General features: G+C 44.7%; 222 protein-coding genes, 5 tRNA genes, 1 pseudogene and 2 other annotated features (2 of these 230 only partly in view). Of the genes and pseudogenes, 69 read left to right on the top strand and 159 right to left on the bottom strand.

From position 1 onward, the window contains the following. The 4 genes from MHI25_RS06445 to MHI25_RS06430 form a co-directional block, all read right to left on the bottom strand. On the bottom strand, positions 1-130 hold the 5' end (the start) of the coding sequence (locus MHI25_RS06445; RefSeq protein ID WP_076272034.1) for an aminotransferase class I/II-fold pyridoxal phosphate-dependent enzyme. It extends 1034 nt beyond the left edge of the window; the window shows 130 of its 1164 coding nt (coding positions 1-130); its start codon is at positions 128-130; its stop codon lies off the left edge, out of view. Then, the gene (locus MHI25_RS06440) at positions 123-1055 is read right to left on the bottom strand and encodes a D-alanine--D-alanine ligase (protein WP_280752596.1); all 933 of its coding nucleotides are present in this window, start codon (positions 1053-1055) and stop codon (positions 123-125) included. Before MHI25_RS06440 ends, MHI25_RS06445 begins: the two co-directional genes overlap by 8 nt. 13 nt (positions 1056-1068) lie before the next feature. Further along, the gene (locus tag MHI25_RS06435) at positions 1069-2520 is read right to left on the bottom strand and encodes a PLP-dependent aminotransferase family protein (RefSeq protein WP_076194758.1); all 1452 of its coding nucleotides are present in this window, start codon (positions 2518-2520) and stop codon (positions 1069-1071) included. 125 nt (positions 2521-2645) lie between these two features. Continuing rightward, complete coding sequence (locus tag MHI25_RS06430; protein ID WP_076194756.1) at positions 2646-3182, bottom strand: ATP-binding protein; 537 nt, start codon at positions 3180-3182, stop codon at positions 2646-2648. 142 nt (positions 3183-3324) lie between these two features. Here MHI25_RS06430 and catA point away from each other — a divergent pair, with 142 nt between their 5' ends. Next, positions 3325-3984: a type A chloramphenicol O-acetyltransferase gene (gene catA, locus MHI25_RS06425; RefSeq protein ID WP_076185747.1), complete on the top strand. Its 660-nt coding sequence runs from the start codon at positions 3325-3327 to the stop codon at positions 3982-3984. Positions 3985-4089: 105 nt separating this feature from the next. On the opposite strand, the gene MHI25_RS06420 is transcribed toward catA, so the two are convergent. From MHI25_RS06420 to MHI25_RS06405, 4 genes are all read right to left on the bottom strand, one after another. Continuing rightward, complete coding sequence (locus MHI25_RS06420) at positions 4090-4770, bottom strand: histidine phosphatase family protein (RefSeq protein WP_340395133.1); 681 nt, start codon at positions 4768-4770, stop codon at positions 4090-4092. 8 nt (positions 4771-4778) lie between these two features. Further along, a complete protein-coding gene (gene cbiB, locus MHI25_RS06415; protein ID WP_339172003.1) occupies positions 4779-5738 on the bottom strand; it encodes an adenosylcobinamide-phosphate synthase CbiB in 960 nt (319 codons plus the stop codon). Between the two features lie 49 nt (positions 5739-5787). Further along, entirely contained in the window at positions 5788-6525 is a 738-nt protein-coding gene (locus tag MHI25_RS06410) for an adenosylcobinamide amidohydrolase (RefSeq protein WP_248547970.1), read from the bottom strand. Between the two features lie 129 nt (positions 6526-6654). Then, positions 6655-7743 carry a threonine-phosphate decarboxylase gene (locus MHI25_RS06405; protein WP_339247015.1) on the bottom strand — a complete coding sequence of 363 codons (1089 nt, stop codon included), beginning with the start codon at positions 7741-7743 and terminating at the stop codon, positions 6655-6657. A gap of 227 nt (positions 7744-7970) precedes the next feature. Between MHI25_RS06405 and MHI25_RS06400 the strand changes: the two genes are divergently transcribed. After that, a complete protein-coding gene (locus MHI25_RS06400; protein ID WP_340395132.1) occupies positions 7971-8972 on the top strand; it encodes a lipoate--protein ligase in 1002 nt (333 codons plus the stop codon). 90 nt (positions 8973-9062) lie between these two features. Here the strand turns inward: MHI25_RS06400 and MHI25_RS06395 are convergent, their stop codons facing one another. The 6 genes from MHI25_RS06395 to MHI25_RS06370 all read right to left on the bottom strand — a co-directional run bounded on the left by MHI25_RS06395 (position 9063) and on the right by MHI25_RS06370 (position 16201). Next, complete coding sequence (locus MHI25_RS06395; RefSeq protein WP_036681776.1) at positions 9063-9890, bottom strand: carbohydrate ABC transporter permease; 828 nt, start codon at positions 9888-9890, stop codon at positions 9063-9065. A gap of 30 nt (positions 9891-9920) precedes the next feature. Continuing rightward, on the bottom strand, positions 9921-10796 hold the full coding sequence (locus MHI25_RS06390) for a sugar ABC transporter permease (protein WP_038569153.1): 876 nt from the start codon (positions 10794-10796) through the stop codon (positions 9921-9923). 107 nt (positions 10797-10903) lie between these two features. Then, positions 10904-12235, bottom strand: a complete 1332-nt coding sequence (locus tag MHI25_RS06385) for an extracellular solute-binding protein (RefSeq protein WP_076128153.1) — start codon at positions 12233-12235, stop codon at positions 10904-10906. A 189-nt stretch (positions 12236-12424) separates the two neighbouring features. Continuing rightward, entirely contained in the window at positions 12425-13624 is a 1200-nt protein-coding gene (locus tag MHI25_RS06380; RefSeq protein ID WP_076308583.1) for a response regulator, read from the bottom strand. Continuing rightward, the gene (locus tag MHI25_RS06375) at positions 13617-15428 is read right to left on the bottom strand and encodes a sensor histidine kinase (RefSeq protein ID WP_340395131.1); all 1812 of its coding nucleotides are present in this window, start codon (positions 15426-15428) and stop codon (positions 13617-13619) included. Before MHI25_RS06375 ends, MHI25_RS06380 begins: the two co-directional genes overlap by 8 nt. A gap of 59 nt (positions 15429-15487) precedes the next feature. Then, positions 15488-16201 carry a metal-dependent hydrolase gene (locus tag MHI25_RS06370; RefSeq protein WP_076308585.1) on the bottom strand — a complete coding sequence of 238 codons (714 nt, stop codon included), beginning with the start codon at positions 16199-16201 and terminating at the stop codon, positions 15488-15490. A gap of 228 nt (positions 16202-16429) precedes the next feature. Between MHI25_RS06370 and MHI25_RS06365 the strand changes: the two genes are divergently transcribed. Next, positions 16430-17377, top strand: coding sequence for a DMT family transporter (locus MHI25_RS06365; protein ID WP_052096830.1), 948 nt, complete (start codon positions 16430-16432; stop codon positions 17375-17377). Between the two features lie 12 nt (positions 17378-17389). Then, entirely contained in the window at positions 17390-18193 is an 804-nt protein-coding gene (locus MHI25_RS06360; RefSeq protein WP_038569149.1) for a Cof-type HAD-IIB family hydrolase, read from the top strand. A 73-nt stretch (positions 18194-18266) separates the two neighbouring features. Here the strand turns inward: MHI25_RS06360 and MHI25_RS06355 are convergent, their stop codons facing one another. The 7 genes from MHI25_RS06355 to cysT all read right to left on the bottom strand — a co-directional run bounded on the left by MHI25_RS06355 (position 18267) and on the right by cysT (position 25948). After that, the gene (locus tag MHI25_RS06355) at positions 18267-20051 is read right to left on the bottom strand and encodes an ABC transporter ATP-binding protein (RefSeq protein ID WP_076128161.1); all 1785 of its coding nucleotides are present in this window, start codon (positions 20049-20051) and stop codon (positions 18267-18269) included. 17 nt (positions 20052-20068) lie between these two features. Further along, positions 20069-20650 carry a GNAT family N-acetyltransferase gene (locus tag MHI25_RS06350; protein ID WP_076277703.1) on the bottom strand — a complete coding sequence of 194 codons (582 nt, stop codon included), beginning with the start codon at positions 20648-20650 and terminating at the stop codon, positions 20069-20071. Positions 20651-20962: 312 nt separating this feature from the next. Beyond that, a complete protein-coding gene (locus tag MHI25_RS06345; protein ID WP_076185771.1) occupies positions 20963-21748 on the bottom strand; it encodes an MBL fold metallo-hydrolase in 786 nt (261 codons plus the stop codon). Positions 21749-21887: 139 nt separating this feature from the next. After that, positions 21888-22955: a sulfate ABC transporter substrate-binding protein gene (locus MHI25_RS06340; protein WP_340395130.1), complete on the bottom strand. Its 1068-nt coding sequence runs from the start codon at positions 22953-22955 to the stop codon at positions 21888-21890. A 317-nt stretch (positions 22956-23272) separates the two neighbouring features. Beyond that, complete coding sequence (gene cysA / locus MHI25_RS06335) at positions 23273-24337, bottom strand: sulfate ABC transporter ATP-binding protein (RefSeq protein WP_076104838.1); 1065 nt, start codon at positions 24335-24337, stop codon at positions 23273-23275. A 1-nt stretch (position 24338) separates the two neighbouring features. After that, a complete protein-coding gene (locus MHI25_RS06330) occupies positions 24339-25136 on the bottom strand; it encodes a sulfate ABC transporter permease subunit (RefSeq protein ID WP_036681745.1) in 798 nt (265 codons plus the stop codon). After that, positions 25133-25948, bottom strand: a complete 816-nt coding sequence (cysT, locus tag MHI25_RS06325) for a sulfate ABC transporter permease subunit CysT (protein ID WP_038569140.1) — start codon at positions 25946-25948, stop codon at positions 25133-25135. The genes MHI25_RS06330 and cysT overlap by 4 nt, the downstream gene beginning before the upstream one ends. Positions 25949-26156: 208 nt before the next feature. Between cysT and MHI25_RS06320 the strand changes: the two genes are divergently transcribed. Continuing rightward, positions 26157-26558, top strand: a complete 402-nt coding sequence (locus tag MHI25_RS06320; protein ID WP_076099035.1) for a secondary thiamine-phosphate synthase enzyme YjbQ — start codon at positions 26157-26159, stop codon at positions 26556-26558. A 146-nt stretch (positions 26559-26704) separates the two neighbouring features. Here the strand turns inward: MHI25_RS06320 and MHI25_RS06315 are convergent, their stop codons facing one another. From MHI25_RS06315 to MHI25_RS06305, 3 genes are all read right to left on the bottom strand, one after another. Continuing rightward, positions 26705-27286, bottom strand: a complete 582-nt coding sequence (locus MHI25_RS06315; protein WP_036681739.1) for a TetR/AcrR family transcriptional regulator — start codon at positions 27284-27286, stop codon at positions 26705-26707. A gap of 3 nt (positions 27287-27289) precedes the next feature. Beyond that, entirely contained in the window at positions 27290-27922 is a 633-nt protein-coding gene (locus MHI25_RS06310; protein WP_076128170.1) for a YigZ family protein, read from the bottom strand. A gap of 146 nt (positions 27923-28068) precedes the next feature. Next, the gene (locus MHI25_RS06305) at positions 28069-29424 is read right to left on the bottom strand and encodes a glucose-6-phosphate isomerase (protein WP_076304504.1); all 1356 of its coding nucleotides are present in this window, start codon (positions 29422-29424) and stop codon (positions 28069-28071) included. 235 nt (positions 29425-29659) lie between these two features. On the opposite strand from MHI25_RS06305, the gene MHI25_RS06300 reads away from it, so the two are divergent. After that, positions 29660-30562, top strand: a complete 903-nt coding sequence (locus tag MHI25_RS06300) for an NAD(P)-dependent oxidoreductase (RefSeq protein ID WP_076206557.1) — start codon at positions 29660-29662, stop codon at positions 30560-30562. A 1823-nt stretch (positions 30563-32385) separates the two neighbouring features. Here MHI25_RS06300 and MHI25_RS06295 read toward each other — a convergent pair. Both MHI25_RS06295 and tkt read right to left on the bottom strand, forming a co-directional pair. After that, positions 32386-32703, bottom strand: a complete 318-nt coding sequence (locus tag MHI25_RS06295; RefSeq protein WP_036681729.1) for a pyrimidine/purine nucleoside phosphorylase — start codon at positions 32701-32703, stop codon at positions 32386-32388. A gap of 33 nt (positions 32704-32736) precedes the next feature. Then, a complete protein-coding gene (gene tkt, locus MHI25_RS06290) occupies positions 32737-34779 on the bottom strand; it encodes a transketolase (RefSeq protein WP_076128175.1) in 2043 nt (680 codons plus the stop codon). Positions 34780-35082: 303 nt separating this feature from the next. On the opposite strand from tkt, the gene MHI25_RS06285 reads away from it, so the two are divergent. Beyond that, on the top strand, positions 35083-35715 hold the full coding sequence (locus MHI25_RS06285) for a hypothetical protein (RefSeq protein WP_036681725.1): 633 nt from the start codon (positions 35083-35085) through the stop codon (positions 35713-35715). A gap of 87 nt (positions 35716-35802) precedes the next feature. Here the strand turns inward: MHI25_RS06285 and MHI25_RS06280 are convergent, their stop codons facing one another. The 14 genes from MHI25_RS06280 to MHI25_RS06215 form a co-directional block, all read right to left on the bottom strand. After that, on the bottom strand, positions 35803-39597 hold the full coding sequence (locus MHI25_RS06280; RefSeq protein WP_076304503.1) for a hypothetical protein: 3795 nt from the start codon (positions 39595-39597) through the stop codon (positions 35803-35805). A gap of 12 nt (positions 39598-39609) precedes the next feature. Further along, complete coding sequence (locus MHI25_RS06275; RefSeq protein ID WP_340395129.1) at positions 39610-41868, bottom strand: PKD domain-containing protein; 2259 nt, start codon at positions 41866-41868, stop codon at positions 39610-39612. Positions 41869-41874: 6 nt separating this feature from the next. Further along, entirely contained in the window at positions 41875-42513 is a 639-nt protein-coding gene (locus MHI25_RS06270; protein ID WP_340395128.1) for a hypothetical protein, read from the bottom strand. Between the two features lie 35 nt (positions 42514-42548). After that, a complete protein-coding gene (locus MHI25_RS06265) occupies positions 42549-43046 on the bottom strand; it encodes a hypothetical protein (protein ID WP_076224687.1) in 498 nt (165 codons plus the stop codon). A 20-nt stretch (positions 43047-43066) separates the two neighbouring features. Beyond that, a complete protein-coding gene (locus MHI25_RS06260; RefSeq protein WP_076308595.1) occupies positions 43067-43447 on the bottom strand; it encodes a hypothetical protein in 381 nt (126 codons plus the stop codon). Positions 43448-43462: 15 nt separating this feature from the next. Next, complete coding sequence (locus MHI25_RS06255) at positions 43463-43606, bottom strand: hypothetical protein (protein WP_339189941.1); 144 nt, start codon at positions 43604-43606, stop codon at positions 43463-43465. Positions 43607-43611: 5 nt separating this feature from the next. Beyond that, positions 43612-43821, bottom strand: a complete 210-nt coding sequence (locus tag MHI25_RS06250; RefSeq protein WP_076137569.1) for a hypothetical protein — start codon at positions 43819-43821, stop codon at positions 43612-43614. Positions 43822-43878: 57 nt separating this feature from the next. After that, the gene (locus tag MHI25_RS06245) at positions 43879-44748 is read right to left on the bottom strand and encodes a hypothetical protein (protein ID WP_076194733.1); all 870 of its coding nucleotides are present in this window, start codon (positions 44746-44748) and stop codon (positions 43879-43881) included. Between the two features lie 11 nt (positions 44749-44759). After that, positions 44760-45809 carry a hypothetical protein gene (locus tag MHI25_RS06240; RefSeq protein ID WP_076128188.1) on the bottom strand — a complete coding sequence of 350 codons (1050 nt, stop codon included), beginning with the start codon at positions 45807-45809 and terminating at the stop codon, positions 44760-44762. Positions 45810-45822: 13 nt separating this feature from the next. Further along, positions 45823-47268, bottom strand: coding sequence for an ATPase, T2SS/T4P/T4SS family (locus tag MHI25_RS06235; RefSeq protein WP_076128190.1), 1446 nt, complete (start codon positions 47266-47268; stop codon positions 45823-45825). Continuing rightward, positions 47265-48329, bottom strand: coding sequence for a hypothetical protein (locus tag MHI25_RS06230; protein WP_076128191.1), 1065 nt, complete (start codon positions 48327-48329; stop codon positions 47265-47267). The genes MHI25_RS06235 and MHI25_RS06230 overlap by 4 nt, the downstream gene beginning before the upstream one ends. Positions 48330-48341: 12 nt before the next feature. After that, on the bottom strand, positions 48342-49091 hold the full coding sequence (locus tag MHI25_RS06225) for an SAF domain-containing protein (RefSeq protein ID WP_076277691.1): 750 nt from the start codon (positions 49089-49091) through the stop codon (positions 48342-48344). A gap of 175 nt (positions 49092-49266) precedes the next feature. Next, positions 49267-50166, bottom strand: a complete 900-nt coding sequence (gene purU / locus MHI25_RS06220; RefSeq protein WP_076219715.1) for a formyltetrahydrofolate deformylase — start codon at positions 50164-50166, stop codon at positions 49267-49269. A gap of 65 nt (positions 50167-50231) precedes the next feature. Then, positions 50232-51341, bottom strand: coding sequence for a deoxyribonuclease IV (locus MHI25_RS06215; protein ID WP_340395127.1), 1110 nt, complete (start codon positions 51339-51341; stop codon positions 50232-50234). A 173-nt stretch (positions 51342-51514) separates the two neighbouring features. Here MHI25_RS06215 and MHI25_RS06210 point away from each other — a divergent pair, with 173 nt between their 5' ends. Both MHI25_RS06210 and MHI25_RS06205 read left to right on the top strand, forming a co-directional pair. Continuing rightward, positions 51515-51976 carry a DUF2621 domain-containing protein gene (locus tag MHI25_RS06210; RefSeq protein ID WP_076128197.1) on the top strand — a complete coding sequence of 154 codons (462 nt, stop codon included), beginning with the start codon at positions 51515-51517 and terminating at the stop codon, positions 51974-51976. A gap of 39 nt (positions 51977-52015) precedes the next feature. Beyond that, positions 52016-52927 (top strand): TIGR01777 family oxidoreductase, encoded by a 912-nt coding sequence (locus MHI25_RS06205; RefSeq protein ID WP_340395126.1) that lies wholly within the window; start codon positions 52016-52018, stop codon positions 52925-52927. A gap of 27 nt (positions 52928-52954) precedes the next feature. Here the strand turns inward: MHI25_RS06205 and MHI25_RS06200 are convergent, their stop codons facing one another. The 15 genes from MHI25_RS06200 to MHI25_RS06130 form a co-directional block, all read right to left on the bottom strand. Then, positions 52955-54529 (bottom strand): DUF6382 domain-containing protein, encoded by a 1575-nt coding sequence (locus MHI25_RS06200; RefSeq protein WP_340395125.1) that lies wholly within the window; start codon positions 54527-54529, stop codon positions 52955-52957. 18 nt (positions 54530-54547) lie between these two features. Beyond that, the gene (locus tag MHI25_RS06195; protein WP_312149731.1) at positions 54548-55057 is read right to left on the bottom strand and encodes a prepilin peptidase; all 510 of its coding nucleotides are present in this window, start codon (positions 55055-55057) and stop codon (positions 54548-54550) included. Positions 55058-55082: 25 nt separating this feature from the next. Continuing rightward, positions 55083-56069, bottom strand: a complete 987-nt coding sequence (locus MHI25_RS06190; protein ID WP_340395124.1) for a pilus assembly protein — start codon at positions 56067-56069, stop codon at positions 55083-55085. Positions 56070-56087: 18 nt separating this feature from the next. Next, positions 56088-58322, bottom strand: coding sequence for a hypothetical protein (locus MHI25_RS06185; protein WP_340395123.1), 2235 nt, complete (start codon positions 58320-58322; stop codon positions 56088-56090). Positions 58323-58349: 27 nt separating this feature from the next. Further along, entirely contained in the window at positions 58350-59021 is a 672-nt protein-coding gene (locus tag MHI25_RS06180) for a TadE family protein (protein WP_340395122.1), read from the bottom strand. Then, entirely contained in the window at positions 59018-59206 is a 189-nt protein-coding gene (locus tag MHI25_RS06175) for a Flp1 family type IVb pilin (RefSeq protein ID WP_036681690.1), read from the bottom strand. Before MHI25_RS06175 ends, MHI25_RS06180 begins: the two co-directional genes overlap by 4 nt. A gap of 13 nt (positions 59207-59219) precedes the next feature. Continuing rightward, positions 59220-60092: a type II secretion system F family protein gene (locus MHI25_RS06170; protein WP_172628783.1), complete on the bottom strand. Its 873-nt coding sequence runs from the start codon at positions 60090-60092 to the stop codon at positions 59220-59222. Positions 60093-60105: 13 nt separating this feature from the next. Continuing rightward, a complete protein-coding gene (locus tag MHI25_RS06165; RefSeq protein WP_076099050.1) occupies positions 60106-60909 on the bottom strand; it encodes a type II secretion system F family protein in 804 nt (267 codons plus the stop codon). 29 nt (positions 60910-60938) lie between these two features. Next, positions 60939-62171: a CpaF family protein gene (locus tag MHI25_RS06160; RefSeq protein WP_076099051.1), complete on the bottom strand. Its 1233-nt coding sequence runs from the start codon at positions 62169-62171 to the stop codon at positions 60939-60941. Next, on the bottom strand, positions 62164-63327 hold the full coding sequence (locus MHI25_RS06155; RefSeq protein WP_076185824.1) for a hypothetical protein: 1164 nt from the start codon (positions 63325-63327) through the stop codon (positions 62164-62166). The genes MHI25_RS06160 and MHI25_RS06155 overlap by 8 nt, the downstream gene beginning before the upstream one ends. 185 nt (positions 63328-63512) lie before the next feature. Then, the gene (locus tag MHI25_RS06150) at positions 63513-63947 is read right to left on the bottom strand and encodes a DUF6526 family protein (RefSeq protein ID WP_076099053.1); all 435 of its coding nucleotides are present in this window, start codon (positions 63945-63947) and stop codon (positions 63513-63515) included. Positions 63948-63982: 35 nt separating this feature from the next. Beyond that, positions 63983-64888 carry a copper amine oxidase N-terminal domain-containing protein gene (locus MHI25_RS06145; RefSeq protein WP_340395121.1) on the bottom strand — a complete coding sequence of 302 codons (906 nt, stop codon included), beginning with the start codon at positions 64886-64888 and terminating at the stop codon, positions 63983-63985. Between the two features lie 79 nt (positions 64889-64967). Then, positions 64968-65387, bottom strand: a complete 420-nt coding sequence (locus MHI25_RS06140; RefSeq protein WP_076185832.1) for a thiol-disulfide oxidoreductase DCC family protein — start codon at positions 65385-65387, stop codon at positions 64968-64970. Positions 65388-65481: 94 nt separating this feature from the next. Then, positions 65482-65760: a hypothetical protein gene (locus MHI25_RS06135; RefSeq protein WP_036681678.1), complete on the bottom strand. Its 279-nt coding sequence runs from the start codon at positions 65758-65760 to the stop codon at positions 65482-65484. Positions 65761-65950: 190 nt separating this feature from the next. Then, a complete protein-coding gene (locus tag MHI25_RS06130; RefSeq protein WP_036681676.1) occupies positions 65951-66373 on the bottom strand; it encodes an organic hydroperoxide resistance protein in 423 nt (140 codons plus the stop codon). Between the two features lie 180 nt (positions 66374-66553). Between MHI25_RS06130 and MHI25_RS06125 the strand changes: the two genes are divergently transcribed. Then, complete coding sequence (locus tag MHI25_RS06125) at positions 66554-67033, top strand: glutathione peroxidase (protein WP_038569095.1); 480 nt, start codon at positions 66554-66556, stop codon at positions 67031-67033. Positions 67034-67202: 169 nt separating this feature from the next. Continuing rightward, on the top strand, positions 67203-67712 hold the full coding sequence (locus tag MHI25_RS06120; RefSeq protein ID WP_340395120.1) for a GyrI-like domain-containing protein: 510 nt from the start codon (positions 67203-67205) through the stop codon (positions 67710-67712). Between the two features lie 66 nt (positions 67713-67778). On the opposite strand, the gene MHI25_RS06115 is transcribed toward MHI25_RS06120, so the two are convergent. Both MHI25_RS06115 and MHI25_RS06110 read right to left on the bottom strand, forming a co-directional pair. Next, positions 67779-67861 (bottom strand) — tRNA-Leu (locus MHI25_RS06115). A gap of 88 nt (positions 67862-67949) precedes the next feature. Then, complete coding sequence (locus MHI25_RS06110; protein ID WP_340395119.1) at positions 67950-68315, bottom strand: helix-turn-helix domain-containing protein; 366 nt, start codon at positions 68313-68315, stop codon at positions 67950-67952. Positions 68316-68541: 226 nt separating this feature from the next. Here MHI25_RS06110 and MHI25_RS06105 point away from each other — a divergent pair, with 226 nt between their 5' ends. After that, a complete protein-coding gene (locus tag MHI25_RS06105) occupies positions 68542-69165 on the top strand; it encodes a hypothetical protein (RefSeq protein WP_076128220.1) in 624 nt (207 codons plus the stop codon). Between the two features lie 87 nt (positions 69166-69252). Here the strand turns inward: MHI25_RS06105 and MHI25_RS06100 are convergent. From MHI25_RS06100 to MHI25_RS06035, 14 genes are all read right to left on the bottom strand, one after another. After that, positions 69253-69335 (bottom strand) — tRNA-Leu (locus MHI25_RS06100). Between the two features lie 6 nt (positions 69336-69341). Further along, a tRNA-Glu gene (locus MHI25_RS06095) sits at positions 69342-69413 on the bottom strand. A gap of 138 nt (positions 69414-69551) precedes the next feature. Then, positions 69552-70742 carry an ABC transporter substrate-binding protein gene (locus MHI25_RS06090; protein WP_340395118.1) on the bottom strand — a complete coding sequence of 397 codons (1191 nt, stop codon included), beginning with the start codon at positions 70740-70742 and terminating at the stop codon, positions 69552-69554. Between the two features lie 71 nt (positions 70743-70813). Further along, on the bottom strand, positions 70814-71515 hold the full coding sequence (locus MHI25_RS06085) for an ABC transporter ATP-binding protein (RefSeq protein ID WP_076304490.1): 702 nt from the start codon (positions 71513-71515) through the stop codon (positions 70814-70816). A 6-nt stretch (positions 71516-71521) separates the two neighbouring features. Beyond that, positions 71522-72304 carry an ABC transporter ATP-binding protein gene (locus MHI25_RS06080; protein WP_076307110.1) on the bottom strand — a complete coding sequence of 261 codons (783 nt, stop codon included), beginning with the start codon at positions 72302-72304 and terminating at the stop codon, positions 71522-71524. Further along, positions 72273-73241, bottom strand: coding sequence for a branched-chain amino acid ABC transporter permease (locus tag MHI25_RS06075; RefSeq protein WP_280752572.1), 969 nt, complete (start codon positions 73239-73241; stop codon positions 72273-72275). Before MHI25_RS06075 ends, MHI25_RS06080 begins: the two co-directional genes overlap by 32 nt. 11 nt (positions 73242-73252) lie before the next feature. Next, entirely contained in the window at positions 73253-74158 is a 906-nt protein-coding gene (locus MHI25_RS06070) for a branched-chain amino acid ABC transporter permease (protein ID WP_340395117.1), read from the bottom strand. Between the two features lie 471 nt (positions 74159-74629). Next, the gene (locus MHI25_RS06065; RefSeq protein WP_340395116.1) at positions 74630-75091 is read right to left on the bottom strand and encodes a DinB family protein; all 462 of its coding nucleotides are present in this window, start codon (positions 75089-75091) and stop codon (positions 74630-74632) included. A gap of 34 nt (positions 75092-75125) precedes the next feature. Next, positions 75126-75671 carry an O-acetyl-ADP-ribose deacetylase gene (locus MHI25_RS06060; protein ID WP_280752571.1) on the bottom strand — a complete coding sequence of 182 codons (546 nt, stop codon included), beginning with the start codon at positions 75669-75671 and terminating at the stop codon, positions 75126-75128. A 242-nt stretch (positions 75672-75913) separates the two neighbouring features. Next, a complete protein-coding gene (locus MHI25_RS06055) occupies positions 75914-76519 on the bottom strand; it encodes a class I SAM-dependent methyltransferase (protein WP_340395115.1) in 606 nt (201 codons plus the stop codon). Positions 76520-76621: 102 nt separating this feature from the next. Then, on the bottom strand, positions 76622-77068 hold the full coding sequence (locus MHI25_RS06050) for a hypothetical protein (protein WP_038574166.1): 447 nt from the start codon (positions 77066-77068) through the stop codon (positions 76622-76624). Positions 77069-77245: 177 nt separating this feature from the next. Beyond that, positions 77246-77334: transfer RNA gene (locus MHI25_RS06045), tRNA-Ser, on the bottom strand. A 7-nt stretch (positions 77335-77341) separates the two neighbouring features. Continuing rightward, a tRNA-Asn gene (locus tag MHI25_RS06040) sits at positions 77342-77417 on the bottom strand. Positions 77418-77560: 143 nt separating this feature from the next. Continuing rightward, on the bottom strand, positions 77561-78313 hold the full coding sequence (locus tag MHI25_RS06035; protein ID WP_340395114.1) for an MBL fold metallo-hydrolase: 753 nt from the start codon (positions 78311-78313) through the stop codon (positions 77561-77563). A gap of 129 nt (positions 78314-78442) precedes the next feature. Between MHI25_RS06035 and MHI25_RS06030 the strand changes: the two genes are divergently transcribed. Then, on the top strand, positions 78443-78871 hold the full coding sequence (locus tag MHI25_RS06030) for an Lrp/AsnC family transcriptional regulator (RefSeq protein WP_038569079.1): 429 nt from the start codon (positions 78443-78445) through the stop codon (positions 78869-78871). Between the two features lie 421 nt (positions 78872-79292). On the opposite strand, the gene MHI25_RS06025 is transcribed toward MHI25_RS06030, so the two are convergent. Further along, positions 79293-86102, bottom strand: coding sequence for an S-layer homology domain-containing protein (locus tag MHI25_RS06025; protein ID WP_340395113.1), 6810 nt, complete (start codon positions 86100-86102; stop codon positions 79293-79295). A gap of 203 nt (positions 86103-86305) precedes the next feature. Between MHI25_RS06025 and MHI25_RS06020 the strand changes: the two genes are divergently transcribed. Then, positions 86306-86944: a pentapeptide repeat-containing protein gene (locus MHI25_RS06020; RefSeq protein WP_076187509.1), complete on the top strand. Its 639-nt coding sequence runs from the start codon at positions 86306-86308 to the stop codon at positions 86942-86944. On the opposite strand, the gene MHI25_RS06015 is transcribed toward MHI25_RS06020, so the two are convergent. Further along, the gene (locus MHI25_RS06015; protein WP_081383508.1) at positions 86934-87395 is read right to left on the bottom strand and encodes a SprT family protein; all 462 of its coding nucleotides are present in this window, start codon (positions 87393-87395) and stop codon (positions 86934-86936) included. The genes MHI25_RS06020 and MHI25_RS06015 overlap by 11 nt on opposite strands. A gap of 120 nt (positions 87396-87515) precedes the next feature. On the opposite strand from MHI25_RS06015, the gene MHI25_RS06010 reads away from it, so the two are divergent. From MHI25_RS06010 to MHI25_RS06000, 3 genes are all read left to right on the top strand, one after another. After that, positions 87516-87878 carry a hypothetical protein gene (locus MHI25_RS06010; RefSeq protein WP_036686808.1) on the top strand — a complete coding sequence of 121 codons (363 nt, stop codon included), beginning with the start codon at positions 87516-87518 and terminating at the stop codon, positions 87876-87878. A gap of 64 nt (positions 87879-87942) precedes the next feature. Beyond that, positions 87943-88074 (top strand): cortex morphogenetic protein CmpA, encoded by a 132-nt coding sequence (gene cmpA / locus MHI25_RS06005; protein ID WP_094903512.1) that lies wholly within the window; start codon positions 87943-87945, stop codon positions 88072-88074. A 96-nt stretch (positions 88075-88170) separates the two neighbouring features. Continuing rightward, entirely contained in the window at positions 88171-88656 is a 486-nt protein-coding gene (locus tag MHI25_RS06000) for a hypothetical protein (protein WP_248547872.1), read from the top strand. A gap of 26 nt (positions 88657-88682) precedes the next feature. Here MHI25_RS06000 and MHI25_RS05995 read toward each other — a convergent pair whose 3' ends face one another. The 7 genes from MHI25_RS05995 to MHI25_RS05965 all read right to left on the bottom strand — a co-directional run bounded on the left by MHI25_RS05995 (position 88683) and on the right by MHI25_RS05965 (position 95660). Further along, positions 88683-88877 carry a hypothetical protein gene (locus MHI25_RS05995; RefSeq protein ID WP_036686806.1) on the bottom strand — a complete coding sequence of 65 codons (195 nt, stop codon included), beginning with the start codon at positions 88875-88877 and terminating at the stop codon, positions 88683-88685. A 121-nt stretch (positions 88878-88998) separates the two neighbouring features. Next, positions 88999-89889, bottom strand: coding sequence for a carbohydrate ABC transporter permease (locus MHI25_RS05990; RefSeq protein ID WP_076187513.1), 891 nt, complete (start codon positions 89887-89889; stop codon positions 88999-89001). Between the two features lie 13 nt (positions 89890-89902). Continuing rightward, a complete protein-coding gene (locus tag MHI25_RS05985) occupies positions 89903-90784 on the bottom strand; it encodes a sugar ABC transporter permease (protein WP_036686803.1) in 882 nt (293 codons plus the stop codon). A gap of 101 nt (positions 90785-90885) precedes the next feature. After that, positions 90886-92208 (bottom strand): extracellular solute-binding protein, encoded by a 1323-nt coding sequence (locus tag MHI25_RS05980; protein ID WP_076100035.1) that lies wholly within the window; start codon positions 92206-92208, stop codon positions 90886-90888. Between the two features lie 111 nt (positions 92209-92319). After that, a complete protein-coding gene (locus MHI25_RS05975) occupies positions 92320-93108 on the bottom strand; it encodes a response regulator (RefSeq protein WP_339246747.1) in 789 nt (262 codons plus the stop codon). Beyond that, positions 93105-94865, bottom strand: a complete 1761-nt coding sequence (locus tag MHI25_RS05970; RefSeq protein ID WP_038569068.1) for a sensor histidine kinase — start codon at positions 94863-94865, stop codon at positions 93105-93107. The genes MHI25_RS05975 and MHI25_RS05970 overlap by 4 nt, the downstream gene beginning before the upstream one ends. A 300-nt stretch (positions 94866-95165) precedes the next feature. Further along, a complete protein-coding gene (locus MHI25_RS05965; RefSeq protein ID WP_036686798.1) occupies positions 95166-95660 on the bottom strand; it encodes a DinB family protein in 495 nt (164 codons plus the stop codon). A 220-nt stretch (positions 95661-95880) separates the two neighbouring features. Between MHI25_RS05965 and MHI25_RS05960 the strand changes: the two genes are divergently transcribed. Then, on the top strand, positions 95881-96444 hold the full coding sequence (locus MHI25_RS05960; protein WP_340395112.1) for a CGNR zinc finger domain-containing protein: 564 nt from the start codon (positions 95881-95883) through the stop codon (positions 96442-96444). A 141-nt stretch (positions 96445-96585) separates the two neighbouring features. On the opposite strand, the gene MHI25_RS05955 is transcribed toward MHI25_RS05960, so the two are convergent. The 4 genes from MHI25_RS05955 to MHI25_RS05940 all read right to left on the bottom strand — a co-directional run bounded on the left by MHI25_RS05955 (position 96586) and on the right by MHI25_RS05940 (position 100492). Continuing rightward, entirely contained in the window at positions 96586-97065 is a 480-nt protein-coding gene (locus tag MHI25_RS05955; RefSeq protein WP_339171874.1) for a hypothetical protein, read from the bottom strand. Between the two features lie 308 nt (positions 97066-97373). Continuing rightward, positions 97374-97901 carry a GNAT family N-acetyltransferase gene (locus tag MHI25_RS05950; RefSeq protein ID WP_340395111.1) on the bottom strand — a complete coding sequence of 176 codons (528 nt, stop codon included), beginning with the start codon at positions 97899-97901 and terminating at the stop codon, positions 97374-97376. A gap of 61 nt (positions 97902-97962) precedes the next feature. After that, the gene (locus tag MHI25_RS05945; protein WP_076282041.1) at positions 97963-98451 is read right to left on the bottom strand and encodes a hypothetical protein; all 489 of its coding nucleotides are present in this window, start codon (positions 98449-98451) and stop codon (positions 97963-97965) included. Positions 98452-98512: 61 nt separating this feature from the next. Continuing rightward, positions 98513-100492 carry a translation factor GTPase family protein gene (locus tag MHI25_RS05940; protein ID WP_340395110.1) on the bottom strand — a complete coding sequence of 660 codons (1980 nt, stop codon included), beginning with the start codon at positions 100490-100492 and terminating at the stop codon, positions 98513-98515. A 186-nt stretch (positions 100493-100678) separates the two neighbouring features. Here MHI25_RS05940 and MHI25_RS05935 point away from each other — a divergent pair, with 186 nt between their 5' ends. Both MHI25_RS05935 and MHI25_RS05930 read left to right on the top strand, forming a co-directional pair. Then, complete coding sequence (locus MHI25_RS05935; protein WP_076129527.1) at positions 100679-101470, top strand: SDR family NAD(P)-dependent oxidoreductase; 792 nt, start codon at positions 100679-100681, stop codon at positions 101468-101470. A gap of 85 nt (positions 101471-101555) precedes the next feature. Beyond that, positions 101556-102527, top strand: coding sequence for an S-layer homology domain-containing protein (locus MHI25_RS05930; protein WP_076129528.1), 972 nt, complete (start codon positions 101556-101558; stop codon positions 102525-102527). Between the two features lie 1560 nt (positions 102528-104087). Here MHI25_RS05930 and MHI25_RS05925 read toward each other — a convergent pair. Further along, entirely contained in the window at positions 104088-104882 is a 795-nt protein-coding gene (locus MHI25_RS05925) for a hypothetical protein (RefSeq protein ID WP_076129529.1), read from the bottom strand. A gap of 169 nt (positions 104883-105051) precedes the next feature. On the opposite strand from MHI25_RS05925, the gene MHI25_RS05920 reads away from it, so the two are divergent. Then, positions 105052-106107, top strand: a complete 1056-nt coding sequence (locus MHI25_RS05920) for a GIY-YIG nuclease family protein (protein ID WP_076129530.1) — start codon at positions 105052-105054, stop codon at positions 106105-106107. Between the two features lie 42 nt (positions 106108-106149). On the opposite strand, the gene MHI25_RS05915 is transcribed toward MHI25_RS05920, so the two are convergent. The 12 genes from MHI25_RS05915 to MHI25_RS05860 all read right to left on the bottom strand — a co-directional run bounded on the left by MHI25_RS05915 (position 106150) and on the right by MHI25_RS05860 (position 118019). Further along, a complete protein-coding gene (locus MHI25_RS05915) occupies positions 106150-106491 on the bottom strand; it encodes a hypothetical protein (protein WP_076129531.1) in 342 nt (113 codons plus the stop codon). 184 nt (positions 106492-106675) lie between these two features. Continuing rightward, positions 106676-108904: a Tex family protein gene (locus MHI25_RS05910; RefSeq protein WP_076129532.1), complete on the bottom strand. Its 2229-nt coding sequence runs from the start codon at positions 108902-108904 to the stop codon at positions 106676-106678. Between the two features lie 172 nt (positions 108905-109076). Further along, positions 109077-110276, bottom strand: a complete 1200-nt coding sequence (locus tag MHI25_RS05905; protein WP_076100052.1) for an MFS transporter — start codon at positions 110274-110276, stop codon at positions 109077-109079. 171 nt (positions 110277-110447) lie between these two features. Continuing rightward, a complete protein-coding gene (locus MHI25_RS05900) occupies positions 110448-111056 on the bottom strand; it encodes a TetR/AcrR family transcriptional regulator (RefSeq protein ID WP_081383506.1) in 609 nt (202 codons plus the stop codon). Between the two features lie 156 nt (positions 111057-111212). Beyond that, positions 111213-111563, bottom strand: coding sequence for a type II toxin-antitoxin system PemK/MazF family toxin (locus tag MHI25_RS05895; protein ID WP_036686777.1), 351 nt, complete (start codon positions 111561-111563; stop codon positions 111213-111215). A 3-nt stretch (positions 111564-111566) separates the two neighbouring features. Beyond that, positions 111567-111848 carry a CopG family ribbon-helix-helix protein gene (locus tag MHI25_RS05890; RefSeq protein ID WP_025698676.1) on the bottom strand — a complete coding sequence of 94 codons (282 nt, stop codon included), beginning with the start codon at positions 111846-111848 and terminating at the stop codon, positions 111567-111569. Positions 111849-112063: 215 nt separating this feature from the next. Then, positions 112064-113245 (bottom strand): alanine racemase, encoded by a 1182-nt coding sequence (gene alr / locus MHI25_RS05885; RefSeq protein ID WP_036686775.1) that lies wholly within the window; start codon positions 113243-113245, stop codon positions 112064-112066. A gap of 188 nt (positions 113246-113433) precedes the next feature. Beyond that, entirely contained in the window at positions 113434-114519 is a 1086-nt protein-coding gene (locus tag MHI25_RS05880) for an outer membrane lipoprotein carrier protein LolA (protein WP_076129533.1), read from the bottom strand. 205 nt (positions 114520-114724) lie between these two features. Then, the gene (locus MHI25_RS05875; protein WP_076129534.1) at positions 114725-114898 is read right to left on the bottom strand and encodes an aspartyl-phosphate phosphatase Spo0E family protein; all 174 of its coding nucleotides are present in this window, start codon (positions 114896-114898) and stop codon (positions 114725-114727) included. A 147-nt stretch (positions 114899-115045) separates the two neighbouring features. Continuing rightward, complete coding sequence (locus tag MHI25_RS05870) at positions 115046-116431, bottom strand: helix-turn-helix transcriptional regulator (RefSeq protein WP_340395109.1); 1386 nt, start codon at positions 116429-116431, stop codon at positions 115046-115048. A 255-nt stretch (positions 116432-116686) separates the two neighbouring features. Further along, complete coding sequence (locus tag MHI25_RS05865) at positions 116687-117445, bottom strand: DUF3600 domain-containing protein (RefSeq protein WP_076129536.1); 759 nt, start codon at positions 117443-117445, stop codon at positions 116687-116689. After that, positions 117432-118019: a sigma-70 family RNA polymerase sigma factor gene (locus MHI25_RS05860; protein ID WP_076303361.1), complete on the bottom strand. Its 588-nt coding sequence runs from the start codon at positions 118017-118019 to the stop codon at positions 117432-117434. The genes MHI25_RS05865 and MHI25_RS05860 overlap by 14 nt, the downstream gene beginning before the upstream one ends. A 181-nt stretch (positions 118020-118200) precedes the next feature. Between MHI25_RS05860 and MHI25_RS05855 the strand changes: the two genes are divergently transcribed. Continuing rightward, the gene (locus tag MHI25_RS05855; RefSeq protein WP_340395108.1) at positions 118201-118422 is read left to right on the top strand and encodes a hypothetical protein; all 222 of its coding nucleotides are present in this window, start codon (positions 118201-118203) and stop codon (positions 118420-118422) included. Positions 118423-118632: 210 nt separating this feature from the next. On the opposite strand, the gene MHI25_RS05850 is transcribed toward MHI25_RS05855, so the two are convergent. Then, complete coding sequence (locus MHI25_RS05850; protein WP_340395107.1) at positions 118633-119595, bottom strand: DUF4367 domain-containing protein; 963 nt, start codon at positions 119593-119595, stop codon at positions 118633-118635. Then, on the bottom strand, positions 119592-120158 hold the full coding sequence (locus MHI25_RS05845; protein ID WP_076129539.1) for a sigma-70 family RNA polymerase sigma factor: 567 nt from the start codon (positions 120156-120158) through the stop codon (positions 119592-119594). The genes MHI25_RS05850 and MHI25_RS05845 overlap by 4 nt, the downstream gene beginning before the upstream one ends. A gap of 218 nt (positions 120159-120376) precedes the next feature. On the opposite strand from MHI25_RS05845, the gene MHI25_RS05840 reads away from it, so the two are divergent. From MHI25_RS05840 to MHI25_RS05820, 5 genes are all read left to right on the top strand, one after another. After that, on the top strand, positions 120377-120796 hold the full coding sequence (locus tag MHI25_RS05840; RefSeq protein WP_076219269.1) for a MarR family transcriptional regulator: 420 nt from the start codon (positions 120377-120379) through the stop codon (positions 120794-120796). Positions 120797-120967: 171 nt separating this feature from the next. Continuing rightward, entirely contained in the window at positions 120968-121615 is a 648-nt protein-coding gene (locus tag MHI25_RS05835) for a hypothetical protein (RefSeq protein WP_076280189.1), read from the top strand. A 12-nt stretch (positions 121616-121627) separates the two neighbouring features. Further along, a complete protein-coding gene (locus tag MHI25_RS05830) occupies positions 121628-121939 on the top strand; it encodes a hypothetical protein (protein WP_076219267.1) in 312 nt (103 codons plus the stop codon). A 103-nt stretch (positions 121940-122042) separates the two neighbouring features. Continuing rightward, positions 122043-123176 carry a copper amine oxidase N-terminal domain-containing protein gene (locus MHI25_RS05825; RefSeq protein WP_076280188.1) on the top strand — a complete coding sequence of 378 codons (1134 nt, stop codon included), beginning with the start codon at positions 122043-122045 and terminating at the stop codon, positions 123174-123176. Then, complete coding sequence (locus MHI25_RS05820) at positions 123173-123955, top strand: TatD family hydrolase (protein WP_076280187.1); 783 nt, start codon at positions 123173-123175, stop codon at positions 123953-123955. The genes MHI25_RS05825 and MHI25_RS05820 overlap by 4 nt, the downstream gene beginning before the upstream one ends. Before the next feature lie 819 nt (positions 123956-124774). Here the strand turns inward: MHI25_RS05820 and MHI25_RS05815 are convergent. From MHI25_RS05815 to MHI25_RS05800, 4 genes are all read right to left on the bottom strand, one after another. Beyond that, positions 124775-125341 (bottom strand): histidine phosphatase family protein, encoded by a 567-nt coding sequence (locus MHI25_RS05815; protein ID WP_076221148.1) that lies wholly within the window; start codon positions 125339-125341, stop codon positions 124775-124777. Between the two features lie 534 nt (positions 125342-125875). Then, positions 125876-127177 carry an MFS transporter gene (locus tag MHI25_RS05810; RefSeq protein ID WP_076280186.1) on the bottom strand — a complete coding sequence of 434 codons (1302 nt, stop codon included), beginning with the start codon at positions 127175-127177 and terminating at the stop codon, positions 125876-125878. Between the two features lie 85 nt (positions 127178-127262). Next, positions 127263-128414 (bottom strand): winged helix-turn-helix domain-containing protein, encoded by a 1152-nt coding sequence (locus tag MHI25_RS05805; RefSeq protein ID WP_340395106.1) that lies wholly within the window; start codon positions 128412-128414, stop codon positions 127263-127265. A gap of 148 nt (positions 128415-128562) precedes the next feature. Next, positions 128563-129267 carry a DUF4309 domain-containing protein gene (locus MHI25_RS05800; RefSeq protein WP_340395105.1) on the bottom strand — a complete coding sequence of 235 codons (705 nt, stop codon included), beginning with the start codon at positions 129265-129267 and terminating at the stop codon, positions 128563-128565. Between the two features lie 447 nt (positions 129268-129714). Between MHI25_RS05800 and MHI25_RS05795 the strand changes: the two genes are divergently transcribed. From MHI25_RS05795 to MHI25_RS05785, 3 genes are read left to right on the top strand one after another with little or no spacing between them, the layout of a single operon-like run. After that, complete coding sequence (locus tag MHI25_RS05795) at positions 129715-130341, top strand: sigma-70 family RNA polymerase sigma factor (protein ID WP_340395104.1); 627 nt, start codon at positions 129715-129717, stop codon at positions 130339-130341. Next, on the top strand, positions 130338-130676 hold the full coding sequence (locus tag MHI25_RS05790) for a hypothetical protein (RefSeq protein ID WP_076307400.1): 339 nt from the start codon (positions 130338-130340) through the stop codon (positions 130674-130676). The genes MHI25_RS05795 and MHI25_RS05790 overlap by 4 nt, the downstream gene beginning before the upstream one ends. Then, positions 130666-132957: a carboxypeptidase-like regulatory domain-containing protein gene (locus tag MHI25_RS05785; RefSeq protein ID WP_340395103.1), complete on the top strand. Its 2292-nt coding sequence runs from the start codon at positions 130666-130668 to the stop codon at positions 132955-132957. Before MHI25_RS05790 ends, MHI25_RS05785 begins: the two co-directional genes overlap by 11 nt. Before the next feature lie 77 nt (positions 132958-133034). Here the strand turns inward: MHI25_RS05785 and MHI25_RS05780 are convergent, their stop codons facing one another. The 12 genes from MHI25_RS05780 to MHI25_RS05725 form a co-directional block, all read right to left on the bottom strand. Beyond that, positions 133035-133844, bottom strand: coding sequence for an SDR family oxidoreductase (locus MHI25_RS05780; RefSeq protein WP_076129551.1), 810 nt, complete (start codon positions 133842-133844; stop codon positions 133035-133037). Positions 133845-133890: 46 nt separating this feature from the next. Next, a complete protein-coding gene (locus MHI25_RS05775) occupies positions 133891-134325 on the bottom strand; it encodes a MarR family transcriptional regulator (protein WP_076129552.1) in 435 nt (144 codons plus the stop codon). 117 nt (positions 134326-134442) lie between these two features. Then, a complete protein-coding gene (locus MHI25_RS05770) occupies positions 134443-134982 on the bottom strand; it encodes an RDD family protein (RefSeq protein WP_076129553.1) in 540 nt (179 codons plus the stop codon). Between the two features lie 35 nt (positions 134983-135017). Continuing rightward, positions 135018-135545 carry a hypothetical protein gene (locus tag MHI25_RS05765; protein WP_076129554.1) on the bottom strand — a complete coding sequence of 176 codons (528 nt, stop codon included), beginning with the start codon at positions 135543-135545 and terminating at the stop codon, positions 135018-135020. A 4-nt stretch (positions 135546-135549) separates the two neighbouring features. Further along, entirely contained in the window at positions 135550-135849 is a 300-nt protein-coding gene (locus tag MHI25_RS05760) for a hypothetical protein (protein ID WP_081386495.1), read from the bottom strand. Between the two features lie 147 nt (positions 135850-135996). After that, on the bottom strand, positions 135997-137847 hold the full coding sequence (locus MHI25_RS05755; protein WP_076307397.1) for an ABC-F family ATP-binding cassette domain-containing protein: 1851 nt from the start codon (positions 137845-137847) through the stop codon (positions 135997-135999). Positions 137848-138225: 378 nt separating this feature from the next. After that, positions 138226-139137 (bottom strand): L,D-transpeptidase family protein, encoded by a 912-nt coding sequence (locus tag MHI25_RS05750; RefSeq protein ID WP_076129557.1) that lies wholly within the window; start codon positions 139135-139137, stop codon positions 138226-138228. Positions 139138-139678: 541 nt separating this feature from the next. Continuing rightward, positions 139679-139846, bottom strand: coding sequence for a hypothetical protein (locus MHI25_RS05745; RefSeq protein ID WP_340395102.1), 168 nt, complete (start codon positions 139844-139846; stop codon positions 139679-139681). Between the two features lie 596 nt (positions 139847-140442). Then, positions 140443-141411, bottom strand: coding sequence for a sugar phosphate isomerase/epimerase (locus tag MHI25_RS05740; RefSeq protein WP_036680409.1), 969 nt, complete (start codon positions 141409-141411; stop codon positions 140443-140445). Next, positions 141412-142143: a ThuA domain-containing protein gene (locus MHI25_RS05735; RefSeq protein ID WP_038569006.1), complete on the bottom strand. Its 732-nt coding sequence runs from the start codon at positions 142141-142143 to the stop codon at positions 141412-141414. A gap of 51 nt (positions 142144-142194) precedes the next feature. Beyond that, entirely contained in the window at positions 142195-143271 is a 1077-nt protein-coding gene (locus tag MHI25_RS05730) for a Gfo/Idh/MocA family oxidoreductase (RefSeq protein WP_076195156.1), read from the bottom strand. Between the two features lie 6 nt (positions 143272-143277). Next, complete coding sequence (locus MHI25_RS05725) at positions 143278-144231, bottom strand: AraC family transcriptional regulator (protein ID WP_340395101.1); 954 nt, start codon at positions 144229-144231, stop codon at positions 143278-143280. A 346-nt stretch (positions 144232-144577) separates the two neighbouring features. Here MHI25_RS05725 and MHI25_RS05720 point away from each other — a divergent pair, with 346 nt between their 5' ends. The 5 genes from MHI25_RS05720 (at position 144578) to MHI25_RS05700 (ending at position 150488) form a co-directional block, all read left to right on the top strand. Continuing rightward, positions 144578-145582, top strand: a complete 1005-nt coding sequence (locus tag MHI25_RS05720) for a substrate-binding domain-containing protein (RefSeq protein WP_036680403.1) — start codon at positions 144578-144580, stop codon at positions 145580-145582. A 155-nt stretch (positions 145583-145737) separates the two neighbouring features. Beyond that, positions 145738-147003, top strand: a complete 1266-nt coding sequence (locus MHI25_RS05715; protein ID WP_076129561.1) for an extracellular solute-binding protein — start codon at positions 145738-145740, stop codon at positions 147001-147003. A gap of 77 nt (positions 147004-147080) precedes the next feature. Then, complete coding sequence (locus MHI25_RS05710) at positions 147081-147947, top strand: sugar ABC transporter permease (protein WP_340395100.1); 867 nt, start codon at positions 147081-147083, stop codon at positions 147945-147947. After that, entirely contained in the window at positions 147947-148765 is an 819-nt protein-coding gene (locus MHI25_RS05705; protein ID WP_038574152.1) for a carbohydrate ABC transporter permease, read from the top strand. Before MHI25_RS05710 ends, MHI25_RS05705 begins: the two co-directional genes overlap by 1 nt. 34 nt (positions 148766-148799) lie before the next feature. Next, on the top strand, positions 148800-150488 hold the full coding sequence (locus tag MHI25_RS05700) for an alpha-glucosidase (protein ID WP_340395099.1): 1689 nt from the start codon (positions 148800-148802) through the stop codon (positions 150486-150488). A 49-nt stretch (positions 150489-150537) separates the two neighbouring features. Here the strand turns inward: MHI25_RS05700 and MHI25_RS05695 are convergent, their stop codons facing one another. Both MHI25_RS05695 and MHI25_RS05690 read right to left on the bottom strand, forming a co-directional pair. Continuing rightward, positions 150538-151068, bottom strand: a complete 531-nt coding sequence (locus MHI25_RS05695) for an NUDIX domain-containing protein (RefSeq protein ID WP_076195176.1) — start codon at positions 151066-151068, stop codon at positions 150538-150540. A 36-nt stretch (positions 151069-151104) separates the two neighbouring features. Continuing rightward, positions 151105-152580: an amidase family protein gene (locus tag MHI25_RS05690; protein WP_076280532.1), complete on the bottom strand. Its 1476-nt coding sequence runs from the start codon at positions 152578-152580 to the stop codon at positions 151105-151107. Between the two features lie 169 nt (positions 152581-152749). Here MHI25_RS05690 and MHI25_RS05685 point away from each other — a divergent pair, with 169 nt between their 5' ends. The 7 genes from MHI25_RS05685 to MHI25_RS05655 all read left to right on the top strand — a co-directional run bounded on the left by MHI25_RS05685 (position 152750) and on the right by MHI25_RS05655 (position 159996). Further along, entirely contained in the window at positions 152750-153595 is an 846-nt protein-coding gene (locus MHI25_RS05685; protein WP_076129565.1) for an STM4015 family protein, read from the top strand. A gap of 7 nt (positions 153596-153602) precedes the next feature. Next, a complete protein-coding gene (locus MHI25_RS05680) occupies positions 153603-154892 on the top strand; it encodes an STM4014 family protein (RefSeq protein ID WP_340395098.1) in 1290 nt (429 codons plus the stop codon). Continuing rightward, positions 154892-155674: an STM4013/SEN3800 family hydrolase gene (locus tag MHI25_RS05675; RefSeq protein WP_340395097.1), complete on the top strand. Its 783-nt coding sequence runs from the start codon at positions 154892-154894 to the stop codon at positions 155672-155674. Before MHI25_RS05680 ends, MHI25_RS05675 begins: the two co-directional genes overlap by 1 nt. Positions 155675-155706: 32 nt before the next feature. Then, the gene (locus tag MHI25_RS05670) at positions 155707-157056 is read left to right on the top strand and encodes an STM4012 family radical SAM protein (RefSeq protein WP_076129568.1); all 1350 of its coding nucleotides are present in this window, start codon (positions 155707-155709) and stop codon (positions 157054-157056) included. Continuing rightward, positions 157053-157919, top strand: coding sequence for an STM4011 family radical SAM protein (locus MHI25_RS05665; RefSeq protein WP_076195184.1), 867 nt, complete (start codon positions 157053-157055; stop codon positions 157917-157919). Before MHI25_RS05670 ends, MHI25_RS05665 begins: the two co-directional genes overlap by 4 nt. Positions 157920-158021: 102 nt before the next feature. Continuing rightward, positions 158022-158759 (top strand): glycerophosphodiester phosphodiesterase, encoded by a 738-nt coding sequence (locus tag MHI25_RS05660; RefSeq protein WP_076195187.1) that lies wholly within the window; start codon positions 158022-158024, stop codon positions 158757-158759. A gap of 4 nt (positions 158760-158763) precedes the next feature. Further along, on the top strand, positions 158764-159996 hold the full coding sequence (locus MHI25_RS05655; protein WP_036680370.1) for an SLC45 family MFS transporter: 1233 nt from the start codon (positions 158764-158766) through the stop codon (positions 159994-159996). A 67-nt stretch (positions 159997-160063) separates the two neighbouring features. Here the strand turns inward: MHI25_RS05655 and MHI25_RS05650 are convergent, their stop codons facing one another. Both MHI25_RS05650 and MHI25_RS05645 read right to left on the bottom strand, forming a co-directional pair. Then, positions 160064-160882: a GGDEF domain-containing protein gene (locus MHI25_RS05650; RefSeq protein WP_081386508.1), complete on the bottom strand. Its 819-nt coding sequence runs from the start codon at positions 160880-160882 to the stop codon at positions 160064-160066. A gap of 77 nt (positions 160883-160959) precedes the next feature. Continuing rightward, positions 160960-161547, bottom strand: coding sequence for a histidine phosphatase family protein (locus tag MHI25_RS05645; RefSeq protein ID WP_038568983.1), 588 nt, complete (start codon positions 161545-161547; stop codon positions 160960-160962). Between the two features lie 246 nt (positions 161548-161793). On the opposite strand from MHI25_RS05645, the gene MHI25_RS05640 reads away from it, so the two are divergent. Together MHI25_RS05640 and MHI25_RS05635 are read left to right on the top strand one after the other, a co-directional pair. After that, positions 161794-162948 carry a phosphodiester glycosidase family protein gene (locus MHI25_RS05640; protein WP_076129576.1) on the top strand — a complete coding sequence of 385 codons (1155 nt, stop codon included), beginning with the start codon at positions 161794-161796 and terminating at the stop codon, positions 162946-162948. Between the two features lie 50 nt (positions 162949-162998). Beyond that, on the top strand, positions 162999-163139 hold the full coding sequence (locus MHI25_RS05635) for a hypothetical protein (protein WP_340395096.1): 141 nt from the start codon (positions 162999-163001) through the stop codon (positions 163137-163139). A gap of 227 nt (positions 163140-163366) precedes the next feature. On the opposite strand, the gene MHI25_RS05630 is transcribed toward MHI25_RS05635, so the two are convergent. Beyond that, on the bottom strand, positions 163367-164272 hold the full coding sequence (locus tag MHI25_RS05630) for a GNAT family N-acetyltransferase (protein ID WP_312148959.1): 906 nt from the start codon (positions 164270-164272) through the stop codon (positions 163367-163369). 1145 nt (positions 164273-165417) lie between these two features. On the opposite strand from MHI25_RS05630, the gene MHI25_RS05625 reads away from it, so the two are divergent. From MHI25_RS05625 to MHI25_RS05585, 9 genes are all read left to right on the top strand, one after another. Continuing rightward, positions 165418-165618 (top strand): hypothetical protein, encoded by a 201-nt coding sequence (locus MHI25_RS05625; RefSeq protein WP_340395095.1) that lies wholly within the window; start codon positions 165418-165420, stop codon positions 165616-165618. A gap of 75 nt (positions 165619-165693) precedes the next feature. Further along, on the top strand, positions 165694-165957 hold the full coding sequence (locus MHI25_RS05620; protein ID WP_340395094.1) for a response regulator: 264 nt from the start codon (positions 165694-165696) through the stop codon (positions 165955-165957). Beyond that, a complete protein-coding gene (locus MHI25_RS05615) occupies positions 165945-166199 on the top strand; it encodes a hypothetical protein (protein WP_340395093.1) in 255 nt (84 codons plus the stop codon). The genes MHI25_RS05620 and MHI25_RS05615 overlap by 13 nt, the downstream gene beginning before the upstream one ends. After that, positions 166169-166954 carry a hypothetical protein gene (locus tag MHI25_RS05610; protein ID WP_340395092.1) on the top strand — a complete coding sequence of 262 codons (786 nt, stop codon included), beginning with the start codon at positions 166169-166171 and terminating at the stop codon, positions 166952-166954. Before MHI25_RS05615 ends, MHI25_RS05610 begins: the two co-directional genes overlap by 31 nt. Positions 166955-167101: 147 nt before the next feature. Next, a complete protein-coding gene (locus tag MHI25_RS05605; protein ID WP_076307418.1) occupies positions 167102-168058 on the top strand; it encodes a YafY family protein in 957 nt (318 codons plus the stop codon). Between the two features lie 105 nt (positions 168059-168163). Then, positions 168164-168622: an SRPBCC domain-containing protein gene (locus MHI25_RS05600; protein ID WP_076307417.1), complete on the top strand. Its 459-nt coding sequence runs from the start codon at positions 168164-168166 to the stop codon at positions 168620-168622. 226 nt (positions 168623-168848) lie between these two features. Next, positions 168849-169103, top strand: a complete 255-nt coding sequence (locus MHI25_RS05595; protein WP_036679839.1) for a FeoA family protein — start codon at positions 168849-168851, stop codon at positions 169101-169103. Beyond that, positions 169100-169831 (top strand): FeoB small GTPase domain-containing protein, encoded by a 732-nt coding sequence (locus MHI25_RS05590; RefSeq protein WP_076130631.1) that lies wholly within the window; start codon positions 169100-169102, stop codon positions 169829-169831. The genes MHI25_RS05595 and MHI25_RS05590 overlap by 4 nt, the downstream gene beginning before the upstream one ends. Next, complete coding sequence (locus MHI25_RS05585; protein ID WP_076220490.1) at positions 169809-171218, top strand: nucleoside recognition domain-containing protein; 1410 nt, start codon at positions 169809-169811, stop codon at positions 171216-171218. Before MHI25_RS05590 ends, MHI25_RS05585 begins: the two co-directional genes overlap by 23 nt. Before the next feature lie 777 nt (positions 171219-171995). On the opposite strand, the gene MHI25_RS05580 is transcribed toward MHI25_RS05585, so the two are convergent. Together MHI25_RS05580 and MHI25_RS05575 are read right to left on the bottom strand one after the other, a co-directional pair. Next, entirely contained in the window at positions 171996-172691 is a 696-nt protein-coding gene (locus MHI25_RS05580; protein WP_340395091.1) for a hypothetical protein, read from the bottom strand. Between the two features lie 179 nt (positions 172692-172870). Next, complete coding sequence (locus MHI25_RS05575; RefSeq protein ID WP_076130628.1) at positions 172871-174280, bottom strand: PLP-dependent aminotransferase family protein; 1410 nt, start codon at positions 174278-174280, stop codon at positions 172871-172873. 169 nt (positions 174281-174449) lie between these two features. Between MHI25_RS05575 and MHI25_RS05570 the strand changes: the two genes are divergently transcribed. The 4 genes from MHI25_RS05570 to glpX all read left to right on the top strand — a co-directional run bounded on the left by MHI25_RS05570 (position 174450) and on the right by glpX (position 178041). Continuing rightward, entirely contained in the window at positions 174450-175382 is a 933-nt protein-coding gene (locus MHI25_RS05570) for an EamA family transporter (protein WP_340395090.1), read from the top strand. Between the two features lie 155 nt (positions 175383-175537). Further along, positions 175538-176182, top strand: coding sequence for a helix-turn-helix transcriptional regulator (locus MHI25_RS05565; protein WP_081383827.1), 645 nt, complete (start codon positions 175538-175540; stop codon positions 176180-176182). Positions 176183-176200: 18 nt separating this feature from the next. Next, positions 176201-177001 carry a pyruvate, water dikinase regulatory protein gene (locus tag MHI25_RS05560; RefSeq protein WP_179086341.1) on the top strand — a complete coding sequence of 267 codons (801 nt, stop codon included), beginning with the start codon at positions 176201-176203 and terminating at the stop codon, positions 176999-177001. Between the two features lie 44 nt (positions 177002-177045). Beyond that, positions 177046-178041, top strand: coding sequence for a class II fructose-bisphosphatase (gene glpX, locus MHI25_RS05555; RefSeq protein WP_076130625.1), 996 nt, complete (start codon positions 177046-177048; stop codon positions 178039-178041). An 89-nt stretch (positions 178042-178130) separates the two neighbouring features. Here the strand turns inward: glpX and MHI25_RS05550 are convergent, their stop codons facing one another. Continuing rightward, a complete protein-coding gene (locus MHI25_RS05550) occupies positions 178131-178682 on the bottom strand; it encodes a general stress protein (RefSeq protein WP_038568969.1) in 552 nt (183 codons plus the stop codon). A 200-nt stretch (positions 178683-178882) separates the two neighbouring features. On the opposite strand from MHI25_RS05550, the gene MHI25_RS05545 reads away from it, so the two are divergent. Beyond that, positions 178883-179731 (top strand): AraC family transcriptional regulator, encoded by an 849-nt coding sequence (locus tag MHI25_RS05545; RefSeq protein WP_076130624.1) that lies wholly within the window; start codon positions 178883-178885, stop codon positions 179729-179731. Between the two features lie 91 nt (positions 179732-179822). Continuing rightward, positions 179823-180815, top strand: a complete 993-nt coding sequence (locus MHI25_RS05540; protein WP_076187312.1) for an aldo/keto reductase — start codon at positions 179823-179825, stop codon at positions 180813-180815. 100 nt (positions 180816-180915) lie between these two features. Here MHI25_RS05540 and MHI25_RS05535 read toward each other — a convergent pair whose 3' ends face one another. The 5 genes from MHI25_RS05535 to MHI25_RS05515 all read right to left on the bottom strand — a co-directional run bounded on the left by MHI25_RS05535 (position 180916) and on the right by MHI25_RS05515 (position 185311). Then, the gene (locus tag MHI25_RS05535) at positions 180916-181647 is read right to left on the bottom strand and encodes a ZIP family metal transporter (protein ID WP_036676473.1); all 732 of its coding nucleotides are present in this window, start codon (positions 181645-181647) and stop codon (positions 180916-180918) included. 181 nt (positions 181648-181828) lie between these two features. Beyond that, complete coding sequence (phnE, locus tag MHI25_RS05530; protein WP_248547903.1) at positions 181829-182632, bottom strand: phosphonate ABC transporter, permease protein PhnE; 804 nt, start codon at positions 182630-182632, stop codon at positions 181829-181831. Continuing rightward, positions 182629-183420 carry a phosphonate ABC transporter, permease protein PhnE gene (phnE, locus tag MHI25_RS05525; RefSeq protein ID WP_340395089.1) on the bottom strand — a complete coding sequence of 264 codons (792 nt, stop codon included), beginning with the start codon at positions 183418-183420 and terminating at the stop codon, positions 182629-182631. Before phnE (MHI25_RS05525) ends, phnE (MHI25_RS05530) begins: the two co-directional genes overlap by 4 nt. 1 nt (position 183421) lies before the next feature. Next, positions 183422-184204 carry a phosphonate ABC transporter ATP-binding protein gene (phnC, locus tag MHI25_RS05520; protein ID WP_038568965.1) on the bottom strand — a complete coding sequence of 261 codons (783 nt, stop codon included), beginning with the start codon at positions 184202-184204 and terminating at the stop codon, positions 183422-183424. A gap of 129 nt (positions 184205-184333) precedes the next feature. Then, positions 184334-185311, bottom strand: a complete 978-nt coding sequence (locus MHI25_RS05515; RefSeq protein WP_038568963.1) for a phosphate/phosphite/phosphonate ABC transporter substrate-binding protein — start codon at positions 185309-185311, stop codon at positions 184334-184336. A gap of 177 nt (positions 185312-185488) precedes the next feature. Between MHI25_RS05515 and MHI25_RS05510 the strand changes: the two genes are divergently transcribed. After that, positions 185489-187066 (top strand): bifunctional UDP-sugar hydrolase/5'-nucleotidase, encoded by a 1578-nt coding sequence (locus tag MHI25_RS05510; RefSeq protein ID WP_339246663.1) that lies wholly within the window; start codon positions 185489-185491, stop codon positions 187064-187066. Here MHI25_RS05510 and MHI25_RS05505 read toward each other — a convergent pair. The 3 genes from MHI25_RS05505 to MHI25_RS05495 form a co-directional block, all read right to left on the bottom strand. After that, entirely contained in the window at positions 187063-188832 is a 1770-nt protein-coding gene (locus MHI25_RS05505) for a M3 family oligoendopeptidase (RefSeq protein WP_340395088.1), read from the bottom strand. The genes MHI25_RS05510 and MHI25_RS05505 overlap by 4 nt on opposite strands. 224 nt (positions 188833-189056) lie before the next feature. Beyond that, a complete protein-coding gene (locus tag MHI25_RS05500; protein WP_076130619.1) occupies positions 189057-190268 on the bottom strand; it encodes an MFS transporter in 1212 nt (403 codons plus the stop codon). An 11-nt stretch (positions 190269-190279) separates the two neighbouring features. Further along, positions 190280-190732 carry a MarR family transcriptional regulator gene (locus MHI25_RS05495; protein ID WP_036676493.1) on the bottom strand — a complete coding sequence of 151 codons (453 nt, stop codon included), beginning with the start codon at positions 190730-190732 and terminating at the stop codon, positions 190280-190282. Between the two features lie 281 nt (positions 190733-191013). Between MHI25_RS05495 and MHI25_RS05490 the strand changes: the two genes are divergently transcribed. Further along, positions 191014-191553 (top strand): NADPH-dependent FMN reductase, encoded by a 540-nt coding sequence (locus tag MHI25_RS05490; protein ID WP_036676495.1) that lies wholly within the window; start codon positions 191014-191016, stop codon positions 191551-191553. 186 nt (positions 191554-191739) lie between these two features. After that, on the top strand, positions 191740-192648 hold the full coding sequence (locus tag MHI25_RS05485; protein WP_340395087.1) for a DMT family transporter: 909 nt from the start codon (positions 191740-191742) through the stop codon (positions 192646-192648). A 67-nt stretch (positions 192649-192715) separates the two neighbouring features. On the opposite strand, the gene MHI25_RS05480 is transcribed toward MHI25_RS05485, so the two are convergent. The 4 genes from MHI25_RS05480 to MHI25_RS05465 all read right to left on the bottom strand — a co-directional run bounded on the left by MHI25_RS05480 (position 192716) and on the right by MHI25_RS05465 (position 198444). Further along, a complete protein-coding gene (locus MHI25_RS05480; RefSeq protein ID WP_038568951.1) occupies positions 192716-193321 on the bottom strand; it encodes a flavin reductase family protein in 606 nt (201 codons plus the stop codon). A 17-nt stretch (positions 193322-193338) separates the two neighbouring features. After that, positions 193339-194316: a ring-cleaving dioxygenase gene (locus MHI25_RS05475; RefSeq protein WP_076187299.1), complete on the bottom strand. Its 978-nt coding sequence runs from the start codon at positions 194314-194316 to the stop codon at positions 193339-193341. Between the two features lie 297 nt (positions 194317-194613). Further along, the gene (locus MHI25_RS05470; protein WP_036676501.1) at positions 194614-195822 is read right to left on the bottom strand and encodes an MFS transporter; all 1209 of its coding nucleotides are present in this window, start codon (positions 195820-195822) and stop codon (positions 194614-194616) included. A 141-nt stretch (positions 195823-195963) separates the two neighbouring features. Beyond that, a complete protein-coding gene (locus MHI25_RS05465; RefSeq protein ID WP_340395657.1) occupies positions 195964-198444 on the bottom strand; it encodes an S-layer homology domain-containing protein in 2481 nt (826 codons plus the stop codon). A gap of 367 nt (positions 198445-198811) precedes the next feature. Between MHI25_RS05465 and MHI25_RS05460 the strand changes: the two genes are divergently transcribed. Beyond that, positions 198812-199789 carry a tRNA-dihydrouridine synthase gene (locus tag MHI25_RS05460; RefSeq protein WP_076129221.1) on the top strand — a complete coding sequence of 326 codons (978 nt, stop codon included), beginning with the start codon at positions 198812-198814 and terminating at the stop codon, positions 199787-199789. Positions 199790-199926: 137 nt separating this feature from the next. Here MHI25_RS05460 and groL read toward each other — a convergent pair whose 3' ends face one another. The 7 genes from groL to MHI25_RS05425 all read right to left on the bottom strand — a co-directional run bounded on the left by groL (position 199927) and on the right by MHI25_RS05425 (position 205404). Further along, positions 199927-201558, bottom strand: coding sequence for a chaperonin GroEL (gene groL / locus MHI25_RS05455; RefSeq protein WP_076129222.1), 1632 nt, complete (start codon positions 201556-201558; stop codon positions 199927-199929). A gap of 78 nt (positions 201559-201636) precedes the next feature. Then, complete coding sequence (groES, locus tag MHI25_RS05450; RefSeq protein WP_036676506.1) at positions 201637-201918, bottom strand: co-chaperone GroES; 282 nt, start codon at positions 201916-201918, stop codon at positions 201637-201639. A 512-nt stretch (positions 201919-202430) separates the two neighbouring features. After that, positions 202431-203198: a twin-arginine translocase subunit TatC gene (gene tatC / locus MHI25_RS05445; protein WP_076129223.1), complete on the bottom strand. Its 768-nt coding sequence runs from the start codon at positions 203196-203198 to the stop codon at positions 202431-202433. Positions 203199-203341: 143 nt separating this feature from the next. After that, a complete protein-coding gene (locus MHI25_RS05440) occupies positions 203342-203584 on the bottom strand; it encodes a twin-arginine translocase TatA/TatE family subunit (protein WP_036676510.1) in 243 nt (80 codons plus the stop codon). 139 nt (positions 203585-203723) lie between these two features. Beyond that, positions 203724-204209, bottom strand: a complete 486-nt coding sequence (locus MHI25_RS05435; RefSeq protein WP_036676512.1) for a MogA/MoaB family molybdenum cofactor biosynthesis protein — start codon at positions 204207-204209, stop codon at positions 203724-203726. A gap of 85 nt (positions 204210-204294) precedes the next feature. Continuing rightward, the gene (gene moaC / locus MHI25_RS05430) at positions 204295-204765 is read right to left on the bottom strand and encodes a cyclic pyranopterin monophosphate synthase MoaC (protein WP_076129224.1); all 471 of its coding nucleotides are present in this window, start codon (positions 204763-204765) and stop codon (positions 204295-204297) included. Positions 204766-204768: 3 nt separating this feature from the next. Further along, the gene (locus tag MHI25_RS05425) at positions 204769-205404 is read right to left on the bottom strand and encodes a 5-formyltetrahydrofolate cyclo-ligase (protein WP_248547908.1); all 636 of its coding nucleotides are present in this window, start codon (positions 205402-205404) and stop codon (positions 204769-204771) included. Positions 205405-205648: 244 nt separating this feature from the next. Between MHI25_RS05425 and MHI25_RS05420 the strand changes: the two genes are divergently transcribed. Then, positions 205649-207589, top strand: a complete 1941-nt coding sequence (locus tag MHI25_RS05420) for an ABC-F family ATP-binding cassette domain-containing protein (protein ID WP_248547909.1) — start codon at positions 205649-205651, stop codon at positions 207587-207589. Positions 207590-207995: 406 nt separating this feature from the next. Here MHI25_RS05420 and MHI25_RS05415 read toward each other — a convergent pair whose 3' ends face one another. The 8 genes and pseudogenes from MHI25_RS05415 to MHI25_RS05380 form a co-directional block, all read right to left on the bottom strand. Then, positions 207996-209531, bottom strand: coding sequence for a 2-isopropylmalate synthase (locus tag MHI25_RS05415; RefSeq protein ID WP_036676518.1), 1536 nt, complete (start codon positions 209529-209531; stop codon positions 207996-207998). A gap of 236 nt (positions 209532-209767) precedes the next feature. Next, positions 209768-210048: a binding site (T-box leader), on the bottom strand. 52 nt (positions 210049-210100) lie between these two features. Beyond that, positions 210101-210395: a binding site (T-box leader), on the bottom strand. Between the two features lie 43 nt (positions 210396-210438). After that, positions 210439-211488: a tRNA (adenosine(37)-N6)-threonylcarbamoyltransferase complex transferase subunit TsaD gene (gene tsaD / locus MHI25_RS05410; protein ID WP_076099403.1), complete on the bottom strand. Its 1050-nt coding sequence runs from the start codon at positions 211486-211488 to the stop codon at positions 210439-210441. Then, complete coding sequence (rimI, locus tag MHI25_RS05405) at positions 211485-212009, bottom strand: ribosomal protein S18-alanine N-acetyltransferase (protein ID WP_036676521.1); 525 nt, start codon at positions 212007-212009, stop codon at positions 211485-211487. The genes tsaD and rimI overlap by 4 nt, the downstream gene beginning before the upstream one ends. After that, positions 212006-212836: a tRNA (adenosine(37)-N6)-threonylcarbamoyltransferase complex dimerization subunit type 1 TsaB gene (tsaB, locus tag MHI25_RS05400; protein WP_076185059.1), complete on the bottom strand. Its 831-nt coding sequence runs from the start codon at positions 212834-212836 to the stop codon at positions 212006-212008. The genes rimI and tsaB overlap by 4 nt, the downstream gene beginning before the upstream one ends. 5 nt (positions 212837-212841) lie before the next feature. Beyond that, positions 212842-213303, bottom strand: a complete 462-nt coding sequence (gene tsaE, locus MHI25_RS05395; RefSeq protein WP_254849004.1) for a tRNA (adenosine(37)-N6)-threonylcarbamoyltransferase complex ATPase subunit type 1 TsaE — start codon at positions 213301-213303, stop codon at positions 212842-212844. A 190-nt stretch (positions 213304-213493) separates the two neighbouring features. Continuing rightward, positions 213494-213621, bottom strand: a pseudogene (locus tag MHI25_RS05390) (multidrug resistance efflux transporter family protein); the annotation flags it as partial. Positions 213622-213770: 149 nt separating this feature from the next. Next, complete coding sequence (locus MHI25_RS05385) at positions 213771-213956, bottom strand: H-type small acid-soluble spore protein (protein WP_036676525.1); 186 nt, start codon at positions 213954-213956, stop codon at positions 213771-213773. 31 nt (positions 213957-213987) lie between these two features. Beyond that, positions 213988-214158: a hypothetical protein gene (locus MHI25_RS05380; protein WP_175617343.1), complete on the bottom strand. Its 171-nt coding sequence runs from the start codon at positions 214156-214158 to the stop codon at positions 213988-213990. Positions 214159-214297: 139 nt separating this feature from the next. On the opposite strand from MHI25_RS05380, the gene MHI25_RS05375 reads away from it, so the two are divergent. Further along, positions 214298-215269 (top strand): Ku protein, encoded by a 972-nt coding sequence (locus MHI25_RS05375; RefSeq protein ID WP_076185058.1) that lies wholly within the window; start codon positions 214298-214300, stop codon positions 215267-215269. Positions 215270-215281: 12 nt separating this feature from the next. Next, the gene (locus MHI25_RS05370; RefSeq protein WP_076185057.1) at positions 215282-216229 is read left to right on the top strand and encodes an RNA ligase family protein; all 948 of its coding nucleotides are present in this window, start codon (positions 215282-215284) and stop codon (positions 216227-216229) included. A 37-nt stretch (positions 216230-216266) separates the two neighbouring features. On the opposite strand, the gene MHI25_RS05365 is transcribed toward MHI25_RS05370, so the two are convergent. From MHI25_RS05365 to MHI25_RS05350, 4 genes are all read right to left on the bottom strand, one after another. Continuing rightward, on the bottom strand, positions 216267-217073 hold the full coding sequence (locus tag MHI25_RS05365; RefSeq protein ID WP_076302848.1) for a hypothetical protein: 807 nt from the start codon (positions 217071-217073) through the stop codon (positions 216267-216269). A 26-nt stretch (positions 217074-217099) separates the two neighbouring features. Beyond that, the gene (locus MHI25_RS05360; protein ID WP_076302847.1) at positions 217100-217915 is read right to left on the bottom strand and encodes a hypothetical protein; all 816 of its coding nucleotides are present in this window, start codon (positions 217913-217915) and stop codon (positions 217100-217102) included. Positions 217916-218630: 715 nt separating this feature from the next. Beyond that, a complete protein-coding gene (locus MHI25_RS05355; protein ID WP_076302846.1) occupies positions 218631-219815 on the bottom strand; it encodes a hypothetical protein in 1185 nt (394 codons plus the stop codon). After that, complete coding sequence (locus MHI25_RS05350; protein ID WP_248547910.1) at positions 219779-220381, bottom strand: sigma-70 family RNA polymerase sigma factor; 603 nt, start codon at positions 220379-220381, stop codon at positions 219779-219781. The genes MHI25_RS05355 and MHI25_RS05350 overlap by 37 nt, the downstream gene beginning before the upstream one ends. A gap of 123 nt (positions 220382-220504) precedes the next feature. Between MHI25_RS05350 and ligD the strand changes: the two genes are divergently transcribed. Beyond that, positions 220505-221389: a non-homologous end-joining DNA ligase gene (ligD, locus tag MHI25_RS05345; RefSeq protein ID WP_076276844.1), complete on the top strand. Its 885-nt coding sequence runs from the start codon at positions 220505-220507 to the stop codon at positions 221387-221389. Between the two features lie 204 nt (positions 221390-221593). Here the strand turns inward: ligD and MHI25_RS05340 are convergent, their stop codons facing one another. Next, positions 221594-222433, bottom strand: coding sequence for a YitT family protein (locus MHI25_RS05340; protein WP_248547977.1), 840 nt, complete (start codon positions 222431-222433; stop codon positions 221594-221596). Between the two features lie 240 nt (positions 222434-222673). Continuing rightward, positions 222674-224104, bottom strand: coding sequence for a cardiolipin synthase (gene cls, locus MHI25_RS05335; protein ID WP_076129238.1), 1431 nt, complete (start codon positions 224102-224104; stop codon positions 222674-222676). A gap of 161 nt (positions 224105-224265) precedes the next feature. Here cls and MHI25_RS05330 point away from each other — a divergent pair, with 161 nt between their 5' ends. Continuing rightward, positions 224266-225546, top strand: coding sequence for a M23 family metallopeptidase (locus tag MHI25_RS05330; RefSeq protein WP_076185051.1), 1281 nt, complete (start codon positions 224266-224268; stop codon positions 225544-225546). 38 nt (positions 225547-225584) lie between these two features. Beyond that, entirely contained in the window at positions 225585-226034 is a 450-nt protein-coding gene (locus tag MHI25_RS05325) for a polymer-forming cytoskeletal protein (RefSeq protein WP_038568928.1), read from the top strand. Between the two features lie 8 nt (positions 226035-226042). Here MHI25_RS05325 and MHI25_RS05320 read toward each other — a convergent pair whose 3' ends face one another. The 3 genes from MHI25_RS05320 to gltB form a co-directional block, all read right to left on the bottom strand. Beyond that, positions 226043-226831 carry an ABC transporter permease gene (locus MHI25_RS05320; RefSeq protein ID WP_076185050.1) on the bottom strand — a complete coding sequence of 263 codons (789 nt, stop codon included), beginning with the start codon at positions 226829-226831 and terminating at the stop codon, positions 226043-226045. Continuing rightward, the gene (locus tag MHI25_RS05315; RefSeq protein WP_232061156.1) at positions 226824-227750 is read right to left on the bottom strand and encodes an ABC transporter ATP-binding protein; all 927 of its coding nucleotides are present in this window, start codon (positions 227748-227750) and stop codon (positions 226824-226826) included. Before MHI25_RS05315 ends, MHI25_RS05320 begins: the two co-directional genes overlap by 8 nt. Positions 227751-227919: 169 nt before the next feature. After that, positions 227920-230686: the 3' portion of a glutamate synthase large subunit gene (gltB, locus tag MHI25_RS05310; protein WP_076302844.1), read on the bottom strand. It continues 1829 nt past the right edge of the window; only the last 2767 of its 4596 coding nucleotides appear in the window; its start codon lies beyond the right edge, outside the window; it ends in the stop codon at positions 227920-227922.

Raw genomic sequence — 230686 nt, 5'->3', positions numbered from 1 at the left:
GTGTAACGAAATCTGGTTCCCCTACACCCAGCGATATAATATCCTGATTTCCCGCACTTAGGTCAAAAAAAGCCCGAATCCCCGAGGGTGCAATCTCCCGCACACGTGGAGCAATCCATTCATTATGCATGGCTGTACACCTCTTCCTTTGCACTCTTTTCCGTTAGGGAAAGGGAGATGATTTCGTCCAGCAGTCCGCTGAAGGTGTAGCCTGCCGCTTGCGCGCTTTTGGGTAAAAGACTGGCCTTCGTCATGCCTGGTAACGTATTCACCTCCAGCACATAAGGAATACCCTCTTTAAGCAGCATATCAACCCGTGCATACACGCTACATTTTAGTGCTTTATAACAGCTCAAGGCAGCCTCGCGTACCCGCTCATGCACCTCAGTAGGCAATTCAATGACCCGTTCATCTGCTCCGCCTTCTTCATACTTAGCACTGTAATCGAACCACTCGGCATTTGCTGAGGTAATTCCCAGAATAGGCAGCAGCTCTCCGTTTAGAATAGAACAGGTGATTTCTTGACCTTGAATGTAGCTTTCAATCAAAATCGACTGATCACAGGCAAAAGCCTTCTGCACTGCGCACAACAGCTCCTCGCTGCTGCTCACTTTTTCCATTCCGATACTCGAGCCGCCTGAACATGGCTTCACCATAACAGGATATCCGAGCCGTTCCACCGCTTCAGCCGAATAATCCTTTATGCTGTCCCAGCATAGCCAATCTGCTGTATTGACGCCTGCGCAGCGTATAAGCTTTTTGGAGAGATCTTTATCCATGCAAATGCTGCTAGACAAAACCCCGCTGCCCGTATACGGAATCCCCATCGTCTCCAGCGTTCCCTGAACCGTACCATCCTCGCCGTAAGCTCCATGAAGTGCAAGCAGTGCGATATCGATCCCTTTTGCCTGCTCAATAAGCTCCTCACGCTTGGTGATCACAATTGGAATAATTTCATATTTATTGGGGTCTAGATTCTTCAATATTTCTCTACCGCTATTCATGGATACCTCATATTCTGAGGATACCCCGCCCATAATTACGCCTACCTTCATCTCAAGCACCTCTTTATCCCATTAGTTGTCGAGCTGTTCTGCCAATAATCTCGATCCCCTTGCGGATATCCTCATCCGTCACTCTGGAGAAACCGATCCGTATCGTATTTTGCCCTTTACCGTCTGTGAAGAATATATCTCCTGCTGTAAAAATAACCCCTTGCTCATGACAGGCCGCCAACAGCGTCCTTGTATTAAAGCCCTCCGCGAAGGTTACAAAAAGATGTAGGCCACCGTCCCCTGACAGCGCCGTATAAGGAATAAAATCCTTGCAGCATTGCAGGGTTAATTCATACTTTCGTTTGTATTCTGCTCTGGCTTTTTTCAAATACTTCTCTAAATGACCACCCAATAAATACTGATACAAAATGGATTGATCCAGCGTCGAGGTGTGAATGGTACGTGCGCGCTTGACGCTTTCGAGGGAATTGATCAACTCCTGATCCGCCAGCACCCAACCTACACGTAGTCCCGGAAATAATACCTTGGAGAAGCTGCCGAGATAAATCACGCTGTTGCCGCTGCCTGCTGCTGCGATAAGTGGAGCCACATGTGAGCCCGAATATCGTAATTCCTCGTTAAAACCATCCTCAATCACCGGGACTTGGTAGCAATTCATCAGCTTCATTAGCCGCTGTCTTTTCTCTGGAGACATTACAATTCCGGTTGGATTATGATAAGAAGGGACGAAGTATGCACAGTCAAAAGCTTGCTGTTGCAATGCTTTCTCCAGCTCCGCCAAATCAATCCCATCACGCTCCATCGAAATCCCGGTGATCTCAAAACCGTTCAGCTTCAAATTTTTGATCGCTGTATGATGCGTCGGATTCTCACAAATGACCGAACCATTTTTTTTACTCAGAGCAGACAATACAATATCGAATCCCTCAGTAAAACCATTGGTGATCAATATATCCTTGCCCTTCATTTCAACGCCCTTGTGCTCCATATACTGCTTCAAATAGTCTATTAAAGGCTTATACCCTTTGGCATAGCCGTAATTTAGCAGAACGTTGCCTTCTACCGACATCCGATCCATAAAGGATCGCTTCACATTATCCAGATCAAAAAGACTCTCATCAGGCGCTATGCTGGTGAAGGAGATCGTCCCCTTCTCCGCTCGAATCCCGCGCTTCATGATATCCAGTTCCTCCGCCAGCACCGCGTGATCATTAAGACGTGACTTCCAGTCCATCGTCCAGGAAGAGATCGTTTCACTGCCGGGCGGCGTAGCTGCAACATAACTTCCTTGCCCTTGCACGGCATAAGCAAAGCCATCGTCCTCAAGCCCTGTATAAGCAGAGATTACGGAGTTGCGGCTAACCTTAAGCAATGTGCTGAGCTCTCGTGTGGAGGGCAGCTTTTGATTGCCTTGCAGACCGCCTTTTATGATTAAGTGCTTCATATAGTCTTTAATTTGTATATACACCGGCCGTCCGGCTATGAGCTTAAAATCCTTAAACATCTCTCAATCGCCCCCATGACTATCATGGCACAATCACTCGCTTAAAAAAAGAACCACAGCCATGGGATTTTAATCCGGCTGTGGTTCTATGAGAGGACAAATGCCCAAAAAATCAAGTTACAGCTCTATGCTTCGATCACAAGCTCCCCTTCTCCAGCAGGAATCTCAAAACCATTTAAAAACCGGGTTAGTATCTCCTCAGTAATCGGAAATGCGGCATTGGCGTCAAAACGTTCACTCCGGATAAGCAGTCTCTGACGCAATTCATCCGGCTGAACCTTTAAGTGAATCAGTTCCCACACGCCACCATAACTCTCAATGAGCTGCTTGTAATCGTTCCGTCTCTGACGTTGCCAGAAGCTGAAATCGATAACAACATGATGTTTTGCCTGAAGCAGATTCACCAGCTCCCCCCGCAGCTTTATCTCCGACTCTTCCTTATAGGACTCATAATTGTCCTCTGGATAATCCACCCCGAAACGGCCGTGCGTGGCCCAAATATCTTCATCTATCGAAAGTCTGGCGAATCCCTCTTTCTCCAGCTTTTTAGCAAAGGTTGTTTTACCCGACCCCGCTACACCGCACATCATCACTACGCTGGAAGCAACACTCGTACGCTTTTGCTGAAGCAATTTTTCAATAACCAACTTTTCGCTCAGCATTATAAATGCATCTCCCTTCCAATTGATGGTATACTCATCGTTACAAAATACTTTCTCAAGGGATTGTGATAAAGATATGGTGAAATCAGTCCAGCAGACCTCCTAAAATGAAAAATGAAATAATTTTAGGAGGTCATAATAAATGATTTTTAACCCGATTGTCATTGATAACTGGAGTAGAAAACCCTATTTTGAACATTATTTAAACAATGTCAGATGCACCTACAGCATGACTGTAAATATTGATATCACCCTTCTACTGTCAGAGCTTAAGCATAAGGGAATTAAGCTGTACCCAGCACTAATCCACATGATAACTACGGTGGTGAACCGTCATAGTGAATTCCGCACATGTTTTGATTCTGAAGGTAGATTAGGTTATTGGGATAGCTTGTCCCCTAGTTTTACAATTTTCCATGATGATGATAAGACTTTCTCAAGCATCTGGACTTCGTACGGTGAACAGTTTAATGATTTCTATAACCGTTATCTCGATGATATGAAAATGTACGGAAGCGTGAAACAATTTATCGCTAAAGCAAACGAACCGCCGAACACCTTCCCTATTTCCAGCATTCCGTGGGTCAGCTTCACAAGCTTTAACCTGAACGTGTATAACGAAGGAACCTACCTACTTCCCATCTTTACGATAGGGAAATATTTTCAGCAAGACAAAAAAATACTATTACCCATCTCGGGGCAATTCCACCATGCCGTGTGCGACGGTTACCATGCCAGCATGCTGTATAATGAATTACAATCACGTGCAGATACCTATAAGGAATGGTTACCTATTACCTAATATCTAATTAACCATGTTATTCTGCTGACAGCAAACGATAGTTCAAACATAAAGGGTTCCACCTATTAGGTTTTCCTAATGACGTGGAAACCTTTTTTCATGTAATCATCCTTTTTCCAAAATATGAGCTTTATCAGCTGACCATTGTCCATGCTGCCAGAGTATTTTTAGTACCATTACATTCCCTGGAGAAGGAGCCACTGCACTGTAGAATGTGAGACCAGGAACTAACTGTGCAAGTAAATTCCTGATAACACCCCCATGCGTCACTACCAATACTCTATTCGATGTAACCTCACTTTTTTTCTCCTTGATAGCACAGCATCCAAATGCAGCCACAGCAGCTTGACCTAGGTCCAACAGGAAACTACGCAACCGAGCATCGAATGCTGTCCACGATTCTCCTTCTGGCGGTGTAACCTTTGAAGGATCATCAATCCAACGTCTATATAGAGAGTTATCTTTCAGTTGCTCATAAGTGCAGCCTTCCCAAGCTCCGAAGTTCATTTCACGAAGCCGCTGATCATAAACAGCGTCCTGCTCTAGTGAAGGTGCTACGAAAGCCAAGGTCTCCCGACACCTTAGCAAATCGGAACAGAACACACGCCAAAAACCACCTGATAACTCAGTCTGCATGCAGATCTGCTGCTGAGGTTGGGATAGCCGCTCACTTGCTTCAGGAAGCAATGGAAGATCCGTATATCCCAGGTAACGATGCTCAACATTCCATTTCGTCTGCCCGTGTCGGATAAGCACTAGCTCAAGCTCTATAGAGGGAATTGCCATACCGACGCTCAGCCTCCAATCCATATCCATGCCACAACCGCGCATAGACCTACAAATATTGAAGAGCAGAGCATCATCATCCGCGAGGTCTGGATGATATCATCCGGTTCCATCGTACGTACCGGATCACCCATATAAGCCCGAAAAGAAGCGACGCCATGATACATATTTTCGCCTCCGAGTCGGATGCCGAGTGCGCCAGCCACAGCTGATTCTGGATAACCGCTGTTAGGGCTTGGATGTAGATGTGCATCCCGCTTCACCATTTGCAGGCATCTGCGCCAATCCAGACGAAGCATCCCTGCACATAGAGCCAAAAGCAATGCCGTAATTCGTGCCGGGATAAAGTTAGCAACATCATCGAGCCGGGCAGAGGCCCAGCCGAGATCACGGTATTTATCGTTCTTATAACCAACCATTGAATCGAGTGTATTGACCGCCCGATAAGCCATAGCAAGCGGTGCACCGCCAATCAGCGCGTAGAAAAGTGGAGAAATAATCGCATCGACGATGTTTTCTGCTACGGTCTCCACCGTTCCACGGACAATTTCCGGGGCGTCTAGCGAAGTCGTATCACGTCCCACGATCATCCCCAACGCCTTGCGGGCAGCAGGGATATCGCCCTTCTGCAATTCCACGTACACCGCCATTCCTGCATCCTTTAGTCCCTTGGAGGCAATCGTGGTTGAAATCAACCAAACCTCGGCTATCCAGACGAGCCACGGTGAGATATATGACAGCAGCCATAGCAGGATGGCTGTCAGTGCCCAAGCACCGCCCGCCACACATAGCGGAAGTAACACCCCTGCTCTGCGCAGGCTTTGCGGGCGGGACCATAAACGACGGATCGCCCGCTCCAGAGCCGTGATTGCTTTGCCCATACCAATTACGGGATGAGGCAGGTTACGCGGATCACCTACGATCCGGTCAATCACATAAGCTGCAAGCAACACCAAAGCGATTGTCACAAGCAATCACCTCTGAACAAGCTTCTACTTCTCCAGCTATCCATTCTCATTAGCTATCCTTCCTTGCCTGCACCGACAGCAGGCTGCCCGTCACAGCGCTATATACAAGCCGGCCGATAGCGCCTCCAAGATCGGTTGCTGTGCCGGCATATACATGCTCGGCGCTGTATCGCCCGCTTTGGCTCACAGCGAGTACAATAGCATCCGTAGTCGTGCCGGTTGCGATCAGGCCATTCTCGGGATCGGTAATCCCGAGATCTGCCAGCGCGGCAGCTTTGGCTTCGACAGCTGTCTGCACAGCATTGACCATGGCCGCCGGTGTCAGGCGGCCATCAATGCAGAGCATGATGTTAATCGTACCCGGCCGATACACAGCCAGCACATTGCGTTCCACACCTGCGCGCGCAGCATTTCCTGCGGCGGCTGTAACGCAAACAAATATTCCCGCTGAACCCGTGTCCTCTTCAGCTACCGCTGCATGCTCTAGCGGCACAGCCGTCATCAGACCAGCACAGCCGGATAAAGGATAACCCCAATCGTGCAGCTTATTCTCCATATCCTGGACAGGATCACTACATTCGTAATTGCGATCTACATATAAATTGACGGCTCGCTGCAGCCGGTTCATTCCTCCGCCGTAGAACGCGCTCGATAAACCATCGGCTTCTGCTGGCAGCTCCAGCAGAAGATGCTTATCCTTCCATTGCAGAGCAAGCCCTGGCCAGACGGCCGGACGATACTCCCTGATTCCCCCTGTAAGATTAAATGGAATCTTCACTTCCACCATAGCCGATCCCGCTCCTTTCACCGCTCATTTCTTTCATTAAATACTTACAACCATCCGCGAAAGGATGCCCCGCCAATCGCACTGTCAGCTCGCTCCGCACATAGAGTCATTAAAGACTACATCCACCTGTCACTTAGTCGCTAGAATCTCCGCCATCTGCAGCAAAAGGCGGGCATTATCCTCATGTCCCTTAACGGCAACTCGAATATGCTCAGCTCCTAACCCTGCATACATAGCGCAGCTGCGCACTAGTATACCTACGCGGCCAAGCCTAGTCTGAAACTCAGCCGCGCTCCACGGTGATGGCAAGCCACAGAGCAGAAAGTTGGCTTCTCCCGGTGGGACATCGCAGCCCAGCTGCATAAGACCCTGCCGCAGTTTTTCGCGTTCTGCTGCAATAAGCTCACGCGTGCGCTGTTCATAGTCACGTCCACTTGTAAGGCAGGCTTCCCCTGCCAGCAGCGCCAAGCCGTTCACACTCCAGGTGACCTGCTTTCCGCTCATCGCCTTCGCCAGCTTCGGATGTGAAATCGCAAACCCGAGACGCAAGCCGGGAATCGCATAAAACTTCGTCATCGACCGCACCAGAACCGTATGCGGAAACCGCTCCAGCTCCGGCAGGAGTGTATTTCGCTCTGACTCCGGGATAAAGTCAATAAAAGCTTCATCCACAGCCAAATAAGTCCCGCAGCATTCAGCCTTCTGCGCTAACAAGCGCAGTTCCTCCACAGCATACTGAACGCCATTGGGATTATTCGGCTGTCCGAGAAATAACAGTTCCACCTGTTCCAACAGCCCGGCAATCTCCTCCACTCCAGCGCGAAAATGCTGTTCCCTTGTCCCCTGAACCGATAATACTTCAGCGCCAAATTGTACGGAAAGCTGCCGATACTCAGAGAAACAAGGCTCCACGATGCCAACCTTTTGTGGAGCTATCGCCAGCAGCAGCAAAGCCATAGATTCCGCTGCTCCGTTGCCCACAGTTAACCAGCTATTATCTACGCCAAGATTTTCCGCCAGTAGGCGTTTAAAGCGTCGGTGTCCAGGGTCCGGATATGCCACCACCGTTGACAGTGCTGTTCTGAGCAGCTCCAAAACTTGCGGTGGAGGACCGAGTGGATTGATGTTGGCACTATAGTCGAGAAATGTGCCCCCAGCTTCTCCATAGAGCTCCGCTGCCGTCAACAAATCACCGCCATGCCCATATTTTTCAAGCATAATTACACTCCCTCTATCTACTTTCTCTAGCACGATATGTATGTCATTGCCACCATTATTGCCTCTTTGCCGGAAGAACGTCAATGCTTTCGCAGAAGGAATCAGCTAAATCCCCCGCTTCCCTCAAACCGACATGAATCTCAACAATGTGATCTCTTTTGTTAAAAAACCGCTTTTGGTTTAAAATGAAGGTTGTAATCAATTTTGCTGCGACGGAGGAATTCACTATGCTTTTTATTGATAACACAGGGATTACTGACGCATCCATCAATTTGGCGATTGAGGAATATGCGCTGAAGCACTTGCCGATGGACGAGAGTTACCTGCTTTTTTATATCAACAGCCCATCCATCATCATAGGGAAACATCAGAATACTATCGAAGAAATTAACCAAGAGTATGTAAAAGATAATAATATTCAGGTCGTACGTCGTCTATCCGGCGGTGGAGCTGTTTATCACGATCTTGGAAATTTGAACTTCAGCTTTATTACCAAGGATGACGGCCAATCCTTTCATAACTTTTTGAAATTCACCCAACCGGTCATCGATTACCTGCAAAGCATGGGTGTTAACGCCGAGCTAAGCGGACGGAATGACCTGCAAGTTGGTGAGCAAAAGATTTCCGGTAACGCTCAGTTCTCCACACGCGGACGTATGTTCAGCCATGGTACCTTGATGTTCAATCTTAATTTAGATGATGTACAAGCCTCTCTAAAAGTGAATCCAGAGAAGTTTAAATCAAAGAGCACCAAATCCGTACGCAGCCGTGTAGCGAATATCAAAGAGCTGCTGGGTACAGATATGACGATCGAGGAGTTCCACGCCGGCCTGCTGCGTTCGATCTTTGGCATGGATTCTTCTGAGGTTCCTCAGTACAAGCTGCAACAAGCCGACTGGGACAAAATTAATGAGATCTCCCAGGAGCACTACCAGAACTGGGACTGGAACTACGGTCTGTCACCAAAAAGCAACGTTAAGCACACGCGCAAATTCCCTGCCGGAATTATTGATATTCGGATGGATATTGAAGATTCCCTCATTAAAGACATCAAAATCTATGGTGACTTCTTCGGAGTCGGTGACGTAGTAGATGTTGAAAATGCACTTCGTGGCAAACGTTATGACGAGGCTGAGGTTAGAGAAGCATTAGCTGATCTCGATTTGAAGCATTATTTCGGTCGTATTGAGCCGGAGGATTTTATCGGATTGGTCTTCCTAGAGGAATAGGATGAATTCACTGGTCATGATTTGAATCAAAAAGAGGACTCCTGCGCATTCGCCAGAAGTCCTCTTTTGCATGAATTATTACTCTTCGCTTTATCCTTTTACAGCAGATCCAACTGTCATTGCCCGTTCTACCTGCTCACTAAAGAACAAATAGACAATAACCATTGGCAGACTCGCCATCGTCATAACCGCCCCCATGCCACCCCAGTCTGTGCTGTATTGGCCTTGGAAGAACAATAGACCCAGCGGCAGTGTTTTCATCCCCTCATCAGAGATCAGAATATAAGCCAGCAAAAATTCATTCCAGTTGTTCAGAAATTGAAAAATGGCTACTGTTGCGACAGCTGGCGTTACAACCGGCACAATAATCTGCAGAAACATCCGGTATACATTCGCGCCGTCCATACAAGCGGATTCCTCCAGCTCCCCAGGAATACCCTTCATAAAGCCGTAGAATACCAGACAAGAGAACGGCAATCCAATGGCGACATAAGGAACAATCAGCCCACCGTAGGTATTAGTCAGATGTAAGTCCCGCACGAGTATAGCAAGTGGAATCATAATTACCTGCAGCGGCATGAACATTCCGATCGTCATATACAATCTGACCCCTTCACGGAATCTCCACCGCAGCCGGGAAATTGCGAATGAGAACATCAGCGATAATATGATAATAAGTAGCGTTGAAATCGTAGAGACTACCAAGCTATTCGTAAAATATCGCGGTATATTGAACTGTGACCAAGCGGCCACATAGTTTTCAATCCGGAAATTAGTCGGAAATCCGAAAGGGTTGGTGACAAAAATCTCATCGTTATTTTTCAGAGAATAAGAAATCATCCATAATAGCGGATAGATGGAAATGATAAAATAAATCCATAAGGGAAGCTGTATGAGCAATGCTCTCACTTTTTTCATAACGTTCCTTTTCCTTTCCGGCGTACTGCCTTATGCTTCATTTCGGTCAAATGTCTTGTTGATAATAATGGTGGCCAGAAGCGACAGAAGGACAAGCACAACCGATACCGCACAAGCATAGCCGTAGTTGCTTTCCAAGAAAGCATAACGATAAATCATAAAGGTAAGCGTATAGTTGCTCGTTCCCGGTCCGCCGTTAGTCATAATCAACATTTGTACAAAAGCACCGATTCCTGAAGTAATGGCAATGATCAGACAGAATTTGAACGTCTCCTTCATCATTGGAATCGTCACCTTACGATGCGCCATCCATTTGGAGCAACCGTCAATCGTGGCAGCTTCCATGTACTGCTCAGGGACAGATTTAACCCCCGCATATAAAAGACTGAACTGGTAACCCATGAACTGCCAGGCATTAACAAAGGCAATCGCAATTATGGATGTGGTTGGAGAAGTGAGCCAGTTTTGTTGATAAGGAATATGCAAAATTTCAAAAAGCCTATTGATCAATCCGTTATTCGGATCGTAGATGGCAATCCATAGCTGACAAACAACCGTAACCGACAGAACTACGGGGATAAAATAAGCTGTTTTCAACAACTTACGCCCTTTGATTCGCGGATCGGCACAGGCAAGCGCAAGAATGGTTCCCAATCCGATCTGAAATACAGCGAGCACCAGTGCAAAAATAAGGCCGTTACGAAGGGATGTCAAAAGCAATGGATCATCAAACATCTCTACATAGTTGGACAATCCGTTAAAAGTAGCCGTACTGAGCCCGTCCCACTCGAAAAAGCTACGATAAAAGGATTGAAGCACCGGATAGATAATCACTACGCTATAAATCAACAGAGCGGGAAGCAGAAACAGCATTATGGCTTTCTTATTACCTAAGTATTTATGCATGCGGTAAGATTCCACTCCTTCCTTACCAAGCTGCTCACCCGATATAAGGGCTCGATCCGGGTGAGCTGCAGGGCATGGACCAATTTTTATTTATTTTATTTCTCTAATTATTTATTTTCTTTGTTCAGCACTCGGTTCATGTTATCCGTGAACTGCTTAGCCGAGAATCCTTCGATCAACATATTTTGTGTATTGTCGTCCAGTGCATTTTTAATTTGAACACTGCTTACCGCATTGGCGTAACCCTTCACGTTTGGCAGCACTTCTTCAGCGATTCTTTTCATCATGGCAGGCACTTCACCGGTCATTTCTTTATCCACTTTAGTCGCTACGATCGGGCTACCCAGCTGTGTATATTTGTATTCGCTATATTTTTGTGCGATAAAACTAGCTACTTTCACTGCAGTCTCAACATTCTTGCTGCTAGGAGAAACGGCAAAACCACCAGGGCCTCCGGCACCGTTAATGTACATTTTGTTGTTCTCATAAGTCGCTTCGTCCTTAGCTGGCCAGTACATCCAATCCACTTTATCCCCAAGCTTCTCAGCACTGCTGTAGATTTCCCACTGACCGTTGACGAACATGCCAGCTTTTCCTTGGTAGAACAAAGATGAAGCTTGATCATAATTGGTATTCGTAGCATTGACGTCGAACAAGCCTGCTTCTTCCAGCTTCTTCATTTGTTCTGCTGCTGTTACATAAGGCGAAGGCAATGTTGTCGTTCCCTTCGTTTCGAGTGGGCCAAACCCTTTCGTCTCCTCACGAGTCACAAGTCCGCTATAAAAAGAAGTAGTGATCCATTTCTCCTTCGCGAAAATTGAGAGCGGTGTATACCCTGCTGTAGAAAGCTTCTTAGCCGCTTCAGCCAGCTGATCGATCGTCTTGATCGGCATCTCGATGCCTACCTCTTTAAAGATATCCTTGTTGTAAAACAACATTTGGAATTCAATTCCCGTATATGGGAATGCGTATACATGACCGTCTGGGGCAATCAGACGGGACTCATTCCCTGTGTTTAGATTCGCTTTGAAATCTTTGGTGGCTTGGTATTCATCAAGCAGCTCGACATTTTTAGATTTGGCAAAGGTTTGCAGTGTAGGCCAGTCTGTTTCATAAATATCCGGCATGTTCCCAGTCGCGGCATATGTTTTCAGCTTCTGGTAGCCATCTTGAACAGCTTCATCCAGTACAATCTCCACCTCCGGCATTTCCTTTTTCAATTCCTCAACGGCATAATCAAATGGCTTTGAAGTATCTTCGTCAAAATGCTGTGCATAAATTTTTATTTGAATTTTCTTATCGGTGTTCCCAGCGGTCGTATTGGAATCTTCAGAGGTTGAACCACCGTTTCCGGCATTGTTACCACCACAGGCTGTAAGTGAGAAAGCTAAGGATAAAACGGTTGCAACCCCCAGTGTTCTGAATAACTTGTTGCTCATAATGAATCCCCTTTCTGATGCTCTATTTAGTGGAGCTAGTTGAATCCGCTATTTGTTAGCGTTTTCATCGTCCTGTTTCTATTATATTTGAGCCTTGAAGACCCAAAAAGAGCCATATCGGGCACAATCGGTAATAAACAGGACAAAATGAAAGCGGCCTCACCAGAGAGCCGCCACCAAATTTGTTTATTAAATTTCATTATTAACGCCAATATGGCGGGAACGGGCAGCCAGCTGCTCAAATTCAGACGGCGGCATGCCATAGTGTTTTTTAAAGCATTTACTGAAATAATTCGGATCATTATAGCCCACTTTACCGGCGATTTCAGACAGTCTCACATTTCCTCCAGCAAGCAGTTCCTTGGCCTGCTTCATACGAGTATAGGTAATGAAATCAAGTACAGAGATTCCACCTTCTTTTCGAAAAACCTTCCGTAAATAGCTGGTATCTACATATACGCCATTCGCCACCTGGTCAACCGTCAGCTCACAATCGGAATAATGCTCCCGGATGTACTCTTTGGCGGCAATGAATAAATTGTACGACTTAGAGGGGCGGTGCTCACGACCTTGATCAATGACTTTACTGTACAAGCCTTTTATCCAGCTTTCGGTCTCATCCCAGTTATCCATCTCCCGTAGCCGCTGCTCTGATGAACCTGCTGGTTTCCAGAGACTTTCCGGATTGATCCCTCTTTCTCCAGCATAGGCAAGGCAAAGGGATACTATACTCATTAAAAGAGTAAAGGAATAGCTGCCTCCCCCTTTCTGGCGTCGTAGAATCTCAATTAATTTGCTTATGTCCTTCGCCGCTGCATCGCCATCCCCCATCTTTAACGCCATCAGCATGGCATCCTGAATTCCAAGATGAGTGATTTCTTTGGATGGAAAGGAGAACTCCTCTATCCCTTCAGAGGAATTCAGCTCGTCCATTTGGAGTGGAAAGAGCTTACTAGAAGCCATCCCTTCTGCAATTATTTCCGGCTTACCAGCTTTGCGTGCATCTATTTTATGTGACTGAAGGCGTTGCTTCACCTTGATCATCATCTCGTTAAACTCTTGCTGGTTAAACGGTTTCAATAAATAATCTTGTACACCTAAGCGAATCGCTTTTTGCGCATAATCAAATTCATTGTGCCCTGTTACAAAAACAATCAGCATATCAGGAGCATTGGCCTGTAACCGGGTAACCAGCTCCATACCGTCCATATAGGGCATGCTAATGTCCACTAAAGCCAAATCAGGTTTCGTCCGTTCCGCTTCTTCCAGCGCTTCTCTGCCATTTGACGCTTCACCACAGACACTGAAATCATATTTACTCCAATCCAGCTTGGTCCGCATATAATAACGAAACAGCGGCTCGTCATCTACAACCATCACTTTATACATCTATGCTGCCCCCCTGCACTTCCGTTCCGGGAATCGTCATTTTCATAACAGTACCCTTTCCCAGTCTACTTTCCACCGATAGGCCATATGGTTCTCCAAAATACAGCTTAATCCGTTCATGAACGCTGTAAATGCCAATGGATGCCGGTTTTCCTTCTCGTGAGCGGTATTCTACAATCCGGGACACCTGCTCCTCGGACATGCCAACACCGTTATCCTCCACGGTAATGATAACTTCTCTTCCGTGTGTATAAGCCTCTATTGAGATAAGCCCCTGACTACCCTTTGTTTTTAATCCATGGTAGATTGCATTCTCTATGAGTGGCTGTAGGGACAATTTGGGTACCTTAACTCCTTCGAGAGATTTCGGGATATTAATCTCGTAACGTAATACGTCGGGGTTGCGAACCTGCATAATAGCCAAATAATCAGCTGCATTTGATACTTCCTCGGACAGTGGAATAACCTCGTTTCCTTTGCTAAGAACAACCCGATAGAAGTCTGCCAGTGCCTTGGTCGTATCCCGAGCTGCTTCATTAAGCTCCAAATCGTTGAGTACATAAATCGTATCCAGTGTGTTGTACAGAAAATGTGGTTTAATCTGGGCATGAATCAGAGCTAGTTCATATTCACGTTTCCGGACTTGTTCGTTCGTAATCGTCCGCATCAGCTCCTGGATACGACCAACCATGGAATTGAATACGGTGGAGATCAACCCCGTCTCATCCTCTGTAGTCACTGGTGAGGTGACATTCAGATCGCCTTCCCTTACTTTACGCATCGCCTTCGTCACCTGAAGAAGCGGATTTACGATAATCTGTGACAGCTTTCCTGCAAGCAGCAGAGACAGTAACAGGCATCCAATTCCCACGAATATAGTTAACGTTATATTACGGTGAATATCAGCGGTTAACTTTTGCAGCGAAATGGTATTCACAAGCTTCCAATTCAGCTTATCATAATACGTCACAGTGACCAGCTCTCGCCCGCTCCCCCTGCCGATAATTTCCGAGACAGAGCTTCCCGTCTTCCTAAGACTATCGTTCAGTCTGTCCTCAGGCTTCAGTAGGAGCTTTGATTTATCAGGTGTAGACACGGTCCTTTGCGTTCCGTCTACTACAAAATATTTCTTGTCCGAAGAGGTTTCTCTAGCGGTTTCCAGAAAAGCAGAGAGAGCATCTTCTTTTACGTTCACAAATAATGTACCTATTAGGTTGCCCGTTTTAAGATTGTACACGACTTTACTTAGTGTGAGCACCGGAACTGCCGGATCACTAACCAGATAATCTCTCTGTTCCATGGGAAGCCAACGGTTAACCCCGTAGCTGCCTTTTTCTTTAGCTTTCTCCAGCATATCGCTGGTGAATACCTTCTGTTCGTTAGGATTACCGTAGGCGTAAGAGGAATAAATCTGGCCTTCCGTATCCACAAACACAGCAGAATCGACATCCGGAAAAATAATCAGATCGATAGAAAGCTGGCTCTGCATTAAATTGCGAAACCGCGTCTGCTCCACTGTCGAGGATAACAACGGACGTTCAGCATACATCCGATGGATGTCGGTAGTTATAATGTTAGCACTACTCTCCGTATTTTTTACAATCGTATCTATTTGCTGCATGATGAGCTTGGATTCATCTTTAAAATTGTACTTAGCCTTTTCGATCATCGAACGGCTGAACATCTGTCCTGAGAGCAAGCCTAAAGCAAGCAATGGAAAAATGATCAACGGTATAAAAATAAGGATAATTTTATTACGAATCTGCAATCTTCCAAACCAATTCACTAAGGAATCCCCCCGCATAACAGCCGCCTCCTGTGTGTTCTAGCGGTAATTCATTATGTGCTTCATATCCGTAAATCTCAAGGAGAAAGTATAAATACATATACAACTAGGGCTAGTGTCAGCAGGATAAAAACATTCTCTACAGCTCCACCTTTTTTCGTGCCTGTACTCATTAGCTTTAGACGCAGCTTAAATGGAATGGGCGGCAGGGGCGTAATTCCCCTTTGGGTGAGAGAGTCGGCTAATAGATGAAGCGCATAAGACATGCCACCTGCTATCCATAGACTGCCACCATCCTGTATACCCGATGAAGCAAAATACAATAAAGTGCTCCAGCCTGCAACAGCATATAAGGTATGAGTCAATCCACGATGCGGGACAAGTGATGTAACTACGAGTATACAAGCTACTATGTAGTTCCAAGGGTCATATGCCCCTCCGTATGCAAATACCGCAGTAGCGATTAGTACCATCACCAGATGCCGCAGCTTTCTTCCCGGCAGGAAAGTCACACTCCCCACAAGTAGGGCCATTACAATATTCCAAGGGCTTTCAACGATTCCTGCAAAATAAAGATAAATCGCTGCTCCTATCAAAGCAACCTGTAGTACCCTGAGCAGAAAGTCAGGAATCGCCTTGCGTACCAGTAACGAATTCGGTTCATCAATGTCTGGCAGGAGCGAGCTTAATGCGGCGACGGCAATAACCGGGATTGTAATCTCATGGGCCATCAAACTCATTACAGATAGGGTAACCCCGGTGCTGATAATTAAATGGGATCTGCCCATCATAGTGAAACCGCTCCTTTCTAAGATGCAAAAACAAGAACAAATGTGCGGTTATCGAAGTATATCAAGACCCGGTTTTTTTGTCTACATAAAACGCTGAAATCGCTTAGTATATAAGCCTTTACGCGATTTCTATCTTGTCCTCCCCATGAATATACGATACAATTTGGACAACTTGACCTTGTCGTCTACATAGAGACGGCAGCTGCTGAAGAAAGGATGACCTAAGTAGTGAAGCGTTCCCGTATAGCCGATTTTAGCCTGCTATTGGTGGCGATGATGTGGGGATGTACCTTTCTGATTGTACAAAATGCTGTCAAGGTGTTGCCACCGCTCGCGTTTAATAGTATCCGCTTTATGGGCGCTGCCCTGTTGCTGGCTCTAATCACAGTTATTTTTTACCGCAAGGATTGGAAACAGCTTAGTTTCCGCATGGTACGCGATTCTCTGCTGCTTGGCCTTTTTTTGTTTATGGGCTATGGCTTTCAGACGATGGGACTTCTATATACAACAACCTCTAATACCGGCTTTATTACCGGGCTATCGGTTGTCCTAGTTCCCTTTCTGTCTCTTGCCCTATTGAAGCATGCGATTTCACGATACACTTGGTTCAGTGCGGCACTCGCCGCAATCGGGCTTTATCTGTTGACCTTCACGGGCTCTGCATTATCCTTGAATAAAGGCGATGCCTTGATTCTTCTGTGTGCCATAGCTTTTGCGTTACAGGTAGCCTATACTGGCGTTTATGCACCTCATTATCCGGCGTTGCCGCTAGCTACTCTGCAGCTTGCTTTCGTTGGGCTGTTCAGTATTGCTGCCTCGCTTATTTTTGAAGGGGCAACACCGCTCGCCCACAGCGGGGAGCTGATTAAGGACCCAGATGTGCTTTGGGCTCTGCTGATCTCCATCGGGCCAACCAGCGCTTTTGCCTTCTGGATTCAAACCGCCTGTCAGAAATATACTACCCCATCACGGGTAGCCATTATTTATGCCACAGAACCGGTATTTGCCGTTCTGACGGGTTTAGCCTTTGGCGGGGAAACACTCGGGTTGTCCGCTCTGCTCGGTTGTGGTTGTATTCTGGGGGCTATGCTTATGGCAGAGCTGAGCCCGGAACCGGGTCAGAATCAACATAAGAAGAGTTATTTTTCCAAATTACATCTATTTAGAAAGAGATAAGGAGAGAGACAAATGTACAAATTGATCGCGATTGATATTGATGACACTCTGATTAATGATGACAAGGAAGTAACACCTGCTACCCAAACTGCGCTTGAAGAGGCTGTTGCCGCAGGTGTTGTTGTAACCCTTGCTACAGGCCGTGCTTACGCTTCCGCTCAAGCCATTGCCCGTCAAACTGGACTAAACGTACCTATCATTACTTACCAGGGTGCACTCGTTAAGAACTTGCTCGATGAAAAAGTACTGTATGAGCGTTACGTCCCGCAAGATGCAGTCCGCAAGCTGTTCACTTACTGCGTGGAGCATAATCTGCATCTGCAAACTTACATTGACGACAAGCTATATGCCCGTGAAGACAACCAAAAGATCAAAGACTATACGGACTTGAATAAAACGCAATATTTTATTGAGCCTGACTGGGAAAAGCTTGTCCCGCAAAAAACACCAAAAATGCTAATTATCGATGATCCTGATTTCTTGGATGAACTGGCTCCAATCCTGCATGAATTGCTTGGTGATTCCGTGCATATTACCAAATCCAAACCACACTTCCTGGAAATCATGCATCATGAAGGAACCAAGGGCATTGCACTTGAATTCCTAGCCAAACATTACGGCTGTGAGCTTTCCGAGACCATCGCTGTAGGTGATTCTTGGAACGACCATGAGATGCTGGAAGCTGCCGGACTTGGCGTCGCTATGGAGAATGCTATTCCTGCTCTGAAAGAAATTGCTGATTTCGTGACCTTAAGCAACAATGACGATGGCGTGAAATATGCGATTGATAAATTCATTCTTAATAAAGTGAACTAAACTTCCTTAAGTAAAAGGGTGCAGCAACGCCATATTTTATGACGTTGCTGCACCCTTTTTTATTTCCAAAAACTCAAACTCCTGTAGAAGCTAATTCCACTTTCTCGGGTCCCATTCCACTCTCTTCTTCCTGCTCTAGCTGAGAATAGTACAGATCATTATATCTTCCTTCAGCAGCAAGCAGTACATCATGCGTTCCGCTCTCCACAATTTCACCATTCTCCATCACGAGAATGATATCAGCGTTCTGAATCGTAGATAAACGGTGCGCGATAACGAGTGTAGTTTTGTCTCCCATTAGTTTACGAATGGCCTGCTGCACCAGTTTTTCTGATTCATTGTCAAGTGCAGCAGTAGCTTCATCCAACAGTAGAATAGGAGCGTTTCTCAGAATTGCTCTTGCAATGGAAAGCCGCTGACGTTGTCCCCCGGACAGTCGTGAGCCTTCCTCACCAATATCAGTATCCAGTCCCTCAGGCAATTCCATTACAAAATCATAGGCATTCGCTTTTCGCAAAGCTTCCAGAATTTCTTGCTCATCCGCCTCTGGATTTCCATTCCGGATATTATCACGAATGCTTCCTGTATAAAGACCTGCCTCTTGCGGCACATAGGAAAAATAACTTCTAAGCTTAGCCAGACTCATCTCGTTGATCCGCTGCCCATTGATTATTACTTCGCCTTCATCGGGTTCATACAATCCCAGCAATAGTTTGAAAAGCGTAGATTTACCTCCACCACTCGGTCCCACAACCGCCATCTGGGTTCCTTTTTGAAGCTCTAAGCTAATCTTGTTTATACTTTGTCTCTCTGCTCCCGGATACGAGAAAGAGATCGACGACATAACCATACTCTCAAATTCTGGTTGCTTAGTCTCCACTTCTGGAAGGGTCTCAACCTCCACCGGGCTATCCAACACCTCAAAGATCCGTCCCGCCGCCCCAAGTGATTGCTGCATCGAATTGATCAGTCCCGGCAATGACGAGAACGGCATCACTAAATAATTCATGAGCTGGATGAAAGCAATCATCGCACCGACCTCAAGTGATCCTTTTGCCACAAAATAACCAGCCACGACCAGCGCCAGAAGAAACGTAAAGTTTCCCAAAAAAGAGGAGAATGAGCCAGTAGCTCCCTCAATTCTTCCCCGCTTCAATTCTTCAGAAGTAATATTCTCACTATGCTCCTGATACTGCTTCATTAGTCTGCGTTCAATGCTAAAGGATTTAAACACCATACTACTGCCTAGAATGTCATGTAAAAAGGAAGTAATCTTGCTCATATTAGTCTGAATCTTCACACTGTTCTCACGCATCGCTGAACCAAAGATTTTTCCCGTAAGGAACATCAAAGGCCCCATTGCAAAACAGATCAATGCCAGTAGCCAGTTAATATAGAGCAAATAACCAAATGCCGCGAGGGCTAGTAAAGGGTTACGGATTAGATCAATCATTACCTCGCCTGTAGCATTACCAACAGATTGATTATCATTAGTAAAGCGGGACAATAAATCCCCGGAATGATTACGGTCAAAATAAGACTGAGGAAGAGCTAAGGCATGCCGCATCATATCCAACCGCAGCTCATTTCTGATCTTAGCTGCGATTTTATTTTTGAGATATCGATCGATGAAACCATTAATTGCACTCACTAATAAGTAGATTAATCCGAAAATAACCAGCCCTTTAAAAGCTTTCACATCGAGTCTAACCGCAGCATCCGTAATTACTGAGAGCAGCCAAGCAATCGTTAAATCCAGAACAATCCCAAATAAAGTCGTAAATAATAAAATCGTATATAAGAGCTTGTGCCTTAACATATATGTACTTAATCTTGAAAATACGCCTTTCTGCTTCAAAGAACCAGCCCTCTCACTTAAAATTCCATACCTCTAACCTTAGCGAACACCTTACTGTCATGCCATTCCCCATCATGACCAAGACTCGTACTGCGCAGGATCCCCTCCAGTGTAAAACCCGCACGTTCGGCTACCGCGGCACTTTTGGTATTTCGTGCACTACAAAAGATTTCGAGACGATTCGCCCCTAATTCCCGTATGGCAAAATTGGTGATTTCATTTACGGCTTCTGTCATATATCCTTTGCCTGCACAGGCGCTCCGGATCCAATAACCAATCTCAAAATTGCGGAGTTCCCAGTTTAGATGATGCAGGCTAATGCAGCCGATAAAACCCTCCGTATCCCTTCTAAAAATACGCATATGTAGCTTATCCCTTTTTAGAAACTCCAGTCTGCCTTCTCTAGTAACTTTCTCTGATTCTTCTAATGTGGGTATTACTTGAGCAAAAGCCATCCAAGGTCTCAATTCATCTATACTTTCACGGATAGCCTCATTCATGCTAACTCCATCTCCCCATAAAGGGGCACGAATGAGCAGCCTCTCTGTTTCAAAACTCTCGGGAAAATCAAGCAGGATTTGATCCTTGGAGTCAGCCACTTCGTACTCCTCCTCTGGCGATGATAATTATTCTAAATATGTAAAAATAATACGATATGCTTTTTGATTATATAGTATATATCGGGATCTGAATACTGAATGCAATAGAAATCACAAAAGGAACATCAACAGGCTGAAGTTGCCCGAATGATGTCCCTTTTTGATTTAGTGAATATCTCAACTAAAGCGGACCACTCCATTTATTGGCTTGAAGAGTTCATTAAACGGATTCAACAAGGCGGAATATAACAGGTTAAATAGGATCAAGAAAACTCCCTTCCAGCGAAAGGGAGTTTTCTTTTTATCTAAATTTCAGCTGATCTCCGAAGATCCTAAGGGTATTCTCATCCCCGTCTCGGCCAGCGTAACATTTTCCGGTAAAATATAGGATTTTCTCATATCCACATCATGCGACATATGGGTATAGATTGCCTTTTGAGGCTTCACAGTTTGCAGCAGCTCCGCTGCTTCCGTCATATCGTATACAGAACGAGTCGATAACTCCGCTGCTTCGTAATAGAAGCTTGTACCTAATACCAGCAAGTCAGCTCCATGCATCAGGCGTGTCTCTTCAGCTCCAAGAGAAATGGAATCTGGACAATACACCCATACATAGCCCTCCTTCTCCAGACGAAAAGCATACGAGTATCCATTCTTGCCATGGTTCACTTTCCAGGTATCAATTGTCCAGCCGTCTAGCTCTATGCCTTCATCACAAGGAATCATCTCGATCTGATTGCGCAGCCATGGATATTGCCGCTCTATTATCGGGATCACTTCTGCTGGGGCATAGAGCTGGCCCTTATATCCCATCCAGCGGCAAGAATCCGCCCATTCCGGCAGCCCACCAATATGATCAAAATGAGCGTGTGTCACCAGCAGTCTGCGCATATTCCGTACTCCCTGCGCCTCCATCTGACGCCGCCAGTCAGGCCCACAATCGATCACTAAAAAGTCACTGCCATTATCTATAAGTACAGAAGAGCGCAGGCGAATATTTTTACCCTGTTCCCTTGCCTCTGTACAGGTCTCACAACTGCAATATACCCGAGGAACCCCCATGGCATCCCCCGTACCCAAAAACACCAACGTATCCATCTGCTATCTCTCCTTCAGGTTCTCTTCAACGAAGTAATAAATCTAAATTACCCTCTCTCTATCTTAAAGAGACCCAGCAAAAAAAGCCATCCCCACCACAGATGAACTGCTGGGACGACTCTTTTGTTATACCTCTACCTTATATTCCGGCAAGTACCTGATACCAAATTCCACGCTTGGAATAAAGTGAGCTTCGCACCTCATCCCAGCCTCCTAAATAGTTAATATCAAAGAGGCCCGCCGGATCAGGGTAATCGCTTTTGTGCTCAGCATAGACTTGTTTATCCACGGGACGAAAGCCATATTTTGCAAAGATCTCTTGTGCCTGTGGAGTTATCAAAAAATCAACCAGTGCTTCTGATGCTATGCGTGTCCCATGCTCATCCGCATATTTCTCTACAACAGCCGCCGGATTCTCAATCAGAATTGTATTTTTAGGAATAATGACTTCGTATTTGACTCCCTGAGCAATCCGGGCCAGCAGTTCATTCTCATAGGTGACAATTACATCCCCCACTCCATACTCGAAGGCTGCCATAGAAGCGCGGCCACTCTTATCCAGAGACTCTACATTGGCATGGATGCTTTCCAAAAAAGCTTTGGCTGCTGCTGGATCCTTTGCCCCCTCCTGCTCCTCTGACAGCTTCAGACCAGCCCCATAGATCGCGTTGATATCCCATTGCGCACCACCAGAGGTCTTCGGGTTTGGATATAACACTTTAATTCCTGGCTTGGCTAAGTCCGCAAAATCGCGAATGCCTTTGGGATTTCCTTCGCGGGTACCAAGAGCTACTACTGAACGTGTTACCATGCCTTGTTCACCCTGCTCTTTCCATGTTGGCGCTACGAGTCCAGCCTTAACTAGCTTCTCGACATCACCTTCCATGGCTAGCAGCGTCACATCCGCTTCAAATCCACCTACAATCGCTCTCGCCTGTGTCCCTGAAGCCTCATAAGACTCCTGAAAATTAATATCCTGACCCGTATCTGCCTTCCACTTGGCAGCAAATAACGGCAAAATATCCTGCATCGCATCCTTAGCCACACTGTATGCGCCAATTACCAGCGTAACATCCCCTTGCTTCGAAGGCTCTGCCATCGTCGTAGCTGCCTTCTCATTCCCGCAACCGACTACTGTCAGCGTGAGTATGGCCAGCATTAGGGCAGCAAAACATCCGTGCAGTTGTCTGCTCCTTTTGACATTCATTGCGGCCCACATCCTTCGAGGTAATGATTTTTAATATTTCCTTGAAAGTAGCTCTATCGCTGAAACTTAAAATTCAAGTATCCAACGTTCGGTATTTGCCGTAATTACGCGGAATGTTTGGACTTTCGGCCGCTGTTGTTCCCAGATTTATTAATTTTATATCCTCAGCGGATTAAATCCGGAAACAAAGGCGGTCGCTCCGCTCCTACAGTTCCAAACTTCCACTTCATTACTTCTGGCCTTCACATCAGTTCCTCTAATCCTAGCGAATCACATTCGCTACTATCAAAAGAAATTGAAAATAATTTTATTTATTTTTAAATAAAAATCGGCATTGGATCTTCTTTCAGGTTGTTCTCCTGGATCCAGCTGCGCTCATCATTAAACAGATAAGCCCGATGTACCAGTACTGAGATTTCCTGACCCGGCTGCAAGGTTTCTTTCTCCAACGAACGGTAGGTGACCAGCTTGTGGCCATTTACTTCAACCTCAACGAGCCATTCGCTGCCGCGGAAATGCAGATGTTTCACAACACCTTTTTCCGTGGCAGAAGCCATCTTGAACTCATGCAGGTTACCCACTTCAATATATTCAGGACGAATCAGCGCTTTGGTAGGTTTTCCGTCCCCCGCACCTGTAAAGCCTTTAACCTCAGAAGCGTTCTCAATCAGCGTAGATTCGCCGATAAATGTTGCCACGAACGGTGTTTTGGGTTCCTTGTAAATATCCCACGGGGTACCCTTTTGTTCCAAACGTCCTTGATTAATGATCATAATTTCATCCGCTACTTCAATCGCTTCATCTTGGTCATGGGTTACAAAAATAGAGGTGATACCTACACGCTCAATCAGTTCACGCAGCCAAGCGCGCAGCTCCTGGCGGATCTTCGCATCAATAGCGGCAAAAGGTTCATCTAAAAGCAGCAGCTGTGGTTCAGGCGCAAGCGCACGTGCAAAAGCCACACGCTGACGTTGTCCCCCTGATAGCTGATGCGGATAACGTTTCTCGAACCCTTTTAACCCTGTAAGCTCTACAAGTTCCATAACACGATCGCGGATAGCTGTTTTGTTAGCCTTTTTAACCTTTAAGCCAAAAGCGATATTATCAAATACAGTCATATGTTTGAAGAGTGCATAGTTCTGGAAGACGAAGCCGATCCCACGTTCTTGAGGAGGAAGATTGTTCACCGTTTGACCATGAAAAATAATCTCTCCGGTATCCGGTGACTCCAGTCCCGCCAGCATACGTAGAATTGAGGTTTTCCCGCCTCCACTTGGGCCGAGCAATCCAATCAGGTGACCTTTTGTAATGGTGAAATTGACGTCCTTGACCGCATGAAAATCTCCAAAATGCTTGTTTAACCCCCGCACTTCTACATGCATATTACTGCACTTCCTTTCTTCTCTTGGTCCATTCCATCAACAGCAGCAGACCTGCGGAAAATGCAGCCAGAACTAGCGCTATTCCTCCAGCAGCCGTCACATTAAAATTCTCAACATCCTGATAGACTAAAGTTGTCGCCGTCTGGGTTTTGTTCATAATATTCCCCGAAACCACGAGCACCGCGCCGAACTCTCCAAGTGAACGTGCCACCGTAAGAATGACACCATACACAACCGCCCAACGAATCGAAGGCCAGGTTACCTTCCAAAAAATAGTCCAGCTACGAGCGCCCAATGTCGAAGCCGCTTCCTCCTGCTGTGAACCAATCTCCTGAAGCACCGGCATAACCTCACGCACCATTAAAGGAAAGGTAACAAATAAAGTGGCAATGATCATCCCGGGAATCGCATAAACGATCTTTAGTCCAATCCCCTCAAAAATCGCTCCCAAGGTACTATCGGGACCCAGCAACAGGACAATCATCAATCCTCCGATTACAGGGGATACCGCGTAAGGCAAATCCACAATACTGTTCAATAATCCTTTTAGACGCTTGCCGATCCAGTTCGCCCGAACAAGATACAGAGCCATCATAATACCGAACAATGTATTTAATAACGTAACTACTATCACAACAAGCCCAGTCATCATGAGCGCATGCAGCGCTTCGGGCCTAGTCAGAGCATTCCAGAAACCACCAAATCCTTCACTAAAAGCACCCATAGCCATTTTTCCTAATGGAGCAGCAATGAGCAGAAAAAACACTAAATAAGTAAGAGCAATCCATAATTTCCTCATGAGCGTCTCCCCCGCATCTGCAGCATATTAATCAGCCAAAGAATGAGAAAGGATAAGGTCAAGAGAATAACAGAAACCGCAGCGGCGGAGACCGGATTATCACTTTCAACTTCACCAAAAATAAAAACAGATGATACAAGCGTACGGCCCGGAATATTACCTGCGACGAGTACCACTGCACCAAATTCCGCAAGCGCTCTTGAAAATGCGAGCATCCCACCACTGATCATCCCAGGCGCCATTGATGGAAGAATAACTTGCCAGAATACCCTTGCCCCCTTGGCACCCATTGTATATGCTGCTTCCTCTTCGGATGGATCCAACTCCTCCAGCAAGGGCTGAACCGCTCGAATCACGAATGGAAACGTCACGAACACCATAGCAATTACGATAGCCGGTTGATGAAAAACAATTTCAAATCCAAGTGCCTCAGCTGCTTTGCCGATAAGGCTCCCTGGTCCAAGCAGCAGTAGAATCATCAAACCTCCGACAGCTGTTGGCAGTGCAAAAGGTAAATCGACCAGACTGTTTAGCAGCGCTTTACCAGCAAATTGATAACGAATAAGGACCCAAGCAATCATAGTTCCTAACAAAACATTAATTAAAGTAGCGATAATCGCCAGCTTTAAGGTTAACAGCACCGACTTCCAAGCAATTGGATCGCTGACGCTTTCCACAAAATTGCCAAAACCAAGAGAAAAAGAGTTGTAATAGACCCCGAGTATGGGCAACACGATCAATACTACAAAATAGAGCAAAATTGTAGTTCGGAAACCCCAAGTCCAGCCTTTGTGTCTAAGCAGCGAATTCAATGATTTTTGCCCTCCCACCTCCGGATAACCGGTCGGTATACTAACCAAAATCCTCATTAATTATTCCTATTTATATACTTGGTTTTATATTATTACTACTTTACCAAATCCTTCTCACCGCCGTCAATTACTTTCAAGTGAATTTGGGTTAAAATATATGTATCAAAGGTACACTAAAAAATGGCACCTCACAGGAAGGGGATTGATTATGTTGCATACTCTGGAGATCACTACTACAAAGCGGGATGAATTACGTGATATTACTCGGGAAGTCATTTCTTATGTGAAAAAAAGTGGAGTTCAAGACGGATTGATTGTAGTTTATTGTCCTCATACCACTGCTGGTATTGCTATTAATGAAAATGCGGATCCTGATGTGAAGCATGATGTTCTGATGCGTTTGGATGAGGTCTACCCTTGGGAGCATCCGAAGTATCGGCATGCGGAAGGCAATACTGCCTCTCATCTTAAATCTATTACTACCGGGCCTTCCCAGACCCTGATCATCCACGAAGGTGAATTAATTCTCGGTCGTTGGCAAGGTATTTATTTCTGTGAGTTCGATGGACCTAGACGCCGTCAATGTTTCTTAAAAATAGTAGAGGGATAATAAACATACAAATGGCCGCTTCCATTATCGCTGCGGAGCGGCCATTTAGACAATAACTAGAGTCTAGCAATACTTTCATCAAGCAGAGAAGCAGTGTTATACCAATGCACAGCTTTAAAGTGAAGATCTATAAAAAAAACAGCATGTTAAAGGCTGCGACATAAAACCTTTATATGAGCTAACGCTGCCTCTTTCACATCGTCAAACGATACTTTATCCTGGATATAATAAGAAATAAATCCGTGTGCAGACAAGAACATTGTCAACGGCACATTCTGCCAGTCCTCAGACACATATCCCTCTTCCTTCATATGACGGCGCACAATACTTGAGAATAAATCAAAACATCGTCCCTGTTCTGCTCTACAATAAGCTAGCAATTCCTCATCGCGAATCATGAACATAATTTCATATTGATAGGGATGATCTATTCCAAATCTAATAAATTCCATAATCAGCTGTTCTACCCTTGTCATTCCTTCTTCAGGCGGTTTATTCATCACTTGACTGAGTAAAGCAGCCACATGATTAAAATCCTCTACAACAATAGCGTAGAACAACTCCGCCTTTTCCTTGAAATGATAATAGAGAGAGCCGTGGCTATATCCCAAATGCTGACCAATACTTCGCATTGAAATTGCCCGATACCCTTTGGTTATAAACAGATGCCTAGCGGCCTCTAGAATCCTTTCCCTCGACAACTCCTGCTCCACTGCTCTCCTTGCCATATACTAATCCCCTTCGCTGTAGTAAATCCGCCGCCCTTCTGTTATCAGAGCTTGCCCTTGGGTTAGATCTGTTATCCATGCCATAAAAGTCTCACCCTCATCATTTCGCGGCAAACATAACAACGTTACTTTGTCGGTGAACAAAGTCTCGCCAGTCTGAATCCCTCTTCCTCGAAGTTCGTTCTCAACCTTGCCCAGCCAAGTGTACTCGATCTCTACGAATACCTCTCGTCTCAGTACACGGGTGATTACTTCTCCTGCTTCAAGCGCAAGCACTGCTCCATCCGTATAAGCTCTAATCAGCCCACCGGCACCCAGCATAATGCCTCCGAAATAACGGGTAACTACGATTGCGACATTTTTAACTCCCTGATTGCGGATTACTTCCAAAATCGGTTTGCCGGCTGTCCCACTCGGCTCCCCGTCGTCCGATTGCCTCTGGATTTCGTCTCTCTCCCCAATCACATAAGCAGAACAGTTATGCGTTGCGTTCCAATGTTTCTTCTTGATGTCCTCGATAAACAACAAAGCTTCTTCTTCATTCTCCACTGGCATAACATGACCAATGAAACGGGATTTACGGATCACAACTTCCTTTGAGCCGGAAGAGCGGACCGTTTGATATTGTTCTAACATAATTATTCCAGTCCTTATTTACATATGATGTCTTCATATAATGTCAGGAGCAGTCCCGGTATTGGATTACCTATGGACTGCTCCTGGTGACTTACATTAGTATGAATGTTCTGTGATTAATAGCCATTGTAAAACCTACTGCAATACTATTCAGTAAGTCTTGCTTCCAGCTCTGCTTTTTCTTTTTCGTAACCTGGTTTGCCAAGCAATGCGAACATGTTTTTCTTGTATGCTTCTACGCCTGGTTGGTCAAATGGGTTAACACCGAGCAAGTATCCGCTGATACCGCAGGCTTTTTCAAAGAAGTACACCAAATATCCAAAGGTGTATGGTGTTTGATCAGGAATAGTAACGATAAGGTTAGGTACTTGACCATCTGTATGTGCAAGCATTGTACCTTGGAAAGCTTTCTTATTCACGAAATCCATAGTCTTTCCTGTTAAGAAGTTCAAGCCGTCCAGATCATCCGGATCATTCTCAATCGTAACATGATGAGCTACTTGATCTACTTGGATAACCGTTTCAAAAATGTTGCGGTTACCTTCTTGGATAAATTGACCCATGGAGTGTAGATCTGTGGAGAAATCAACGGAAGAAGGATAAATTCCTTTGAAGTCCTTACCTTCACTTTCGCCAAACAATTGTTTCCACCACTCAGATACAAAGTGTAAGGAAGGTTCATAGTTGACGAGGATTTCAGTTGTTTTACCTTTACGGTATAGAGCGTTACGAACTGCAGCATATTGATAAGCTTGGTTAGTAGCTACATCTGGATTGTTGAACTCATCCGCAGCGGCAGCAGCACCTTGCATCATTTCTTCAATGTTAATGCCAGCTACAGCAATCGGCAGCAAGCCTACAGGTGTCAATACGGAGTAACGTCCGCCTACATCATCTGGAATGATGAAGGATTCATAACCTTCTTCAGTTGCCAATTTCTTAAGGGCACCTTTTTCCTTGTCTGTAGTAGCGTAAATGCGTTTACGAGCTTCTTCCTTGCCGTATTTCTTCTCCAGAGCAGCGCGGAAAATGCGGAAAGCAATCGCTGGCTCAGTAGTAGTTCCAGATTTGGAGATTACGTTCACGGAGAAGTCTTTACCTTCTACTAGATCAAGCAGATGCGTGATGTATGTAGAGCTAATGTTATTACCAGCGAAATAAACTTCTGGAGTTTTGCGTTTATCTTTAGAAAGGTTATTGTAGAAAGAATGCGATAGCGCCTCAATAGCTGCGCGTGCTCCCAGATAAGAACCTCCGATACCAATTACAATCAGTACCTCGGAATCGCTTTGAATCTTCTTAGCAGCTTGTTGAATGCGAGCGAATTCTTCCTTATCATAAGCTGTCGGCAGATCGATCCATCCAAGGTAGTCAGAGCCTACACCAGTTTTGTTATGCAACTGTTCGTGTGCTAGCTTAACTGGGGCGGAAAGGTTGTCGATTTCTTGTTGGTTAAAAAACGAAAGAGCTTTTGTGTAGTCAAAATTAATCTTCTTAGACATCGGTAATGGTAACCTCCTGTTTTATCTCTTTAAATTTAAAACCGTTTGTTACAACTTTATAATTAGGATACTTTAATTTGCCTTGACTGGCAAGGTCTTAGGGCACATAGAGGGCATTAGAACCAAGTTTTCCAAAGTTCCTTGGAAGCGTTTCCTGTATCAAAAGACATAGGTATGCTGTGGTGCTGGACAAAGTGCCGTGATAGAATAAAGAAAACGGAAGGTGGCTATATAAATGAAACAAATCGGTTTTATCGGACTCGGAACAATGGGTGCGCCTATGGCCTCCAATTTACTACGTGGCGGCTTTCAGGTTACGGTATACAACCGTACGGCAGCCAAGTGTAAACCTCTTGAAGCAGAAGGTGCCCAGACTGCTCTCACGCCCCGCGAAGCGGCTGAGGGTAAGGATGTTATTATTACCATGATCAGCAATGATGATTCGGTTCGTGAAGTGTTTTATGGTCAAGATGGTATACTTGATGCTGTAAAGCCTGGTGGACTAATTATTGATTCCAGCACAATTTCACCAGGACTAGTTCGTGAAATTGCCGCTGCTGTAGAAGCGCGCGGTGGACATTTCCTAGACGCGCCAGTAACTGGAAGCAAACCGGCAGCGATTGAAGGAACCTTAGTGTTCATGGTCGGCGGTAGTGCTGAGGTCATAGAACAACATCGTGATATCTTTGATACTTTGGGTAAGAAGCTGCTACATATGGGTGAGAACGGCAGCGGCGCTGTGGCCAAGCTGGCTCACAATGCTATGGTAGGTATTCATAATGTTGCCCTAGCCGAAGGGTTCGCCATTGCCGTTAAATCAGGCGTACCAGCAGACAAGTTCCTGGAACTAGTACAACTTGGTTCTGCGGGCAGCAAACAAGCTGAGCTTAAAGGCCGTAAAATCATAGAAGATGATTTCAGCAATCAATTCTCCCTCGCTCTAATGCTTAAGGATTTGAAGCTTGCCTCTGCCCATAGCGATTCAACAGGCGTTCCTTCTCCTATGCTGGGCTTGGCTAAAAGCATGTTCCAAGCTGGATTCACCCAAGGTTATGGTGAAGAAGATCTCTCTGCCGTAGTGAAATGTTACGAAGAGTGGATCGGCCAAAAGATGGGTGCAAATGTATCCAATAAATAAATCCAAGAGCTCAAAACCTACTTCATAAGAACATTTACGACCGCCTCGCACATGATATTGCGATGCGGTCTTTTCTTTATGGACAATCCCGTTGTCAAACCAATTATACGAACGTTTGTTTGTATATTTATAATACCAAATTAACAGTTGTAGTGCAAGAAAATATTGGTTGCTGTGGAGTTACTCAGAACGTTGTGGTGGTGTTGGTGGGATAGTTACTAAGAAGGTCGCGAAGTACTAGTTTGTCGCAAAAGTTACTGTATTAGTGATGAAACGGTGGATAGTTCTGGTGGAGTTACTGATGAGTTGCTAAATAGTCGCTTAAAAGTTACTGAGGGAGTGCTGAATTGTTGGGTAAGTGCTGGAGAAGTTACTGGATGAGTTGTTAGATAATTTCAGAAAAGTTACTGAAGGAGCGCTGAATTGTTGGATAGATACTGGAGAAATTGTTGGATAGTCACTGGGTGAGCTGCTGTTTAGTTGCAAATTGGTTACCAAGATGATCGCTTGATGACTACGGTATATCCCGTATTTTCTGGAACCTCTCCCTCGCTCCAAACCTTAAGCTCCTTTAACTAAGTAACCTCTGCGGTACACAGCCATCTCTATTGGACTCAGCTGACCTTATTCGCAGTATAATCTCACATTTGGCATGCTATCGGACTCCATAGTCACTATTAGCATGAAAAACGCCAATTATGAGCCTGTTTCTATGGAATAGTTGCACTGGTGTCCGAAAACCTGCTCAAAAGACTATAAATTTGCTAATAGCGTCAGCTGGGTCCTTAAGCGGTAGAATTGGTGGTGACCCGGTACTACATTGGTGTTGATCTAGTGTTAACGCCATCTGGGTCCGTACGCAGTGGGTTGGCGCTAACCGGGTGCCCAAGTTGGTGATGACACAGCGCCATCGGACTCAGCTGACCTTATTTGCAACATAATCTCATATTTCGCATGCTATCGGACTCCATAGTCGCTATTGGCATAAAAAGCGCCAATTATGAGGCTATTTCCATGGAATAGTTGCACTGGTGTCCGAAAACCTGCTCAAAAGACTATAAATTTGCTAATAGCGTCATCTGGGTCCTTAAGCGGTAGGATTGGTGTTGACCGGGTCCATAGCGGTAGGATTGGTGTTGACCCGGTACTACATTGGTGTTGATCTAATGTTAACGCCATCTGGGTCCGTACGCAGTGGGTTGGCGCTAACCAGGTGCCCAAGTTGGTGATGACACAGCGCCATCGGACTCAGCTGACCTTATTTGCAGCATAATCTCATATTTCGCATGCTATCGGACTCCATAGTCGCTATTGGCATAAGAAGCGCCAATTATGAGGCTATTTCCATGGAATAGTTGCACTGGTGTCCGAAAACCTGCTCAAAAGACTATAAATTTGCTAATAGCGTCATCTGTGTCCTTAAGCGGTAGGATTGGTGTTGACCCGGTACTACAGCAGTAGGATTGGTGGTGACCGGGTGCTTCAGCGGTAGGATTGGTGGTGATCCGGTACTAAATTGGTGTTGCTCCAGCGCTAACGCCATCTGGGTCCGTACGCGGTGGGGATGGTTATGACTCAGTGCTAATTTGGTGATGATCCGATTCAGCCCTAACGTCATTTGAGTCCTTAAGCCTCAAAATAGAATGATGAATACATAATTGAACATCAAGCAATATCACCAACCAACAACACAAAAAGCAGCGATCCTCCAATAACAGGAGAACCGCTGCCTTGCTGACTTTTACGATTTTTAAATTGAATCCGGGTCGTCTCACTCATAGAAAAAAGCTACTTATAGGACAGCCCTTAGAAAAGTCTGCTTTCTATAGAACCGGGTAAGAACAGCAATAATCAGTTACTTCAAATACTTCCAACGCAAATTTAGAGTTGCCAGGAACATTGAACGTTGACGCTCCCTTAATCTCCTGCCATACCTCAGTGCCGGGAAGCAGCACTTTAAGATCGCCGGACAGAATCTCCATAATTTCAGGACCATCTGTACCAAATTCATACACACCCGGCAACATGATGCCCAGTGTCACCTTAGATCCATCTTGCAAAATTACCGTACGGCTGGTTACTTGTCCGCCATAATATACATTGGCTGCTTTTTCGATCGTTGCGTTGTTAAACTGACTCATTACTTGTTCTCCCCCTAATGATTATTCAGTTAATTACAGAAGTGCTTTCACACGGCTAACTACGTTCTCTACAGTAAAGCCGTATTCTTTCATAACTCTATCGCCAGGGGCGGAAGCTCCGAAAGTAGTGATGCCTAGGATATCGCCTTGGTCACCAGTGTAACGTTCCCAGCCGAAGGTTTGTGCCATTTCGATAGCAAGACGAGCTTTGACTCCTGGAAGAATTACGGAATCGCGATATTCTTTGTCTTGTTTTTCGAACAGATCCCAGCTTGGCAAGCTGATTACACGAACATCGATGCCTTCTTCTGCCAAAGCAGCTTGCGCTTTAACTGCCAACTGTACTTCAGAACCAGTTGCGATAAGTTGTGCTTGTGGAGTGCCATTTTTGGAATCAGAGACAACATAACCACCACGTTTGATGTTTTCACGAACGCCATCTACGGTTCCAGCAAGAATTGGCAAGTTTTGACGAGTCAGAACCAAAGCAACCGGATTCTCTTTGTTTTCCATAGCATAAGCCCATGCTGCAGAAGTTTCGTTAGCATCAGCCGGACGAATAACAGTCAGACCTGGGATGATACGCAGGGAAGCCAATTGTTCGATTGGTTCATGCGTAGGACCATCTTCACCAACTGCAATACTGTCATGTGTCAATACATAGGTTACTGGCAATTTCATGATCGAAGCCAAACGAATTGCTGGACGCAGGTAGTCTGTGAATACGAAGAATGTTCCTCCGAATACTTTAAGACCAGTGTGTAGAGCAATACCGTTCATTGCAGCAGCCATACCAAACTCACGTACGCCGAAATAAATGTTGCGGCCATCATAAGATTCTGGTGTGAAAGATGTCAAACCATTCAAATGCGTCATAGTGGAGCTTTCCAAGTCAGCGGAACCACCCACTAGCTGAGGAACGCCAGCAGTCAGACCGTTAAGCGCACTACCGGAAGCGACACGAGTCGATACTGCTTTATCTTCAGTAGTGTAAGTTGGAAGGTTAGCATCCCAGCCTTCTGGAAGATCGCCATTGATTACAGTTTCGAATTGTGCAGCCAGCTCTGGATATGCTTTTTTGTAAGCCGCAAATTTGTCGTCCCAAGCTTTGTTAGCTGCGATTCCGTTTTTCTTCACTTCTGCAAAATGTGCACGAACTTCATCAGGTACATAGAAATCTTCTTCGTATACCCATTTGTAGAAATCTTTGGTCAGCTTAGCTTCTTCTGCTCCAAGTGGGGAGCCGTGAGTACCGCCATGGCCGCCTTTACCTTGTTTGTTAGGGCTACCATAACCAATAACTGTTTTTACTTCGATCAAAGTCGGTTTGCTAGTCTCAGCTTGCGCCTCAGCAATAGCTTTTTCAATAGCCGGAAGGTCATTTCCGTCTTCTACGCGCAGAACTTGCCAACCATAAGCATCAAAACGTTGAGCTACATTTTCGGAGAAAGAAAGATTCAATTTACCATCAAGGGAAATATCATTTGAATCATACAATACAACCAATTTTCCGAGTTTCAAATGACCAGCAAGAGAAGCGGACTCAGAAGAGATCCCTTCCATAAGGTCACCATCACCACAAATAGCATAAGTATAGTGGTCAACTATGTTATGTCCTTCTTTGTTGTAGGTTGCGCCCAATTGAGCTTCGGCCATAGCCATACCAACGGCCATACCAATACCTTGTCCAAGCGGACCTGTAGTTGCATCAACACCAGCTGTGTGACCAACTTCCGGGTGACCAGGAGTCAAGCTACCCCATTGACGGAATTGTTTCAATTCTTCCATAGGAAGATCATAGCCGCTAAGGTGCAGCAAGCTGTACAGAAGCATGGAACCATGTCCAGCGGACAATACAAAACGATCGCGGTTTACCCATGTTGGATGATCAGGGTTATGATTCATTGTTTTTGCAAACAGTTGGTAGCCCATTGGTGCAGAACCCATTGGCATACCTGGATGGCCGGAATTCGCTTTTTCGATAGCATCAATAGCCAAAGTACGAATTGTTGTGATCGACAGGTTATCTACTGTTGAGTTTTCTTCCTTCTGGATCGCTTGTTCTTGTTCACTCATTTAATAGTTCCTCCTCTGAAATCTCAAGAATGTCATTTTGACTCTTATTGTATCACTAGTGTGGAAGCAATTCCAATTGTTTTTAAAAACTCTTTGTTTGACAGCTTATGTTTTGCAATATCTACGCATTTATATACGCAAAAGTAACTATGTCATGAGACGGGTTTTTACTTAGCCTATGGTCTAGTTTTCTATTGCGACTAAAGTTTGTTTTACAATGCTCGAATATAAAGTAAGATGGAGTTACACAAGTAAAATTTTCATTCATTATCCAATATCTCCAAGTGGAAAGGAATTCTGAACATGACTTCGAAAAAGGATGTTTATATTGTGCTTACCGGTACAGGTACAGCCTTCAGTGGTTTCATTAAGTGGTTTACAAAAGCTGATCTGAACCATGCTTCGATCGCCTTTGATAGTGAACTACGTGAGGTGTACAGCTTCGGAAGAAAAAAAATGCACAATCCATTCGTCGCGGGTCTGATTCAAGAAAATTTCATTCACCCTTTCTATAGCAGCGCAAATTGCTCTATTTATCAGTTACGTGTCAGTGCCACGGAATACGATGCCATGTACAATCATGTCCAAGGGATGATGAAAAATCAGGAACGTTATAAATACCATCTTTTAGGCCTGATCGGCGTACTTCTAAATGTTAAAATAGATCGAGAGAACGCTTATTTCTGCTCTCATTTTGTTGCTTCCTTATTTGAAAATACCGCAGTTCAGCCTGTGAATAAGCCTTCATGCTTTGTTACCCCGGAGGATTTCGCTCTTTCACTCTGTTCCCATAAAATATTCAGCGGCAAGTTATCCTATTATGTGCGTAGAGCTCAAAGAGCCTCTGCACGTTCGACGAATATACCTTTACATACCCCTTCCGTTGCGACAAGAATGATGAGAATGAATGAAGAACGGACTGAAGGAGTTATATAAGTTGTTGCTCGTAAAAAAGGGCTATGCGGGTCGTATTTCCGCGTAGCCCTTTTTAGATGGAAAAAGGATAAAGTCGTAGATGTATCATTACTTCACACGATGGTTCCGAAAATATTCGGACCAATCGCCAGCGATCACAACAGTAACTGTATCTATTTTGGTATTGTACTCATTCTTAGCTGTGAAGGTAAATTTCACTGGACCATCGGGAAGTTTCACAAATGCTGGATCATATAATTCGCCTGTCCACAAGGTTTTGTCACTGTTCGTTGGATTTAGTTGCGTAGAATAACCTCCCGTCATCGTTACCTCAACAGTATCAGGTAGACCGGTTGCTATCCCTTGCAAAATAAATCGCTCACCTGCCCAAAACACATTATAGCCTCTTGGACTCTCCTCATTACCGCTCTTGTTCAAATTGTAGCCTTTACGGTTGTTATTCCATTCCTCTGTGTGCTGGACCCCACCTTTAATACTCAGTAGATTAACCATGAAATATTTACGCGCTGAGATATTACTCCAGTTATAACCATCAAAAGCTTCCACTTCCACGGCATATTTTTCGTTCTCAACCAATATTCCCGCGGGCACTTGCCACTGTTTGGCACTTGAATTTTGTTCGCCAGATTGAACCTTAACCATCCCTGTCGCCAAGTTGATAATTTGTACCTTATACCGCTGTTGTTCATCTCCATCCTCATCTTGATAATCCCACTTGATGATTGGTGTAAGCGTACTTGCGATCATAGGCTTACTTGAGTCAGTACTTGTTGGGTACGTTATCGTTACGGTAGGTTTACGGTTGGCTACGGTGATACTCAGAGATAGCTCTCGATACAGTCCTAGAGAATCCATAACGGTTTGTTTCAAGGTAAAGACGCCATTTGAGGTGAATTTCTTCGTAAATTCAGCTTGAGTACTAGCCAATCCTTCCGTCCCGTTAGATGATTTCAAATCATACTTATGGCTGATTGTATCTCCTTTTGGAAGGTCTGGATCCGTCGCTTTGCTCTTGATATTTAGAAGATCCGTGCGATAAATCGGCTCTTTGGCAGCATCTCTGCCTGTATCCGTGATAAGTGTGAATCCGGGCTGCGGCGGATTGTCGATGATAAACGTTTTTTCGTTAGATATTTCTGACCAGCTTAATTTGGAATAAGCCCGCCCATATACGGTGAAGTATTCAAATCGATTAAATGTATGGTTAGGGAGTTGATACTGCCGCAGCTGTCCTGTGGTGTCAAGGTTTTCAACTGTCTTAACTAAGAGTCCGTCTTTTGAAAAAAATTCTAAACGGTACTTCTCCTGCGGATCACTCTCTGGGTCTGTATAATTCCATTTAATTAATGGATCTCCTTGTATTTCGGCATCTATAACGGATGGATTGGTTACGGTTCCCGCCGGGGTTATCAACGTCATTGAGGGCGCTAGATTTTTAGTAACACTCACCTTCAACGTAGCTATATTAGACTTATCACCGATCTGATCGATAACCCAGTGTTCCAATGTATAGATACCGGACTCAGGAAAATTAACATCAATACTAGGAGTTCGAAACCATTGCGTAAGGCCATCACTATCTGTTACTTTCCAGAAGTATTGCAGACTAGCGACGTCGGAGGGATCTCCATCCTCATCAAAAGATGTATATTGTCGGGTATCATATTGGAATACTGCCGATGGACCATTAATAGCAGCTGTTGGAACATGATTTTTAACAGTAAATACACGTGTTGCATTGGAACTTAAAGCTCCAATACTTGAGGGATTAGGTACATCTGTTGCCTTAAGGCGCATTTCCCATCCTTCTGATATAGCCTGCTGCGGTGAAATTCCGTTTCCAGCAATAAGATCTCGTATCGTCAAAGATTGGTTGCGGTTACTGCCAGCATAATAATAAGGACTATTGTTGAGTTTGGCGTACCATAAATAAGCAAGCGAATCTCCATCTTCATCAGGATCTGGTGTTAGATTATCCATTGTAATTACAGTGTCTCGATATACTTCAGCTGGCATGTTAAATGCTGCTGCGGGTGGGTGATTAATCACCTGAACATTTTGACGATACCAATCTGACCATAATCCTCGGTTGTCATGCACTTGTAAACTAATTTGATAATTACCAATTCCAAAAGCTGCGATATTAGGTGGCGTTGTAGCTCCACCCCAATGCTCCCAAACTTTGTTCCAACCGTCTTTGATAACCGTCCAGTAATACACATCTAATGGATCATTATCCGGATCAAACGATTTGTCTGTTATGGTAGTAGCTTTACGATAGGAAACAATATTAGGATCAACACTAAATAACGCTACCGGAGGTAGATTACCTGCAGTCCCCACCGTCCTTACACACCAGTCGCTCCAGACCCCCAACCCATTTTCGCCATCGACATCACGTACTCTAAGGCGTATGTCATATTGTCCAGAACTAGGCAATTGAGCTGGCGGTTGACCATCTGTCCATATTTCAGAATCAGTTTTTTTATACTGCCATTGCCAAGCTATAAGTCCCTTATTAACAGCCGTGATGTGGTCCAAATCGTAGGAACAATCTGTTAGCAGAAGAGATCCCCACGCCAGTTTGGCAGCAAACAATGCAATTGGCTTCCGATGAACATGATAGGTCATTGAAGATAAATTATCTCGGCTCCATAAACGATAGACATCGAATCTGTCATCGTTTTTAGGATTATCTCGTGCTTGAAAGGTTGCGTTATAGAGTCCGCTATATGGAAAGGAGGTATACCTTTCTGAACGCCATAACCCACTATCCGAAATGATACCCATCGAATTATCGAAGAAATACGGGTTATGATCGTATCTATAGCGTTCTTGATATTTAGAATCTCCTTCATAGTCCTTGTATGTGGTTGATACGTCTATAGGAGTGTTAATCAATATAAAGGATTTATTCCTAAGCCTATAGGATACATTAACGACCAACGATTTCTCATCCTTATAATTATAGGGATCCACAACCTTGATAATGATATTGTGTCGTCCGGGAGGAATTCCGTCTGCCAAAACATCTATTGGGATGGAAAACCATTTATTATTTAGTGCCTGTTGGACATTGACTTGTTTATAGAACACATTAGGAATTTCAGCACTAACGACTAGATCATTATTGTCCACATCTCGAACATATCCTTCGATATTCATACCACTGAATCCTGGCTCATTCAGTAGCTGCTGCTCGCTTGGTGTAGTCACTGTGAGCGTAGGTGCTGAATTTATTACTAGAGGTATGTTAACCCAATCATAATATACGTTGTTATGCCAACCATTCATCCATTCGTTAGGTTGGTGTTGCGCATCACTTGCTCTTAGTGCGACTTTAAGGGCTTTTGGAATGCCATACTTCGCTGGATAGGCATAACTTTCATAAAAAGCGGTTGTATTTCTGTCAAGGTTAAACTGAAGACTATCCGAACTTTTCACAGGTGGCATTTCTTCAATTCTCCATGAGGCATCAGTAGCATAATCAGTATTACCACTTCCATCTGTCCTGTACATATAACTGTAAATATTAAGAAATCTAGTACGCTGCGTATCATAGTACCAATTAATGTCCCCTGATGTTAAAACTACAGGCGCATCAGGTACATAATCGTAGCGTAATATTCTTGTTGTTAGATTAAAAGTAATATTGGTTAGGGTCATAGCAGGCATATTCAAATTCAAAGATCCTATATTCCCCATAGTTGGGTCCCAAGAAGATGTTTTGTTAAACCCTTCAAGACGAACATCCATAAAATTGACGATATTTGGGTCACCTGCTGCCTCTACCTTGACACTCCCCGAATAAAATTCAGGGAATGAAAGAAGTAGTAATACAAGGGCCATAAACGTTGAAATTGTTTTTTTTAATTTCTGCATCTCTATTCCTCTCTACCATGACCAGTCGACATCAGGTGCCTGATTTTTAACCGTGAAGATCCGTTCGATCACATTTTGTGTAGCTTCTGAATCTATGGATTGCCGATCAGCCTGCGTCACAAACTCCTCGATGGTCGGCTGGCCAAACTCTTCGAATACAGTCAGTCGCACTTCGTATTTTCCAACTTCCCTTACCTTAAGATTCAAACGATCTAAATTCTCATTGCTAAAAATAACCCATTGCTCACCTGCAAAACTACCGTTGTTATCTGAATCGTAACGGTATTCCCAAAGCCTACGAGCCACCATATCTTGATCTGGAGAGTAAGACATATCATCTATTGATAGGATCGCTTGTTTACCATCTGAAGGATTGCGATACACTGTTCCAGCCATCGTAAAGTATGCAAAAGGCTTCTGGTCTGGTGCTATATCAAAAGTTGTTTCGTTTCTGGCAGTTAGCCCTAATGTATTCTCCACATAAATGGTTGCTTTATATTTCCCTGGCTTCTTGAATAGCACATCTTTGCTATATACTCCGTTCAGCGATCCGCTATATTTAATATCAGAATTCGTTCCACCTGATACGGCTGTGATCGTGAATTTAGTCTTAGCATCTACTAATGGGTAGTGGGTCGGGCTACTAACGTAACTTTGTATGATAACCTTTCGATTTTGCTTTAATGTACCATCTACCCTGATAGATGCATCTGGTTTTGGCTCAATGACATTAACCTCAGTACTAGTACTTCCAGTCATTTTGTCGTCGTCCATTACAGTCAAAGCAAGTGTTTGTTCCCCCAAATGGTCTTTATCATACCAAAGTGTTCCCCTTGGCAGAGTGCTCAATTCTCCCTTAGCATTAGGCGTATCCCAAAAGTAATCCGTAATATAACCATCGGGGTCATACGACCCTGCTGCACTGGCTACAAACTCTTGTCCTGCTTTTACAGTTTTCGGTGCATTTATAAGAGCTACTGGAGGTTTTAACTCTCTCGGTAGTTCTGACGGTGATGTAGGACCTGGAAACCCTCCTCCCGGAGGATCTGAGGTTGTATACACTCCTGCTTTGACTGTAAAAGATTCTTTTAACGAGTCGAACTTACTTCTTTTGGTCACGATTTCATTCTTAAATCTCACTACTATACTTAGTTCGTACTCTTGACTGTAGTTACTTTTACCTGCCACTTTCTCCTTCGGAATTTCAAACTTGAAAGTTTCGTTTGCCGTTAGAGTTTTGGTATACACCTTTTTTGTCTGGAGTGAACTGTCATTACCTTTCTCTTTGGCATAAAAAATCCATTCTGAAATATTCGAAATATCTTTATAGGATAGCAGTTCACCCTTCAAAGCGATTTTAACTGGCACATTCTTATTATCAAACTTAATTGGGTTTGGATTAGGTTGTTCTAGAATTGCAGAACCTGTGAGTGTAGCTTCATCTGGGAGACCATACTCAAAGCTGACTGTTCCCCCGTAGCTGTAGGTGGTGACTTTAGCGTCTGCCGTGTAATAATAGGATGCGAATGCTTTATACTTTCGTCCTTCTGCCTTTCCAGTTAAACCCGTATTATCTTCAGGATCCCAAGGTACTCCTGTAGGAATCGTATAGTTCAAAATAATTCTTCCATTTTTAAACTTTGGATCTTGAGCATAAGAAGATTTCTTAACTACTTGAGGTTTTATAGTAGACTCAATGATATTTTGAGAATCGATAACCTCAGTTTTAGATCCGTTATACCATTTTAGGTAATCTTTATCTTGATAAGGTCCTGCAGTTACTACCGTTATTGGTGGATTCTTAGAAGGATAACTATCAGTTGCACCTTTATCATCTGTCACCAAACTATCTTTTTTTTCATCATACTGATTTATTTGCCATCTTCTTCCGTCAGAGTATAACCATATTGAATTATAAATATCGGTCCTATATAGCAACTCAAAGGATGCTCTATATCCCTGAACCTCTTTTATATATTTCTGATTTGCAACCCCTTGTAATGTCACTTTAATTTTCCCGTTCTCAAGAGAGAGACTAGTTTTTTCGTTAGATCCACTATATTTTAAAGTACCTGTCTTAACTGAAGAACTAGATACTCCACTAGGAAGTTCCAAATAGAAGTCTTTAGCAGTATTGTTTGATCCTTGTAAACCTGTAGTAATTGGGACAGCAACCGAGGTCAATTTCGTCTCGGCTGCTTTTACTGAAATAGCTGTCATAAACTGAATGAGCAATAAAAAACATAGACATGAGATGATTATTTTTTTCATTTATACTTACTCCGGAGAATTAACTATAAATTTTTCGTCGAATCCGCCATCATGGAACAAGCGGATGGCAAAATAGTTGAAATCCTGATCATATAAATATGCTTGATAAGTAGTTAATTGCTCACTTGGCTTAAGAGTGTAATAATAAAACGCTTCTTTATTATTTAATTTTCCCACATTTACTTTTGGCCAAATTTGGTCTAATTGTCCCTTACCTTGTAAACTTAAAATCCATTTTTCTTTTTGATCATTTAAGGATCTTTTAACAATTTTATTGCTGTTATTCTTAATCGTAATCTTAGTCCATATGAAATGTTTAGGTTTGCTAACCATTACTCCAAATGAGTCATATTTAAATTGTCTCACTAAATTTTGTGCATCTTTTGACTTGAAATCATAAATCATAAACTTCTCCAGCGTATAACTAAGCCCACCCGCCGTAACCGTAACCGGCAACTCTAAATCCTTTTTCAAACCATATTTACTTAAGTTATCCCTCATAATGGGTGCTGGTGTAGCAGCAGGTTTTGCTGTAGCTATAGCTGATGGTGTAACCGCTGCTGCGTTAGTAATCACGTTCTGCCCCAATACCATGCTAAGTAACATTGTTGTAGTCAAAGCTGCTCTTAAAATGTTCTTCTTCATCACTGAATCTCTCCCTTTTCTTTAATTGGCTTTTCTTACTTATTGAACTTATACTCCTGAACTGCTGGCACCCTGATGGGCTGTTGTGTTTTGGATCTAGAGATCAGAACCGGGTGTTCCGTCTCAATGACGGCAATAACCGAAGGACCTGCGATGTATTTGGTTATGCCATATTCGCTATCCTCGTATAAAAGTGGAAACGTCACACCATCGGAATCATCAATAATATCGAATTTCACAATCTTTACTTGTGTCTTAAAACGACTGCCCCCTTGGGGGGAAAGGCCGCTATCAAGGCCTAGATTGTTCTGTAGGGTTTGCTGAAAAGTATCGTACGCATCTTCGGGATCTATAATCAGACGACCACGAGTCAATTCGGTCTCATCTAATTCCTGTGCGGCATCGTGAACAGCGATATTATTTGCGTCTTTTAACATGCTGCGCAGCTGGTCCCACTCCTGATTCTGGATCTGAAAGAACCAGGAGTAGATAAAGATCAGTAGGACAAATGCCAGCTTAATAATGTAATCCATAAATTACGTTCATCCCTTAGTCAATCGAGATACTCACTCATAATTGATCCATGCCCATAATATCGAGTCGGCTGCGAAACCGTAGAAAAATTATAAGGAAACAGATTTATCCGCGGCGCGGTTACATACACATCAATTCGTTGCTTTCGCTCTTGAACGGTGTCTGTACTGCTAGTAATTTCTATCGAAGCTTCAGAAAATCCAATCGCCTTCAGATTTGAAACTACTTCATTCCGCATAGAAGCTGTAACCATCCCCTCTGTTGCTGCTTTTTGTGTGATATAGGACGTATTAGCTTTGACCTGTAAATCTAGCAGATAATCTATGTAGGAGAAGATAGGCTGCAGGATAATAAACAGGACTAGCCACATGAACAATGCCCGGAGGACGGTCTCCTTCATTAGACACGCCTCCTTCTAATACTGTTCCACTTGCTTAGTATGTGAGATGATATCGTCCTGACTGCTGCCGATCATATGCGTAGCTACCGTGATAAACATCCCCGCAATTACAAAGCCAATGGCCAAAAACATAGCGACGGAAATAGAGTCTTTTTTCATCTGACTTATACCGAAACGTGAGTCATGGACATAGTTAGTGCAGTCTGGCTGGAATCCAGCGGTTGAGTTAGAGATACCCCCGGGATCGTCGGTCTATTATCATCGGCAGCATTAATCACGTCACGCACCAGAGGAATCAAAATGGCAATTACGATGGCCACACACAAAAAACCGATAGCGATAAACAAACCTGTAGAAATAGCGTCTTTTTTCATTGTTAATTTCTCCCTTTTTATTTTAGGTTTTAAAAATAAGGTTGAATATACAATTTTTCACTGGAACATGCCGACTCCATTAAAATTTCCTTTGATTAGCAAAATGTACTGCATCGCCATGGCAACGATCATCAAAAAAGTAGCAATCGATGGAATAACATTAATAATCGTCGATAGATCACCGATGAAAGACCATTTTTTCAAATACTGATCGCTGGAGATTTTGGAGATAATCTTGCCTTGTTCACGCAAATAGTTTGCAGCTTCCGTGTCATCATCCATGCCTTCTGTCGCCAGTAAAATGGACCGGATGTCATTAATAAAGTGATGGTTATCCGGAAATTTGGCACAAAACCATTCAATCGCCCCCTCCACACCCTCATCTACTGCCCGTTCTGACAGCTCATACAAATCCTGACGTATATATTGAAAATGTCCCGCTGTACTCCCACAAAAAGCACCAAACTGCACATATCCGCGCTTACGTAGGCGATTATTCTCATAGAGACGAATGAAGGAGATCAACTCGCCATCTTTTTGAATATTCGTCTTTTGGTGAAGCCACGCCAACACCCAACCAAGCGGAAGATAACGCATCGGACTGCTGATTACGAGAATAAGTAGAGCAATTAGAGGGTCATAGAATGAAAAAGGAACAGATCGGATGAAATCGCTGACGACTTGGCTAAATAAATAGATGATTGCCGCTGAATAACGAAATAGCGTAACTTTTCGAGCCGAAATTGATAAATTGCATTCATTCAACAATTGCTGAAATCTATCACTCTGCACGTGTTCACCCAGCGAATTCCACCGGATGCCCAGTCGGACAAGATATCGTTCCTGCTTACTGCTGCTGCTCACAAACACAAGTAATGCGACATACACGATCCCGATCACTGTAATTAGTAGTAATAATCTATCCATAGTTCATCACCTTAGTGGTAGTCCAGTTTGGGCCTGGCAAGAATAGTACTGATCACAAAAGAGATAAAAAGGCCGGAGACGATCACCATCAAAAAGGAAAGGCCTACCGTAGTTTCGAACTGCAGTTGGAAATAGACATCGGGCTTCAGCATATACATAAAGGTTCCAACCGTAGATACCAGCACCAGAAGATTCCCATATAAGCCAAGGCTGATCGCATCTCTGCTTCCTGCTTTTACAGTTAAAATCGTCTCTCTCTGCTGCTCCATAGAACGATTCAACAGCATTAGCGAGCTTTTTAAATAACGGGTTCCCTCCTTCTCGGCATAGAGCAAATCTGATATAAACTCTAAAGCGAAGGTGGTGCCAATCGCACTGGAGAATCTCCCTGCCTCCTCAACAAGCTCCTTCTCATTACTGTAATTAGAAAATGCGGCACCAAGCAGCTTCAGAGGACTCTTTAGTACATTTTTATCTGTAAGAAAATCCGCTGTCCGATCAAGGATCGAATCTACCGACAAATGTGTGAATTTAGTGGATATTTTGACTACATCGAGGAGATCGTAGCTTCCATGTACCTTCCGCTGTGCATAGATGTATCTCATACGAAAATAAGGAATCGTCGCAGATATTACAGCTATAAAAAGCGGAAATCTCCACGCCCCCTGAATCGGCTGTCCTTCATTAAAAGTAATCCCCTCCAAAAAAGGATTGTTAAAACTCAACCTTCCAGGGAGCTCACTAAGTGTCAGTAGTCCTGATAAGAAAACCGCAATAAACAAAATGGCTGTACGCATAACAAAACGCATAACGCTAATACCCGGTTCATACTTCCGGTGTACGAAATACAGAAGCTTGTCCAGATGGCGGTAGAGCCACAGCCTTTTTTTAACCGAGCTAACTCTTTTGCCAAAAATACTCATCTTATGTTTAATTCGAAAATCGAATTTCTGGACTACCTGCCGTAAATGCCTTTCGATGAGCAGTTTGGTGAGTAACCACAGTCCCCACACAATCCATAAATGAAGGACAAAACGAAAAATATAAAATAGTAAATCCATAGCTGTACCTCCTTCACTCATTAAGTACTATCTTAGATTTCAAGCTTTCTTTAAGCGGCTGATCCATCGGCTTTGTTGATGCAAGTCGCCCCAGCTCTTTCTGGACAATCTGTGTAGCCTCCGCATTTTTCTTAGTCATTTTCAGCATCAGATTTTTCGTCAGCTTGTCATTATAAGACCAACACATTTCCTCCGGCTCCCAGCGCATAAGATCATTAGCAAACACTGAATTTCTATCCTCTTCGTAAAAGATTTCTGATATTCGCGCCAGCCGCTTCTTCCCGTTCGGGACACTCTCCAAAATAAACACCAGCTCGCATGATTTCAGCGCAGAAATCAAATGCCCCTTTAGACTCCCGCCAATTCTTGTCGACACAGCAAACGCACCTTGATAAGGAATGTCCTCCGAATCCACGGTGTGGAAGGTTCCGGTGATCCCGTCGTATCCTTTTTCCCCACTCCACAAATAAAATTCCCACTCGTTATAACGCATCTCTGTCATATACAAAATATTTGGGTCATGCCGCAGCGACTCTACTCCCACCTCCATCAGTTCCTCATTCGCAGCTTGAATTGGAATAATCCGATGCCCTTTAATTTGATACGGTAAAATGGATTCCGGATGTTTCTCTATCATCACTACTCCCATGCAGGAGGAAGAGCCAAGCAGTTGCTCACCAACGATCGTATTGGCAAAGGTTGTTTTTCCTGACCCTACAGCACCCGCAATAATGGTATTGCGAAACGTGGACGATAACGCCCGAATGAACTCAACCGCCTCGGCAGGAATACATTCCGTACCCGCTTGATCCTCCAAATCCAGAAATTCCACAACCTGTCGCCGCAGTGATATCGTAGTAAAACCCTCCCAGACCCTAGGTGATACCCAAATCGCAAGCCGAATAAATCTACCTGGCCAAAGCGGATCATCCATTTTGAACTCCACCGAAGGATTATCCTTGTTCAGCTTTTTATTGGGATCACTTTTTAGCAAGGAACGCTTCAGCTGCTCCACCCGATCCAGTGAAGGCATCTCATACGGGTAAGCTATAAACTCACCTTTATGGTTATAAAAAATTTGCTTCCCAATCATTTGTAATCCGGTTGACTCGCTGTATGCACGATCAGTAAACCAACGATACGCTGGTCCAAAACCCTTCCACTCGTGATACAGGGCCTCTGCCGCCGTTCGGTACGCTTCTGGAACCTTTCCAGTAAAAGGTGTTTTTCGTAAGTACTTCTCAATCTCATTCATAAAAAAGCTAACTGCCTGCGGATCGCCAATTAATGCCTTTGCATTTAGCTCGAAGTAAGCGTCATCCTCACGTTCTAGCCCTTCGTTCATCTCGGTTTTCATTTTTTGTAAAAAAGCATAAAAATCTTCCTTGCCCGGTTTGCTAGTGCGCAGCACGCTTTGTTTTAGAGAAAAGAGTGGACGACTCGCGAGAGTTTCAATCATAGAAATATCCCTTTCTTTTTGGCCTCTGGCGCTAATCCCATCGACACCAATAGAGAATGTACCTTATCATCCACATGCTGTAGCTCTTTTTTGCCTAGAGGCAAGCTTTCCTGCAAGGGCTGGTAATACGGTAGCTCCAGCAAGATTTCAGTGCCAAATCTAAGGGCCATATTTTTGGACGAAGATATTTCCTCCACATTACTGCGGTTAATGATCAGCTGGAAATCATGCGGACGCAGATCTATATGCCCCGCAAGCTCGAATAGAGGTTCTAATCTATGTTCATGTTTAGGATGAGTGACAATCATGCGTAACGACGACTTTTGCATACCGACATACCACGCAGCACTCTCGGGAATTGAACCGAAATCAGCAATAACCACATCCGCATTTGCTCCAGCTCTAGCCAAGAAATATTCGATCTCTTCCTCCAGATAATCCTGGACACTCAAGTAGTCGTAATTCCCCGGTAGATACAAATAGCCATCCTGCCTAATCAATTGCTCGAAATCTTCATCATGAATCATCTTCCCTGTAAGCTTGGGGCGCAATTTGTCTAGACTTATCGTCGCTTTGCGGTCATACCCGGGGTCATATAAATCCAAACCAAGTACAAGAACACGTAGACCTGCCGCAGCAATTCGTCTTGCGAACAGCTTCGCCACACTCGTGCAGCCAATGCCTGGACCTGAGCCAAAAAAGCCAACCAAATTGCTCCGTTCCTCGCCATCCTCTTCCAGGATAAAACGAATCTTCTCTATCACTGCTGACGAGGTAGAACGAGGAGGAATAAAATATAGACCTAAGCTTTCACATAACATATGCACAGCTTGATAGCCGCGAATTCCCTTTTGCAGATATAAATACAGGATCATAGAGCTTGGATATTTGTATCGCAGCTCGCTAAGCGCTTGAACAGATACCTGGTCACTAGTAACCATTAACATATGACCTTCGGTATGCGCCGGATCGGGATACACGTTTTGTGTAACTACATTAAATCCCGCGTTTTTGATATCATTAATCGTTAACTGATCTATGCCCAGACTAAATATTTTCAAGGCAATCTCCCCCTACTCTACCCGTACGATCCACAGTTTTTTGCCCTGCTCCAAAAATTGCCCTAGCCGTTGACCCTCACTTTTCTTCAGCTTCAATTCTGGTGTCGCCACCTTGCCAGTAGAAGTGAATCGGTTATTGTTGTTGCCTTTCTCAGAATCCTGCACATCATTATTGTCTTCTGTTCGCACATAGTTCACGGTAACTCCAGATAAAAAGATCTCTTTAGCAGGATCGCTAAGCAAGCTTTGTTTTTTCACCTGTTCCTCGTTTTCTTTTTTAACTGTATTTGAACCAAGCGCCTCTCGCTGCTTCTCTCGCTCACCTTCTACAAGATAAATGTCTACCTTATCCCGGCTTCGCAACGAACCATTGATGGCATAAATAGCCTCCTTCGGAATAGGAAATATACCTTCATCCTGCAAAGGCTCTAAATCACTAACATCCACCAGTGATGCTGTCAAAATACTACCGTTAGTCAGATTCACATTCGTAATTTTGTACTCCACTTGTGCGATTTCCGTAATTACACCAGAAGGTATATCCTTGGTCTGAACAGAATCCAGATACAAATCACTTGCTTTCAGCTCATAATTTTTAGGTAGAGATTCCCCAGCTCGCACCTTAACTTTGACCACGGTTTGGGAAAGCACGTAGGGCTTGAAATAGAGATCATAACCTAGCAATCCCCCGAATCCAGTAATCAAAATGAGACTTGCGAAAAAATAATTACGTTTTAACAAACGTCCTCGCTGTAACGCCAAACCTTCCACCTCCTTAACTACATGATTTTTGAGAACGACAAAAAGCACCTTGGCATAAATAGCCAAGCTGCTGGTAAAATGCTTTTTTACCTGATAGAGATTTAGTGAACTATTAAATTAAAGGGTTCCGGTGAAAGCCCTCGGGCATAACCGTTGCTTTCACCGGAGAATACCTTTATTTAAATACTACAGTTTTGTTCTGATGGACGAGAATCCGGTCCTCGATATGCCATTTCACCGCACGAGCCAGAACAACACGTTCAATGGTACGCCCAATCCGTTTCAGCTCAATAACATCATCACTGTGGCTTACCCGCTGCACATCCTGTTCAATAATCGGTCCACCATCTAGTTCTTCAGTAACATAGTGAGCGGTTGCCCCGATAATTTTCACCCCACGTTGGTACGCTTGGGCGTATGGATTGCCGCCAATAAAGGCAGGCAGGAAAGAGTGGTGAATATTAATAATCTGATGGCGATAATGCTCAATAAAGGACGGCGAGATAATCTGCATATACCGTGCCAATATAATAACATCGATATCGTCTCCGATGACCGCTAACTGGCGTTTTTCTGCTTCATCCTTAGTATCCGCTGTGACTGGAATATGATGAAATGGAATGCCAAACGACTCGACATAAGATTTCATATCCAAATGGTTACTAACGACGAGGGCAATATCGGCATCGAGATCGCCCGCTTGCCACTGCCAGAGCAGTTCAACAAGACAATGGTCTTCTTTAGAGACGAATATGGCAAGTTTCTTCTTATGACGAACATTAAAAATCTTCCAGTCCATCTTAAAACGCTCCGCCACTCCGCCAAATTGAGAGCGAATCTCTTCCAGACGATCGCCTAATTCAGGTAGGTCAAACTCGACTCTCATAAAGAACATTCCACCATCTGGATCCATCGTATACTGATCCGACTGCACAATATTTGCGCCATGCTGATACAGAAAGTGTGATACAGCCGCCACAATTCCCGGTCCGTCAGGACAGGAAATGAGCATACGTGCCCGGTTGGAATAATGCTCGACACCTGACGAATTGTTTCTTTTTACGTGTAATTCCATGACCCTCTTCCCATCCTCTCATCTACATACGCAATCTGAAGTATAGCTTAAGCGTTCACGAGCACTTAATTGCCTGCTAACCAAGCAATTAAACGATGATTAATAGCTTCCTCGCTTAGTTGCAGGAACAGCTGGGCAGCGACAACTTCATCGTACAGACGCTCCAGTGGTTCACGTGGATCAGCTTTTTTAGCTTTGGCATCGTTCTTCAGCAGCTCCCAGACATTAAGTACATATTGACGGGAATCAATCTCCTGCTTGGCAAAAAATTCACGTAATGTTTCAACATCCTGCACGAATTCCGGTCCAAAGCGTTCAGCTACGTTACCACGCAGCAAAGCGATCTCCACCTCATACATCGGACGTTGTGTCTTAGCATCTTTACCAATCCATGGGGTCTCCAGAATGAAAGGCAGACCTTCCAGCTTTTCATGGTGTACGATTTTGTTAATCGTATCAAACCCAATCCAACCCGAGCCAATTGGCGTGTGACGGTCTTTGCGAGCGCCACATGGATTTTTACTGTCATTAATGTGGATTACACCAAGACGATTCAACCCGATAGTCTCATCAAATTTGTTGAGAACACCGTCCAAATCATTAACGATATCATAACCAGCATCATGAATGTGGCAAGTATCAAGACAGACCGATAGACGTTCGTTATGTTCGACCTTAGCAATAATAGAAGCGATTTCTTCGAAGCTGCGGCCGATCTCTGTTCCTTTGCCAGCCATAGTTTCTAAAGCGATATGCACTTCCGTTTCATTCGTGCCTCCAAGCACCTCATTCAGGCCATCTGCAATCCGCTGAATACCATATTCAGCATCTTTATCAGTGAACGCACCAGGATGTAATACAATATGCTTGACCTCAAGTGCATGGGTACGGCGTATTTCCTCTTGCAGAAAATCAACAGCCAGTTGGTACGTATTCTCTTTATAGGAAGCGAGATTAATAATGTAAGGTGCATGGACAACAATCTCCTCTACACCATTCTCTTTCATAACTTGCTTCCCTTCGTTGGGATACATGGCATCAATCGGCTTGCGGCGCGTATTCTGCGGCGCTCCTGTATATATCATAAACGAGCTGGAACCATACTCATTTGCTTCATTTGCTGCGGTCAAAAGACCCTTGTCCGAGCAAGACACATGTGAACCTATTTTCAGCATACTTCTTCCCTCTTTCCTTCACGAATTAACCCCTATTCTACCGTGATCGGAAAAATAAATCTAGACGAGGCCAATATGCCGGGTTCTGCTTCGCAAAAAGTTTGGAAATAAGCTATACTTTAATATGAGAATAATTCGTGTGAGAATCCTCATTGCCAAAAGGTGGTGTATGCATGTTTATCCAATCAGGACTTGGTTTATTATCCACACCGAGCAATTGGTTTATGAACTCTATCGCTTTCTGGACATTTATGCTGCTTGGTTCCATGTGTATCGGCGGTTTTTTTATGTTCCGCAAATTCCTAAAGGTCCTGCCCAAAGCTGATGGAAAGTCAAAGCTAGACTGGCAAAATTACTGGGTGGAACGTAGCCGCCCGCTCTGGAGTGACGAAACAAAAGCCTTTTTGGACCAGCTTGTTCAGCCTGTACCTGGTCCATTTCGTGATATTGCGAAGCATTCTATTGCTGCCGAGATCGGAAAAATCGCCGTCGAGAGCAATGCAAAAGAAGTTACTCGCGATCACTGCATTAAAGGTTACATAGTTGCCACACCGCGGCGCGATAACCGTTTTCTTATCAATTTTCTCGAAAAGAATAAAATCGATTACTCTGCTTACCAGCATTTGTTTAAGTAATTTTTAATGAATTGTACGATTTAGAACGGAGGCCCTCCTTTGAAATATGTGATATGTGGCGGCACCGGTTTTATAGGTAGCGAACTAGCAAAATACTGGCTGCAAGCAGGTAATGAAGTTGCTATTGTAGGTCGGAATTTACCAAAAGACGCAACAACAATTCATCCTAAGCTGAGTTACCACACCTGGGACAGTCTAAGTTCTAATCCCGCTCCAGTGGAAAATGCAGCTGCCCTAATTAATCTCGCCGGAGCTTCCCTTAGCCAGCGCTGGAGTCCAAGTGGCAAAAAGGCGATTATGCAGTCCCGACTTGCAACCGTTTCCGCAGCAGCTAAGTTAGTAGATCAAATGAAGCAAAAGCCTTCCGTAATCATTCAGGCTTCCGCCGTGGCGATTTACGGTACCTCTTTAGAGGATACTTTTAGTGAATCCTCACCAGCCCAGGTCATGGATTTCCCTTCAGAAGTAGTTAAGACATGGGAAGAGGCTTCAGATGAAACCTACCATGATATCCGCGTGGTCAAGCTGCGTACCGGAGTTGTGCTCGGCAATGAGAGCGGAGCATTCCCCAAAATGAAGCTGCCTTATTTATTAGGTTGTGGCGGCAACATTGGCTCTGGAAAGCAGTGGCTCTCTTGGATCCATCTGACGGATATTGTGCGTCTAATTGATTTCTGTACGCAAAATCCAACGATTAACGGACCTGTTAATGCGACTGCTCCACATCCGGTAACGAACGAAGAGTTCGGCAGAACGATTGGCAAAGTCTACAAACGGCCGCACTGGTTCCCTTTGCCAGCCTTCCTGTTAAAAACAGCAGTCGGGGAATTATCCGAAATCTTACTCAAAGGTCAGCGCGTCCTGCCCGCAGCGGCATTAAATCATGGCTTTGACTTTACCTTCCCTACACTTCAAGTCGCTTTAGAAGATTTGAAAAAACAAAAATTGTAGAGCCACATTCATCGTTAAAACTCACCTTCATGCTGTATGAAATGTGTAGCTTCCTTTTATAATTTTAAATGTGGTCCCCTCTGTTAGTGGATACTCTTTATACGGGACCATGGCTTCACCTTGAAAAAGCGTTCCATTTCTGGAGTCAAGATCCTTCAGAATATATCCGCTGGTGCTTCTAGATATTTCAGCGTGTACTCTAGAGGCTCCTTCTGATCTTTCCACATATTGAGCCACCTCTGCCGATCGGCCGATAATGAAGCTAGTTCGATTTAACTCGATCATTTCCGCCTCTTCACCCTCCTCACCGCTTCTTTGGAGATAAGGAATACTCCGATCCAGCTTTTCGATTTGTCGTCCTTGCTTAGGCGGTTTCTCCTGTGATAATAAAGTTGTTGGTGCTATGGCTTCTGGTGCTTTAATAGAACAATGTTCCTCTGTTAGTGATTCATGACGGGTTACCGGAACGTTAGCTGCTGAATCTGAGAATTGCGGAGTTACCTTTGGGATTGTTGCTGGAGGACGTGTAGAAGCCACAGGGTTCCTGCCAAAATTCCACTCCAATTCTTTCCGACTCGGATTACAGTTAGTATCTTCAGAATCCTCACTCAGACAATCCTCATCTTCTTTACCAACCTTTAGCCTTCCGCTCCAAACCATCCAGCTTAAAACAGCCAATACAATCGTCACAACTCCACAGACGGCAAGCCATAACGGCTTTGGACTATCCAAATATAGAAACTTCCACAGGAGTGCATCGCCTAATAGACACCCTAGCACTATATAGGTTCTTGAGCTTGAGGCTTGCGGATTCGTTACCTGCTCATCCTCCAAGCTTAGAGACACGCTCTCCTCCTCTTTTATCTTAAGATTAGGATAGCTGCTGATCCAAGGAGTAGCAGTCGGCTGCTCCAATCCCTTATCTTCGCGATGCTCATATATTTTTCTTAATGGTGGAGCTGCTGCCTCTTTCACTAGATATTCTTTTACGCCTTCATGAAGCTGTCTTTCAGGTGTAACGGGCTCTCTTTCTGTCAGCAACTCTGATAAAAGAATCTTTAAGCCAGCTGGAGTAAATCCCTCTTCACTGCAATATTGCAATAGTCTTTGCACACCACTGCCAGTTAGCTCTGTGATAGATGCCATTAACACCATGATTAGTGACTTGAGTGACTCTCCAAGCTTTGAACCAGACTTATTCTCGTGAATGGGTATGTAGGTCAGGTATACTTTACCGTTCTGTAACGACCCTTCAATAAAAATGTAATCTGCATGCAAAGCATACTGTTCCGCCCGCAGCATATATAACCTGCCATCTTCCATGCCTTGGGCAATTTGCAGCAATAACCCGAAAAATGAGCTCATACTTAGCTTCTCTCCTTTGAGTAGATGACTAAGCATTTTTTTGCGTAAAACAGCGTATTCCATAGTAACCTTCATATCTATTTCTCTAAGTAACAGCCTCAAATGATGAGGAATGTCGGTGTTCATCAGCATGCGCGCCTGAATTAAATTAAGCTTCTCCGCAGGTATTTCTTCGGGTTCACCAAGTATCATATATATACCATCCTGTTGTATAAAATCACGGGTTAATCCGAACAACAAACATCACCTCCCGAACTAAAAGTATAGATAAGCGCATATGGAACCAGGAATTACTGCCAGCATGAAGGGAAATTTCAACAGTTCACTATCGTTATTTTTTAATAGAAACGGGCTCTTCCATAAAATAAATCCAGAAATTCTGCTGATGATCTTACGCGAACGACTGACCGCCTCCCGTCTCTTTAAAACAATTAACCAGCCTATTAAAGCACCAAATAGTACGGAGTACATCACGACTTGCAGCGTAAACAACATCCCTGTCCACGCGCCGATTCCAGCAAAAAGCTTAACATCCCCCGCGCCAACCGCCCCTATTAAATGCATGATCAGAAGGACTGTAAATCCTACAGCAGCTCCCCCGAAAGCCCTCAGCAGTCCATGCCAGCTATTGATCACCCCTTGTGCAAGCAGACCGGTGAGCAAGCCTGACAAGGTGATCCAGTTTGGTATTCTCATCGACTTCAAATCTGTAATCAGTGCCGCTGCTAAAAACGGTAGACATCCCCAAAATGTCCACTCTGCCATTTATTACACTCCTTTTTCCACCCTTTCACTTCACTACTGTGAACATAACCTCAACAGATCTACCATCATCCAGTTGTATAACAAACGGCCACGAGCCCGGTGTGGTATTTACACCAATTTTCCATTCCCACTCGATATATCCATCTTCATCCGCTTGTTTCCAGCCTAAATATTTGGCAGTACTGCCCCCGCTCTTATAAAAGACTGACAAGCTGGCAGAAGCATTCGGCGGTATTCTGGCACGAACCTTGCCTTGCTTATTCGCTACAGCCGGGTTCGGCTTTTCTAAGATTTCAATAAATTCATCTGGTTGGCCAGTACCGTTCCCCTCCTTGGCTATGCCTTCTCCCGTATCCCCGATCCAGAGGCGTTCAACAGCACTTGCTTCTAAAACAATACTTTGGTTTAGAAAGGGGACCTTCATCGGCAGCTTATAACTAACCACTAGCCCAAGGTAGGGACGAGTACCCTCTTTTAGCTCCGGCACCATAACATTAGATACATGAATTCGCTCATAATCCAGTAAATCTGATGTCAGGTATGGTTTCAATAAAGGTTTGATCGCAAGATCAAGTACACTTTCACTAGTCTCTGCCTGAAGCTTCTGCAACGGTCCCTCACCACTTTCTAAAGCCGACATAACCCACTCATTTAACGGCTTGGGTAAAGACTCAGCATAACTATCGCCCCAATCAGTAAGTGACAAGCGAGGAATAGTCCAATTCAGGCCAGCAGAATGATCACTGTCATCCCCTCCTGAATCATCACTTACTTCGCTGGATGTTCCCCATTTCTGCACCGCCAAAGCCGCAGGATACATATGAGTTGAGATAGACTTTACAGTGTCTGATGCTGTACTTTGCAAAGCTGTCGAATACAAGGTCATCTGTACGATAGAAATCAGGAACAGGACGAATAGCAGGAAGAACGGAAGAACCATCGACGCTTCTACTACCATGCTACCTTCTTCCTTGTCCTCCCCTCTGATTCCATACCCATACCCATCCCCCATCTCCTTACCAACCTCCCGCTAATAAGAATAATCAGCTTTTACTGCCCTCAGATACTTATTCCCTTGTACCTCTCCCGGAAAACCAGCAGTGTAATTCAACATTTTAACTACACCTGGCAGAAACCATAACTGCATTTGGAGCTTAATGTCCGATGATACATAGGTGTTTCTTTCCGCTGGATTTATTCCTGTGTTCAGTTGAATTAGAGCCAGCATCCGCGATAGCTGCACTTCCCCGCCCCCATGCATTATCATGAACAGTCGCAGATGATCACGGTAAGTCAGCTGCGCCGGCATATATTTGGATAAAGGAATCGCATCCTTCTCACAAAGCTGCAACATATCCTGAATGGCATGCTGGATTCCATACAACAGTGCCGCCGCTAGAACAGCCAGTGGATTTCCCAAGGTTGCCTTTTCTATAAATCCTTCCATTGTGCGAATGGACAACCTCATCGCGAATATTTCGGCATAGGCTGCGGCCACATTCCCTGCGGGATTATGAAATCCGTATAAAATGTATTCCAGCTCCTGAGCGCGAGGATCAAGCTGATCTTTGAGCTCACTAGTGTCTTCCAGAGAATTCAGTGCCAGACTAGCTAACTTTGAAACATCAAAATGCTGAAAATAAAGCGCGGAATACTCTGTTTGAAAAAGCCTGTCTCTAGCGCCCCCCATAATGCCACTCATTGCTGCATAAATCCCGTCAATATCCTTCATCGCCGAGCTTCCAGCAGCATAGGGATCTGAGGATACTGATACTTCAGATTTATCAGAGGATTGAGACTCCAATCCGTTGTTAAATGAAACATTGTCCTCATAAAATTGATGAAGGATTTGATAACGTTCCATTGAAGCTGCCGCTCCGCTACCTAGCATTCTAATTTTGTCCAGCAGTGCTCTAACCTCGCCCAGCTTGGATTTGGCTTCCCACTCTACTTGCTTACGTGCTTTATCCGAGCTGCGATGCTCTTCAAGAAAAGCCAAATCACTAGCGATAACACTTCCCTTCTTACCGTATTTTTTATAATAGTTGTCCACTACATGCGAAGCCCCTAGAACAGAGGAAATCATTTGGTAGGAATCGCCGTTGACTCCCAAAGCTTCATGCAACACTCCTGATAATCCTGTTACCGTCGGTTCAATGGACTCGTACGCACTTTGCTGCATAAATAAACCATTCTCCATACTACTAATGTCAGCCGAAGAGAGGATCAAGGCATCTTCCTGTTCATGCAGCTTTTTAAGTGGCTCAGCGCTTATTTCCCCCGAGTTTCCCGGAATATCCCAGTCCTTAGCAGGATCGTCTGCCAGATTTACGCCACTTATTCGGGAAGCTGCCAAAACATCTCTCATCTCGTCATTCAATTGCTGCGCTTTGTTTAACGCATCCTTCGCTTCCTCCATCGATTGTCCATGTTCTTCATGAAAGGTTGTTAATAAGGATGGGAGCCGCGACAACATCTCTGAAGTTCGGCTCTGATAAAGTGCCAACTGATAAGTGTACTTTGCAGGCTTTTTACTATCACGATATAGATCTTCGTAATATTTCCCAAGATAGTCACTATACTGTGCTGGTATATCCGCGGCTGCTTGCATGCTTCCGAGCAAATGGGCCGAGATAGAATCTCCGGGCGGATTCATAATCCATAGCAGTACTCTTCTTCCACTCTCCGCCGCTTGGCTTCTCCGCTCTAACATTAGATCCAAATTCTCTTCACGTTCATCATATAAAGGTTGCAGCTTACTAAGTAATTCAGTAGCTCTTGAGGCCTCTGCCATTACGCCCGACAGCGGCTTGAATTTACCTGCCAGCTCCAAGGCGAAATCAACCGGAGCCTTATATTTCATCTCTTCCAGTATTTGATGACGAAAAACATCATAACTTCCCAGCGGCCGGCTCCATTCCAAAGAGGAGGATTCCAGTGCAAAGGGTAAGAGATTGAACGTATCCCCCCGCCCACTTTTATGCAAATTTTCATTGAGCACTTTGGACAGCAGCATATCACCATCACTATCACCGAATGCAAATAAACCGTATCTCTCACACAATTCAACATGATATGAAGACATAACAGAGCGGATACTGGCTCTCGCTAATCGTTCCTCCTGAACGTTGAACGCAGCGATTCGCGCATAATCAATCAGCACAGCAGTAAATAGAAAGACGAAAGCCAGCACCATGATTAGAAAAATTGTAACTGAGCCTTCTGTTTTGCCCTTAGCAGGACAACCCGTAATTATACTTTTCATTAAAACCCCCTCCCTTGAACAGAGATTTTACTTATCCTGAAGCTTGGTCAGCATAGCAGAAGCATCCTTCTTATTCATGTAAACTGCAGATCCACTACCCTCAGAGCCCCCTTTAAATTTAGCTCCAAAATAACGCATCAGGTCGACCGTACGAATAAACTCAACAGGCTCGACAATGATAGACTGGGCTTCAACAGTTGGGTTAGCCTCATCCGATAGAACGCTATCAAGCACAGGCAAGCTCAGTAGACGATTTAGCTCGGCCTTTACTCTCCGTCCTGTAAGACTGTGAGCATAACGCATAGTTCCTGGCATATTGTCCGGAATCATAGTAGACGAATGGCCCAGTTTAAGCACTGGCAATTCACTCTTCCCTGATACTTCACCGGGCAACTCTATTGTCACGCCAGCACTGCCAGCTTCTCCACCAAATAATGAGGCTAACAAGGCATCATCCCCAATTCTCCAATAAAGGGAGTCGTACTCACCAGCCATGTAAGAACCAGAGACCTCCTTGTGACTGTTGTCCCAGTTGTAAGCCGCCCGCTCAGTAGCTCCTGAGGCCACTTGCAACAGCATGGACTTCTGATAGCTATACAAGCAAAAAAACAAAAGAAGCATCGTAATAAACATGACGATCGGCAACAGAAGTGACGCTTCAATAGTAAAACTGCCTTGATCACCCTTAAACTTGTTCAATCGAATACTTCCTGACTCTTTTCACCCGCCGTTTTAATTAAGGCTTCTACTACCTCTTGAATTTTGTCCTTAAACAAAAGAACAACTGCAATCAAGACAGCAATAATCAAAATCATCTCCAAAGTTCCTAAACCTTCCTCGTCTTCCCAAAAGTTCTTCATACTATCCAACATTGTTGATACCATCAGCTTCAGCCTCCTACATTTTTAACATCAAAAATGCTGGCGTTCCCACCAGTACAATTACTATTAAAAAGATAACTACCATCGGAAAAACTAATTTAGAGGATGCTTGCTCTCCGCGCGTCCGGCTAAGAGCCTTTCGTTTATCCCACAACATCCGCGACAGATCACGTAGCGATAGCACAAAATCCGCTCCACCTCTGCGATAATTCAGCAAAACTGTCGTTGTGAATACCGATACCTCCTGCACAGCGCATCTCTTGCTGAAATTTTCAAACGCCTGCTGGAAAGAATATCCGCCCTCCCATTCACTAGTCATAGTCATTAGCTCCTTATACAGAGGATGATTCGTATCCCCCCGGTGGCTTTCCACACAGCGAATAATAGCTCGTTGCACGGTCTCTCCTGCGCCAACCAACAACACAATACTGTTCAGCAGCTCTGGCAATTCGAGCATAATATTCTGCTCCCTAACTCTCACCTTTTTGTGCAGATCACTGACCATAGCGGTTGGTAGAGCAATTGCCAAAAACACACCCAATATCATACCTGCCTGTTCGCCACTAAATGCTGTAATCAAGCTTCCACCTACAAGCAACAGCCAGCTGTAACTTAGCATCTCACCCATGAACAGCAGGGTCCGCTCTGCGCTATAACGCATCCCATAACTGCGCTGTAGAGAACGCTGAATTCTGAACAACAGTGAGGGAAACCGACTGGCGATACCACTCTTCTCAATAAGCAGTAATAACGGTTCGCCTAACTTCCGAAGCCGTAATCCTTCCATAGGAAGACTGCGTAACGCGACATATCTGTTGCCGCATTGAATTCGCAGTAGAACCCAGACTATCAGCAAAATAACAGTAACCACCGCACATAGCCAGCGCATGATTTCACCCCCTTCACAGTGGAATGTCCATTATTTTAGTAGTCCAGAGATAACATAGGAATAAAGCAACAAGCGCTAATGTCGATATGGCTATACCCGCTCCTGTATACATTGGCTCCATATATTCTCCAGCCGTCAAACTCATAAACATCACCATGATCAGCGGAGCTATAAGCAGTGCCTTAGCCTCAAATTTCTTCTGAGCAATACTTACAGCAATATCCTGCTGAATATCCAGCTTCTCACCGATAATCGTTGATGTACGGCGCACCACTTCTACAAGATCACCACCAGTACGCTTACAGACCGAGAACACATCCGCGAATCGCTCGATGTCCTCCATTCCCGCTCTTTCACTAAAGTTCCGCAGCGCTTCTTCCACAGGCTGTCCATATTCCATGCGTGCACAGATAATGTTTAACTCGGAGATCATATCACTGCTTCCCTCCGGGTCGAGCATACGTAAATCCTGAACCGCCTCTCGGAATGCATTCTCCACCGAACGCCCAGCTGAAAGGGAGGAAGACAGCGAAAATAACGTCTGCTTAAATTGTAAATTCAGTGCATTTCGACGTCTTTTCAGTAGATAGTTACGCAGCATATGCGGGGCATAAGCTCCGCCAGGCATAAGCAGCAACGACAGCAGCCAATGATGATAAAAAAGATATCCAATTCCATACATCAGCAGTCCACCTGCAGTAAGGGTCAGAATCCTCTGCAGCAAGGTCAATTCGTATACCTTATAATCTGGTAATAACGAAGGACCGTCAGGATCCGCTTCTACAGGCTTTGCAGCAACAAATTTAAACTTAAGCATGACCTCCCCCCTTCTGGAATTTTGAATCTCTATTGAGCCAATGGATAGGAGTTTACACCAGCCATCCTAAGCTTCGTTGTATGCAACAATGGGTTACCACAGGGAAGCAGCCCCCCTTGCACCCTTCCCTCTCGTTCACCAGCTTCTTGAAATTCATATAAGGGATTCAAGATCACTTCCCCGTCTTTCAACCCCGCAACCTCACTGATTTCCATCACCCGCCTGGAACGATCACGGAGACGTGATAAGTGTACGAAGATATCAATTGCGGATGAAATTTGCTGGCGAACAACAGCTACCGGAAGCTCCGCAGCACTTAGCACCATCGTCTCCAGTCGGCTGACCATATCGTGTGCGCTGTTACTATGGCCGGAAGACAAGCTTCCATCGTGTCCGGTGTTCATAGCCTGCAGCATATCGAGACATTCCGCTCCCCGTACCTCCCCCACAACAATCCGGTTAGGGCGCATTCGCAGAGAAGAACGAATCAAATCTCGGATGGAAATCTCCCCTCTACCTTCCGTGTTAGCATTCCTGGTCTCCAGTGAAACAAGGTTCGGCACGGTTACAATCTGCAGTTCAGCGGAATCCTCTATCGTAATGACCCTCTCCTGTGGGGGGATATACTGAGATAATGCATTAAGAAAAGTAGTCTTCCCAGAGCCGGTCCCGCCACTAATAAAAATATTGTATTTAGCAGCCACTAAAATTTGCAGCAACTCTGCGGCTTCCAAGCTTAAGGCTTCACGACGGACTAAATCCTGCATCGTCATCGGTGTTTCAGGAAATTTCCGAATGGTCATCGCCGGGCCTTTCAGAGCTACTGGCGGAAGCACGATATTTACACGCGATCCGTCTTTTAGCCGAGCGTCAACGATAGGAGAAGAATCATTTACAACCCGGTTCACACCGGATACAACCGTTTGGATAATATCCTCCAACCTGCTGCTGGACTCAAATTCCAAATGGAGACGACGAATCTGCCCCTCCTCTTCTACAAAAATCTCAGTATGGCTGTTAATCATAATCTCAGTGATCGCCGGATTATCCACTAAGGGCTGGAGTACATCCAATCCTCGAAAAGAATCGAACAATCTCTTCACGAGCTCATGTTTCTCCTGTGCTGTTAAATAACGCAGATTTTCGCTGTCCAAAATTGTCCTTTCAATATATTGGGTGAGTTCACGATTTCCAACTGCAGAAGTAACATCTAATCCTGCCCGGATGTCACTGCGAAGTGCCTTAAACATTTCCTCATTCATGTAAACCCTTACCAGTGAATACTTGCGGAAGCGACGGTTCTATAATCTGCTTGCACAGCTGTAAGATCTCCTTTTGGAATTGTGGTGAGTTCAGAAAAAGCTCCTCACGGTGCTGCAGCGTCCAAGATGGGATATACGGAAGTACACCTTCAACGGTAATTCCTTCCGGAGGTGCCCACACCTCTAAACCCTCTGCGGCAAAATTCACGGCAAATCTACTTTTGTCCATCACTTGGCTGGGCATACCAGAATTAGGAGCATTGCAATGGGATAGCCATCTCATGGTCTTATGAATGCTTACCTCGTCATTTCTAACTACCCACAATAGAATTCCGCATTTATGTAACACAGCTTTGGCACGTTCTTCTTCAATACTGCCGGTATCTATTATAACTACGTCAAAATTTCTTTCCGCAACCAACAGCGCCAACAAATCTAGCGTATCCTGCGTAGTCATCTGCAGCATTTCTTTTACATTAATAATTGGCCTAAAAGCAGCACTTCGAAGGTGATCATACCTAATCACGTATTGCCCCAAATCAATCGTATCGGCTCCGCCCTTATCCCGGCTGGCTTTGATTTCATAAAGGAGCCGCTCTAGTCCAGGCGTATTTCCTGCAGGGGGCCGTAAAAATAATCCACTGCTGTCCACACTTTCAAGATTCAAATAAAAGACCGAAAGCCCCAATTCACCTAGCTGCTTAGCCATATTCATAGCTACTGTGGTTTTGCCCGTGTTCCCGCTTGAGGAGACGATACCGAGCAGCAGCGTTTCATCTAATACAGAGGAACCTCTAGCTCGTTTCACTTCACATAGTTGAATAAATGCTCCCAGCAGAGAAGGCAGTGCCTGATATTTCGCAATCATGATGCCTCCAGCCAGGCTTTTAGAACTCCTGCTAAGATAAGCTCCCTCCTCACTCAAAACTGCCCAAGGCACCTTAGTTCTTCCCTCCACAAGCCAAGCCTCGATAAAAGTAACGTCACCTACAACAGCATCCGGCATATCCTCTCCCCTCATAAAATCGATAAAAGCATCCAGCCGACTAAAAGCCGTGATTCGCAGCATTTCTCCATACTCACTATGATGAAGATAGTGTAGCAATGGTTCGATATATTGGCTTTCACGCACTGCGAGTACAATCCTTGCCGCCATAAAACCTCTCTCCTTTCGCAAGAAATTTATAAATATTGTCAAAAAAAAGACAGCAAAAAAGCACCGACAATAACCGTGGATACGGTACATTGAACGGTGCTTCCGTTACTATCCCTTTAATTTACAGCTATAGTAGCATATATATAAGAAGGCAGCAATAAGTTTTTTCGCACATCAAGTGGTTTTTAGACTCTCATCGTATCTTCACGCCAATTCTTGATGGCAGACCGGATATCGGCAGGACTAAGCTTTTCCTTCACCGCCCGCTGACATAGTGCCGGAAACTCTTCATCTCCTGCATACCGAAGTGCAATAATCTGAGCTAATTCAAGCTTTGGATTTAATGCTTCGCCTGTCAATCGGAAATACCGGAACTGCTCCTCCACCCTCACTACTCGATCCTGATTTTTTGTGGCATAAATTCGAATTCGAGTAATCGCAAATAACAGGCATAGAGATAAACCAAATAATAGCAAGGGCACTGTTAAAGCACCATCATCACGTAACACCTGAACGACATAAATTCCCGACCACACAAATATAATCAGCGCTAGCGGCATAGTTACAAAATGATAAGGCCAATCAAAACGCATAAAACCTTTAGGCTTCCCCTTGTTCATCATTCATCTCCATATTTATATGACTTGTATATTGCTTAAAGCTTAGTCTCTCCGGGAATAGCTAAGACAAAAGGTTCATTATTCCCCCAGTACAGAGACTGTCCTGAAACTTTAGTAGTTCCATCCGCATTAACCATTCCATAAATAATCTGACTTCCCCAAACACTCGTATAAAAAGAGGCATAGGATGGAGCTAGAACAGGTGCTTTACCATATTCCTTCGCAACTGGGTAACCGAATATCGCGGTAAAATCTTTATTTGTAGCCTCTTTGGACATATCCAGATCAGCTTCCCAAACTACTTTTACAATATTATCCTTGATCTCATAATACTTTACGAAATGTCCATACAATATAAAATAACCATCAGATCTGCCTTCAGGAAAATAATACGTCATTGACAATGCTTCATTATCACCCGTCAATTTGGAGGGTTCTCTTTCTTCAACCGGGAATTGCAGAGCAGCTATGCGGGAAACAACTAAGTCATTACTATTATAATTCTGCACAAGTTTAGCATTGGCCCGTTCCTGAACCCAGACTGTATTCGTAGCAGCATCTACTGTTACTCTCGCTCCAAGAGCCTCCGCGATAAACCGCAGGGGTACCGCTACTCTTCCATCCACTATTTTGGCCGATACATCCAGTTGTACAGCATCCGAGTTCTTCCAAGCCGTCCGTGAGCCAACCGCAAGCTTAATCTTCATAGAATCTCTAGCAATCGTAGCTTGCTTGGTATTGGCATCCCATTGAATAGAAGTATTCTTGAATCTTTCAAAAGCCTTCAGCGGAACCAGCGTCTTCCCCGACACGATTTGCACACCAACATCCACACTTGAATTGTTCACCATAATGCGAAGCTTGGGGGCAGCTGAGGCCGTACCGATCATACTTAAAGATAACAACATGACTATAAAAAGCAGAAGCCCTTTCCGTTTCACTATTCGTTCACCCCTAGTGATAATATGAAAAAACTGTACCCATTTATAGTTTCATTATAACATTCTCCCAGATTATGGTTTACAAAAATCTCCGTTTGATCTCTGGGGTAGGGAGCATACACTGCTCATCACGTCCGAACCAACGATAGCGGTTCTTAGCTACATACCGATAAAGAGCATTGCGCAATGGGCGTGGTACTAAGATGAACACGTATGCGGCAGGCCAAGGAAATCTCAATTTACGGGCAATTCTTAGCACAGCAGCCGACTCTGTATAATACACTCCGTTCTCCAGTAAAATCACCGTGTTTAATTGTCCAGGCTGAAGTCCAGACTCTTTCATTAGCTTTGCCGCAATCTCATTCTGTAATGGTGCGAATAGAAATTTAGCCTCGGGGTCACGCGGGATAATGAAACGAACTACCCCCTGGCAAAGATGACACACTCCGTCTATCAACACAATGGACTTATCTTTCATAAGGTTCAGTTCTTCGTTCATGGCTCCCCCTCCGTCTTAAAGGCGTAAATTTCTGCTTTTTTGGGTAAACAAAAACGCGGGATAACCTCCCGCGCCATCAAGTGCCGTTCTTTAATTATTCTGCGATTGCTTTCTCAATCCATTGATCCCCGATCATTTGCCCTTCGAAATCAGCAGTGAATGCCTCCATGCATTTGCAGATGAAATCTTTGCGGCAAATTGGACATGGAGTTTTAAGCAGGCGGCTGATGTTCGTCATTTTCCATTCCGGAAACCGATGATAAAACGCGCGGCACTCCGTTCCATCAGCAAGCTTGATAATGAACTCGTACAATCCTTCCTTATCGTTGCTGCTGGCTTTGGTCACATTCGTAATATTCGGTCTGTAAGACATCTTCATCACCCATTATTTAAATTTTTGGTTGTAAATTGCACACGCAGGCACATTCTCAGATACTTAGACATATTAAAGAATTTTAAGGGTGATGTCAACCAAAGACGCCTAACACGGCAGCTATTTATTACTCTTTTATGATTTACGTCTCTATTTAGCCATTATTTCCATAAAATATATACAGATACATTTAATCAACAATCTTTAATTCAACCTCGATATTACCTCTGGTTGCTTTGGAGTAAGGACAGAATTCGTGAGCCTTCTTCGCCAGTTCCTCTGCTTTGTCGTGTTCGATCCCTGGCAGCTTCACATCCATTCTCACAGCAAGTCTAAAGCCTCCATCGCTGTCATCCTTCCCAATGGACACATTACAAGTTACCTCCACGTCATGGAGTTTCACGCCCTCTTTACGGGCGATATTCGCTAGTGCACTCTCGTAACACGCTCCATAACCAGCCGAGAATAGTTGCTCTGGATTGGTACCGGAACCTCCCGGCCCTCCAAGCTCTTTAGGCATGCTTAGATTATGCTTTAACACGCCATCCGAGGATTCAATGGAGCCTTCACGACCGCCATGGACTGTTGTAGTTGCTGTGTATAATGCTTTCATGAGTCATCTTCTCCTTCATCAAGCTGTATTGGTCATGCTCATACTTTATACTTTAAACAACAGGTATGATTTGAAACGATGATGAGGAATGATTCATAATACTTTCTTATTTGGCTCCAGATCATAAATAGTGTACAATTAAATTGTTAAAAACTTAAATTAGCTATGGAGGTGTCATCCATGAGTATTTATGATTTTGAGGTCAACACTCTTAAGGGTGAAGAGGAATCATTGTCAAAGTACAAGGGTAAAGTACTCCTGGTTGTGAATACTGCCAGCAAATGTGGATTTACTCCCCAGTATAAAGGTCTTCAGGAAGTGTACGAGAAATTCAAGGACCGCGGGTTCGAAGTTTTAGGATTTCCAAGCAATCAATTTGCTGGACAAGAGCCTGGCGAAAGTGATGAAATTGCGGAATACTGCGAGATTAATTATGGGGTAACCTTCCCTATGTTCGAGAAGATTGACGTAAAAGGCGATGAAGCACATCCATTATTCAAATACTTATCCAAAGAAGCTCCTGGTGTCTTAGGCTCAAAAAGTGTGAAATGGAACTTTACGAAGTTTCTGGTTGACCAAGATGGCCGTGTTCTAAAACGGTTTGCTCCTAAGACCACTCCACAGCAGATCGAATCCGATATTTCCAAGCTTTTAAAATAATTCATTAGAAAAAGGATACTCACCACATCACACAGCCCCCTGTTGTTATGCGGTAAAGTATCCTTTTTAACTAGAAAGAACGTCATAATATCGCTATATATCAGCACCCTTTAATCTCTTGGAATATTTTATAATATTGTTGAAATATTTTTGCTGGGAGGGACAATCGGTGACTGTTCAACTGCTTGATATACCCGAACTAAATGTTATTGGCTGGACAAATGTAAACTCATCCGGGGAGCCATACGCGAATCTTTGGGAATATGTTTTTGGCGAGCTGGATATTGATGCAAAATTTGATGCTATACCCACAAAAGTTCAAAGCAGCGGTTGTTATCTCGGTCTATTTCAGAACCGTACATCCGTGCCTAAACTGTGGGAGCATACCACATGGGATATTGATTTTTTCCTTTGCGTTGAAGTCGAGCAGTTAGATTGTATCCCTGAAGGCCTTGTTCATAAGAAACTTCCTGCGTCTACCTATGCTATATTTACTGCAAAAGGATTCCCTCAGTTGGCTTTTCAACATACCTGGAATTATATACATAATGAATGGCTGCCGGATTCCGGTTATAAGTTCAACCCTGATGGAGTCTTTTACATCCAATACACGGAAAAGTCCGGTCCGGATGATGAAGGATTCGAAGCCAATCTATGCGTGCCGCTTGTAAAGAAGTAGGTTGTGGATTGAGGATTGAACAAAAAAAGAAGCCTTGCATCGCAAGGCCTCTTTCTTCATTCTGTATGCGGTAGAGAGGACTCGAACCTCCACGGGTATACACCCACTACCCCCTCAAGATAGCGTGTCTGCCATTCCACCACTACCGCGCGGTGTGTAAAACATAGAACATAAATTTGTTTGAGGTCAACATTCATTATTATAAATGTACTTTTCTCAAAAGTAAAGATGCAGATTTTAAGATTCTTCGTCGACCATTTTCTGTTTACGATATTCAGCAAAAGCTATATATTCCTTGATAAAATTCTTTTCTGCTGGAAGTAATTCTTCTACTCGGCTTTCCGATAGCTGAACATCACTCAAATCATAGTCTACGCCGCTCTCTCGTACAGTATTCGGTGTATCTTTGCCGAGAATGAGCCAGTCCAGACTAACATGAAAAAAATCACCGATCTCAATCAGCTTATGTGTTCCTGGAGTAGTCTTTCCCCGCTTCCAATCTCCCATATTACCTGTGCTGATATTTAACTGCTCACAGAATGATTTTTTGGTCAAACCTTTCTGCTTAATCAGGTATTCTATACGTTCGTATATGGTCTGCATCGGTGAATCGCCCTCCATCTAAAAATAAATTACTTATTTACGTAATTACCTATTGCAAAATAACGTAAAAAAGTATATAATTAGTATTGTTATGTATTATCCGATTATATCATATGGCTGGAGTGACGATAAGAGGCGACTCAGGTGACAAGTATCTGTAGAATACCGTCTGGCCCCCTTTGTTAACTTATCATCCTGAATGATCTCTAGGAGGGAGCGGTGACTTTTGTCAAAATGCTTATCATCTTCCATTATCCATTCACTTGAAGCTTTACCGCACAATGCGGTGGTAATCAACAGTCATGGGATTATCCAGTTCACCAACAGCAGGTGGAAGGCCTTTAGTCATGAATATGGTCTTTCTACTAATAAGAAATGGATTGGCGCGTATTACTCAGAGCTCATGCAAGATGTGATTGTCGATCCCGATCAATGGGCCAAGCTTTATGAATCAGTGAAATATATACTCCGCAGAGAGCATCAGGTTTATACTTCCGAATTCTCCATACAAACCGCTAATAAAGGGAAACGAATCTTCCGTTTGGAGATCTACCCATTTCTCTCAGATCCGCACCCAGAAGCCACTTTTATAATTTCACTATATGATGTGGGCCCCTATAAAGAAGAACCTCTTCATCCGGAGATCATAAACCTCCGTTCAACCTTACCATCATCTTTTGAGCTAATCCCAATCTGTGCTTCCTGTAAATGTATTCGTAATCCCAAGGATGAATGGATCACCATTGAACATTTCTTAAAGCATCAGCTTTCTTTGCAATTCACTCATGATATCTGCCCAGACTGCATAAGACAGCTCTATCCCCAGTATGCTGGGGCTTTTAAGAGATGACCTGACGTCACTGAATTTCACTTCTAATCTTATAAAAAAAAGTAAGAAATCCTCTGCGAACAAAGGGTTTCTTACTTTTTATTTGTATGCGGTAGAGAGGACTCGAACCTCCACGGGTATACACCCACTACCCCCTCAAGATAGCGTGTCTGCCATTCCACCACTACCGCATAATATGACCCGTATGGGATTCGAACCCATGTTACCTCCGTGAAAGGGAGGTGTCTTAACCCCTTGACCAACGGGCCATGCTTTACAAGTTATTTTCTTGTCACAACAAAAATGAGTATATCAAACCATAAGAATTTTGACAAGTCTTTTTTTTAAAAAAGTTAAAACAAAAAGAAACGCGCACCAATAAAGGTACGCGCCTCTAATCACAACGCTTATGGATTTACTTTTGCCTCAAAGGTTTGTACCCCATCTACAAACTTTAGCACCACAGCTGCTTTTACCGGGTCATGCGTTTCATTCATTGTGATTTTACCCGTGGCCAGTTGTAAATCCTTTGTCCCCGCCAGTGCATCCTTCAGCTTCTCAGGTTCTGTGGAATCCGCACGTGTAATCGCGTCTGCCACTAGTTTCACAGCATCATATCCCAGCGCAGCCATCCCATCTGGAACAAGATCACCGTTAGCAGCCTTGAAGGCATCTACGAACGATTTTACTTCTGGCGAGCTATCTTCAGGTGAATAGTGATTGGACATAAACGTATTGTTTAGGGCATCCGCTCCGGCAATCTCAGCCAGCTGAGGTGAATCCCAGCCATCCCCGCCCATAAACGGAACGGTGATCCCCATTTCGCGAGCTTGCTTTACGATTTTGCCGACCTCCTCATAATAGCCTGGAAGATAAATAACATCGGGATTAGCTTCTTTAATACGTGTTAATACAGCTTTAAAATCAGAATCTTTTTGTTGATAGGATTCTTCGCTTAAGATAGAGCCACCGTTCTTAGTAAACGTTGCTTTAAAGAAGGTCTGCAGCCCTTTGGAATAATCGCTTGAAGCATCCGTATAAATAACAGCCGTCTTCGCTTTAAGTGTATCCTTAGCAAAGTTAGCCATTACTTCACCTTGGAAAGGATCAATAAAGGAGGCCCGGAATACCCATTCGTTCAAATCTCCAGTACGTTCATCAACTGTTACTTTGGGATTGGTGGCTGAGGAGCTAACCAGCGGGATGCCTTTTTCTTGAGCAACGGGAACAATTCCGAGTGTATTCGTAGATGTAGTTGCACCGATAATAGCTACAACTTTATTGGTAGTAATCAGCTTTTGCGCTGCGCGTGTCGCCTCTTCCGACTTGGAAGCATTATCCGCTTCAATCAGTTCAAGTTTTTTGCCGAGTATTCCACCTGCGTCATTAATTTCTTTTACCGCCAGCTTTACCCCTTTGAGTGCAGAATCACCGAAGGAAGCCTGGCCGCCTGTAAGCTCAAGGTCTGCTCCAATCTTGATGGTCCCTCCACCAGCGTTCCCACCTTCAGCGGTAGTGTTGTCTGTCTTGTTCCCACAGCCTGCCAGCAATCCACCAGCCAGCAATGCAGTCAGCAATATGGCCCCGATTTTCTTCATCCTCTTCCAGCCTCCCAAAATAAATATTTTATAGGTTCTTTCTGTGATGCTGTTGTGAACTAGCCGATGAATTAATGTCCCAGATAAGCCATTCTGATCTCTTCCGAATCTGCCAATTCCTTGGCATCTCCCTCAAGCACCACTCTGCCCGTCTCAAGAACGTAAGCCCGATGAGCAATTTTAAGCGCCTGATGGGCATTTTGTTCTACAAGAAGCACGGTTGTTCCAGAGGCATTTACTTCCTGGATGATCCTAAAAATATCCTGAACGAGTAATGGAGCAAGCCCCATCGAGGGTTCATCTAATAATAAAAGCTTGGGATGCCCCATCATCGCACGCCCCATAGCAAGCATCTGCTGCTCCCCGCCGGATAATGTGCCAGCAAGCTGTTTTTTTCTTTCTAAAAGACGCGGGAAGGTGGAGTAGACCTTGGCAAAATCAGCAGCTAAGCTGCCCGAATCTTGTAAAAAAGCTCCTAGCTCCAGATTTTCTTCCACAGACATATTAGCAAATACACGCCTGCCCTCCGGACAATGAATGAGCCCCTGTTTTACGATGGACTGAACACTCTGATTCGTAATAGATTTATCCATGAAATCTATACTGCCTGTTTTGGGTTTCAGCAGTCCCGAAAGCGTCTTAAGCAACGTGGACTTGCCTGCTCCATTTGCGCCGATTAGAGTTACAATCTCGCCTTTTTTTACATTCATACTTAAATCCTTCAAGGCATGAATAGCCCCATAATATACATTGATCCCCTGTACGCTAAGCATGGTCCACTACGCCTCCTGTCCCAAATAGGCTTCTATGACTTTGGGATGATTCCGTATTTCAACGGGCGTACCTTCAGCAATCAACATTCCGCGATCCAGCACATAAATCCGATCACACACCCCCATAACCAGGGACATATCGTGCTCGATAAGCAGGATCGTCAGCTCAAACTCTTCACGGATCCAGGCAATAAGATTCATTAGATCCCGAGTTTCATTCGGGTTCATCCCTGCGGCTGGTTCATCCAATAGCAAAAGCTTAGGTCCTGCTGCAAGCGCGCGCGCAATTTCCAAACGCCTTTGATTTCCATAGCTAAGATTCCCGGCACATTCATCACATTGATCGGCAAGATTAAATATTTTGAGAATATCCATAGCCTTTTGCGTAATTTCGTTTTCTTCTACAAAATGCTTAGGCAGACGAAGCATGGAAGTGAACATCGAATGTCTGGCATGCTGGTGAAATGCGATCTTAACGTTATCCAGCACCGTCATAGAAGTAAATAGACGGATATTCTGAAATGTCCGCGCTGCCCCTTTTCGGTTAATCCGATAAGGCTTCATCCCGCCTACTGCCTGATTGCTGAGGATAATATCGCCACTGGAAGGCGGGTATACACCTGTCAGCAAGTTAAAAAGGGTTGTTTTTCCCGCGCCATTAGGTCCGATGAGCCCAATCAACTCGCCTTTATTAATATGGAGAGATACCTCGTTAAGCGCCTTAAGCCCGCCAAATGCACGACTTGCTTGTTGAACATCAAGAAGCACTTCCACTGTTGATGCTGTCACTTGGCTTGACCTCCTTTTTAGACCATTTCAAGAAAGAAAAACCCGTGCTGCCAAGCAGCCCTTTAGGCCGAAAAATCATCATCAGAATTAGAATCGCCGAGTAAATAATCATCCGCAGCTCCGGATATTCCTGAAGCACCGTGAAGAGCACCGTCAGTACAATCGCACCCACGATGGCCCCGCTTGTACTTCCTAGCCCACCTAACACTACCATGACTAGAATTTCGAATGATTTCAGAAAATTAAAGCTGCCAGGATTGATGACGTAGAACTTATGAGCAGAGAGACCACCAGCTATTCCCGCAAATAATGCTCCAAGTGAAAAAGCAATGACTTTGTACAAAGTTGTATTAATCCCCATCGCTTCAGCAGCAATTTCATTCTCCCGAATCGCTATACAAGCCCGGCCGTGAGTGGAACGTATAAAGTTATTGATCACAACAATCGTGACCAGTGTGAACAGAAACATAATCGTCCAAGTCGTTTGATTGGGGATGCCGCTAAGACCTGAAGCTCCGCCCACATATTCTGTATTGAGCAGGACAATCCGGATAATCTCACCAAATCCCAGCGTAGCAATCGCCAGATAGTCTCCATTCAACCGCAAGGTCGGAATCCCGATAAGCACACCGAAAAATGCAGCAATCAGTCCAGAGATCACTAGCGCCAGCACGAATGGCATATCAAAGTTCAAAGTTAAAATGGAAGAAACATAAGCACCAATGGACATAAATCCAGCATGCCCGATTGAGAATTGCCCCGTTATCCCATTAATCAGATTCAAAGACACCGCCAGCATGACATTTATACAAATTAGAATTAGCGTAGACTCCATGACATCATCAAATATTCCCGTTGTTAGAAGAACTTGAATTACGATATATAGCATGATAGAAAAGACAATGCCTATCCAAAATGACTTGTTTATCTTCTTCATACGGCATCTCCCTACACTTTCTCGCGGACATTTTTACCAAATAGCCCGGATGGTTTAAAGATAAGGATTAGGATGAGTACAGCAAATGCCACACCATCACGCCATGAAGAGTATCCCAGAGAAGAAACCTCTGTCTCGACTGTGCCCAGCAGAAGTCCCCCTACCAGAGCACCAGGAATACTGCCAATGCCACCTAGAACCGCAGCCACAAAAGCTTTAAGCCCCGGAAGTACCCCCATCATCGGATCCACTGAATTGTAAGTCATTCCGAAAATAACGCCTGCTGCTGCCGCAAGTGCAGATCCTATCGCGAAGGTGGCTGAAATGGTCCGATCTACATTAATCCCCATCAACCGCGCTGTTTCCATATCAAAAGAAACGGCCCGCATCGCTTTACCAATCTTTGTTCGGTGCACAATATACTGAAGGATGATCATCAAAATAACCGTCGTGCCCAAGATCATGATTTGATTGGAGTCCACCTGAATCGAGGAATCAAACAAGTTGTATTGCTGCTTATTAAGAATCTCCGGAAATCCTTTAGCCTGAGGACCAAGCACAAACACACCGCTGTATTCCAGCAAAAAAGAAACGCCAATTGCAGTAATCAACACAGCGATTCGCGAAGCTTTTCGTAGAGGTTTGTATGCTAGCCGTTCGATTGACATCCCCAGCAACGCACTGATTGTCATAGAGATCACCAATGAGATAAGTAAGACCAGTATCGGAGGAAGCCCTGCTGAAGCCAAGTACCTGGCACTGAACAATCCAATAAACGACCCAACCATAAACACATCCCCATGGGCGAAATTGATCAATTTAATAATCCCGTAAACCATGGTGTACCCAAGTGCGATCAGAGCATAGATGCTCCCTACAGAAATCCCGTTAATTAACTGTTGAATGAAATACTCCATCGCCGTCCCCCAATCCCCATATTTATTTTTAAAAACACCTTTCTTTAGCTTACATTCATTTTCATCGTTTTATGTCACTTATATTAACACAGCACTATACATTCGTCAGTAAAATTTGTGGTTTTTACTATAATATTCAATATTTTATGTTATATTACATAACATTTTGAGTTAATCCTTTGGGATGTATATAGATAGAAAGTGGGTAAAGAGAAGAAAACAGGAGAATTATGGAGATTTTTAAAGTTTGATTTTCAGAGGGGGTGTCTTTGATTTTACCTACAGATTGCATTTAATGATAAATAATATAACATTTGTCTCTTTGGATATGTGTTTTTCGAGTTTATTATGAGTTACTGGTCAAGTTGTATCTCTATTTTTGTGCAAAAAAAAGCTCTGTCCCACACAATAATCGAGTGAGAGAAAGCTAATTAGGGTGGTCAGTTCCATTCTTTGCACTTCCGTCACGAGTCAATTACTCATCATTTTCTTTTTTAATTCTTTAATCTGCATCATATGATGTAGGTCATGCGATATAAAATCCTTTAAATAGGACTCAAAGGAAAACCTTCCGTCCACATATTTGCCTGAGTATTTTCCCTCCTCAAGACTACTTATACAATCTAATATTAAGTTACGATACTTCACAGTCAATTCTATTAATTCGTCTTTGGTTTTTGTTTTACCATATGTAACAGCATCATTATTGAATTGATCGAAATCAATAAGTTGAAGTGTTATCGCTTTATCGTATGCTATCGGTTCGATCATCGATTCATAGAAGTATTTATCCCATAACAAAATATGACTAACAACATCATGAATGGTCCATTTTCCTTCAGCGATGGGTGTTTTCCAATCTAAATCAATAATTTCTAGAACAAATCCATTCCATTCCTTAAACTGATTTAGCAAATCTGATCTGTTATTCATTGGCACATCTCCTTTTTTGGTAAACATCAAAATTCTAACAAAGTCTCTTTAATTCATTCCTATATAGTTCATAGTTCGCTTCATCGAAACATATAAAAACAATCTTATTTATTTCCGACTTATTATTTATAATATATTTTGAAACTTCATCTATAGCTATGCTACAAGCAAGATCTTTCGGAAAATTATATATTCCTGTACTTATATTAGGTATCGCAATACTTGTTACTTCATTAGATTCAGCTAATATTAATAAATTTTTATAGCAATTCCTTAACTTCTCTTCTTCGTTATTCTTTCCACTATTCCAAACAGGACCAACGGTATGAATAACAAATTTACATTTCAGATTTCCTCCTGTTGTTATTACCGCTTCTCCAACCTCACAACCTCCCCTTTGATTACGAATTTTCATGCAATCCTCTAATATCACTTTTCCACCAGCTCTATGGATAGCCCCATCTACTCCGCCTCCACCCATCAAGCTTGTGTTTGCTGCATTGACGATAGCATCAACATCTAATTTAGTTATATCTCCTTGAATCAACTGAATCATTGAGTTATTTATAATTACATCCATCTGAAATCCCCCCCGAAGTATAATGGTTGCGAACAAGCATCAAGTGCTGATTGACATTCAAGCGGCTTAAATCACCCTAGGAAACAGTCGTTTGCACTAGACTCGTGGGGTTGTCCACCTGGCTAACTCTTCTTCAAACCTTTACCTTCTATCGAACCAACACCTCGTGGTCCACAGCGTGAACGTATTGTTCGCAGATATCTAGTTTTTTCGGAGCTACTAATATGTTCTTCAGCATCCAGCTATTTTTTATATATGTAATCGTTAAATCCTTGTCGTATCCATTCGCCTTCAAACTTTCTTTCCAGTACTCGATCTTCTTTGTATAATAACTGCAAATCATCAAACATAGAATCCGCCTCATGATAATCATAATATGAGTGTATTACGAATTCATCGTCTTCCATTTGTTCAAACTGATTATCCCCCAAATCAACTCCATCGCCGACTCTAAAATCCTTTAGGGTTAAAAAATTCACAAATAATAATCCATTAGGTTTTAGAACGCGTTTCATTTCATTTATCGCTTTTTCCACATCTTGTTTTCTCATATGAAAAATAGAGTTATATGAATACACAAAACTCATCGACTCATCACTTAGTACCAACTGTCTCATGTCGCCTTGTTGTATATTTAGATTCTGTCCTCTTTCAGTTGCGAACTGACTAGCTCTTTTAATTTGTTCGTCATTCATCTCAATACCGTATGTACTGTATCCATAGTTTGCAAACAAACTTAGTGGAGGTGAATCCCCTCCCGCTCCGCAGTCTAATATGTTTTTTTCCATACCACTTTCATTGCATAATGCCAAAAATCTGTACAAGGGGATCTGCTTAAACAGTTCCATGTTGATTCCACTCCTTTGATCATGTAGTTATTGGATTCACTCATAGATCTTTCCCATATAAATTATTTGAGCACATCTCTTCCATGGGTTTTCAGGTTTACTTTATTGAATCCCCGCAGTTCCAAATGTCTCTTTAATAACTTTTTCGTATTCATCCCATTTAAAGCAAAAAGGGCCTATATCAATAGTCTTATTACCGGATTCTAATTTGAAATCTCTCCATATGATAAGATCCTCTTCTTTCTCAATAAATACGGATATAAAGCCACACTCTTCATCGCCACACCAGGGACAGACTAATATTGGGTACCTGTAGTACAAATATTCATGCATTTCGTTTAACAAAAAATAATTAATCATTTTCCTTTGATGCTCTTCACTACCCCACCCGAGGGAAGGAACCCTATCATATTTTTTTAACATTTGGTAAAGAGATCTACCATCAATTATTACGTCGGCAAAAATAGTATTTTTATTCCCCTCTTGATCCGGATCAAAACTGTCATATCGGCTTGACGGTTTTGTTTGTATTTGATTTATTGTTTTCATGCTCCCTCCTTTAAACTCTTCACACTTATCAATTAAACATTCGATCCCTCCACACCATTCCCCTTCCAAAATATTGAATACACCGTTTCTCAGAATCGCATATAGCAACCGAAAAATAAATTCACACACAACAAAAAAGAGCTCCCAGAATGGAAGCTCTTCTTATGTAATTCAGAACGGAGAGAGTGGGATTCGAACCCACGCACCGCTTACGCAGTCTAACCCCTTAGCAGAGGGTCCCCTTATAGCCACTTGGGTATCTCTCCATGAAAATGGCTCCCCGAACAGGACTCGAACCTGTGACAACTCGATTAACAGTCGAGTGCTCTACCAACTGAGCTATCAGGGAACATTACAAGTGAACATGAATTAATTTATCATGATTTCAAGGTCTAGTCAAGCGGGCAAAATAATTTTTGTGATCGTTTTCAAATTTATGCTATTATTCGGCCGCTTGCTAGATTTTTTAAAGAGATTTTCATCCCTCTTCGTCTATAGATTACACCATTCTCCATCCTGCGGAAGCTGTACCCGATCCCCCAACGATTCCTTCTCCAAATGAGCTTTTAGCTTATTTCGAGTAACCAAACAATGGTTAATGGCGTCCATGTGCACAGCAATCACTTTAGTAGAAGGAGCATATTCACATAGGTCTACGACATCCTGCTCATTCATTGTAATATGGCATCCGCTTAAAAACTGCGCACCACCAGCATTCACAACGGTCACCTCAGGTTTAAAAGCATCCAATGCCATTCTCACCTTATCACACCAAATCGTATCCCCAGCCACATATAGAACAGGTTCGCCTTCCGCCTGAAACACAAACCCGGATACCTTACCCATAAGTTTACCAGTCACTCCAGTGCCATGCCGTCCATCAGTACGTGTTATAGTTATTCCATTAAACGTCAGAGAACCGCTAATTTCCGTGGTATGCTCAAACCCCTGCTTCGCTAATTTATCTCCATCTCCTTCCTGACATAATAGTGGTAGATCATGCGGCAACAAAGAAATGGCAGCAGCATCCCAATGATCCTGATGAAGATGTGTGACAAGAATTGCATTAGGACTCAGCCATTGTTCTACGGCTCCCGGCAAAGGAACGAGCGGATTGCGGCGATCATTGTCAGTATTAAAAATAGGTGGATTAGCACCCTGTTCACTCAACATAGGATCAATTAAAAATGTACTGCCACCATACTCTAGCCATAGGGTCGCATTGCGGATATGCTGTATTTTCATCGGAAGCCCTTCTTTCTTTCAGATATCTTCTGCTACAATTAATTATAGTTGGACCTTGAAACAGAATACATTGAGATTGGAAAAAGATTGGCTCGTTCTACTTTCACGCAGAAAGGATTTTAGATAATAATGAGTTCTTATTTTATAGATGATGTGGATTTTCGCATCCTGCAGCTTCTAATTGAAGATTCCACGATCAGTCACAAAGATATTGGGCAGCAAGTGCATATGACCGGTCAGGCTGTGGGCGCACGTATTCGCAAAATGCAGGACACCGGAGTGATTGAAGGCTACACGGTCCGCTGGAATCCGGATAAGGTTGGGGAGACTATTCATGCCTTTATTACTGTTTTTTTGGGTTCGAATACGGTTCACCCAGCCTTTCAGACATTCGCAAAGCAGCATGATAGTGTAAAAGAAATACATAGGGTCAGCGGAGAAGGCTGCTACTGGATACGTGTTCGTACCGGAAGCCAAAAGGAGTTGAATAGCTTTCTCGACGAACTGCTGAAGTTCGGAAATTACAGAGTCAATCTATCGATGGGAAAACTGAAATAAGTCTGTATCGGAATCGGATATGAAGCTACTATCGGACCCAGTTGACCTTATACTCAGCATAATCGCATATTTGGCATACTATCGGACCCCATTGCCTCTATTGGCACGAAAAACACCAAATATGAGCCTCTTTCGAACGAATAGCATCACTTGAGTCCGAAACCCTGCCCAAAAGGCTAAAAACTTGCCAATAGCGTCATTGGGGTCCGCAAGCCTCAGCCAATGATAGCTCGGCGATGTTGGTGTTGGTGTTTATGCAAGTGATTGGGTTACTCAAAGTCAATGAGCTTTCGCTTGCCCATAAGCTTTTATAGCAGGCCAGCCATCGTCAAAAACGCAGAGCAGCGATTCTCCAATAACCGGAGGATCGCTGCTCTGCTGTCTTTTTACTTATGCCATATTGTAGCTTCTACCGCGGTAGCTAATTCAATAATTCAGCTGCTCTAAGCAACCGTACAAGAATTACGGCGGCTTCTGCACGGCTAGTATCACTGCTAGGTACAAAGCTGCCTGATGGTTGACCTTTCATAATGCCTTTTGCAACCAGGTCAGACACTGCTTCTTTAGCCCATGAGGAAATAGTTGAAGCGTCTGTGAAAACATCTGTAGCAACGATTGCTCTAGATCCTTCAGCTTTTAGATTCAGCAGCTTCATTGCTCTGGCTGCCATAACAGCCATTTGCTCCCGTGTAATAGGGGCGTTCGGACGGAAGGTTCCATCCTCATAGCCTTGAACCAGTCCTAAGGCTGCAGCAGCTCTGGCGTCCGCTGCATACCAAGATAAATCGGACACATCACTGAAGGTCTTCGTCGTGTTCGCAGCTACAAGACCTAACGATCGAATCAGCATAGCTGCGAACTCGGCACGACTGACAGATTTCTGAGGTGCAAAGGTATCTGTGGATTGTCCGGTCAAGATCAGTCGGCTGGCAAGTCCCTCAATCTCATTTCTCGCCCAATGTGTAGCAATATCCCCAAAAGTCACAGGGTGCAGCGCAGCGACAAATACACCGCTCGCAATACTGCTCTTAACCGTAACCTTGGTCATCCCATTAACGGGCTCATACAATGCAGGTACATAACGGAAGGAACCCGTCTGTTCATCGTAAATAAGGACTACACCTGTCTTCGCATCCAGCGCCTCCTTAAGCATAAATGTACGATCTACATAAGTGGTACCGAACCCGCTTGCTGCTACAGAGGTTTTTCCATCCGTTACCTTTAGAGTGAAATTAGCCGGTGTTCCTTGCACAGTAAAGCCTTGCTGCTTAGCTTTGGCAAGCAGTTGTTCCAATCCTTTTCCGCTTAGCGAATTTACATTGAACTCCAGTGTGCCTGCCGGCATTTGTGCGGCTTTGAGCACACTCTCCACAAGCTCTAACGGGAAGCGGTAGCTCATCCCCCCACTTTCAATAACAAGCACAGCTTTGGGGCTAAGTGCCGCCGCCTTACGTAAAGCATCTGCACTAAACCGGGCTGTGCCGTCACCGTTAGCTGAAATCTCGATAACAGCCTGCCCTGCAGTCGCCTTAGCTTTTAGCTGCGCATCATGATTAGCTGCTGGCGTAGGTGCTGGTGTAGCCGTCGGTGTGCCGGGTTGAACAGGGTTCACTGACCCTGTAGGGTCTGTTGGACCAGGAGTACTTGTTGGATCCACAGGATCGATCGGGTCTACAGGATCTGTCCCGCCAGGTGATAGCACCTCAATTGTATATCCCCTCTTCTCGTTGCCCACAGTTACCGTGAAGTCTGTGATTCCCGCTTGAATTCCATTAAGACTGTCGTTGGTAAATGTAGCAATCTCACTGCTCATAATATTTAGAGTAGCTTGTGCGGTAAGATCTCTGCCTTCTTTATCTAGTACCTTAAGCGTAGCTGACTTACCCTGCTCTAATATCACAGGCCCGCTCTGTCCATCTGCTAGTTTGATAGAGAACGGTTTAATGGCTGAGGCTATTCCTTGATTTTGTTCTTTAATGCTTAAGTCAGGAGAGGCATTGGTCAGTAGGTTCATCCGTTCACCACGAATAATCATGTTGTCGACCAACAGACTCCCTTTCAGATTTTTCGTAACTTCTATACCGCTTGTACCTGCGCCATCCAATACATTATTCGTCAGCACAACTCCATCAATGGAAGTGAGAGTATCTCCCTCTAGATCACCTTGAGCAATCAACCCCGAATAAGTGCTGTCCAGTGCCGTATTGTTGCGAATGAGTACTTTTCCTTTCAGATCACTCTCACCAGCATAAAGCCATAACGCACCCAGATTCACGCCGTAACCGGAATCGTAACTGCCAGTTCTAAGCAAGGTATTTCGCTCCACAACCGTTGTTCCTTGGAAGGGCTCGGCGGTGAAACGGGTAGAGACTGCAATCCCGGCTCCATTAGTCACAGTGTCTTTTACCACGTTGTCCTGGACTTTGTTATCTTTCCCCCCAAAGATTACAATGTTATCCGCTAACCAAGGCAAGGATATCGTATTAAAACGTGCCGTGTTGTTATAGCTCGGTGTACGTTCCGTACCATTCACATCCGTCAACTTGCCGTCAGTAAACGACCACATTGCGATTCCATCATCCCCTGGATAGCGGATGTCACTTTGTTCCATCATGCTGTTGCCAGTCCCTACGGCAAAGTTAATTCCGTCTGCCATAAGATTGCGGATCCGCAGACCTGCCATGTACAGACCATTCGTACGCGCCTTTTCACCCATCGGCTGAGTTAACCACAAGCCTGCTTTGGTATGTTCTATCCAAACGTTCTGTATAATCGAACCTTGGCCAAAAGCACCATGGAAAGCGTTGGTGATCGCTTCATCATCCCGTTCGTTAATGCCGCCTTCAATCATCAGATCGTAAACACCAACCTTACCGCCGTGACCATAAAACTTAGCTCCATTCAGAACTGTATACCACATGCCGGAACCACGTATTTCAGCGGTATCCAGATCCAGCAGACCCTCACCGACATTAAAGGTACCCGCCGGGAACCACACACCTTTACCTGTCGCATTCGCTTCGGCAAGGGCTGCCTTGAAGGCTGCGGTATCATCTCCCTCATCATTCGCTCCCGCTCCAAAATCCGTTACGGAAATAAATCCGTCCGGGCGAGCCAACTCAGGGGCAACCTGCTCCATATCCACCAGGTCAATGACGTAAGAAGCTGCGTTGTCTCCTGTTCCCTTCTCTAAGCGAATAGTTGCTCCGGCAGGAGCATCGCCGATCAGAGCATGGATTTCGTCAAAGAAGCGGTGTCCACTGCCTTGGCGAGGGTCATTTGACCATGGGTAGCTGCCATATTCCCAAGCATATTTGGATGTCAGCTTAAGCTGCTTCTTAACTCCATCCACATATAGAGTCAAGGTTTCTTCCGCACCAGCCCCATCTGGACTATCAGGAATAGAATATCGAAGAACGATGGAGTTAGCTGATTCTGCAAGCTTGAACTCTAGATAATCTCCCGTATTCTTTAAGGCCACCGCTTGTCGTCCAGAAGCCTCGGAAGCCATGCTGAGATATTTCCGCGACGAACCAATCAACGTTCCGTTTGTTGCCGCATCCTCAGCTTCATAGCTGATATATGGAACCGTTGCTCCACGGTATGTTTTGTTTACGCTGTTTTTTACGGTCAGGCTATCAAGGGTTACTTTACTCCAATCCACGTTGTCACTGCTTAGAGAAACCGTGTTGATGCCTGCACGAAGCTGCAGTTTTACCGCTACAGTCTTCCAAGAGGCAGACTTGCCAAGACTAACCTTGCCCCCTTCGTTTAATCCATTCACCTCTAGTGCCAGATCCGTTGCGGCAGCAGCGGTATTTTTGTATCGAATAACAGCATCGTATTCCCCAGCCTGCTGGGCGTTGACTGCAAACCGTATAACACGTTCCCCTTTGAATGCTTCTCCTCCTGCATAAATTGCATCAGCAGGGATAGGTAAGAAGCTCCAGAGCTCACTATCAGTTCCATTTGCAGCAGAACCAAGCTGAACAGCCGATGTGCTCTGAGAAAGAAGACCTGTTCCGTTCGCACTTAGCAGAAGAGCATAACCTAACTTCTCTTCCAGCTTCCATTGGGATCTTTCTGTATCTCCAGCAGCTAACAAGACCACTTGGCCCGATTCATTGAGCGAAAGATAATGTTGTGTCTGAACATTCATAATCCGTTTGCGTCCGTTTATCTCCTGGACCAGCCACTGGGATTGAGCCGCCATATCGGAAGCATCTGCATATAGGACAGCCCCCTCTTTTTCGGCCAATACTTTACCAGCCATGCCTTTCGGTACAATGGTTATGATGTTGGTATCATCTTGAACTGGAGTTGTTGTATTGTTATTACGCAGTTCTCCAGATGGAGTAGTAAACTCCTGTGGAGCTGCCTCAAGTGTCCATAGTGCCGTACCCTCACTTTCTAGCAAAAGCGCACGTTCAGCATATCCTGTCTTATTGGCAATGTTTATTAATTCATCGTCGTATTCTCCAAAGAGACTACGAATGGTGTAATGTGTATAATCGGAAGCCAAGCTTACTTCCCAGGCAGAGGCTCCGTCTACAGCAGGTTCTGTACTACTGCTCTCCAAATATGAATAATCACCATTCAGCGTTAAAAAATGACCTGTTGCCCGGTTGGTGATCGTCTGTTTACCCTCCTGCACAGATACATTCCAGTGCGAAAATCCATTGTCTGCTGACGGCTGCCCGTACAGAACAACCCCATGCTCATTTTCGTATAAATACTCTCCACTGCTTGCATTCTTGAATCTTACAGGGTAATCAGGCAGTGGCGGAGCAATCGCTTCAACCGCTTCAGCAGTAAAATGTGCACTGCTTTTTTCCGCTGTATCTGCAGCTTTACTGATTCGGAGAATTGGGTTGCCGTTATCATCCGGCGCACCATAGATATAGTGACCAGCCCATGAGCTCATAATGGTAGTCACACCGGACGGTTGCATATCAACCTTCCACTTAATGCTGGCCCATACATCGTACACTGTTTGCAAAGTCTGAACGCTAACTTTAGGATCAATCTCATCTACAACCCCACCTATATGCTCAAGGGAGAGATAACGTCCAGTGCCTTTATTTTTTATCTTCACCGATCCATTGCTGCCGGCTATTTCTTGCAGCTGCCAGACAAAGGAATCGTCATTCAAATCAAGTGGACCATAAGTAGCCTGGCCTACTGTTACATCCTCGTTGGCAGCTGCTAGAGGTGCAAGATTTTGGTTAGAGTGTGCAGAGTCCTGGTCAGCATAGACAGCTTCAGTAACCGTCTTGGATTCTGGCAATTCCTCTATTGCAGCTGGAGAAGTCAGCAAAGGACCGTCCTTAAGATATTGATCCTCTCCATTTACAGCATCTAGCTGAAAACGGAACAAATCTTGTTTTTTCTCGGTGACCGGAACAAATCTCCACTGCGGACTGCCCCAACCTGGATTGATCACTCCGTACTCAGCATATTTAGTGAGGTTTTGAAGTGAAATATACTTCTCTGGGATTTTATTAGGTTCCTTGTCGAGAACGCTACTGATTACGTAGGTGTTGTTCCCAACATTTTTGCCTGTCCAGATGTATTCTCGTTCCACATGATTTCTGTCTGGAAGCTCTGTGACCTGAAGGTGGCCATTTGGCATATTCATCGTGTTCATGTAATGGCCTGTTTTCTTGTTTTTGAACAGCTTGCGGCCGTTATATTTCTCCACGAGCCACTGATCGGAGCCGTCCTTCTGCATATTTCCATATTTTAAAAGACCATCAACACTCTCATACCAATAAAATGACTTCCAGCCATTCTGAATCCGGTAATAGGGCACGGTGCCGTCAGTCGGTGTGTTAGGATCTAAAAGCTGCCACTGAGCGCTCAAAGAAGTCGCATCCCCAATCGCACCCGCATGTTCTCCACCCAATGTAGACAAATAAATGCCTGTACTTTCGAGATTCTGAAGCGTCTGGTAATCATCATAATCATCGGAATCATTAAAAATCCATTGATCCGACGGCTGACTTCCGCTAATCTGCAAGGCCTTGGCAGTACCTTCACTATAAGAAACATAATGATCGGTTGCCGCATTACGAATACGCTTATTGCCGTCATAATCTTCTATATACCATAGATAGTCAGAGGTGTTAGCGGCATCTGGCGCAATAATTCCATGCTTAAGCTCGCCGTTTGCGGATTCATATAAGAAATCTGTAGCCACTTGTGCATCCGTGTAAGTTGCCAGTCGTACAGGCTGTAATTCGGAAATAGGCACGATTCTCCACTGCGCGCTTGGATTAGAGGCTGAACCCGGCCAGCTGTTAGATCGCACATTATTGTCATCGCTGAATTGTGAATTTAGCCATAATGGACTCCCCTCTTCAGTTAAACCACTGTTACGAAGGGTAATGAAGCCCGTCCCATCAGGGCCTGGTGCATGCTCTTGGACCCATTCACTTAGCTTCACATGATCCATATCGACTTCCTGCGAAAAAACCCCCGCCCAGGTCACTTCATTTTGCTTAATATAATGACCTGTCGCACGGTTGCGAATCCTTACTGTTCCGTCATCCGTCCCTGATTCAAGATACCACTGGGCCGCTTCATTGCTGACAGGCTGTTTACCGTAAAGAACATTCCCTTCACTTTCATACATTACCTGACCGGGGCGGAGACGACTCTCTAGCCGTACAGGTGCTGCATTTAGATCTATAAAAGCCCACTGCGGACTCTCAAACGTAACATTGATATCCGAGCTTACTTGCGCATAACCAAGCTGATTCTCCTCGTGGATAACCAATTTCCCCTCTGGCACAGTCGCACTTCGGATGATCATGTATCCATTGCGATTGGAAGTATCGATTAGCCACTGATCCGCAACACTTCCTGAACCTTGGCGTTCTGCCGCCTTAAGTGAATCCTCTTTGCCGTTGTTACCAGCCATTGTAATGTAATGGCCTGTCTTCACATTCTTGATTCGTGACAGCCCGTTCACCGTCTCAACCGTCCAATGCGCTGAAGCATCGGCTGGATTGGTCATGCCATAACGCACGATTCCTGCGGATGTCTCATATAAAAAGTTGTTTTTCCACTTATTCTTGATGAGTACCGTACCTGATGGAATTTGCTCAGCGCCTGTTCCTCCAACCCCTTCTGCTCCCACGGAACCACTACCGGTTCCCATTACAGGCAAGCTTGAAAAAATCAGCAGCAGCGCGAGCAGACCCGCCATTGCGGACCTGATTCGTTTCATACATGTGCCCCCTCTAATTAATATGGACTTCCTTTTCATATTAGTTTGGTAACGCTTACAAAACGATGTGCGATTTTATCCAGAAAAAGGTGTATTTGTACGGATATCCAATCCCTACAACCTTCATGAAGATTGACAAATCGGTTTAACGCGATGATAGTTAGTTTTAGCTACCCGCAAGGAGTAAACAAACGGAGGTACCTATGAATTTCAAAATTGATTCGCCAAAAATAGCAGATCCTGACTCTCTTCTTCCTGAGCAAATATATTCACTGCAAACTAAAGACGAATTCAGCTGTTGCAGCATCAGCGATACGGTTATTGATAATCAAGAGGCTAATAAGGTCAGCTTCGATCGCGTGATTTTTAAAAATGTAACGATTACGGAGTGCTCCCTAACTGGGATCGAGCTTATGGACGTGATATTTGATCACTGCGATCTATCCAATGTGGATTTTACGAATGGCATTATTCATCGAACTGAATTTAGAAACTGCAAGCTCATCGGCACAGACTTTACAAGAGGCAGATTCCAGAATGTTCGGGTAGTAGATTGTATCGGGGATTTTGCTACGTTTCGATTCGCTAATCTGAAGCAGGTTGCTTTTGAGAGCAGTTCATTAATGAGTTCCGACTACTATCAGTCAAATTTCCAAAAAATCAGCTTCAGCGAGTGTAATATGGATCAAGCCACATTGTCAGGATCAAAGCTTAATGGGATCGACCTTAGTGACTGCGAGTTCAGTGGCTTGATCGTGGATATCAAAGATTTAGAAGGATGCATCATTTCGCCTCAGCAAGCTGTTTCTTTTGTCGGATTATTAGGTTTGGTTATAAAATAAATAACTTCAACTTGCCCGAACATTTACCGCAGCGATAACGCTTAGGGTCTACTTTTCGCTTACGCGGATACTCCATGGCACAGGCACTGCATACAAGCTTATATCGATAGGGCAGCGGCTTCCGAGCTTTTGCACCCGGTAGTGTCTGACAGTAGCGGCTTCCGCCGACTTGCGCCAGCAGGCTTTTGAAATCAGCGTCACGATGCATATACCCTCGCTTAGCCAAATGCAAATGATAATGGCAGAGCTCATGCTTTATAATCCGCTCCGTCTCTTCTCTGCCAAACATGGCAAGCTGATGGGGATTAATCTCTATATTATGGCTTTTGGTAAAATATCGGCCACCCGTTGAGGACAACCGGCTGTTAAAGCTGGCCTTATGCCTAAACGGCACGCCAAAGCTGTCCCGTGATACCTGCTCAATCCACAGCTGCAGCTCTTCGTTGCTCATAGTTTCCATAGCGTTCTATCACAAGTCCTTTCCACGGGAAATAAGATCTCTACTTGAATTGTAACTTGTGCATAGGCTAAACTGTCAAGAAGGAAGACAAGTACGGAGGGAGAATGAACAATGCCGAAAATGCGGTATGTAATTTTGCAGCAAAATCAAGAATTACAATTCGTGGAAATGCCTGAGGAATATGCGTACCAACTAAGTGCGCTCAATTTACGCCTGAACAAAGAAATCGACAAGCTGACAGCCGATAATGTTCCGGATCTGCCCTTAGCCATCGCCGAGTGCGATTCGCTGGATCTGTTACGTGAGGATTACTCCCTGGAGTCCGGTCTGGATTATATCAATAGATTGGAACAAGCCTTCGCCTCTGTTCAAGAGCAGAAGAACTACCCACTGATCTCCCTGCTTACTGAGATACGAGCACTACAGGCTCAATTGGAGCAGTGGTACGAAGAGGAAGCAGAAAGCCTACTGTAATCCGCACCTTTAGGCTTATTTCTCCATATTCTAACTTACGTAAGTTGTTAGAGGAGGGATTCGCTTGCCACAGTGGCTCTGCCATCAGCTAATGAAAGCTTATTACAAAAAAGACCGCCGTCAGATCAAGCTGCTGAATGAGTGCTGGTTCTTTTATCGTAATTCTGCGGAATCGAGTAATGAGATGAAGTTATAGCCTCGGATGATTAAGATCTAGGTCATATTTAAAGCAGCGGATATCGTCTTTTAAAAAGACGGTATCCGCTTTTGTTAAGAAAGGGGACTTATAATCATGATCAGTAGAACAAGACATATACAGCTGTCTCCGGAAAGTGAGACTGAGGAAGAGGATAATTATAATCTCTATGTCATAGTCACATTCCCTGACCGCTCCCGCTGGGCATCGGATTTCTACACCTTCAAGAACATCGAAGCGATCCGACAAGACTACATCCAAAGTGGTGCTTGTCTAAATGGGGCCTACTGGAGTGCACCTAATTATCTAACTGTCGTGGATCATATTGATCGCAAGCGAATTGAAGAAATCGTCGATTTATATATTTCGGAAGGTACATTCGAATACGCCTTTGAATACATAGGACAGGTCACGGAGCGGGATCTGAAGATTATCGATTATCCAGAAGGCTTTTTCAACCCTTTAGAAAAGCTTGAGCACAGATACGTTATGCGGCAGTTCGCTGCAATTGAGTTTATGCTGGAGAATGCTGCACCAGAAACTATAGCAGTAATAAAAAAGATCATCGCAGAGAAACAATAAGACTCCGCCTTAAGAATCAATCCTTATTAAAACTTAGGAAATACATATTTAACCAAAAAGAACAGAAAACCAAAAAATATAATAATGTAAGCAGCATATTTAATAAAGGTAGATGCGACAACGCTGGAATCCGATTTCCGTTGTACCTCCCTATGCTCCACTTCAACACTTCTATCCTTATAGCCCGGTTCCATCAGCAATCTCTCCTTTCGAATGTTCATCTTTGATAGCCTCCATTAACCCGAGGCTTTCAAGATTGAATCAAAATTCTAGATTGGATTAAAAAAAAGACCGGAATTCTCTTCAGCTTTTCGAGCTGAGAAATTCAGGTCTTCTTTCTACTTACCCTTTAACCGAACCCGCCGCAATTCCCTCAACGATACGGTTACTGAGGAACAGGAATGTAATCAGGATAGGCAAAATACTGATCATAAGCGTTGCCCCGATCGCACCCCAATCCGTCGTATATTGACCAATGAAGTTTTGCACCCCCACGGTCAGCGTCTTGTAAGAATCAGAACTAATAAATGTGTTTACAAAAATAAATTCGTTCCAGTTATAGATCATATTAATAATGGCTGTAGTCGCGATCACCGAGCTTGTCATAGGAAGTATAATTCTAAAAAACATTCTGTTCACGGAACAACCATCAATTACTGCAGCCTCTTCCACTTCGCGTGGCAGTGCGTAATAGAAACCCAGCAAAATCATAATCGTTATCGGCATATTAAAAGCGACATAAGACAAAATAAGTGACAAAGGGTGATCCGTTAAGCCAATCTTATTGAATATACTAAATAACGGAATAAGCGTGGAGTGAACAGGAATCATCATCGCTACCATAAACAATCCCAGTACGAACGAGCTTCCCTTCCATTTCATCCTGGTAACTGCATACGTAACCAAGCTCCCGAAGATAACCGTTAACACCGTAGCCACGATGGTAATCCATACGCTATTGAAGAAATACACGTTGATGTTCCCTACATTCCAGACCTTCGCGTAATTCTCCCAATGAGGATTCATCGGCAACGATAGAGCAGGAAGGTTGAACACTTCCTGATTATTTTTTAATGAGAAAAACAGCAGCCATACAAGCGGAAACAATTGCAGAGCAGCAACGGCAATCAACACGATATATAGCAATGAGTAGCCTAATTTACGTGTGATCTCCGCACCTGCGCCGCCTGGCTTTGGCCCGATTTCTAGCCTTCCTGCAGTTCCAGACATCATGAAGCGCCCCTCCTTATGAGTATTGGATCGAATCTTTCGTAGCAGTTAATTTGCGAATGACCCAAGTAATGACGAGACAGATGACGAGCAGGAAGAAACCAATTGCGCTCCCGTAGCCAAAATCATAAGCCCGAAAAGCCTGATGATACATATAAGACGCCATCACTTCACTAGAGCCATTAGGACCTCCATCCGTCATAACAAAGATTAAGTCAAAATACTTCAGAGAACCTACAACGGCCAGAACAATCGTAACTTTAATGACTTCCATTGCGAGTGGAAGCTTTATTTTCCAAGCGATTTGTAAGGCAGAGGCTCCGTCAATCTTTGCTGCCTCTTCCAGAGAGGTCGGGATATTCTTGAGTGCTGCGTAATAGATCAGAATATAGAAACCAGCATATTGCCACAGAATGGGAATAAATAAAGCAAACAAAACTAATGTAGGCTCTGCAAGCCATGCAGGAGGATTAGCAAAACCAATGGATACTAATAAGCTGTTCACAATTCCGTTCGTCGGATGATAAATTCTTAGCCAAAGCTGCGCAATCGCAACGGACGATAGCAGCATCGGAATCAGATATATTTTGCGAAACAAGTTAGCTCCCTTGATCCGGGCGGCTAATACCATAGCAATTGCCAAATAAATAATGAGACTTAGGGTAGAAAACAACGCTAACTGCAGAGAATGCCAAGCACTATTCCAGAAGGTTTGGTCTGTTAGCAAAGCTTTATAGTTATCAAATCCGATAAAAGTCAGAGCACCTATGCCATTCCATTTATTCAGTCCATAATAACCCGTTAGAACAATCGGAATATATACAATAGCCAGAATGAGAAGCAAGGCGGGAAATACATATAACGCGATTATTTTTTTGTTAGACATCACTTTATCCAAAGTGTCCGACTCCTTTCCTTCATAAACCGTTTGAGGAAAGGCTTATCCGGCATCACGCTGCCGGATAAGCTAATTGTCCCCTTCACCTAGTTGTCGAAGCTTTAGTTGCCTTTGGAGATGGCTGCGTCATGCTCCTCGGAATACTTCTCTGGCGTCACCGCTTTGCCAAAAAGAGCCTGGATCATATTCAGATGCGTTTCTGCTGCATTGGCACGCATTTGAACATCTGCGAATAAAGTGATGCTGCTAGCTTTGTTCATTTCGTTAAACAAATCGATGTATAGCTGTGGTAGGTCCAGTGTGGCGGTGTCCACCTTCGTAGCTGGAATAACGCCTGCTCCAGTTACGGATTGCTCTCCCCATTTGGACACGAAATACTCGACGAATAATTTTGCTTCTTCTTTTACCTCAGAGTTCTCAGCAACAAATAATCCTACACCTGGTCCACCTACCCAGCTGTTAATGTCTCCCTTCCCGCCTTCCACTGTCGGGAATTTGAAGAAACCAACACTATTACGGAATTCCAGTGGAATTTCTTCATTGGTTGTGAAGTTTGGCAGATCCCATGATCCCATCATGTACATTGCCGCCTTGCCATTTACGAACTCTGATTTTGCCTCTTCATTTGATAAACCGTTGAATCCCTTAACAAATGCATTGCTGTCTACAAGTGATTGAACCTCTGATGCCGCCTTTACTAATCCTTCATCCATAAATGAGCCTGATCCACTGATCGCACCTGCAAGTGCCTGTTGGCCTGCGATCCGATCAGCCAGATACATATACCAAAGCGATCCTGTCCAGCGATCCTTATTGCCGAGAGCAATCGGTGCAATGCCCCCTTCAGATAGTGTTTTTACAACTTGCTTAAACTGATCGTAGGTTTGTGGAACTTCAAGATTATATTTTTCAAAAATAGCTTTATTGTAGTAGATAGGTGCGATGTTAAACTCAAGTGGAAGCGCATACGTTTTATCGTTAATAGCATAAGCTTCTGTAGTTCCTGCGACGAACTTGTCTTTTAATTCACCATTCAACAAGTCATCTACAGGAGCGAAGAGATTTCCTTCAACGTATGGCTGCAAAAAGCCAGCGGCCCAAGTTACCCCAACGTCTGGCAATTCGTTAGAAGCAGATAATACCTTCAACTTATTTTTGTATTGCTCGTTGTCCAGAACCTCTTGCTTGATCACAACATTGGGATGCTCTGTTTGATATTCTTTAATGATTTGATTAACAATTTTATTTTGTCCGGCAGAAACACCTTCTGGCCATAAATGCATGAAGTTAACGGTGACTTTGTCGCTTCCCCCATTTGCACTACCTTTAGATTCACCTGCATTGTTATCTTTTTGACCACAACCAGCTGTGACAAGAACGAGGCACATCGTTAAGAACAATATTGTCCATTTTTTATTGCGCACGCTTACAACCCCTTTTCTATTGTTGTCTAGCGGCCTTGTAACCGCTTAACTAAATTGTAGCTTGGATCCCATGATGTCGTAAGGTCATAAGGATTGGGACTAATACCACTATTATTGGATTCTTTCCTCCGTGGTCATGACGTTCTGCCGGTATTGCCCTGGACTAACATTTTCGAGTGCACGAAATACCTTCACAAAATATTTGGCAGTCTGATAGCCTACTTGTTCCGCGATTTCAGCAATGGACAGCCGGGTGCTCACCAGTAGTTCTTTGGCTCGTTGTACTCTCCTTCTCGTTACATATTCACTGTAAGTCAGTCCCGTCTGCTCTTTGAAAAGGACGCTGAAATAGCTGGCATTCATGTGTAATTGATCCGCTATATCACGCATGGATATCGATTCGTGAAGATGTTCGTCTAAGTATTGGAGTGCCTCACGCACTTGAGTGCTATACACTTTCTCCTGCTGTACCGTTTCCATAAGCTTGGGATCGATCAGCTTCTCCATTTGTTCGATTCGATAAATATCATCCTTGCGTTTCAATGCTAATTCCACTGCTCGGACCAGCTTCGTTTTGTCGAGTGGCTTCAGTAAATATTCAACTACACCAAACTGCAAGGCTTTCTGTGCATAGTCAAATTCAGGATGCCCGGAGATCACAATAACCACTGGAGAATGAGGCATTTCGTTCAGCTTTTCAACTAATTCTAGCCCTCCAATCTCAGGCATGCGCACATCGGTAATAAGTAGATTAACTTCGTTATTTTGCAGCCATGCCAGTGCCTCAACACCGCTTGCTGCGGTTTCGATGCGATATTGACCGGATGACCAGGCTTCTAATGTTTTACGAACCCCTTCTCTTGTTCTCGGTTCATCATCTACGATGAGTATAGTTTTCACGTGTTTTTCCCCTCTCCAGGTTCATTCGGTATTTCAAAAGAGATGCTAGTTCCATAACCTTCTTCACTTCGTATTTCAAGCCCGTCCGTATTGTCTACGTAACTGAGTTTCAGTCTCCGCTCTATATTAGCAATACCAATCCCAGTCCCTTTGGAAGACCTCATGCTCCCCTTTTCCATAGTGTGATAGATAGACGATATCTTTGCTGCATCCATCCCTGGACCATCGTCAGTTACCGTAACCAATGTATATCCCGGACGACTTGAGGGTCTGACAATTAGCATGACTGTCCCCGGTCCAACCCTTTGCTCTACGCCATGAAGAATCGCATTTTCGACAAGAGGCTGGATTAACAGCTTCGGTAGCGGAACACTTCGGCAAGCTTCATCTGACTCAATCCGCCAGGATAACCTGTCGAGCATACGCATCTCCATAATCTTCAAATATCTTTCGGCATGGTCGAGCTCATCGCCGATAGTCACCCATTCATCATCATCAGTTCGATTGATGACATAACGAAAAAGCCCCGACATATCAACCACAATTTGAGCTAATTCCTCCTCACCTTTTTCATCGAGGGCCCAGTAGAATGCTTCTAATGTGTTAAATAGAAAGTGCGGATTGATTTGAGCCTGAAGTGCCTTTAATTCTGTGCGACTCTGGACGATCTCCTTCTGATAGACGACTTCAATTAGTTCATTCAGAGAGTGAACCATCTGGTTGTAAGTATTATTGAGCTCATTGATCTCCATAGTGGTAGAAGTGACTGAAATCGGTTTCAAGGTTCCAAATCGTGAACCGCGCATCACTTTTATCAAATTCAGTATGGGCCGTGTAATCATCGTGGATAAAATAAAAGTAAAGATGAGAAACAATAAACTGCCAACAACACCGGATACGATGATCGCTGTACGAAGGACAGATATCCCCTCTGTCGTATAGTCAACTGGAGTGAGGATTACTAGCCTCCAGCCTGTTGCCTTGGACTGCTTCTGAATTACAATGTAGTCTTCTCCGCCAACCTCAACCTTTTCTCCTCCATGATCCAGTATCTTATTTGCATTGACATTTACGGAAAAATCGGAAGAAATTTGCCGTCCCGCTTCATCAAATAATCTCATTAATTCACGCGTTTCCGCCTGTGAGCTGTCCACCTCATCCGTAAGCTGGAAGTAACTTTTCTCAATTTGAACCATAATATAGCCAGCTTTCGTGAATGAATGATCAATCAGCCTAATATTACGAATCGCAATGACGATATCCGAATTCCGCGGGTCAAGTCCAAACCATACGAGACGTCCTTTGCCCTCGTCCACCCGGCTGATCCATTCTTCGGATACTCGATTGTTCAGGCTGGCGTCATCAACCGAAAGTAATTTCTGATAATCACCTGCATACAGCTCAATGGAACGAATCCCTGTCGCATACGCCTCATATTTACGTACTTCCTGCTGGATGGTTTGACGTTCGGCGAAGCTGATCGGCTTTCCTTCGGCCTCTTGAGCGAGCAATCGCTGAATGGAGGCGTTGGTTGCCACTTGCGCCGTCAACGTATTAATCTGCCGGATCAGTACATCCAATTTGCCCGTTGCCTGAACTGCAGTCTGTTCAATGTGCTTCTCCGCACTATTGCGTAATAGAACCGAAACTTGCCCGTACATAAAAAAACCAACCGTGGCTAGTACGATCACCATGACAAACATAAAACCCAGGAAAATTTGATTACGCAATGTGTTTAACTGTCCAAACCTCGTCAATCTTTACACTCCCTTCCGCCTGATAGACTTGATTCCTCATCAAAAAAGATGACCCTTAAATCTTCAGGAATCATCTGCAGCTCTAGTTATTTGTTAATTCGGCCTTTGGATTATATGATATCAGTGATTAGTTTCTGAGCCCATATCCATATCGCGTTTTAATTTATCCAAATCAACCAAAAAAAACAATATAGAATATATACTCGTGCCTACCAGAGTTGCACAAAAAAAGCCGTACCTCCGCTGACCCGGGTATACCGGAATAGCAGTGTACGGCTTGTATTTTTAAATGTGGAGGTTCTAATTAAAACTACGGTTGGACACCCATGAACCCTGCAATTTACGCAGCATAATAATTTGTCCAGTATGGTAAGAATCGTGTAGGATAAGGCTCATTACCTCTTCCCCTGGCGCATGACCCGAACCGCCCCAATCATACGCGCCTTCTTCCAACGCTTCAATGATTTCTCTAAGAGCAGCATGCACGTCCTTCAGGTCTGCAACGGCTTTCGCCCATGCTTCTTCTCCTTCAGCTGTTACAGTAAAGGTATCATCGTTGCTTTCAGCATCGGGTTGTTTGGGCAACCCTTTTAGCTTTCGCAGCAAACGCACCTTATAATAAGTTAGATGGTTAACCGTTTCCCAGATAGAATTGGCCGCCCCACCCTCTGGCTTCCAGAGAGCCTGTTTGCTATCCACACCTTCCAGCGCATCGCTAAGCGGCGGAGCCCAATCCTCGATATCCATGCAATAATCCCAATTTTGGAGCAAGACCTCACTGATTTTATTTTGCATGTTCAACCTCCTAAAAATTTGTGTAAACATAAACTTCATGGTGTAGCTTCAAAAAGAACTACTTCAAAGCGAACTAATATGTAACGACTTAAATCATAATATAGTGGTTACAAAAGAAATGTAGCATATTTCCAGATTGTATTCAAGTAACTAGCTAAACTTATTTTTAACTGTTACAATGATTTGTAATGAGCGTTGAATCGGAAAGGATGAACAGACCGTGTTGTGGGAGGATTTCATTAACAGCTACTGGCGGGATTGGCGAACAGGTGATAAGAATAAAGATCGGGACAGGCTCGATGAAGAAGAATGGGTTTTTAAATGGCTGAAGGAGTATTCTCTTTTAGAAACACAGATGCCGAACACGATAGAAATGGCGCAGCTTAAAAAGCTTCGCTCACTACTATGGAACTGGGTACAGGCTATTGTGCAAGGAAACACAGTGTATGGAGAAATGCTTGAACAGCTCAATATCTATTTGGACAAGGGTCCTGTTACACGGCGAATTGTATGGAAAAGCGACGAGCAAGCGGAAATAAAGCTGTTGCCAATCCATAGCGGTTGGGATCAGGTGATGGCGGAGATTGCGGCGTCTTTTGCCGTAGCATTGCTTGAAAAAGAACCCACAAGATTCCGCATCTGCGAGAATCCCGATTGCCTCTGGGTCTATTATGATGATACACGCAACCGCTCCAAGCGGTACTGCGATGACAAAGCTTGTGGCAACCTTATGAAGGTGCGGCGCTTCCGGGCGCGGAAGAAGGCTGAGTCTGAGGGGGAATAGAGTCTATAGGCTAATAGTTTATATTAAAACTCTTATACTTAATGTAAGCTTGTTCCGTGTAGGAAGAATAAACTTGAGGTTATTAGCGCAGTGTGAATTACGTACATTTTTCACTCTCTATGCATCCATTAGAGCCTATGGTTAAGCTGGTAGTGAGGGAGGCGTGATCCAACCCACTGTCAGATCCCCCTCGTGATAGCTTTCAATGATAATTCCTTTATCCATATTTATAATCCATGTATCAAATCCAACAGCAATAACATCATTGAAGTTATTTATAATATTATTTAAATTAGTTTCCACTACCGGAAGATTGATCTCATTCCACACAATAAAATAGTTATCACGCAATAAAATAGATTCTATGTCTTTCAATTCTTCCGGCGTGTTAAAGGATTTCTTTTGATCAATAGATTCCCAGTCAATCCGCGCCCACTGTGTGAAATTAACTATACTCTCCATCATAGATACAATCTCGGACGACTTTTCTAAACTATATATTCTTGTGTTGGGACCTAAAGCTTCGATACACTCACTGTAAAGAGAACCTAGTGGGTTTTCTATTTTCACTCTTTTTTTCAGTTGCTCCATACGTAATAGCCGTGCTTGTTTATCACTCACTTTCTCACAACCTTTAACTCATCCTATTTTTTAGCGAAAAAAACCTGGCCTTCTCTAGATAGTTTTGTGCACGGAGCTTTATGAACTCGTAAAATAACTGCATTTCATACACTTATTCCGCATCCAAAGGGGATCATCAGGACTTTAATTGTATTCTGTACACTTAAAAACTATAAAATGTGCCCATAGAGTAATAAATCACAAAAATAGATGTACGAAATACAGTTATATCCTTTGGCGGGTTATTTGCAGGATTATAGTTGTACAAAATACAGTTAAAAGCTTCTGCACATCGCTCTCCTTGGCTCTTAATCCCCAACAACCCCAATATCCCTCCACCCGATCATGATCTCTTCAGCAATCTCATTCCCAATCTTCACTTCTTTTGTCGCAACAGATTGCCCACCCACTTTGTGGTAGAAATGAATCGCGGGATTTCCTGTTACCACCCAAGTCATGAACGAGCTATAATTTTTCTCCAATAAATTCTGTGCTACGCTTCTTATGAGTTGCCTTCCAAGACCCCTTCCTTGCTGTTCCTTAAGCAAATAGAGTGCATATAGCTCCGCATCATAGAGATCAGAGAGATCTGACCCTCTTCGCGTTCCTCCATTTGCAAAACCAATAATCGTCCCAGCCCCATCTTCGGCCACATACATAACCTCGTCTTTATTGGGGTTTTCAAAATTCCGAATCCAGAGCTTTCTTCTTGCTTCCACGGTGATTTTATCGAGAAACTCGTCCGAAATTAGCCCTCTGTACGTGGTTTTCCAACTCGCAGCGTGGACAAAAGCGATCCCGTCTATATCACTAGCTGTTGCTTCTCTAATCTTCAATTTATTTCCCCCTCAGATTTCCGATAAAAGCTTCAGCTAGTCCAAGATTGACAGTACTTGCTTATGAATAGTAACTATTTAAGGATTCTCTAAAGACATTAATGGGCTCTTTATAATCAATAGGTTTATATATAATAGTGTTCAACCACTTATTCCTCTCAAGCAAGCTGCTGAAATCACTTTGAGCTACCGAATTGTATAGTGTTATTTCATTCATTGTTCCAAGTACACTTTTATTATTTGTACGGGATATAGTGATTTCTCCGGCCTCTAATAAATACTGATTTATGAGCTGCTTCTTAAAACCCTCCTGCAATAAATACTCCTTAAGTTCTATTTTGAACTTTTCAACCAATTTATCAGCTTGACCACTTCTTATTCCATCCAATAATATACATAACCGGCTTGCATCATGTACAAATAAAATATGTTTTTTTCTGAGCTGCATAATATTCACATGCCAACTAAAAAAGGAGGAGATGTCTTCTACTTCTACTGGAGCTACTTTCATATCTTTTAATAATTTCTGAGTATATCTTAGTACTAACATCGCTGACACGCTCCTTTGTCTTCACCCTGCCTATTAGTCTCAATAGTCCTTCTACCTCAATTTACCCTTGCAGTGCCTTTCGCACGCTTAATATATATTTCGCCTGATCAAGTGGGTTCACGCCCCGGCGGGTGCGCTCAGCAGATACGTCTGGTGGACATTCTTCATAGCCGGCAAAAAAAGAAGTAAACGTGCTGCGCCCCTTCGTGTAGGAGCTTAAGCTGACAGGATAATCGAGTGACGTTGCCAGCGGCAGACGTCCTTCGATAATCATCCGTTCGCCTTGCAGCACGGGAGGCTCGAACGTGCCGCGCATCTGCACGAGGTCGTTCATCACCCGTCCACCATTCTCCTCAGGAACCACGATGCGAACCTGCAGAATCGGCTCCAGAAGCTTAGTGCCTACCCGAGCGAGTCCGTCCATAATTCCCATCGGAGTCGCCACAGCAAAATCCAGCGGATGGGTATGCCATACATGATGCTGTCCCTCGGTCAAGGTCACTTTAAGGTCGGTAACCTCCCAGCCGTGCAAGCCCTGTTGTAGGGCTTCCGGTACACGGCGTGCGGTTTCGCTCTGGTATTGCGGCAGCAGATCGGAACTCCGCACTATCGAATCATAGACTAAACCACTGCCCGGAGGTCCAGGCTCAATCTGAAAGCGTAGAATCGCCCAGCACGGTTTCGGCATCGTATAGGCGATAAAACCTTCCCCTGCACGGGCTGGCGTTTCTTTATAAATGACAGAAGGCTGACCGAAAGTAACCTTCAGCGCATATCGCTCCTCCAGAACACTGTTCAGAATCTCCAGCTGAATCGGTCCCATTACTTTGATATGTAGCTCCCGCTCATCCTGCAGCCACTGCGCATCCAAAAGCGGATCTTCATCCGCCAGCTCCTGCAGCGCCCCGATAACCTTATGGTCATCCATATCTGGCTCCCAGAATACACGCACCGTTAGCAGAGGTACAGCCAGCTTCGCCTCCTCCGGAATGGCCCCCGGATGGCCGAGCACATCTCCGATGCGCACCCCGGAAAGACCATAGATAACAGCAATATCTCCCGCTTCAAGCGCTCCGACATCCTCGGTCCGACCACCTTCGACCTTGCGGATCTGGGTCACTTTTCCCTGAATATCCTGCGTATAATTCATCAGCGTATCGCGGTTACGGATCGTCCCTTCATACAGGCGGACAAACGCCATCCGTCCCATACTTTTATCACGTTGAATATTGTATACGATGCCTGACACCGGACCCTCCACATTCCCAGCAGCGCGCGGAAAATACTCAACCATCGCATCCAGCAAGGCAGTAATCCCAAGCCCCTTGGCGGCGACGCCATAAACCATCGGAAAAAAGCGACCTGATGAGGAGGCTGTTTTCATATATTTTTTCCATTCAGCCAAATCAATCGGACTACCTGACATATACTTCTCCAACAGCTCTTCGTCCCGTTCAGCTAAAGCCTCTAATAATTCTGTTCGCTTGTTAGCATCAGCTTCATTCTCCCATAAATCTCTTGCTCCTATGTACTCCTTCTCTTTGCCGATGGGTTGCTGAACTGGAATAATATCACTAGACAAATAATTCCGCGCCTCTGCCAGCACAGCTTCAGGGTCAGCACCTACACGATCCATTTTGTTCACAAAAATAAGTGTGGGGATTCCCAGCTTGCGCAGCGCGTTCCAGATCATCTCGCTTTGGGCCTGCACACCCTCCACGGCTGAAAGAACAAGCACCGCACAATCCATCACCCGCAAAGACCGCTCAACTTCGGACAGAAAATCGACGTGCCCCGGGGTATCGACCAGATTAATCTGCACACCTTTCCAAGCAAAAGAAGCCAATGCCGCCCGTACGGATATCCCCCGCTGCCGCTCCACATCCATAGAATCCGTCAATGCCGTCCCCGTATCTACGCTGCCAAGCTCTCGAATGCGACCGCTTTCATACAAAATATGCTCCGTTGTTGTTGTCTTCCCGGCGTCCACATGGGCAAATATCCCCACATTAATCCGTTCTGCTCCCTGCTGCTGAATCATCTATAGTTCCCCTATCATGAGCTAGATTTATCTAAATTTATCTGAATTTATATTATTTACATCCTTATGTTCCATAGTAATATATCCATCCACGTTGTTCCACCCTCCAGTTCAAATGGTTAGATTCAGCTATGCCGGGTATGTAATTACTAAATAAGAAATCTAACGCCGAGGAGGAAATTCATCATGACAGATAAACGTTTACAGGATAAAGTTGCAGTGGTTACAGGTGCTGGTTCCGGTATTGGAAAAGCTACAGCGATACGGTTTGCCCAACAGGGAGCTAAGGTATATATGCTTGACCGCACTCCCGAGGATTCTTATGAAACTAAACGTGAGATTGAATCTATTGGCGGTACAGCAACAGTAATTGAATGCGATGTCTCCAATCCAGGTCTGGTCGAAGAAAGTATTCGTAAGGTTGGGGAGGCGGCCGAGAAGATTGATATTGTTTTTGCCAATGCTGGCATTAATGGTACATGGTCTCCCATCGAAACACTAGAAATCGAAGATTGGGACCAGACACTGAATACCAACCTACGCAGCACCTTTGCCACAGTAAAATACGCCATCCCCCACATGAAAGAAAATGGCGGCAGCATCATTATCACCAGCTCCATTAACGGCAACCGAGTATTCTCGAACATTGGCGCTTCCGCTTACTCATCTTCCAAGGCAGGACAAGTTGCTTTTATGAAAATGGCTGCACTAGAGCTGGCGCAATACGGCATCCGTGTAAATGCCATCTGTCCTGGATCAATCGATACACAAATTGGAGATAATACGTATAAAAGCGATGATCTTCAAGAAGTGAAGATTCCTGTGGAATTTCCGGAAGGTAATCATCCGCTGGAAAATGCACCGGGTAAGCCTGAGCAGGTTGCCAATCTGGTATTATTTCTCGCATCGGATGAATCTTTTCATGTGACGGGAACTGAAATTTATGTAGATGGTGCCGAATCGCTACTGCGTGGATAATATTTTACTTGAACCGTTATAATATTTTAAATTCTATGCAACATTTTGGTCTAATCTACCATCTAAGAGTATGGAGGTGACGCAAATGAAAAAACCATTATTCATAAATAACGCTAAAAAAATGACTATAGCCTGCGGCATTTTGGCAGCGAGTGTGTCTTTTGGGGCATCCGCTTTTGCTTTTTCAGATTTGAAAGGTGATCCTGCGGAAGCAAAAATCAACTCTTTGCATAAAGAGGGGATTATAAACGGAGTAGACAAAGATAAGTTTGCTCCTAAATCTAAAGTAAGCTTTGCGCAAGGGATACAATTCATCGTTGGGGGTCTGAATCTGACTCCGCAACCAGCGGCAGGTAGTAGTTCTTCCAAAGCGAGTGATTATTTTGATAAAGTGAACGACAAGGCCTGGTATGCTTCGGCTTTCCTGACTGCCAAGCAAAATGGCCTTTCACTCGACCGGACAGTGGATCCTAACGGAACAATCACCCGTGCTCAGTTCGCGCACTTATTGACGCAAGCGCTGCAAAGTAAAGGTAACTTCCCTGTTACGCTGATGTATGTAGATATTAAGGATGGCGATAAACTCTCTACTGAGGTTATAAATAGTCTCCAGATTCTGCTGAATACACATATTGCCACACTCGATAAGAACGGTAATTTCCGGCCAAATGATGCTATTACCCGCTCTGAAGCAGCCGCTCTGATCTATGATGCAGCCGCTTTTGCTAAACGTGTAATTGTATCTAATGGCAGTCCCACTACTCCAACCTACGAAACAGAGGTTACGTTGACCAAAGCGGGTGAAGGCGTAAATAAAGCCACCCTTACCGTTAATAATCTACCTAACCCCGGGTATGGGCTGGTGATTGAGCGAATCGAATTTGGTAAAGACAATACAGCTGTGATTTACTTTAACGTGACTGCTCCTGAACCAGGGAAAATGTACGCGCAGGTGATCACAAAAGCATCTGTTGCCACTTATCTGCCAGATGGATACAAAGCTATCGCTCAACCTGTAACTGGCTCCGCCTCTTATTCGTCTAGCGCGGCACAATAATATAAATCGAACTTGAGGGTTTTAGAGTTAAGGGTCAGTCGCAGCTGCGGTGAATATTTGGATTTCCAGCTACCGTTTATGACGGCTGAGATACGGAGAAGCTTATGCTTACGAAGATGGCTTTCCTGTGGAAAGCTATAGGGAGGGCATTATCGCTCTTACAGTTCCAGAGTTCCCCTTCGCCTCTCTTCCTTTCCTCAGGTATCTAAGTTCATTTTTATAAGCAAATAAGGGATGCCTCAAAAGCCATCATATGGCTACTGAAGCATCCCTTGTTTGTTGTTCCTTCGCCCTTTATCCCAACTCCAAACTCTGATTCATTAGGTAACGGATGCAGCCGCTATCGGACTACATAATTGCTATTGTCTTAAAAAACATCCAATATGGGCCTATTTCTAACGAATAGCTGCACTGGGCCCGAACTGTGCTCCAATCGCAATAAATTTGCAAATAACGTCGCTGGGTTCGCAAGCTAACTCAGGCAGAAATGCTGATTACTTGGCAGTAATGATTATCAGACTTCGAGCGATTAGGTCATATTTGTGTGCATGAAGCTACTTGACGGGGATGAACATCAAACTTCGAGCGATTAGATCATATTTGTGTGCATGAAGCTACTTGATGGGGATGAACATCAAACTTCGAGCGATTAGGTCATTTTTGTGTGCATGAAGCTACTTGACGGGGATGAACATCAAACTTCCAGCGATTAGATCATTTTTGTGTGCATAAAGCTACTTGACGGGGATGAACATCAAACTTCGCGAGATTAGATCATATTTGCACGGACGCAGCTGCTATCGGACCCAGATGACCTTATTCGCAGAAAAATGCCAATTTCACGATACTATCGGACTCCACCGTCGCTATTGGCACAAAAAGCACCATAGATATGCCTTTTTCTAATGAATAGCTGCACTGGAGTCCGAAACTATGCCCTAATCGCTAAAAACACGCGAATAGCGTCATCTGGGTCCGTTAGGCTCAGCGTATATCAATGGATATGAAAATCCGCTAAAGCAGGTAGCCAAAAACAAAATACAGGTCAGCGATGCTCCAATGTTTGCGGTATGCGAACGTAGCAGATGGGTGTGTAGCAGTTAGGTATGCAGTAACTAGGTGTTCAGTAACTAGGTGTGCAGCAGTTAGGTGTGCAGCAACTAGGTGTGCAGCAGTTAGGTGTGCAACAGATGGATTTGCAGCGGATGGGGTTGCAGTAGCTATCGGACCCAGATGACCTTATTCGCAGTATAATCGCACATTTGGACTACTAAAGGACTCCATCGTCGCTATTGGCACAAAAAGCACCATAAATGTGCCTTTTTGTAATGAATAGCTGCACTGGAGTCCGAAACTGTGCTCTAATCGCTAAAAACACGCGAATAACGTCATTTGGGTCCGTAAGGATCAGCGTATACCAACGGACGTGAATAATAAGTTGAAGCAGGCAAACAGCGTCCATAATAGCGCCATCTGAGTCCGTAAGCTAAGGCGTCCATAATAGTATCATCTGGGTCCGTAAGCTAAGGCGTCCATAATAGCATCATCTGGGTCCGTAAGCTAAGGCGTCCATTGATCATGAATAATGCCGACTAATGCATGGTCTTCTCCGATCTTTTCGAAGACTAGACGCAGGCTGCGCCAATCCATTCCCTCGACAGAAGGATCGATGCCAGCAATATGATATTCAACGAAATCATATTGCTCCTTAGGATACACTTCGTTTAAGTTATTGATCGTCGTCCCTTGCCCAAGCCCCTTGTTCACAGCAATTTCGGCCTTCTGAATGAAGTCCGCATCATAAACAAACCGCTTGTAGTAATCTGCAAATGTCAGCTCGATTAAATCACCGGAGCCAGCAAATGTTCGCCAGACTCTTTTGGTAGAGTCATTCATTAATCCTTCTACTTCCTCCCGGGTGAATACAAGATCATTTTTTGTATCCACGTATGCATATGGAGAGAAACGTAGCCCTTTATCCCGATGTACCCATGCCGCTAATTGCTTCATATCCTTGTTTTTAATTGACCTTATAACCGTCGTCGCTGCTTCCTCAACTGATGGCGGTAATCCCTCTAGATCCTGCGGCTGCCCCGTACTTGATGTCTCAGTCTCCTGTGGTGATTCCGTAGTAGCCGCTGACTGTGCAGTTGATGTCTGCTCTGGCGTCTGCTTTTGTGTCTGCTCTGGTGCCTGCTCGGGTATCGGCTTTTGCGTCTGCACTGGCGTCTGCTCTTGTGAATGCTCTGGCGTCTGCTTCGGCTCCGTCCCTGCTTCTGGCGTTCCGCTACATGCTGTAAGCCATAACATTGCTGCTATCAGCGCCAGCCCACCGATTTTTTTTGCGAAGTACATAATATCCCTCCTTAGCTTCGATCCTTCACTCTTTAGACTGATTTGAACAAATGAAGGTTGCAAGCTTATACTAAAACTATCAATCATACAACTCTTATGAGAGGGCGGGGTTACCATTCATTTAACAGAAAAACTTAAAAGCCTTCCCCTAACTCCCGGCGTTTATCTCATGAAGGATAATCTCGGTCATATTATATATGTTGGCAAGGCAAAACAGTTAAAACGGAGAGTCCAATCTTATTTTCAAAACTCAAAATCTCATTCCCCAAAGGTTAAGCAGCTTGTAAGAAATATTAAAGATCTGGAAATCATCCTTACGGATACCGAATTCGAAGCCTTTATGCTGGAATGCAAATTAATTAAAGAGATCAAACCCATGTACAATAAAAAAATGAAAAATCCGCAGGCTTATACCTATATCGTAATAGGAGCGAATGAAAAAATACGTTCGTTAGAGATTACGTATGATCCTGCGGTCAAAGAAGGCACTCAGGTTTTGGGTCCCTATACAAGCAGAAGCACGGTTGAACGGGCAGTACAAGGCATTAAAGAAAGCTCAAAAATCCTTTGCAGCAACCCTAGCTTTAAAAATTCCCTATGCCTAAACCATTCGCTTGGCCTATGCATTGGGATGTGTGCAGGCGGAGATGCCGCTGTTCAATATAATAAAATTATTGATCGGGTCATTGGCTTACTAAACGGCTCAGATTCCAGCATCCTCGAGGAAATGGAGCAACGGATGGCAGTGGCCGCGGAGCACTATGACTTCGAAACCGCCGCCAAATACAGGGATTATATTGGAGCTGTTAGCTTCCTGATTCACAAAGAGAAGGTCATCGAATTCGCTCAAGAGAATCAGAATATTGCTGTTCTTGAGGCCATGAATGAACAGACGCTTAAACTCATTCTGCTCAAGGGCAACCGTATCCTGTCCCATACCAAGCTACAATATGATCAACCGGATATCACCCACCTGCAAGCGGCAATAAAGTCAGCGATTATGACCACTTTTCACAGTGAACCCAATCAGACCCCGGCAGCGATCGGCCGCCATGAAATTGACGAAGCACAAATAATATACAGCTATTTAAAAAGCAGCTCCTGCAGCTATATCATCATTCAAGAGGATTGGCTTGCAGCTGAGCAACGTTCCAATATGGAGGCTTCGGTAAATGAGCTGTTGCAGATTTTTTTAAATGCGGTTCCTTCTCATTCCTATAATTAAAAAGATTTCGTAACTGCGGTAAATGTTTGGACTTCCGGCTGATTATAGTAAACGGCGGCCTGCCTTTGCAGGCTGCATTTTTCGGTTTTGCTTCTTCAACAATCTTTTATAGCGTTTCTGAGTGTAAAGCACCTCACCCGCCTCCATTACCGTTTCCTTCGCCTCATTAACAACCAGCTTAGTTTCCTCCACACATTCCTTCATACGATTGATCTCCGATTTGAATCCCTCAGACCTGTCCTTCGCCAGCTCCAACGTGATCTGAATGTTTCCCTTCATCTCATCTATAGGTTCTTTCAACCCCTCTACTGATTGCTTAACTCCGTCAAGGGATTGCTTCAGGCCATTCACACTATTTTTTAATTCTTTCAATGGATTTCCCACATCTATCTCCTCCTAGTAATAAGCCATTAGTTCAACTGTTACTCTAAACTTACCCAAAGAGTGCACGTCCTTCACTTCTATAATGACAAAAAGGGTTCCAGCTGAAAATAATCAACAAGAAGCCAGTCCCCAATAATGGAGACTGGCTTCTTGTTGTCGTTCTTTGAGGATCCCTGCGATCTGTCTACTTTACGCTTCCCGCCTCAACACGCGGCGGACGCATCGTCAAGCTGACCCGGCCCTTCTTCAGGTCAACCCCCATCACCCAGACGGTAACATTGTCTCCTACGGAGACAACGTCCATCGGGTGCTTCACAAAGCTGCCGCTGAGCTGGGAAATATGCACCAGCCCATCGTTTTTGATGCCGATATCGACGAATGCGCCGAAATCGATAACGTTGCGGACGGTTCCCTGCATTTCCATGCCAGGAACCAGGTCCTCGATCTTCAGCACATCGGTGCGGAAGATCGGCAGCGGCAGCTCCTCGCGCGGATCGCGGCCCGGACGCTGCAAGCTCTCCAGGATGTCGCGCAGCGTAGGCACGCCGACATCCAGCTTCACAGCCAGCTCCTCGGCATTTTGCACCTCAAGCTGTGAGGCCACTTCTTTGCTGCCAAGCTTATTCACATCGAGGCTTAGCTCACGGAACAAACGATCCACCACCGGATAGGACTCGGGGTGAATAGGCGTGCGGTCCAAGGTGTTGTCTCCACCCGGAATCCGGAGAAAGCCGATACATTGCTCATAGGACTTGGCACCTAGACGAGGTACCTTTTGCAGCTGCTTCCGAGTCGTGAACTTGCCGTTCTCTTCCCGGAATTTAACGATATTCTTAGCAATTGTTCCATTAACCCCTGCTACATAAGAGAGCAAGGCAGGAGATGCCGTGTTCACATCCACGCCAACATGGTTTACCGCTGATTCCACGACGGCTTTAAGACTCTCCTCCAGATGCTTTTGGGAGACGTCATGCTGGTACTGTCCCACACCAATAGCTTTCGGATCGATTTTCACCAGCTCCGCCAGCGGGTCTTGCACACGACGGGCGATAGAAGCCGCGCTGCGCTCCGCTACATCCAGATCCGGGAATTCCTCCTGCGCCAGCTTGGAAGCCGAATAGACACTCGCTCCCGCTTCATTAACGATCAGGTACGCCAGCTCTGGATTGCCAATCTCGGCAATCACTTCTGCTGTAAACTGCTCCGTTTCACGCGAGCCTGTACCATTGCCGATTACGATGAGCTGAATGCCGTACTTAGCAATCAACTCTTTGAACTTAGCAGCAGCTTCGAGCTTCTTGTTGTTCGGCGGCGTCGGATAGGTCACAGCTACCTCTAGCAGCTTACCTGTATCGTCTACAACAGCCAGCTTACAGCCAGTACGGTATGCAGGGTCAACACCCAGCACACAACGTCCCTTTACTGGCGGTTGCAGCAGCAGGCTACGTAGATTGCCAGAGAAGATCGAAATCGCCTGGTTCTCCCCACGTTCGGTCATCTCTCCACGAACTTCACGCTCTACAGAAGGAGCAATCAAACGTTTGTAGGCATCCTCAGTCACTGCTTCCAGCAGTTCCTTCACCGGGGATGGCCCTTTAATGATCTTCCGTGCGATATAGGCATGAATTTTATCAGTGACGACCTCAATGCCTACCTTTAATATATTTTCACGCTCACCACGGTTAATTGCTAGGATGCGGTGAGGTGGCATTTTGTGTACAGGTTCACGGTAACTATAGTAATTTTCGTATACAGATTCTTGTTCTGCATCCTTTGCTTCAGACACAAGAATACCTTGACTTGCTGTATACTGGCGAACCCAAGAGCGGATCGCAGGATCATCTGCTATGTTCTCGGCAATGATATCCAGTGCGCCTTGCAGCGCTTGGTCTGCGCTCTCTACTCCCTTTTCCACATCAATATATTTCGATGCTTCAGTCTGTGGATCCCCTTGTCTTTGCTGCTCCAAGATCCAGTTAGCAAGCGGCTCAAGTCCTTTTTCCTTCGCAACACTAGCCCGCGTCTTACGCTTTTGCTTGAAGGGACGATACAAGTCCTCTACTTCCTGAAGCTTGACCGCATTGATAATTTGCTCATGAAGCTCCTTGGTCAGCTTGCCCTGCTCCTCAATATTGCGTATAACGTCTTTTTTACGTTCGCCTAGATTACGAAGATAACCCAGCCGTTCTTCAATATCACGAAGCGCATTCTCGTCCAGCTCACCCGTCATTTCCTTCCGATATCTGGCGATGAACGGAATGGTATTTCCCTCATCCAGCAGTCCTACCGTAGTGCGTACCTGTTTCAGACTAATGTTCAATTCCTTGGCAATCGCTACGGTTATCAATTCCTGCTCCCGCTGTGCGTTTGCCTCATCCGTAATGACTTCCGTATTGCTGTTATCTACCGCCATTAGTATCCCTCTTCCCGTACACAATCTGCTTATACATATCTTGATCTCATAATTAAAATAGTATCACAGATTCGGCTCTGCACCAAAGACCAGCCCGAATAGCGCGCTTTGTACTGAACCGCTGTGCGATAAAGCGAGGCATGGTAGAGTCGTCAGAGCCCGGATTCGGCGATTACGCCCGCTGTCCCATTCCCCGTTTTCCGGAACTCAGTGACAATACAAAACACAAAGCCAGAACGAGCGCGGCTGCCCCATATGGGAAGTTAATACTAAGATCAAACAAATAACCTGCGACGATAGGCCCAGCAATATTTCCGAGACTTGTATAAGCTGAGTTCATTCCCGCTACGAAACCTTGCTGCGATTCTCCGGCCATTTTGGAAAGCTGTGTGCCTACTGCTGGACGCAGAATATCCATTGCAAAGAACACAATAAAGGTAACCGTAATAATCGCCCAAAAGCCGCTTACAAACAAGGTCAGCAGAATAAACAATGATGAGACTATAAGACAAGTGGAGATCACCTTGTTCTCCCCGAATTTATTCAAGATCCAGCCAAACGCGGACACCTGCACCACCGCACCTGCGATAGAACCAAAGGTAATTACAAAAGCGATATCCTTAGGCGTAAAGCCAAATTTATGGTCCACGAACAATCCGAACACCGTTTCATAATTAGCCAGCCCAAAAGCCATAACAAATACAATAATTAAGCCGAAAAAATACGGTTCGCGATAAGAACGCATCAGCTGCGTCAAGAAGCTTTCCTGATTATTTTTTGATAACGTCGCTTCCTTACGTTTCTCTTCAGATAGAGACTCAGGCAAAATTAAAACTGTAATTAGAGCTGCAACTCCAGCTGCCCCAGCCGCACAGAAAAAGGGTACCCGCATTCCAAGCTCAGCAAGATAACCGCCAATCCCAGGACCAATAATAAAGCCGGTGGTAATGGCTGCATTAATTAGCCCCATTCCTTTAGCTCTCTCTTCAAAAGAAGTCGTGTCCGCTACATAAGCCATAACTGCCGGCATAATTAAAGCAGCTCCTGCACCACCAAGCAATCTCGAAACGAACAAGAGCCAAGGTACATTGGCCAGACCAAAAATCAGCTCCGATATCGCAAACACGATCAAACCTGCTACAATCACCTTTTTTCTACCGATTCTGTCGGATAATCTGCCGGCAAATGGCGATATTAATAATTGGGCAAGCGAGAAGGAGGCGACCAAGAGCCCGACAGTACTTCCGCTGATCCCAAGCTCATTCATGTAGGTTGGCATTATTGGGACTACTAGCCCAATTCCAGTAAAAGCCAGAAAAATATTAAGCATAACAAGCAGCATAGCGCCTCTGTTTCTAAGTAACAATGACATTGTATTAACCCTCCGTGTGTTTAAAGCCAAAACTTCGAATATTATGCATGTTAAGACCGACCATCCGGTCTAAATAATAGTAAAAAAATAACCCTTCCTATTCCGGTGCCTTTGAGAAGCTTCAGCTTCATGTTCCTGAATGTAAAGCTTCTTTTCATGCCCCTCGTTATCTTACCCCGTACGGATCCCTTGTAATAATAAATTTACTGCTTCCCGGTAATATTTTTTTATATCCTCCTGGGTCTTCTCATGAATCGAGAATTCAGAAACTCTTCCAATCCCTTCAAGCATGCCACTCACGATGATTACATAGTTCTCTAAGTCGCCCTTTACCAAATATCCCGTTTCAATACCTTCCTTCAAAAGATCACGACAAGCATGTGAGGCTGCTTCATAAAGAAGTGAAAGCCGCTTGCTAATCTCTTCCGGGTGGCATCTGCTTCTGGAGAATTCCTCGAGCGCATGAATCAATGGATTCTGAAAATCATTTGCGTAGTGTTCGGCTAACGCATAAAATCGTTCTTCGATCCCTACAATTTCCTGTTTCTTATCATCCCACGCTTGCAGCCACTCTAACGTATCCACTTCCACTACAAATAGAAAAAGCTCATCCTTGCTCGGAAAATGGTGATACAGACTGCCTTTACTGACATTCGAGGCTACACAAACTTCATTCATAGTTACGGCAGCATAACCCTTTTGTACAAACAGCTGCGTGGCCTTGCGCACAATTCTTTTTTTAGTTTCTTCTCCGTCTGAGCGTCCTTTGATTCTAAGCACCTCCTAAACCGACCGTACGGTCTAATAATATCAGATCATTTTCAAAAAGTGAAGACCTAACGATTCTTTATTTACTATACGCAAAAACGCACATTAAAAGACGCCCGGATTCGTACCCGAGCGCCAATCTCATGAGTTATCTATAACCTAGGGTGATTAAAAATCAATCAGACCAAGGCTGATTTGCAGCGATTCATCCACCTTTTTCATCGTTTCATCATCAAGGTGGGTGATCTTGTCAGTTAAGCGTTGTTTGTCAATCGTCCTAACCTGTTCCAGCAAAATAACAGAATCTCTGTCAAAGCCATGAGCAGCTGCGTCAATTTCCACATGTGTAGGTAACTTAGCCTTCTGGATTTGGGCTGTGATTGCAGCCACAATTACCGTCGGGCTAAAGCGATTGCCAATATCGTTCTGGATGACCAGAACTGGCCTTACTCCGCCTTGTTCAGAACCTACAACCGGCGAAAGATCAGCAAAAAAAACATCGCCACGTTTAACGATCAATGTCTACACCCCGCTTACTAAGCGGCCAAGAGTGCTGTCTGCATCTTCCTCCGCGAGGAAAGCCTCGCATGCCATGGTCAAGTTGATCTTAGCCATTTCCATGTAGCCGCGCTGCATGGACTCCCGGATGGAACGTTTCCTCCGTTCGCTCAAGTACAGCTTCATGGCCTGCCTAATCAATTCACTCCGGTTGGAATTCTCCAATTGAACAATTCCGTCCACTTCCTGCAAGAGATGATCGGGCAAGCTGATCATGATTCTTTTGGTGTTCTGCAAATTAGCCACCTTCTCTTCCACCCCCACAAACCTTCTGCCCTTGTGTTCCAGTGTTACAATATACAAGGAATTTTATACAAGGAATATATGCCGCCAGTATATCAAGTATGCTGCATCCCATTATAAACTAGAAATGGTGGTTCGTATAGGCTTTTAGTCACATCTCCTAATACGATACAATTCCTTCTATTTTCTCCCTTGTATAACATCACTGTCAAGAACTTTCAGTTTGTGAGCAGAGCATTTACTAATTTAGGAAGTGTGCCTTCACTTATATAAACGCGGGGCACCCGATGAGCCAACATGCAGATAACCTCGTAGTGAATAGTTCCAAGCTGGAGAGCCAACTCGTCTGCCGTGATCATCACGTCAGCTTGACGGCCGATGAGAACAACTTCTTCGCCTGCTTTAATTTGTTCCGCTTCTGCAGCGAAAGATTTGAGTGATACCATACACTGATCCATGCAGATTGTTCCGACGACAGGAACGCGGCGTCCACGTATTAGCACCTCCGCTTTGCCAGTTAGCATGCGGGAATATCCATCTGCGTACCCCACAGGTAGCGTTGCAATAATCTCCTCGCTCTCTGTGATGTACCTAGTGCCGTAACTGACGCCCCAATCGGCAGGCAGGCTTTTGACATATACAACCTGCGTCTTCAGCGTCAATACCGGACGTAGTTCTACCAGTTGACGGTTCACCTCTGTGGAGGGATAAAATCCGTACAAGCTGATGCCTACACGCACCATGTTGCTGGATAAATAAGGTGAATCAATGGCCGTAGCGCTATTGCCCGTATGTATGATCGGGATCTGAATGTTCTGCTCCCGCAGCGTTTCCGCCACGCTCATGAACCGTCGATGCTGTTCCAGTGTATAGCTTTTGTCTTGTTCGTCTGCCTTGGCAAAATGGGTAAACATACCCTCCAGCTCCGCCTGCGCAACAGACTGCACTTCAGAGATAAATGCAGGTGCGTCAGCTGGTAAAAGACCCAGTCGTCCCATCCCGCTATCAATCTTGATATGCACCTTCAGCCGATGTTCCGGATCTATAGGAAGCTGTCTTATAGCCTCCAGTACCTCCGGTGTGAACAGTGTTACAGTTACATGGTTCTCCCAGGCAACGGCTATTCCTTCTGGGGAAGTGTAGCCAAGCACCAGTATAGGAATCAGTATTCCCGCCTGACGCAGCTCCAATGCTTCATCCAAAAAAGCCACACTAACATAATCTGCTCCGAGTCTTTCCAGCTCCCGTGTCACTTCCACTGCTCCATGGCCGTACGCATTTCCTTTGACGCATCCCATAAACTTTGTCTCTGCCGGCAAGTAGCGGCGAAAGGCTTCGTAATTGGCACGCAAATCATCCAGATTAATTTCGGCTACTGTCGGTCGATAGCTTGCTTGCACTTCAAGTCACCTTCTTACGTTGTAGTAAAACGTCATTGCTGCATTGCATTAATCATTGTCTTAGTACCAATGGTAATGCTACAGAAGGTGGCTGTCAATGTGTGCTGGAGCCCCGGCAAATAAAGAAAAGCGGATACTACGTTGTAGAGGAAAGAATCCCACAAAACGCAGTATCCGCCTACTTTTTATTATTTACCCGATTGTGCCTCCATAGAAGCGGCAATTTGCATCATTTCATTAGCAGGAAGATTGGCACTTGTAATTCGGTACTCTACTCCCTCAGACATCCAAGTCAATGTCTGCTGCTCATCCCCACTCAGAACTCCCCATGTAAAACCAAGGTCTTTCAGGGTTCCAGGCGCCAGTGCTACCGCACGATCCAGTGGACGGGATTCCATAATAGTGTACTGATAAATCCCATCATATCGGATGAGAACAGCATGGTCTTTGTTCCCCTCCAATTTATGGGAGTCCTTAAACTCTACACCAGCTGGAATATAATCAGGTTCAATGATCCCAAAGTCTCCAAGCTCTGCAGCCACTGGTTGCTCAGCCGGTTCTTGGCCTTCAGGAGCTGTAATTGGATTACCATTCTCATCAACCTCAGCTACTGTGCTCTCTGCGGACTTACCCGAGGCCATGTTCTTTTCCATATCAAAAGAATCCTTGGTGAAATCCGTATCGAATTTGAAGGTGTCAAACTTCACGTTTACAACTACCTTCGCTTCAGAATCCGAGACTTGAACCTGTTTAGGTTCATAAGTCTTTTTATCAAGCCAAATCTTTTGTCGTACAAGGGCATTGCTTTGATAATTCGCGGCTACCTCGAACACATAGTTATCTCCATCTTCCACAAATTGGCGATTATTATCCGAAACTATGCCACGAACCAACGTCTGATACAGATAGACCTGCCCTTGATCATCCGGCCAATCGCTTTGGAAGCGGAAGCTCTTATTCATACTTGGTGTGAGTACGAATACTCCCTCATCATTACGAAGTACGATCTGCGTAATATCCTTCTGAACATTTGCCAAGCTGATCCGGTAGTAGGAAGGATTCTTGTACCATACCTCTACCTTATACTCCTGCGGCTGTTCCCCGGTATACAGGGTCATTGTGCCAGAACCTTGGTACGTTCCCTGCTTACTTTCCAACTTGTCAGCCACATTGTTCAAATCCTTGACTACGGAAGCGGCATCCTTCTTCCCGCACCCCGTCATCACCAGGGCCACGCTCATAATGATCGCGAGTACCCATGTTATCCGGCGCATGACATCATCCCCTTAACCTGTTTTGAATGCATTGATTAGTACATGTCTATGAGGGACTTGGCCGCAATATGCAGACGGGCATGACAAGCGTGCAGCATTGATTTATTTTATGAGCTCCAACAAGCCAAAAAGCCCGCGCACAGCGCTGGCTCTATACTTCATCAGAAGTTGCAATATCATATGTAGGGTGTTTTAACCATTCTCTTCAATTCTCGTTATCACTATGTACTGCTTTATTGTACTGATTAATTAATTCATCTAATCTCATGGACTGTCTGATCACATTTGGATGCGAAAGCCCTCCATGTTGCCTCTCCATCAAATAAAGTTTGTTTCTAGCACCCTCTATTCTCTTTTGGATAATTTCCTGATCATTCATTAACACTACCTCCCTAATGAAATATTCTAGAGGTATATGTCAAATTCTTAATTTTACATTGAAGTGCATTACTAGAATTCAAAAAAAGCGATTCCAGATTTAATCAGGGAACTCTCTTGATTGATATCTTCTATGAAACTATCACTACTAAGCACTGTCAATAACAAAGCAATTTTTCTTTTCATTGATTCTAAGCAGATTCTGGTACTCTTTCTGCGTTTCTAAAGATGCAATATGCCGAAGCTGCTCAAACATTCCGACACACTTAATTATACATGATTCGTTATTAATCCTTACAGAAGTCTCCAAACTATCCATTATATATTTTATACTAAGCTCATATTTTCCTCTTCTTATATAATACAATGCTATTTCAGCCATAAAAAAAGTGTATCTGTCTTCGATAATTTGTCGATTATAACATTTAAGATTTCGCTGCTGATCTCTAAAATCTGATATTTCTGGCTCAAACCGCTGAAGAATATCATCCACATTAAAATCATAGTGGTTGGCTGCCTGAAGGATTTTGAACAGGCCTGGAAGAAATTCTTCTTTTCTATCTTCAATATAGGTCACATATTCCGGAAGCATTGCTGCATCACCTTTTAAAATTTTCAGCAAAAAAATATTAGCCTGCGCCCAACCCATACATTGATTCATGAGTTGCAAAGCTTCCTCCGTATCCTCACGAATCCAGCTCATGTCCATGTAAAGGTTGATATAATGCAATGCTCTATCATAATCTCCAAGCTCTCTGTAAACTACTGAACGTAACACATAAGAATATAAAATATATGAAAATAAGGGCATTGCAGGTTCCTTTTGTACCCCGTTTTTTCTGGCTCGCTCATTATTATAATTATATTGAATGGATGCTTTTTTGCCCAATTCCTTAGTCATTACCATTACCTTATCCCAATGCCTCAAAGCGCTATATGTATTCGCCAGAACCTTCAGTGCGTCAAGCTGATCAACTTCATCAAGCCGATTTACAAAGCCCTCAAACTGCACCGCTGCCCGCAAATTCACATCCTGATCGCCCCCTAGAGCAATCGTAAACAATCTGTATTGGCAAAAAGCCAGCCGCTCTGAATGCTGATACTTCTCACTCTCCGCCACACTCCGGTATAACAACGCTGCAGCTTCATATTTCCCTTGTGCAAAGAAATCTTCTGCTGTATCAAACAACGGGTGTGTATAAGATAGGCTGTCCATCATGATTCCAATCACCCGGCTTATACATTCCAGCTTATCTAGTTCAGCACAGCGATATAGAAAAGGTCGAAGACGTCTCCAATTGGGATTGGAATGTATAAAACACTCCTCCACATACATATCGTAAAAGCAGCCTTCCTCTAATCCCATACCTTTTGTAATCCGATCTAATTGCTGCATGGCTATAGGACGATTCCCATTCATAATGTTGCTAATCGTGCCTGAATTTACTTTAGATACCTCTGCGAATTGATTAATTGTTATTCCATTCTTCTTGAGGTAGTCCGCCAGTTCTGCACGAATGGTCATCTGCTTCATGATCAAAGCCACCTTTCGCCATCATGATTCATATATAGATCAATAGTATTTAAATAATAATATGTCTAATTATTCCAGTGGTCAAATACTTTTTTTGACTCAATTGATTATACATTTATTCAATTAGTGATGTATAAAATACAAATTAGCCGAATGTAAAAAAACACCAGAACACAAGGTGTATTAGACCTTTTCTGGTGGCTTTTCTAATGCTACTTCTATCCATCGTTATTCAATACATGCATTTAAATTCAACTAAGAACTAGGTTTAATCATCATGTCCAGCTTATTTATATAAGGGCCGAGCGCTTCAATTAACTTCTCTTGGTTTTGTATCTCCTCTTTCGAAAGCCGATCCATATGAACACTTCCATCTGCATCAAATACCTTGGCATCATAGCTTTGCAACTCATTTATTAATTGTTCGATCTCCGCAAACTCTTCTTTAGTAAGCCTCTGTTCTGCTTTTTCCAGCAAGCCATCCCAGAAAGTATCACGATCAACGACAGCCGACTTTGCCTTAGGGATTTCCGTTTCATTCATTTTCTCAAAATAAGGTTTAAGCTCAACCTGTAAATCGTTATATGCCTTTTGATCCTTCGCACTTAACTGTTCCAGGTGAAAGACTCCTTCAGCATCGGCCATTTGCAGATTGTAAGCTCCCAATTCCTCTAGTAATGACATCAATTTTGTGAATTCCTCTTCGTTAAAACTTTGCTTCGCGCTCTGCAGTTTGGCTTCAAGCCTGTCATATTGTTGCTGGGTTACTCCAATCGTAGCAGCAGTTGCTTGTGAGCCATACAGGGTATCCGCCAAATAATTATATCCGGCATATGCTCCAGTAGGAATTAATAATGCAGCCGCCAAAATGCTTGCTACAAGCCATTTTTTCATTCGTCTTCCCCCTAACCTAGTCTCGGTCTGATTTAGTATTTGCTCCTTCAGTTCCGGTGGGGCACTTAGATTTCTCGCCTCTTCCTGCAGAACTGTCCGTAACTCTTCATTGAAATTCATGCAGGTCCTCCACCTTTCCCTTAAAAAGAGTATGATTTTCTGGCTTCTGACGAAGCTTATGCAGTGCAGCATGAATACGGGATTTCACCGTACCCAGAGGGATACCCAGTATCGCGGCACTTTCTTCCTGTGAATATTCATTTAAATAGTGCAGAATAATCACCTGCTTCAGCTTAAATGGAAGACGATCAACACTTGCTAGTAGACGGCGGTTAGCTAACCTGTCCACAACATCACTAGTGAAATCAGGTTCCATCCTTAGATCAGTCTGCTCTACTTTTTTGACCATTCGGAGATGCGTCCATCTCTTTCTTCGATAGGCATGAATTTGCCGCATAACCAGCCCCATAAGCCAAGGCCTAAAAGGACGATTGACGTCAAATTGCTCAAGCGACCGGTGCATCTGAATATAAATCTCCTGAACAACATCATCCACATCGGAGGTTTCGCGAACGAGAAAATGAACGGTCTGATACACATCCCGAATCGTTGCTTCATATAGTTCACTGTACGCTTCACGGCTGCCGGCTAGCGTAAGCGCAATGAGCTGAGAATATTCATTTGGATGTTTCATCCCTCTCAATCCCTCCTTCGGTCTTACACTATGTATTGGTAAATAGAAAATAAATCGTTCGATTTATTTTAAAAAACAACCAGGCAGCGATTTTCCGGTTATTGGAGAATCGCTGCCTGGTGTTTTTACTCTGCAGCGGCTTATTGGAGTAGATGAAGTCGGCGGAGGCTGATCTTCAGCTTTGCTTGAGCAGATTATGGGCGGTGGAAGCTGGTCTTCAGCTTTGCTTGAGCAGATTATGCGCAGGTGGAAGCTGGTCTTCAACTTTTCACACCCGCTTTGGCCGGACCCTGCCGAAATCTATGGGATAACTGCATTCTGTACACTTATTCCGTATGCAAAAGGGTTTACTCTGATTTTAAGTGTATTCTATACAACTAAAAAGCAGAGAAATCTCCTATAGTGGTGTAAATCGTGAAAATAAGTGTACGAAATACAATTATATCCATCGAAGCGTTGTTTCGCAGAAATATAGTTGTACGAAGTACAGCTATATTCTCCCAATCGTTGTTTGCATGTGCCCTCAATAAAACGAAAAAGGGGAGATCCATATGGATCATCCCCTTACCCGTATATACTCGAATAGTAACCGCCTATCTTTCTAAAAAATCAGTCAGCGGATAGACTCAGCAACTTTGATCAAATCATTCTTGTCCAAGCTAGCAGATGTTACACCGTATAACACTCCATTGGCTTCCCAGTCCAACCCTTTTCCATTAACCAATACAGCATCAACTCCGTTAATCTTCATTTTTTCGATGGTGCCATCCGTCGACATCTCATAAGCCGTTTCGGAATCCGCGTGCCGCTGCTCCATCGAGATGATCTCATCGGTAGCTTCATTAACAAAATATAAATTAATATATTTGCTATGGATCACATCACCATTGCTATCCTTATAAAACTCTGCACGATCAAAGGTATAACCCTCTGGTAAATACGCCGGTAAGCCCACATCAAAAATCGTATATTCGTTTAGCTTGCTAGAATCCCTCTCGATCAGCAATTCCGCTTTCTCTTGATCCCTCTCAGATTGCTTAACCAGTCTGCCGTCTTCAACTCCGACGATTTTTTCCCCGTCAGCATTGTAGATATCACCTGCCTTTTGAGCAGCATCGAGGGTCACAAGCGCATTTCCTTTACTATCAAAAATCTTCCCCTTAAAGTCATCCGGAATCACGTTGGAATCCGCAGAAAATTCTACTTCATGGGCTACAATATGGCCTAAGTTTATCGTTTGCAATACTTTCATTAACAGCTCCTGCGCAAATGACGGCTGCACAAAAGTTACACTTAATACGCTAACCACTAGCAAAGTTGCCAGCATAACAGCAGGACGTCTTAATCTATGTTTTGTATGCAATCCTTTCTCCTCCTTTTGGCCGGCATACTTTCTCCGTGCCTTATTCAGAATGGCTGTTTTGTCAGAGCCCTCGCTGAAATCTTTATGGGCCAGAACCCTGCCTAGCTCCAGCAGCTCCTTGTACTCCCCAGCACCCTTTAAATCATTTGCCGCTCCATATATACTTTCATCTAAATCTGCTGAGAACTTCTGCTGTATGTCTTTACTGTTCATAGCTGCTCCACGCTCCCTATTTCAGTCTTCAGCTTTTTCATAGTCCGGTAGAGTATCACACCGATATTGCTCTCCGATATTCCCGTAACCTGGGCAATCTCTCTATTTCTCAGATTAGCACCAAATTTTAGAGCCACAATATTCCGCTCCTTTGAGCTCAATGTATTCAAGGCTTCGTTAAGCCTTCCACTACGTTCTCCCTGGAGGATCAAGTTTTCCGGATCTTTCCTGCTAGAAACCAGTTCCTTGACGGCATCCAGCGAAAAGAAAATTTTCCTTTTAAAACTCCGGTAATGATCATTGACCACGTTTCTGGCAATGGCGAATAACCATACCTCTAAAGGAGCTTTTTCCTGAGAATAGGTCGATAGTTTCGCCAACGTTTTCTCAAAAACGAGGCTTGTCAGATCCTCAGCCGTATGGAGAGAACTAACCCGGTAAGCGATGTAGTTAAATATTCTTTTATAGTAGGTTTCAAAAATCGTTGTGAACAAAACATCTATGTCAGCATTTTCCTGTATATTCTCTTTTACAAAAGGATGAAGCAATGCGCGCTCATGCATCAATCGAACTCTCCTTTCCCACCACATTTTCACTTAGCTAAGTAAATTCATCAGTTAATACGATACATTTCCAATTTCATTACAAGATATAAAAAAAGAAGAGTTCCAGCGCTAATTTCAGTCTTTCTAACCAAGCTACAGTAACCCGGCAACTTGACAAGCTTATTATAGCTTCTATATATTTTAGTAATTAAAGTAAATTGGAGCGAGGCAATGTTATGAGCATAAAGGAAGAGAAACAAAATGCTATCCATAAGGTCATGGAATCTATGGCAAATGTGCAGCAGAAATCCCAGTTTTTCATTGATATGATCACTAAAAAGGAAACCCTGACTCACAATCAGATCATGCTGCTGTTTCAACTCCGGCTTACCGGAAGCTTGAACATTACTGACATCTCTGAACGCTTCGTGGTTACACCCGGAGCCGCTTCTTCTATGTGCGATAAGCTTGAGGAAGCTGGACTTATTGAACGGGTGCGGACTAAAGAAGACCGCAGAGTTGTCAATATTGTCCTTACAGAACAAGGTGATCAGCGTATCCATACAATATTTGAAGCATTTCCTACCCCTGATCTGAATAAAATCTCCGGAACTTTAGAACAAATAAATAAATTGATGGAACAAATGATGCACTAACAGCCTTCATTTTGCTCCTTATCAGCTATACTATTTTCTATAAACACTGTCTGTCAGGAAACTGACGGCAGTGTTTATTTAGCTTTAACTCCCAAATTATTATATTGACTATATATTATAATAAATATATATTTTAATCATTAAAATATATTTCAAAGGACGGTACTGTAAATGTCCAATAATAACAATACTTATGAACGTACTGACATGATCGATCCACCCTTGAAGGTAAGAGGTTCGCAGTTTGTTCGAGAGAATATTAATGCGGTCACGGTTGATGTGTTTGGCCACTTAAGTACCAAAGGGAGCGTCTCGACTTCTAAACTCAAAGTATCTGGTGACTGTACAATTGGGGGCAATTGTAAGGCCAATCAGGTAAACAATCTAGGGAGTCTGCGCGTTCAAAATATCCAAGCAGATAATCTCCGCTCTTCTGGATACATGTCCGTAGCAGAAAATGCTGCAGCGGGGACTTTTTATGCTGAAGGTGCTGTGAAGATAAACAGACTAACTGCAGATTCATCGATTGAGATCCGTTTAGGCAATAGAAGCACTGTCGAGGTTATGAGAGCTGACGGTAACATTATCGTTAAACCCTCTTCCAAGTTGATTAATGCGCTGATGCACCCTTTTCGAAAACTTACCTGCACAACAATTGAAGGAACTAACATAACGTTATACCGGACGACAGCTGACCTTGTGTGCGGTGAAGAAATCATCATCGGACCGGGTTGTACCATTGGGGAAATCCGCTATAGCAAAAGTCTTACGGTGGATCTTAAGTCGCAAGTTGACCGAACTGTATTTTTAAACCCATAAAGGAGAGTTTACATGGAAAAAAGCACTCATTTGTCAGGAGCCACTGTGCTCAAAAACATCGCCAAAGGAGCCACCATCTTATTCTGTGTACCGATCCTTAGTGTCTGGGCCGCGGGGAGTGTTGTCTGTGCAATCATTGCACCTATCGGTGGTGTACTAGGTATTGTTGGCATCCAAGGAATAGGACTAAATGCCTTTCCAGATTATGATTTACCGAACATTCTCAGCCTTCCAATCGGTCTCTGCCTCTCCTTACTTTTGTTCATTTCTTTCTATTACACTCGTCGTTTATTGCGTGGATGCCTGCATTTTATTAAAAACTAGCGAACTGTAACAAGCTTGTATTCTCTTTGTTAATAGAAAGTGACCTACAACGCGCTGTTTTATTCTATACTTAAGGGGACTGGACTTTATCCTGGAGGTAATTATGAATAAAATCATCGCTATCGGAGCTATCACGCTCTTTTTGGCCGGATGCGGAGCATCGGCAACCATAGATATGGATACAACAATGGCTATTAACCAAACACAAGCTACTTCAGCACCACTGAAACTAATCGTCGACGGCGAAGCCGTTCTTCCTACTCTCTCCCCTTTTTTCCTAGATGATAAGGTCTATGTACCTGCAAAAGTATTAATGGAATACTACACCTCAGAACAAAAATGGGATAATAACTTAAAGACCTTAACCATCTCTGACGGAAGCAGCAGTTATGTTCTGACGCCGGACAATGAGTATATGCAAGCTGACGGATATCAAACCTCGCTTGAAGGACCAGCTATTCTACGAAACGGTATTTTATATATTCCAGCCGATTCCTTAAACTCTCTGTCTGGTGCCACTGCGCAGCTGAATGCAGCTGGAACTGAAGTATTAATAACATCAGGGGATGTTAGTACTACCGTCAGAACACCCAGCGAACCTCTTGCTATTGCTACAGAAAATGACCAAGTGAAGCTGTATGCTGCCCTTAAAGATGGCGGTACCTACGAAGGATTTGTTGTAGAGGTGAACGGTAACAAGCATACATTTGATTGGGAAGCACCCAGACTCCTAAGTTACCCTCCTGAGATTCATTATGCCGACGTCGATCAGGATGGGCAGGAAGAAATCGTTGTCATTCTGTGGCTCGGAACAGGTACGGGCATGTCCATGCAAGAGCTTCACGTGATTAAGCCTAACCAGTGGGAAGAAGTCACTGTCCCTTCTGCAGATAAAGCTGCCTCCGCATTGGTTACGTCAAAAATTTCTAATGAAAAAGGAGACGCCCTGATTCAAATTCAAGTTAAAGGCTCAACTCCATCCATGGTGACTTTGCGATATCCAGATCGTGCTGAGGATGGCAATCTAGGCGAACAAGCCGGCATTGGTGCTGTTACTCACTACATAGTGGAAGAGGGCAAGCTGAAGGCGGAAACAAATGTTTATATTGGATTTCTGGAGAGTATTGGCACACTAACTTTTGCCTACAAACCGGGAAAAGATGGAATGGAACCCGACTCTATTCGCTTTGAGGTTCATGAGGAATTAGCTTCTTACGTGGAGGGCGAACAGTTATGATTGATGCCCATATACATTTAGAGCAATATGAACCTGAAGTTGCCGAACAGATACTGAGTGAACTGCCTGAAATGGGAGTTAAAGCCCTTATCGCTGTCTCTATGAACTTGGACTCTTGTATACGCACCCAAAGACTTGCAGCCATAAATCCCGGCGTGGTCCGTCCAGCTTATGGCTTTCATCCAGAGCAACCCTTGCCGCAGGATGCTGAGCTGGCTGCTCTAATGAAATGGATCGAGAGTCAATCTAGTGAGGATTATATTGCTGTGGGGGAAATCGGGCTACCTTACTATTCGCGTGCTGAAGCCTTAGAACGTGGCGAAACCTTTGATATGGAGCCCTATATTGAGCTGCTGGATCAGTTGCTTGGGTTAGCTTCCCGTCTCAATAAACCTGTGGTGCTGCATGCTGTCTATGAAGATGCGCTTATTGCTTGTGATCTCCTGGAGAAACATAACATACAGCATGCCCACTTCCACTGGTTCAAAGGTCCGGAAGAAGCCATTGCCCGCATGATGAAGAACGGCTACTATATCTCCTTCACCCCGGATATCCTGTATGAGCCGGAGATACAGGCGCTTGCCCGCCGTTATCCCCCAGAGCTAGTCATGGCTGAAACCGATGGTCCTTGGCCGTTCGAAGGACCTTTTGCAGGGAAAGTCACCCATCCGTCTATGATTCGTGAAGTCGCCGCTGCTTGGGGAGCGCTCCATGGTTACACTCCCGGTGAAGCGGAAGAGTTATTGACTGCGAATACTAAGCGATTTTATAGCTTGTAGATGCTCTATAGCTTGTTGATAGGTCTATTCTAGGAGTAGAGGAAAGTCAGGGCCTTAGCTAGCCTAGCCTAACGCCAGACCAACATTATGAATAAACACAACTTAGCTTGTGAATCCGTATTTTTCATAGTGGAAGTACTGGTCACAAGCCGACCTTACTTAATCCAGATCCCCTTACCAATTTTCGTTTGATTCGGTAATATTTTCGCGTACATATTTTTGCGTATGCATTTACGTGTACGTAGTTTACGTGTACTTATACATGCACGTATTTACACAAGCGTATTTACACGTACTTATACCTGTACGCATTTACACAAACGTATTTACACGTACTTATACCTGCACGTATTTTCACGAACGTATTTACACGTACTTATACCTGTACGCATTTACACAAACGTATTTACACGTACTTATACCTGTACGCATTTATGCGTGCTTATTTACCTGTACATAGTTACGTGTACGTAGTTTACGCGTACTTATTTATCTGTAGTATTTACGTGCACGTAGTTTACGCGCTTATTTACGTGTATCTATTTATCTGTACGCAATTACACGTGCATATTTACGCGTGTGAAGCCGCTATCGGACACCGCTGACCTTATATGCAGCAATTCCCCACTTTTGGGATGAGAACGGACCCCAGAGTCGCTATTGGTATAAAAAATACCCAATAAGGTGTTCTTTTTAAGGTATAACGACGCTGGAGTCCGAAACCATGCTCCAAAGGCTAATAATCTGTGAATAATGTCATCTGGGTCCGTAAGTCTCAGGTTGATGATGCTCGGGCCGCTTGTTGGCAGCCCCCAATAATCATAACCGCTCCACACCCACTAACGTTCCGCCTGCGAACTCCATTTTATAAATATCTGGCTTTGTGGTTTGAAGTAAAAAATTCAGATCATATTTGGCATCAAAATAGTTCATCATAAGCGTCATGACTGCCCCGTGAGTTCCAATAGCAACCTTTTGACCGCTGTGATTACTCAGAATTTCTGCCAGTACACTAACTGAACGCTTCTGACACGCATGAATGGATTCCCCACCAACTGGGACAAAATCCGGATCTTCAAACATTTTTGCCAGTAATGGATACAGTTCCTGATCAGTCATAATCGTACTTCCGTCCGAGAAATGGATCTCCCGCAGGTCTTCAACACTTTGAATCTCTGCTCCTAACTCCTGCGCCAATCCAGAAATCGTATGTATAGCCCGAAGGTATGGACTTGAATAGAAGACTTGAATTCCTTCCAGACGTAATTTTTCCGTTATCTTGCGGGCATCTGCCTCCCCCTTCGCGGTTAGTCCGCGAGTCCTTTCAGTTCCTCCGGGCAGTTTGGGCGACTCACCGTGCCTCACCATATAAATAAAAGTAGCCATCCTTTCCCTCCTTTACCTCTACAAATTCTAATGTTCTAACCAATCTCCTCTACACACTAAAAAAGCCCTTACGGACGAGAAACTGTCCTATCGGGCTAGGTAATATTGTAACTTATAACGTTTCGTGCAGCAGTTGCTTTAGATCACAAAGTAATAACTTATTGAGAGGTCACTTATTAAGGAGATACTTATTGAGAAGTCACTTATTGAGAAGTCACATATTAAGGAGACTATGACTAAGGAGACTATTAATTGCACTATATACAACTATTAAGCGGTAAAAGAGGCCTCCTGAGCAAATAAGTGTACTCCGTGCAACTAAAAATCATCTTTCCTAGACTAAAAGGGAGAAAATCAAATAATAACTGCACAAAGTACAACTAAATCCCAGTTCGATCGCTGAAAGGGAATTTAACTGCACATTCTGCAACTAAATGCTAGAAAGTCATGCAAGATTGTCTCTCCCACTCAAACTTTCTAGTCCCGCAAGCGATCGGCTAGGAAGTCACGCTAGCTAGACTAGCGTGCTACCTCCTAGCCCCCCTCCATCACCTCAACCGTCCTAGCCTTCTCCGCAGAGCTATCGCTCTTCTCTTTCTGCGTAGGCCACAGCACGCGCCCGAAGACGATGCCCAGCACACCAATCAGAGCGATTACGATGCCAAAATTCAAAAAGATACGGCTAGGCCCAGCAACCTGCACCATCACTCCGCCAAGGAGTGGCGCGCCGATCATAACACCGCTAAGAATGGTACTCTGAATACCGAACACACGCCCTGTCATGTGCGGGGGTGTTTCTTTTTGCAGACAATAATTGAAGGTGATCATAAACATTCCATTCCCGAGACCCAATAAAAATCCTAGCAGCAATACAGTAAGGATGGAGACTCCCGGCTGAAGCAGGCCCAGCCCTCCGACCGATATACCAATAAGCGCGTAACCCGTACCCAGCTTCCAGCCGTAGCCTGTTCCCCTGTTCAATTTGTTCAGGACCATGATCATGAATACAGCCCCCACGCCTGTTGCCGCAACAAGCCAGCCCAGCATAGATTCCTCAGAAGGTGCAATAATTCTGAATAGACTAGTGAACTGGAAATCGATCATCTGAATGGCCAACGCACCAACTAAACCAAACAGCATGCTGTTTAGAAGCAGTCTGCTGCGCAGCATAAAGCTCCAGCCTTCCTTCCACATCGTGCGTAGAGCAACACGCTCCTCTTGATCACCTTTACCTTCTGAGCTGACTTGTCCTGCCTCACTGTTTTTAACGGTAAGTAAGAGCAAATAAGAGCAGCCTCTGAGACAAGCATTGATCAATATACACCACTGAGGCGTAAGAACAGACAACGCGAAGCCGCCCAGTAAAGGTCCTGCGATTTTCGAGCCTTGATTTACAAGCCCATTAAGCGAGGTAGCTTGGAGCAGCTGGTCTTCTCTAACCATACTACGGGTCATCGACTGCTGAGCAGGCACGTTTAACGTAGAAATGGCAGCACGCAACATCAATAACGGGAGCAACCACACCATACTGGGAGCAAATAATACGAATACGGTTAACAATGCCGTAAGCAGATCACACATTCGCATCAGCTTCAGCTTGTTCAGTCGGTCAGCCACTACCCCTGCGAACGAGCCCAGCAAAATCCCCGGCAAAGCTATGGAGACCGGAATCAAAGCCAGCATTAGCGGGCTGGCCTGCCAGCGGTACCCTACGAGTACCTGAATCGCCAAGGCATCGAACCAATCCCCAAAGGTCGCTGTCGCAAATGCGCTGTACACACGCATATACACCTTGTTCTTAAGCAGGCTCGTGCCTGCTTGTGTTGAAGCATTCATTAAACATTCCTCCAAATTACAATTAAGAACTTATTAGCATGACCTTAATGTAATGGAGAATTGTCAGAGAATTATCAGGGGGCGGTCAGGGGGCGGTCACAAGGTTCGTAAGCACGGTATCCAAGGATTGTTCTAACCGATGGAACCCCCGCTCTTCCTTCTCTCGTTCAAATAAATTCACATATTTGCGATACAAAGCTGGCTTGGGTGGAAATTGGTTACAATAGTGAACAATTCGGTATAATGCATATATCCGCATCGGCACGAACCCTGACATCTCAAGCACCTGAAGTGCCTCATCCAACAGTTGCTCGGCTTCACGCCAAGACTGGCGCCGCAGAAACCACAAGCCCCTTGCAACTTTATAACTGCCGATCTCACGCAAATAAGGTTTCTCCAGCAAAAGCGCTTCAATGTCTGTTGCCATCCGTTCTATTACGTGATCTTCTGTTCCCATCCACAAGTGTGCAAGCATTTCTGAGGTCGCCGTAATAGGAATGAAACTCTCATACCCCGGCTCTTTAATCACTTCATATGTTAGCTTTAGTCGTTCCAATGCTTTTTCCGGTTGCCCAGCCAGTATGTACAAATCCAGAATATTAAGGATCTCCACTTCTCGATGCTGAGGCGGCAAAAGAATCTTTTTCTCAAGGACTAACTCGCAGAACTCTAGTTTTTTCATAGGATCACCCAATAGAACATAACAGATTAATAAGGAATAAAACCGTTCCTCTATCCCCACCTCGGTTGTGTTCAGCAGCCAATCCAAATCTCCCTGTACAAAATGAATATAGATCGAATAAAACGGATCCATCGCATACCCCAAAACATCCTGTTGGCGTGCGAGGATTAACATCGAGCGACCTTGGCCATATAGGTGATATTTCTTGAATACTTCCCGCATCGTCTTTTGCATCTCTAAGTCATATGTAGTCGGATTGGCCATAGCAGCTGAGGGCTCCTGCATAGTCAGACTATAACCAAATCCCCGAACAGTCTTAATATCTAAGTCTTGAAGCTTGCCTAGCTTTTTACGAAGCCGATAAATATGATCATCTACCGTTCGCTCTACCGGATATTCAAGCGGCCATACTTTATCTAACAGTTGTTCTCGACTGAATGTACGCCCTCTATTTTTGTACAAGAACTGAAAAAGCGTAAATTCTTTTGGGAATAATTCTATCGTTATCCCTTCTGCGGTCACTTTATATTCACTTTCATTTAATTCCAGCTGCATGATAGAACCTCACTTTCCCCGAACCCGCTCATTGGTTTCATTATAACAGTCCGTCCAAGGCCTACTCCACCTCAAAAAAGAACATACAAAAAGAGCAACCCACAGATTCCTCTGCATGATTGCTCTCTCCTCTTCTAACCCATGCCACTTACCCAGCCATATTGTTAAAAGAATCCTGTTCACTAAATACGGATATGTGATCTACTGTACCGGTCGAGCTTGGAATAATAAATTTCAGCTGGTATTGGTCATTGGCTTGATAGGTGTAAATCTTATCCTCTCCGTTCACTTTGGTATCGTCAGGCTTACCGAGTGTTGCCTCAATTTGCTTCAGCGTCAGCTTTTGCAGCGCGGAATCACTTGAACGAACATCGAAGATTAAACTTCCTTTATTAAATCCAAACACGACATGTTTGTCAGTATAGGTTGCATAAATACCTTTTCCCGCTGACTCTTGTTGATCAGGTTTGCCCCAATCCGCTTCGACCTCATCAATGAGTCCGGTATGAGCGGCATATTTCACACCGGGTACCTTCCCCTTTTTGGCAAGCTCGAGTAACTCTTTAAGCTGTTTGTCGCTATTTTGTGAATTTGAGCTGGTTGAATCTTTATCAGTCTCCGTAGGGGAGGAAGTCGCTGCTGGTGCAGTTTCTGGTGCAGTTTCTGGTGCAGTTGCTGCTGGGGTGCTTGCTGGGCTCACTTCCGGCTCAGAGGTTGCTGTTACAGCCGTTTCTGTTGGCGCCGTTGCCTGGGATTCTGAATTCCCCGCCTCATTGTTCGAACTGCATCCAGCAAGCCCAATCATTCCTGTGAGCAGGATTGAGCAAGCAATTAATTTTATCTGTACTGACATGATGTCATCTCCTTAGTAGATTACCTTAAAGTCGTCTTGCAAAAAAATGAAACTGAACATACAGACGAGGTGAAAATCAAATAGTTGCAGGATAGCGGCAATTCTTCTGGCTAACCCTCTTTTACCCATATCTACAAATATAAATTCTCACACACTCTATTTTTCTACATAAAACCCTTTTTTCCGACACCTAACTCAAGTAAGTTTCTCTTTTAAAATCTCCACATAACTCCATCTAACTATAAACTCGTGAACTCATAAACGCATGAACCATATAACCTTAGACGTCATTCCCTGCCTCGAAGGTTTCATTGCAGAACGTACAATAGAAAGGAGATCATCCTGCTTAAAAAGCAATCCATTGCATTCTGTGCAATAGATTCCAACAGTAAACCCATATCCGGCGTTCCTGCGTCCTTCTGAGTACACGAACTGTAATCGCGACATTTGTTGAAGAATTTTCCATTCAAACGCAACCTTAATCCTCCAAGCCGCATCTTATTAGTAAAGGGAGGGGAGCTGCATCTGAATATTATAGAGAGAATTGTGGCAAAAGATGAGTCAGCTCTCCGCCTGTTAATGGACGAATATGGAGATATGCTGCTGCGAACCGCTTCTTTACTGCTTAAAGATAGACAAAGTGCCGAAGAAGCGGTACAAGATACTTTTATTCAAGCTTATACCAAAATGAGTCAGTTACAGGAGCCGGACCGGCTGAAGGCATGGCTGATACGGATAGTGGTCAATCGCTGTCGCATGAGGCAACGGACTTGGAGCTGGCGTAATATTTTCCCGGCGGGAGGGTCAGAGCTGCAAACCAACGGGGATGCTGACTTCACAGCCGGAGCAGAAGAGCTTTTTATGGTGGAATGGCATAATGTCAGGCTCACCGAGTCCCTGAAAAATCTCGATTATCTATACCGGGAATGTCTGACTTTATATTACTTTCATGAAATGAATATCCGGGAAATTTCCGAGCAATTAAATACATCTGAAAATACGATCAAATCCAGACTCGCCAGAGGCCGGACGCTCTTAAAAAAGATTTTGGTGAAGGAGGGACATTTCTTATGAATACAGAACGCGATACGGTCAAAAAGCAGCTGGATGAAGAATTAAAGAACCTCCAGTTCACTGGACACGACCGGGTCATTAAGCAGACTCACCCTCCAACCTTTGGAGCCCGTTTATTGGCGCTGTGGAATAAAGAAATTGAGATCCCTGTCAAACCTATAGGTGCGATCGGTGCCATAATTCTAATCGTTTCGCTGACCCTGCATCAGCCAGAGATTAAACAGCAGCCACAACAAAATACCCCGCAGCGTGTAAACCGAGAACTAATCGAAGCTGGAGGCAATACGTATTGGAAGGATATCTACGAGCAGGCGGTGAAAAAACATGAGAATTAAGATAAAAATCAAACATCTGGTGTTATTCGTGTTGCTCCCTGCCTCCCTGCTTATTCTTCTGTTTAACTTCTTACCTTCACAGAGGCAGATAGATCAGAGCACAGCTATTCAATCTAACATAGCTAGAACTGATCTTCTGCAAAAGCTGGCATCCACAACCGGGAGTAAACGTATGGAGCTAATCCGCACAAACATCCTTGATAAGGATCACAGCTATGATCCCTACAGATATGACGTTAATGTCAGTCCTTCGATGAGCCAGTGGAGTAATGATGAAACCCAGCGTTCCGGTTTATTACCGGAGGACATAGTACCTTTACTTGAGGAATATATCCTTGAGGGGCCTTCGGATAATACACGTATATTTGCGGCTAAGCAGTTAGCTTATGAATATGATGCTCTTGGCCGAAAGGAAGATGGAGATCAAGCGCTAATCACCGCAGCGAAACAGTTAAACAGCAGCTCCTCTGTAGCTAAACAGCTGGAGCTCCTTCGAGCGGAGCGAGCCCTAAATAGTGGCGATATAACAACCGCTGAAACAATTCTTGAACAAACCCCCTTTCCATCCGAGTCTCAGGAAGAGCTAAACGCACAAAAGGCATGGCTTACCGGGCGTTTACTCTTTACAAAAGGCGAAGCGCAGGAAGCACTTACCGTAGTAAACGATGGCTTGGAGAGCTACAAAAAATTCTGGCAGGATATTCATAAACAAATGAACGCTGCCACCAGCAGTTCGAACGAAGGCTCCAGAGACAATACAGGATCAGCAGCAGCACCAGAAGCTGGGACTTCGGATACTGAAAGACAGCTGGAATCGCTTCGAACCGCAATTCAGTCTGCTATAGATATGGGAAATACTTCAACTGCTGTCGTCTCCGGTACCCTTACAAGAAGCGATGGCACCCCAGTTCCGCGGGCTGGTATTTTTCTCCGCGCTGAAAGCGAAGTTAACCATAGCATCACTTCTGCTGAACCCTATCGAATCGTCACAGATGCTGAAGGAAGTTTCGAATTTCACGGTGTGATTCCGGGCTTTTATCAGTTACAGCTTGGACTTGGCTATGATCAGATCGACGGCTGGACTTGGCCTGTACAATATGACGATTGGATTGAAGTTAAACCAGATGACAGGTTGAATGAGAGCATAGTTCTACAGCCTCTGCTTGAGTTGCAGTCTCCCATTAATCAGGAAACCCTAACAGGCAAGACCATAGATTTCCGCTGGAAAGCTGTTGAAGGTGCAGCTTACTATCGTTTAAGCGGTGGGGGGGAGGGTGCCGTGATGAGCGTACAAATTCGGGATCGTATTGTAGATAATCATATCTCCATTCCTGTAGAAGAACTTTACGATGGCGGCGGTTTTTCCTTTGGCAGCAGTGGAGATGGCTGGGAATCTATTGATCCCATCTCCCTTCTCGGATTTATGAATCCCGAAGTGCGCTTTTCTTGGAATATTGAAGCCTTAGATGCAGATGGACACCTGATTACCCGCAGTAATGGCTACAGATTGAACGAAGACACCGTCGGCAATCTGCCGTTCTTTTATCTCAAGGAAAGAGAGCTTACTGCGGCTGACCAACTCTTACTGGATAAGAAACCGGATCAGGCACTAGAAATGTACCAAAAAAATATTGCCGATGACCCACAGGATGTTCATGCCCTGCACATGCTAGTAAAGTTGATGCTGGCAAAATCATCCCTCACAAAGGATACAACATTAGAAGATAAGGCGATTCCTTTACTCGAAAAGCTAATACAACTACAGCCTTCAACTAATTACGCCTTCACATTATCGCAGTACTATTTTGACCATGCGGACTGGAAGTCGTATAACGAATATTATTCCTACTACAACGAACTAAACCGATCCAATACTAACGGTTATGTACTTTCTATTAACGCCACAGCACTCATGCAACAAGGGAAGCTGGAAGAAGCTCGTAAACAATTCGCGATCGCCCTAAAGTATGATGATAGCCATCGTTTTATTGGCAGCTTTTTGGCGGCAGAATTATACGCTGGTGAATCACTCTCTTCGGTAATGACACTTGCTGAGCGTTATCCTGAACTCAGCTTTGGTCATAGTGGGTATCGCTGGCCACGAATGATTAAACAACTGTTAGCGGAACAAAAGAATCAACCTAAAGTCTTTGACCAAGAGTTAAAAGAGAAGCTTGAATGGTACGTGAACGGTCAGACGGATGTGCTGAAGCAATGGATTGCAAGTGCCAAACCCTCTGCTCTGAAGACCTTTATGCAGGAGGTTTTAGAGGTACGCTAATTCATTAAAATAAACAAAAATCCGGTCCCGCTCGACAAATTCGAGCATGGACCGGATTTTTAATTACGCGTAGTCTTTTATTTAGATTTAGCTTCCATCATATAATTCTGGAAATCCGTGATACTTGGGTTAGACATATAGTGGCCACCCTCTACTTCAATCGTTTGGCCTGTGATGAATTTGGATTCATCCGATGCCAGGAACAAAACCGTATTGCCGATATCATCAGCTTCACCGTGATAAGGAAGCGCGTTGAATTTTTGGAAAATATCCAATACCGCTGGCGGCATATTTCTTGCTGCCGCAGGTGTCAGGATCAGCCCTGGTGCCACCCCGTTACAACGGATTTTGTCTTTACCATATTGTGTAGCGATGTAACGAGTAAGGTTCACAACAGCTGCCTTAGAGGAGCCATAAGCAGTACGCAATGAATCCCCTGCGAATGCTGACATCGAAGCTGTGTTAATGATCGAGCCTCCGCCCGCTTTAATCATATGAGGAATAGCAAACCGGCTGCCTAACAGAACACTTTTGGTATTTACGTTCATCAGGCGATCCCACTCTTCCAAATCTATATTGACCACATCAAGGTCTTTTTGCAGATTAGTTAGACCTACATTATTAAACAATATTGTGATGGTGCCATACTGAGCAACTGTGAAGTCAACAGCTTCCTTGATCGAATCCGCTTGGGAGGCATCTAAGAAAAGACCTTCAGCTTCTCCGCCTTCATTTTTAATCTTAGATGCTGCTTCTTTGGCTGCTTCCACATTAAAATCGGCAATAACAACCTTTGCTCCTTCTCTAGCTAATAGAGTGGCAGCTGATAAGCCAATACCTGAAGCGCCTCCAGTTACTAATGCAACTTTACCTTGAACTCTTCCCATGTTCATACCCCTTTATAATGTTATTGTGCTTCTAAGATGACTTGGTTTATGTTTCAGAGCTATCAAAGCTCGTTAACAACTTCTCATAGATTTTCAAGAATTGCTGCAGTTCCTCCTCATTGAGCTTTTGGAACATTTCAGCTCTTAGCTCCTGTCCCTTAAGCTGTGCTTCCTTCAAAACGTCTTTTCCTTTGTCCGTGATAGATAGAAGTACATTCCGTCGATCATCTTCGTTATATTTTCGCTCGGCCATCTCCTGCTTAATTAGTCGATTAGCAATGTTAGTCATTGCTCCCGGCGTATATCCTAGTCTCTTAGCCAAAATAGTCTGCTTCAAGGGGCCTTTTTTATTCAATTCGCCCAAGACTAGAACTGGAGATATCCCAATATTGTGATCAAATGCGTTCATCCATCGGACAATAACTTCATTCGTAAATAATTCAACTGCATGTATTAGCTTAAAAATATCTGGATTTTCCAAGAGGTTCTCCTTTGGCATTCATGATGATCGGCTGCTTATAGAAGTATTTTAACACTAAAATATTTAATAGTAAAATATCTAATATTAAAAAAAAGAATGCTTGGTGAAAAGCATTCTTCAAATTGCGGATTTCTCAACAACATAAGTGCCAGCCAGCAAATCGTGAATCGCACGTTTACGGCGATGTAATCCAACCAACAAGTAATCCACCAGCATGATTGGACCCAGGACTTGAGTGAGGTCAAAAGCCAAATCCGACCATAAGGATAATTTGGCGGAAATAACGGTAAAGTCATAGCTGCTGACCGCAATTACCATTGAAAGAATCATACTAATCATTCGGAAAACATTTCGAATCAGAGCTTCCTTCACTGTAGGGTAATTCCCTTGCTCATTGACAATTTTTATTTTTAAAATCAGCTTCCCTGGAGTTCCGCCAAATCTAACGATCATAAAGATATCAAATGCGATAAACAAAATGTACTCCAGGATAATAGGTATCTCCGAGTGTAATGAAACAGCTAATGAATTGAGTATCCAGTATACGATAACCCCAGGTATTCCAATGACCAAGAAATCAAGAATGGAAGCCAGCACTCTTTTCCAAAAGCCTATAAAATTCTCCTGATCCAAATGCTCGGGTAGAATGTCATCCATGCAAGCACTCCTCTCTCTATCATTTACTTTGTCGCTCAATCCCTATTTAACAATCCCTTCCTCAGATGCTCTTGGATAATGGACTCCAGCTCTTTGTTATTTTTCACAATTACCCGTTTATCAGACAGAGTATCCGTTAACTCTATAATCCTATGTGCGGCCTCATGATCATATCCACGGTTCCATTCAAAAATCATCACATAGAGATTCTTAAATGACTGCTTGTAATTTGCTTGCTCTAAACCCAGTCTTGTTTTTATAAACCTTGTAAACACTCTCAAATCCCTGATCACTTTATTAGGATTCAAAATAACGATTAAGTCAGCAGCTTTAAAACTCTCTTGTCCCCATTTGTAATGTGCGCCTTCCAGAATCCATGAGGGTTTATCAAGGATTTCCTCCAACTGAGCATCCCTTGCTTCAACTGAAAAGCGCAAATTCTCGGCACTTCTGTCCCATACCAAGTTGTCAGTCTCGTAATACTCTACACCGTATTTTCTAGATAACTCCCGGGCGATATAGGATTTGCCGCTGCCGCAAGCTCCAATGATTCTAATCTTCATAAGCTCAGCCTAGCCCTATCGGCAGGATTATTAGTCCTATAGAAATTACGGTGATTATTCTTGTGGTGAGGAGCGTTAGCTTTTTATTTTTCTCTGATTTATACCAGCCCTTAAACTGAAAATGATTCCGGTACAGCATAAAAAATACAAATAAATTCCCGAGTCCCATACTCCAGTTATACACGGGCTGACCAAATATCAATTGATAGATCAATCTTTCTGCCCAACCCAAAACTAACAAAGTCAGCACAAGCAATATACACAAGCGAAGTAATTCCAATATAAAAGAGCCCAATTTCAGCAATTCTGCAACCATCCTCTCAAGGTTTCTTTATCGCTAAAAAAATCCACATTCCTCCAAATTATACACCTTACACCTTACGACTCCTACCTAAAAACACAACCTGCCCAAGATAAATTTATCCTGAGCAAGGTTGTGTTTTTTATCAGCTTAGGAGGATAAGGGTTTCCCCTCGCCCCTTAGTTCCTGTATTTGTCGCTGCAAATTAACGATTTCCGCCACTAGCGCTGCATTCTCCGCCTCAGAATCCACACTGCTACTCTGAATCAGCTGATTCAGACGCAGCTGCAGGAGGGCAAGGTCATCCTCCCGAGCCTGTTCTATACCAGTAAGCAGACGGGTTCTGTCTTTTGCGAAGTATTCAGCATACGTTCCTTGAAAAAACTTTGGTGCCTGAGACGGCTCTAATATCACCAAGCGATTAGCCACTTTAGAGTGAAGATAACGGTCATGCGAGACCATTACTAACCCGCCGGGATACACCATAAGTGCCTCTTCTACTCGTTCCCTAGTATCAATGTCCAGATAATTAGTGGGTTCATCTAAGACCAATAGATTTGCTTTTCCAAAATACAACTTGAGGAAAGCCACACGGCATTTCTCCCCCAGACTCAAATCCCCAATCCGTTTAAATACATCGTCCCGCGTAAATAAAAAGCAACCCAGAATCGTCCGCGCCTCCGTCTGGGTCATTCCCGGCAGTTCAAGCAAGCTATCCAGAATCGTAGAGTTCATTTCTAAGTTATCTAGCTCTTGTGCAAAATAACCGATTGTCGTCCGTGGATGCAGCCGCACTTCACCTTTTGTAGGCTTATTGATCCCTGCAATCAATTTCAACAGCGTAGACTTTCCAACACCATTAGGACCCAGAATAGACAGTCGGTCTCCCCGGTTTAGCGACAAACTGAAATCCCTAAGAAAAGGCGCACTCCCCTCATAGGCAAACTCTATCTCACGGAGTGTCAGTAAAGAATCTGCCAGAAACTCTTCGCTTTCCAGCTTCATCTTCAGCTTGCCAGTCTCACGGGGCAATTCTACACGGTTCTTATTTAACCGTTCCAGTGCAGCTTCCTTGGCATGGAAACGAGACACATTTTTCTTGGATTTCGAACGCAGAAAATCATTTTGTCCGGCAGCACGATGCGCTTGCTGGAACCATTCTGCATACCGCCTAATGCTCTCCAGCAGCTTCTCCTTTTCTTGCTCCTGCTTTTTATACTGTCCCTCCAATGTTCTCAGCTCTATAGTCTTCTGCTCCCGGTATTGTGTATATCCACCCGAATAACGCCGGCATCCCTCCGGACTAAGCTCCAGCACAGACGTCGCAGTTCGATCAATAAATGTACGATCATGTGATACATAAAACACGGTTCCAGGGTAGGTGCACACCCAATGCTCCAACCACTCCATCGTTTCTCCATCTATGTGATTGGTCGGTTCATCCAGAATCAATAGCTTGGGCTGCCGGGCTAATAATGCTGCTAATTGCACCCGTGTCTTTTGCCCTCCACTAAGTGAGGCGTATGGCAAATCCCAGACTGCATGTTCAAGCTTGAGCTGCTTTAGACTTTTTTCCGCTTTGACCTCCCAGCCATATCCATCAAGCTGCAAGTAACGATCGTACACCTCTGCATATTCAGCCAATTCAGCTTCGTTATCAGCTTTCTGCTCCTGCAGTCTCTGACTGAGGGCTTCCAGCTGGCGTTTTAATTCAGGCAGCTGTGCTGACCCTGAAAGAACGTAGTCCAATGCGGTTACTTCCCCCGGTACCTCAAGCTGTTGATCGAGCACACCCCATTCTTCAGATGGCAAACCATGATAGATACTTCCCTCTTCAAAAGTAAGCCGACCGATCAGCCCCTTAAGCAGTGTGGTTTTGCCAATCCCGTTTCGTCCGAATAAAAGCACGCGCTCTCCCTCTGCTATCTCAAAGGATACCTCCTTAAATAAAGGGATCCCATTCCATTCCTTACGTAAACTCTTCACTTTAATTATAGTCATCTTTCATTCCTCCGATTTCATTGCAAATAAAAAACCGCAGCCAACGGTCTGCGGTCGAATAGCGTATGAAGGGGGAATGTGCCCAGACATGGATAGACTACGGCCGTATTCACCTGCTGGATGCAGAGTAAACCAACACAATAGATAGAACTATCCATATAAAAACATCGTAAGACCCCCGACCGACACACGTATCCCTGACCGTTATCACCCTGCGCGGGTGCTCCGTGACTTGTGCATATGCACTTCACAAACTTTATGGTCTGTTTCAGGAAACGTGTTAGTTATTCATCAGTCGGTGGCCCTCCGTAATTGTCCGTATTTTAGAATAAGTACAGTATATAACAATTTAAATCAGAAATAAAAGGTCAAGAACAATTATAACTTAATCTTTACCACCTGAGTCTGCGCATTCCACTGCACCTGAACAGCAAATAAATCAGGCAGGATACTCAGCGGAATTAGTAATCGGTTATTTTCATTGCGTGACGGTAAAATCGTAATGGATTTCCCATTCACAATAGCCTTATTGGATAATGGCTTATGTGTCACCGTACGATTGCCGATCGTAATTATCAGTGCTCCTGTCCCCGCTTCACTCTGCAAAGTACCACCCAGTAAGGCCACGGATTCTCTCAGCGGAACAAACACACGGGAATTTTCCAATATAAAAGGATCCTTCAGCTTTGTTGTCGTCCCATTGATCTCAAAAGTCCCCGCAAACTTATTACTTCCCACAGAGTACCCGTTTTTAGTTGCAATATTCTCCATAGCCAGTGTGCTCGTTGTAATGATAACTCGAGTATTCTTGGCTACTTTTGGATACAGCCAATGAATATCATCATTATGCATTCGAATACAACCGGCGCTAACATACTTCCCTATCGATGACTCATTATTATTGCCGTGAATCGCATACGTCGTGCCATAGGTACCGTTCACTTCCAGCCCCAGCCAGCGGTCGCCAAGCGGATTGGCCGGATCCCCACCGGGAATTTTCTCTTTGTAGTAGGGTCTGTTTTTTACTTTAACCACCATTTTGAAGCTACCTTCTGGCGTCAGTTCCTTCGACTTCCCTGTGGCAACCGGAAAAGTCTTCACCAGCTTGCCGTCACTGAAATACGCGAGTTTGTTTGTTTTTTTGTTCACGATGATCAGATCTGAGCCAGCAGCTTCCACCCTTCCAACTCCTGTAAAGCAAGCAGCGAACAAAAGTCCAAATACAAGCATCAGTTTAATGTTCCGCTGTAAAAAAGTTTGAAACCGGCCTCCCGAAAAGCATAAATTCATCTTGCTCCACCTCCGTTATATAAAGACGAAATCATTTCAAATATGTTGCGTACCAGCCTGTACCTATTCTTTTCAACTCGTCCACTCCCGCTTGACGCAGAGATTGCAATACTGTAACCAGTGAATGCATGACAAAAAGCCGATCTTTAGATACGCAAAGATCAGCATACGCATAAACACATAAGTTGCGGACTCCAGAGACCCTATTTGCAACTATTGCGCTGTTTTGGGATGTTATCGGACTCCAGCGCAGTTATTTGCTCAAATACCCTCGAATTTCTTGCTTTTCAGGACCAATAAGGTCTCTCGGGTCCGAAACTTGCTCAAAAAGGCCTAAAACACGCGAATAGCTGCATCTGAGTCCGTTAGCACAGTTCTACCTTGCTCTTTCCTATGTCTCTAACATTTCTGCCCTACGTCTCATACATTTCCGCCCTACGTCTCATACATTACTGCGTTCATTACTGCGTTCATTACTGCGTCCGCTCATTTGCCCGTTACCGTTAGCACAGTTACCTACCACATCTCCACTATATCTCCACTACAACTCCACCAAATCTCCACTACAACTCCCCACATCTCCACCACATCTCCACCACATCTCCACCACATCTCCACCACATCTCCACCACATCTCCACTACAACTCCACCACGCTCCTGACGCTCCAGCCCCAAACTAACTGCGCTGCACATTTGCCCGTATCTCATTCTCCCGAAGCTCAACGCACCAGCCCCAAACTAACTACGGTTTTACCATCGAAGATCAGCTAGCGCATAAGCGCATAAGTTGCGGACTCCAGAGACCCTATTTGCAACTATTGCGCTGTTTTGGGATGCTATCGGACTCCAGCGCAGTTATTTGCTCAAATACCCTCGAATTTCTTGCTTTTCAGGACCAATAAGGTCTCTCGGGTCCGAAACTTGCTCAAAAAGGTCTAAAACTCGCGAATAGCTGCATCTGAGTCCTTTGGCAAACCAGTTAGTTTCAGGTTGGTTTCTAGTTTGTTTCCAGTACATTTCTGGTTAGTTTCTAGTTCGTTTCTTATTAGCTACTACTCGTCCCTACCTCCTCCCTACCTCCTCCCTACCTCCTCCCTATCTCTTTGTCAGCTCGTTTCTACTCCCTTCCGTTCTTCCTTCCGCTCTTCCGCTCTTCCGTTCTCCCCTCCCGTTCTCCCGTTCTCCCGTTCTCCCGCTCTCCCGTTCTCCTGTTCTCCCGTTCTCCCGCTCTCCCTACATCCCCATTACACGCAAAAAAAAGCCTTGATTCTCTAAATAGAGAATCAAGGCTTTCTAATTCGACCTTACACCCACCACATACCCTGAGGCTGGTCATGAATAAGAATGGATTGCAAATTGGTTACTGCACGTTGGAAGCCTTCGTCAACCGTCATAAGAGGGTCTTCATGCTCGATGCTCACCACATAATCATAACCGTAAGTGCGCAGCGCGCTCATGATATCTGACCACTCAGATATGCTGTGGCCGCAACCAACGGAGCGGAAGGTCCATGCGCGGGTCTGCACATCGCCATAAGGTTGCATATCGGTCAGACCATACATATTGATGTTGTCCTGATCCAAGTAAGTATCCTTGGCATGGAAATGGTGAATCGCGCCAGCTTTACCGAGAATCTTAATGGCACCTACAGGATCAATGCCTTGCCACCACAGATGGCTCGGATCCAGATTAGCTCCGATAGCATCGCAGGTTGCTTCTCTAAGCTTCAAAATCGTATAAGGGGTATGGCACAGAAAGCCGCCATGCAGCTCGATACCGATCTTAACGCCATGCTCCTCGGCCAGCTTGCCGATTTCCTTCCAGTAAGGAATCAGCTTATGTTCCCACTGCCAGGTTTTGATGTCGCTGTACACGGTAGGCCAAGGTGTGACTGGCCAGTTCGGTGCTTTTGCCTCATCGCTGTCCCCAGCCGTTCCCGAAAAAGTGTTCACGACCTTAACACCCATGAGTGAAGCCAGCTTGATCGATTTACGGAGAATTTCATCCCCGGCGCGGGCTTCTTCTTTATCTGGTGAAATCGGGTTATTATGGCAACTGAAGGCACTGATCATAATGCCACGTTTCGTGAACTTTTCCAAATATTCTTGTCGTGCTGACTCGCTCGCAAGCAGCTCATCTGTCGGACAGTGAGCATTGCCGGGATTACCGCCCGAGCCGATTTCTACCGCATTCAAACCTGCGGCGGCGATTTTATCTAACATCTCGTCAAGACTCAAGCTTCCAAATACAGGATCAAATACGCCTAATTTCATTTATACGACCACCTTTTCTTTGATAGGCTCTAAGGCTTCAGAATGTCCGTAAACCGGATAGTCACGTTTCGTTGGTGCACACCAGTTCACGCCATTGATGATAACTTTTTGAATATCCTTGTTGTAATAAGTTGGATAAGATTCATGACCAGGCTGGAAATAAAAGATCTTCCCGCTGCCTCTACGGTAGGTCGATCCGCTTGGGAAGACGTTGCCGCCTTCGAACCAGCCGACAAATACAAGACTCTCTGGTGCTGGCACATCAAAATGCGCACCGTACATTTCCTCTTGCTCCAAGTCGATGTATTCACCAATGCCCTCAGCAATCGGGTGACTTGGGTCCATGACCCACAGACGCTCCTTCTCCTCAGCTTCACGCCATTTCAGATCGCAGCTGGTGCCCATTAATTTCATAAAGATTTTGGACATATGGCCCGAATGAAGCACTACAAGTCCCATACCTTGCAGCACTCGCGCATGTACACGATTTACAATCTCATCACTTACTTCATGATGGGCGATATGTCCCCACCAGATCAGTACATCCGTGTTATCCAATACCTCTTGCGTCAGTCCGTGCTCTGGTTCATCCAGCGTAGCTGTCTGAGTGTCCAGTCCTGCCTCTTGCAGAAAACTTGCCAGTTGTCCATGAATACCTTGCGGATAGACCTTAAGAATTCTTTCTTCCTGACGTTCATGACGGAATTCATTCCATACGGTTACTCTTGTCACTTGAGACACGCTCCTAGTTCATATTTATCTATGACCATCGAATTTGCTTGATTATTCAAAAAACACAGGCATACCAGTTTCAGAGGATTTATAAATAGCCTCCAAGATGCGAGTCACAACCAACGCCTGCTCCGGCTTCACTACAGGCTCGGTGTCATTTACAATGCTGTCAATCCACTGAGCTGCCTCTATCACCGCAGGATCATCTCCTGCACCATCATAAAAGTCGACGCCACCGGCATCCAGACCGATATGCTTTTCAAAGGTTTTACCGTAGGCTTCTCCGTTAATGCGCAGACCCTTCTCCATATCTGCTCCGCCTTCAGTCCCACAAAGTACCGTTTTGGCCTCACCGACATCGAGTGTATTCAGTGCCCAGCTTGCCTCTAAGATGATGGTAGCCCCATTCTCCATAGTGATGAATCCAATGGCGGAATCCTCAACTGTAAACTTCTCAGGATCCCACGGGCCCCAAGCATTCGCAGCATTTTTACGACCGGACAGCTTATGATAAGCGTTGCCCACGACATATTTAGGTTTGTAATTATCCATCATCCACAGGGTCAAATCGAGCGCATGGGTGCCGATATCAATCAACGGACCGCCGCCTTGCGCTTCTTCATCCAAAAACACACCCCAAGTTGGGACCGCGCGACGACGGATAGCCTTAGCTCTGGCGTAATAGATCTCACCAAGCTCATTATTCTCACATACCGCATGCAGATAAGCTGAATCTGGTCTGAAACGGTTCTGATAACCGATGGTCAGCTTTTTCCCAGTTCGCTCTGAGGCCTCGATCATCGCTTGTGCTTCTGCCGTGGTTTTAGCCATCGGCTTCTCACACATTACGTGTTTGCCTGCTTCCATAGCCGCAATGGAAATCTCCGCATGGGAAATATTCGGCGTACATACATGTATCACATCTATACTTGCATCGTTAAGAAGCTCTTTATAATCTGTGTAAACTACGGACTGCTCATCTCCAAACTCCGCTTTTGCCTTCTCGGCACGTTCAGCGACGATATCACAAAAAGCAACCATACGCGCACCTTCTACTTTTTTTAACGCGGGCATGTGCTTGCCGTTCGCAATACCTCCGCAGCCGATAATTCCTACTGTTAAAGTCATTCTGGTCTAACCTCCACTTATTCCTGTTTTGATATCTCTATCATACAAAGCTGAGGAAGGGCTTTCTTCCTGCAATCTTGCTGTATTATTCCCGAATATTGTCTTGTGGTATTTCAGCGGTGATATTCCCGTCGCTTCCTTGAAAAAATGATGGAAGGTCTTCACGCTGCCAAACCCGGCTGCTTCCGCCACGGCAGACATCGGCAGATCTTCATTGATCAAGATCCATTTGGCTTTGTTAAGCCGGTATTCGTTTAAGAACGCGATAAAGGTCATGCCCGTGTTTTTCTTGAACAATTTGGTAAAATAATAAGGACTAAACCCCATATAATTAGCTACCTCATTCAGCGTAATAGCCTCCTGGTAATGCTGCTCCACATAGATAAAAATCCGCTCTAATCTCTCCAGTGTTTCTCTGGATTGATTCAGTGTATCTTCCGAGAACTTAGGCTGTTTCTTGATCGGACTCTTCGGTACCTCCCGTAGAATAACGGTCAGCAGTTCAAACAATCTAGCCTTGATTAGAAAAACATATCCTTCTCTTCGCTGTACATCTTCCTCGTAAATACTCTCAATCAGCCCTTTGACCTTCGCGGCAGTTTCCACGGGCCATCTAGAACTGGAATACTCCATAAGCGTAAAGACCTCACGAAGTGAGTAGTCATTACCGTTCAAAGCGGCTACTTCTTGAAACAAATTCAGGTCAAATTGAATCACTACCCGTTCGCTCTCAGGTGAAGAGAGAAAATAATGCACATCCCCACCATTGATAAACTGGACTTCGCCCTGCTCCATGTGAATAGGGGTATCGTTAATTCCCAGATTCAGGCTTCCTTTGGTAACATAGATAATTTCAATTTCTTTATGCCAATGCGGATAACACAACGTATCACCATTGCAGAGTAAACTGCGGTAAGGAAAGTGCTTATCCACATCCGGAATCTCGAGATAAATATTCATAAATGCAACTCCTTATCCGAGTAAATCATTATAACCAGGGCTTGCATGCCATATTTAAAAATTTTACGTAAGCGTTTACTCTCTAAATGTTAGACCTCCAATATTCTTTTGTCAATTCCGATATTTCTAAGTAAATTTTTGGTATATACATTGGTTTCATTCCTATTAAAAGATTACTGCTCTTGCGTAGTTTTGATCATTTTTTTATTTTTTAAGTACAGTTGACAAAAGCGCCTACCAGCATTTATATTCGGGGTAAGCGTTTACGTTCTCTTCTTTCATAACTTACTCTCATCAGCGTAAGCGTTTAATTCAAGGATAACCGTAGTTTAAGGAGCTCATAGGAATGAACCCAACGATTAAAGATGTTGCACAGAAAGCGAACGTTTCCATTGCCACAGTCTCTCGCGTGCTAAACAATTTAAGTGGGTATTCGGACAAAACGAAACAAAAGGTAAATGAGGCGATCAAAGAAATTGGTTATCAACCCAATGCGATTGCCCGGGGTCTAATCAATAAGCGTACACAAACCATTGGTGTTATGTTCCCTAGTGTTTCTGGTGCTTTCTCTTCCGATCTGCTCAAAGGTATTGAAGAATTGGCCAATGACCGGAACTACAGTGTGATGGTATGCAATACCGATCAGGACGGTAAAAGAACGTTGAAGTACTTACAGCTCCTGAGAGAGAAACAGGTTGATGGCATTATTTTTTCTAGTGAAGTCCTTAAGAAAGAATATTACGATGTGCTCGAAACCATGAGGATCCCCGTTGTATTGGTCTCTTCCCAAACAGAATTCGCCAAGGTCCCTTATGTGAAAGTAGATGATTATCGAGCAGCTTTTGACGCTATCCTCTACTTAATTTCAAAAGGTCACCGCAAAATAGCCATGATTAGTGGAAACCCTAGCGATCTTATCGCTGGTGCGCCAAGAGCAGAAGGTTATAAGCATGCGCTTGAAGCAAATGGTATTCCTTTTGACAGCCGCTATCTTGCTTACGGAGATTTTTTGTATGAGAGCGGAAGTATAGCTATGGAGACTCTTTTGGAGCAAGCGCCTGATGTGACTGCCGTTTTTGCTGCTAGTGATGAAATGGCGATTGGTGCCCTCTCCACCGTTATCAAAAATGGTCTAAGCGTGCCCGAGGATATCTCCATTATGGGATATGACGATCTTGGATTAGCCAAAATGGTTATTCCGCCTTTAACAACAGTACGCCAACCGCTGTACGATATTGGAAAGATCGCCGTGGAGAAGCTCATTCAGATGATTGAAACAGGCGAGTCTGTCAACAGCCAGATTGTCGATCACACAATTGTGGAAAGACAAACGGTAAGATCGCTTACCTAAGTCTTTTTATCAATATTACGTAAACGTTTACTGTTCACTTTATTGCATACCCATCGCTTAGAAGAACACGAACATCATTTAAGTTTGCCGTCAACGTAAACGTTTACTCTTATCAAATTCACCATAATACCAACACATTATTAGGAGGATTTATCATGAAAAAAACAATTAAACCCGTAATGGTTAGTCTACTGGCTATGTCCGTGCTTAGCGCCTGCGGTAGCAATAGTGGTAACAATGCGGCTGACAACACATCTAGCGGCGGGAACTCCTCCGGTGACAAGGTAAAAATCGAGTTTTTCCAAAATAAGACCGAAGCCAAAGCCACCTTCGACAAGCTGGTTGCGAAATTTAATGAAGCCAATCCGAACATCGTAGTCACTCAAGTGAACCCACCGGATGCCGAAACAGTGCTGAAGACTCGTGCAGCTAAAAAAGACATCCCTGACGTGGTCGGTATCGGTGCCACTGACACCTACAAAACATTATCCGGAAGTGGTCTGTTTGAAGACTTCTCAAGTGATCCACTTGCTGAAAATATCCAGCCTGCTTATGTTCAAATGCTGAAAGACCTGACGGGTTCGAGCGAGCTGAATGGTCTTCCATTCTCTTCGAACGCAAGTGGTGTCATTTACAATAAAGCGATGTTCACTGAAGCCGGCGTTACCGTGCCAACCACTTGGGATGAGTTCATTGCCGTCGCTCAAAAGTTCAAGGACAGCGGTAAAAATGCTTTTTACCTGACACTTAAGGATTCCTGGACAACCCTTACGCCGTTCAACTCCCTCTCTACAATCATTAAAGGCAATGATTTCTTCAAGCAACGTACTGAAGGTACTGTGACTTTCGCAGACAGCTTCACCGAAATTGCTGAAAAGCTGCTTAAGCTGACGGAGTTCGGTCAAAAAGATATTTTTGGAAAAGGCTACAATGACGGCAACACAGCTTTCGCTAAAGGTGAATCTGCAATGTATCTGCAAGGGGTATGGGCGATTCCAGAAATCGTGAAGGCTAATCCATCCATTGAGCTTGGTGTATTCCCTTTCCCAGCGACAAATGATGCTGCTAACAATAAGGTCATTTCTGGCGTAGACACATTGTTGACTATCTCTAAGAGCACTAAACATAAAGAAGAAGCTAAAAAATTCGTTGAATTCCTGCTCCAGCCTGAGAATGTCAGCCTCTACATTAACGAGCAAAAAGCATTCCCAGCTGTGCAAGGTGTAACACAAGATGATCCAACAATGGACGGCTTCAAAGCAGCATTTACCTCAGGTAACTTGGCCGACTTTGCGGACCACTACATCCCAAGTGCAATGAAAGTGGATACCATCAATCAAGCCTTCCTGCAAAAGAAAGATGTTGATGCGTACCTGAAACAGCTTGATAAAGAATGGGATAAGGTAGCTGACCGGAAATAACGAGACCTGACAAATAAGAGCCGAGAAAGAGAACGGGACTCCCCCTTCTCTTTCTCTTTTCCAAGGAGGATTACATGATGGCCAAACGCCGAGTCGCCTTTTATCTAATGACTATACCGGCATTGCTTCTTTTCTTTGCCTTTCACACCTTTCCTGCACTGCAGGGTATTTATTATTCGTTCACTAACTGGGACGGCTTCAGTGACAGCTTTGATTACGTAGGATTTAAGAACTTCATTAACATTTTTCAAGACGAAAATGTGCTGAATTCATATGTGTTCACTTTTAAATATGCCATCTTAACGACTATTCTCATCAACATCATCAGTTTGTTGATTGCGCTTGGGCTTAACGCCAAGATTAAAGCCAAAAACTTTTTCCGCGGTGTATATTTCCTGCCAAATATCCTCAGCGTGCTGATTGTCGGCTTTATTTTCAACTATTTGTTCGCAAATGTATTCCCTATCTGGGGCGAGAAGCTTGGCAGCGAATTCCTTTCGCAGAACATTCTCGGCAACTCCAATTGGGCCTGGATCGGTATCGTCATTGTAGCCGTTTGGCAGGGAATTGCTTATAACACGATTCTCTATCTGGCAGGTCTACAGACCATTCCGCAAGATCTTTACGAAGCCTCCAATCTGGACGGCGCTAGCCGCTGGAGAGAATTCTGGAGCATTACTTTTCCAATGCTTGCTTCCTTCTTCACGATCAACATGGTGCTGGCGATGAAGGGCGGCTTAATGGTATTCGACCAAATCGTAGCCTTGACAGGTGGGGGACCTGGACGTTCAACACAATCCATTGCCCACTTAATCTATACAGGCGGCTTCCAAGGCGGAGAATTTGCCTATCAATCGGCGAACGCCGTGATTTATTTTATCGTGATCGTTGTGATCTCCGCCCTTCAGCTTAAATTTCTGCAGAAACGGGAGATGGACTTATGATCAAAAAATCAAGCAACTGGCCTGCAACGATTCTTATCGCGCTAGGCTCACTACTGATCCTTTTTCCGCTGTACATGACTATTGCTATCGCGCTAAAGAATCCAGAGGAAATGGCTCAATCCATCTTTTCACTGCCGACTGGCCTGCATTTTGAGAACTTCGCCAATGCCATTAAGGCAACCAATTTCTTCAACGCCTTAGGAAATAGCGCCACGATCACAATAACATCAGTAGTGTTCATCTTGCTTACCAACTCCATGGTAGCCTACGCGATTGCCCGCAATATGAACCGAAAATTCTTCAAAGCGCTCTACTTTTATTTTATCAGCGCAATGTTTATTCCTTTCCAGATTATTATGCTGCCTGTGGTCAAAGTGACAACGGATCTGCATATGAACAACATTCTGGGTCTTATTATTCTATACATTGTTTATGGCTTGGCTTTTAACGTGTTTGTATACACTGGCTATATCCGCTCTATTCCTTATGAGCTAGAGGAAGCTGCCACAGTAGATGGTGCGACGACATTCGGAACGTTCTGGAAGATTATTTTCCCACTTCTTGCTCCGGTCAGTGCAACAATTGGTATCCTCTCCTGTCTGTCGACTTGGAATGACTTTATGCTGCCGCTGATTCTGCTCGGTGATCAGGATTCATACACACTTCCGCTTGTACAGTATGTCTTCCAAGGTCAATTCAGCACAGATTTCAACTTAGCCTTTGCTTCGTATCTGCTTGCTTTATCCCCGATGCTCGTGGTTTATTTGTTCGCGCAAAAATGGATAATCAGTGGACTAACATCAGGGTCCATTAAATAACTAAGATTTATATAGAGAGATAGGAGAGTTATACATGGATAAGAAATGGTGGAAAGAAAGCGTAGTTTATCAAATCTACCCCCGCAGCTTCAAAGACAGTAACGGGGACGGCATCGGTGATCTGCAGGGCATTATCTCGAAACTCGATTATTTAAATCAGCTTGGCGTCGACGTAGTCTGGTTATGCCCGGTATACGAGTCGCCAAACGACGATAACGGCTATGATATCAGTAACTATCAAAGTATTATGGATGATTTCGGAACACTCTCTGATTGGGAGGAACTGCTAGCTGGACTTCACAGCCGTGGCATGAAGCTGATTATGGATCTCGTGGTCAACCACTCCTCTGATGAGCACGCTTGGTTCGTGGAGTCCCGCAAATCGCAGGATAATCCTTATCGTGATTATTATATCTGGCGGCCGGGCCAGGACGGACAGAAGCCTAACGACTGGGGTTCCTTCTTCAGCGGTTCGGCTTGGGAATTCGATGAGAAGTCGGAGGAATATTACCTCCATCTCTTCTCGAGAAAGCAACCCGACCTGAATTGGGATAATCCTAAGCTGCGCCAGGAAGTCTACGATATGATGACCTGGTGGCTGGACAAGGGCATTGACGGATTCCGTATGGATGTAATCAACTTGATCTCCAAAGTACCGGAATTACCTAGCGTTGCCCCAGAAAATAACGGAGAACAGCCTACGTACCACTTCGGAGGAGACTATTTCGTTAACGGACCACGCGTACATGAGTATATGCAGGAAATGAACCGTGAGGTCCTGTCCAAGTACGATATCATGACAGTGGGCGAAGCCGTTAATGTCACTCCCGAGGAGGCTTCGTTGTACGTTTCCGAGGATCGCAACGAGCTGAACATGGTATTCCATTTCGAGCTTATGGACGTCGATTCCGGACCTGGAGGCAAATGGAATGTGCAGCCTTGGAAGCTGGCGGACATCAAGTCCATCATTTCCAAATGGCAAATCGCGCTGGACGGTAAAGGTTGGAACAGTCTGTATATGAACAACCACGATCAGCCGCGTATGTTATCCCGCTTCGGAGATGATAAGTTATATCCGAAAGAGTCTGCCAAGATGCTGGCAACACTGCTGCACACGCTCCAAGGCACACCTTACATCTATCAAGGCGAAGAAATCGGCATGACGAATGTACAGTTTGATTCCATCAACGATTACAAAGACATTGAAATCTTGAATATGTATAAAGAATACTTGGCTGCCGGACATTCGGAAGAAGCTATCATGAACTCCATTTACATTAAAGGCCGGGACAATGGCCGTACGCCGATGCAATGGAACGCCGAGCCGCAGGCAGGCTTCACGACGGGCTCTCCTTGGCTAGCCGTAAATCCTAATTACAAGGAAATTAATGTGGAGCAGGCGCTGGCTGATCCTGATTCTATTTTTTACTATTATAAGAGACTTATTGAGCTGCGCAAGCAGCATGAAATTATCGTATACGGAAATTATACAATTCTGGCTGAGGAGAATAAACAGGTATATGCTTATCTGCGTACTCTTGGTGAAGAACAGCTACTGGTTGTATTGAATTTCTTCGGAGAGCCTGCGACCTTCGAACTTCCTTCTACTGTGAAGTTTCAAGCGAAGGCATTGCTTATTGCCAATTACGAAGTAAATCCAGAAGAAGAACTAAACACAATTCAGCTTCGTCCTTATGAAGCTCGTGTGTATAAGCTTAAATAAACTAGACCCCCTACATGGAAACAATAAAAAGGAGCCTCACGGCTCCTTTTTACTTTCCTCCAACAGCTACCGGATTGACCTGTACCTGTCCCGCGTTCAATTTCTCAATAATCGCCAGTAAGAAGGTTTCGGCTAGGCTGTTCTTTTTAATCGCTCTGGCGGCTTCTTCCAAAGTAAACCATTCAGCATGATCAACCTCAGTACTCACCTGGCTCAAGTCCTCCGAATCTGCAACACCTATAAAATTCAGCATTAGCGTATTGGATGGTGCGAAGTACAAGCTGCGCATATATTCATAAGCGACAATATCAAGTCCTACCTCTTCTTTTACCTCACGTACGAGAGTCGTTTCCGCATCTTCACCTTTGTTCACGTATCCTGCGAGTAATATGTAGTCTGGCCGATTATATTGCTGAATTAATAAAATCTTGTTTTTCTCCCTGTTTAATACTGCTGTACTAATCGCCGTGCTGAAAATAGGGAATCGGAACATTTCACACGCATTACAATAAGGTACCTGCCCTTCCCCTTCACTTTCTTTCATTACTAACTCTGTCCCACATTCCAGGCAATACTTCAAACTGATCGCTTCCTTCTATTCTAAGTTAGCCTAATTCTACTCCAATTGAGGTGGAATCCGGTGATACGTAGCTTGTTCAAACCCGTATGCTAAGGCTATGAGCGTAGGCTCGCTATAAGCTTTTCCGGAAAAAACAACACCAAAAGGTCCCCTGGTCGAATCCCCATCCGCATCAATAATGCCTTGAGATACATATCCCGCCGGAACAGTAACTAATGGATAACCTAAGCGTGCCGCAATATACATGCCATCTACATCACCAGGCAGCAATAACGCGTCTAAACTATATTGTTCCAACACATAATCTATTCCTTGCTCAAGCGCTAATTCCTTGTATTCTTGTCTCTTCTCTTCATAGGCCTCTTCAGTTAATGTTACTTCTTCTGATCTTGTCAGGGTGTCTTGCCCATATTGCAAGGCAATCTCAGCATGTCTTTCATTATAGGCTATCAATTCTTGCAAAGAGTGAATCGGAACGGAATCATCTACTTGTGCTAAATACTGGTTGAGCCCTTTTTTAAATTCATAACAAATCACATCATTATTCCAATTCTGTTGTTCAACATGTACTGTGACAGGATCTATAATGGTAGCCCCTTCATTCTTCAAGGTCAAGATAGCTGCTTCCATAATTGCAAGCCTCTCAGCGTCTAAATGCTTATAATAATGCCGTGGAATACCTATTCTTGCTTGTCGTATAAAGCTTTTATCTAAACTTGAAGTATAGTCTGTATAAGCGTATTTTTCGCTTGAAAATGTTGCTGAATCGTTGTCGTCCACTCCGGTTAACGCCCCTAAAATAATTGCCGCATCTGTAACCGTTCTAGCTATAGGCCCAGGGGTATCCTGGCTTACTGAAATAGGAATGACTCCAGAACGGCTCACTAATCCCACCGTAGGTTTGATTCCGACAAGAGCATGTTGGCTGGCTGGACCGACAATAGATCCTGCGGTTTCCGTTCCGATCGCTGCTGCTGCCAGATTCGCTGCTACGGCTGCCGCAGGCCCGGAGCTGGAACCACTGACAAATACCGTCCCAGGTCCATACGGATTCAGTACAAGCCCGCCCCGCGAGCTATATCCCGCAGGCATTGTACTAGACATAAAATTAGACCACTCCGACATATTCGCCTTCCCAAGTAAAATAGCCCCCGCCAATCGAAGCTTGGCCGCTACAAATGAATCTTTTGCCGCAATTGATCCAGCTAAAGCTACAGAACCGGCACTCGTATGCATCTTATCCGCGGTGTCTATATTATCCTTCAATAAAATAGGAATACCGTGCAGGCTCCCGCGGCTCCCTTTTTCTGCTCGTTCTTTATCGAGTGCTCGCGCGATTTGTATAACCTCTGGATTTATTTCTAAAATAGAGTTTATGTCTATATCGTATTTATGGATCCGCTCCAAATATACTTGAACTATATCCTCTGAGGTAATTAAACCTGCTTCCAGAGCCTCTTGCATTTTAATTATATCCGTCTCAATAATCCATTCCTGAAGTTTATTCTTCATACGAATAACTCCTTCCAAAAAAATAAAATTGCCTCTAGTATAAACCTACCACAAAATTTCACCTCAATAATATGGAGAGTTTAACTATAGTTATATTCAGCTATTTGACTCCCTCGGCTACAGATGATAGGGTATTTTCGAAGTTAAATTTTTCCGGGAGGGAACACCCATGACGGAAGTAAAGCTTAGTATTGGATACGACGAATTCGAAGAAGGTCAAAGAATTGGCGAAGCAATTGAGAAGTTAAGCAGCAGCCCTGAAGGTGCGTCGCTGACCAGCCTAATTATCGGTGATTGGGGGCAAGCCTACGAGAATAGCTCGGAAGAGGTTGTAGAGGCACTGGTTACGCATAGCGCCAGCTTCCCGGCTTTACGCAAGCTTTTTATTGGTGAGATGGGCTATGAGGAATGTGAGATTTCATGGATTACCCAAAGCGATCTATCACCGCTGCTCCCTGCTTTTCCAGAATTACAATCACTCACGATTCAAGGCGGGAATGAGCTGAGCCTCTCAGAGCTAAAGCATGACAAGCTGGAGGAACTGATAATTATTAGCGGCGGCTTAAGTAAAGCCGTACTTGAAAATATTGCAGCCAGCCAATTGCCGAATTTACGCAAGCTGGAACTATATCTTGGCGTAGATAACTACGGCTTTGACGGAAGCCTCGCAGATATTCTACCTCTTATAGAAGTAGGAAAGTTCCCTAAACTTACCTATCTGGGATTAAAAAATAGCGAAATACAAGATGAAATCGCCGGTGCAGTAGCAAATGCGCCTATCTTAGATCAGCTGGATACGCTAGATCTATCTCTGGGTACCCTCAGCGACGAAGGTGCTGAATTGCTTCTTGCCAGCGAGAGAATCAAGGGACTAAAAGCATTGAATCTAAGCCATCATTTTATGTCCGACGAGATGATCAGCCGGTGGCAGCAGAGTGGATTACCTGTCGATGTCAGCGACAAACAGGAAAGCGATGATGAGGAAGACTGGCGTTATCCTTCCATCACAGAGTGAGCCCCCTATGCGGCCGATGATCGTTATCGGTATTCCTGGGGATAAACGGACTAGCGGCATTCAGCAAGCACGTTCCGATCTCGGAATGCCACCTGCCATCATTTTATCGTACGCTGAATTTCTGCAAGGCCAATCGTTAGGTGATCTGCTGGAAGTGCAGAAGCAGCTGTTATCCAGCCAGCCGGCTGTTTATAACGGAATAGATCTCAGTGCGGCTCCCCCGCTGCTGAGATTGGAATCGCCTGGCAGCAGCTTTGAAGTAGAACGTGCCTTAATCGCTCTTGGCGCACCTGATGCCGTTGATGTTGACGATTCGCTGCATCCCTACGCTGAAAGACCTGATCCGCGCCCACTCCGTGTGAAGGTAGCCCATCAATTGAAGGAGATGCAGGGTGTCCTGCATCATCCTTCGCAATGGTTCCGCGGTTATTGCCGCATGCTGGCTAGACTACAGCGCGAAGCCAAAGAGGTTTGTCCAGGCTCGCTATGGTTAAATGACCCCGCTGACATTGCGGCCATGACCGATAAACGGCGGGCACAACAGATTCTGAGTGAGGCAGGCATCCCTATTCCTCGTCCATTAGGCGAGGAACAGCAGCCTACCGACTATGCCTCTCTCCGTGAGATGATGATCTCCCGGCGAATGCACCGGGTATTCATTAAGCTAGCCTTCGGCTCTGCCGCTTCCGGGGTGATCGCCTATCAGCTCCATCCCGTTACAGGTGCCGAAATTGCCTTAACTACAGTGGGGGTCGAGAATTACATCACCCGACCGCCCATTTACTATAATTCCGGTAAACTGCGGCGATACACAGATACCGCCACGATCTCCGGCATTATTAACTGGATTTATCGGCATGGTGGTTATGCCGAGCAATGGATCCCTAAGATCGGCCATAACGGCAAAGCCTTCGATATCCGCCAGCTCGTGGTTCTCCGCGAGGCCTGTCATGCAATTGCTCGTGTAAGTTCCACCCCAATTACGAATCTGCATTTACGCAGCCAGCGGATGTCTCCTTCAGAAGCCGGTTTATCAGAATTCATACAGGAGCAGGTACGAAATACCGCGTTGCAAGCGCTGGCGGCATTTCCCCGTTCTGGAGTTGCCGGGATAGACGTGCTGATATCTGGAGGATCGCAGCAGTGTTTTGTCGCCGATGTTAATCCTTTTGGCGATTTGCTGTACGATGTAAAATACCGTGGCTGCAGCACCTACGAATGGGAAATGAAGGTATTGACCGCCAGAGACTATATTACTCATCCCTCAACACCGCTTATAAAGGAAGGATCCTCTTAATGGATATGAACACTATCGTTGGCACCCATGACATTCTAATGATCACGCTTGATACCCTTCGATACGATGCAGCTACTATGGAGGAAGCGAACTGCCCGAACCTGTGTGGAACGGGATCCTGGGAGAAAAGACATACTCCCGGCAGCTTTACTTATGCGGCCCATCACGCTTTTTTCGGCGGCTTCTTGCCTACTCCAGCTACAACGGATAAGACTGAGCATATCCGGATGTTCCATTCCCGAAATACCGGAATGAAGACGCATCCTCATACATGGCTGTTCGATACGCCGGATATCATGTCAGGACTTGCTGCCGAGGGCTATCGCACGGTTTGTATTGGAGGTGTTATTTTTTTCACCAAAAAAAATCCACTCGCACGTGTGTTGCCAAGCTATTTCCAGCAAAGCTACTGGCGGATGACCTTCGGTGTGACCAATCCGCGTTCCACAGAGCATCAGGTGAACCATGCCTTGAAGCTGCTAAAGGATACTCCTAGCGAGCAAAGATTGTTTATGTTCCTCAACGTCTCTGCCATTCACGGACCAAATCATTATTTTGTACCTGGTGCTAAAAAAGACTCCGTAGACAGCCAGCGCGCCGCTCTTCGTTATGTGGACGGTGAACTGGGCCGGTTGTTCGATGCGTTCCGGGAACGCGGCAATCCTGTCTTCTGCCTGGCTTTTTCAGATCATGGAACCGCTTATGGGGAAGATGGCTATCAGGGGCATCGCCTTGCCCACGAGACGGTATGGAACGTCCCTTATCGGGAGTTTATTTTATAATATTTATAACAAGGAAAGGATGGAGAACTGATATGACGTTATCGTCCTTCTCTTTAGAAGAGCTTCACAAGTGGAAAGACAGCATTACTGCTCACCCTTACCGTTCTTATCTGTATTCCTATCCACACAAAACGGCTTACAGGGATTTGCAGCCTCCGATGCCGCTAGAAACACTCTGGCGTGATGAGCCTGCGGAATCTTTCTTTCTATATATGCATATTCCGTTTTGTGGCGCACGCTGCGGATTCTGCAACCTATTTACCCTGCCTGATAAACGCGCAAATGTTCATGCCACATACGTGGATGCCCTGGAACGCCAAGCAAAGCAATGGGCGGAATTCACCAGACATAAACCTTATGCGCGTTTTGCGATCGGCGGTGGAACTCCCACCCTGCTGGCAGCAGATCAGCTCCGCCGCTTGTTCCACATTGCCGTTGATACGATGGGACTGGACACAAATACAGCCTCCATCTCAGTCGAAACTTCACCGGAGACGATTACCGAAGAGAAGCTGAATATTCTAAAAGAGTATACGGTGGATCGGGTCAGCATGGGCATCCAAAGTTTTGTCGCTGCTGAATCGGCGGCCATCTATCGCCCACAAAATCCGGATGAGGTATATCGGGCACTAGAGCTGCTGGGGAAATATGATTTTCCCATACTAAATTTAGATCTGATCTACGGGCTTCCGGGGCAGACGGTCGACTCTTGGCTATATTCGCTCAATCAAGCGATCAGCTTTGAGCCAGAGGAAATTTTCATCTATCCGCTCTACACCCGTGAGCATACGATTGTGAAGCCTGGTGATATCCAGCGTCAGGACGATATTCGCCTAGATTGCTACAAAGCCGCTGGGCAGCTGCTTAGAGCGAGAGGATATCGCCAATACTCCATGCGTCGTTTCGCCAAGGAAGACGCAGGAACAGCTAAACCCATTCTCGATTATAGCTGCCAAGAAGAAGGAATGGTCGGATTGGGCTGCGGAGCAAGATCCTACACCCGCCATGTGCATTACGCTTCCCGTTATGGGGTAAGCCGTAAAGCAACCGAGAGCATTATTGCTGATTACGTGGCGACGGATCGTTACGATACTGCGGATTACGGGATTGTGCTGAGTCTTGAAGAACAGAAACGCCGCTTTATTCTGAAGGCGATTCTACATAGCGAAGGGCTGAAGCTTGAAGATTACAGCCAGCGTTTCGGTCAATCGCTCTGGAGCGATTATCCTGAGCTGTCCAACCTGCTTCATTCCGGTCTTGGGCAAGAGGAAGATGGCATCCTGCGCCTTACCACCGAAGGGATGGGTTACTCTGATTCGATTGGGGATTGGTTTATTTCTGGGGAGATCCGAGAGCAGATGGAAAGGTTCGTATTGCCATGAATGCGGTTCTCTACTACCGCGGTTCCCTCACGTCCTGCAACTATGATTGCCCCTATTGTCCTTTTGGCAAAACAAGAGACAGCGCAGCTACGCTCGCCAAGGACCGCCAGGGGCTGGAAGCCTTTGTAGCGTGGGCCTCTGAGCAAGGTGCGGCAGGTCATCGGCTTTCTATATTTTTTAATCCCTATGGCGAAGGGCTGATTCATCGCTGGTACAAAGAAGCAATGATTGCCCTCTCCAATATGGACCATGTAGAGAAGGTAGCGATTCAGACCAACCTATCTGCCAACCTGGATTTCATCTCCCAGCTGAATCGTAAAAAAGTGGCCTTTTGGGCCACCTACCACCCCGGACAAGTGCGGGAGGATAAATTTCTGGCGCAATGTTTGACTTTATATGAGAACGACGTTCCATTTAGTGTGGGAAGCGTTGGAATACGCAGCGCTTTTTCAGCTATAGCTTCACTTCGTTCTGCGTTACCAGAGAACGTGTACTTATGGGTCAATGCTTACAAAGATAAACCTGATTATTATACAGCTGAGGATTTTGTCTTCCTTAGCGAGATTGATCCACATTTTTCTGTGAATGCTATGGATTATGAAAGCCTTGGCCAAGCCTGCAATGCAGGAAAAGATGTTTTTTACGTACAGGGCGCTGGGCTTGTGAAACGCTGCTATAAGGACAGAGGTGTCATAGGCAATCTTTACCGTGATGGGCTAGAGGGTCTCTCTGCGGTTAGAAGCTGCCGAATGAAGGTATGCGATTGTTATATCGGTTATATTCATATGCCCGAGCTGAAGCTGCGGAGCATCTATGAAGCTGGACTTTTGGAACGAATCCCGTATGGCGCTATGAATAACTGATTTAAAATTCCAGACAGGGTTTCTTTACTCTCTGTGGAATATGACAAGTAGCCCCCATCTATAGGGGCATAGCAAACACTAAAGTTGGAGGGACAATAACTTATGAACAACATCATTAATTTTGCGCATCGTGGAGCGTCGGCAGTGTGTCCAGAAAATACTATGGTAGCATTTCGCAAAGGTCTTGAGCTGGGTGCAACCGGAATAGAAACTGATGTACAAATGACCAAGGATGGCGGCCTAGTCCTCATTCATGATGAAACTCTAAACCGCACAACAAGCGGAACCGGCTATGTGAAGGATCATACACTCGCAGAACTGCTGGAAGTGGACGCAGGCTCATGGTTCGGACCTGAATTCAAAGATGAGCGCCTTCCATTGCTGGAAGATTTATTAGATCTGCTGCAAGGTAGAGATACCATCCTAAATATCGAGCTTAAAAATGGCACTTTTTTATATCCGGGTATGGAGGAAAAAGTGATCGCGGCCGTACGGGATTTCAAGATGAGCGATCGCGTCATTTTTTCGAGCTTCAACCATTATTCACTAGCTTACTGTCAGTCGCTGGCACCGGAGATCAGAACAGGAATTCTATACGGGGAAGGCTTGTATCGTCCTTGGGACTATGCAGCTACACTTGGAGCGACTGCGTTGCATGCGTATCATTTTGCGGTACTGCCTGAATTCGTCGAAGAAGCGGCGAAGCATGGCGTCGCCTACCATCCTTGGACCGTTAACGATCCCGAGCGGATGAAATATTTAATTGAAGCTGGTGTATCAGGCATTATTACCGATCATCCAGACCTACTCGCTGGACTTCTGGCTGACAAGGGAGTGTGATGGTGTGAAAAAAGTCTGGCTGCTCGGATTCGGCTTTTTCAGCATCAGCATTACATGGAGTCTGTATAACGCATTTGTACCTTTTTTCCTCGAAAAATATGTACATAGTGTAGCCCTAATCAGCTTCATGATGACGATTGATAATTACTTCGCCTTATTCTTGCAGCCTTGGATCGGTAATCGGAGTGACCGCACGACCTCGCGTTTTGGACGCAGAATGCCTTATCTTATGATCGGTATGCCCTTCGCTGCCGTGCTGACTATGCTGATTCCGTTTCATACCGGACTATTTACACTGCTTTTATTTATGATGCTGATGAATTTAGCCATGAGTTTATACCGTTCCCCTACCGTCGCTCTCATGCCCGACATAACACCTGAGGAGCAGCGTACAAAGGCTAACGGATTAATTAATTTCATGGGTGGATTCGGATCAATTCTGGCTTTCGGCGTGGGTTCGATCCTCTATAAATCAAATCCTGCGCTGCCATTTCTCGTTGCTGGACTGATTACCCTGTTATGTCTGTTTATCGTATCGCGCTTCATCAAAGAAAAACGGGATGGTGTGAATATAAGCCCTACGCTTCTATCCGATACAGCGGGGAGCCCTTCTGCGACGATAGTTAAGCCTTCCAGAGTCTCCTTTCGCGGCCAGCTGGATCGTACTACAGTCTTTCTACTGGCAGCGATTTTCTTCTGGTTTGTAGCTTATCAAGGGGTCGAAACCTTGTTTACATTGTATGGCAAAAACCATCTGGGCCTCAGTGAACAAGCAGCCTCCTTCTCCCTTACCTTCTTCTCCCTTGCCTTTGTGCTGTTCGCTATTCCGAGCGGTTGGCTGGGTGGGCGATTCGGGAAAAAGAAGATCATTATCGTCGGCGTATGTGGCCTGATGACGGTCTTTGCGCTTGTTGGGTTTGCACAGGACCTGCTGGTGCTTCGAGCGTTACTCCTGACAGGAGGAATCTTCTGGGCTTGTATCAACATCAACTCTTATCCTTATGTTGTTGCAACGGGAACTGAGGAGAGTATCGGTACTCGAACAGGGATGTATTATTTGGTCTCTTCACTGGCAGCGATCAGCTCGCCACCTTTGCTGGGGCTAATGATTGATATTTTTGATTACTCCATCCTGTTCTATGTAGCAGCGATTAGTATGGCGGTTGCCCTGCTCTGCCTCTTCTTGATGAAGGGACGCAAGCAAGTCCCCCACAAGTTTCACACACCGGGAGCCTAAAAAAAAGCGTCAGCCTTAGACATCTATTTATGTCCAGGGCTGACGCTTATATTTTACACTTAACAAACTAATTTTTATAAACTGAATAACGACCTGTACCCAGCTGTTTGGCGGTGTACATCGCTGTATCTGCTTCGTGCAGCAGCCTGAAATGATCCACCTTGCCATGACTAATGCTGATGCCTATGCTCGCAGATACAAAGAGGTTGTGCTCTCCCAGCTGATAATGTCTGGTCGTCTTCTCCAGAATCTGCACCGCTAACTGCTCCGCTTCCTTCTGATTGCAGCCTTTAGCTACAATCACAAATTCATCGCCGCCTATGCGGAAAATATGGCGTTTTCTTTTGCTGGAGAATTGACTTAACCTTCCTCCCACCTCTTGCAGCAGTAAATCGCCCACATGATGTCCTAAGCTGTCATTGATTGATTTGAACCGGTTCAAATCCATAAACAATACGGCTAGTTGCTCATTTACTTTGCAGCGATCCCAAAAGTGATCCATTCCATTCTTGTTTAACAGCCCCGTTAAGCCATCTTTATAGGCAAGTTCCTTAAGCTGCTCTCTTTCCGCCAAAACAAGGTTCAGCCGTGTAAGCAAAAACATTAAAACAGCTATCGTAAGCGCGTATATCAATAACGGAGTGAAAATCCCCCCATTGACCTCTACAGTTTCTTCTAAGGATTTTTTGCCTAGCTGATGCATTGCCCACAATCCAACGACAATAGTTATAATGGAAAGGCCCGTGTAAACTGCTCTTTGTTTTGGTTCCTTACTAGCAACATCCCGGTAAAATCTCAATACTAAATAACCTACAACCCCTGCGATGATAATGGACATTAACGTTTGTAAATAAATCTGAACCTCTACCACCTTTAATTCGCACATCCTTCTGAACTACAAATAATTAGCTTACTGTACTGCGATACCAATATATAAAAAAGCTCTGAACATTATCTGAACACTTACTCTTTCTCCAAATGCCGCGCACAATTATATAACTCGCAGTTCCAGGAGCCATCCGATTCGGATTTTGTTATTCGCGTAATTGACGTATTGTTCAATAATACTGTGCCGTCCAGTTCTGGAAGTAGTCTTCTAAGGCTACTGCGTAAAATTGCACCATGGCTAACGATCAGAATATGACTGCCTGGATGTCTCGCCGCAATTTCTTCAATCACTTCGCTGCCTCTGAGCTCGCTGGCTTCTGGAGTTTCCAAACCCAAATCTAACGTCTTCCAATCGGTTCCCCATCGTTCAATCCGCTCTTGCTGCGTAGTTCCTTCAATAAGTCCCGCATACATCTCTCGAATGCCCGGCGCTAAACCCGTGATCTCAAGGCCTAATCTTTCTGCAATAACCTCTGCCGTTTGCCGCGCTCTGAGTAAATCACTTGAATATATGTAATCCCATTGTTCTGTGCTAAGACGTTCAGCCAGTAGTTGTGCCTGTTGCAGGCCTTCAGCATCCAATGAATTATCCGTATGCCCTTGCACTCTGCCTTCTTTATTCCACGCGGTACTTCCATGGCGAATTAAACCTATTGTAGTCATAAAAATCTCCTTTTAGCTATTGAGTCTAGTGGCAATTGTGATGCTGGTTATTGTGCTGGTTATGGTGCTACTTATGGTGCTAATCTCAGTGCAATTTCAGTGCTAATATAAATAATATAATCTATATTCTATCAGATTCACCCTATGAACATTTAAAAATAAAGGTTATCCAAGTTTTTGAACATGAGGTATAATAAACCTTGTCGTTTTTTACAACAGCTACAAGATAAGGAGTAATTGTTTATGATGAAAAAGCTAGGGTCCACTCTGTTTCTTACCTTCTTACTGCTCGTTCCACTTGTCGCCACTTGCCCATCCACTGTTGGTGCAACACCAGTTCCTAAAAACACCGTCTATGTGGACAAGAATAACCATTCATACATACCACTGCGTCTCTTAAATAGCTTCACTGGTATACAGTCTGTATGGAATCCTAACGAAAAACGTATAAGCATTACGAATGCAGACACCACCATAACGCTTACATTAGGACAAACCACTGCGCTCGTCAATGAAAAGTCGGTTACGCTAACTGATCTTGCTTTCAGTGATAATGGCACGGTATATATCCCGTTGTCTTTTATCAGCACAACGCTTGGCATTCAATTAACCTGGGATAAGGAAGCCTCTTCATTAACCCTTAAGAGTAATGATATTGCAACCACTGTTCCTGTACAGTCAGGCGCACTAATCAAAGCGGATTCTTCTCCAGTTGTCAGCGCTAGTAAAACCTTCAAAGTTGGCGGCAGATCCTTCAAAGCCCAGACGGTTACAGTGTCCCTGCTGCATCCTAAGGTGAAACTTGATGTCGTACTGGCTGGAAATACGGTCGGAAAAGTGGAGGACCTAAGCAGTCTGGCTAAACGTAATAATGCCGTAGTTGCGATTAACGGAACATTTTTTGATGCCTATACAAAAGGAGCATACAAAGCTCCATACGGTTACATTGTCAGCGGCGGAAAAATGCTTAAAAATAGCTCCGGGGATCGCCGGACGATTTTTACCTATGACAGCAACCATCTGGCGTCACTGATTCCTGGGCTGGATTTCACAAGCCGCTTCGCTTCCGGTTCTATGGAAGGAGCTCTTCAAGCCGGCCCGCGTCTTCTTGTGAACGGCAAGGTATCCCTAAATGTCGCGGCAGAAGGCTTCAAAGATCCAAAAATCTTAACCGGCGGCGGAGCACGCAGCGCGCTCGGATTAACACGCGACCATAAGCTCATTCTACTGACCACTGGTGGAGCCACCATCCCACAGCTGGCAGAAATGATGAAGCAAGCTGGAGCGTATCAAGCCATGAATCTGGATGGTGGTGCATCCAGCGGGCTCTACTACAACGGCAAATATCTTACGTCCCCTGGGCGTCAGATCAGCAATGCAATTGTAGTCAAATATCAATAAAATCTCTTGGCCAGACGGCTAGTTGCGAGTGCTGAGCTTTGTGATTTGGCTTGGCTCAGCCACGCTACGGCTTCGGCTTCGGCTTCGGCTTCGGCTTCGGCTTCGGCTTCGGCTTCGGCTTCGGCTTCGGCTTCGGCTTCGGCTTCGGCTTCGGCTTCGGCTTCGGCTTCGGCTTCGGCTTCGGCTACTAAGAATATATGATTCTATTGTACAAAGTGCAATCAGAGGCAGTTTGCAGCGCATAATTGCTATGGCGGTATGATTGCTGTGCGACGTATGAGATTACTGTGCAGCATATGATTGCCGAGCTCAAACCCAAAAATCCCCTTGATGACTTACCCATCAAGGGGATTTTTCATAAAACGTTGCCAGTTTAGGTACTGCTGACAGATCCAATGTCGGGGGCAGCCGGTGCAACTTAATCTGTGTGACCTGAATATTCCCACACCTGTAACCAAACTTCTGTAGTAAAGCCCAATTTCTCATAGAAAGGCTGCATAGAACCTACGTAAACTTTACTAGCTCCGAGTTGTTTTAAACGGTTAAATCCTTCGTGTAGAACCGCCCGTCCCAGTCCCAGCTTTCGATAATTAATGGATGTGCCTACAGGCTCCAGAGCACCAATTCTATTGCTGCTGTCCCAAAAAATATTACAAAAGGAAACCACTTCGCCCGCGTCATTCACAACGCTAAGATCGAGCTGCGGATTATAGCTTGGAGCGTTACTCATATTCCCATAATGCAGCAGCGTGAGCTCTGCCTCCGCCGTTTCTGCATAGTCGAAGGCCATGATATGTCCGAGCGCTTTTGCAGTAACCTCAATCTCATCTCCGCTGCATATTCTAAAGCCAGAGGGGAGCTCCACAGGGAATTCCTTATCCAATCGCAAGGAGTTTACACTTTCCTTACCACCCGTTTGATAATACCCCCTCTTACGAGCAACCTCCGCCGCAGAAGTCATATTCTCCGGTATTGGCACATACAGCTCTACGTAACCACCGTTCTCTTCCTCAGCTTTTTGTTCAGCAAAAGCGAACATTTCTTCAAGTAATTTTTCCGGAGGATTCATCTCAGCACACTGAAAATAGAACCCATCGTCCCTGCACACTACAGCTGCAAGCTCTCCATTCTCATACTCCCATAAGCCCACTTTTTGTTCCCACTGCTCCAGCGTTCCACTTCTCGTCTCCTGAAAAAAAATAACAAATTCCCAGCGGTCTATAAGCCAGGTATTTGGAGTCTTTAGCTTACTATAACTTTTTATAAGAAAATGACGTACCTTTAGCAGATCTTCAGAACGGTAGCTTCTAAAATTAATGTTCATTTTCCACGCCCCTCTCTTTAATTTCATATTAAGGGGGATGCAAAATGAAGCATATATCATAATTAGTTATTATTATTTTATACTACCTAATATGATCCGTACGTTCACAAAACAAACATTTCTCGAGTGGAAATTATGAGCTCCACGCATCCGTTAACTGCATTTAGTGCAACTATTCCTCAGAAAGTTACTTAAAAAGATAGTTAGTTGTATTTCGTGCAGTTAAATTTCTGGTTTTCCTTTAATTGCACTAGATTCACCCTTTTTAGTTGCACGAAGTGCAATTAAATGGCTTCTAAGGACCAACTACGCAGGTATAAGTGTACAAAGTGCAATTAGAGAAAGCTTTGGAGTGGGCGATCTTCTTCCGGAGGAAATAGTCACTGATCAAGCTTTTTCAAGCGATAATTATGAGCTCCACACATCTGTTAATTGTATTTAGTGCAACTATTCCTCAGAATGCTCCTTCAAAAGATAGTTAGTTGTATTTCGTGCAGTTAAATTTCTGATTTCCCTTTAATTGCACTAGATTCACCCTTTTTAGTTGCACAGAGTGCAATTAAATGGCTTCTAATGACCAACTACGCAGGAATAAGTGTACAAAGTGCAATTAGAGAAAGCTTTGGAGTGGCGTTCTTCTTCCGGAGGAAATAGTCACTGATCAAGCTTTTTCAAGCGATAATTATGAGCTCCACGCATCCGTTAACTGCATTTAGTGCAACTATTCCTCAGAATGCTCCTTTAAAAGATAGTTAGTTGTATTTCGTGCAGTTAAATTTCTGGTTTTCCTTTAATTGCACCCAGTTTACCCTTTTTAGTTGCACGAAGTGCAATTAAATAGCTTCTAGGGACTATCTACTCAGAAATAAGTGTACAAAGTGCAATTAGAGAAAGTTTTGGAGTGGGCGGTCTTCTTCCGGAGGAAATAGTCACTGATCAAGCTTTTTCAAGCGATAATTATGAGCTCCACGCATCCGTTAACTGCATTTAGTGCAACTATTTCCTCAGAATGCTCCTTCAAAAGATAGTTAGTTGTATTTCGTGCAGTTAAATTTCTGGTTTTCCTTTAATTCCACTAGATTCACCCTTTTTAGTTGCACGAAGTGCAATTAAACGGCTTCTAGGGACGATCTACGCAGAAATAAGTGTACAAAGTGCAATTAAGTCTGGATAATCCGCTTGAGCGAAATCTGGATTGCTTAGAGCTAGATAAGCTAGAGCTAGAACAGCTAGAGCTAGATCAGCTAGAGCTAGGCCAGCTACAGCTAGGTCAGCTAGAGCTAGATCAGCTAGACTTAGATCAGCTAAATTCCCCTTCGATAAATCTAGCTAGATTCTTACATTGACCACGAATAAGAGTACTCTTTTTGCATAATTTTCCTTGTCCATGTTACTGTATAACTGAACAAAGGAGTGAAAATATGGAGACGATTCTAATCATAGAGGACGATGCCAAGCTGGTAAGATTGCTGAGCACGTACCTATCGAAATATGGGTTCCGTACAATTATTGTAGAGGATTTCAACAGGGTGCTGGAGACTTTTAATGAAAGCTCGGCTGACCTTATCTTACTGGACGTCAATCTGCCTAAATACGATGGGTTCTACTGGTGCCGCCAGATTCGTTCCCTCCCACTCTGCCCGATTCTGTTCATTTCTGCACGGATAGTGGAATGGATCAGGTGATGGCGCTTGAGAATGGCGGGGACGATTATATCACTAAGCCTTTTCACTATGAGGTTGTACTTGCCAAAATCCGCAGCCACATACGTAGAGCATACGGTTCATACTCACAGACTCAAGAAGAGAATAAACTCCAATCTGGAGGTTTAATCCTCTATCCTGAACGATATATGATCCACTACGACGGGCACACGAGTGATCCGAGGTTGGACCCTTGTCTGAAAAAGAAGCTGTATTGCTGCTGAACCCACATATGGATTCACAGAATTATGCTGCTAATCGAGCGATTCATTTGAAGGTTCAAAAAGATGAGGAACTGATGTTAAAAGAATTACGAACACCAAAGGTGCATCCAGTAGATCCAATGGCCACCTCACTTCTAATCGTAGATGACAACTTATATCATAAGATTTCAAATTCAGCAGAGAAGTACACGAGACCTTATGTGAAATATCTATACAAAATCCCTGCATGGGACGGTCCTACACCTAATGACAGCTCAGCTGAAGCTGTTGTCACCAGAGACCTTATCCAATGGAATAAAGCCGCTAACAAGGCTAACCATCAATACAGCTCTATACTGGGATCGCGAGCAGACAGCTATCTATCGACCAAACAGGGAGCCGCCATGCTTAGCTTTATAGGAATTTTTATCGCACTGATCTTCTCGCTTTCATCGGCCAGCTTTCTCTTTTTTAAACTTCATACTGAGCTCAACACAGATAAGCAAATGTATAATGCTTTGTCCAAAATCGGTTTAAGTACTAAAGAAATGTCAGCTTCTGCTACCAAACAGATTTCTGTGCTTTTCTATATTCCGATTATTATTGCCACCATTCAGACCCTTGTCGTGATACGCCCGATACTGAAACAGATTAATATCACAAATGTAACTGTGCCCGTGCTTACTACATCTGCTGTATTTCTGGTTGTGCAAACTATCTATTTCCTTATTGCGAGATCACGGTACATTCATAGTCTCAAGAAAATAATGGTGTAACACCATGTTGAAAAGAATCGTAACCCTGGATGTACTTCGCGGCTTGGAACTTATGGCAGCACCAAAAGGTTCTCTAGCTGATCAATAGGCAATTTGCTATAGTTAGTAAACTATTACTAATTAATGAGGCAAGGAGGTTCCTGATTTATGTCCAAGGCTGATCACATGTTATCCATTCTCTGGATGCTCAAGCAACGGGGAAGAACCGCCGGGGAACTAGCAGAAGCGCTAGAGATCAGTGTCCGCTCTGTCTATCGTTACATCGACGCGTTATGCATCAGTGGCGTACCCATTATCGCGGATAGTGGACCTGGTGGTGGCTATAGCCTTCCGGAGCATTTTTCCGAGGTCCCGTTATTCTTTGACTCCGACGAACAACGTTCCCTCCTGCAAGCCGCCTCCTTTGCGCGGGGAACTGGATATCCTTATGTAGAAGCTCTAGATCAAGCAATCGCCAAACTGAAACGGTACAGCAATGCGCAGCAATTAGAACAGATGGAGCGTCATGAGAGCGGGATAGAAACCATCCACTCCCCTGCTGCGCCGCTTCCCCACCTACTGCAAGAGCTTGAATTAGCGACGGCGAACGGACATACCCTCCAGATGGAATATCGGAAGGGAAACGGGGAGACGATTTCTTCCCGCGCTATTGATCCTTATGGACTTGTCCTGTGGAAAGGGCAATGGTACACCGTTGCTTATTGCCATCAGAGGCAAGAAATTCGGTCTTTCCGAGTCGATAGAATAACTGAACTGCACCGCACAGAAGCTCTGTTTGCCCGTCCTGCTGACTTCTCTGCACGGGATTTTTTGTTAAAAAGCTTGCTGCCCACACCAAATACTCCAGAAAAACTCATAGCAGTAGTCATCGCCGCCGATGAAGGAATCCTTAACGATCTATGCAGTCATTGGCTGTTTGGACATACGCTGGTCCAGCGCATTGACGGACAAGCCCGTTTTCAAGTCGATGAGACCTCCTTACTGACTTATGCGCCTTACTTCTTGTTGCCTTATGGATCAACACTACGAATCCTAGAGCCTTTAGCTCTGAAACAAAAGCTGTCCGCTATAGCTACCGATCTGGCAGCTTATTATAAGACTTAAAATGATTATTTTAGGATCACTGACCGTAGTTGTCAGTGATCCTTTTGTATAGTGTAAATAAGTCTAAGGGAATAAATGATTGTACAAACCAAGGAGGAATAAGGAATGAAAGAACTTCACTATGAATTTTATATTGGCGGAACACCTGAGCAGGTATGGGAGACTTTGATCTCTCCCGAAGGTACTAAACAGATTTACTACGGGAGCGTAATCCAATCCACTTTTAAAGAAGGTGAATTGCTGGAATATGTTGGTCCCGGTGCAGATGGCGATGAAACGTTACATGTATATGGGACTCTGCTGGAGTTCACTCCACAAAAAGCGTTTCGTTTCACGCATAAGGTCGGCCCCTCCTATCATAAGGGTACAGAAAGATATGAATCGCGTATATCTTGGCTGCTTGAACCGGTGGGTGGAACTACTAAGCTTACGCTTATCCACGATGAATGGCATCCTGATGATCCTTCATATGCTGGCAGTATCAACGCCTGGTGGCAGGTTCTGAGTAATATTAAAACCTTGGTCGAGACCGGACGTAGACTTGATTTTGGCAGCTGGTCGTAATTTTTATGTTAATTAGGAATTAAGCTCAACCCTGCGGAAAAGAGCGTACAAGCCCTCTTTCGTCAGGGGCTTTTTTTGCTTAATTTTATTTTGCCTAAGGGAAACATTCTTGTTGCAGGGACAAAGTTGTTGCCATATACTAATGTTGTGCCAGACTACAAGAAATGTTCTAATACACAAAATAAAAACCGTAGGCGGTAAAAATATAAATGAAAGAAGGGATCTCATGACTGGAACAACTATTCCTTTATCAGAGGCTGCAAAGGGTAGCACGCTGCGCATCAGCGACATTGAAGTTCAAGGTGTGCTTAGAAGAAGATTACTGGACCTCGGGTTCGTAGTCGGGAATATCGTAGAGGTGTTGCGGCGTAGTCCATTAGGAGATCCTATAGCTTTTCGGGTAAGCAATACGACCATTGCATTGCGTAGAGAAGAAAGTTCTTTAATATTCGGAGAATTAATTGGAGGTGTAGAAGCATGAGTCAGTTCACCGTCGCTTTTGCAGGCAATCCTAACACCGGAAAAAGCACACTATTCAACCTGCTAACCGGCATGCGACAGCATACTGGAAACTGGGCAGGTAAAACCGTCATTACTGCCGAAGGCGAATTCAAACACAATAACCATTCATACCTCGCGGTAGATTTACCAGGAACGTACTCCCTATACTCAAATTCCGCGGATGAAGAAGCGGCTAGAGATTATATTATTTTTGAACAGCCAGACGTGACACTTGTAGTGCTTGACGCTACTTCGCTGGAACGTAATCTCAATCTTGCCTTGCAAGTGCTGGAGATTACCGGACGGGCGGTTGTCTGCATCAACCTCATTGATGAAGCACGTAAGCTGGGCATCGACATCAACCTGAAGAGTATCTCCAAACGTCTCGGCGTACCCGTCGTTGCGATATCGGCACGCAATAAAATAGGGATCGATGCCTTATTGGATCAAGTGGAGCGAGTGGCTACAGGCTCATTCACAGCGCAGCCGCTGCGGATTAGTTACAACGAAGAGATCGAACGGGGAATTGCCGAGCTTACACCATTGGTAGAGCAAACCATCGGTACCAAATATCCCGCTCGCTGGATTGCACTGCGCTTATTGGACGGTGATGACAGCCTGCTTACTTCACTTAAAGAGCATATGAAAAGCAAGGATTTACCCGAAGCAAAGGAGGTCATCGGCCATGGAGTCACTGCCTATCACTAAGGGATCTGACGCTCTAGATTCCCTATTGTCCACCGCAAAAAAGCTCGCTGACGGCGGAGCCATTCGGGATGAGATTGTCAGTGGTATATATGGCGTATCCGCAGGCATCTGCGGAGATGCAGTTACTTATCGGGATAAGAAGAAACTGAACAGCACTTACAAGCTGGATAATATCGTGACCTCCAAAATTTGGGGTTTTCCCATCATGCTCGCCATTCTCGGTGTCGTATTCTGGATTACGATTGCCGGGGCTAACTACCCTTCTAGCTGGCTCGCTTCCTTCTTTGGCTTCATCGAAGGATATCTGACAGCGGGATTTGAGGCTCTCCATGCCCCAGCTTGGCTGCACGGCGTGCTTGTGCTTGGCTTGTATCGAGGCACCTCATGGGTAATCAGTGTCATGCTGCCACCGATGATGATCTTTTTCCCCGTATTCGCTCTGCTTGAGAATTTCGGGTATCTGCCACGCGTTGCTTTTAACATGGACCGACTGTTCAAAAAATCAGGTGGTCATGGCAAGCAAGCTTTAACCATGTCCATGGGCTTCGGCTGTAACGCGGCCGCTATCCTCTCCACACGAATCATCGAATCGCCGCGTGAACGAATGCTGGCTATACTGACCAACAATTTTGTCCCTTGCAACGGCCGCTGGCCCACGCTGATTTTATTGTCTTCCTTATTTATGGCAGGAGCCGCTACGACAGGCGCGCTTCGTACATTCACCACTGCCTCCGTCCTAATGGGAATGGTTCTAATCGGCATCATTGTTACCTTAACCGTTTCCTGGGTCATGTCCAAAACTGCGCTGCGTGGGGTTCCCACACATTACACATTGGAGCTTCCTCCCTACCGCCGTCCACAAATCTGGAAGACCATACTTATTTCCTCCAAAGATAAGTCCCTTAACGTACTTACTCGGGCTATCGTCGTTGCTGCCCCTGCCGGGATTATCACTTGGATTCTAGGCAATCTGTTTATTGGCGGCGATTCTGTACTGAATCATATGGCTGCATTCTTTGATCCGTTCGCACATTTGCTTGGCATGGATGGCTTTATCATCATGGCCTTTATTCTTGGACTTCCTGCGAATGAAATCGTATTGCCTATCCTGCTTATGGGCTATATGTCCTCAGGCGCTATGGTTGATATCGACAGCTTAGGCAGTATCAAAGATGTCTTTCTCTCACATGGCTGGACCTGGCTGACCGCACTCAACATGATGCTGTTCTCCCTGCTCCACTATCCTTGTGGTACGACACTCGTGAACATTTACAAGGAAACAAAAAGCATGAAGTGGGCCGTTCTCTCAGCAGTCATTCCGCTGGGTATCGCCATCGGAGTAACCTTTGCTGTCGCTCAGCTTGCCCGGTTATTTGGGTGGGTGTGACGAGGGTGAGGTAGGCTTGCGATCTAAACTCAAGTGACATCACAACTGACTTCAACAGATTTCAACTTACATCGCAAAAATTCATCATTAACTCACTAAATTCACCTTAATCACATCACCCAAATTAACCTTGCTACACGGAATTCACCTTACTTTACCTTACAATCTAAAGTGCAACTTGCTTCACAAAATTCTGCCCTCCTTGAACTGATATTTAAGGAGATTCTCCCTCAAATTCGAACTTTATAGGCGCGCGTTAAACTTTTTGCGGAATTTCTCCCTGATAATCGATCTTTATAAGCACACATTGGACTTTTTGCGGAATTTCTCCCTAATAATTAGCCGATTATAGGCAAAAAGGGCAATTTCCGCAGAATTTTAGGGAGGAATTCCCCAATTATCGCTATTAATGAGTAAAACACGATAAAATCAGGGAGGATTTCCCTAATTATTGATTCTAGATGGTTCCGAGCTACACTTGAGCACCAGCACCAGCACTAGACCTGCATCGCCCTTCCACACATACCAACTCTAGACCTACGCCGCCCTTCAGCACACACCAGCATTAGCATCAGTACCTTTTCGCCCACCAACATACTCCACCACTGGTCCACCAACACAGCCCAACACCAGTTACTCAAGGTCTTCTCAAACAAATAAGCGGTCGCTCGGATGTTTATCCCGAGCGACCGCTTATTTTATCACAACCCCTTATATACTCTTACGTCCTAACTTGATCCCACCATTACATTACATGACGTGACTCTACAGTTAGAGTCATTTTTTGCGCGTTCCATCATTTCTACGACGGTATAGAACAGCCCCAGCTATAGCTACTAGAACGATAATTATTCCACTAATCCCCACATTAACAAGAGGAAAGGAATCACTGTCCCCAGCAGAATTACCCGTTTGATCAGGCTCATTACTCCCAGCTCCTGACTCCGGTGAATTATTCGGGGTTACCTCCGGAGAAGCGGTAGGCGTCGTTGCCGAAATACCCGGTCCCAGCTCTTTCAGATCCACTGAGTCAGCGGTTAGCCGCTTAGTTCGACTGCATAAACTAGCCTCCAGATTACCAGATTCTCCACCGTCTCTAGCATAAGCATAGACAATGTAACTTTCCCCTTCCACAAACTCAAAGCCGCAGCTTGCAGAAGATAAAGCCGTAGTCAATGTAACTTGGTTTCCCTCGACCCCTTTCCAGCTGGAATCCACCTCAAAGGTTACCTTTACTGGATCAGCAGAAGAAATTATGTTCCCCTGTGACGGCTCCTTCATGTCCACTACTTTCCCGACAAAGACAGCTGTACTTTTCTCAAGAGCTTCCAGTGGCTCCGCAGGCATAACACAGGAACAGGCGTAAGTGACTGAGGGCCGCACCGTCAGCAAAGCCGTAAATATTAATAGGACACCTAGAAATATCATCATTGGACTTCGGAAATTGAACTTTCGGAAATTGATCTTTCGCAATTTGATAACCCCCTTCTCTACCTTACAGACGGAGCAAACGTAGAAAGTGTTACAGGAATTTCCAAACAAGTGATACAAGTCTATCCGGCAGTAATTAATCTAATCTTCTTCTTTAATTCCTCTAATCCTCTTTAACTCCTCATATCCTCTTCATTAATCCCCCATACCTGCTGTACCACTCACAAACTGTGCGCGATCCCAATCAAACGCTGTATTCCTTCGCGCAGCACCCCTTCGCTTGCAAAGGAATAACTTAGGCGAAGCCTTGACTTCATTTCCCCCAGTGGATCAAATAACTCCCCAGGAACAAAAGCGATCGACTGCGCCATACTTGAAGCAAACAGGCGATCCATCGTAAGATGCTCCGGTAGTTTCACCCATAGATTTAATCCGCCTTGCGGAGTCGTCCATTCCCAGCCAGTCCCCGCCAGCTCCTCTTCTACAATTTCCTTATGCACTTGAAGCGCAATGCGCAGCTTACCGAGATGCTGTTGCAAGCGTGGGGAGGTGTAGTAATGTAGAAATATTTTTTGATTCAGCAGCGGAGTGCCATTGTCTGCGAGTGATTTGGCCGTGATTAGACGCTCCATAAATGGATATCGGCAGGCCACCGCACAGATTCGTAAGCCAGGGGCTACATATTTACTGAAGCTGCTGATATAGATCACCCACCCCTCCGTATCATAAGCAAAAAAGGGCGGCGGCGGCTCCTCATCAAAATACATATCGCGGAACGGGTCATCCTCCACCAGTAAACAGCGATAACGTTCGGCCAGTTCTACCAACAGCTTGCGCTGTTGCACAGGCACCGTGTATCCAGTTGGATTGTGATGCGTTGGATTAATGTAGAACATACGCGGTTTATGCTTTTTCATCAAAGCTTCTACTTCCTCCAGATCATATCCCTCCGGAGTGATCTCTACCGGAACCAACCGTGCCCCCTCCCGGCGAAAAATATCCATAGCAACACTATAAGTAGGCCGCTCCACAAGCACCGTATCCAGAGGACCAAGCACAATCCGGGCAATCAGATTGATCGCCTGCTGCGCACCCGAGGTAATAAGCAGCTCTTCCGAAGTTAACTGCAGCCGATGTTGCTTCCGAAAGTGGTGGCTTAACGTCTCACGCAGCTCGTTATCCCCCTGGACCGAGGCATACGTTCCCATTACCTTGGGATATAGATCGAACACTTTTTTGACATAGTCAGATAGAAAAAGATTCGGCAGCAGCCCCGGATCAATCAGCGCCTGCGAGAACTGATACTTAACTGGCACTCTCTGAATATCAGACAGCGGATTAGTGAGCGCATAAGCCGATACTGCGGCTCCTACTTCAATAGCAGGAAGCGAGATTATGGGTGCCACGTAATATCCTGATTTATCTTTTACATAAACCTTTCCATCCTCCGTCAACCGTCTGTACGCTTTGAATACGGTCAGTCGATGTACCTTAAGCTCCTCCGCCAGCAGCCGTATAGAAGGAAGCTTATCATGTGCGACCCATTCCCCTCGCTCCATGCGGTTTAATAGAAATTCATAGACCTGCCGAAACAAAGGATGATTATGCTCCGCTCCCACAACCTTTTTCATCTGGCTACAACTCCTCTCCGAACAACCTTGTAATCATATTGTACACGATTTCTGAATTAATCTGTTCTACACAAGGCAATCTGTTCTGTCCTCTCCCCTTTATGATTAACAAAATGCCAGCTTATAAATTCTTATATTTTATAAAGCACACAAAAGGGGACTTTTCAAAATGATCTTATTTGCTTATGCACTTGTATGTCTGATCTTCGGCACGACCTTTCTAGCTATCAAAATCGGTGTAGATGCCGGTGCGCCTCCTTTCTTTTCAGCGGGCTTAAGATTTTTTGTCGCGGGCGCTGTTCTATTCCTATGGATGGTCTGGAAACGTAAAGCCAGCTTCTCCTTGCTGTTGCGCAAAGAAATGTTGTTCACCGGGTCTGCTCTAACCTTCGGCACCTTCGCGGGTCTCTACTGGGCTGAACAATATGTTTCTTCAGGGCTTGCAGCTGTACTCTCTGCCACTGGTCCGATCATGATCCTGCTGCTCCAAACCTCTATTCTTCGGCAAAAAGCACCCGCCATCTCCCTATATGGCTGCATCATCGGCTTCACTGGCGTACTGCTGCTGGTTCTCCCCAATCTCGCCATTGATATTTCACCACTGTGGCTCATCGGTTGCGCCGTAGTCCTAATTGGAGAGTGTTGCTATGCTGTAGGTGCGATTTACTCCAAAAAAGTAATTAACAGTATGCCTGAGGTCTCACCGATTGCGCTGAATGCGGCTCAAATGATGTATGGCGGTGCGCTGTTATTCATTCTTTCTTTTGCCACGGAAAAAGTACATCCTGCATTTCTCTTCTCATTCGAAACAGCAGGTTCACTGCTCTATCTCACAGTTATCGGCTCCATGGTCGGCCATACCTTGTTCTACTGGCTCGTAGCTAAGACCAACCCAGTGTTTCCTTCTACCTGGCTTTATATTTCTCCACCGATTGCGGTGGGTGTAGGCTTTTTCTTTTACAAGGAGTCCGTATCTTGGATTACGATTCTCGGAGTGTTCACCATCATTGCCGGAACAATCCTAGTGAATGCTGATGCTCTAAAGCAATTACTGCAAAAAAAGAAGATCAACACTGTTGCGTTAAAAAAATCAAATATATGACGTACTATATATTGCATTTATGACCACTATTGCGTATTATATAAACAAGTTAAATTAAACACAGCTAAATATGACTCATATATGAAAGGAGGATTCGCTTAACGGCGCTTCTTTTCTAAAGAGGAATGCCTTTTTTATCGGAAGTGGAGGGAATTGTGATCGAACTGACATCACGTCAAATAGAGATTATCGATATCGTTAACAAAAGAGCTCCGATTACCGGCGAACAGATTGCCGAAAGTTTGAATCTTACCCGGCCAACAATTCGCTCGGATCTGTCTGTTTTGGTTATGCTCAAATATATCGACGCCAAGCCGAAGGTCGGGTACTTCCCAGGATTGAAATCATCCAGTCGTCAGGGAAGCGGTTATCTGCTGCAGGAAACGATGGTCAAAGAAATTCAAAGTGTACCTATAGTTATCCGTGAGACCACAACTATTCAAGATGCCGTAGTTACGCTTTTTCTACAGGATGTAGGCACTCTTATTATCTGTGACGAAGAGGGTAAACTCACGGGCGTTGCTTCACGTAAGGATTTCTTAAAGGTAACCTTGGGTAACCCCGGTGCAGTCTCCATGCCCGTAAGCATGGTTATGACGCGCCAGCCCAAAGTGGTCACAACTTCACCGGATGAGCCGGTGCTTGAAGCTGCACATAAGATGATTTTTCACGAGGTAGACAGTTTGCCGGTGGTTGTTCCCAGCGCTGCTGAAGACGGTGGTACAAAACTGGATGTGGTAGGACGTTTAACAAAAACCTCCATCATCAAACTTCTCCTCGAACTTGAAGCCAAAGGATAACAGGAGGAACCCATGAGCATCGAGCAATCTTCCAACTTAATAACGATATGCTCGGATTCTATAGGAGATACGGCAGAGGCTGTCGTGCAGGCCGTTATTCACCAATTTCAGAATCAGCAGGTCACCATTAAAAGATACGGCAATATTAGGCATGAAGACGAGCTACGCAAGCTTATGGAAGAAGCAGCTCAGCATAAAGGTTTTGTCGCCTATACATTAGTGCAGCCAGAATTAAGAGAAATGATCCGCGAGGAAGCGGTACGTCTTGATTTACGGATCGTTGATATCATGGGCCCTATGATGCAGGCCTTCATTGATACCTTCGACGATGCTCCTCAGCAGCGGCCAGGTCTTCTACACCAGCTCGACGAGAATTATTTCCGCCGCATAGAAGCTATAGAATTCACCGTCGCCTGTGATGACGGCCGTGATCTGGGCGCCATGCTCAAAGCCGATATCGTTCTGCTGGGCATGTCCCGTACTTCAAAAACACCGCTTAGCATCTTTTTGGCCCATAGAGGAAAAAAAGTCGTTAACTATCCGATTATCCCGGAGATTGGTCCTCCGCAAGAACTATTAAGCTTGCCGCCGAACCGGCTTATCGGATTAACCATGAAACCCGAGTACATGCTGAAGGTCCGCTCTGAGCGGCTTAAGGTTCTCGGATTACCGACAGGTTCCCAATATGCAAGTCTGGCGCGGATCACCGAAGAGATGGAATACGCCGCTTCATTGTTCAACAAGCTGGGCTGTCCTGTAATTGATATTACTGACAAGGCTATAGAAGAAACCGCTGGTATTATTATGGGTTATATCTAAATTTCAGTTTACAAAATATATAGAATGCACTGGAGGGAATTAGAATGGAGCGCGAACTGGCCCTTGAGATTGTACGGGTAACTGAACTAGGTGCTTTATCCTCGGCTCGTTGGATTGGGCGGGGCGATAAAAATGCGGCAGATGATGCAGCCACGACTGCGATCCGTTCCATGTTCGATTCTGTGTCCATCGACGGAACTGTTGTGATAGGTGAAGGAGAGATGGATGATGCTCCAATGCTCTATATTGGTGAGAAAGTCGGGAACCAAAAAGGTCCCGCTGTCGATGTAGCCGTCGATCCTCTCGAAGGAACTGAGGTTGTTGCCTGCGGCCTGCATAATGCGCAATCTGTTATTGCTATAGCAGATAAAGGCAGCCTGCTGCATGCCCCAGACATTTATATGGAGAAGTTAGCCTGCGGGCCCGAGCTTGCCGGTAAGCTTAGACTCGAGGACCCTGTAGAGATCACTCTGCAAAAAGCCTGCCATTACACTGGCAAATCCCTCTCCGAGTTAACCGTAATGGTGCTGGATCGCAAACGGCATGAGCAGCTGATTAATAGCCTGCGTGAAGCCGGGGTACGAATTAAGCTGCTTGGTCACGGAGATGTCGCTGGCGCTATTGCGGCTGCACTGCCAGACAGCGATGTCGATTTATATATGGGTTCCGGCGGAGCACCCGAAGGTGTTCTTGCTGCCGCTGCACTGAAATGCCTTGGTGGTGAAATGCAGGGCAGATTGCTCCCGGATGGACCAGTAGAGCTACAGCGCTGTGTACGCATGGGAATTGCCAATCCAACGCGAGTGCTATACATGGAAGACATGGTTGGCACGGGCGACGTCCTCTTTGCCGCCACGGGTGTAACGTCAGGTGAATTCCTGAACGGTGTCCGTTTTATCGGCAAAGAACGCGCGGAGACACATTCGGTAATCATGCGGGCACAGAGCCGGACAATCCGCTATATCCGCAGCATTCATTTCCTGCCAGGAAAAGAAATACCGGCTGCGCAGACTGTTAGACAAAATGCTGTCTCTCTATAAAACCGCAAAAAACAGGCTATCTCACTAGCAGTATCCTTTGCTAGTGAGATAGCCTGTTTTGTTTTTTTACACTGAATGCTAATTGCTTCTTATTTATTTCCAATACGTTCACTCGCTAATGGATCTATATTAGCAACTTTCTCAAAGCGTTCTGCGTTCAGGCTGTTATACTTTGCGAAGATTTGTTTCACTTCTTGCTCCTTCTGCTCGCCTTCCACATCCACCATTACTAGAATATGACCTTCATCCACGTAATTATCGTAGCTCTCTGCTTCCTCTTCAGGGATGCCAAGGCCAATAAGTCCGCCGACTAACCCGCCACTGCCTGCTCCTATCGCCGCTCCGGCTAGTGTTGCCGCAAGAGGTCCGGCTGCAATAATAGGTCCAATACCAGGAATAGCCAAAGCGCCAATTCCCATCAGCAGCCCCGTTACTCCACCCAGCAGACCACCAGTAGCTGCACCTGTAGCCATACCCTCCGGGGCCACGGTTCCTGACTCGTCTCTAAGAGTTTCCTCGTCCGCTTTATTTCTCGCGATAATCGAAATATCCTCTGTCCTACAGCCCTGACGCTTCAACTCCTCAATAGCTCGCGAAGCTTCGTATTCGGCAGCAAAGACACCCACTATTCTCTTATTCATCTCCATTACCTCCTATTGATGTAGTTAGCTCATACGTTCAGCTTCATAGCTTACTTAACCAAACTGGACAGGGATAAACTACGATCTTTGAATTGTCTGCAATTCCGAGTTAATATTCCTTCTAAAATATGCTGTATAATAAAAGTAAGCGGGTACAACTACCTTGATTAACTCTATAGAAGAAAGAGAAGGAATCATCCATGGCGATATTTAACTATAATTCTGAGCGTCCCTTCCGAGGCAATCCCGACCTGCATCTCCATTACTGGGGGCGGGAGCAGTGTCTTCCCGGACATTTTTTTGGACCTGGGGTCCGTGACGTATATAAAATACATTTTATCCATGCAGGAACAGGTGAAGTTACTGTGGGTGAACAGACCCATTATCTTAAGCCAGGACAAGCTTTTCTCACCTATCCGCATATCGTAACTGCCTACACAGCAGACATAGCAAATCCATGGGCCTATTCTTGGGTAGCTTTTACCGGGGAGCAGGTTGATTATATTTTGGCCAAAACCGCCTTGTCACCTGAGCATCCGATCTTTCCAATGGATGAACAGCTTATGCCGAATTTATACGAGCTCCTGACACAAGCAGCTGAAGCTTCGGACAGTCTGGATCTACCTCTAAAAGCAATTATGTATGAGTTCTTTTCTCTGTTACTTCGAGCGGTGCCAGCAGTTCCAGATGTACTTCCTTTACCACGTCAAAAGAGTATTTACGTCGAGCAATGCCTGCACTTTTTGCATACACATTATTGTGAAAATATTTCGGTTGAGATGATGTCCTCTTCGCTCAAGCTGGATCGCAAATATTTATCCTCCTTGTTCAAACGGACAATAGGTATGCCACCCCAGCAGTATTTATTAAATTTCCGCATCGCTAAGGCGTGCGAGCTGCTGACAGAGACCTTATGCACGATTGGTGAAATCTCACGTTCTGTGGGCTATCAGGACCCCTTACTCTTTTCACGGATGTTCAAGAAGGTGAAAGGTTGTTCGCCAAAAGAATACCGTAGCCGTCATCTCGAAAATGACATTGTACTATAAACTTCTTCCTTGCTGACATACGTTTGTCCGCGATCTTTCGCTACAATAAGGACGTAACGTACTAAGTAATAAGTGTTTATAGGAGGAATAAATCATGTATAACGCAAGCGCTACCAGATATGACAATATGAAATATAATCGCACCGGAAAGAGCGGTCTACTCCTGCCAGCGATCTCGCTTGGTCTATGGCATAACTTTGGCGGCAACGACTTATTTGAGAATGGCCGCGCCATGGTAAGAAGAGCTTTTGATCTTGGAATCACTCATTTTGACCTTGCCAATAATTACGGTCCACCCGCAGGCTCCGCCGAAGAAAGTTTTGGCCAAATTCTTAAAAAGGATCTGACCCCTTATCGTGATGAGATGGTTATCTCTACTAAAGCTGGTTATTATATGTGGGCTGGTCCTTATGGTGAATGGGGCTCCAAAAAATATCTCGTCTCCAGCCTAGATCAAAGCTTAAAACGTATGGGACTGGATTATGTTGATATTTTTTATCACCACCGCCCAGATCCAAATACACCACTGGAAGAAACAATGGCTGCGCTGGACCTCGTGGTACGCCAAGGTAAAGCGCTGTATGTCGGGATTTCGAATTACGGACCTGAACAAACACGCGAAGCGGCACAAATTCTGCGTCGACTTGGCACGCCATGCCTGATTCATCAGCCAAACTATTCCATGATGTCCCGCTGGATTGAAGATGGCTTGCAGGATGTATTGTCTGAAGAAGGCATCGGCTCCATTGTGTTCTCCCCGCTACAAGGTGGCATACTAACCGATCGCTATCTAAACGGAATCGCTCCTGATTCCCGTGCCGCTGGCCCAAGTGTATTCCTGTCTGAGAATGCCATTACTGAAGAGGCGATCGGCAAGGTTCGCAAACTGAACGAGATTGCTGCTGCACGTGGACAAAAAATGTCTCAGCTAGCGTTATCTTGGGTACTCCGTGGAGACAAAGTAACTTCTGCATTGATCGGCGCAAGTAAGGTAAGCCAGATTGAAGATGCCGTCGCTTCCTTAAATGCCCCAGAGCTTAGCGCTGAAGAACTAGAGCAAATTGAGGCAATTCTGCGGGGATAAAGCTTAGTTATAACAAGACAAAGACCAATGAGGTCAGGCAGCTTAAAGCTGCTCTGGCATTTCATTGGTCTTCTTTTTTATAGATTAGAGTTCTATTTGCTCACCCAAATATCTGCGTGATGTACACCATGATCAATAATCCAAAAATAAAAGAATACGTCGAAGGCCGCTCATAACCATGGCCATGACTCTCCGGAATCAGCTCCTTGTAGACGATAAAGAGCATAGCCCCGGCTGCAAAAGCTAGACCATAACCCACAACATTATGCAGGTAACTGGCAGTAAAATACCCGATCACCGCAGATACCATCTCCATCAAGCCGGTAAGTGTAACGATTCCTAAGGCTTTTAGCTTGCTAGTTCGCGAATTCATCAGAAAGACCGCAAGAATCAAACCTTCCGGCATATTCTGTGCGCCAATGGCAATCGCCACGGTAGGACCTAAACTGGCCTGTTCGCTGGCATAACTGAAACCTGTACTGAGGCCTTCTGGTATGTTGTGGATGAACAGCGCAATCATAACAAGCAGCGCTTTTGAATCCATATTGGTATAACCGGGCTTATTCTCCACATCGATATGCGGGATGTTATTTTCAATTAAATCAAGCAGCAGCACTCCGGTAATCAAGCCCAAGGTTAAAGCGATAATCCCCGATTCTTTGATCGATTGCGGCATGAGTCCAAACGTGGAGGCGGACACCATAATCCCCGCAGTGAAGGCTACGAGGATATCTTTCCACTTCTCGGATAACCTCTTCACGAACAGGATCGGAAATGCTCCAAGAACGGTAGCCATTGCCGATACAAAGCTGCCAATAAGCGCAGATTCCAAACCTTCAACTCCTTTGGTACAAGTCGGATAGACCAACATATGTTTCAGAAAAAATAATTATTACTTTTTCATACATTTTCGAATGGTCCAATATAGTATGGATCATATCATAAAAGACCTCCCCTAGGTTCGGTTCATACCCTAAGGAGGTCTTTGTCTCACATATCATTATGCAACTCGGTTACACCAGCTTCTTCCGGATCTTGCCGGAAATCAAATCAATAATTGTGATCATCGCAATGATACCTAGCAGTATAATCCCCACGCGGTCCCAATTCCGTGAACTGAGCGCAAAGATTAACGGTGTGCCGATCCCGCCTGCTCCAATCACACCTAGAATTGTAGCCGAACGAACGTTAATTTCGAATCTATATAAGGTATAGGATAAGAATCCCGGCAGCACCTGCGGCAACACCGCAAACCACAATACCTGCATGCGGCTGGCACCAGAAGAAATTAAAGCTTCGAGTGGACCGTTGTCGATATTCTCAATCTCATCCGCGAACAATTTGCCGAGCATGCCCACCGAATGTAGTCCCAGAGCCAGCACACCTGCAAAAGAACCCGGTCCAACAGCTTTGATAAACAGCAAAGCCATAATAATCTCAGGGAAGGTTCGTATAAAGCTCAACATCAGCTTGCCGGAACCTGAAATTATCTTTCCCTTGCTCATGTTAACTGCAGCCCAAAATGCAAAAGGAATACATAAAAAGGTCGAGATAAAAGTGCCTAGGATTGAAATAGCTAACGTCTCAAGCAATCCCCGAAGGAGATCCTCCCCATCTGGTAAATAAACGAAGGCCCAGTCAGGTGAGAATATCCCGGCAAAAATTGCTTTAGTAATGATCCCGGCGGTTTCTTTGAATCCATTAAACGGCACTCCCGAAAAAGCCCAAATATATAACGCGGCTAGGGCTACATAAATCAGCCAACGAAAACGATTTTTACGGGGTTTAGGGACAAGGGTATTCCATGATTTACTCATATTAATTTCTCCCGCAGCTTAGTGCTTACATAATCAATAATCAGTACTACTGCTAATGTGAACAAGATGATGGTGCAAGTCTTATCGTATTCCAAAAAGCCTAGGGTGACTTCATAATAGTGGCCGATCCCACCCGCTCCTACCAGACCTAAAACCGCCGCAGCACGAACATTAATCTCGAAGGCATATAGGACATAAGACATAAAATGAGCCTGTACCTGTGGAATGACTCCGAACATAATGCGTTGAATCTTATTAGCCCCCACTGAAGTCATTGCTTCCAAAGGTCCTTGATCAATCGTCTCCAGCGTTTCATAGGTAAGCTTGGCGATCAGCCCCAACGAAAATATCGTCAAAGCAAATATCCCAGGAAGCGCACCGAGGCCGAAAATGGCCACAAAGATAGAAGCCAACAGCAGATCGGGAATCGTGCGGATCAGGTTCAGCAGCATACGGACCGGATAATGAAGCCAACGGCTTTGCGTAATATTGCTTGCACACAACAGCGCAACCGGAACTGCAAGAATGGCACCAAACGTTGTGCCAACCAGCGCCATCCGGATCGTCTCCAGCATCGCATCTATAATGTTGTCAAAATACCCCCAGTTCGGGGGAAACATTTCCTTAAGCAAATCAAGCATATTCGGCAGACCGGAGATCAGCTCCCCGAAGGATGAATCGGTTAAGACAGCACTTCTCCACAGTAATACTACTAATATAATGGCTGTGAAATAATGTTTTATCTTCCTTGGCGGTTTGGGATGTAGCTTCTCTGCATTCACACTCATCTCACACGCCTCCGAGTACAGGCTCACCTAACAACTCATCCTGATGAATCGGTCTGCCGTAAATCTCAGCAAACCTCTCATCGGTTGCCTCTGATACAGGACCATCGAAGACAACCTCTCCTGCCCGGAGCCCAATAATCCGGGTAGCGTATTCTCTAGCCAGATCAATAAAATGCAAATTCACAATGGTTGTAATCCCGAGTTCCATATTAATCTTCTTTAGATCATCCATAACCTGCTTGGTTGTGAGCGGATCTAGTGAAGCTACAGGTTCATCTGCGAGGATAATCTGTGCCTCCTGCGCAAGAACACGGGCAATAGCTACACGTTGCTGCTGACCTCCAGATAGCTGATCTGCACGTGTATAGGCCTTCTCGGCGATATTTACCCGATCAAGGGATTCGAAGGCTAAATCGATATCCTTTTGTGGGAATCTGCCAAGTATCGTCCGCAGTGTGGAATGATAGCCCACCCGTCCTGCCAAAACATTACGAAGCACCGTCGTACGTTTCACTAAGTTGAAGCTTTGAAAGATCATTCCGATATTCCTACGGATCATTCGTAGCCGGCTTCCTTTTGCATTCGTGATGGACTGCCCGTTAATAAGAATATTACCTTCGGAAATATCATGAAGCCGGTTAATGGAACGCAGCAAGGTCGACTTCCCTGCTCCCGAAAGACCAACAATAGCTACAAATTCTCCGGCTGGAATGGTCAGGTTAATGTTGTTTAATCCTTTGGTTCCGTTTAGATACGTTTTGGATACATTACGAAGCTCTATCATGAAATCATCCCTTTATGTGTTTTCGTATATTCGTATAAAAGAGATAGCCAGATCCGGGGGGGAATCCGGAGCTGGCTATCCTTAATGCCTGTTATACACCAACATCGTTGTATCCTTGAACGGCCTGTTCTACTCTGTTTTTACTTTACTGTTGTATTCGCGAACAATGTCAAAGTTGCTGTCTTGTGATTTCACATAACCTTCATGAGAGTAAATGTCTTTGATAATCTCATGGCCTTCTGTGTCAGCTGCGATATCAATGAATGCCTGCTGGATTTTTTCTATCCATTCTTTATTCATATCTGAACGGACCGAAATCGTATCGTTAGGAATTTTATCAGTAAAGGCGAGAACTTGAGTATCTTCAAATACTTTTGGATAATCCTTAACGACCGTGTTCCGGGCATCTTGGAAAATAGCTGCTGCATCTACGTCACCATTCAGCACAGCAAGCACGCCTTGATCATGACCTTTAACCGTAATGGCTTGTACATCCTTCAACGGATCAAGTCCTGCATCCATTAGTGTTGCAGCCGGCCATACAAAACCTGCTGAGGATGTAACGTTTTGATAGGCAATTTTTTTACCTTTCAAATCGGCAACCGATTTGATCGCAGAATCTTTCTTGACGATAATCATAGATTTATAGAAATCCGCTAATTCATCTGTTGGACCACCGGTTTCATCATTTACACCAAAACGTTGAGCCTGAAGAATAACCTCAGCTGCTCCTTTTTCTTTAGCTAACACGTAAGCAGTTGGAGGAAGGAAACCTACATCCACTTTTTTAGAGGCCATAGCTTCGATAACGGTGTTGTAATCAGTAGAGACACTTACTTCTACAGGAATACCGAGCTTGTCACCCAGTAATTTTTCAAGAGGTTTCGCTTTAGCTTCGAGCGTATCTGCATTTTGAGAAGGAACAAATTGTACAGTAAGCTTCTCTGGAACATAACCCTCTGCTACAGGAGCTGCCGTTTCCTTCGGTGCATTTGCCCCGTCCGTCGATCCTTGGTTTGCATTATTTGTAGTGTTGTTAGCGCCACAACCACTAAGCAATGTAATAGACATCATTAGCGGCAATACGAATTTACTGATTTTTCTCAAACGAAAGACCTCCACTGTTTTCTATTTTTATTTTTGAGTACTTCTAAACTATAGATGTGTTTTATTAAATCAATAGCAACCAAGCATCAAATATATGTAAAATTTATTCCAATCTCTTAAAGTTACCAAATTATCTGCTAGAATGAGGTCTGAACTTATTATCAGGAGGGGCTACCTATGAATAAAGAGAATTCAATAACCTGTGAAATCCTCGTAACAAGTGATCTACATGGACATTTTGGGCCCGTCGATTACCGCACGGGGGAGAAACGACCAGCAGGCTTAGCAACAATTGCTACCCTCATTAAACAAGAAAGATCCCATACTCCTGAGCTGATCCTTATAGATAACGGTGATCTTATTCAAGGCACACCGTTAACTTATTATGCAGCTACACATTATAGTAATGAGCTGAATCCGGGCATAGCTGCACTAAATGAATTGAAATATGACGCTGCAATTATTGGCAACCATGAATTCAATTTTGGCAAAACTCTGCTGAATAAAGCCGTTCAGGATTCCTGCTTTCCTTGGTTATCAGCTGGAATTATAGATAACACGACAAATCAACCCGCCTTTGGTAAACCCTATATCATCAAATGGGTAGATAAAATCAAAGTAGCCGTTCTAGGGGTTACGACGCATTACATCCCCCACTGGGAGAACCCTAGCCATATTGAAGGGCTTCAATTTGAGGATTCGCTAGAGACTGTAAAGCATTGGTGTGCCATTATACGGGCAGAAGAGCAGCCTGATCTGCTCGTTGTAGCTTACCACGGCGGATTCGAACGCGATCTAAGCAGTGGAGAACCTGTAGAAAGACTAACGGGGGAGAATCAAGCCTACGCCATGTGTACAGAGGTAGAGGGCATAGATGTGCTAATTACCGGACATCAGCACCGCTCCATAGCTGGAGAGTTAAACGGTGTTACAATCATACAACCTGGTTGTAATGGACTTTCCCTCGGTAAAATCTCGGTTATTTTCCAAAAAGAAAATACACACTGGAAGATTCAGCGTAAACATGCCGAGCTCCTTAACGTTAATGAGACAACAGCTGCAGATGAAATAATCCTAGAGCTGAGCAGTACTCTTGAATCAGAAACACAAACTTGGCTGGATGAGAGAATAGGAACGGTTATCGGGGACCTGTCTATTTCCAGTGCTGATGAATGCCGCTTAGCTGACCACCCTTTTATAGAATTTATGAATAAGGTACAAATGGAGGCTACTGGCATAGATATTTCTACAGCAGCCTTACTCAGTAACGATTGCAAGGGTTTCAGCGAAACCATCACACGCAGAGACATTTTATCGAACTTCATTTATCCCAACACCTTAACCGTCCTAAGACTGACAGGACAAGATATTAGAGAGGCCTTAGAACAAACCGCTAACTATTTCCAACAAGACGAGAACGGAATAATAATCGTTAACCCCGCCTACATCGAGCCTAAACCGCAGCATTACAATTATGATATGTGGGAAGGAATACAATACGAGCTTGATACCGCTAGACCTGCAGGCGAAAGAGTCCTCCATCTGCTGTACCAAGGACAGCCTATAGAGGACTCTAAAGAATATGAGGTTGTTATGAACAATTATAGAGCCAGCGGTGGCGGAGATTATGAGATGTATAAGGGTAAAGCGATTGTTCAAGAAATTATGATCGACATATCTGAAATTGTCACGGACTACATTGAAAAGCATGGCCAAATTGAAGCTACCTGTGACCATAATTGGAGAGTTGTTTAGGCTTTAGCGATGAACACCCCAATATCGCTCTCTATCAGCTTCAACGCACTTCTCCAGAAGTCGACGGAGTGAACATCTAGATCCATTGTTTTTGCTACATCAACAATATTATGTTTGCTGGTATCCCTAAGGAACTGGCGATACTTAGGGGCGAACTCTTCGCCCCTCTTTAAATATTCCGCGTACAGCCCTTTAGAGAATAACAAACCAAAGGAATACGGAAAATTCAAAAATTCATTACTAGCCATAAAATATCCAGCTTTGTTCATCCACATGTACGGATGGATTGTACCCGGGTCAATGCCCTCACCATAGGCTTCCACCATACAGGCAATCATCAATTCATTTAGCTCTTGAACAGACAGCGGGCCTAATGCTCTTCTCTCATATAATTTGATCTCAAATAAATAACGGGCATAAAAGTCTACAAGATAATAACCGGCATCAGAAATACTTCTCTCCAGAATAAGCAGAGCTTCCTTCTCCGTTGAATTTGTAATTATGGCATGGTTCACTATCGTCTCACAAAAAATCGAAGCCGTTTCAGCAATCGGAATCGGGTAATCCGTATTCAGCATCGTTTCATTAGCCAGACAGGAGCTATGATAGGCATGGCCGAGCTCATGGGCAAGGATACTAATATCTATGGCATTTCCGGTGAACTGGGTCATAATTCTGCTCTCGCCAATCGGGAAAATATCAATGCAAAGTCCATACCCCCCTTTGCCTGATCTAGGTTCTGCATCAATCCATTGCTGATCAAAAGCCTTCTGAGCAAAACAAGACAGTTCCTCACTAAAGGTTGCGAAGCTCGAGAAGATTGTATCTTTGGCGTTAGCGTATGTAATTTTCCCGTTTTCTACACCGACTGGTGCAAAAATATCGTAAAAAGGCAGCTTTGCCGGATGTCCCAGCAGCTCGGCTTTCTTTTGATAATAGGTATGAAAGGCTGGCAGGCTCTCCCGAAGAGCAGTGAGCATAGCGGCTAAAGTCTCACTGTCCATTCTCGAAGCGATTAACACTTTTTCCAAAGAAGATTGATAACCCCGCATGCCATAAATCGTCAGCGCCTCACCACTAATGCCATTTAAGCTGGCTGCGCAGACCTCAGCAATACGACTACAGGCTTCTGCCTCCGCTTCATAAGCAGCTTTTCTTAAGCTGGCATTATTCTCATAAGCCATACTTCTTAGCTCCGCAAGTGTCACTTTTCTAGTTTCCCCATCTACCACTAGATCTGCAAGTGCACTTGAAGTCCTCTCCATATACAGTCTGCTCCATGCTTTGGATCCTGTACTCTGCATTTTGGCTATGGCCATTTCAAGTTCTTCGCTTAACTCATAGCGGGATTGTAACAGGAGTTCTCGCAAATAAAATTGATGCTCCATTAGATAAGGTGAGCTAACGATAAGCTCATCCATATGATCACAAGTGCTAAACCAGCGCTTAAAAGCCACAACTACCCCGATGATTTCTGAATTGGCCTCCTCAATATCATCAGCAAGATTCATGCCTTCCTCGGAGCCACGATCTGCGTTGAGTGTTAACTCTGCATAAGCTAACAAGCATACATATATGCTTTTATAATCATTATAAATTCTTAAAAAGCCCTCCACAGGCATGGCTGTAACGTCTTTTACATTCAAATGGTGCTCAGCCCACCGCTTTAAATCTTGTATATGCTGGGCCAGTAGCTTGCGATCCCTTTTTAACTGCTCCGATTCAAAGGAAGGATATAAACTATCTAAGTTCCATGTCATATTCATTCGCAAATCTCTCCCCCTTCGATTCCTATTCTTCTAAGCATAATCCATACCACCAGAAAAGTGCATCGACATAATTTACTTCTTCTCTTCATACACAAAAAAAGGACCCTGCCAACGTCCGGCAGGGTCAAAGTCTATATTATAAGGGGGTTATGTGATTACTATAACCCTCTTAGCTTAAAATAATATGAATAGTAGATAAAGATTGGCTTAATCTCCGAACCCTATTGACTTAAGGTTGAAGGATTCACTCTAGCCTTGTTAATCTGAATCCCCACATACACGATAAGGAACAACACCATAAACCCAGCCGAATAACGATACATTATCCCATAATCAGTTGCTGCCGAGATTGCCCCCAGAATAATGGCTCCGCTGGCTACACCCAAATCCGTTGAGTTATAGAACATACTGTTGGCCATACCATATTGTGCAGGTGTTGAGGTGCGAAGCATCCAAGCCTGGATCGTTGGCTGAATAGCACCGAAACCAAGTCCATACAGCAGTGCAGAAACGATGAGCATTGGCATAGAGGTCGTATAAGAAAGCACAGTTAAGCTTGCAACGACGCAAACCGCCGCCGGAATTAGGACAGAAGCTGGTCCTCTTTTATCAAATAATCTGCCGGAGATAGGTCTTATAATGATGATCGTAACCGCATTAAATAAAAAGAACAAACCCACTTGCTCCAGATGAACTGATTCGCCGAATAAAGCGATAAAGCTTAGCAATCCCCCGTAGGTAATTGCCAACATGACATTTAGAATGGCAGGCAATACTAACTTTGTATTAAACGGAACCTTGAGAGGTTTGGTGGATTCGCTTTGAGTTGGGGTAGGCTTTTTTTTCGGTTGCGCTGGAAGTGAACGAGAAAATAAAAGTACTGGAAAAGCAAGAAGTAAAGTTACCATACCGATCATAGCCAGTGTTCCAAAACCTGATTGTTTCATCACATTCAAGCCAATCATTGGACCGATCGACATCGCCAGGCTGGTGGATAAACCGAAATAACCTATCCCTTCACCCATTCTTTTGCTTGGAATAATCTGTGAAACAATCGTTGGGATAATCGTGCTGGCAATCCCGAATCCAATCCCATAGCCCACACGCATCAGCAGCAGTGATCCGATAGAATCTGCTACAACATAAAGGCCGGTAATAGCGGCGGCAATTGCTAAGCCAATATATAATAATACATTGCGGCTAACCTTTCGCATCAGAAAAGCGGTCATAAAACGTGAAGCGATCGCAGTTAATGCAAAGACGCTGGTAACGAGGCTGACCATAATATCTCCGGCCTGAAATTCGCTTTTTACGTAAGACGGAAACGAAGATAACAACATCTGTAAATTCATAAATAAAAATAAAGCACTAATCGTTAAAGCAATAAAAGATTTGGTCCATAATTTCGTACGTAGTTCTTGTTGTTCTAACATAACTTGCCTTCCTACTCTCCATCTGTTATTTGATCTACATGATTGTTTATTCTTAGCAGCAATTCCATGAGCAACTCATATTCCTTACTAGAAATACAGTTCATAATCTCTTCTGTCACCTTATCTTCAATAGGAACGGTTTCCTTCACCAGAGACCTTCCTTTTTCCGTAATATAGACTTTAAAAGAACGCCGATCGTTCTCACCGGTTCTTTTATAGATCAGTCCCTTTCCTTCCAAATGATCCAGAATTCGCGTTGTAGTTGGCTTATCCTTACCAGAGCGCTTAGCAATGTCCTTCTGAATCAAACCTTCCGTTCTGTCAATATGAAAAAGGACTGACCATTGCTCCGGTGTTATATCATGTTCTTTCAGCCCACTTTGAAATAACATGCTTAATTTACGATAAGTCGTGCCCATCATAAATCCTAACGTAAGCTCGGATTGGTTATGCTTTGTCGTCATGATCGTATCCCTTCTCAATTAACACTGTTTTAATAGTTGCTTAAACAATTATATTCCTAACAACTAATTTTGTAAAGGTGAAGCAAAGCTATAAACTAACTATTATAAAGTTGCTTGACAAAGCACACTATGTGCGGTATTATTATCTCATCTTAAAGATACTTAACTTAAAGACAACCAGAGTTTACTACTCTTGAGATAAATAATTTTTAAAGGTTGTGTACTTCATGGGATTTCTAGACAAACTATTTGGTAGAACAAAAATTGAGGAGGAACAAACAATGTCAAAATTAAACATCGGTATTATTCTCGGAAGTACTCGTCAAGGTCGTTTAAGCCCGCAAGTAGGAGAATGGGTTAAAAAGATTGCGGATGCACGCGGGGATGCTAATTATGAGATCATAGATATTGCAGATTTCAAGCTTCCACTATTGGGTGAGGCTGATGCAACTGAACAAGCAACAGCATGGAACACTAAACTTGCTACACTAGACGGTTTCGTATTTATCGTACAAGAATATAACCACAGTATTTCTGCATCACTGAAAAATGCGCTCGATTATGCCCGTGAAGCTTGGAATAATAAAGCAGCAGGTATCGTAAGTTATGGTTCCGTAGGGGGCGCTCGTGCAGCTGAACATCTACGCGGAATCTTGGGAGAACTATCTGTAGCAGACGTTCGTGTACACCCTGCATTGTCACTGTTCACTGATTTCGAGAACGGAACTGTGTTTAAACCAGCGGATCTGCATCTTACCAATCTTAATGGGATGCTGGATCAAGTCTTGGCTTGGAGTGGCGCATTGAAAACTCTACGTTAAGATAGCGCCTTACCCCTCTGTTATGTTATGAAGTACACCCTTTAGAATAGACATTTGATAAACCTTTGGTTTGTCCGGTCGATTCTAGAGGGTGTATTTTTTATGTGTGATGAAATGAGCACCCTGTGTAGAATCTAATCTGGTATAATCGGCGGGGATTTTAATCTACAGCAAGGAGCAATGATTATGTGGTTTATGTTTGCATTATTAACAGCCTTCGCTTGCGGAGGGGCTGACTTATTTTATAAAAAGGGGACCGATAGTCAGGATCGGTATAGCCATATTAAGATTGTCATTATCGTGGGGATAGTCATGGGTATTCACGCAACAGCTTATATGCTCATTCAAGGATTAACCTTTGATCCTATGGACTTAATCCGATATTTCCCTGTGTCTGCACTCTATATCCTGTCGATGGCAGTTGGTTATATTGGACTCAGATATATTGAGTTATCCATTGCCTCCCCCGTACAAAATTCATCTGGCGCTGTAACGACGATATTATTATTTATCTTTTTCACCCATGAGCTAGGGGCGCTTGAAATCGTTGGTGTTGCCGTTATCACCTTGGGCATTATCGGGATCGCCATCTTGGAAAAGAAAGCAGAACACCAAGCGCTTCAAAAGAGCACCACACAGATTGATAAAAAATATCAGATTGGCGTGATCGCCATCATTTTTCCAATCCTATACTGCCTAATCGATGGACTTGGCACCTTTGCCGATGCTATTTATTTGGATGAACTCAGCCTGATTAGCGAAAAAGCAGCTCTGCTCGCGTATGAATACACCTTCTTTATATGTGCTATCTTGTCTTTTACATACCTGAAATTTTTTAAAAAGGTAAAGTTCAACCTATTTAAAGAACGGGATAAGGGCTTCGCAGCCATTCTGGAAACGACCGGACAATTCTTCTACGTATTTGCTATGTCCAGCAACGCGATTATCGCGGCACCACTTATTGCTTCATACAGCATTTTTTCCGTAATATTATCGCGAATCTTCCTCAAAGAAAAACTAAGCAAGGCACAATATGCCGTTATTATCGTTGTGATTCTAGGGATTGCTTTGTTGGGGGTTGCGGACGAGCTGTAGCTTCGGTACACAAAAAGACCTGCTAAGTAGGCTTCATTGCTTACTAGCAGGTCTATTCTATAGTTGCTTATTCCGGCCTATCTATTGTAAAAATCTCTCCAAGGGTTGCGTAATTATTTCCCGCCAAACGGCTCACAGCGTTTAGAACTCTCGGGTCAATATGCCCTTCCTGATAGATCGATTCATCGATATGGAATTGAACAATTTCGCCAATAAACAAGTCACTCCCAGGTTCTTCGCCCCCTAGAGGAATTGCTTGAACAAGCTTGCACTCCATCCGCACCTTCGCTTCCAAAACGCCAGGCACAGCTACACTTGTACTTTGAATCGGTGTAAGATTCGCCAATTCAATTTCACTTTCAGAAGCAGGTAATGTGGCTGCAGTCTGATTGATCTTCGCAACATTCTCCTCATCTACAATATGCACAACAAACTGTTGATTATCGTAAATATTACGGGCTGTATCTTTTAAACGACCTGCCGGTCTTTGAATAGCCAATGAAACCATTGGAGGATTGGACGAAACGATATTAAAATAGCTAAAAGGTGCACCATTTAAGAGACCCTCTTCTGATTGTGTTGTGACAAAGGCTATTGGCCTAGGAATAATAGTGCCAATTAATAATTTGTAATTTTCCCGTTCACTGTTGTGCTTTGGATCAATTGAAATCAATTTCCTCAGCCCCTTCTTCACTCTTTCACAAAGTCGATCGTACTTCTAACGGTATCAATAGGACGGACTAACTTCTCAATTTGCTCACGTTTAGGTTCCAAGAAAGGTGGCAAAGAAAGCTTCTCGCCAACGGTCTCATATTCCTCATCTCCCATAAATCCTGGCCCGTCAGTGGCAAGCTCAAACAATATTTGTGGTGCAACACGTGTATACAACGACTCGAAGAAGTGACGATCTACATATCCTGAAGTTTGGAATCCAAAGCCTTCAAAACGCTCTGTCCACTCGTCCAGCATCGCACGATCCTCTACACGGAAAGCAGCATGGTGAACAGTCCCAAAACCTTGGCGTGAATTCGGTAAGAACTCATTATGCTCTACAATAATTTGTGCACCGTTTCCGCCTTCGCCAACTTCAAATAAATGATACGTCTCTTCCTGAGCAATTTCTTTAAACAACATCACTTTCTCCAATACTTCTTTGAAGTAGTTGAAATCAGCAATTCGTACAAAGATCGGTCCCAAGCCAGTTATTGCATACTCCAAAGGGATAGGTCCTTTTTGCCACGGTGTACCTGATACGACACCTTTATTCAATTCATCTGAAATAAGTTGATACTGTTGATCATCGAAATCTACGAAGGATAATGTCTTTTTGCCGAATTGCTCTTTAATGCCGGTATGCTTCACTGCAAGCCGATCAAAACGCTTAACCCAGTAGTCTAATGAAGCATCTGTTGGTACCCGGAAGGATGTTTTCGCAATCTCGTTAGTTCCATGAACCCCTTTAGGGATGTTAGGAAAATCAAAGAAGGTCATATCTGTTCCGGCGCTGCCCTTATCATCTGCAAAAAACAAATGATACGTCTGAATATCATCTTGATTAACTGTTTTCTTCACTAGACGCATACCTAACACGTAAGTAAAAAACTCGTAATTTTTCTCTGCGCTGCTTGTGATGGCTGTAACGTGGTGAATCCCTTTTAAGTTTCTCATTGTTATACACTCCTAATGTTTAGTTGATTTTGACTCCTAATATAATTCCCAAGAACAAAAAGGTTTAGTTTAATTATCTTAATGTTAAGATATCACTTAAAAAAAAGATCTTTTTCTACTGTACAAGCTCTTTGGTGGATAGCATCGAGTTTTTATCTTCACTTTAAATATCTTTAACTTAAGATAAGTTTAGCACTGAATCTGTAGGAAGTCAACGCTTTGAAGCTTTCCATATAAAAAAGGCTCCACACAAGTTCAATGAACTCGTATGAAGCCGGGATATTTTATATCATCTCATTAGGTTAAGTTATGATGCTGAGTGATGACCGCTGCTTGGCTTTGATGATCCATCTTATAACATATCAACGTAATCACACAGGCCAATATCGCCAGGATGGCAGCAGCTACAGGAAGAGAGATTAATCCTCCATGCCCGGCAACCACTCCACCGATCGCGGACCCGCCTGCAATTCCCAGGTTTGAGGCTACTGGATTCAATGAGGCAGCAAGATCCTTCGTTTTTGGTGAGAACTGCTTAGCTAAGTCAATCAAATAGAGCTGCGCAGGGGCGCTCACAATACTCGACATCATGGCTAGAGCCATTAGCACAATCATTCCTAGAATGGAAACAGATGCGGTCATACTAAAGATAACATAGACCACAGCTTGGATAAGGAACACGAATCTCAGCTTACTAACCGCATTACCGGTCGCAACCTTGCCACCAATCCAGTTGCTGACAATCGTGGCAATTCCGTATACAAACAGCACACCGCTAACCGAGCTTTTAGGAACGTTCATGACTTGCTCCAGAATAGGCGTAATGTAAGTGTACATCACAAATACGGCTCCCACTGCCGTAACCGGAATGAGAAATGCAAGAATAATGCGGCCGTTTGTGAGCAGTCCGATCTGATCCTTGAGTGAGCTAGGCACAGGTTTCGGTAATTGGCGTGGAATATAGATATAATTTAGGACTATGGCAACTCCAGCTAATATCCCATTCAGAACAAACGCTGCTGGCCAATTAAAAAACTGCCCGACGAAAGTACCGATCGGCACACCAAAAACATTCGCAATAGCAAAACCACTCAAAATTGTAGCAATCGCTTTGCCTCTCTTCTCCTGATCAACCGCTTCATTCGCTACCGTAATGGCTACAGAAAGAACAAAGCCACATAGTATGGCAGTAACTATTCTAGTCACCAGCAGCATACTGTAAGTTCCAGTTACAGCACTCCACAAATTTAGCAGTAAAATCAATACAAGTGATACAAGAATCGTAATCCGTTTCGGAACACGGCTGCACAAGGACATCATAATTGGTGTGCCAATGGCATAAGAAATCGCGAAGCCAGATACCAATCCCCCGGCTGTCGCAAGCGTAACTCCGAGGCTTGAGGATATTTCAGAGAGTAAACCAACAATAATATACTCCGTCGTACCCAGAATAAAAGCCATAAAAGTAAACGAGAAAATCAATGCGTTCTGACGTGTTGTTTTCATGGTGCTCTCCATCCTGTTTATCTCTATTTTTATATGAACATACCTTACTCATAATACTCATTTAGACTATATTGAGCAATCCTATTTTTCATAAAAAAGAAGCTTCCCACAAGTTCAAAGAACTCATGAGAAGCTTCTAGTTTAAGCCGGTGGCAAAATAATTAAGGTAATGACTTGTTCCTCGGAATAAGATCTGGCTGTTCCAGGTCCATCCGCATCTGCTTTGAACTTAATGAGATAGGTCCCGGGTGCCGGCATCACTTTATTATGAAGTTCAAAAGCGATATCCGAAACACCTATGTTACTTCCTGTGAAAGTTAACGTATGCCCATTATTGCTAATTTGATCACTCGTCGGATGTGTCCATCCACTAATGGTATAATAGTCGTTTGTGGTAAAGGTAATGCCTTCCAGCGTTACCTGAATTTCAGCATTCGTAAAGCTTTCTCCGGAGAAAAAGTCGAAGCGAATGCGCGATTGTGTAGAACCCGTTATCAGTTGTTTTGTTTTTGAACCGCCACCTCCGTCAAAGCCATATATAGAGCTAGTAACCGTAGGTGTGGTCAGAATACCATAAACAAGCTCAATCGTAACCGCATGCGCAGCGTTCTTCGTTGATTCATTATTGGATGAATCCTTAGCGGTAATCACGAAACGATACGTTCCTGCGTTCAGATTCCCAATATTGGCCGCACTCACAGCTCCATCTGCTGCACTAGTGCCTAATGCGAGGGCTGTTCCTAATTCGTCGGCATCTACTTCACCGTTCTCATTCGCATCCGTCCACAGGTAGGCTTGTACCGCTGCTCCTTGCTCCCCAATAGCTCCCGCTAACCCGCCAAGCTGATCTTGTGTCCCATTGTAGTTGTCGATCGCCTCGAACTTGGTTGCGTCCACTACCGGTGCACTCGTATCCGGAACTTCGTTTTTGCTTAAGGTCACCGTAACCGCATGGGCAGCGTCCTTCGCCGATTCATTATTGGATGAATCCTTAGCGGTAATCACGAAACGATACGTTCCTGCGTTCAGATCCCCAATATCGGCCGCACTCACAGATCCGTCTGCTTCACTGATGCCTAATGCGATGGCTGTTCCTAACTCATCGGCATCTACTTCACCGTTCTCATTCACATCCGTCCACAGGTAGGCTTGTACTGCTGCTCCTTGCTCGCCGATGGCTCCCGCTAACCCGCCAAGCTGATCTTGTGTCCCGTTGTAGTTGTCGATCGCCTCGAACTTGGTTGCGCCCACTACCGGTGCAGTCGTATCCGGAACTTCGTTTTTGCTTAAGGTCACCGTAACCGCATGTGCAGCGTTCTTCGCCGATTCATTATTGGATGAATCCTTAGCGGTAATCACAAAAGTATACGTTCCTGCGTTCAGATCCCCAATATTGGCCGCATTCACAGATCCGTCTGCTGCACTAGTGCCTAATGCGATGGCTGTTCCTAATTCTTCGGCATCTACTTCACCGTTCTCATTCGCATCCGTCCACAGGTAGGCTTGTACCGCTGCTCCTTGCTCCCCGATGGCTCCCGCTAACCCGCGAAGCTGATCTTGTGTCCCATTGTAGTTGTCGATCGCCTCGAACTTAGTTGCGTCCACTACCGGTGCACTCGTATCCGGAACTTCGTTTTTGCTTAAGGTCACCGTAACCACATGTGCAGCGTTCTTCGCTGATTCATTATTGAATGAATCCTTAGCGGTAATCACGAAACGATACGTTCCTGCGTTCAGATCCCCAATATTGGCCGCATTCACAGATCCGTCTGCTTCGCTGGTGCCTAATGCGATGGCTGTTCCTAACTCATCGGCATCTACTTCACCGTTCTCATTCGCATCCGTCCACAGGTAGGCTTGTACCGCTGCTCCTTGCTCGCCAATGGCTCCCGCTAACCCGCGAAGCTGATCTTGTGTCCCGTTGTAGTTATCGATCGCCTCGAACTTGGTACTTTCAACCATAGGTGCATTTGTATCTGAATTGCTGCTATGCTCACTTTGCGAAGAGGAAGACCCTCCAACAACAGGAGTAGGCACTGTTACCGGCTCTTTACTCGGTTGAGCAGTTGGGGTGGAGGCGGGCTGCTCAGTGTTTCCGTTCTCCTTAAACTTCAGAAACTTAGAGGCTACTAGAGCTACGGCCTGACGATCTACTTTGGCATCAGGATTAAAAAAATTATTATATCCGGTAATCAATCCATATTCCACAGCAGCAGCTATAAAATCTTTGGAATAATCAGCAATTTGGCTACTATCAGCAAATTGCAAAGTTCCAGCTTTACCCGTAGGATTGACTCCCAATGCTCTCACGAACATGACGACCATATCCTGACGTGATAAATTTTGCCCCGTACCGAAAAGATTACTGCCTGTACCCTTAATCAATCCGGCTTTGACAGCTGCCTCTACATAGCTGTATGCGTAGTTGCTTGTGGGAACGTCCAGAAAGGTTGGCAGTGCAGGAGGGTTTGAAACATCCAGCTTTAATGTCTTTGCTAAAATAATTGCAAAATCCTGCCTTGTAATATTCGACGTAGGATAGAACTTACTCTCTCCGACACCGGTCACTATCCCCTGATCGAATAGCTCAACAATCGCTTTCTTTGCGTATGAGCCATCAATATCAATAAAGGAAAGCCGCTGCCGATCCTTTGGTCGGCATAATGATAGGGCTTGATAATACAGCAGCAGCCAATATAGAGCTTATCCATTGCTTTTTGTTCACTTGCTTATCCCCCTGTTCTTTGGATGCGTTATGTCGTTTGTCTATAATCGATTCGTTAACACGATTCGACTTTATATTACAAACTTTTCATCTACAGGATTATAACAAGTATCAATAAACAGATTATAAACAAATAGCCATGGATGAACATTCTCATATCATTGATTCTGTGCATCAAACGAAAAAAAATGATACTATGTATGATGGGTATAGGACTTTGCTATCCTTATATCGTTTTTATATATTACAACAAGAGGAGATAATATGAGTAACGAACAAAACTTTTGGCTTGATTTACCGAAGCCGTTTTTTATATTAGCGCCCATGGAAGATGTCACAGATGTTGTATTTCGGCACGTCGTTAGTGAAGCTGCAAAACCCGACGTATTTTTCACAGAATTCACAAATACAGAAAGCTATTGTCACCCTGTAGGAAAAGACAGCGTACGTGGTCGATTAACGTTCACAGAAGATGAGCAACCGATTGTCGCTCATATTTGGGGTGATAAACCCGTATTTTTTGAACAGATGAGCATTGATATGAAAAAACTTGGTTTTCGTGGTATCGATTTAAACATGGGGTGCCCAGCACAAAACGTTGCATCGAATGGAAAAGGTGCTGGATTAATAAAACATCCTGAAGTTGCAGCAGAAATTATTCAAGCAGCAAAAGCAGGTGGATTGCCGGTTAGTGTTAAAACAAGATTAGGATACTCTGATATTGACGAGTGGCGCGATTGGCTAGGACATATATTGAAACAAGATATTGCGAACCTTTCCATTCACCTTCGTACAAAAAAAGAGATGAGTAAAGTAGAGGCACACTGGGAACTAATCCCTGAAATAAAAAAATTACGCGATGAAATTGCTCCAAATACGTTATTAACTATTAATGGAGATATTCCTGACCGCGCAACAGGATTAAAATTAGTAGAACAATACGGCGTTGATGGAGTCATGATTGGCCGCGGCATTTTCACCAATCCATTTGCCTTTGAAAAAGAACCTAAAGAACACAGCGCGAAGGATTTTCTCAATTTACTTCTTTTACAGTTGGATCTTCACGATAAATATTCAAATGAACTTGAGCCACGTTTATTTAAACCACTTCTTCGCTTTTTCAAAATCTATGTTCGTGGATTTAGAGGCGCAGGCGAACTAAGAAATCAATTAATGGATACAAGATCAACAGATGAAGTACGTCGTTTAGTAAAAACTGTTTTAGAGCAAGAATTAGATTAAATTATACCCACAAAAAAATGAGAGACCTCTCAAAAGTTCAATGAACTTATGAAAGGTCTCTCATTTTTGTACTATGTGGTCAAATGGTGTTTCCTCTCAAGGAAACTCATCATCGAATTGCTTCGATAATGATTTCCTTACATCATGCCGCCCATTCCACCCATGCCGCCCATATCTGGCATGCCGCCGCCTTTTTCAGGCTCAGGCTTGTCAGCGATAACTGCTTCAGTAGTCAAGAACATAGCCGCTACGGATGCAGCATTTTGAAGCGCGGAACGAGTTACTTTAGCAGGGTCAACGATACCCGCTTCGAACATGTTCACCCATTCACCAGTAGCAGCGTTGTAGCCGATACCTACTTCTTCTTTTTTCAAGCGGTCCACGATTACGGAACCTTCTTGACCAGCGTTAGCTGCGATGGTGCGAATTGGCTCTTCCAACGCGCGAAGCACGATGTTAACGCCTGTTTTCTCGTCGCCAGTTACGTCTACAGCAGCAACAGCGTTATATACGTTCACAAGAGCTGTACCCCCACCGGATACGATACCTTCTTCAACCGCTGCGCGAGTTGCGTTCAGGGCATCTTCGATGCGAAGTTTGCGCTCTTTAAGTTCAGTTTCAGTTGCAGCGCCAACTTTGACAACGGCTACGCCGCCAGCCAATTTAGCCAGACGCTCTTGCAATTTCTCTTTGTCGAACTCGGAAGTTGTTTCTTCCAGTTGAGCACGGATTTGGCTAACGCGTGCATTGATGTCCGCTTTGTCGCCGCTTCCGTCTACGATTGTTGTGTTTTCTTTAGTTACGCGTACTTGACGTGCGTTACCCAGTTGTTCAATGGAAGTGCTCTTCAGATCAAGACCGAGCTTCTCAGTGATCACTTGGCCACCAGTCAGGGCAGCGATATCTTGCAGCATAGCTTCACGACGGTCGCCAAAGCCAGGAGCTTTAACAGCAACAGCGTTGAATGTTCCACGCAGTTTGTTCACGATCAGCATAGCTTGTGCTTCGCCTTCGATATCTTCAGCGATAATAACAAGCGGTCTAGCTTGTTGAACGATTTTTTCAAGCAATGGAAGAATTTCTTGAGTGCTGCTGATTTTTTTATCAGTGATCAAGATGTATGGATTCTCCAAAACAGCTTCCATTTTGTCTGTATCAGTAATCATGTATGGGGAAATGTAACCACGGTCGAATTGCATACCTTCTACTACTTCAAGCTCAGTAGCGAATCCACGGGATTCTTCAACAGTGATAACACCGTCTTTTCCTACTTTTTCCATAGCTTCAGCGATCAATTGACCTACTTCATCGTCAGCAGCAGAGATAGCAGCTACTTGAGCGATAGCTTGGGAATCTTCGATAGGCTTAGCGATTTTTTGCAATTCTTCAACAGCTGCACGAACCGCTTTGTCGATACCTTTACGGATAACCATTGGGTTAGCACCAGCAGTTACGTTCTTCAGACCTTCGCGGATCATAGCTTGAGCCAGAACCGTTGCAGTTGTAGTACCGTCACCGGCTACATCATTAGTCTTAGTAGCAACTTCTTTAACCAGTTGAGCACCCATGTTCTCGAATGCATCTTCAAGTTCGATTTCTTTAGCGATCGTTACACCATCGTTAGTGATGAGTGGGCTACCAAATTTCTTCTCAAGCACCACGTTGCGGCCTTTTGGTCCAAGTGTAACTTTTACCGCGTTTGCCAGAGCATCTACACCACGAAGCATAGAACGGCGAGCTTCTTCACTGAATTTAATTTCTTTAGCCATTGTGTAATTACCTCCTAGAATTTTTTGTATATCATATTACTTTAAGTAGTTTAGATTTAGCTTATGATCGACTCTTGCTTAGTCAAGAATCGCGTGAATGTCGCTTTCTTTCATAATCAAATATTCTTTACCTTCATATTTGATTTCTGTTCCTGCATATTTTGAGAAAAGAACACGGTCGCCTTCTTTAACTTCAAGTGCTACACGTACTCCATCTTTCAAAGCTCCGCTGCCTACTGCAATAATAGTTCCTTCTTGTGGCTTTTCTTTCGAGGAGTCCGGAAGCACAATCCCGAATGAAGTTGTTTCCTCCTGCTCGCTCGGTAGCACCAATACGCGTTCACCTAATGGTTTGATCATGAAAAAATAGCCTCCTTTAAAATTATGTTATTTTGCTTCAAAACATAGTTTAGAACTTACCGATCAAACTTAGAATGCTGTGATGTTCTTGAAAAATATCAATGGAACCCTGCTAATCTCCAGCCCATCTCCTATTTTTCAAGAGCGTTAGCACTCAACAGCGTGCAGTGCTAACAACAATTTTTATGATACTCAACTTGAGCCCGGATTTCAAGTCTTTTTACACAAATTCGTATTAGTTTTCGCAAAAAAATACGTTTCAATGCTTGTCCAAGCACACACTCTATTACATTGTATCCACGGGTTTTGAAAATATGCGTAGGATTCCAGCGCTTTCCTCTCACCCCTTATAGATATGAACGTTGCTAGAATGGTTAGACCTTTGCATCTAATGATCGTGATCGATCGATAACAATTACTTATTAAGTGTATTCAATCCAACTAATGAAATCAACTTATAGCAAAAAAGCTGCCACATTCGTAGAAAATCTACTTAGCGGCAGCCTCTCTCCTCACTCCTGCTTCTGAACATACCGTTCATCCCGTGCCGCGTCCGCAGCAAGTTGCTTGCGATAGACAAATGCAGATAAAAATACACTGAACTCATACAAAATGAGCAGTGGAATCGTCACGAGAAAGTCTGAGATAAAATCCGGGGGCGTGATAACTACAGCAATAAAAACAAGCGTGAAATAGGCGTACCGACGCATTTTACGCAAGCGTAGCGGGTTGAGTACTCTTAGTTTGGTCAGAAACATCACCAGCAATGGAAGTTCAAACAGCAATGCCAGCGGCAATACCAGGCTGAACATGAAGTTAAAATACTGTGCAATCCCGTAGGTCTCTTCCAGTCCCATGCTTCTGGTAATTGAGATCGTGAACGAAAGTGCCATTGGAAAAACAATATAATAAGCAAAAGAAAGACCGATAAGGAAAAGAACAAACACATAGGGAACATAACGAAGTGTCGCACTTCGCTCCTCCGGCCGCAGGCCCGGACTGATAAATGCCCACAGCTGGTAGGCAATAAACGGGACAGAAATCACTAGCGAAACGGCCATCGCGATCTTCATGTACATCCCAATGCCATCCCAGAATGAGAATGCATGCAGAACAAAACCTTGCGCCAGGTCCGTGCTAATCAAATAATCGTAAATAGGCTTTGCACAAAATAAACCGCCAATTAATCCAAGGACAAATACGACTAACACATAAATAATCCGTTTGCGCAGCTCGGTGAGATGATCCACCACCGACATTTCTTCCGATTTCAGAGACATCCAGACACCATCCCATGACAAGAGTAAAAAAGATAACACTAACTTTCTTCAAAGCAGTGTCCGTTGCTGCGGAAAGCAAAGAAAAAGGGGCGTCTCCTCAAGTCTAGTAGACTCCTGAGAATGCCCCATTGAAAGATCTTCTATTATTCCGGCAGGCGTTTGTCCTGAGGAATATCTGCAGCGACCGTTTGCGGGGCCGTCGGCACAGGAGCTTCGCTCTTCTTCACCGGTTCATTATCCCCGATGATTTCACGCGCGCCTTCCTTAAATTCACGGAAGGTTCGTCCAACTGCACGGCCTAGCTCTGGCAGTTTATTTGGGCCAAAGAGCAGAAGTGCCAGTATGACCAACAAAATAATACCAGGAGTACCAATTCCACTAAACATTATTATTCCTCCTTGTCCACCTGTCCGTTCATGGTATCGTTTACTTTAATTTAATAATACCATAACTTATGTCACAGTTACATCCACTTTCTTCTATAAATAGATTATCATTGTGACGTGACAAGAAGATGACAAAGGGTTATTGGCGGTATTGGCCAGTTACCATGAGCAGTGCTTCCGGTAATTGATCCATAATAGCTGCCAGATTCTCATGAACACCCTTCGGCGTTCCAGGTAAATTGACAATCAACGTGCGACCGCGAATGCCGCATATCCCACGAAAAAGCATAGCTGCACGGTTTTTTTGCATCACTGTGCTTCGCATAGCTTCTGAGAGCCCAGGCACTTCCCGTTCTACCACTCGCCGAGTAGCATCCGGGGTCACATCACGAATCGCCAGATCTGTGCCTCCGGTGGTCAGTACCAAATCTGCCTGAAAATAGTCCGTCAGTTCAATCAAGGCTGCGATAATCTCATCTTGTTCATCGGGAACGATTCGATATTCAATGATCTCGCCACCTAGTTCCTCTTCCACCAGCTCCCGAATAACCTGGGCGCTCGTGTCTTCCCGTTCGCCCCTGGCCCCTTTATCACTGGCCGTTAGGATTGCTGTCTTCCACGCCATAGGTTTGTCCTTCCTCTCTATATGTATAGTTGGCTGTACAGTTCAGCCTGCTCGCCTCAGCGCTTCGAACAAAAGCAGATGATACTTATTCGAGCGCATAATCTCCGTTCTTGCCCCCGCTCTTAGATACCAGAAGCGTCGGTCCGATAATCATATCCTTCTGAATAGCCTTACACATGTCGTACACCGTTAGTGCTGAGGCAGAAACAGCGGTTAAGGCTTCCATCTCTACTCCGGTTTTTCCTGTAGTACGGACTGTTGCTTCTATATAAAGTTCATCTTCGCTGTTATCGGAGAAGCTGATATCAATACCGGTAAGTGGCAGCGGGTGGCACATCGGAATCCAGTCTGACGTCTTCTTAGCCGCCATAATCCCGGCGATCTGTGCAACAGCAAGGACATCACCTTTGCTGATCTTGCCACTCTTAATGGCGCTCAGCGTTCCAGCAGCCATCTTGATCATACTCCGCGCGACAGCTGTCCGCTTCGTAATCTCCTTCTCACTCACATCCACCATACGAGCTCTTCCCTGCTCGTTGAAATGGGTCAATTCCATGGCTCACTCTCCTTTTCGGCAGTGCACTATACCATTTTCAGTAATCAGCATGTCCATTAAAGCATCATGCTCATCCATCGGCACCCTTGGAACCAACTGCATGCCGTAAGCTAACCCGATCCATATCGGGGGCTGTGCGCTAACGTACCCGGCTTTCTCCCAAGACGCACGTAGCCGGTCATAGTATCCTCGACCGTAGCCAAGCCTGCCGCCTTGAAGATCAAATGCTAGCCCTGGTACGAACACAACAGCAGGTAGCTTAATCTCTTCAATCTCTAATAAATCTCTGCTGGAGACAATAGGTTCATGGATACCATAAGCCCCCGGCTCTAAATCGCTCCATGCATTCACCGCGTGGACACTCATTTCATCGCTTGCTGGAATTACACGCGGCAAAAGCACCTTACGCTGATCTTTCCACGCCTGTGTGATAAGTGGGCGGGTATCAAGCTCTGAACGAAAAGACACATAGGCCATTAGTGAAGTTATATCCTTCGTCTCCAGCCACTCCAATGCATAGTGGCAAACTTCAGATGATAGTTTACTTCTCTGGTCCGAAGACAGCTCGTTTCGGGCGATGGTCTTCTCCGCTCGTAATTGTTGCTTTACTTTGGAGATCTCCGACTCCTTGCTGGACATTGTCGGCCTCCCCCACTTATTCATCCCTAGCTTATCCTTGTTTGTAAATCCAGTTTACCACTCTTCTCCCCGGTTCGCCAAGGTGGATAGAACTGTGTTATCGGACTAGGTCGTTATTCCCTCCTTACATTAGATCGAACCCTCGCTTGGGAAACGCTTTTCATGTAAACTATAGAATAAGTTGTTCATACGGCTGAGGGATAAATACCAAGGCGAAATATGCAAGGGTGGAGGTTTCATCGTTATGCTTCTTCAAGCGACAGGAATTACTAAATCATATGGTATACAGAACGTACTGGATGGCATAAGCCTACAGGTAAATGAAAAGGAACGTGTCGGGCTAGTGGGTGTGAATGGTGCCGGCAAATCAACTTTTCTACAAATTCTGGCCGGTGAGATGTCTTATGACAGCGGTCAAATTCATAAATCAAAAGAAACAACAATCGGATATTTAGCTCAGAATAGCGGACTGCAATCTGACAAAACCATTCATGAAGAAATGATGGCGGTCTTCGCTCCGCTGATCGAAGCCGAAACTGAGCTGAGAGAGTTAGAAGTAAGTATTGCTGATCCTAAGCTCGCGGAAGACCCCAAGCGGTACGAAGAACTGCTTGAACGATATGCGCGGCGCTCGGATTGGTTCAAGGACCACGGCGGCTATGAAATGAATACACGGATTCGCAGTGTCCTACACGGCATGGGCTTCAGTGATTTCCCACCAGATACACCCATTTCTACCCTTAGTGGAGGCCAAAAAACCCGGCTCGCGCTGGCCCGTATTTTGCTTCAGGCTCCAGATCTTCTGATGCTGGATGAGCCTACTAACCATCTGGATATCGAAACGTTAACGTGGCTGGAGGATTACCTCCGCAGCTATGCTGGCGGGATTCTGGTTGTATCCCATGACCGTTATTTCCTAGACCGTCTCGTGACCACTATTGTAGAGATCGAGCGGCACCAGTCCCGGCGTTATACGGGTAACTACAGTCGTTATGTAGATTTGAAGGCTGCCGAATATGAAGCACGGATGAAGCAATATGAGAAGCAACAGGATGAAATTTCTCGAATGGAGGATTTCGTTCAGAAAAATATTGTCCGGGCTTCCACCACAAAACGTGCGCAGAGCAGACGCAAAGCGCTTGAGAAGATGGATCGTCTAGATCGTCCAATGGGCGATCTGAAGAAGGCTAGCTTCTCCTTTGAGCCAGACTTCATGTCTGGAAAAGAGGTGCTTCAAGTGCGCAATGTTGCGGTTGCCTTTAATGAAGGTTCACCTTTATTCAAGGACGCTTCTTTTGAGCTTCGTCGTGGGGAGACTGCTGCCCTGATCGGTCCCAATGGTATCGGTAAATCCACACTGCTGCAGTGTATGACCGGAACCCGTGAGCCTTCTGCTGGAACGGTGAATTGGGGCACTAAAGTAAAAATTGCTTATTATGATCAGGAACAGACCCGCCTTAATCCACAAAATACGGTTATGGAAGAACTGTGGAGTGAATATCCAATGATCGAGGAAGCCAGAATTCGTACGATCCTTGGTAATTTCCTTTTTAGCGGAGAGGATGTTCTTAAGAAGATTTCCGCACTCAGCGGCGGCGAAAAAGCTCGGGTTTCCTTATCTAAACTAATGCTCCGCGGTGCAAATATGCTAATTCTCGATGAACCTACCAACCATTTGGATCTGGTCAGCCGTGAGGTTCTGGAATCTGCTTTAATTGATTTCGAAGGCACCCTGCTGTTCATCTCCCATGACCGTTATTTTTTGAACAAAATGGCGGAAAGGGTACTGGAGCTGCATCCCGAAGGGATCGACCAATACCTCGGCAACTACGATGACTATGTCGAGAAGAAACGAGAATTAGAAGAGATTGCAAAAGATGCCGCTGAACTAGCTACTAAAAACGTTAATAAGGACGCTGCTGTAACTGAAAAAAGCGCTGTAACCTCTTTTGAAGCAGACAAGCAGGCTAAGCGTGAAGAGCGTAACCGCAAACGGCGTATCGCAGAGCTTGAGGAGAACATCGCCTCACTTGAAGAATCAATCGTATTTATAGAGCATGAAATGACTAAACCTGAAGTTTATCAGGATTATTTAGCACTTCAAGGTTATGAAGAGGACCTGAAGAACAAAAAATCTCAGCTGACAGATTTCTTTAGCGAATGGGAAATCCTTGCTGACGAATAATGTAAATCCTCCTTATAAATATTTTTTCATCGTTCTAGATTTGTTCATAAATAGTTATCCACAGCTCTATACACAGGTTTCGTGTATAACTCCCTACTTCAAAAGACCCCTCGGGGTCTTTTTTATGCGTTAAATCGGTATTTTCAAGGAAAAGGAATTATTATCCACGGATCTATCCACATTATCCACAATTCTCACAGTGTTTCATTGCCAACAAAATTGTTTATTAGAGCATTTTGAAAAAAGCCGTTATTGCTGATTTTACGCACTTTTTACACAACTCAGGCAGAATATGTGGATAACGTTGTCCACAACTTGACAAAAGACGTAACCCCATTTTACAAGACTGATTTTCTGCTAAAAAAGAACCCGCTATCTCCTAAACTGACAGCGGGCACGTCGTATTTTAGACAATCTGTGTAGAGAGCAGGGCGGCATTACAGGCTGCGATATAAGCGATGCCTGCCGCCATAATTATATCTTGGTGAGTGGCCGTGCCTCTGAATTTAAGGCCCTCCCACTCCACCATCACCGCTGCTTCTGCTTGCGCATTCTCTCCGCTTCCAAGCGAATGAAGCTCGAGTCCTGCAAAGTCTATCTCCTCAGCAATCCCTTGCCCAATAGCAGCGATAATCGCTTCAAGCGGACCTTCACCAGTGCTGGTATGTGACGTTTCCCGGCCAGTCTGCAGATGGCGTACCGTAACTGCAGCTACACGGCGCTGGGCACTGCCCGCCAATACCTGAACCTCACCCAGCTCATAGACCTGAGCTTGTTGTCCAGTTGTACTGCTTACCATTTGCAGCAGCTGGTCATCACTTACGACCTTTTGACGGTCAGCGGTCTCTTTAAAGGACTCATAAAGTGCATCCAGCTCCGCAGGCTCCAGCGTTATTCCATACTTCGCAGCCCGATCCTTCAGCGCATGTCTGCCAGAATGTTTGCCCAGAATGATCATGCTGCGGGGGATGCCCAGCCGTTCGGGATCCATAATCTCATAGGTACTACGATCCTTGAGCAGGCCATCCTGATGAATCCCAGATTCATGCTGGAAGGCATTTCTTCCGACGACCGGCTTGTTATAGGCGATTGGAAAATGCATCGCTCCACTAATCAGCCGTGAAGTATCATACAGTTTATCGAGCACGATGCCTGTTTCTGCACCGATTGCATCGCCGCGGGTTTCGAGCGCCATAACAAGCTCTTCCAGTGCGCAGTTCCCTGTGCGCTCGCCTACACCATTCACGGTGACTTCTATCTGAGTCGCCCCTCCATCAATCGCTGCCAGACTGTTAGCTACAGCCAGCCCCAAGTCATTGTGACAGTGGGCACTATAGCTGACCTTGCCGCCGCCTCTTGCTCCCTGCCGCACTCTCCGGAACATCTCGCCATATTCATGTGGCAATGCGTATCCTACTGTATCCGGCAGGTTAATAATGGAGGCCCCTTCCTCTATAACTGCTTCAACCATTTCAATCAGATCATCAATCCCTGTCCGCGCAGCGTCCATGGCCGTGAATTCAACTACATCACAGAATTGTCGCGCATAAGCCGTCATCTCGCGCGCTTTAGCTACGACTTCAGCTCTGCTCATACGCAGTTGATGCTGCAAATGAATATCAGAAGAGGAGATGAACAAGTGAATCCGCCGACGTTCAGCGTCTTGAGTCGCCCGGACTGCAGCATCGATGTCTCCTTTTACGGCCCGCGCGAAACCACAAATCTCCACGTTGCGCACCTTGCGCGAAATCGTCTGCACCGCTGCAAAATCTCCAGGACTCGATACCGGGAACCCCGGCTCCATTACATCAACACCCAGATCAGCGAGCTTATAGGCCAGTAATATTTTTTGTTCAGGAGTCAGACTAGCCCCAGGGGCCTGCTCACCGTCACGCAGGGTCGTATCGAAAATTTGAATACGTTTCTTAACTGGAATAATCATCTGAATTCCTCCTAGTTTTGTTTTCATGTAATTGGATGCCTTATCTCTATCCTATGCTTCGGCGCAGAACCACACGTCGACTTGTGGTTCTGCTCATTTCCCACCCACTGCTGCCGGCAGCTGAAACAAATGAATCTCTGCACAATGTGCAGAGTGTTCACTTTTGGCGTCTTATGTAGCGATGAGTCCATTCCCCGGACTTCTTCTACAAGAACGCAAAAACCCGCCGTCTCTAATAAAGAGACGGCGGGTTACCCCTCCGCGGTACCACTCTTTTTGACGCATCGGCTGTCTTAATAACAAGCCTTAAAGCTGCGTCCAGCTCTTCTTCCCGGTTCAAGCTGGCGTGCCAGCTTAAATCCGGAAAGGTCCGATAACGAGGACAGCCGTAGGCAGCGTACTCTTGTTCCGCCGCTCCGCTCCCGGGCGAGCTTCAAGAAATCCGGTGACTGCGTCGCACCAACCCGCAGCTCTCTGTTCACCGTCAAACTCTACTACTCCCGTTCTTAGCGTGTATTATATAAATTATTCACCACTCTAAATCCATACAAAAAAGCCTGCCATCTCATTCAAGAGACGACAGGCTGTTAACCTTCGCGGTACCACTCTTGTTGATGCTCTGTATCAGCTAAGTTCCTGCCGATTCCAATTGAACATCCACTCTACGGTCCAGTATGTTAGGTACTAGACCACCCTATTACGGAGGTTACCCGTAAACGGTGTACAAACGTTCCGGCGACAATTGCCAGTAATGCTTCCACCGCTCCGCTCCCAGACGAGTTCAGGACTCCTTCGACTGCGTTGCACCCACCCGCAGTTCTCTTATCCCAGAGTATCCTTACTACTTCCGCTCATCGCGTTTGTCTTGTTTAATTGAACTGATTATACTCGTTAGCTCCAAATGATGTCAATAGGCAGATACAGACCATTGTTCCAGTGAGAAGCCAGGGTCAGCAACCATATCCAGCGGTATTCCTCCGTCATGCTGCCACTTCACGTATGCAGCCGCTCCAATCATCGCCGCATTATCCGTGCAATATACCGGTGGAGGAATAATAAGTTCAATGCCCTCCGTTTCACAGCGCGAAATTAATGCCGAGCGAAGTCCGCCATTAGCAGCGACCCCCCCACAGAGCAATAACTGTCTGGAGTTAGTGGCTTTAACGGCGCGTACCGCCTTTTCCACCAGCACTTCTACTACGGATTCTTGGAACCCCCGGGCGATACCTGCCACATTGGGTTCAAGACCTTTCATTTTGCTCTGATTCACCACATTCAGCACCGCCGATTTTAGACCGCTGAAGCTGAAATCATAAGAGTTCGGCTCCAGCCATACCCGCGGCAATGCAACAACTTCCGTTGCTTCGCGTGCTAGGCGATCTACATGGGGTCCGCCGGGATAAGGGAACCCTAGCGCCCGAGCCACTTTATCATAGGCCTCACCTACAGCATCATCACGCGTGCGGCCGATAATTCGAAACTCACCCTCACGCTCCATATGAACCAGTTCAGTATGTCCACCTGACACCACTAGTGTCATACATGGATACTGCAACTCTGCAACCAGACGGTTAGCATAGATGTGGCCTGCAATATGATGCGTGCCAATTAACGGCTTGCCCCATGCAAGAGCAAGGCTTTTAGCTGCTACTACCCCGACCAGTAAAGCTCCCACCAAACCCGGGCCTTGAGTCACCGCTACCGCAGTCAATTGTTCGGGTGTAACGCCCGCCTTGGCGAGCGCTTCCTCGATTACGAGCGTAATTACCTCCACATGTTTACGGGAAGCCACTTCTGGCACCACGCCCCCAAAAGCACGATGTGTCTCTATTTGACTCGAGATGATGTTGGATAACACTTCTGATCCGTTTTTGACCACGGCCACCGAGGTTTCATCACAACTGGTCTCTATAGCAAGTATTAGTACAGGTTGAGCTGCGCCCGTTTCTGTCTTCATTTCAAGTCCACGCTTCCTTCCAAATAGCCATGCTCCTTATACTCCGGTAGATCCGCCCACATAATGAGTGCATCCTCGCGATTATCGGAATAATATCCTTTGCGCGTACCGGCAGAACGAAAGCCTTTTTTACGATATAAATTCTGAGCTACCTCATTGGATACCCGCACCTCAAGCGTAATGGATTTCATGCCTACGTAAGAGGCAGTATTCATTAACTCCTCCAACAGGCGCTCCCCCCATTTACGTCCACGATAAGCTTCGAGTAAGGCAATATTCGTCACATGCGCCTCATCCACGATAGCCCACATTCCAGCATAGCCAATTATATGACCTGCCAGCTCCATAACCATGTATTTAGCAAAATGATTATGCGTCAGCTCATTCCGGAAAGCTTCCTCCGTCCACGGCATGGTAAAGGCTTCGCGCTCAATAATAAGAATGTCCGGAATATCCTCCAGCTTCATCAGACGAAAAACAAGGTCAGCCTCTTGTGCTCTCAATGATTCCACTTCCGTCATCGTTTTAAGCCTCCTTTACTACTTAACCGCAGATTGGCCTCCGCTTCCGAAATCTGAGTATAGTTAGGGATCAAGCTATGAATATCATCATTCTCTACTTGCAGCCGGGCTTCACCAAGGAAGCCTGTCCAGCGGCCCTCCAGCTCATATGGAATAGCTACAGAAGTGCCGAGTTCCGCCAGCGGATGTAGTGATTCTTCGCTGCCATGTACAGCGGTTTCTCCAACAAACCATAGAATAGCTGGTTTAGTTCCTTCAGCTGAAGCCTGTTGTAAACGTTCTGCCAAGTACTCCACCCAGTCGGCCATCAACCGGATGGCATCTGGTTCAAGGCGGCTAAGAGAACTATTCCCATCCGCTGCGAATAATCCTGTGTAGACCTGTCCCCGACGCGCATCCATCAGTGGAATGATCCAGTCTGGACCGTAGCCACTGTTCGCAGTGGCTTGTCCTGACTCTGCTGTCGTCTTATTCTTAAGGGCTGTTTCATACCCACCCCATGCCACAGCATGCAGGCTCGAAATACCAACTACCGGGACATTCCATGCCCAAGCCAGTGTTTTGGCAGCGGTAACCGCGATCCGTGTTCCCGTATAAGATCCCGGGCCCACACCAACCGCAATCCCGCCCAGATTAGCAAAGGTTGTTCCCGAAGCTTGCAGCGCCTGCTCTATAATCGGCAGCAAATGCACCGAATGATTCCGTTCACCGGAAGCATTAATTTCATGCAATAATTCTCCATTCTCGGTCACTGCAACCCCCAATACGGCAGTTGATGTATCCAGCGCTAAAAGCCGCTTGCGCGGCTCTGTATTCTCGTTCGTCATTTTTATTAACCCCACTTCTTGATCAGCTCCCGGCAAAGCTCACCATAAGGCTCCCCGATTGCGGTCACCGTAATGATTCTTTCCTCCGGTCCAACTGTTTCCATGTATATATGCATATGCCGCGGCGGCATTAACTCCGTAATAATACTGCTCCATTCTACCAAACAAACACCCTGACCATAGAAATACTCATCCAATCCAAGCTCATCTGCTTCCTGAAGTGAAATCCGATATACATCCATGTGATATAACGGCAGACGACCTTCGTACTCTTTAATAATAGTAAAAGTAGGACTGTTTACGATCCCTTTCACTCCAAGATGGCGAGCATAACCTTGCGAGAAGGCCGTTTTTCCTGCGCCTAGATCACCGTCCAAACCGATAACCATGCCTGCCGTTGAAGCAGCAGCTATTGCACTTGCCAGTTGCTCCGTATCCTGCAGATTGTAAGAACGGTAAGTGAACACCGTTTCGACTGTTTTGTCCAACTACAACTACCACCTTTTAAAATATACCTGTCGAAAACCATTACATTCAATTATATCGGTATGGTCCATCCACCGCAACAACTGTCCCTGCCCATTGTTTAAGCCTAAGGAAGTACGGCCCTCTTCTTCACTTGCGTGTTTAAGCTGAATTTCGATACCGAACGCTGCGAGATTGGGTGGCTTCGACTGCCGCTAATCCGCTCATGCTGCTCCTACCATATCTGTAGCCTGAAAGAATAATACTGTGGCAATAACTCCTGAACACAGCGCAACAATAATGGACTGTCCTGCCTGATCCAATATATTGGTTTAAATCTTACACCGTCAACCTTGATGTCAGTTATGCTCCAAATCAAAAAGAGACCTTTACGCAAACTTAAGCATAAAAAGTCTCTTTTTTTAAAAACTATAATTCAGCTTTAACGTACGCTCTAAGTAGACCTTTGTTAGTGCTCTTGCTCTTCGAGTCGTTCAACACCCACAGTGTGCGTATTGGTTGGTCGAGAGCCAACTTGTACCGTAGCCATTCCGTTCTCTTCATCCACATGTTCAATCCATACAGGCTCCCCATCCAAATGTACACTTACAGTTTCTTTAGAAGCATAAATATCCTGTGCCCGTTTGACGTCCACAACTGTTCTCCTCCTTTATCTTTCCTAAAGTTTACGATTCTAAGGGTGACGTATCTTCGAGGGTTCGTTCCGCATCTAGCTTTTCCGAATCGGAAACCTGACTGGCCTCCGTGGACGCAATAATGCTCTCCCAATCCACAACTGTGGCCGGAATATCCTGCTCGCTCAGCGCATCGCTCCATTCGTTATCTCTTGGTTCCATACCTTAGATTCTCCTCCTCAACTTCACAGGTCCGAGTTTATTTTTTCCCAAGCTTCTCAAAAAATGCACCCGGCTAGAAAAGCCTTTCCTGCCTCATACTAACCCAAAGCAAATCAACTTAGATCAGGAGGTGTTTCTCATGCATACCGTTTGGAAAGGAGCCATCAGCTTCGGGCTTGTGCATGTTCCGGTTAAAATGTTCTCCGCTACGGAAGACAAGGACATTTCTCTGCGTTATATCCATAAGGAGTGTGGCAGCCCGCTGTCGTATGTACGCAAATGCCCGGTGTGTGACAAAGAGGTAGCTTGGGAAGAGATCGGTAAAGGATATGAGTATGAAAAAGGGAAGTTTGTGCTCTTCGACAAAGAGGAATTGGATCAACTATCCGACGAGACCAGTAAAAGCATCTCCATTCTCGACTTTGTAGACCTGACGGAGATCGATCCGATTTATTTTCAAAAAACCTACTATTTATCCCCGGATCAGGCAGGCTCAAATGCTTATCGACTTCTTATGGAGGCCATGAAGCAGACAGGTAAAATTGGTATCGCCAAAATTTCAATCCGCTCAAAAAGCAGTCTGGCAGCGATCCGTGTGCTTGAGGATTGCCTTGCGATTGAGACCATTTTTTATCCTGATGAGGTGCGGCCGATCTCGCAAGTGCCTGGTCTGCCCGAAGCAGGGACAGTGAACGATAAAGAGCTGGAAATGGCTAAGCTGCTGATCTCACAGCTATCCACTCCTTTTGATCCGGCAAAATATACCGATGATTATCGCCAGCGTATGCTTGATCTGATCTCACATAAAATTGCAGGCGAGGAATTTCATATCGCTCCTGCTAAACAGGAAAGCAATGTGATTGATCTAATGGCTGCCTTGCAGGCTAGTATTCAAGCTGTGCAGCATATTCCTTCAGACCCTGGTCCTTCATTAACAGGCAACACAAAAACCAAAACTAAAGCGGCTCCTGCTGCCAAAAGAAAAACAGCCAAGACCAAAACAACCGCCGCGGAACCTGCGGAGCAGCAAAACGAGGTCTCCGGGCCGACTCCAGTCATCACGCCAAAACCGAAACGCCGCAGCACGAAAAGCAAAACAACCGTATCTTAGGAGGCTCTGCGGATGAAGCTTCAGCCCATTATTCCTTTTGAACCTATACTGGCTGGGCAGCTTCCAGCAGGTGACCAGTGGATCGCACAAATTAAATGGGACGGCGTACGGATGTTGTCCTATTACGATGGAAGCACTACTCAGCTTATTAACAGACGTGGCAATTACCGTACCACGCAATATCCAGAACTTATTGATGTATCTGCTTACTGCAAGGCTGACTCCGTGATTCTTGATGGTGAGATTATCGCGCTCAAGGACGGCAAACCCTCATTTCATGAGGTGATGCGGAGGGACAGTTTGAAAAACGGTTCCACGATTTCCGTCGTTAGGCATCAGGTTCCTGTCATTTATATGATATTTGATATTCTGTTTTATAATGGCCAATCGACGATGGATCAACCATTATTCTTGCGGCAGCAGCTGTTAAGTGACATTCTGCTGCCGCATCCCCATGTTCAAGCTGTGCCAAGTTATACCGATCCTACAGAACTGTTCGCCGCCACTCAGAACCAGGGCTTGGAAGGAATCGTCTGCAAGGACATCAACAGCACTTATGCTCCGGGCGGAAAAGATAAACGTTGGCAGAAACGCAAAATCAGTTCTGATATTACAGCTGTAGCCGGGGGTGTGACGTTCCGTGACGGTATCGTCAACGCACTGCTTCTTGGTCTTTATGATGATAAAGGAAATTTGCATTATATCGGACATGCCGGTCCGGGAAAATTGACTGTGCAGGATAAACGCGACTTAACTGCGGAGGCACACCGCCTTAAGCTGGATCGGATGCCCTTTGCAGATGTTCCACAACGAGGTAAGGGTGCTTTTTGGATAAAGCCGGAGCTCGTCTTCAAAGTTCATTTTCTGGAATGGAACACCTCGGGCACTCTGCGTCAGCCTGTTACTCAAGCTAAAGTGAATCTTCCCCCGGAGGCATGCACAATGGAGCAAAAAGGATAAAAGAACGTCCTCCCAATCTGAAATGGGAGGACGTTTCTTATTGTGCTGTAAAACTTGTTACAAGGGCCTCAAGCTCTGCCTTTGTCTGCGCAGTATTTTTTGTACTCGTAAGTGTATAATCGACACTTCCATCAGCACTGGACCATACCAGCTGGACTTTAAGATCACCCTGATGAGGCCCAAAAACTGTGTAAATCGCCTCAACCCCGTTGATGGTCAAGCTCTCATCCTGATCCCCAGGCAGCTGGGCCAAAGTCACCCCTTCCGGTAGCGTGTATGCAGGTGCAGATCTTAAATTCAATCTCTCTCCATTTCGTAGATAGGTGATAGAGGTTTCTGTATTGCTCCACTTCAAGCTTTGCGAAATCACCTTTTTACCACCAGCTTGGGCTTTAGCTTTTAACTGATCCCTAAGGGTTTTATACTCTGAGCTAAAAAACATTGGAATCACTGGATTTAAAACGACATCCTGTAACTTATAATCCTCTGGTAGAGAAGTAGGTATCAGGAGTGACTTCCCGCTTAATGAAAGTAACTTCTGCGCCGCTTCGTTTATAGAACTGAATCTATATGGCATATAGCTTATACTCAAGGTTTCATGTGGATTAGATTTCTTATCATTTACATACAGGATCTTAAGTTCGCCTGCTTGTAAGGGAACTGTATTTTCTTTGGCAATCAAAGCTTCAATCGTTGAAGATATGGGCGTATTCTGCTCAACGGGTGCGGTAGCTTTACTTTTATTATTACTCCCCGCAGGCACTGCGCCTGCTGTTCCACTCACCGCACTTATCAATACTAATAAGCTTAAGGCTGTAATCGCCGCGCTTTTCTTAATCATCATTATAATATCCTCCTTTAGCCCCTTGGTTATTTGATCATGGTTTTAGCTACCGCCAGCATTTCATTTGTCGTCAGCGTACTGGCCCGATTGTCTGAAAGGGTATATTGTATCGTGCCTGAGTTATCCAGCCATACTAGCTTTGTGTTAAAGCTTGCGTCTTTAGCGGAATCAGTTGTAAGTACTACTTTCCTGCCGTTGACCGTTAATTCTTTTTTAGATTCCGAGGCTCTTACAAAAGGTACCGCTCCTTCCGGAAGTTTGGCGGGCGGCGACCCAGTTACAATGCTAAAATTGGCTTTTCCTTTGGCATACAGCTGCATAGACAAATTCGTCTGGTTCCAGCTGATGATTTTACTAAACAACTGTTTATTAGAATTACCAGCAACCGCTGCTGCCTTCAATTCCTGCTCTAGTTGCAAATACAGCTCTGAATCATTAGCTACAGCCGGTGGATAGATGATGGCTCTCGCCAGAGTGAAGCCTTTAGGAAGATTTCCGGGCTGCGGAATAGACGGACCCCTTAGCGCTTTAAACTTCGCAGCAAAGGATTTATAGTCCTTAAAAACAAACCCTTTGCCAGAGAAGCTGATCGCATCCTGTGGATTGGAGACTTTATCCCGTACGTAGTAGGCCAAAAGCGTACCTTCCTTCACTCCAGCTACGAGTGCCTGCAATTCCTTTTGGGTCTTCTGATCGGTTTGTGATGCAACCTGCGCTCCTGATGCCGCCGCAATTGTAAGAGACAAGCCGGGTACATCCACACCCCCGGCCACTCCTGTTCCCAGCAAGATTGCTGCAGAGAACGCGATAACTGTTTTTTTGAAATCAGAATGGAGCTTCAATTTCTAACATCCTCTCCTTCAATAAGGTAAATGTATTTTCACCCCTGTTTTTTAACTACACTTCTATAACAATCCAACATTAGAAAAAGGGACATTTTTTCACAAAAAAGAGGCTGTCCCAAAAGCCATGAAATAGTTGCTTGGGAAAGCCTCTTTTTTGTTCTTAACATTACAAGTGACGCATCAAGTGACGCATCAAGTGATGCTCCTAATGATGCAATAAGTGAGCACTTTTAGAACAATTGGGGAATTTCTCCCTAAACCTCAGATATTTCTGTTCATTGGACCTATAATTAGGGAAAACTTCCCTGAAATTCAGCCAATTCGGCAACGAATAAAGCAATTCTCCTGATTATTAGGGAGGAATTCCCTGATTTCGTTCATTTAGAGCAAATAGCGGCTATTTTCAGGGAGTTTTTCCCTAATTAGTTTAAAGCATTCTATACATTGCACAAACACAGAACGTATCGCCCATAGTCCACCGTCACATATACCACTAATTCCACAAATCATCTACTGCAAGCCGCACGAAAATCATACATAGCACATCGCACATCGCCCACCGTCCCAACCATTAGCATAGAACTCTACGCGTGGCATATCGTCACATGGCACAGTAAAATCCATTATTCCCCTATTCCATAAAAAAGCTGCCTCCCAAGTAGAATTCACTACTTTTGAGACAGCTTCTCCTAATGTACAGTTAGAACAGTAGCTAGTGAATAAAACTGGTGGCAATCTTTTGCCATTGCTCACGAGTCAGTTTACTCTCCTGCTTGTCGCTTAGAGAAAAAACCATCTGGGTGACTTCATCATACCAATACAATCGATTCTGAGAAGACCAAGCATTCTTCCCTTTTCCAGTACCCGCCGCGATAAATATTGCCTCTTTACCTGTACCTGTCACAGACCATTTTTCAGCAGTCTGGCCTTCCAAGATAGACACTTGCATGGTATAACCCTTAAAAACACTCTGCCTTAAGGATAGTGTAATTCTTTGATCTCCGTTGTGGTAGGTAACCTCAGCATTATCTATGGAATTTGCAGCTATCTTCTCCATAAACAAGTTTTGTCCAGTTTTATCGGTTGTAGCCTTTTTTTGAAATTGTTCAAGGATTTCTTCATATTCTGTGTCTAGCGACTTGTATAGGGGAGCTGCATTAAAAGTTCCTTGCTCGAATTCATAACCATCAGCTAACGAGGAAGGCAACCCTGGCCAGAAATCGCCAACCGTTTTTAATTCTTTTACGAAGTCTTGATATTTCGAATACACCGGCGAAATAAAAGCAAACTGCAATTGATTTCCATAGCCTAACCCTAACTCCAGCTTATTTAATTCAGCATCCTTCACATAATAAGCAGCCATTTCCCCAGTGTTTAAACGAGCAAGCACTTGCTCTTTATAAGTCATAGATAAGCTCTGATACTTTTCTATCGCAGGCGAGGTTGTCGGATCAGGCGTATTATTATGCACCGTCTTCACAACAGCCTTCCCTCCGCTGTTCACTAGTGTAATAATACCACCTTGGGGTTTTGAGATATCAATTGTAACCTGGCTACCTTGTTCCGATAAATCTCCATCAGCAGATAGCTGAAAAGCACCCAACCCGATAATCCCTAGCAATACAGCCGCGGAGACTCCAGTGAGCACTCTTTTTCTAAACCTAGACGGGTGTTGGGGCATCTCTTTTTGCTTCTGCATAATAGGATCTTCCGGTTCTGGAAACGGATTCAGCTCGATAACGATGTTCGTCCTTTCACCGTCAATCCTATTCTGTTGTTCATGAATTGCTCTTACCCGCTTCATAACAGCTGCTTTTACATCCAGCTCTTCGCAGCTCCCTACCGCATCCATTTTCTTGATCATTTTCTCTTCAACAAAGCCTCGTTGCCGCACCATTCCGTTCCCCCTTTCTGAGCATTCAGCATTTTGCCAAGCTTCGTAATCGTTCGCCTGTATTTTTTCTTCACAGCATCAGTATTCTTATCCAGAATCTCCGCAATCTCCGGGAAGCTCTGTTCCTCAAAGATTCTAAGTACTAACAGGTTTCGCTCCTCTGTCTTCAGCTTCTCGAGGGCAAAAGTCAGATGTTCGTTAAATATGTAACGGTCCATCAACTGTTCCGGGCTTTCTGCAGGCGGATCTGGTTGAAAAAGCGCCATAAACTTTATTTGGCTTTGACGTTTGCGGATCAGACTGAGGCAATGATGGTAGGCAATTTTATATAGCCATGAAGAGAAGCTCGCGATAGGGCGGTATGTGCCTATATGCTGATATGCCTTTACCAGAATTTCCTGTACTGCATCCTCCGCTTCAGTACGGCTCCCAAGCAGCCGACAGCAATAGCGGTAAATCGGCTTTTGAAAAGCCTCGACGATCAAGGCGTAGGAATCTACCTCGCCTGACTGTACCCGAACAACAGTGTGCTCGATCCCGTCCAAAATCAGCAAACTCCCCTTTCTCATTAACGTATATCCTTATAAGTCTTATGATCATCCAAAAGGGACACTTTGGGAATATTTTTTTCATGAAAAGGAGCAGACTGACACATAATACCTTCATTCCTATCACAGAAAGGAGTTTCCCCGATGCCGGCAGCGATCAAAGGTACAATTACCATCGACGGAGAAGAAATCATCATCACTAACCCAGAGAAGCTGCTGTGGCCTGAATGTGGCATTACCAAACGGATTTATCTGCAAAAGCTCGCTGCACTCTCTCCCTATCTGCTGCGTTATTGCCGAGACCGGCTGCTTACCGTCATTCGTTATCCGCACGGCATCTCTGGAATGTCCTTTTATCAGAAAAATGCGCCTGATCCTCTTCCGGCCTTTGTCCAAACCGCTGTGCACGAGAATATTAACTATATCAAGCTGCAAGGTTTACCTGAGCTGATCTGGCTGGGGAATCTGGCTGCTTTGGAATTCCACCCTTCCCTGCATTATGTAGGCAGCGAGCTGCCCTGTGAGTGGATGATTGATCTTGATCCGTCACTTGAGATCGAACCTCGCATCATGGAAGCAACTGCGATCGTTGGGGCGGTCTTAACCTCTCTTGGCCTCTCCTCTGTACCCAAAACCTCCGGTGCTACCGGGGTGCAAATCATCGTCCCTATCGAGACTGGCGTTACTTTTGATGGATTGCGGAAAATCGGGCATTTTGTGGGTCGTTATGTCACCGAAAAGCATCCCAACCTGTTCACCCTGGAACGTCTAAAAAAGAATCGCGGAGATAAAATTTATTTTGACTACCTTCAGCATTATAGCGGCAAAACATTAGCTGCACCTTACACACCACGCGCAAGACCATTTGCTACAGTTTCTACACCCTTGCTCTGGGAGGAGGTTCAGCAAAATGTATCTCCCTCTAATTTTCATCTGCTCAATATCGAGGAACGCCTTCTGCGTATGGGAGATCTTTTAGAGAAAGTGCCCCCACAGCCCGTTGAACAGCTCATTGCTAAGCTCCCATAAAGGAGCAATCCCATAGAAAAAAGACCCTAAAAACAGCAATAAGCCCGCAGCATCAACTACATGCTACGAGCTTATTTGGCGTCCCACTCAAGGACAGAAGGTATACTATATAAGAATACGGCAGGCCGAGCTTTGTTCACCGTATTTATTGCTTTTTTATCCGTAAAAATACCTTCTTTCAGTTAATGATACTTAAGAGCTACGCTAGTGGATGGATTTCTTCTTGAAGCGGCCACCTTTAACATCATGGATGTTACCTATTGCGATGAATGCATCAGAATCCCAATCTTCAACAATGGTTTTAAGCTTAGCTTCTTCCAGACGGGTGATAACTACAAAGATCACTTTCTTGTTCTCACCGGAAAATCCGCCTTCTCCATCTAAATAAGTAACACCACGTCCAAGACGCTCTGTCAGAGCTTCCCCGATATCGCGGAATTTATCACTGATAATCCATACTGATTTCGATTGATCCAGACCCTCAAGGGTGATGTCAATAACCTTAAATGCAATATAATAAGCAATCAGGGAGAACATCGCGTTATTCCAACCGAACACAAATCCAGCTCCGGACAAGATGAACAGGTTGAAGAACATAACTACTTCACCTACAGAGAAGGGAAGCTTCTTGGCTACCAAAATCGCAACAATTTCTGTACCGTCTAGAGATCCCCCGAAACGTACAACCAATCCAACACCTACACCTAGAATGATACCGCCAAACACGGCAGCAAGCATCGGTTCAACTGTAAAGGCCTCTACATGATGCAGCATTGAAGTGCCGATAGACATAAGTAAAATCGCATATAAGGTAGATAAGGCAAATGTCTTACCGATTTGCTTATAACCGATTAACAGGAACGGAAGGTTGAGCAGTGTCAATAATATACCCAGAGGAATGTCAAATAAATGTGATAAAATAATGGAGATACCGGTAATCCCGCCATCAATCATTTGATTAGGTACTAGGAATATCTCAAGTGCAACAGCCATCATGGCGGCCCCTACGGATAACATGATCATACGCTGCGCGAACTTAGCCATTTTATGGGCACCGGTCTTCTGCAGTTTGTTCTGCTCCTCTTTGGTAAACATTTGTGGACTCACATTCATAGAACTCCCCCTACAATTTAACAGTATAGTTTTGAAACATTCGGAAGTATAACTACAATCTATACTTTCTTACATTTCTTCTTATACAATTATTATATCACAAAATATGCTCTAATAATGAATGGAACACGTACTATCCTTCGAAAAATTCAGATTTAGTCCTCTTTCCGGTCATAACAGCGGTGATAACAACTGACATAGCCCTTCACCGAGTTTGACAATTCTCCCTCTCTCCTTAAATTTTACAGGATCAATGAATTCACTGTTCTTTTGATCCTTTTCAAACCCCGCGACTAGCTCTGCTATCGTCTCAGGATGCAGCAAAACCGCTGTCATTTCGAAATTAGAATAGAAGCTGCGCATATCCAGATTCGCACTTCCCACCGTACCCAGCAGATCATCCACAATCATGACTTTGGCATGCATAAATCCTTTGGTGTAGCGATAGAACTTCACGCCTGCATCTTGTAAATTCTCCAGATAAGACAAAGAAGCATGATAAACAAGCTTATTATCAGGCTTTGCCGGAATGATGATTCTAACATCCACTCCACGAAGGACTGCACTCTTCAAAGCACGACAAATCGCAGGGTCCGGAATAAAATACGGTGAAGTAATCCAGATCCGTTCCCTAGCAGAGCAAAAAGCGGCAAAATACATCTCCTGAGAAGCATCGATCGCAGCATCCGGTCCACTTCCTACAATCTGCACGGCCTCTTGCTCCTTGCAAGAGTGCTCAGGGAACAAACGAGGATGACTCATACCTTCACCAGAGGCCAGTCTCCAATCCTTCAGGAAGACATACTGAATATAATAAACAGAATCTCCTTCTAAACGCAGATGAGTATCGCGCCAGTAACCCATCTTGGCGTCCTTTCCTAAGTAATCATCACCGATATTCATTCCCCCCGTAAAACCAATCAATCCGTCCACCACTAGGATCTTCCGATGATTGCGGAAATTAAACCGACGATCCAGTAAAGAACTAATCGGAGGTAAAAAAAAGTGGAACTCCACCCCGGCATTTCTCAGGGTTCGAATAAACCTACGGCTTAATCGATGACTGCCCAGTCCATCACAAAGCAAACGCACCTTTACTCCCTGCCGCGCCTTTCGAATCATAACGTCCTGAAACTGTTCTCCGATCTCATCATCACGATAAATATAAAATTGCATGTGGATATGTTCTTTTGCCTCTTCCATGGCTTCCAGCATAGCGTCGTAAGCTTCTCTTGCAGTTGACAGCACTCTGCTTTTGTTATGGCCTGTAATAGGCCCTTCCGAGAGCTTTGCAAGCAAAACCAATAAACCCTCGTTATTCTCAAACTGAGCGTTTCCAGTATCCGACGCTTGTTTTACTACCTTAATCTTACCAGTGACATACGAACGGATTTCCCGGAAGAGTGAAGTACATCTTTTGTTCAATTTTCTATTCTGTCTGTAGTCACGACCTAGAAAATAATAGAATGCCAGACCGAGCGGTGGACAACAGAAGGAAATAAACAACCATGCTATAGCCCTTTGCGGGCGTCGGTACTCCAGAAATACAATCAATGCAATCTGTATGATAAAAAGAATTAGAATTATCGCGAAAATCTTCAATTCTCTACCCCCTCAATTAATAAAAACAGATGCAATAGACTCTCTGCGATGACTCTAGTACAGGTTTTGCCGTAACTCTCCTTCTTTATTCAAACAAACCGTTGTCATGTTCCTGAAAGATATGGAATACATAGAGTAGTAGGACAATTCGGATGAGCCTAATGGAAGAAAAGTCGTTAGCCTCAGGTATCGCAAGCGGCTGCCATAAGCCGCAGAAAGGAGAAGCCATGAAGAGTCAGCCAGATCATAAACGGATTACGCTGCTTGTCGTAAGGGATGCCGGACGTCCAGTCAAACAGCTCCACATCTCCAAACCGCTAGCGTTCGCCTTACCGGCAGCAGCAGCCCTGTCTATCTCCAGTCTGGTCACCTCTATGCATTTCCATGCCTCTCAGTCCATCTCACAGCTAGAAGCCGAGGCAGCCGCACTATCGCTAACCAATCTCCGCATGGAAATGAAGGTCGCCGACAAGGATAAAGATTTAACACAGCTTCGTAGCCAGGTCAGCGAACTTTCGGAAGAGGCAGATAACATTAAAGACAAGCTGAAGAGTGTAAATGCACTGGAACAGGAGCTGCAAGCATTGATTAACAAAAGCAAAGGTGCTGCTGCCGCTACAGACACGAATGAATCTCAACCGGAGAAATCCGCAACAGAAAAATCAAAAGCTGGATCGGCCACTTCAAATTCAACATTAGGTTTATCGAACCGTCTTTCTTCTCCTGTTCCTAAAGAGACTTCCTTTAAGCAGAGTACAGAAGAGAACTCATCTTCCACTTCTCTATCCGCCATAAGTTTCCGCTTTGGGGCCATCACCGCAGCCCTTCCAAAAACACTCACCCCGCAGGTTGGTGGAGAATACATCGCGGTGTATCAGAACGACGCTACGAGCTTGGTGGAAGAAACTAAGGATGACTTTGAGGAGATTCACGGGATGCTTGATGAAATGGTGGAAAGTATCACACAGACGATCACACAGGCAGAGCATGAAAATAACGTACAGGCAAATCTGCAAGCTCAAAAGGCCCGTGCAGAAAAGGCTAAACTTAACGCTGTACCGCTCTGGCCTACCGAGTCCAAAGTCATTTCTTCAAGCTTCGGCTACCGCTCAGATCCATTCAAAGGTTTGTCTGCGTTCCATTCCGGTGTCGATATTGCTGGGAACATCGGTGATCCTGTATATGCTGCCTTAGATGGCGAGGTTATTACTGCGGAACAAATGGGCGCACGCGGAAAATACATCGTGATTAAGCATTCAAATGGATTGGAAACCTGGTACATGCATTTGAACGGAATGATCGTATCTGCGGGAGACAAGGTTAGCAAAGGGCAGAAAATCGGCTTGCTTGGAAGCACTGGCCGAAGCACAGGTCCTCATCTTCATTTTCAGGTTGTGAAGCAGAATAAAACAGTCAACCCTTTGGCGTATGTCAAACCCTAAAGGGTTGCATTTAATTTCAAAATAGGAGGAATTTATAAATGTGGAACAAACGGCAGCAGCGTGTCCCCTTTAAATCTACCGATTCCCTAATTGGGCATGGAGGAACACTGGAGGGTAAGGTGCAATGTGATACAAACCTGCGGATTGAGGGTACCTTTAGCGGTGAGATTATTTGCAGTGGTGTCGTGACTGTAGGAGAAGAAGGAACAGTGCGCTCCAGTATTAAAGCGGAAGAAATCGTGATTGCCGGCAAAGTATACGGTGATGTTACGGCTGATCGCAGACTCATTATGACCGGAACCGGAGAATTGCATGGCAATATTTCAGCAGGAGCACTTAGCATTATGGAAGGCAGCCTCCTGAATGGCTCCATTGCCATGCAAGAACAGCCCACCTCTGAAAAAGCAGGTGAGCCCAAAAGTAATATGAAAAAGGACAAGGCAGCCAAGCGCTCCTCCAAAGCTCAAGGAACACTTGAAGCCGGCTAGACTTATTTCTATGAAGCAACGTCCCTTTTACGGAAGACAATCCAGGAAATGGCCAGGAATAGGATATAGTACACCGCTAATACAGCTATGGAGAAGCCAAGTGTTGAGCCCCCCGGACCCGTATCCGACAATAGGTAGCCTCTTAGATCCATATGTGTGAAGATTAAGTATTGGGCCCATTCAAACCGTTCTGGACTAAAAATAACCGTAAAAATACTCTTGGCAAACATAATAAATAAGGATAATCCAATAGCCAGCCCACTTGCGCGGAATACGCTAGATACCATGAAAGCCAGAGCAGCAGTCAGGAAAAGCTCAATGTAACGACATAGGAGATCTAGGAAGGAATATTCCGCTGGACTCCAAGCCGTAATGGATGACATCGTATCTCCCGAAGATGAGGAGAAGATTAACGAAGCACCAAACCCAAAAGCAATCAATACTGCGGTGCTAAGCAAACTGAATAACACCATGGAAATATATTTCGAGAGCAGGATCTTGGAGCGACTCCACGGGCGAATCAGCAGCAGCTTAATGGTTCCCCAGGTAAATTCGCCCGCTACGGAGTCAGAAGCCACTACAACGGTAAAGATTGTATTCAAGAAGAACGCAATACTCACCGTCATCTGAAAGTTGTCCCAAAGCCCCATAAGCGATGAATCGCCTTCGCTTGTGAAATAAATAAGCGCAGGAAGCAGCACGCTCATCACTGCAAGAATAAGCAGCATAATCCATGTGCGGACACGGCTGTATATTTTGATATTCTCATTATGTATGAGAGCTGTAAACTCACCCAATTCCTTCACCTCCTGTAACCTCTAAGAATTGATCCTCCAGCGTACGGGCAAGGGTTCTGATGTTATACACCTTAATCCCACCTGCCACTAGCTTGGCATTTAATTCTGCAATCTCCTCACGCTCTGCCTCAAGCACAAGTCCCCCACTCTTAAATACTCCACGTCCAATGAGGGCTAACGCAGCCTCAGCATTATCAACCTCGAACAAGGTTTCTCCCAGAGGCATTACAGTATTGCCTACCCCTTTCAGCTGCTTCACATCCACCAGTCGTCCATTTTGGATAATCGCAACGCTGTCACACATGAGCTCCATCTCGGAAAGTAAATGACTGGAGACGAATACAGTTGTTCCTTCTTCCTGACATAAACGGCGTAAATAGTCTCGGAGCTCGCGTATCCCTTGTGGGTCCAGCCCGTTGGTTGGCTCATCTAGAATCAGCAGCTTGGGTCTGTGCAGCAGTGCTTGAGCCACTCCCAGCCTCTGACGCATACCTAGCGAATAGGTCTTAACTTTGTCATGAATTCTTTGACCTAGTCCGACTAGCTCGACAACCTCATCTATCCGTTGCTTTGTTACCCCTGGCACCATCCGTGCATATTGGCGCAGATTCTGATAACCGGTGAGGAACTTGTACATCTCTGGATTTTCTACAATGGCCCCTATATTTGCGATAGCCTCTTCAAAATGGTTTTTAATACTACGGCCACAGATCAAGATGTCTCCACGACTAATGGAAATCAATCCTACCATCATCCGTATTGTAGTAGTCTTACCTGCTCCGTTGGGTCCCAAAAAACCGAAGATTTGTCCAGGCGGGATGTCCAGCGTTAAATCGCTCACCAGCGTTTTCGAGCCGATTTTTTTGGTGACTCCCTGCAGGCGGGCAACAGGCTCCATCAATATTTCTGTATTCGACATAGTCTCACTTCCTTTCATCTATAACCTAGTTTACCACATATACCCTTTTTTCCGAAAATCACTAGAGGATAAGAGTCTGCCAGTAAAAAAAGGAACCTGACTTCTCCGGTATTAGGAAGAGTCAGGTCCCCTTATTCATTTAGTTCCTATTTCATTCAAGTACAACAGTTTAACCGCCAACACGGGCAAGCTCGCGCATATTTGCTTCAAATGCAGCCATCAACGCAGCTTCTCCGGTCAATCCGGTTTGTTCTACCTTGCGAATTTGCTCCATCATCCGTTTGTAATCCTTCGGAATGACACGAACGAAGTTCGGCAAGCTATCTGCCCACTGATTCAGTACCCGTGCGCCAGCCGCACTACCTGTAAGCTCGGTATGGCGGATAATCAGCTCACGCAGCTCTTCGATCTCCTCAGACTCTTCCACTCTCTCGAGCAGTACCATTTCGAGATTGCAGCGGCCGATGAAGGTTCTATCTGGGTCGTAGACATAAGCGATACCGCCTGACATCCCTGCCGCAAAGTTACGGCCAGTTTCACCAAGGACAACCACTCGGCCTCCAGTCATGTATTCACAGCCGTGGTCACCCACGCCTTCTACAACAACCTTCGCTCCGGAGTTACGGACGGCAAAACGTTCACCAGCGATACCGTTAATATAAGCTTCTCCACCTGTTGCACCGTAGAATGCAGTATTTCCGATAATGATATTGTCCTCAGCAGCAAAGGTAGCTTTCGGAGATGGCTTGATAATAATCTTACCACCCGACAATCCTTTACCTACATAGTCATTGGAATCTCCTTCCACCGTAAGCGTGATTCCCTTAGGCACGAATGCACCCAAGCTTTGACCAGCAGAACCGGTGAAATGAAGCCGAATCGTATCATCAGGCAAACCTGCGGCCCCATACTTGCGGGTCAGCTCGCTGCCAAGGATAGTTCCGACGGCACGATTAACGTTCGTGATTGGCAGTGATGCCTCAACAGCCGTACCTGATTCCAGTGCAGGTGCTGCCAGGTCGAGCAGCTGCGAAACATCCAGTGTCTCTTCCAGACCGTGATTCTGGTATTTACTGCGGAAGCGTGTGCTTCCTTCCGGTAATTCCGGTGTATGCAGCAGGCTGCTCAAATCTATGCCTTTCTTCTTCCAATGCTTCGACGCCTGAGTTGCGTCTAGACAATCGGTACGGCCTACCATCTCTTCAATTGTACGGAAGCCGAGACTTGCCATAATTTCACGTAGATCCTGTGCCACGAAGGTCATAAAGTTAACTACATGCTGCGGATCACCGGTAAAATTCTTACGAAGATCCGGATTCTGTGTAGCTACACCAACCGGACAAGTATCCATTTGGCAGACACGCATCATAATACAGCCAACAGATACTAGCGGAGCAGTGGCAAAACCATACTCTTCGGCCCCAAGCAATACAGCTACAGCCAAATCGCGGCCGCTTAGCATTTTACCATCTGTTTCCAGAACTACACGGTCACGCAGATTGTTGAGCATCAATGTCTGATGGGTTTCAGCCAAGCCAAGCTCCCACGGAAGACCCGCATGACGAATGGAGTTCATCGGCGATGCCCCTGTACCTCCATCATAGCCACTAACCAAGATAATATCAGCGCGCCCTTTGGCTACACCCGCAGCAATCGTACCCACTCCAACTTCCGATACGAGCTTAACATTAATGTTTGCACGTGGATTTGCATTTTTCAGATCATAGATCAGCTCTGCCAAATCCTCGATAGAGTAAATATCATGATGCGGTGGAGGTGAGATCAGACCCACACCTGCTGTTGAGCCACGTACTTCAGCGACCCAAGGATAAACTTTACGTCCCGGAAGCTGTCCACCTTCCCCTGGTTTAGCGCCCTGAGCCATTTTAATCTGGATCTCATCAGCGTTAACTAGGTAGTTCGAGGTAACACCAAAACGTCCAGAAGCTACTTGTTTAATCGCACTGCGACGTGAATCACCATTGCTATCCGGAATATAGCGGGCTGGATCTTCGCCGCCTTCACCTGTATTACTCTTGCCACCGATCCGGTTCATCGCAATGGCCAATGTCTCATGTGCTTCCTTACTAATGGAACCAAAAGACATTGCACCCGTCTTAAACCGTTTCATAATGGATGATGCCGGTTCTACTTCTTCCAGTGGAATCGGTTCATAGGCTGACTTGAATTGCAACAAGGAACGAAGCGTCAATTGCTTCTCGCTTTCTCCTTGAACAAGGGCAGCATATTTCTTGTACATATCATAATTCCCGCTACGCACAGAGTGCTGAAGCAGATGAATCGTCTGTGGATTGAATAGATGCTCTTCCCCATCATTACGCCATTGATAATCGCCACCGGAGTCAAGCACCTTATCATTTCCGTCTTTTTCTGTAAAAGCACGGTTATGATGGATAAGCGCCTCAGTTGCCACTTCCTCCAAGCCAATACCGCCAATCCGGGAAGGTGTCCAAGTAAAGTAACGATCCACGAACTCAGAGTTCAGACCCACAGCTTCAAAAATCTGCGCACCGCGGTAAGATTGAATCGTCGAAATTCCCATTTTGGAAAGAATCTTAACTACGCTCTTAGTCGCAGCTTTAATATAGTTCTTCACTGCTTTTTCATGCGAGATTCCCCGCAATAAACCTTGACCGATCATGTCATCCAAGCTTTCAAAAGCCAGATAAGGATTTACTGCACTCACACCATAACCGAGCAGCAACGCATAATGATGGACTTCACGTGGTTCACCGGATTCCAGCAAAATACTAACTTTCGTCCGTGTTCCTTGGCGGATCAAATGGTGATGCAGACTCGATACCGCAAGCAGAGCTGGAATCGCAGCATTCTCACTGTCCACACCGCGGTCAGTCAGAATCAGAATGTTATGCCCTTTAGCCATAACACGGTCAGCAGCCTCGTTCATGCGCTCA

The sequence above is a fragment of the Paenibacillus sp. FSL E2-0177 genome (assembly GCF_037992975.1).
GTDB classification, from domain to species: Bacteria; Bacillota; Bacilli; order Paenibacillales; family Paenibacillaceae; genus Paenibacillus_AQ; species Paenibacillus_AQ odorifer.
This window is presented reverse-complemented; position numbering and strand designations above follow the sequence as displayed.

Excerpts from the sequence above, each read along its gene's own strand:
- MHI25_RS06065 (WP_340395116.1), bottom strand. The coding sequence starts at position 75,091 with ATGAATAACAGATCAGATTTGCTAAATCAGTTTAAGGAATGGAATGGA.
- MHI25_RS06195 (WP_312149731.1), bottom strand. The coding sequence starts at position 55,057 with ATGGCAGAGTGGACATTTTGGGGATGTCTACCGTTTTTAGCAGCGGCA.
- MHI25_RS06375 (WP_340395131.1), bottom strand. The coding sequence starts at position 15,428 with ATGCGGGGGGATTCCTTAGTGAATTGGTTTGGAAGATTGCAGATTCGT.
- MHI25_RS05500 (WP_076130619.1), bottom strand. The coding sequence starts at position 190,268 with ATGTTAGAACAACAAGAACTACGTACGAAATTATGGACCAAATCTTTT.
- groES (WP_036676506.1), bottom strand. The coding sequence starts at position 201,918 with ATGATCAAACCATTAGGTGAACGCGTATTGGTGCTACCGAGCGAGCAG.
- MHI25_RS05545 (WP_076130624.1), top strand. The coding sequence starts at position 178,883 with ATGGCGATATTTAACTATAATTCTGAGCGTCCCTTCCGAGGCAATCCC.
- MHI25_RS05680 (WP_340395098.1), top strand. The coding sequence starts at position 153,603 with ATGCGGCCGATGATCGTTATCGGTATTCCTGGGGATAAACGGACTAGC.
- MHI25_RS05925 (WP_076129529.1), bottom strand. The coding sequence starts at position 104,882 with ATGTACTTCGCAAAAAAAATCGGTGGGCTGGCGCTGATAGCAGCAATG.
- MHI25_RS05830 (WP_076219267.1), top strand. The coding sequence starts at position 121,628 with ATGGAAAAAAGCACTCATTTGTCAGGAGCCACTGTGCTCAAAAACATC.
- MHI25_RS06275 (WP_340395129.1), bottom strand. The coding sequence starts at position 41,868 with ATGAAAAAAATAATCATCTCATGTCTATGTTTTTTATTGCTCATTCAG.
- MHI25_RS05350 (WP_248547910.1), bottom strand. The coding sequence starts at position 220,381 with ATGAGAAAGGGGAGTTTGCTGATTTTGGACGGGATCGAGCACACTGTT.
- MHI25_RS06135 (WP_036681678.1), bottom strand. The coding sequence starts at position 65,760 with ATGTCTTACAGACCGAATATTACGAATGTGACCAAAGCCAGCAGCAAC.
- MHI25_RS06265 (WP_076224687.1), bottom strand. The coding sequence starts at position 43,046 with ATGGATTACATTATTAAGCTGGCATTTGTCCTACTGATCTTTATCTAC.
- MHI25_RS06020 (WP_076187509.1), top strand. The coding sequence starts at position 86,306 with ATGAATTTCAAAATTGATTCGCCAAAAATAGCAGATCCTGACTCTCTT.
- MHI25_RS05945 (WP_076282041.1), bottom strand. The coding sequence starts at position 98,451 with ATGTTAGTACTAAGATATACTCAGAAATTATTAAAAGATATGAAAGTA.
- MHI25_RS05640 (WP_076129576.1), top strand. The coding sequence starts at position 161,794 with ATGAAAAAGCTAGGGTCCACTCTGTTTCTTACCTTCTTACTGCTCGTT.
- tsaD (WP_076099403.1), bottom strand. The coding sequence starts at position 211,488 with ATGAAGACAGAAACGGGCGCAGCTCAACCTGTACTAATACTTGCTATA.
- MHI25_RS06015 (WP_081383508.1), bottom strand. The coding sequence starts at position 87,395 with ATGAGCAACGAAGAGCTGCAGCTGTGGATTGAGCAGGTATCACGGGAC.
- MHI25_RS06150 (WP_076099053.1), bottom strand. The coding sequence starts at position 63,947 with ATGAACAAGGGGAAGCCTAAAGGTTTTATGCGTTTTGATTGGCCTTAT.
- MHI25_RS05380 (WP_175617343.1), bottom strand. The coding sequence starts at position 214,158 with ATGGAACCAAGAGATAACGAATGGAGCGATGCGCTGAGCGAGCAGGAT.
- MHI25_RS05940 (WP_340395110.1), bottom strand. The coding sequence starts at position 100,492 with ATGATTCAGCAGCAGGGAGCAGAACGGATTAATGTGGGGATATTTGCC.
- MHI25_RS05755 (WP_076307397.1), bottom strand. The coding sequence starts at position 137,847 with ATGACTATAATTAAAGTGAAGAGTTTACGTAAGGAATGGAATGGGATC.
- MHI25_RS05440 (WP_036676510.1), bottom strand. The coding sequence starts at position 203,584 with ATGTTTAGTGGAATTGGTACTCCTGGTATTATTTTGTTGGTCATACTG.
- MHI25_RS06030 (WP_038569079.1), top strand. The coding sequence starts at position 78,443 with ATGAGTTCTTATTTTATAGATGATGTGGATTTTCGCATCCTGCAGCTT.
- MHI25_RS06025 (WP_340395113.1), bottom strand. The coding sequence starts at position 86,102 with ATGAAACGAATCAGGTCCGCAATGGCGGGTCTGCTCGCGCTGCTGCTG.
- MHI25_RS05375 (WP_076185058.1), top strand. The coding sequence starts at position 214,298 with ATGCATACCGTTTGGAAAGGAGCCATCAGCTTCGGGCTTGTGCATGTT.
- MHI25_RS06050 (WP_038574166.1), bottom strand. The coding sequence starts at position 77,068 with ATGAAAACAATAAATCAAATACAAACAAAACCGTCAAGCCGATATGAC.
- MHI25_RS06330 (WP_036681745.1), bottom strand. The coding sequence starts at position 25,136 with ATGAGGAAATTATGGATTGCTCTTACTTATTTAGTGTTTTTTCTGCTC.
- MHI25_RS05810 (WP_076280186.1), bottom strand. The coding sequence starts at position 127,177 with ATGAATGCTTCAACACAAGCAGGCACGAGCCTGCTTAAGAACAAGGTG.
- MHI25_RS05620 (WP_340395094.1), top strand. The coding sequence starts at position 165,694 with ATGGAGACGATTCTAATCATAGAGGACGATGCCAAGCTGGTAAGATTG.
- MHI25_RS05645 (WP_038568983.1), bottom strand. The coding sequence starts at position 161,547 with ATGACTACAATAGGTTTAATTCGCCATGGAAGTACCGCGTGGAATAAA.
- MHI25_RS06410 (WP_248547970.1), bottom strand. The coding sequence starts at position 6,525 with ATGGTGGAAGTGAAGATTCCATTTAATCTTACAGGGGGAATCAGGGAG.
- MHI25_RS06245 (WP_076194733.1), bottom strand. The coding sequence starts at position 44,748 with ATGGATAGATTATTACTACTAATTACAGTGATCGGGATCGTGTATGTC.
- MHI25_RS06210 (WP_076128197.1), top strand. The coding sequence starts at position 51,515 with ATGTTTATCCAATCAGGACTTGGTTTATTATCCACACCGAGCAATTGG.
- MHI25_RS05315 (WP_232061156.1), bottom strand. The coding sequence starts at position 227,750 with ATGTCGAATACAGAAATATTGATGGAGCCTGTTGCCCGCCTGCAGGGA.
- MHI25_RS05725 (WP_340395101.1), bottom strand. The coding sequence starts at position 144,231 with ATGAATATTTATCTCGAGATTCCGGATGTGGATAAGCACTTTCCTTAC.
- MHI25_RS06140 (WP_076185832.1), bottom strand. The coding sequence starts at position 65,387 with ATGAACGAAGAACTGAACCTTATGAAAGATAAGTCCATTGTGTTGATA.
- MHI25_RS06165 (WP_076099050.1), bottom strand. The coding sequence starts at position 60,909 with ATGCTTAAGTTTAAATTTGTTGCTGCAAAGCCTGTAGAAGCGGATCCT.
- MHI25_RS06175 (WP_036681690.1), bottom strand. The coding sequence starts at position 59,206 with ATGGTATCAACAATGTTGGATAGTATGAAGAACTTTTGGGAAGACGAG.
- MHI25_RS05490 (WP_036676495.1), top strand. The coding sequence starts at position 191,014 with ATGTCAAAATTAAACATCGGTATTATTCTCGGAAGTACTCGTCAAGGT.
- MHI25_RS05995 (WP_036686806.1), bottom strand. The coding sequence starts at position 88,877 with ATGAACATTCGAAAGGAGAGATTGCTGATGGAACCGGGCTATAAGGAT.
- MHI25_RS06000 (WP_248547872.1), top strand. The coding sequence starts at position 88,171 with ATGATCAGTAGAACAAGACATATACAGCTGTCTCCGGAAAGTGAGACT.
- MHI25_RS05850 (WP_340395107.1), bottom strand. The coding sequence starts at position 119,595 with ATGAACAGTAAAGACATACAGCAGAAGTTCTCAGCAGATTTAGATGAA.
- MHI25_RS06270 (WP_340395128.1), bottom strand. The coding sequence starts at position 42,513 with ATGAAGAAGAACATTTTAAGAGCAGCTTTGACTACAACAATGTTACTT.
- cysA (WP_076104838.1), bottom strand. The coding sequence starts at position 24,337 with ATGCATGTAGAAGTGCGGGGGTTAAACAAGCATTTTGGAGATTTTCAT.
- MHI25_RS06405 (WP_339247015.1), bottom strand. The coding sequence starts at position 7,743 with ATGCTTGAAAAATATGGGCATGGCGGTGATTTGTTGACGGCAGCGGAG.
- MHI25_RS06055 (WP_340395115.1), bottom strand. The coding sequence starts at position 76,519 with ATGGAACTGTTTAAGCAGATCCCCTTGTACAGATTTTTGGCATTATGC.
- MHI25_RS05355 (WP_076302846.1), bottom strand. The coding sequence starts at position 219,815 with ATGGTGCGGCAACGAGGCTTTGTTGAAGAGAAAATGATCAAGAAAATG.
- phnC (WP_038568965.1), bottom strand. The coding sequence starts at position 184,204 with ATGATAGAGCTTCGTAATGTATCCAAAACGTATCTAAACGGAACCAAA.
- MHI25_RS05585 (WP_076220490.1), top strand. The coding sequence starts at position 169,809 with ATGGAGTCACTGCCTATCACTAAGGGATCTGACGCTCTAGATTCCCTA.
- MHI25_RS06400 (WP_340395132.1), top strand. The coding sequence starts at position 7,971 with ATGCTTTTTATTGATAACACAGGGATTACTGACGCATCCATCAATTTG.
- MHI25_RS05800 (WP_340395105.1), bottom strand. The coding sequence starts at position 129,267 with ATGTCAGTACAGATAAAATTAATTGCTTGCTCAATCCTGCTCACAGGA.
- MHI25_RS06370 (WP_076308585.1), bottom strand. The coding sequence starts at position 16,201 with ATGATGGGCAGATCCCATTTAATTATCAGCACCGGGGTTACCCTATCT.
- MHI25_RS06260 (WP_076308595.1), bottom strand. The coding sequence starts at position 43,447 with ATGAAGGAGACCGTCCTCCGGGCATTGTTCATGTGGCTAGTCCTGTTT.
- tsaB (WP_076185059.1), bottom strand. The coding sequence starts at position 212,836 with ATGACGAACGAGAATACAGAGCCGCGCAAGCGGCTTTTAGCGCTGGAT.
- MHI25_RS05910 (WP_076129532.1), bottom strand. The coding sequence starts at position 108,904 with ATGGCGGTAGATAACAGCAATACGGAAGTCATTACGGATGAGGCAAAC.
- MHI25_RS06090 (WP_340395118.1), bottom strand. The coding sequence starts at position 70,742 with ATGAAGAAAATCGGGGCCATATTGCTGACTGCATTGCTGGCTGGTGGA.
- MHI25_RS05710 (WP_340395100.1), top strand. The coding sequence starts at position 147,081 with ATGGCCAAACGCCGAGTCGCCTTTTATCTAATGACTATACCGGCATTG.
- MHI25_RS06085 (WP_076304490.1), bottom strand. The coding sequence starts at position 71,515 with ATGCTTAGCGTACAGGGGATCAATGTATATTATGGGGCTATTCATGCC.
- MHI25_RS06060 (WP_280752571.1), bottom strand. The coding sequence starts at position 75,671 with ATGGATGTAATTATAAATAACTCAATGATTCAGTTGATTCAAGGAGAT.
- MHI25_RS05665 (WP_076195184.1), top strand. The coding sequence starts at position 157,053 with ATGAATGCGGTTCTCTACTACCGCGGTTCCCTCACGTCCTGCAACTAT.
- ligD (WP_076276844.1), top strand. The coding sequence starts at position 220,505 with ATGCCGGCAGCGATCAAAGGTACAATTACCATCGACGGAGAAGAAATC.
- MHI25_RS06300 (WP_076206557.1), top strand. The coding sequence starts at position 29,660 with ATGAAACAAATCGGTTTTATCGGACTCGGAACAATGGGTGCGCCTATG.
- MHI25_RS06285 (WP_036681725.1), top strand. The coding sequence starts at position 35,083 with ATGACTTCGAAAAAGGATGTTTATATTGTGCTTACCGGTACAGGTACA.
- MHI25_RS05750 (WP_076129557.1), bottom strand. The coding sequence starts at position 139,137 with ATGAATTTATGCTTTTCGGGAGGCCGGTTTCAAACTTTTTTACAGCGG.
- glpX (WP_076130625.1), top strand. The coding sequence starts at position 177,046 with ATGGAGCGCGAACTGGCCCTTGAGATTGTACGGGTAACTGAACTAGGT.
- MHI25_RS06190 (WP_340395124.1), bottom strand. The coding sequence starts at position 56,069 with ATGGGGGATGGGTATGGGTATGGAATCAGAGGGGAGGACAAGGAAGAA.
- MHI25_RS05660 (WP_076195187.1), top strand. The coding sequence starts at position 158,022 with ATGAACAACATCATTAATTTTGCGCATCGTGGAGCGTCGGCAGTGTGT.
- MHI25_RS06310 (WP_076128170.1), bottom strand. The coding sequence starts at position 27,922 with ATGTTAGAACAATATCAAACGGTCCGCTCTTCCGGCTCAAAGGAAGTT.
- MHI25_RS06340 (WP_340395130.1), bottom strand. The coding sequence starts at position 22,955 with ATGAATGTCAAAAGGAGCAGACAACTGCACGGATGTTTTGCTGCCCTA.
- MHI25_RS06215 (WP_340395127.1), bottom strand. The coding sequence starts at position 51,341 with ATGCTGAAAATAGGTTCACATGTGTCTTGCTCGGACAAGGGTCTTTTG.
- MHI25_RS06395 (WP_036681776.1), bottom strand. The coding sequence starts at position 9,890 with ATGAAAAAAGTGAGAGCATTGCTCATACAGCTTCCCTTATGGATTTAT.
- MHI25_RS06070 (WP_340395117.1), bottom strand. The coding sequence starts at position 74,158 with ATGGAGTATTTCATTCAACAGTTAATTAACGGGATTTCTGTAGGGAGC.
- phnE (WP_340395089.1), bottom strand. The coding sequence starts at position 183,420 with ATGAGTGTGAATGCAGAGAAGCTACATCCCAAACCGCCAAGGAAGATA.
- MHI25_RS05550 (WP_038568969.1), bottom strand. The coding sequence starts at position 178,682 with ATGAATAAGAGAATAGTGGGTGTCTTTGCTGCCGAATACGAAGCTTCG.
- MHI25_RS06125 (WP_038569095.1), top strand. The coding sequence starts at position 66,554 with ATGAGTATTTATGATTTTGAGGTCAACACTCTTAAGGGTGAAGAGGAA.
- MHI25_RS05765 (WP_076129554.1), bottom strand. The coding sequence starts at position 135,545 with ATGAAGATTAGAATCATTGGAGCTTGCGGCAGCGGCAAATCCTATATC.
- MHI25_RS05685 (WP_076129565.1), top strand. The coding sequence starts at position 152,750 with ATGACGGAAGTAAAGCTTAGTATTGGATACGACGAATTCGAAGAAGGT.
- MHI25_RS05865 (WP_076129536.1), bottom strand. The coding sequence starts at position 117,445 with ATGAATTTCAATGAAGAGTTACGGACAGTTCTGCAGGAAGAGGCGAGA.
- MHI25_RS05740 (WP_036680409.1), bottom strand. The coding sequence starts at position 141,411 with ATGAAATTAGGCGTATTTGATCCTGTATTTGGAAGCTTGAGTCTTGAC.
- MHI25_RS06160 (WP_076099051.1), bottom strand. The coding sequence starts at position 62,171 with ATGAATGAGGAAATGTTTAAGGCACTTCGCAGTGACATCCGGGCAGGA.
- MHI25_RS05820 (WP_076280187.1), top strand. The coding sequence starts at position 123,173 with ATGATTGATGCCCATATACATTTAGAGCAATATGAACCTGAAGTTGCC.
- catA (WP_076185747.1), top strand. The coding sequence starts at position 3,325 with ATGATTTTTAACCCGATTGTCATTGATAACTGGAGTAGAAAACCCTAT.
- MHI25_RS05730 (WP_076195156.1), bottom strand. The coding sequence starts at position 143,271 with ATGACTTTAACAGTAGGAATTATCGGCTGCGGAGGTATTGCGAACGGC.
- MHI25_RS05370 (WP_076185057.1), top strand. The coding sequence starts at position 215,282 with ATGAAGCTTCAGCCCATTATTCCTTTTGAACCTATACTGGCTGGGCAG.
- MHI25_RS06435 (WP_076194758.1), bottom strand. The coding sequence starts at position 2,520 with ATGTTTAAGGATTTTAAGCTCATAGCCGGACGGCCGGTGTATATACAA.
- MHI25_RS06170 (WP_172628783.1), bottom strand. The coding sequence starts at position 60,092 with ATGCGCTGGCTATGTGCGGTGGTTACTGTTATTTTGCTGATAGTCTGG.
- MHI25_RS06385 (WP_076128153.1), bottom strand. The coding sequence starts at position 12,235 with ATGAGCAACAAGTTATTCAGAACACTGGGGGTTGCAACCGTTTTATCC.
- phnE (WP_248547903.1), bottom strand. The coding sequence starts at position 182,632 with ATGAGTAAATCATGGAATACCCTTGTCCCTAAACCCCGTAAAAATCGT.
- MHI25_RS05340 (WP_248547977.1), bottom strand. The coding sequence starts at position 222,433 with ATGGCTAAGTTCGCGCAGCGTATGATCATGTTATCCGTAGGGGCCGCC.
- MHI25_RS05905 (WP_076100052.1), bottom strand. The coding sequence starts at position 110,276 with ATGTCATTGTTACTTAGAAACAGAGGCGCTATGCTGCTTGTTATGCTT.
- MHI25_RS05935 (WP_076129527.1), top strand. The coding sequence starts at position 100,679 with ATGACAGATAAACGTTTACAGGATAAAGTTGCAGTGGTTACAGGTGCT.
- MHI25_RS05650 (WP_081386508.1), bottom strand. The coding sequence starts at position 160,882 with ATGTGCGAATTAAAGGTGGTAGAGGTTCAGATTTATTTACAAACGTTA.
- MHI25_RS05835 (WP_076280189.1), top strand. The coding sequence starts at position 120,968 with ATGTCCAATAATAACAATACTTATGAACGTACTGACATGATCGATCCA.
- MHI25_RS06010 (WP_036686808.1), top strand. The coding sequence starts at position 87,516 with ATGCCGAAAATGCGGTATGTAATTTTGCAGCAAAATCAAGAATTACAA.
- MHI25_RS05780 (WP_076129551.1), bottom strand. The coding sequence starts at position 133,844 with ATGGGAAGAGTTCAAGGTAAAGTTGCATTAGTAACTGGAGGCGCTTCA.
- MHI25_RS06390 (WP_038569153.1), bottom strand. The coding sequence starts at position 10,796 with ATGCATAAATACTTAGGTAATAAGAAAGCCATAATGCTGTTTCTGCTT.
- MHI25_RS05505 (WP_340395088.1), bottom strand. The coding sequence starts at position 188,832 with ATGAATATGACATGGAACTTAGATAGTTTATATCCTTCCTTTGAATCG.
- MHI25_RS05485 (WP_340395087.1), top strand. The coding sequence starts at position 191,740 with ATGTGGTTTATGTTTGCATTATTAACAGCCTTCGCTTGCGGAGGGGCT.
- MHI25_RS05860 (WP_076303361.1), bottom strand. The coding sequence starts at position 118,019 with ATGAAACATCCAAATGAATATTCTCAGCTCATTGCGCTTACGCTAGCC.
- groL (WP_076129222.1), bottom strand. The coding sequence starts at position 201,558 with ATGGCTAAAGAAATTAAATTCAGTGAAGAAGCTCGCCGTTCTATGCTT.
- MHI25_RS05805 (WP_340395106.1), bottom strand. The coding sequence starts at position 128,414 with ATGCAGCTGGAATTAAATGAAAGTGAATATAAAGTGACCGCAGAAGGG.
- MHI25_RS05630 (WP_312148959.1), bottom strand. The coding sequence starts at position 164,272 with ATGAACATTAATTTTAGAAGCTACCGTTCTGAAGATCTGCTAAAGGTA.
- MHI25_RS06440 (WP_280752596.1), bottom strand. The coding sequence starts at position 1,055 with ATGAAGGTAGGCGTAATTATGGGCGGGGTATCCTCAGAATATGAGGTA.
- MHI25_RS05675 (WP_340395097.1), top strand. The coding sequence starts at position 154,892 with ATGGATATGAACACTATCGTTGGCACCCATGACATTCTAATGATCACG.
- MHI25_RS05790 (WP_076307400.1), top strand. The coding sequence starts at position 130,338 with ATGAATACAGAACGCGATACGGTCAAAAAGCAGCTGGATGAAGAATTA.
- tkt (WP_076128175.1), bottom strand. The coding sequence starts at position 34,779 with ATGAGTGAACAAGAACAAGCGATCCAGAAGGAAGAAAACTCAACAGTA.
- MHI25_RS05495 (WP_036676493.1), bottom strand. The coding sequence starts at position 190,732 with ATGACGACAAAGCATAACCAATCCGAGCTTACGTTAGGATTTATGATG.
- MHI25_RS05425 (WP_248547908.1), bottom strand. The coding sequence starts at position 205,404 with ATGTCCAGCAAGGAGTCGGAGATCTCCAAAGTAAAGCAACAATTACGA.
- MHI25_RS05570 (WP_340395090.1), top strand. The coding sequence starts at position 174,450 with ATGATCTTATTTGCTTATGCACTTGTATGTCTGATCTTCGGCACGACC.
- MHI25_RS05435 (WP_036676512.1), bottom strand. The coding sequence starts at position 204,209 with ATGGCGTGGAAGACAGCAATCCTAACGGCCAGTGATAAAGGGGCCAGG.
- MHI25_RS05880 (WP_076129533.1), bottom strand. The coding sequence starts at position 114,519 with ATGCGCCGGATAACATGGGTACTCGCGATCATTATGAGCGTGGCCCTG.
- MHI25_RS06035 (WP_340395114.1), bottom strand. The coding sequence starts at position 78,313 with ATGAAAATACAGCATATCCGCAATGCGACCCTATGGCTAGAGTATGGT.
- MHI25_RS06075 (WP_280752572.1), bottom strand. The coding sequence starts at position 73,241 with ATGAAGAAGATAAACAAGTCATTTTGGATAGGCATTGTCTTTTCTATC.
- MHI25_RS06360 (WP_038569149.1), top strand. The coding sequence starts at position 17,390 with ATGTACAAATTGATCGCGATTGATATTGATGACACTCTGATTAATGAT.
- MHI25_RS05870 (WP_340395109.1), bottom strand. The coding sequence starts at position 116,431 with ATGAAGCAGATGACCATTCGTGCAGAACTGGCGGACTACCTCAAGAAG.
- MHI25_RS06380 (WP_076308583.1), bottom strand. The coding sequence starts at position 13,624 with ATGTATAAAGTGATGGTTGTAGATGACGAGCCGCTGTTTCGTTATTAT.
- MHI25_RS05690 (WP_076280532.1), bottom strand. The coding sequence starts at position 152,580 with ATGAAGAATAAACTTCAGGAATGGATTATTGAGACGGATATAATTAAA.
- MHI25_RS06250 (WP_076137569.1), bottom strand. The coding sequence starts at position 43,821 with ATGAAAAAAGACGCTATTTCTACAGGTTTGTTTATCGCTATCGGTTTT.
- MHI25_RS05420 (WP_248547909.1), top strand. The coding sequence starts at position 205,649 with ATGCTTCTTCAAGCGACAGGAATTACTAAATCATATGGTATACAGAAC.
- MHI25_RS06430 (WP_076194756.1), bottom strand. The coding sequence starts at position 3,182 with ATGCTGAGCGAAAAGTTGGTTATTGAAAAATTGCTTCAGCAAAAGCGT.
- MHI25_RS05475 (WP_076187299.1), bottom strand. The coding sequence starts at position 194,316 with ATGAGAAACTTAAAAGGGATTCACCACGTTACAGCCATCACAAGCAGC.
- MHI25_RS05510 (WP_339246663.1), top strand. The coding sequence starts at position 185,489 with ATGAATAAAGAGAATTCAATAACCTGTGAAATCCTCGTAACAAGTGAT.
- MHI25_RS06255 (WP_339189941.1), bottom strand. The coding sequence starts at position 43,606 with ATGAAAAAAGACTCTATTTCCGTCGCTATGTTTTTGGCCATTGGCTTT.
- MHI25_RS05920 (WP_076129530.1), top strand. The coding sequence starts at position 105,052 with ATGAAGGATAATCTCGGTCATATTATATATGTTGGCAAGGCAAAACAG.
- MHI25_RS05470 (WP_036676501.1), bottom strand. The coding sequence starts at position 195,822 with ATGAAAACAACACGTCAGAACGCATTGATTTTCTCGTTTACTTTTATG.
- MHI25_RS05875 (WP_076129534.1), bottom strand. The coding sequence starts at position 114,898 with ATGAATGATCAGGAAATTATCCAAAAGAGAATAGAGGGTGCTAGAAAC.
- MHI25_RS05930 (WP_076129528.1), top strand. The coding sequence starts at position 101,556 with ATGAAAAAACCATTATTCATAAATAACGCTAAAAAAATGACTATAGCC.
- tatC (WP_076129223.1), bottom strand. The coding sequence starts at position 203,198 with ATGTCTCTGAAATCGGAAGAAATGTCGGTGGTGGATCATCTCACCGAG.
- MHI25_RS05590 (WP_076130631.1), top strand. The coding sequence starts at position 169,100 with ATGAGTCAGTTCACCGTCGCTTTTGCAGGCAATCCTAACACCGGAAAA.
- MHI25_RS05785 (WP_340395103.1), top strand. The coding sequence starts at position 130,666 with ATGAGAATTAAGATAAAAATCAAACATCTGGTGTTATTCGTGTTGCTC.
- MHI25_RS05460 (WP_076129221.1), top strand. The coding sequence starts at position 198,812 with ATGAGTAACGAACAAAACTTTTGGCTTGATTTACCGAAGCCGTTTTTT.
- MHI25_RS06185 (WP_340395123.1), bottom strand. The coding sequence starts at position 58,322 with ATGAAAAGTATAATTACGGGTTGTCCTGCTAAGGGCAAAACAGAAGGC.
- MHI25_RS06130 (WP_036681676.1), bottom strand. The coding sequence starts at position 66,373 with ATGAAAGCATTATACACAGCAACTACAACAGTCCATGGCGGTCGTGAA.
- MHI25_RS05845 (WP_076129539.1), bottom strand. The coding sequence starts at position 120,158 with ATGCATGAGCGCGCATTGCTTCATCCTTTTGTAAAAGAGAATATACAG.
- MHI25_RS06240 (WP_076128188.1), bottom strand. The coding sequence starts at position 45,809 with ATGGATTTACTATTTTATATTTTTCGTTTTGTCCTTCATTTATGGATT.
- rimI (WP_036676521.1), bottom strand. The coding sequence starts at position 212,009 with ATGACGGAAGTGGAATCATTGAGAGCACAAGAGGCTGACCTTGTTTTT.
- MHI25_RS05325 (WP_038568928.1), top strand. The coding sequence starts at position 225,585 with ATGTGGAACAAACGGCAGCAGCGTGTCCCCTTTAAATCTACCGATTCC.
- MHI25_RS06420 (WP_340395133.1), bottom strand. The coding sequence starts at position 4,770 with ATGGCAATTCCCTCTATAGAGCTTGAGCTAGTGCTTATCCGACACGGG.
- MHI25_RS05670 (WP_076129568.1), top strand. The coding sequence starts at position 155,707 with ATGACGTTATCGTCCTTCTCTTTAGAAGAGCTTCACAAGTGGAAAGAC.
- MHI25_RS05990 (WP_076187513.1), bottom strand. The coding sequence starts at position 89,889 with ATGATGTCTGGAACTGCAGGAAGGCTAGAAATCGGGCCAAAGCCAGGC.
- MHI25_RS05415 (WP_036676518.1), bottom strand. The coding sequence starts at position 209,531 with ATGATTATTCCAGTTAAGAAACGTATTCAAATTTTCGATACGACCCTG.
- MHI25_RS06110 (WP_340395119.1), bottom strand. The coding sequence starts at position 68,315 with ATGCAGACCATATACGAACGTATAGAATACCTGATTAAGCAGAAAGGT.
- MHI25_RS05825 (WP_076280188.1), top strand. The coding sequence starts at position 122,043 with ATGAATAAAATCATCGCTATCGGAGCTATCACGCTCTTTTTGGCCGGA.
- MHI25_RS06305 (WP_076304504.1), bottom strand. The coding sequence starts at position 29,424 with ATGTCTAAGAAGATTAATTTTGACTACACAAAAGCTCTTTCGTTTTTT.
- MHI25_RS06155 (WP_076185824.1), bottom strand. The coding sequence starts at position 63,327 with ATGGCGGCAAGGATTGTACTCGCAGTGCGTGAAAGCCAATATATCGAA.
- MHI25_RS05720 (WP_036680403.1), top strand. The coding sequence starts at position 144,578 with ATGAACCCAACGATTAAAGATGTTGCACAGAAAGCGAACGTTTCCATT.
- MHI25_RS05770 (WP_076129553.1), bottom strand. The coding sequence starts at position 134,982 with ATGGATGACATTCTACCCGAGCATTTGGATCAGGAGAATTTTATAGGC.
- MHI25_RS06280 (WP_076304503.1), bottom strand. The coding sequence starts at position 39,597 with ATGCAGAAATTAAAAAAAACAATTTCAACGTTTATGGCCCTTGTATTA.
- MHI25_RS06235 (WP_076128190.1), bottom strand. The coding sequence starts at position 47,268 with ATGATTGAAACTCTCGCGAGTCGTCCACTCTTTTCTCTAAAACAAAGC.
- MHI25_RS05700 (WP_340395099.1), top strand. The coding sequence starts at position 148,800 with ATGGATAAGAAATGGTGGAAAGAAAGCGTAGTTTATCAAATCTACCCC.
- MHI25_RS05840 (WP_076219269.1), top strand. The coding sequence starts at position 120,377 with ATGAGCATAAAGGAAGAGAAACAAAATGCTATCCATAAGGTCATGGAA.
- MHI25_RS06345 (WP_076185771.1), bottom strand. The coding sequence starts at position 21,748 with ATGGATACGTTGGTGTTTTTGGGTACGGGGGATGCCATGGGGGTTCCT.
- MHI25_RS05815 (WP_076221148.1), bottom strand. The coding sequence starts at position 125,341 with ATGGCTACTTTTATTTATATGGTGAGGCACGGTGAGTCGCCCAAACTG.
- MHI25_RS05605 (WP_076307418.1), top strand. The coding sequence starts at position 167,102 with ATGTCCAAGGCTGATCACATGTTATCCATTCTCTGGATGCTCAAGCAA.
- MHI25_RS05745 (WP_340395102.1), bottom strand. The coding sequence starts at position 139,846 with ATGAGATACGGGCAAATGTGCAGCGCAGTTAGTTTGGGGCTGGAGCGT.
- MHI25_RS05715 (WP_076129561.1), top strand. The coding sequence starts at position 145,738 with ATGAAAAAAACAATTAAACCCGTAATGGTTAGTCTACTGGCTATGTCC.
- MHI25_RS05615 (WP_340395093.1), top strand. The coding sequence starts at position 165,945 with ATGGATCAGGTGATGGCGCTTGAGAATGGCGGGGACGATTATATCACT.
- MHI25_RS06315 (WP_036681739.1), bottom strand. The coding sequence starts at position 27,286 with ATGGCAAGGAGAGCAGTGGAGCAGGAGTTGTCGAGGGAAAGGATTCTA.
- MHI25_RS05575 (WP_076130628.1), bottom strand. The coding sequence starts at position 174,280 with ATGAAAAAGGTTGTGGGAGCGGAGCATAATCATCCTTTGTTTCGGCAG.
- MHI25_RS05595 (WP_036679839.1), top strand. The coding sequence starts at position 168,849 with ATGACTGGAACAACTATTCCTTTATCAGAGGCTGCAAAGGGTAGCACG.
- purU (WP_076219715.1), bottom strand. The coding sequence starts at position 50,166 with ATGGAATTACACGTAAAAAGAAACAATTCGTCAGGTGTCGAGCATTAT.
- MHI25_RS06295 (WP_036681729.1), bottom strand. The coding sequence starts at position 32,703 with ATGAGTCAGTTTAACAACGCAACGATCGAAAAAGCAGCCAATGTATAT.
- MHI25_RS06320 (WP_076099035.1), top strand. The coding sequence starts at position 26,157 with ATGTTGCATACTCTGGAGATCACTACTACAAAGCGGGATGAATTACGT.
- MHI25_RS05600 (WP_076307417.1), top strand. The coding sequence starts at position 168,164 with ATGAAAGAACTTCACTATGAATTTTATATTGGCGGAACACCTGAGCAG.
- MHI25_RS05965 (WP_036686798.1), bottom strand. The coding sequence starts at position 95,660 with ATGCAAAATAAAATCAGTGAGGTCTTGCTCCAAAATTGGGATTATTGC.
- MHI25_RS05330 (WP_076185051.1), top strand. The coding sequence starts at position 224,266 with ATGGAAGAAAAGTCGTTAGCCTCAGGTATCGCAAGCGGCTGCCATAAG.
- moaC (WP_076129224.1), bottom strand. The coding sequence starts at position 204,765 with ATGGAATTGACCCATTTCAACGAGCAGGGAAGAGCTCGTATGGTGGAT.
- MHI25_RS05365 (WP_076302848.1), bottom strand. The coding sequence starts at position 217,073 with ATGATGATTAAGAAAAGCGCGGCGATTACAGCCTTAAGCTTATTAGTA.